This window comes from Arthrobacter sp. YD4 (assembly GCF_030410515.1).
In the GTDB taxonomy this organism is placed as follows: Bacteria; Actinomycetota; Actinomycetes; order Actinomycetales; family Micrococcaceae; genus Arthrobacter.
This window is the reverse complement of the sequence record NZ_JAUHHD010000002.1, coordinates 41,419-269,774: the sequence shown is the minus strand read 5'-3', so window position 1 is coordinate 269,774 and position 228,356 is coordinate 41,419. Positions and strand designations below refer to the sequence as shown.

The following is a 228,356-nucleotide window of genomic DNA, read 5'->3' as shown; positions in this document are numbered from 1 at the left end:
CGCCCAGCACGTGGTACCGGCCGCGGAAGGACCGGGTGCGTTCGACGGCGAGGACATCCTTGGACTCTTCCACGACGCAGATGACCGACGGATCACGCCTCGGGTCACGGCAGATGTTGCACATCTCCTGTTCGGTGACGTTGCCGCAGACCGTGCAGAACTTCACGCGTTCCTTCACCGTGGTGATCGCCTCGACCAGCCGCTTCATGTCCTGCGGATCGGCCTCGAGGATGTGGAAGGCCAGGCGCTGGGCGGATTTCGGCCCGACGCCGGGTAGCCTGCCGAGCTCATCGATCAGCTCCTGGACTGCACCTTCGTACACAATTTCCTCGTTCGTTGGGGGTGGCGCCGCTCAGGGCGCCGGGAGGGTTAGAAGCGCGGGGCCAGTGGGCTGCCGTCGAGGGAGCGCTCCTCAAGCAGCTTGCCGCCCAGGATGCGTTCGACGGCGGCGCGGCCGAAGACCCCCGATTCCTCGATGGTTTCATCGTCGGCGCTGGGGATGTCCTGCTCATAGGTGGCGGCGGCCGCGACGGCCCGGGCGGGCGCCTTGGCGCGTCCGGCCTCCGCCTCCGGGCTGTTCGACAGGCGCTGGTAAAGGCTCTGCCGTTCGCCGGCAGGCGCACCGACCGGCGCGGGGGCCGTTACCGGGGGTGCCGCCGTGAGGACGGCCGAGCCGCCGGTCGCCGCGGCTTCCTGCGGCGCGGCGTGCGGGAGGCTCCCGGGGGCTGGGGCCGCCGGCGCAGGCGTGCTTTGCCGCGCAGGGGGCTGCGCCGTCGCGGGCTCGTAGCGGCGCGGTTCCGGCTCGGTGACGTGGGGTTCGGGTTCCGCGGATGCTGCGGGCCCTGCCACGACGTTCCGTCCCACGTTCAGCTCGGTGCCGACGGTCCAGACGCCCGGGGACTGTTCGACGGCGCGGGCCCAGGGATCCTGGGCCGGATCGGGCTTGGCCGTTCCCGTAGCTGCACCAGCGTCCGCGGTCGTCGGGGTGGGGGCTGCAACGGGGGTGCGCTCGGCGGCCGGCGCCCGGCCGGGTGCCGAGTTGCCGGCGCGCACGGGCGTCGGGGTGGCCTGGACAGGGCCTGACGGCGACGGAGTCCAGTCCATCGGCGGCTCTTCATCCAGCGGCGGAGCGTCCTCGTCGCGGGGCGGGCCCCAGTCGTCATCCGGGTCTGCGTACGAGCCGCTCCAGCCCTGGTCCGTGGGCGCCGGGGCGGAAGCGGACGGCGGCACGGGGGCGGCGGGTGCCGCGGGGGTCGATGCGGCTGAAGGTGCCGCGGCGGATGCCTCCGCAGAAGCGGCTCCACGGTTTGCGGAGGGTGCGGCCGGAGCAGACTGAGCAGGAACTGACTGAGTCGGAGCAGACTGGGCGTGCGCAGACTGGGCCACAGCGGAATGAGCCGGCGCAGCAACGGCGGCTTCGGCCGTCACAGGCGCTGCGGCGGCGGGCACCGGGGCAGCATCGCGTGGGGTTGCGGAGGCCGTCGCGGGCGCGGTGGCCGGGGCGGCCGCGGGGGCGAGGCCCCACGCTACATCGGCCGAGCTGGGGGCAGCAGCCTCGGGCTCAGTAGGCGCTTTTGGGTTTGGCTCAGAGCTCGCTGGGCTCTTGGACCCGCCGGCGACCGCGGTGATCTGGCAGTCGATGCCAATCGTCTTGTGGATCGCCTGGCGGAGGTTTTCGGCGTGGTCTCCGCGGCCGAAGGCCCCAGCCAGCCCGGCGGTGCTGAAGAGCAGCGTCAGGACGTGGCCCTCGACATGGCCCACCTGGGCGTTCGGTTCCACCAGGGCCCAGGTGCTCCGCTTGATCTTGGTCAGGGTCTGCAGGATTTCCGGCCAGGCGCGGCGCAGCACCTCCACATCGGGGCCCGAACCGGAGCCGGGTCCGGAAGCGGCGGGGGCGGCAGCCGGGGCGGCCTCGGCGGGCCGGGTGGCCCCCGGCGCGGCCGTCCCGGCGCGCGCGGGAGCCGGGGTAGCTGCAGGTGTTGGCGCGGGAGCCGACGCCGACGCCGGTGCCGGAGCCTGCGCCGGAGCCGCGGCGTTGTCGGCGCCGTCGTGGGCGGAATCCGCAGCGGCTGCCTGGCTCGGGGCCGGGGACTGGCGCGGCGGCTCGGCCGATATTGCCGAAGCAGGCACGGGAGCGGCAGACCGGGCGGCGGCGGGAGGCACAGCCTGGGTCGGGGCGGGGGCTGCCGGTTCCGGTGCCCGAACCGCGGGTGCCTTACCCTCAGCCGGTGCCTGGGCCGCGGGCGCCACTGCGGGAGCGGCAGCAGCCGGGTGTGCCACGGCAGCGGGCACGGCTGCCGGGACGCCGCCGTCGGATCCGGCGTAGTTGAGGCGCCGCTCCACGCGGTCGATCCGGGCGGCGATGCCACGTTCGGTCTGCTCCGCGCTGGGCAGCAGGATGCGGGCGCACAGCAGTTCGAGGTGCAGCCGCGGGGAGGTGGCGCCGGTCATCTCGGTGAGCGCCGTGTTGGTCACGTCCGCCGCACGGGAGAGCTCGGCCGCGCCGAGGTTGTGCGCCTGGCTCTGCATCCGGGCGATCTGGTCCGCCGGCATGCCCCGAAGGATGGACTGGGCGCTCTCAGGCATCGCCTGGACGATGATGAGGTCGCGGAAGCGCTCCAGCAGGTCCTCGACGAAGCGGCGCGGGTCGTGGCCGGTCTGGATCACGCGGTCCACGGCGCGGAACACCGTGGCCGCGTCGGCGGCGGCCACGGCCTCGACGACGTCGTCGAGCAGCGAGGCGTGCGTGTACCCCAGCAGGGCCACGGCCAGCTCGTAGTCCAGGCCGTTGGGGCCGGCGCCGGCCATCAGTTGGTCCAGGACCGAGAGGGAGTCACGTACCGAGCCGCCGCCGGCGCGGATCACGAGCGAGAGGACGCCCGGCGCCACCGGGACGTTCTCCTGCTGGCAAAGCTGCTCCAGGTACGCCATCAGGGGCTCCGGTGGAACCAAGCGGAACGGGTAGTGGTGGGTGCGGGACCGGATGGTGCCGATCACCTTGTCCGGCTCGGTGGTGGCGAAGATGAACTTGATGTGTTCCGGCGGCTCCTCGACGATCTTCAGCAGCGCGTTGAACCCTGCCGAGGTGACCATGTGGGCCTCGTCGATGATGAAGATTTTGTAGCGGTCCCGGACCGGCGCGTAGGTGGCCCGTTCACGCAGGTCGCGGGCGTCGTCCACGCCGCCGTGGCTCGCCGCGTCGATCTCGATGACGTCCAGGGAACCCGCGCCGCCGCGGGCCAGTTCCACGCAGCTGGGGCACACGCCGCAGGGGGTGTCGGTGGGGCCTTCGGCGCAGTTCAGGCAACGGGCCAGGATGCGGGCGGAGGTGGTTTTGCCGCAGCCGCGCGGGCCCGAGAAGAGGTATGCGTGGTTGACGCGGTTCTTGCGCAACGCCGTCATCAGGGGGTCGGTGACGTGCTCCTGCCCGATGACATCCGCGAACGAATCAGGCCGGTAGCGGCGGTACAGGGCGGTAGTTACGGTCACGCTTAAACCCTACCAATCGGCACAGACATAAAAGACCCCTCATGCACCCGCCAGAGCCCGTTTACCCTTGCTACCTTCCGGTCCTGGGGGAGTTCAACAGGATGACGCCACATGAGGGGCCGTCGACTACTTTACCCGAGATCCCGGCCTGCCCCGAATCCGCTCCCAGGCAGGGGCCATTCACGCCCATCGGCACCCCGATTGGTCGACGGGCGGAAGTTCGGGTAGTCTAGTATCTGCTTTTGATTCAGAAGCAACTGGAGAATTCGCCTAGCGGCCTATGGCGCACGCCTGGAACGCGTGTTGGGTTAACGCCCTCGGGGGTTCAAATCCCCCATTCTCCGCGGTTGGCCCCGGTCCTATGGACCGGGGCCTTTTTGCGTCCTGGCTCCGGACCCGTCAGGCCCGGAATCCGAGGCGGCGGAGCCGGGAGCGGGCGGCCAGTTCGCTCGGACCCGTCCGGCCGAGGGCCAGATGGACGACGCCGAGGGTGGCCCGGGTGGTCAGCGTCACCGGCAGCGGCAGGGGCCCCAGCCGGGCGGGCCGAAGTCCGAGCAGCTCGCGGTACTCCGGTTCCAGGCTGGCCACTGCGGCGGCGAACAGCACGCGGTAGCCCGGCCGGAGGATCGGGTGCAGGGGAGGGTGGCGGATGAAATGCACGGTTTCGGCAACCATCGGCCCGGAGGTGAGCGTCCCGCCGTCGTACCAGTCGCGGAGCTCGCGGCGCATCTGCCCGGCACTGACCGGAGGGGACTCCACGCCCATCATTTCCCCGGCCTGCGCCCATTCGCGGACGTAGGCGTCCGGGCCGCCCGGAATCGCCGACCCGAACATGGTGTGGGCCGTCAGGAAGGCATCGGTGAAGGCGATATGGATCCAGCGCAGCAACTCCGGGTCGCTCGCCGCGTAAGGCCTGACGTCTCCGGCGGCGTCCCGGTAGTCGCCGCGGACCGGTTCGTGCAGGCGCTGGACCCACGCCGTGGCCTCCCTCGCCGCCGTCGTTGACCCGTAGGTGACGGTGAAGATCCAGCGGATGGTGCGGGCCAGGCGCCCCAGCGGGTCCTCGCGGAAGTGTGAATGCTCGTGGACGCCGGTCAGGGCGCCGGGGTGGAGTGACTGCATCAGCAGTGCCCGGATCCCGGCCACGATTGCTGGCATGCCGCCGTGCACCGTCCAGACCGCCGAGCCTGGCAGGTGGTAGCCGGCGTCGTCGCCCTCCTCGAGACGGGCCACCCAGGGCGGCGCCACGTCCCGTGACCCGGTGAAGGTATGCCGGAGTTCGGCCTGGAAATTCTGCAGCATAGTGCGCATGGTCCATTCTGCGCCCGGATCCCGCCCTGCGGTACTTGGTGTCCGGCCCGCGACTACTGAGGTGCTACCCGAGTTTCAAGAAGGGTAGTTCGGACGGTTCACACCCCTTGCCGATTGTGGTCCCATGAAAAAGGTCAGCCCGCGTTATCGGCGGCTGAGGATGTGGGGTTTACATCGTGGGAAAGCACTGGGGAAACACGACCAGCGAACCAAAAACAAGAAAACGCATCGTGGCGGTGCGCTGCCTCTCGGGAGGGTTTTGCCTCTCGCTGGCCGTGCTGACGTTCGGGGTCCAGGGAGTCACCGGCGCGGGAACCGCCGTGGTCTCGGTCGGCGTGCCGGACCGGGATGTGGCGGTCAGCCCCACGTTGCGGCCCGGGGCAGTGGTCACCGCCGCGGCGGGAACGACGGCGGCCACGATGGGCGCAGCGCAGGCCGCGGCGGCCGGGGCGGTCACGGCCGCGGGCGACCCGGCCGCGGGCTTCACCACGGATCCCCGGGCGCTGGTGGCGTACTCCCGCTCCGCCGTGCTCACCGGTACCAAGGACGGCACGCCGGGGGAGCTCAACGTCGCGTCTTCCGGGTTGAAGCGGCCCGCGGAGGGTTTCCTCATGGCACCCCTCGAGGTCCTGAACCCGTCGTCGCCGTTCGGCCTGCGGACCAGCCCGTTGTCCGGGGTGGCGGGGGAGTTCCACTGGGGCCAGGATTTCGCGGCGGCCTGCGGGACGCGGGTGTACGCCGCCGACGCCGGGGTGGTGCGCGCCGTGGGCTGGCACCCCTGGGGCGGCGGAAACCGCGTGGAGATCGATCACGGCAACGGCCTGATCACCACCTACAACCACCTGGAGGGGATCGCCGTGAAGAAGGGCGACTCGGTCCGGGTGGGTGAGGTGATCGCCAAGGTGGGCACCACCGGGTCCTCGACCGGCTGCCACCTGCATTTCGAGACCATCCTCAACGGAGTGCACAAGGACCCCCGGGACTGGACGTTCCTGCCCATCACGCAGACCGATCCGCTGGGCCCCCTGGAGATGACCAGTTACGCGCCCGACGCCGGGCTGCCCTCCAATGCCTCGCTGGGTTGGGCTATCCCGGTCTCCGACGATGGCCGGCACGAGGTCGCAAACGGCGCCCAGGAGATCCCCGCCGCCCTGCTGCCGCAGCTGCCCGGCTACACCGCCTCCTACTCGCCCTCGCCCTCACCGACGGCGGATGCCCTCTCACCCAGCCGACCGCCATCGTCCGCTGCCGGGCAGGCGCCCGGCACCTCGGCGCCGGTGACCTCCGAGCCGGTCACCGGGGCTCCGCCGGCGACCGGCACCACGACCGGGTCCCCGACTACGAGTACGCCGCCTGCAAGCACCACGCCGCCGGGGACAACGCCCCCGCCCACCACCCCTCCGCTCGGCTCGGAGCCGCCGTCCACACCGCCGCCGGTGACCACGCCGCCTGCGCCCCCGGCGACCACCCCGGCCCCGCCGCCGGTGACGGAGGCCCCGCCGCCTGTGGTGACCCCGCCGCCGGTCGTGGAGGTCCCCCCTCCGCCGCCGCCGGTGGTCGAGCCGCCTCCGCCGCCACCGCCCGTCGTCGAGGTGCCCCCGCCGGCCCCTGCGCCGCCGCCGGTGGTCACGCCGCCGCCGGTGACCTCGCCGGCCCCGGAACTCACCGCCCCGCCCGTCACCGCGGATCCCGCGCCGAGCGGCACTCCGGCCCCCACCGGCACGGTCACCCCCTGACCGCCTGACTCCCGGCCCCTTGGCCCTCCGGCGGACGGCCACCCATACCGCCGCCCGTCGGCGTCGAATTACGGTTGTGACCACGCCGGGCTATGCTTCCGGCACGCCGACTCGACGCCCGGGAGGACCCCGCCATGACCGACCTTTTCTCCGTTCCGCTCACCCTCAACGACGGCACCGAAACGGACTTCGGCCGCTACCGTGGGCAGGTGGTGCTGGTGGTGAACGTTGCCTCGCAGTGCGGCTTCACGCCCCAGTACGCCGGCCTGCAGGCCCTGCACAACAAGTTCGAGGACGAGGGGTTTACCGTGCTGGGCGTGCCCTGCAACCAGTTCGCCGGCCAGGAACCGGGCAGTGACGCGGACATCGCCGAGTTCTGCGATCGGAACTTCGGCGTCACCTTCCCGCTGACCGCCAAGGCCGACGTGCGGGGCAAGAACCAGCACCCGCTTTACGCCCGCCTCACCAAGTTCAAGAAAGGCCTGCTGCCGGGCCTGGTGAAGTGGAACTTCGAGAAATTCCTGATCAACCGCGACGGCGAGATCGTCGCCCGGTTCGCCCCCACCGTGGAACCGGATGCCCCCGAGGTGATCGAGGCGGTGCAGGCCGCGCTCGCCTGAGGCACCGGTCGGGACCCTCGGCCCCGCAAGGGCCCGAGGGGCCTATCCCTACGCGTCATCCCGTCCTAGACTGGCCGGACCCTCCGACGTTCGGGCCGGTTCGCGGCTTTCTTGCGGCGCCCGCCTGCAGCGTTATCGACGCTGGCCAGGAGGGTGCATCAGAACGCTTCGTGAATCACAACTGGGCACTCAGCATTGGGGTCCGTGAAACCAGGAGGAAAGTGATGACAGGAAACAAAGCCGTTGCCTACAAGGGGCCAGGAAAAGTCGAACTCATCGACATTGACTACCCCACTTTCGAACTCAAAGACGGACCAGGCGTCAACCCGGCCAACGTCGGCCGGCAGGTGCGCCACGGCGTCATCCTCAAGACCGTCGCGACGAACATCTGCGGATCGGACCAGCACATGGTCCGCGGCCGCACTACCGCCCCCGCCGACCTGGTGCTGGGCCACGAGATCACTGGCGAGGTCGTCGAGGTCGGGCCCGACGTCGAGTTCATCAAGGTCGGCGACATCTGTTCGGTGCCCTTCAACATCGCCTGTGGACGCTGCCGCAACTGCAAGGAACGCAAGACCGGCATCTGCCTGAACGTCAACCCCGACCGGCCCGGAAGCGCCTACGGCTACGTGGACATGGGCGGCTGGGTGGGCGGCCAGGCAAACTACGTCCTCGTCCCGTACGCGGACTGGAACCTGCTGAAGTTCCCGGACCGGGACCAGGCCCTCGAGAAGATCATGGACCTGACCATGCTCTCGGACATCTTCCCCACCGGCTTCCACGGCGCCGTGACCGCGGGCGTCGGCGTCGGATCCACCGTGTACGTCGCAGGCGCCGGGCCGGTGGGCCTCGCGGCCGCCACCAGCGCGCAGCTGCTCGGCGCCGCCGTCGTCATCGTCGGCGACATGAACGAGGACCGGCTCAAGCAGGCCCGGAGCTTCGGCTGCGAGACGGTCGACCTGTCCAAGGGCGGACCGGCCGAGCAGATCGAGCAGATCCTGGGTGTCCCCGAGGTGGACTGCGGCGTGGACGCGGTCGGCTTCGAGGCCAAGGGCCACGGACACGACGCCAAGGAAGCGCCGGCCACGGTGCTGAACTCCCTGATGGACATCACGGCCGCCGGCGGCGCGCTCGGCATCCCCGGGCTCTACGTCACCGGCGACCCGGGCGGCATCGACGAGGCGGCCAAGAAGGGTGCGCTCTCGCTCAGCCTCGGTACCGGCTGGGCCAAGTCGCTGAGCTTCACCACCGGCCAGTGCCCGGTGATGAAGTACAACCGCGGCCTGATGATGGCGATCCTGCATGACAGGGTCCACATCGCCAAGAACGTCAACGCCAAGGCGATCGCCCTGGAGGACGCACCGAAAGGCTACGCCGAGTTCGACGCCGGCGCCGCCACCAAGTACGTGCTGAACCCGAACGGCTACCTCAGCTAGGGCCCGTCCCACCGCGTGATCTACGGTCCGGCGGCCTCCTTCCTGCACCAGGGTGCGCAGGTAGGAGGCCGCCGGATTACTTAATCCGCACGCGTAGCCGTGCCCGTTTTCAAAGCTGCCTACCTGAGTTTTCCCACGTCCGGCCGGAAATCTGGTTGGATAGAAGGTACTGAGAGGGATCGCTGGGGGGACCGCCTCCACCCAACCAGGAAGGTTGCAATGGAGCTCATCGAGGCCGAGCACCCACGGCCACGCCATTTCCTACTCCACGTCAGTGACGCGCACCTGCTGGGCGGTTCCGACCCGCTGCACGGCGTCGTCGATACCGAGGCGCACCTGCGCCAGCTTTTCGAGGAAGTCCGAGCCTCCGGCGCGCGCCCCGAGGCGGTGATTTTCACCGGTGACCTGGCCGACCGCGGGGAAGCCGACGCCTACGCCAAGCTGCGCCGGATCGTCGAACCCGCCTGCGAGGCCATGGGCGCGAAGATCATCTGGGCCATGGGCAACCACGACGACCGGGCCAACTTCCGTACCGGCCTGCTCGACGAACCCGCCCACGACGCCCCGGTGGACCGCAGCTACTTCCTGGACGGGTTGCGGATCATCACCATGGACACCTCGGTGCCCGGCTTCCACCACGGCGAACTCAGCCACGAACAGCTCGACTGGCTCGCCGCGGAGCTGGCCACACCGGCTCCGGACGGCACCATCCTGGCGTTGCACCACCCACCGGTCCCGTCCGTGCTGGACCTGGCGGTGCTGGTGGAACTGCGCGGCCAGGCGGCCCTCGCGGCGGTTCTCCGGGGCACGGACGTCCGCACCATTCTGGCCGGACACCTGCACTACTCGACGTCGGCCACATTCGCCGGCATCCCCGTCTCGGTGGCCTCCGCGACCTGTTACACCCAGGACCTGAACGTCCCGGTGGGCGGCAGCCGCGGCCGGGACAGCGGCCAGGCGTTCAACCTGGTCCACGTCTATGAGCACACCATCGTGCACTCGGTGGTCCAGCTGGGCGAGGTGCTGCCGCCGGTGGGAGAGTTCGTCACGGCGGAGGAAGCCACCCGGCGGATCGCCGCGGCCGGCATCCGCATCCCGGACCAGGGCCGGCCGGAGAACCCGTCGTCTTCCGGGGACCGGAGCATGACGTTCCTGAACTAGGCCTGCGCCCCCAAGGTCAGCCGGTCCGGGAACGTCCCGGTTACTTCTCCCAGGGGGCCTTGATCGGGAAGTACTTCTCCAGGAAGTCCGTCACGATCTCGGCGCGCTCCTCGGCGGGGACCTCCGGGAAGCTGCCGTCGTTGAGGCAGAAGAAGTCCATGTTCCGCTTGGAGAGGAGCTTGGGCAGGTAGTTCAAGCCCGCCCGGGCGGTGGTGTCCACGTACCGCACCTTGGCCGACGTCTGGGTCACGGCCCGGCCGGTCAGCAGCGCGTAGTAGTGGTAGAACGAGTTCGTCACCGAGATGTTGTCCGCGGCACGGAACCGGCTGGCCGCCGTACGGGCGAACTCCTCCGGGAACTCCTGCTCCATTTGGGCGGTCACGCTGCGGCGAAGCGGCGCGGCCGTGTGCTCCAGATGGCGCGTGGTGATCCGGCCGAAGCGGTTCCACAGCAGCTTCCGGTTCACCCGGGCCGCGTTCTCGAACCCGCTCCGCTCGGCGTCGTTGTCGCCCAGACCGATCCGGGTCTCCGCCTCGATGAATTTGGTGATGCCGCCAGGGGTGAAGAACATGTCCGGGCCCACGGTGCGGCCAAAGAACATGTCGTCATTGGAGTACAGGTAATGCTCGGAGAGGCCCTCGATGTGGTGGAGCTGGCTTTCCACGGCCTGCGAGTTGTGCGTGGGGAGCACCGACGTGTCGGCGAAGAACTCCTCGCTGCGCACGATCGTCACGGCGGGGTGGTCGGCCAGCCATTCCGGGGCGGGGGAGTCCGTGGCGATGAAGATCCGCCGGATCCACGGGGCGAACATGTACACGGACCGGAGCGCGTACTTCAGCTCGTTGATCTGCCGGAAGCGTGCCTCGTGGTCGTCGCCCTCACCGACGACGACACCGGCCATCCGGGCTTTGCGCGCGGCGATGTATTCGGGGGAGGAGCCGTCCACCCAGGAGAAGACGATGTCGATGTCGAAGTTGATGTCGCTGGCGTGGTCGGCGAACATGTTCTCGATCGTGGGCCAGGTGTGGCCGTAGCGTTCGACCGTGCCGCGCACCGCGTCCTGGGCCAGCAGGGTCCGGCGGGTCAGGGAGTTCTCGATCGGCAGGATCAGCTGGTCGCCCTCGAAGCTCCAGAGTTCCAGCTGCACGCCCGCGGAGGCGCCGAATTCGAGGCCGCCGTTGGGTTCCACGCAGGGCCGGTAGAGCCGGAAGATCCGGGCCTGGCGGTTGGGCGAAAGCTCGCCGTCGGCCACCAGGACAGAGGACTTCTTCTTGGCGTCCACGGTCATGGAGTAGAACGGCTCATCCCGGCAGGCCTCCACCAGGGCGGCGCGCAGTTCCCGGCGGTTCTTCCAGTCCACGGCAATCACCGGGCGGTGGTTGTTGCCCCGGACCAGCAGGTAATCGATGTCGGCACGGACCAGCACCTCACGGACGAACAACAGGTCCTCGACCATCGACTGGTACGGGGTGCGGTTTTCATTGATCAGCGCGTAGCGGCCGTGCCTGCGGACAATGTCGCTGCGCGTTCGGAACCTGGCGACGGCTGCCGCTGACGTGACCTCGGCGTGGGCGTGGTCGTCCTCGGTGGCCTGGCTGCCGTAGTAAATCTCGTCCTGGATCAATGCGTCGGTGATGTCGATTCTCCGTTTTCCTGACTGGTCTTCGTGCTGGCCGCTTTGCTACTCGCATGATATCGCGGGCCGCCAAAACGGGCCGTCACACCGGCTCCGTATCAGCCGGCCAGGGCGGCCCGCCAGTGCCGCAGGAAGGCCGCGCCGGCGTCGTCGTGGATGACGTCCGCGCCCAGCCCCAGGTCCGCCGCGGTGAGCACCTCGTAGGGCTTGACCGGGATGCCGTCCGCCGGCCGGACATCCACGTGCTTGACCGGGTGGTCGTTGTGGAAGAGCCAGTCGGCCATGGCGTAGTCGGTCCGGGAATCGCCCACGGTCCGCCACGCCTGCGGGGTGATGCCCTGGGCGGCCAGCAGTTCGACGGCGCGGCTGGCGCCGAGGTCTTTGCCGAGCCGGACAGACTCGATGTCGGTGGAGATGATGGTGGGGTCAACGCGGTAGTCGATCGCGTCGTCGCTGTCCGGGACGTGGCGGTCCAGCCGGACGACGCCGAGGCCGTGCCGCTGCATCAGGTCCATGGCGTCGGCGTCGAACAGAGCCTGTTCGGCGCGGTAGTCGGCGTTGGCGACGTCGACGTGCTGCTCCACCGAGACCATGGCGCGCTTGGTTTCGTCGAAGAACATGTGCGCCGCGTAATCCTCGGCCACGAGCCGCCGGACGTCGTCGCCGAACGCGGCCGGGACGGCGAGGGCGTTATCGACGTGGACGGTGCCGGGGCCAGCCCCCGTGTAGCTGAACCAGACGGCGCCCTTCTCGCAGATCGCGTGGACGGTCAGGCCGGCGGGCATGCCTGCGGCGAGCATCGGGTCCATGACCTGCTCGCGGATGAAGGCGTCCGAGCGGCCGGTGTTGAAGATGACGGGGATGCCGGCGGCGGTGAGGGCCAGCAGGTCGGCGATGATGCCGGGGGTGACGGTGCGGGTGACGGGGCTTGCGATGGGGCCGTCGACATCGAGCAGCAGGGCCAGCGGCGGGGTGGAAGCCTCGGAATCTCTCATGCCTTCATTCTCTCAGCCGGTGCAGGGGCCGTGGATGGTTACTGTTTGGCCACAACCTCCGGCGCCGGGGCTCCGTGGATTCCCCTGACCCGGGTTGTTCCATAGGCTTGCATGGTGATCTTCAAAGCTGTGGGCGAGGGACGCCCTTACCCCGACCATGGTTTCCATACGCCCAAGGACTGGGCGGCACTGCCGCCGCGCCCGGTCCGGCTGGACGAACTCGTGACCACCAAGCGCACCCTGGACCTCGAGGCATTGCTGGCCGAGGATTCCACCTTCTTCGGCGACCTGTTCCCGCACGTCGTGGAGTTCCGCGGGGTGCTGTACCTCGAAGACGGGCTGCACCGGGCCGTCCGCACCGCGCTGCACCAGCGCACCGCCATCCACGCCCGTGTCCTGGTGGTCAATGGCTAGGAAGCCGCAGGACCCGACGGTTCTGCATGGGCATCATGTGGTGACGGGCTCGGACCTGCGGGCCACGTTTGTCGAAGAGGACGAACTCGAGAACCCGGACCGGATGCGGCGCCGGATCCTCCACGGGGTGGTCCTGGTGCTGCTGGTGGGGCTGCTGGTTGCCGCCGTGGTGGTGGCGATGGCCATCCAGAACGGCCAGATCAAGATTCCGACGGCGGAGCGGAGCCACGCCGCGGTCTCGGCCTGCCCCGAGGCCACCTACGACTACGTTCCGCACGAGAAGATCCGGCTCAACGTCTATAACTCCACCAACCGGCCGGGGCTGGCAAAGACCGTGGCGGACGAGCTGGCGGCACGGAAGTTCGCCGTCGGCACCGTGGGCAACACCGAGTCCGGCTTCCACGGGGTGGCGCTTGTGGTGTCGGGTGCGGCGGGCCAGTCCTCGGCCTTCAGCGTCCAGCGGAACCTTCCCGGCTCCGACTACGTCCAGGACGGCCGCACCGACGCGACCGTGGACGTGATCCTGACCGGTGACTTCAAGGACCTGGCCAAACCTGAACTGATCGACCAGACCCCCGGCAAGCTCAGCTGCCCGCGGGAGACCCGCCGCGAGGCGGACGCCCCGGCGACGCCGGTGGTGCCGTCCGTCGTGCCGGCCAGCCCCAACCCCTAGCCGGATACTGCTGAACCTCTAAACCGTCAGGCCGTGAGGCGCACGGGACGGCCGGCGTCGTCGAACCGCGCTCCCGCGCCGAGCTGGACGAACCGCACCGTCCGCGCGATCCGGGCCTCCGCCTCGGGATCCGCCCCGGCGCCGTCGCCGCGGGCGGCGCTGGAGGAGAGCGTGCCGTGGATGAGCTGGGCGAGCTGCCCGATGTCCGCGTCCGGAAGGTAGTGCTGGGCGACGCCGTCGCGGAGGATGTCCTGCAGCAGGACGCTGAGTTCGCCCACGTGATCCGCCAGCTTCGCGAAGGATGCGGGGGAGAGGACGGCGGCCATCGCCGGGCCCGGCGGCAGGTGCCGGCGGCTGAGGTCCGCCACCTGCGCGCGCACGTACAGAGCCAGGCGGTCCACAGGGTTGTCCAGGCCGGCCAGTGCCGCGCGGAGCTCCACCAGGAAACGTTCGGTCTCGTCCAGAGCGTAGGCGATGAGGAGCTCTTCGATGTCCGCGTAGTAGTTGTAGACGGCGGTGCGGCCGATCTGGGCGTGCCGGGCGACGTCGGTCATGGTCAGCCCGGGGAGCCCGTGCGTGAAGAGGAGCTCGCCGAAGGCGGTGAGGATCCGCCGCTGGGTCTCGGCGCGTTGGGCGGCGTTGCTCGCGGCCGTAATCCTGGGCATACGGACACTTTAGCGCGATCTGTCAGTAAAGTTCCGGCGGGCGGCTCGTCAGCCCTCCCACGGCATGGGTGTCCTGGCAGCGCAGCCGGGTTGCCCTCTTCCCGGCCAGTCGCGTCCGAAGGAGCGGTTGCAGGGGCACCGCCGGGGTGTATTCGGATTCTTGAGGACCCGGAAGCGGGGTGGCTTGATGCTGGAGCTGAAGTCGAGTGTTGCTCCGGTCAGGGCTGCGCATGCAGCCACGCTCACGAACAGTTCGGCCCCGGAGCAGCCGTACCTGTCGTCCGTCTCGTCGCCTGGACCCTGGGTGAAGACGTAGACCTGTCCGCAGCAGCCTCCGTCCTGGATATCCACTCGGGCCCGGCCTCCCATCACCTCGAGCTGACGGATGGCAGCGGCGGTGACGGTGAAAGGTGGAAAGACAGTCTCAGCCATGGCGGACACTCTAGGCGATGCCTGCCCGGGTGCATTGTCATGTGAATGGGGCCTGGGCCTCCCACCCCGCCGTCGGCCCTCTGCGCGTGACGCGGAAATATCACTTGCCGGAAACGCCGCCGAAACGTGGGCGGGGCAAGCTGGGGACCATGGGAGCCCCGACGGCGGGGCGGACGCTGGGGAGGAGCTTTTTTTATGGAGGACAACGGGACGGCCGTGACGACGTGCGCGGAGCTGTCGGTGGGGGACGACGTCGAGGCGTGGCACAACGGCAGGCTTTTCCACCGCGGTCGGGTGACCCAGACGGTGCCCCTGATGGAGCTCTTCTGGATCCTCGATTCCCGGACCGGGGCGAGGAAGCTGCTGGACGTCGAGGCACTGGAGATCATCCGGTGCGCACCGGACCCGGCGGGCCGCGCCATGGATCTGGCACAGCCCGCCTGACGGTCGCTTAGCCTGACGGGTGCTTAGATCGCGCAGCCGTCCGGGCCGCAGGCCGCACCGTCGGCGCCGGCGGCGTCAACCATCACTAGCGGCTGGCTCTCCTGCCAGGCCTGGTCAAGGGCCGCGCTGAACGTCTCGGCCGGCTGGGCGCCCGAAATTCCGTACTTCCGGTCGATCACGAAGAACGGCACGCCGCTGACGCCCAGGGCCCGGCCCTCGGCTATGTCGTTGCGGACGGCGTCGGAGTACTTATCGGTGGTGAAGAGTTCGTCGACCTCGGCGGCGTCGATCCCGAGCTCGAGGCCCAGCGACGTGAGGTAGGACCGGTTCCCGATGTCCTGGCCGTGCTCGAAGTGGTCGCTGAGCAGCCGTTCCTTGGCGACATCCTGCTTGCCGTGGGCCGCCGCGAGGTGGATCAGGCGGTGGGCCGCAAAGCTGTTGGCCACCACCACGTCGCCAAACTTGTAGTTCAGCCCTTCCCCGGCGGCCTGCGCGGCCACGTGGTCGAACATGCCGGCGACCTGCTGCGGGTCCAGGCCCTTCCGGGTGCTCAGGTAGTCCAGCTCGGTGCCGTCATAGTGCTCCGGCAGACTCGGGTCCAGCTGGAAGCTGCGCCACTGCACCTCCACGGAATCGCGGTGCGGGAAGGCGGCCAGGGCGGTTTCGAAACGACGCTTGCCGATGTAGCACCAGGGGCAGGCGACGTCGGACCAAATCTCAATCTTCATGCTCTCGACAACCGCGATGCCCCCCGGGGCATTCCCGGACGACGACGGCGGGGCGGCTCAGTCCGCGAGCGGACGCTCCAGCACGAAGTCGTGTTCCACAGTGTCGCCCAGGCGGAAGGACTTGGTGCCTACCTGCCGGAAACCGGACTTTTCGTAGAACCGGATGGCCCGTGCGTTCTGGCTGTTGACCCCCAGCCAGAGCCCGCGGGCACCGGTGGCGGCCGCGGCGGCGACGCTGGCCCGCATCAGCTCGGCGGCCGCGCCGACGCCGTGGTGGTCCGGGTGCACGTAACACTTGCTGAGTTCGGCGGCCGGGGTGAGGCCCAGGGCGGAGGCCACGTCCGGATCCTGCGTCGGCCGATCCACCAGCAGGCTGTAGCCGCGCAGGGCGCCGTCGACGTCGAGCACCAAGACCGTCACGTCCGGGTCTGCGAGGTAGTCCTGGAAATTCCGATCGCTCAGGGTGTTGGCAATGTGCGCCGCAATGTCCTCCGGCCGCGACTCGGGCGGGCAGGCGAGCGGGAAGGTGACGGCGGCCAGCCCGGCCAAGGCGCCGGCGTCCGCGGGGGTGGCTTTCCGGATCAGGTGGGTCATAGCAAAACCCTAGTCCCGGTGCCGGGCGAGGAGTCAGTCGGGCGGTCACGGCCGGTGCCGGTGCCGTCATCTGGCCGCGGCGGGGGCCCGGCCGCGGGACGCCGTGATAGCAATGGGATTGATGAAAACATATTTCAGCCGGTCCGTCACGGCTCCGACCGAAGGTGCCCGCCCCGGGCGGGTGCTGTCGTGATGGCTGCCGTTAAACAGCCCAAGGCCTGGCTGATCATGCTGGCGATCGGCCTGATCGCCCTGAACATGCGGGGCCCGTTCGTCGCGGTCGCGCCCGTGGTGCAGAACATGCGCACGGACCTGGGCTTCTCGCCGGTGGAAATCGGCTTCCTGACCGGCATCCCCGTGCTGTGTTTCGCCCTCGCGGCCCCGCTCGCCTCGCTGACGGGGCGGAAATTGGGGCCCGAGTTCGCCGTGACCCTGACCCTGCTGGGCGTGCTGCTCGGCGTCGTCGTCCGCTCCTCCGGCGGCGGCGCGCTGGTGATGCTCGGCACCGTGATCCTGGGCATCGCCATCACGATCGGCAACATCGTGGTGCCGCTGATCATCCGCCGCGACTTCAGCCCCGCACGGCAGGGCGCCGCCATGGGCACCTACACCGCCGCGCTGAACATCGGCTCTTTCGTGACCTCGATGGTGACCGCCCCGCTGGCCGAATGGCTCGGCTGGCGCCCGGCAATCGCGGCCTGCGCGCTGTTCGCCCTCGCCGCCGCCGCGGTCTGGGTGCTCGCCGTCGGGCGCCACTCGATCCGCCCCGAAGCGATCCCCGGCTCGGACCCCGCCAAGGCAACCGGCGCACCGGCCTCACCCTGGATCACCGTGGCCCTCACGGCGGGCTTCGCCGGCCAGGCCTTCTCCTACTACGGCGTTACCGCCTGGCTTCCCAGCCTGCTGGCCGACGAAATCGGCCTGGCCCCCTCCGCGGCCGGCGCCGGCTCCTCGCTGTTCCAGATCCTGGCGATTGCCGGTGGCCTGGGCGTGCCGCTGGCGGCGCGATTCGCGTCGACGACGACGGTGGGGCTCACCCTGGGCGCCCTGTGGCTGACCGTTCCCGTGGGTCTGCTGCTGGCCCCGCAGCTGTGGTGGCTGTGGTCCGCCCTCGGCGGCGTGGCCCAGGGCGGCGGCATCACCCTGATCTTCATCGCCATCATTCAGCTGGCGCGCGACCAGGCCTCCGCGGGCCGGCTCTCCGCTATCGTCCAGGGCGCCGGCTACTCCTTCGGCGCAGTGGCCCCCACCCTGATGGGCTTCGTCCACGGCGTCTCGGACTCCTGGACCGGACCGCTGCTGATGATCCTCGGCTCGGTGGCCATGTTCAACATCGGCTGCGCCCTCTCGCTGCGGCACATCCCGAAGGCCGCCCACTAGGAACCAACACGTCAGGCCCACGACCCGGGATCGGGTCATGGGCCTGACGTGTCCGTTCGACGCCGTTGTCGGGCGGGAAGGGGTTCCGTTGCCGGGCCGCCGCCCCGGATTTCGGGGGGCCTGTTGCGAAGGGCGTGGCGGCCCGGCGGACGGAATTCTGTGCGGGCGATCCTGTGCGGATCCGCAGGTTAGGCGGCCACCAGGTCCGCTGCCTTGATGGCCGAGTCGGCACCGTCGCGGGCCTCGTGCAGGTACCGGTCGTAGGCGGGCAGGGTCAGGAAGGCAGGGAACTCGTTGCTGAGGGTGACCTCTTCGAAGATGTCGCGGGCGTCGGCGAACCGGTCCCCTTCGAAGCGTTCCAGCTTCGCGAATTCCTCGTCCAGCATGTCCTCGATCCAGTCGCGGGTGATGACGTCGCCCTGGTCCGTGATGGCCCGGGAGAAGATCCACTGCCACAGCTGCGAGCGGGAGATCTCGGCGGTGGCGGCGTCCTCCATCAGGTTGTGGATGGCCACTGCGCCGTTACCGCGGAGCCAGGATTCGATGTAGCGGATGCCCACCTCGATGTTGATCCGCACGCCGCGTTCGGTGATGGTGCCGGTGGTGGAGGCGATGTCGATCAGGGCGCGGTCATCGGGGGTGACGTCCTCGCGGAGCCGGTCCAGCTGGTGCGGGCGTTCGCCGAGGACGCCGTCGAACACCTCGCGGCACACCGGCACCAGGTCCGGGTGCGCCACCCAGGAGCCGTCGAAGCCGTCGGCAGCGTCGCGGGTCTTGTCGGCACGGACCTTCTCCAGGGCGATGGCGTTGGCCGCCTCGTCCTTGCGGTTGGGGACGGCCGCGGCCATCCCGCCGATCGCCATGGCGCCGCGCTTGTGGCAGGCGCGCACCAGCTGTTCGGTGTAGGCCCGCATGAACGGCTGGGTCATGGTGACCTGGTCACGGTCCGGCAGGACGAACCGCGGGCCCCGGGTCCGGAAGTTCTTGATCAGCGAGAAGATGTAGTCCCAGCGGCCGGCGTTCAGCCCGGCGGCGTGCTCGCGCAGTTCGTAAAGGATCTCCTCCATCTCGAACGCTGCGGTGATGGTCTCGATCAGCACGGTGGCGCGGATGGTGCCCTGCGGGATGCCCAGCAGGTCCTGGGCCAGGATGAAGATGTCGTTCCAGAGCCGGGCCTCGAGGTGGTTTTCGATCTTCGGCAGGTAGAAGTAGGGGCCCTTGCCCTGGGCCATCAGCCGCCGGGCGTTGTGGTAGAAATGCAGGCCGAAGTCGACGATCCCGCCGGCCACCGGCACGCCGTCGATCAGCATGTGCTTCTCCGGCAGGTGCCAGCCGCGGGGGCGGACCACGATGGTGGGCAGTTCCTCGGCGGGGCGCAGCTTGTACTCCTTGCCCTCGGGGGAGGTGAAGTCGATCCGGCGTTCCAGGACGTCGGTGAGGTTCAGCTGGCCCTGGATGACGTTGCGCCACGACGGCGTGGAGGCGTCCTCCATGTCCGCGAGCCAGACCTTCGCGCCGGAGTTCAGCGCGTTGATGGCCATCTTCTTGTCCACCGGGCCGGTGATTTCGACGCGGCGGTCCTCCAGCCCGGGTGCCGGGGGAGCGACCCGCCACTCGGGGTCGTCGCGGATGGCGGCGGTCTCCGGGAGGAACCGGGGATCCTGGCCCCGGGTGATCTGCTGGCGCCGGTCGCGCCGGGCCTGCAACAGCTCCTGCCGCCGCTCCGCCGTCGCCCGGTGCAGCTTGGTGATGAAGGCCAGCGCGTCGGGCGTCAGGACCTCGCTCTGCCGGCAAATCGGCTGGGCGGTCAACGTGATGCCGTTGATGGTGAAGTTGTCAGTGAAGCTGTTCATTTCATTTGCTCCTCAATGCAAGAAGGAAGTTCGACGGCGGTTGGTGACGTACGCACGAGGTCGAAGGTGCCGGTGTTGCGGCAGCCTGCGTAAAAGGGGCCCTGCGGCCGGCGTCGTCCTCGCTCAGCGAGGTCGAGGCCGGCCGTGGGGAATAGCAGGCAGAGCAACGCCGGACCGAAGGCCGGACGCAAGCGCCGCCGTCGTAAGCGTTAGTGGAACTGGCCTTCTTCGGTGGATCCCACCAGGGCCAGGGTGGATGCGTTCGGGTTGAGCGCGGTGGCGATGTCGTCGAAGTAGCCGGTGCCGACTTCGCGCTGGTGCTTGGTGGCGGTGTAGCCGCGTGCTTCGGAGGCGAATTCCTTCTCCTGCAGCTCGACGTAGGCGCTCATGCCTTCCCGGGCGTAGCCGTGGGCGAGGTCGAACATCGAGTAGTTCAGGGCGTGGAAGCCGGCCAGGGTGATGAACTGGAAGGTGAAGCCCATGGCGCCGAGTTCGCGCTGGAACTTGGCGATGGTGTCGTCGTCGAGGTGCTTACGCCAGTTGAACGACGGCGAGCAGTTGTAGGAGAGCATCTGGTCCGGGAACTCGGCCTTGACGGCCTCGGCGAACTTGCGGGCCAGGGCGAGGTCCGGGGTGCCGGTCTCCATCCAGATCAGGTCGGAGTACGGGGCGTAGGCCTTGGCGCGGGCGATGCAGGGCTCGATGCCGTTGCGGACCTTGTAGAAGCCCTCCGCGGTGCGTTCGCCGGTGATGAATTCCTGGTCCCGCTCGTCGACGTCGGAGGTGATCAGGGTGGCTGCCTCGGCGTCGGTGCGGGCGATGACGACGGTGGGGGTGCCGGCGACGTCGGCGGCCAGGCGGGCCGCGTTCAGGGTGCGGACGTGCTGCTGGGTGGGAATGAGGACCTTGCCGCCGAGGTGGCCGCACTTCTTCTCCGAGGCGAGCTGGTCTTCCCAGTGCACGCCCGAGGCGCCGGCCTGGATCATGGACTTCATCAGTTCGTAGGCGTTCAGCGGGCCGCCGAAGCCGGCCTCGGCGTCGGCGACGATCGGGACCATCCAGTCCTCGACGGTCTGGATGCCCTCGGAGAACTCGATCTGGTCGGCGCGGAGCAGGGCGTTGTTGATGCGGCGGACCACGGTGGGGACGGAGTTAGCCGGGTAGAGCGACTGGTCCGGGTAGGTGTGGCCGGAGTTGTTGGCGTCCGCGGCGACCTGCCAGCCGGAGAGGTAGATGGCGCGGAGGCCGGCCTTGACTTGCTGCACGGCCTGGTTGCCGGTCAGGGCGCCGAGGGCGTTGGTGTACTTGCCCTCCTTGTGCTCCTCGGTGAGCTGCTTCCACAGCTTCTCCGAGCCCCGGCGGGCCAGGGTGTGTTCTTCGGAGACCCGGCCGCGGAGGCGGACGACGTCGGCGGCCGAGTAGTCCCGAGTGACACCTTCCCAGCGCGGGTTGGCAGCCCACTCGAGCTCCAGGGCGGCAGCCTGCTCGGTGGCGGAGTCCTGGGCGGACGGCTGCTGGTTGGGCTCAAATGCTGCGGTCATTACTGATCTCCTTTGATGGCCCGGGCCGGCGGGGCCGCCTCTTCGCGGGGACCCGCCGGATAATCCGGAGCGGTGAAACTTTCTGTGAGATCTACTTTTCTGCAGTTCCAAGAGGCTTTCTAGAAGAAACCTCTGGAAAGAAATGCACTTCTTCCCGTATTCTCAAAAAATGCATCCGAGCAGCTGGAACCGGCAGGCCGCAGCCCCCGCCCTCCCCGCCGAACCCGAGGTGGACGTGATCAGCATGGGCCGCCGGGTCCGGCACCTGCGCAAGGCGGCGGGCCTGACCCTGGACGACCTGAGCGCCGCCGTCGGCACCGCCCCCAGCCAGCTGAGCCTGATCGAAAACGGCAAGCGCGAACCCAAGCTGGGGCTGCTGCAGCACCTGGCCTCGGCGCTGGGTGTCAGCATCGACGAACTGCTCGGCGCGGAGCCGCCCAACCGGCGCGCGGCCCTCGAAATCGAGCTGGAACGCTACCAGCGCAGCCCGCTCTATGAATCCCTGAACCTGCCCAAAATCCGCATCAGCTCGCGGCTGCCAATGGATGTGCTGGAGTCCATGGTGGGGCTGCAGCACGAGCTGGAGCGACGGCTCAACGAGCAGGTGGCCACCCCCGAGGAGGCCCGCCGGGCCAACGGCGAACTGCGGGCCATGATGCGGGAGCGGAACAACTACTTCCCCGAGTACGAGGCGGAGGCGCAGAAGGTCCTCGCGGCCGTGGGCCACACCTCCGGTCCGTTGTCCCACCACGTCATCGCGGACATCGCCGCGCACCTCGGGTTTAGCCTCCATCACGTGGGCGACCTGCCGCATTCCACCCGGTCCGTGACGGACCTGAAGAACCGCAGAATTTACCTCACGCAGAACGCCCGCAGCGATCACGACCCCCGGTCGGTGCTGCTGCAGGCCCTGGGCCACTACGTCCTGGGCCACCAGACGCCCACCAACTACGGTGACTTCCTGATGCAGAGGGTGGCCACGAACTACTTCGCCGCGGCGCTGCTGCTGCCGGAGAAGGCCACCGTGGAATTCCTGCAGCGGGCCAAGCAGGCCAAGGAAATCGCCGTCGAGGACATCCGGGACGCCTTCGCCGTGTCCTACGAGACGGCCGCGCACCGCTTCACCAACCTCGCCACCGAGCACCTGGACCTGCGGACGCACTTCCAGAAGACGCACAAGAGCGGCATCATCTACAAGGCCTACGAGAACGACGGCGTGACGTTCCCGCAGGACCACACCGGCGCCATCGAGGGCCAGCCGTCGTGCCGGAACTGGACCTCGCGCGTGGTGTTCGATGTCCCGGACAAGTTCAGCGCCTACAACCAGTACACGGACACCCCGGCCGGGACGTACTGGTGCACGGCCCGGACCGAGCGCTCCGCAAACGGCGAATTCTCGCTCTCCGTGGGGGTGCCCTATGCGCAGGTGAAGTGGTTCCGCGGCCGGGACACCACCGAGCGGTCCAAGTCCACTTGCCCGGACGAGAGCTGCTGCAAGCGCCCGCCCGCCGCTCTGGCCTCGGAGTGGGCCGGCAACGCCTGGCCCTCGGCCCGGGCCCACTCGCACCTGCTCGCCGCCATGCCGCCCGGAGCCTTCCCCGGCGTGGACGAAACCGAGGTCTACTCCTTCCTCCAGGCCCACTCCGGTTCCTGACGCTCCCAGCCCTCCTCCCGACGCTCCCTCACGTCGGGCGGGTTTTCGGGTGACGCTCCCTCACGTCGGGCGGGTTTTCGGGTGACGCTCCCTCACGTCCCTGGGTGGAGCAGGGAGGCGGGGCGACTATTGTGGCCAGTGTCAGCTCATCGACTCATCTCCCGGGAGCGTGCACTATGGCCAAGGAACTTGCCACCCAGCTTGTCGAACAACTCCAGGCTGCCGGCGTGCAGCGGATTTACGGGATCGTGGGCGACAGCCTCAACCCGATTGTGGACGCCGTCCGGAAGACCGGCGGGGCCGCGAAGGGCGGGATCGACTGGATCCACGTCCGGCACGAGGAGGCCGCCGCCTTCGCCGCCGCGGCCGAGGCCCAGCTGACCGGCAAGCTCGCCGTCTGCGCAGGCTCCTGCGGACCGGGCAACCTGCACCTGATCAACGGCCTGTACGACGCCAACCGCTCGGGCGCTCCCGTGCTGGCCATCGCCTCGCACATCCCTAGCAAGCAGATCGGCAGCAGCTTCTTCCAGGAGACCCACCCGGACCGGCTCTTCAACGAATGCTCGGTCTACTCCGAGCTCATCAGCACCGCCGAGCAGGCCCCGCGGGTGATGCACAGCGCCATCCAGCACGCCACCGCCCTCCGCGGCGTCGCCGTCGTGACCCTGCCCGGTGACATCGCGGGGCTGGAGGTGGCCGCCGAAACCCCGGCCCCCGCGGCATTCCGGCCGGCGGTGATGGTGCCGGACCCGGCCAGCGTGCGGGAGCTCGCCAACGCCATCAACGACGCCGGCAAGGTCGCGATCTTCGCCGGCGCCGGCGTCGAGGGTGCGCACGACGAGGTGATCGCTCTCGCGGAAATGGTGAAGGCGCCGATCGGCCACTCGCTGCGCGGCAAGGATTTCATGCAGTACGACAATCCCTATGACATCGGCATGACCGGGCTGCTGGGCTACGGGGCGGCCGCTGAGGGGATCGAGGACGCGGACCTGCTGATCCTGCTGGGCACCGATTTCCCGTATGACCAGTTCCTGCCCGGGACCAGGACGGCGCAGGTGGACCGTGCCGCGGAGAACCTGGGCCGGCGCACCGACGTCGACGTCGCGGTCCACGGCGACGTGCTGCCCACCCTTGCCGCGCTGATGCCCCTGGTCACGCCGAAGAAGAGCCGCCGCTTCCTGGATGCGATGCTGAAGAAACACGACCGGCTGATGAACAAGGCCGTCGGGGCGTACACGCGCAAGGTGGAGAAGACCCAGCCCATCCACCCCGAGTACGCGGCGTCACTGCTGGACCAGATCGCGGCCGAGGACGCCGTCTTCACCGCCGACACCGGGATGTGCAACGTCTGGACCGCCCGCTACATCAACCCGCTGGGCACCCGGCGGCTGATCGGCTCCTACCTGCACGGCTCGATGGCCAACGCGCTGCCGCACGCCATCGGCGCCCAGTTGGCCTATCCCGGCCGCCAGGTGGTTTCGGTTTCCGGCGACGGCGGCCTGTCCATGCTGCTCGGCGAGCTGATCACGGTGGCCGCGCACCGGCTGCCGGTCAACGTGGTGGTGTTCAATAACTCCACCCTGGGCATGGTGAAGCTGGAGATGCTGGTGGACGGCCTGCCCGACTTCGGCGTGGACGTCCCGGACGCGAACTACGCGCAGGTGGCCCGGGCGCTGGGCTTCCACGCGGTCCGGGTCACCGATCCGGCGAAGATTGCCGACGCCTACCGGGAAGCCTTCGCCCACCCCGGCCCGTCGCTGGTGGAGCTGATCACGGACCCGAAGGCACTGTCCATCCCGCCGAAGATCAAGGGCGCGCAGGTGTTGGGCTTCGCCACGGCGATGTCCAAGGTGGTGCTCAACCGCGGCGCGGGCGAGGCCGTCAGCATGGCCCGCAGCAACCTGCGGAACATCCCGCGGCGGTAAGGCGGTCCAGGCTTAGCGCGGGCCGCCCTGCCAGAGGGCGTCGAACGGGGCGCCGGAGGCCACCCGGTTGCGGATGCCTGCGGTGACGAAGTCCTTCGCGGCGCGGGCTGCCTCCAGCGGGGCGGCGCCCTTGGCCAGTTCGGCGGTGACCGCTGCGGCCAGCGAGCAGCCGGCACCGGACACGGCGACGTCGCCTACCTTCGGGGCGGAGAGCACCTCGAGGGTCTCGCCGTCGTAGAAGACGTCGATGGCGTCGGGTCCGGCCAGGCGTACGCCGCCCTTGGCCAGCACGGCGGCGCCGCTGAGTTCGTGGATGCGCACGGCCGCGGCCGTCAGGGATTCGACGTCGGTGATCTCCAGCCCGGAGAGCGACTCGGCCTCGAAGTGGTTCGGCGTGACGAAGGTGGCCAGCGGCAGGATCTGCGCCTTGAGCGCCTGGTCGGTGTCCAGGGCGTGGCCCGGCTCCTGGCCCTTGCAGATGAGCACGGGGTCCAGCACCACGTTGCGGAAGGCGCCCTCGGACAGGGCGGTGGCCACGGTGGAGATGGTGTCGGGGCTGCCCAGCATGCCGATCTTGACGGTGTCCAGCACCGACGGCGCGCCGGACCCGGCGCCGTAGGCCGCCGTCGTCGCCTCCAGCTGGTCGGCGATCACCTGCTGGTCCACCGGCACAAAGCGGTGGTTCCAGTTGTCCTTCGGGTCGAAGGAGACGATGCAGGTGAGGTTCACGATCCCGAAGACACCGAGTTCCTGGAAGGTCTTCAGGTCCGCCTGCGCGCCGGCGCCGCCGGTGGCCTCGGAACCGGCGATGGTCAGGGCGACGGCGGGAGTGGTCTGGGTGTCCACGGCGTTGGAAGTCATGGCTCCATCCTGCCACTGCCGAAAAGTACTCCGCATTGTGCGCGTGACCAATATGAACTAAACGGGAGTGTTCTGGATCACGGGACGTAAGGTGGCGGGCGGCGTTGCTCGCTGGCGGCGCCGAATCCAGGAAGGTTCATCGATGAGCACCCAACCGACCGAAGCGGCCCAGACCCGGAAGGCCGTCGGCAACATCCTCAAAGGCTCCGCGGGCAACCTCGTGGAATGGTATGACGTCTACGTCTACACGGCCTTCGCGGCCTATTTCCAGTCCCACTTCTTCAACTCCAAGGACGACCTGCAGGCCGGGCTCGAGGCCATGGCCGTCTTCTCGACGTCGTTCCTGATGCGCCCCATCGGCGCGTGGTTCTTCGGCCGTTACGCCGACCGCAAGGGCCGCAAGGCGGCGCTGACCCTGAGCGTGACGATGATGTCCGCCGGGTCTTTCGCCATCGCGATCCTGCCCACCCAGCAGGTGATCGGGCTGTGGGCCATGATCCTGCTGGTCCTGATCCGCGTCCTCCAGGGCTTCTCCGTCGGCGGCGAATACGGCACCAGCGCCACCTACATGTCCGAGGCCGCCACCACCAAGCGCCGCGGCTTCTTCTCCAGCTTCCAGTACGTCACGCTGATCGGCGGCCAGATGCTGGCCCTGCTGGTCCTGGTGGTGCTGCAGAACGTCATGCCCAAGGCCGACCTCGGCGAGTGGGGCTGGCGGATCCCGTTCGCGATCGGCGGCGTCGCGGCGCTGGTGGTTCTGTGGCTGCGCCGTTCCATGGAGGAAACCGTCTCCGAGGAGCAGATCAAGGCCGCCCAGGTCCCCGCCGTTCCGGGCCAGGCCCAGCCGGGCACCATGAAGCTGCTGTTCACCAGCTACTGGAAGCCGCTGCTGGTCTGCATCGGCATCACCCTCGGCGGCACCGTGGCGTTCTACACCTACACAAACTTCATCCTGAAGTTCATGAATGACACCTCCGGCATCGCCAAGACCGACACCTCGGTGATCAACTTCTGGGCGCTGTTCATCTTCATGCTGCTCCAGCCTGTCTACGGCATCATCTCGGACAAGGTGGGCCGCAAGCCGCTCCTGCTCTGGTTCGGCATCACCGGCGTCCTCTTCACCTGGCCGCTGCTCTCCACCCTCGCGGGCACCAAGAACCCGTTCACGGCCTTCCTGTTGATGATGGGCGGGCTGCTGATCGTCGGCGGCTACACCTCCATCAACGCCCTGGTGAAGGCCGAGCTGTTCCCGGCTTCCATCCGCGCCCTCGGCGTCGGCCTGGGCTACGCGATCGCCAACTCGCTCTTCGGCGGCACCGTCCCGCTGATCGGCGCGGCGCTGCAAAAGGAGGGCCGGGAAGACCTGTTCTTCACCTACGTCACGGTGGCCATCGCGATCTCGCTGCTGGTATACATCTTCGCGCTGAAGAACAAGAAGTCCACGCACCTGGACCACGAACAGGGCCACGCTTGGGACCAGCCGGCGGCCGTGGGCGCGGGCGTTGCCGCCTCGCCGGGGCGGGACGACGACGGCGTCCTGGACACCCCGCGGCGGTAGACCGTCGAAACGGGCAAAGTGCGGCCGAGGGTTCGCCCCGGCTAAGAGTCGGATAAGTACGACGACGGCGCGGAGCCGGCTGCGGGATCAGACCCCTAGAGCCGGCGCCGCGCCGTCGTCGTTCCTGATGCGGGCCAGGCGCCAAACGCTGAACCGGCCCAGGGCCGCCGCGGGGACCATCGCGATCGTGGCCAGAGGCATGGGCGGGTCTTCGAAGACGCCAAACGGCATTGTGATGATTCCGCCGAGCACGGCAAAGGCGCCCACATGCCACCACTGGTTCCGAACCGGCTCGAGGAAGACGCCCAAGGGGTGGCCTAGCGCCCAGCCAACGACGACGGCGGGTATGGCCCCAAACATCATTGCGGCAAGGAAAAGGGACCCTGCGTCGAGTGCTGACGGCGGCAGGAACAGAGTCTCCAGGCTGAAGACTAGGCAAAAGGCGACGTGGGTGACCAGAATCCCGACCCAGACGGCACTCGGGACCAATTCCACTCGGATCGGGCGGTTCATCCCTGACGTCCGCGGCTGGCGTTCAGGGCCCCATCGAGTGTCGGGTAGCGGTAGGTGAAGCCCGCGTCGAGGAGCTTGCGGGGCTCGACCCACCGGCTTTTCAGGACCAGCTCGGTTTCGGTGCGGATGACGATCGCGCCAACCTTCAGCAGCCAGGCGGGCGTGGGCAGCCCCAGGGGCATCCTGTAGGCGCGGCGCACCGACCGCATCAGCTCACGGTTGCTGACGGCGGCCGGCGCGGCAACATTGACCGGCCCTTCCAGCTCTTTCCGGATGTGGAGGAAGCGGATGGTCCGGTACAGGTCCTCGACGTGGATCCAGCTGAACTTCTGGGCGCCGGCGCCCATGCGGCCGCCGAGACCCAGCCGGGCCAGAGCTGCGAACGGCCGCATCACGCCGCCGCCCGGGCCAAGGACAATGGCGATTCGGAGGGCCACCTTCCGGGTCACCGGCGCGGGGGATTCCGCCAGGGCCGCTTCCCAGGCGCGGGCCACGTTGACGGAGAATCCCTCGCCGAGCTCGCCGTCGTCTTCGGTTTGTGGCCGGTCGCGGGCGTCACGGTAGATGGTGCCGGTACTGGCGTTGAGCCAGGTCCGCGGGGGAGCGGAACACCGGGAAAGAGCTCTTCCCAGGGCGCCCGTGGTGGAGACCCGGGACTCAAGGATCTCGGCCCGGTTGCGGCGGTTGTACCGGCAGTCCACCGTGCGTCCGGCGAGGTTGACCAGCAGGTCGGCCCCTTCCAGCGCCGTCGTGATTGCGGCGTTGTCGCCCCACGCCGCCGACGCTCGCTGGGACCGGCCAATGGTCCTGACGTTCCACCCGTCCTCGGCGAAGCGACGGGAGACGTAGGTCCCGATGAAACCGGATGCCCCGGCGATGACTACTGTCGTGTTCTCCATGAATCCCCCGATTCGGTGATGGTGCGTCAGTCGGTGCGGAGCGCGCGGGCGAGGCTCATCGCGTCGTCCAGGATCTTTCCCACTCCGGGGATGCGGGCCAGTGAGACCCCCCGGGCCACCAGCGGGGCGATGCCGTCCACCAGAATCCGGGTCCTGCGTTGGCCCTCCGAGGTGTCGTAGACCCAGAACAGGGTGACTCCCATGTAGGCCATCCAGAGCAGGCCGGGCAGTTCGGAGCGCAGGCGGCGCGGCGGCGCGGGTGTGGCTCCCTCGACGACGTCGACGAAGATCTGCTGCGCTGCCTTTCGGGCATCGGACGAGGCCGGGTTGAAGGGGTTGGTCGGGGACGTGGGGCGGATTGCGGTGGCGATGAATTCGGCGCCGAAGCGATGGTAGGGCGCCATGGTGTCCAGTCCGGCATGCAAGGTGGCCTTGAGCCGGTCGCGAAGGTCGTGGATCCCGTCGAGGGCCTCCGCCGCCCGGGCGGCGTGGTCGGCCTGGATCCGCTGGTAAAGCTCCTGGACGAGTTCATCCTTTGAGGCGAAGTAGTAATAGGCGTTTCCGACCGACACTCCGGCTTCAGCCGCGATGGCGCGCATGGTGGTCTGCTCGAAACCGATCTCACGGAACATCCGCAACGCGGTCTCGGCCACACGCTGCCGGGTCTGTTCGCTCTTCGCCGCCATGATTCCCCATTTCTGAACGTGTTCAGAAAGTATCGCAGTTTATTTGAACATGTTCAATAAGTCGTTCTGGCCCCCGTTTCGACGGTTAGCCGCCGGACCGATGGGCGGAAGCGTCTATCCGGCGCGGAACCGTCGAAGCGGGTTCGCGGCACCCTCCCTGGCCTTGCCGAGGGCGCGCAGGACCCGGTATTTGAATTCCACCTCGTTAAACAGGTCTTTCCACTCGATCCTTAGGAAGGTCCAGCCCTGCTCCATCAGGGCCTTCTCGCGCCGCCGCTCGGCAAAGACGGCGTCCGCCACCGGACCGTAGTCGAAGTACTTTGCCCGCCCGTCGAACTCCAGAGCCACCCGGAGCTCCGGCCAGGCAAAGTCCATCCGGTGCTCGCCCAGCGGCGTGCGCACGACATATTGCAGCTCGGGCGGCTCGATCCCCAAGCGGTCCAACAACTCCCGGGTCAGGCTTTCGCCGGCCGACTCGGCCCTTGGGTCAGCCAATTGCAGGGCGCGGCGCAGTGCCTGCACGCCGTTTCGCCCGGCGAGCCCTGCGCACATGGATCGCAGCAGGTCCATGTCGGCGCCAAGCCGGGCGGCGTGGTCGACCAGGATGACGGACTGCTGCACGGAGAACATCCGGCAACAGTCCACCACCGTGCGTTCCAGCGACGTGCAGGGCAACCCCGCCACGAAACACAGATCACCGCTGGACAGGGCGCCGGTATGGGCGGCGACGTCGCGCCCATGGGAGACCGGGGACGGTGTGCCCGCCTGGGTGAGATGGACGCGCTGCTCGGCCTTCCACAGGTTCAGGCCGTGGAGGGCGGCAGCGGACAGGTGGCTGTAGGCGAAGGCGCCCGCCGACGTCGTCAGTGTCCCCAACGCGTGGGCGAAGACCAGTTGACGACGCCGGGCGGTGCCGTTGAGGGCCCGCCACCAGTCGCCACGGGCATAGCAGCCGCGGCGCACCCGGACGAGACTGCCATCCTGCACCAGCCGGGCGATGGTGCGGGACGTAAATCCGGCGGCAAGGAGATGGTCCGTGCGCCACAGGTCCGGTGTCGGCGGAAGTGTTGGGGCCATGCCACCAGCTTCGGTAAGGCATCCCGTGTCAGCCAGGGCTCACCGTGGTTATGTGGATACCCGCCGCTTCGACGGTTCCCCGCCGGGTAGACGTTCAGGAGCGTCTAGGTGGCAGGGAACCGTCGAAATGGGCGGGCAGGGGAGGCCGGGGAAGGGAAGGGCAGGGAACGACGCCGGAGGGACCCGGGTTCCTAGCCCTAGACCCGGCCCTGCGCCCTAGCCCTTGAGGGTTGAGTCCAGCAGCTCCCGGAGTTCGCGGAAGTGCCGCTCGGTGGCCTCGGGGTGGAAGGCGGAGGTGTCCGCCATTGAGTAGCCGTGCGGGGCGCCCTCGTAGATTTTGTTGCTCGCGGTTAGGCCGGCGGCGTTCAGCGCCTCACCCAGCCGGGCGACGGCGTCGGTGTCCATGCTCCGGTCCTTATCCGCGTGGCCGAAGACGAAGGTGGCCCGCGCGTTCTCCAGGCCCAGGTGCGGGCTGTCCGGCTCGTCCGTGGCGAGGCCGCCGCCGTGGAAACCGCCGCAGGCCGCGACCTGGTCCGGGTGGGCGTTGGCGGTGCGGACCGCGAGGCGGGCGCCCATGCAGTAGCCGGTGACGCCGATCGGTCCCTCGGCGACGCCGTCGAGCTCGCGAAGATCACGGACCCAGGCGTCGATGTCCGGGACGGCCTTGTCGCTGGTGAGGCGGCCGACGCGCGGGAACGCGGCTGCTCCGGCGGCCTCGCGGCCCTCCGGGGTGCTCATGTCGCCGGCCGGTGCCAGCTCCGTGGCCGTGCCCTCGCGGTAGAAGACGTTCGGGGCCAGGACCACGTAGCCCCAGTCGGCGATCCGCTGCGCCATCTCCTGGATGCGCGGGCGGAGGCCGAAGGCGTCCATGTAGAAAATGACGCCCGGGAACGGGCCCTCACCGGTGGTGGGGCGGGCGACGATGGCCTCTGCTGTGCCGTCTGCGGCAGGAATCTCGATGAACATCGGGTCAGCCTACCCGACGGTCCTAGGAGTAGTACCGGCGCAGGGTCTCGGCCTTGAACTCGAAGAAGCTGCCGTCCTCGATGGCGAGCCGGGCGTCGTCGACCATCTTCACCACGAAGCGCTCGTTGTGGATCGAGATCAGCGTGGCGGAGAGCATCTCCTTGGACTTGAACAAGTGGTGGATGTAGGCCCGGGAGTAGTTCTGGCAGGCGTAGCAGTCGCAGCCCTCCTGGAGCGGCCCGAAGTCGCGCTTGTACTTGGCGCCGGAGAGGTTGAAGCGGCCGTCCGGGTGGTAGAACGCGGAATTGCGGGCCACCCGGGTGGGGGAGACGCAGTCGAAGGTGTCTGCGCCGTTCTCGATCGCGGTGAAGATGTCGTCCGGTTCGGAGATGCCCAGCAGGTGCCGAGGCTTGTCTTCGGGCAGTTCCTCGTTGCACCAGCGCACGATCGTGCCCAGGTTCTCCTTCTCCAGCGCCCCGCCGATGCCGAAGCCGTCGAAGTTCATTGCGCCCAGGTCCCGGCAGGCCTTGCGGCGCAGGTCCTCGTACTGGGCGCCCTGGATGACGCCGAACAGCGCCTGGTACGGCTTGCCGGTGCGTTCCCCGGTGAGCCGGAAGTGCTCGGTGATGCAGCGTTCGGCCCAGCGGCGGGTGCGTTCCAGGGATTCCTCCTGGTAACCGCGGGAGTTCTGCAGGGTGGTCAGCTCGTCGAAGGCGAACATGATGTCCGCGCCGATCTGGTGCTGGACATTCATGGAGATCTCGGGGCTGAACCGGTGCTTGTCGCCGTTGAGGTGGCTCTTGAACCACACGCCCTCCTCGTCCACGTGGGCCAGGCGTTCCTTGCCGGGGGCGACGGCGTCGTCCGGGCCGGAGTGGTCCACCGACTTCATGTCGATGACCTTCTTGAAACCGGACCCCAGGCTCATCACCTGGAACCCGCCGGAGTCGGTGAACGTGGGCCCCTGCCAGTTCATGAAGGCACCCAGGCCGCCGGCCTCGTCCAGGATGTCCGCGCCGGGCTGCAGGTAGAGGTGGTAGGCGTTGGCGAGGACGGCCTGCGCTCCGAGGTCCGCGACGGCTTCGGGCAGCACGGCCTTGACCGTGGCCTTGGTGCCGACGGCGATGAACGCGGGCGTCTGGATCTCGCCGTGCGGGGTGCTGATGGTGCCGGTGCGGCCCAGGAAGGCCCCGCCGTTCTCCGCCACCTGCTCCGGCGACGGCGAGCAGGTCTCACTCAGGCGCTTGCCCACCCGGAAGGAGAAGTCGGACTGCTTGGCGGGCAGGGCGGAGGAGGGGTTGGTTTCAGGATTCGCAGGCACCGTTCAAGTTTGCCAGTTGCCGCGCCGAAGCCCCACCTCAGGGAGGGTGGCCCCGGGCGCGCTGGGTGCGCCTCCCAGGTGCGCCGCCCCGGGTGCTCCGCCTCAGGCGACGGGGTCGGTGGAGGGGTAGTTCGCCGCGCGCCAGGAATCCCATCCTGCGCGGATCTCCTCAAGCCGGTGCGCGCCGAGCCCGTATGTGGACACGATCACCAGGGATCCGCCGTCGGGCCGGAGCTCGGGGATGGCGGGCTGGTCTGCGATGATCACCAGGCCCTCGCCGTGCTCGGCGTAGCCCTGGACGGTCAGGCCCACCTGGTGGTTGCTGCGGAACCAGACCTTGCCCGAAACCGCTTCCCCGGTGGCCAGGGTCACGGAGTACGGCTCGCCGGCGGCCGGGACATCGCCCACGCCGAGCTTGTCGATCACCGAGCCCGCGGTGCCCGGGACGGCGAAGAACAGCGTCCTCCGGAGGCCGTTTGGATGGCGTTCGAGGGCGAAACGGAGCTGGTGCAGGAAGGTCAACCAGCCCTGGGTGATGTCCTCGTACCAGGCCGCCCACTCGGAGTTGTGGTCCACGGCGGCGCGGGTGATGCTGACCTCGGTGCCGCCGGGGACGGGTTTGAGGGTGAAGATGTCACCGCCGTCGACCACCAGGGAGGTGTGGTCCGCGCTTTCGATGACCTTGGGACCGAAGTAGATGGCGTTGATCTCCGCCGCCTGGTCCTCGGCCTCCCAGCCGTGCCACTGGGCCACCTTCGCGGGTTCCCGCAGCATGGTCCAGACCTGCTGCGCGTCGGCGTTGATCACCACGGACAGATTGTTCGTCATGGGCCCGAATGTACTCCGACCCCATCCCCGCGGGTAGGGCCGGGCCGGACGAAGTGCCGGTGATCAGCCGCGGACGAAATCCAGTTCGTTGGTGATCCGGCGTTCCAGTTCGGCGCCCCCGATGGTCTGGGATCCGCCGTGGGCGCGCAGGAACAGCAGGGCCTCGAGCCGCAGCAGGCGCCATTCCCGCTCGGCGTCCCGGTTGGAGTTGTCGATGGCGCGGAAGATTTCCTTGTCGTACAGGTTCGGCTCGTTCAACGACCGCTGCCGGACCTTGGCGTTGATCCGGGCCTTGAACGGGTCCGTTTCCATGGCGTCGGGGGCACGGAGGAACTTCTCGTACACGGCGGCGCGTTCGTCGTCGCCGCGCTGCCGGCAGATATAGCTGGCCAGCGCCAGGGCGGCCTCCACGGAGGCCCAGCGGCCCGGGTTGCCGTCGAACGGCAGCACGGTGAGCAGGTCCGCGACGGCCAGGGCGTGCTCCGCGTCGCCGAGGACCACGAAGAGCTCGTGGGCCAGGTCGCTGAGGTCCTTGAGGCAGCTGCCGGACTTGGTATTGATGCCCTTGGCCAGCCGGTCGCTGAGCAACAGCACCCCGGCATCCTTGGGATGCGCCGCGGCGGCGGCCTCCACGACGGATTCGGGCGTGCCCTCGGCGGTGGGGATCAGGGCCAGGTCCGCTTCGCTGGGGCCGACGACGGCGGGCGGCGAAGCGGGCGGCGGGGGCACGACGACGGCGGGCAGGGACTCGAGGCCGTCGGCCTGCGCGGGGGCGCCGGCGTCGGCCGCGGAGACGGACTCCGCCGCACCGGGAGCTGAAGGAATGTCGGCGGGGGAATCGCCGGCCGACGCGGTTGATCCTCCCGAGGATTCCGGTTCCTGGATCAGCACCGTGGACCCGGCCGCGATGCTGAGCACGCCGCCGCCGGTGAGGGTGGCCCGCACCAGGGCGGGGGTGCCGAAGTCGTCGTTATCGACGGCGACGCTGGCGATTTCGGCGGTGCGCGTCGCGTCGGGCAGGAGCAGCAGATCCCCGGTCCGCAGAGATCCCGCCTGCCGTTCTCCATAGTTCACGGAAGCTGTGGGGTGGGTCATCTGGAGTCCTCAAATTCTTTTCGGTCCGCCCACCAGTCTACAAAGACCGGCGCGCCGGATCGGGGACGCGGGACGGCTGGGCCTCGGCGCCGCGGAAGCTAGTGGCCGACGCCGGCGAACGCCAGGGCCTGGCGGATCAGGGCGCCGCGGCCGCCGCTGAACTCAAGCTGGACGTCGGAGCGGAGCACCTCATCCGGGGTCATCCAGGTCAGTTCGAGCGCGTCCTGGCGCGGGGAGCACTCGCCGGTGACCGGGATGACGTAAGCCAGGGCGACGGCGTGCTGCCGGTCGTCCGTGTAGCCGGTGTGGGAGGGGGAGGGGAAGTATTCGGCCACGGTGAACGGCACGGGGCTGACCGGCAGCTGCGGGAACGCCAGCGGGCCGAGGTCCTTTTCCATGTGCCGCAGCAGTGCGGCGCGGATGGTTTCGCGGTACAGGACGCGGCCGGAGACCAGGGAGCGGACCATGGTGCCGTCCTCGTCGGCCTGCAGCAGCGTGCCCACCTCGTTCACGAACCCGAGCGGGTCCAGCCGGACCGGCACGGCCTCGACGTAGACCATCGGCAACCGGCCCCTGGCCTCGAAGAGGTCGTCGTCGGAGAGCCAGCCGGGATTCGGGTCGGGGGTGCGCACGTTCATGCTTAAGTTCTACCCCATCCGGGCTGGACGGACGTGGTGGACCGGGTCAGTCCGCCGCCGGGGCCCGGGAGATCCAGAGCGGGTGGGCATGCGAGGCCCCGGCCTCCGCGTCCGGGTTGGCCAGGTGCAGCAGCGGGACCGGGGACTCCTCCACCAGGGCCGCATCCTCCCCGGCACTCTCAAGCCGGCGGCGCAGTTCGCCGAGGTCGCCGGCGTACTCGAACGCGAGCCCCGCCGCAGCCTGTCCCGCACCCGGTGCGCCCGTCCCGATCATCAGGATCCCGCCGTTCTTGGCGGTAAAGGACTCGGCTTCCTCCGCGCTGCCGGTGGCGGCCCCGGTGCCGGGGACAGGGCGCGGGCGGGCGCCGATGTCCCGCAGCGTGCGGGCGGCGACGGCGGGATCCGCGGCGAACCAGAGGCCGACGACGGCGAGGTCCGGGTCGGCGTCCGGCGCGCCGCCCCAGCCGCCGTCGGCCGCGCGGACCGCGGCGTCGGCCAGGAAGCTGAACCCGTCGGCGGCGGTGATCTTGCAGGTGGAGCCGTGCTCGGCGTCGAGGACATCCGCCCGGGTGCCCTGGCCGGGACCGTCGGGAGCCCCGGCGGTGCCGGCGGACTCCGCCGTGCGGCGGGCGAATTCGGCCAGGTCCCCGACCTCGACGCCGAAATCGGTGCTGCCGTCCTCCGCGGAGCCGGCCTCGGCGAAATGCAGCGCCAGGCGGCCGGACCCGGCGTCGAACTCGCGCCAGGTGGCGTCGTCCACCGTCTTGACCAGGCCAAGCGCGGTCAGCAGCCGCTCCCACTCGTCCATGCGGGAGGTGTAGTGGATGGGACGGACGCGCAGCATGGGGTCTCCCTCGTGGGTGTGGGCCGGGAGCACAATAGTGCCATGGCTGTTGAGCTGATGGAACTGCTGGTGAAGGACGCCGCCGCGTGGCGGGCATGGCTGCAGGAGCACCACGGGACCAGCCCCGGCGTGTGGCTGGTGCTGCACAAGAAGGGCGGCTCGGTCACCGAGCTGGACTACGAGGCCGCCCTGCAGGAGGCCCTCTGCTTCGGCTGGATCGACGGGCAGGGCCGGCGCCGGGACGAGGAGAGCTCGTTCCAGCGGATGACCCGCCGGGGTCCGAAGAGTGTGTGGTCGGCCCGGAACGTGGACCGGATCGCGCGGCTCGAGGCGGAGGGGCGGATGGCCCCCGCGGGCCGGGCCGCCGTCGAGAGCGCCAAGGCGGACGGCCGCTGGGAGGCCGCCTACGAGGGGCAGGCGACCGCCGAGATGCCGGCGGACCTTGCCGCGGCGATCGCGGCGGACCCTCGGGCGCAGGCCATGTTCGAGGTCCTCACCTCCGTCAACCGGTACGCGCTGATCTACCGGACCAACGCCGTGAAGCAGGCCGCAACCCGGGAGCGGAAGATCGCCGGGTTCGTCGAGATGCTGGCCCGCCACGAGACCCCGCACCCGCAGGCACGCAAACCCCGCGGCCCGGAGAATCAGCGCCCGGAGAACCAGCGCCCGGAGAATCAGCGCCCTGCGAACCAAGACCCGGAGGATTCGGGCCCGGGGAGTTCCCGGTAACCGCACGGAGGGCGGACAGCCGGATGTGGCAAGGTGGACCAGTGCCTATTACCGAACGCCAGCAGCAGCGCGGAGCCCTCCGGACCCCGCCCTCGCAGCGGACGGTGTTCTTCTCCGCGGCGGCCCTGCTGGTGGCCGGGGAGGCCGTCTTCTGGCTGATGGTGGCCAGCATCCAGACCAACTCCGGGCTGGCCGTATTCGACGGCGGGATCCACGACGCCCTGGTGGACCACCGGTCCCCGCTGGCCACCGCCGTCCTCACGGCGGTCAGCACCGTCACCGCGCCGGCCGTCCTCACGGTGATTGGCGGCCTGCTGGCCCTCGGCTGGGCCCTGCTCCGGCGCGAACTCTGGCGGCCAGGGCTGTTCCTGGCGGCGGTGCTGGCCGCGGCCGGTGCCACCACCCTGGTCAAGCAGATGGTCTCCCGCGCCCGGCCGTCCGCCTCTGACTTCCTGATGGGCCCGGACGACGCGCTGTCCTTCCCCTCCGGCCACACGCTCGGCGCTGGGGTGTTCCTGCTGGTCCTCGGGTACCTGCTGCTCGGCAGCGCGGCCGCCCGCCCGGCACGGCGTTCGACGGCGGCCCTGGCCTTGGCCGGTGCCGTGCTGGGAACGCTGGTGGTCGGCTTCAGCCGGCTCTACCTGGGCTACCACTGGCTGACCGACGTGGTGGCCTCTCTGGGCCTGGCGGTGGCGCTCGCCGGCGTCGCGGTCCTGGTCGACGGGCTCCGCAGCGCCCGGCGCACGTCGCCGGACGCCTAGAAGGCCACCCCGAGGGCCTGCGCCAGGACCACTGCCGAGGCCGAGGACCACGCCTGCGGGTGGCACGAGGCCGGATACGGCACCGCCGTGCCCGACTCCGCCGCACTCACGCCGGCGAAGAGCTCCGGGAGGCGGTGGCCGAAGGCCGCGGACGCCGCCAGCAGCCCCTCGGCCAGCACCCGCGCCTCCTCGGTGAATCCCTCGGCCAGGAGTCCGCGCACCGCAATGGCCGTGTCGTGGCTCCAGACCGATCCGCAGTGGTAGCTGAACGGCCAGAACCCGGTGGCCCGGCGGGAGAGGGTGTGCAGGCCGTAACCGGAGAACAGCTCCGGGCTCAGCAGCCGGTCCGCCACCAGCCGGGACTCGGCGGGGTCGAGGATCCCGGTGCCGAGCAGGTGGCCCATGTTCGAGCCGGGAACATCCAGCGGGGTGCCGTGGCCGTCCAGTGCCATGGCGGGGAACCGGCCGCCGTCGTCCTCCACCCAAAAGCGCTCGCGGAAGGCATCCCTGAGCCCCGCCGCGAGGTCCCGCAGCTCCGCGGCGCCCGGTTCGCCGTAGGCGTCGAAGAGGTCCGCGGCCTCCAGGGCGGCCTGGTAGGCGTAGCCCTGGACCTCGGCGAGGGCGATCGGCCCGTCCGCCTGGCGCCCGTCGCGGAACTGCATGGCGTCGCGGGAGTCCTTCCAGCCCTGGTTGCTCAGCCCGTGGCCGGAGGTGTCCTGGTAGCTGAGGAACCCGCCGTTGCCGGCGTCCCGCCCCGCAGCCCCGGCCGCCAGCAGCCAGTCCGCGGCGCGCACGGCGTTGGGCAGGAGGGAGCGGACCGCGGCGTCGTCGGTGCCGGCGCGGCCGAGCTCGCCGAGCAGGCACAGCCACAGCGGCGTGGAGTCCACGGCGCCGAAGTACACCGGTGGCAGCCGCAGCGCCTGGCTCTCGAGAATCAGTTCCTTGGCCCGCAACTCGTGCAGGATCTTGCCGGGCTCCTCCGCCGCGGCGGGGTCCGTCTTCGTGCCCTGGTAGGCGGCGAGGGCACGCAGGGTGCCCGCGGCGAGGGCCGCGTCCAAGGGCAGCAGCAGCCGCGCGGCCCAGAGCGAGTCCCGGCCGAACAGGGTGAAGTACCAGGGGGCGCCGGCGGCGAGGAACGGGGCGTCCGGGGCCGTGCGGGTGGCCAGCCGCAGCCCGTCCAGCTCGTCGAGCGAGTTATCCAGCAGGGCGCCCAACGGCCCGGCCGGGCGGTCGCGGACGGACCGGGCCGCCGGGACGTGCGCGGGGACGACGGCGTCGCCGGTGTCGGTCAGGGTGGCCTGCCACTCGGCCTCCATCGGGCGCCCGGCGGACGCGGTGCCGCGCCAGACCAGGCAACCGTCCTCCACCCGGTCCGGCGCGGCGACGGTCAGGGTCTTGCCCTCCTCGGCCCACCGCAGCGAGGACCCATCCGCGGACACGGGCTCCAGCGGCTCGCGGAAGCGGCCCAGCCGGATGGCGGCCATGTCCGTGAAGTCGGCCGCCAGCCGGACCCGGACCTCGGCGTCCAGCTGCGGCAGCGAGGTGGCCAGCCGGAGCGAGACGCGGACGGCGCCGGGGGTCACGGTCCAGGTCTGGACGAGCTCGACGGCGGGATCCTCGGTGGGGCCCTCGATGCCGCGGACCAGGCCGCGCACGGTAAGCACCCCGCCGGGCGCCGGCTCCACCGTGGCCGGTTCCGGGGCGAAGCCGTTGACCGTGGTCTCGGCCCGGCTAAGCATCCGGGTGTCCCCGTGGAGCAGGCCGGTGAACCAGCCGCCGCCGTCGGCCAGCCGGCCCTCGGCGTCCAGCCAGAGCTGGGTGGGGGCGGCCACGGAACAGTGCTGGCGGTGCAGGGCCGGTTGTACGCTCATCCGACCAGCCTAGGACCCGGAGGTCCCGGGAGGGTCCTAGGCCTGCGGGGTGTCCTCGACCGGGAAGGCCACGGCCTCGCCCACCACACGCAGGCACAGCTCGGTACCGGGACGGGCGATCGAGGCGTTCCAGTGCCGGATGGTGATGATTTCGCCGCCGCCGGGGTAGCGGTGGTCCGCCACGTCGCCCTCGGCCAGCTTCGCCGGGACCGGGAGCTGGAGCCGGACCGTGGTTTCGGGGCCGAAATAGTCGGTGTCCACCACGGTGCCGCGGATGGGTCCGTCCTCGGCAATCCGGATCTGTTCGGGCCGCAGCATCAGCTGGACCCGGCCTTGCGCCGGCGGGCGGCGGACCGGGATGCCGCCGAGCGAGCAGGTGGCCAGGGACCCCTCCATCCAGGCGTCCAGGATCACGGCGTCGCCCAGGAACTCCGCCGTCGCCCGGTCCGCGGGGCGGGTGTAGACCACGAACGGGTTGCCGATCTGGGCGAGCTTGCCGCCGCGCATCACGGCCACCTGGTCCGCGAAGGAGAGCGCCTCGGCCTGGTCGTGGGTGACCAAGATGGTGGTGACCCCGGCGTCCTGGAGGACCTTGCCCACGGTGCGGCGGGTGGCCACCCGCAGGCCGGCGTCGAGGGCGGAGAACGGCTCGTCCAGGAGCATCAGTTCCGGTTCGCGGGCCAGAGCGCGGGCCAGCGCCACGCGCTGCTGCTGGCCGCCGGAGAGCTGGTGCGGCCGGCGCCTGGCCATGGCCGGGTCCAGCGCCACCATCTCCAGCAGCTCGGCCACCCGCGCCTTGACGCCGCGGTGCCCGCCCGGGAGCTTGCCGGCGTCGAGCCCGAACGCCACGTTCTGGCCCACGGTCAGGTGCGGGAAGAGCGCGCCGTCCTGCGCCACGTAGCCCACCTGGCGCTTGTGCGCGGGTACCCAGACGCCGTCGCCGGCCACTTTCTGCCCGCCCAGGGAGATGCTGCCGGTGTCCGGGTGCTCGAACCCGGCGATCAGCCGCAGCAGCGTGGTCTTGCCGGACCCCGACGGGCCCACAATCGCCGTCGTGCCGCCGCGGGCGACGGAGAGGTTGACGCCCTTGAGCACGGCCTGCGAGCCGAAGTTCTTGGTCACGGCCGCGACCTCCAGGTGGCTGTTGGTGCTGGGGGCCACGGAGGCGGCGATCCGGGGTTCCGGAAGCCGGGAGGGGTGTTGTTCGGTCACTGTCCCGCTGCTTTCTTGGACTGCTGGAAGAGGAGGTAGGTCATCGGGGCGGAGAGCAGGATCATCAGCAGCGCATACGGTGCGGCGCCGGCGTAGTCGATCTCGCTGCTCTTGCTCCAGAATTCGGTGGCCAGGGTGCGCGTGCCGTTCGGGGAGAGCAGCAGCGTGGCCGTCAATTCGTTCACGATCGCCAGGAACACCAGCGCCGCACCGCCGGCCGCCGCCGGGGCGGTCAGCCGCAAGGTGACGCGCAGGAACGCCAGCAGCGGCGGCTTGCCCAGGGCCTGGGCGGCCTCGTCCAGTTCCTTGGGTGCCTGGGCCAGCCCGGAGCGCAGGTTCACCAGCGCCCGCGGCAGGAACAACAGGACGTAGGCGGCGATCAGCAGCGTGGTGGTCTGGTACAGGTCCGGCGCCACCCGGATGCTGACGGTCACGAAGGCCAGGCCGACGACGATTCCGGGCATCGAGCTGGTGACGTAGTTCGAGAGCTCCAGGGCCTTGCTGAACCAGCTGGGCCGGCGCACCGCAATGTAGGCCATCGGGAACGCGACGACGGTGGTGGCGGCGGCCCCGGCGAGCCCGTAGCCCAGGGTCTGTAGCAGCGCGGGCAGGAACTCCTCGGCGGACCAGATGTCCGCGCCGCCGGCGACGATCCAGCGCACCACGAACGTCAGCGGCAGGCCGAACGCCAGCGCGGTGACGGCCAGCAGGAACAGCTGGGCAGGTGCCTGGTAGAAGCGCAGCGGCAGCCGCAGGGCCCTCGCCTGGGCCCCGGAACCCACCCGGGCGTAGCGTGCGGTGCCGCGGCCGCGGACCTCCACCAGCAGCAGGATCAGGCAGAAGAACACCAGCACGCTGGCCAGCATGTTGCCGGCGGCCCCGTTGAAGGTGGACTGGTACTGGACCATGATCGCGGTGGTGAAGGTGTCGAACCGGATCATCGCGAACGCCCCGTATTCGGCCAGCAGGTGCAGCGCCACCAGCAGCGCCCCGCCGGTCATCGCGATTCTCAGCTGCGGCAGCACCACCCGGAAGAACGCCCGCCACGCTCCCAGCCCCAGGGAGGCCGCGGACTGTTCGATCGCCGGGTCCAGCCGGCTGAGGGTGGCCGCGGCCGGAATATAGACCAGCGGGAAGTAGGACAGCGTGGCGATCAGGACCCCGGACCACAGGCCGCCCAGCGACGGGACGGCGGAGACCCACGCGTAGCTGTTGACGAACGCCGGGATGGCCAGGGGAGCGGCCAGCAGCACGGCCCACCCCCGGCGGCCCTTAAGCGTGGTCCGTTCCACCAGCCACGCCCCGCCGACGCCGATCACCAGGCAGAGCGGGACGGTGAAGACCATCAGCAGCACGGTGTTCAGCAGCAGCTCACCCACCCGCGCCCGGAAGATCAGGCTGACAGCGGTGTCCCAGCCGGTGGCGACGGTCATCACCGCCACGTAGCCCAGGGGGAGGAGGGAGAACAGGGCGATCAGGACCGCCAGGATGGCCACCACGGACACGCCGAACGGCGGGCGGGGGCGCTTGCCCCGGCCCGCCGTCGTCGTGCTTCCGGTGGTCCCGGGAGCCGCCAGCGTCTTGGTCACTGGTTTAGAGCAGTCCTGCCTTGGTCATCAGATCGGTGACCTTGGCGGAGTTGAGCTTGGCCGGATCGACCTTGGGTGCCTGCAGGTCCTTGATCGGGACCAGCTTGTCGTTCGACGGCACATCGGAGGCGATCGCGTACTCGAAGGAGGTGCCCTTCTGCAGGATCTCCTGGCCCTTCTTCCCGGTGATGAACTTCAGGAAGGCCTGGGCCGCGCCGGCGTTCTTCGAGGACTTCAGCACGCCGCCGCCGGAGACGGAGAGGAACGCGCCCGGGTCCTGGTTCTTGAAGAAGTACGGCGTGACCTTGTTGGAGTTCTCGCCGGTCTTCGCCTGGTCACCGTAGTAGTAGTAGTGGTAGATCAGGGCGGCGTCCACCTCGCCGGCGTTGACGGCCTTCATGGCCGTGCTGTTGCCCTTGTAGGCCTTGAAATTGTCCTTCATGCCCTTGAGCCAGGCCTCCGTGGCGGCCTCACCCTTGAGCTCGAGCAGCGCGGAGACGATTGCCTGGAAGTCGGCGCCCGACGGCGACGCGGCCCACTTGCCCTTCCACTCCGGGTTGGCCAGGTCCAGCATGGACTTGGGCAGCTTGTCTTCGCTGATCTTGGTCTTGTCGTAGACCAGGACGGTGGAGCGGGCGGCGATGCCGGTCCACTTGTTGGTGGACGGGCGGAACTCGGCGGGGACCTGGCCGATGGTGGCCGGGTCAACGTCGGCGAAGAGGCCGGCGTTCTCCACCTGGGCCATGGCCGGGGAGTTCTCGGTCAGGAAGACGTCGGCGCGGGTGGCCTGGCCCTCCTGGATGATCTGGTTGGACATCTCGGTGTCCGAACCCTGGCGGAGGGTCACCTTCACGCCGGTCTCGGCGGTGAACTCGTCCACCCACTCCTTGGTGAGGGATTCGTGCTGGGCGTTGTAGACCGTGATCTCACCGGAGGGCTTGCCGTCGGCGCCGGCGCTGCTGCCGGAGGAGGACGAACCGGAGCCACAGGCTGCGAGGCCGAGCGCGGCGGTGGCGGCGAGGGCGACGCCTGCCAGCGCGTTCTTGCGGATCTTCATGGGGCTGCTTTCTGCAAGGAAAAGGTCGTAGGAACCCGCCTCCGTGAGCGGGAGGTTAGGGCATGCTCACTACAAAAAACTGTAGGTTAGCCAAACCTAAGCAACCAAGCCGAGAGCGCCTTAAGTGAGGGAGATCACACGAATTACGAAACTATTGCGTGACTTAATTGGTTTCGTGTTGCCGCGGGGCCGTGGCGTCGACGGCGGCGGAGGCGGGATCGGGTTCGGCGGGCACGTCCGGGCGCGCCTCGCCCGTTTGTCCCTCGTCCGGCTGTCCTTCCGCCGGCTGCTCCGCGTCGGCGGCGTCGACGATCGCGGGCAGGCGGGGCGCGATCGAGGCCGCGGCTTCAAGGACCATCCAGGCCTGCAGCTGGGTGGAGAGTTCGACGTCGGCGCCGGCCGGGTAGGTGCGGCGCGCGGGGAGCTCGGGCCGGGCGGAGAAGACCAGCCGGGCGCCGTTGCGGGCCAGCGGCTCGTTCGCGCCGACCACGCGCCGGCCCTCCCAGAAGGCCTCCGCCGTGTCGGTGACCAGCCGCGCCGCCGTCGCCCGGGTCTCCTCCGGGAGCCGCTCGTCCACCGCGGCGAGGGCCAGGTAGCGCACCAGAATCCCGCTGAAGAGGCCGCCGTCGCCCGTTCCCTCGCCGCGGATTACTTCGCCGCGGCGGCCCAGCAGGGGTGCGTCCACGGTCAGGTGCTCGCGGACCGCGGTGATCAGTTCCTGCGCCCGTGCCAGGTTCGCCTCGCCGCCGAGCTCCAGCAGGGCCCCCAGCACCGGGCCCTGGTTGTAGGTGTAGACGGCCTCTTCGAGCCGGGGTTCCCCCTCCGGCACAATCCGCAGGCCGTCCCGGTAGAGGCCCTGCTCCGGATCCAGCAGCTTGGCGTCCAGCCAGTCCAGCAGCGACTGGGCCCGCGCCGCCTGGCCGGTCCGGGCGTAGTGCAGCGCCACCGGCCCGGTCGCCGGGGTGTTCTTGAAGTCCCGCTTCTTGCTCCAGAAGGTGCCCCCGCCCAGGTCGTCGGTGGAGGCGGCGTCGAACTGTGCCCCCAGCCGGGTGAGGACGCGGGCGTTGCGGCGGCGGCCGGCGCTCTTGCGGCCGTCCTCGGCCAGGAGTTCCAGCCGCCGGGTGGCCAGGGCCAGCCAGGCCATGTCGTCGTAGTAGCTGTTGACCACGGTGAAGAGGTTCCGCACCCGGATGCCGTTGAGCAGGCGGGAGGCCAGCTTGCCGGCGCTGGGCAGGTTCTTGCCGTCGAAGTGCGCCGGGGTGTGGCCCGCGACGCCGAGTTCCCGCCGCCCGGCGTCGACCAGGCAGTCCATGTAATGCGCCTGCCACCAGTAGTGCCAAGGCCGGGAGAGGTTCTTCAGCCGGCTTGAGGGGCGGACGATGGCGCCGATGTGGGTACCGGGGAGGAAGAAGAGGCTCTGGCCGAACAGCCGGGTCACCGAACGCGCGGCTTCGTCGGCGCGGAAAGACCAGTTCGGGGCAGGGGAATGGGCGGCGGCTGCGGTCATGGTCCCAGAGTAGTGGCGGGGGCGCCCGCGGCGCTGAATCTCCACGAATGGGTGCGCTCTGTGTCAATTCCAGTTAACGTGTACTAACTAACGTTTCCGGACGCCGCGGCCCGGCCGGCCTTGTGCGACCGGGCAGGGGTTTCCACATCAAGGAGGATGTATGGACGTCTTGGGTACCGTCGCACTGATCACGGGCGGCGCGTCCGGGCTGGGCGCCGCCACCGCACGCAGGCTCTTCGACGCCGGGGCCTCGGTGGTCCTGGTGGACCTGCCCGGCGCCGCGGGGGAGGGCCTCGCCGCCGAACTGAACGGGATGGAAAGTGCCGCCGGGAACCGGGCCGTGTTCGTGCCCGCGGACGTCACCAACGAGGAGCAGGTGCAGGAAGCCGTCGACGCCGCCGCGGAGCTGGGCCCGCTGCGCATCGTGGTGAACTGCGCGGGGATCGGCACCCCGGGCAAGGTCCTGGGCCGCGACGGCGTTCTGCCGCTGGAGGCCTTCAACCGCGTCATCCAGGTCAATCTGGTGGGCACCTTCAACGTCATCCGGCTGGCCGCCGCCGCGATGGCCGCCACCGAGCCGGTGGCCACGGAGCTCGGCGGCCCCGAACGCGGCGTCATCATCAACACCGCCTCCGTCGCGGCCTTCGACGGCCAGATCGGCCAGCCCGCCTATGCGGCCTCCAAGGGCGCCGTCGCCGCCATGACGCTGCCGATCGCCCGCGAACTGGCGCGCTCACTGATCCGCGTGGTGACCATCGCGCCGGGCATCTTCGAGACCCCCATGATGGCCGGGCTGCCGCAGGAGGCGCAGGACTCCCTGGGCCACCAGGTGCCGCACCCGTCCCGGCTGGGCCGGCCCGCGGAGTACGCCAACCTCGCCGCGCACATCGTGGACAACGCCATGCTCAACGGCGAGACCATCCGGCTGGACGGCGCCATCCGGATGGGCCCGAAGTGACGCTCGCGATGGACCGGGTGCAAGGAGGGCAGGCGCAGGCGGGCCGGGCGCAGGAGGTGGCCGCTTCCGGGGCCGCCGACGAGCTTCGCGACCTGCCCGGCGCGGACTTCTTCGGCTACGAGGCGCTGCTCAGCGACGTCGAACGCGCCAAGCTGGCCGAACTGCGCGGCTTCCTGGCCCGCGAGGTGGCGCCCTATGCGGAGGAATGGTGGAACCGCGCCGAATTCCCCGCGCACATCCTGCCCAAGCTCGCCGCCCTGGAGCTCAGCACGCCGGTCCAGCGCGGCTACAGCAACCTCTTCGCCGGGATCGTCATCGCCGAGATCACCCGGGCGGACACCTCCCTGGCCACCTTCTTCCTGGTGCACCACGACCTGTTCGTCGAGTCGCTCTACGAGTTCGGTTCCGAGGACCAGCGTTCCCGGCTGCTGGCGGACGCGGCCAGCCTGCGCACCACCGGCGCCTTCGCCCTGACCGAACCGAACCACGGCTCCGACGTCGCCGGCGGCATGGAAACCAGCGCCCGGCGCGTCTCCGGCGGGGACGAGGGCGATTACTGGGTGCTCAACGGCGCCAAGCGCTGGATCGGCAACGGCACCTTCTGCGACTACATGCTTGTCTGGGCCCGCGACGAGGCCGACGGCGCCATCCGCGGCTTCATCGTCGACGCCACCCTCCCCGGGGTGAGCCGCAGCCGGATCGAGAACAAGATCGCGCTGCGGACCGTGCAGAACGCGGACATCGTCTTCACCGACGTGCGGGTGGCCGAAGCGGACCGCTTCGCCGGCATCAGCAGCTTTGAGGACACCAACGAGCTGCTGCGCGGCTCCCGGATCATGGTGGCGTGGCAGGCGGTGGGCCAGCAGCTGGCCGCGTTCGACGTCGCCCGGCAGTACGCCGTCGAACGCCGCCAGTTCGGCCGGCCGCTGGCGAAATTCCAACTGGTTCAGCAGCAGCTGGTGACCATGCTGGGCAATGCGGTGGCGAGTACCGGGATGATGGTGCGGATTGCCCAGCTGGAGGACGCCGGCGCCGCGGACATGCCGCAGGTGGCCCTCGCGAAGTCCTACGCCAGCGCCCGGATGCGGGAGACGGTGGCGATGGGGCGGTCGCTGCTGGGTGGCAACGGAATAGTCACCGACTACCGGATGGCCAAGATCTTCGCCGACGCCGAGGCGATCTACACCTATGAGGGCTCCTTCGAGATCAACACCCTGATCGCCGGCCGGGCCGTCACCGGGGTCTCGGCGATCGTCTAAGGCACTCGTTCAGTTGCCGGCGGCGTCCTCCGGGGCGCCGTCAGGCACCCGTTCCCCGGCCTCGATCCGGTAGTCCAGGCTGTTGTTCTTCACCGGCATAGGGCAGGTGCCGTACGGGGTGAAGGCGCTGGGGTAGTTGATGGCCCGGTTGAAGTCCAGGACCACTTTGCCGTCCGGCCTTGGGCGGGCGGTGGAGACCTTGCGCCACTCGTCGGTCGAGTCGCCGTTCGTTTCGTCGTGGAACGTCACCGTCAGGGCCCCGAGTTTCTCCTCCTCGGCCTGCAGTCGGTACTCAGGGTTGCTGCCGGGCAGTCGGAAGACGAGTTCGCCGACGCTGCGGTGCACCCCGTCCACCAGCGGGTTCGCGGTGCCGATCGGGACGTCCACCGGCTCCGGGTACGGCTCGAACCGCGCCTCGACCACAAGGTCCGGCCGGTAGCCGAAGGTGGGGACACCGCCGAAGCCGGTGAACACCGGGGACCGGGAGTCGCGGGTCCGGATGGCGTACTTCCCGCCACGCATGGCCAGCTCCACCCGCACCCGCTTGCCGTCGTCGCCGCCGAACTGCACCCAGATCAGGGATTCCTCGTCGGCCAAACCCGCGCTGATGGTCCCGTCCACCGGCTCTCCGGTCTCCACCAGGGTCAGTCCGTCCGAGGCCGCGGCGGTGAGGAACGCCGTCGTGCCGTCCGTCCACCAGAGGCCCGGAACCAGCTCAAGGGCGGACGCCTCATCCGCGAGCCACTGGAACGACGTCAGGGTCAGCCAGCCGTATTCGGTGGCCAGGGCGGCGTCGCGGTTGGTGCGGAACCGCCGCCAACGGGCCAGCTGCGGGTCGGCGTTCTGCGCGTCTGCGGGGGTCATTGTCATCTCCGGGGGTTTCTGCCCAACTACTGCGAGTTAGTTGGGTGGGTGGGGAGGGGTGGGGAGCGGGGCGGGTCAGCGGGGGACGGCGACGGCGGCGGCCACCAGCTGCTCGGCCGTGGCCTTGGCGGCGGCCGCGGCGGCGGGGTCGGCGTCGAGCACCCCGCTGGCCAGGCCGCCGTCGAGGATCAGGGTCAGGCTGCGGGCGAGGGCCTCCGGATTCCCGGCGCCGGCCCGTTCGGCCAGCTCGGTGATCCAGGCAAGGATGGACTGCTTGTGTGCGACTGTCCGCTCGTGCGCGCGGGTGCCGGAGGGGGACTCGGCGGCGGCGTTGATGAAGGCGCAGCCGCGGTAGCCGTCGCGGCGGCAGGCCGTGGTGAGCGCGTCGAACAGGCCCACCAGCTCGCGGGCCGGCTCCGGTCCGGCGGCCTCGGCGGCGGCGTGCAGCTGCCCGGACCAGACCCCGTCCACGTGCTCCAGGTAGGCCAGGATCAGGTCGTCCTTGGCAGGAAAGTACTTGTAGAACGTGGCCTTGGCGACGCCGGATTCGGCGATGATCGTATCGATCCCCGCGGCCCGCAGGCCGTGGGCGTAGAACAACCGGAAGGCCGTGGCCAGGATCCTCTCCCGCGCCTGGCCGGCGGGCGTGCGGACCGCCTGCGGTGCGGCCGGGGCGGGTGCTGCTGCTGGACTCATACCTCCATGCTACAGACCGGTCTGTCTGCGCGCTCTTGTGCATAGACAGATCTGTCTGATAGCGTCCCGGAAAGAGGTAGACAAACCTGTCTGCCAAGAATTCCCGTCTCCAGTGAGGTCACCATGAACATCGCAGTCTTCGGCACCGGAACCGTCGGCCCCGCCGTCGCCGCCGCCCTCGTCGCGCTCGGCCACGACGTCGTCATCGGCACCCGCGACCCGGAAGCCACCCTGGCCCGTACCGAGGCCGGCCCCATGGGTGGCGTCCCCTTCGCCCAGTGGCACGCCGAGCACCCCGGCATCCGGCTGACCACCTTCGCCGACGCCGCCGCCGGGGCGGACCTGATCGTCAACGCCACCAATGGCTCCGGCTCCCTCCCCGCCCTCACCGCAGCCGGCGAGGAGAATCTGGCCGGCAAGGTCATCATGGACATCGCCAACCCGCTGGACTTCTCCCAGGGCTTCCCGCCGTCGCTGAACCCGGTGAACACGGACAGCCTCGGCGAGCAGCTGCAGCGCGCCTTCCCGGCGGCCCGGGTGGTCAAGACGCTGAACACCATGAACGCCTCCGTGATGGTGGACCCCGCCAGTGTGGCAGGCGGCGACCACTCCGTGTTCGTCTCCGGCAACGACGCCGAGGCCAAGGCCCAGGTCTCCGGCCTGCTCGCCGAGCTGGGCCACCGCGACATCATCGACCTCGGCGACATCACCACCGCCCGCGGCACCGAGATGCTGCTGCCGGTCTGGCTGCGGCTCTGGGGAGCGCTGGGCAACGCGGACTTCAACTTCAAGATCGCGCGCTAGGGACGGCTCGCGGGGAGGCGGGGACCCGGGAGGTCCCCGCAGCGGGATCCGGGGCCAAAGGTCCCGGGCCTTGAAGCGGCCCGGGTGGAACACTGGGTCCATCCGGCGGCCCGGCAGCGCCGGGCCGCCTCAGGCGACCGGCAGCCTCCCGTGCTGTGCGGTCCTTCGCCCGCCATCCGAGGAGCCGTTATGAACCCGATGGATTCCGTCGTCGCCGCCATCGAACGCTTCGACGGGCTGGATGGTCCGGCGTCCGCCCTCGCCGGCCTGGTCGGCAAGGCTGTGCAGCCCCGCGCCGTCCGCAACCTGCTCAGCGGCACCGTCCTAGGCCACCCGCTGCACCCCCTGCTCACGGATATCCCGATCGGCGCGTGGACCATGGCGTCCCTCCTGGACACCGTGGGTGGCAGGGAGATGGAACCGGCTGCGGACCTGTTGGTGACCGTGGGGATCGCCGCAGCCGTTCCGACGGCGGCGGCCGGCCTCAACGACTGGTCGGACACGGCCGGAAAACCGCGACGGGTGGGGCTGGTCCATGCCGCGGTGAACACCGTGGCCCTGGGTCTCTACGCGTGCTCCAGCGCCGCCCGCTTCCGGGGCAACCGCGGCGCGGGGACGGCCCTGGGCCTGGCGGGGCTGGGCGTCCTGACCTTTGGCGGGTTCCTCGGCGGCCACCTGAGCTTCGCCAACGCGGTCAACGTCAACAGGACCGCGGACCGGAACGGCCCCTCGAAGTGGACTCCGGTGCTCGACGACGCCGAACTCCCCGAGGGCGGGTCGCGCAAGGTCGAGGCGGGCAAGGTCACCGTCCTCCTGTGCCGGACTGGCGCGGCGATACTCGCCGTCGACAGTGTGTGCAGCCACGCCGGCGGGCCGCTGGAGAAGGGCACGGTCGACAACGGTTGCGTGGTCTGCCCCTGGCACGGCAGCACATTCCGGCTGGCCGACGGCACCGTGGTCCGGGGCCCGGCTACCCGGCCGCAGCCGGCCTATGACACCAGGATCAATGAGGGGCGGATCGAAGTCAGGCGCCGGACGGCCTGATACCCCCGGCCCAATAGACGGAACCGATTCCCCACGCGGCGCGTGAGGCGGGTAACATCCCAGAGGTAACCCGGCTCACAGTATCCAGCGCAGTGTACGAGCCACCTCGAACCTCGAAAGATGCTTCCATGGCTGACACTGCACTGACCTCCGGCCTCGAGCTGGCCGACGACCTCGCCGCCGAACTGCGCGCCGACGTCCGCCGGGTGTCCACGCTCCTGGGCGAATCCCTGGTCCGCCAGCACGGCCCCGAGCTCCTCGACCTCGTGGAGCAGGTGCGGCTGCTGACCAAGGAATCGAAGGAAGCCGCCCGGGGCGGCGCGGACGCCACCGGCCCCTGGAGCTCGTACGACGTCGTCGCCCAGGTCCGCGAACTCCTCGGCTCCCTGCCGCTGGACCAGGCCACCGACCTGGTGCGCGCCTTCGCCTTCTATTTCCACCTGGTCAACGCCGCCGAGCAGGTCCACCGGGTCCGCGGGCTGCGCAACCGCCAGGAAAAGGACGGCTGGCTGGCCAAGACGATCGCCGAGATCGCCGAGAAGGCCGGCACCGGCGTGCTGCAGGACGTGGTCAACGCCCTCGACCTCCGGCCGATCTTCACCGCCCACCCCACCGAGGCCTCCCGCCGCTCGGTGCTGGACAAGGTCCGGCGGCTCTCGGACATCCTGGCCCAGCCCACCGCCGAGGGAACCCCCGCCCGCCGCCGCCAGGACCGGCAGCTCGCCGAGGTGATCGACCAGATGTGGCAGACCGACGAGCTCCGCCAGGTCCGGCCCACCCCGGTGGACGAGGCACGGAACGCGATCTACTACCTGACCGGGATCCTGACGGATGCGATGCCGGAACTGATGTCCGACTTCGCGGACCTGCTGGCCGAGCACGGCGTGACCCTGCCGGTGGGCACGGCGCCGGTCCGCTTCGGCTCCTGGATCGGCGGGGACCGGGACGGCAACCCCAATGTCACCGCCGCCGTCACCCGCGAGATCCTGCAGATCCAGAACCAGCACGCCGTCCGGATCTGCATCGAGCTGATCGACGGGCTGATCTCGATGCTCTCGAACTCCACCGCCCTGGCCGGCGCCGACCAGGCGCTGCTGGACTCGATCGACGTCGACCTCAAGAACCTGCCCGGCCTGGACCGCCGCGTGCTGGAGCTGAACGCCCAGGAGCCCTACCGGCTCAAGCTCACCTGCATCAAGGCCAAGCTGCTGAACACCCGCCGCCGCGTGGCCGCCGGGTCCACGCACGAACCCGGCCGCGATTACGCCGCCACCGCCGAACTGCTGGCCGAGCTCGAGCTCCTGGACACCTCGCTGCGGAACCACCAGGGCGCGCTGGCCGCCGACGGCGCCCTGGCCCGGGTCCGGCGCGCCGCGGCCTCCTTCGGCCTGCACCTGGCCACCCTCGACATCCGCGAACACGCCGACCACCACCACGACGCCGTCGGCCAGCTGATGGACCGGCTGGGCGGACCCGGTGTGCGCTACGCCGAGCTGAGCCGGGCCCAGCGGCTGGAGGTGCTCGGCGCCGAGCTGGCCTCCCGCCGGCCGCTCTCCGGCCACCCGATCAAGCTCGACGGCGCCGCGGACGGCACCTATGACGTCTTCCGCGAAATCCGCCGCGGGCTGCGCACCTTCGGCCCCGACGTCGTCGAAACCTACATCATCTCCATGACCCGCGGCGCCGACGACGTCCTCGCCGCGGCCGTCCTGGCCCGCGAGGCCGGCCTGGTGAGCCTCTTCGGCGAGGCGCCGTACGCCAAGCTGGGCTTCGCGCCGCTGTTGGAAACCGTCGAGGAACTCCGCGCCTCCGCCGAGATCGTGGACGCGCTGCTCTCCAACTCCTCCTACCGCGAGCTGGTCCGGCTCCGCGGCGACGTGCAGGAAATCATGCTCGGCTACTCGGACTCCAACAAGGAATCCGGCGTCATCACCAGCCAGTGGGAAATCCACAAGACCCAGAGCAAACTGCGCGACGTCGCCGCCAAGCACGGTGTCCGGGTGCGGCTCTTCCACGGCCGCGGCGGGTCCGTGGGCCGCGGCGGCGGTCCCACCTACGACGCGATCCTGGCGCAGCCGAACGGCGTGCTCGACGGCGAGATCAAGTTCACCGAGCAGGGCGAGGTCATCGCGGACAAGTACTCGCTGCCCGAACTGGCCCGCGAGAATCTCGAACTCTCCCTGGCCGCCGTCCTGCAGGGGTCCGCGCTGCACCGGGCGCCGCGCACCACCAAGGACCAGCGCGAGCGCTACGGCCACGTCATGGACACCGTCTCCGACGCCGCGTTCGCCCGCTACCGCAGCCTGATCGACGACCCGGACCTGCCGGCCTACTTCGTGGCCTCCACCCCCGTGGAGCAGCTCGGCTCGCTGAACATCGGCTCGCGGCCATCCAAGCGCCCAGATTCCGGCGCCGGGCTGGAGGGGCTGCGGGCGATCCCGTGGGTCTTCGGCTGGACCCAGTCGCGGCAGATCGTGCCCGGCTGGTTCGGCGTCGGCTCCGGGCTGAAGGCCGCCCGCGAGGCCGGCCACACCGAGCAGCTGGCCGTGATGATGGAACACTGGCACTTCTTCCGCTCCGTGCTCTCCAATGTGGAGATGACGCTGGCCAAGACGGACATGGACATCGCCGGCTACTACGTCTCCACCCTGGTCCCGGAGAAACTGCACCGGATCTTCCACGCCATCCGCGCCGAGTTCGACCTCACCGTGGCCGAGGTCCGGGCCCTCACCGGGGAGAACCTGCTGCTGGACGCCCAGCCCGGGCTTAAGCGCTCCCTGGAAATCCGGGACCAGTACCTGGACCCGATCAGCTACCTGCAGGTGGAGCTGCTGCGCCGCATACGGGCGGCAGGCACGGGGTCCTCCGACGCCGAGATGACCGGCGGGGAGATCGACGAGCGGCTGCAGCGGGCCATGCTGATCACCGTTAACGGCGTCGCGGCGGGCCTGCGCAACACGGGATAAGGGGCTCTTTGGTGACGCTCCCTCAGGTGTGGCGGGTTTTTGGGGTGATGCTCCCTCAGGCGTGGCGGGTTTTTTGGTGACGCTCCCTCAGGTGTGGCGAAAATTTCACGGTAGGAAGCGCTTGATCTGAGGGAGCGTCGTCCTGGGGGCGGCAGGATCTGAGGGAGCGTCGACTCGGGGGCGGCAGGATCTGAGGGAGCATCGCCTCGGGGGCGGCTGGATCTGAGGGAGCGTCGGGTGTCGGGTGGGGTGGTTAGGCTGGAGCCATGCCCTCCTTCCAGACCAGACTGAAGATCACCGGGCTCCGGCCGGGGAATCCGCCGGAGGCCGTCATGGACGCGGCGGTGGAGGCCCTGGGCACGCGCCACCACGTGGAGGCCCACCAGTTGGAGCTGGCCGGCGGCGTCCCGCAGCTGAACCTGCGTTTCCTGGTGGAGGCCACCGCCTACGCAGCGGAAAACAGCCAGGCTCTGGAGGCGGCCGCCATGATGCGCGACGCCGTCGAACGCGTGGCGCTCACCGGAAACCTCACGGTGCTGCGGCGCAACCGCGGCCGCTGGGCGCCGGTGTAGGGCCCTAGAAGTCCAGCTCGACGTCGGGGTCCGTCTCCGCGTCCCCGTTGTTGCCCGAGCCGGCGCCGCGCTCCACCACGGGGGAGCGGCTCCCGCGGCGGCGCGTCACCACTAGCCCGACGACGGCGCCGATCACGATCCCCAGCGCCACGCCGATCAGTGAACTCGCCCAGAACGGCAGCCTGGTGGCCGAGCCGGTGGCGTAACCCAGGCCCACCGACCAGACCGCCCACAACGTCCCGCCCAGGGCCGCGCAGAAACTGAACCCGCGGGTAGAGACGTTCGCGATTCCCGCCGCGGCTGTGGTGGCGAGCCGGCCGCCGGGGATGAAACGGAGGCCGATGATCCCGCCGTAGGTGGATGAGCGGCCAGCCTTGGCGATTGCCTGGTGGATGCCGCTGTGGAACTGCCGGCCCCACCTCCAGCGGTCCAGGACGTGGCTGAGCCGGCGCTTGAAGAGCTGGAACACCAGCAGGTCGCCCAGCCAGGAGGCGGCCGCGGCCAGCAGGATGATCAGGAAAACGTTGGCCCGGCCGTCGGCGCACAGGGCGCCGCCGGTGATGATCAGCATCTCGGACGGGACCGGCGGGAAGATGGCGTCGCCGACCACCATGGGGACGATCCAGAAGTAGATCGCCGAACCCCAGGTATCAGCATTGGCCAGGTCCATGGCCACAACGTACCGCATCCGTGGCGGTTAGTTGGTGCGGGCCTCGGAGAGAGTCAGCCGGCTGCGGTATTCGACGGGTTTTCCGGAGACTGGGTCCACGAAGCGGATGCCGCGGGCCAGCAGCTGCAGCGGCTTGGAGTAATCGTCCGGGGCCTTGTCCAGCAGGTCGGGGTAGAACGCGTCGTTGACGATCCCCAGTCCCAAGGAGGCCATGTGCACGCGCAGCTGGTGGGTCTTGCCGGAGTGCGGCTCGAGCCGGTAGAGGGCACGGCGGGGGCTCGAGTCCCTCCCTGCACCGCCGTTAAAGTCGCCGACGTCGTGCGCCGCCGCGAAGGTGCGGATCCGCTCGATCCGGGTCTCCGTGTTCGGCTCACCCTCGATCACCTCGGCCAGCAGGTAGCTGCGCGACTTGGTCATCCGGTTGCGCACCACCACGGGGAAGTCGACGGCGGGGTGGCCGGGGGCGGGCTCCGCGGCGGAGACGCACTCGTATTCCTTCTGGACCTGGCGCTTCTCGAACAGGACCTGGTACTTCCCTCGGGTTTCCGGGTTGGTCGAGAGCAGCAGGATTCCGGCGGTCATCCGGTCCAGGCGGTGCATCGGGATCAGGTCCGGCAGCTGCAACTGGTTCCGCAGCCGGACCAGGGCCGACTCCTGGATGTAGGTCCCGCCGGGGGTGGTGGGCAGGAAGTGCGGCTTATCCACCACCAGCAGGTGCTCGTCATGGTGCAGGATGTTCAGCTCCACCGGCATCCGGGTCTCCGGCGGCAGGGTGCGGTAGTACCAAATGAACGTGTGGTGCCGCAGCGGGGTGGTGCGGTCCAGCGGGATCCCGCCCTCGCCGACGATCTCGCCGGCGTCGAACCGGTCCGCGATGCCCTGCGGGTCGATGTGGCCCCAGCGGTGCATCATGTAGTCCATCGCGGTTTCCCACGGACCCTCCTCCGGCAGCCGCAGGCGGGTCGCATTTACGCCATCGCGCACGGGGAGGGGGGATTGCATCACCGGTCCATTCTACGCGGCGGGGTTTCGCGGGCCTCCGGCGTCGCCCGCCCCTCCCCGGCGTCTCGGCCATCTCGACGGTTCCCCGCTCCTTAGATGTTCCCGCGGTACGACGTGGCAGGGAACCGTCGAAGCGGACCGACGAAAAAATAATCCTTGACAAATAAATCTGTCGGTGACGAGACTTGGAGTATGCAAGCCATTGAGGTGATAGAGGATCCGGCGGCCGCGGAAGCCACCCTGGATCCCATCCGTACCCGGATCCTGCGCGAGCTGACGGAACCGGGCTCCGCGACGCAGCTCGCCGCCCGGCTGGGGCTGCCCCGCCAGAAGGTGAACTACCACCTGCGGACCTTGGAGCAGCACGGCCTGGTGGAACTGGTGGAGGAGCGGCGGCGCGGTAACGTCACCGAGCGCATCCTGCGGGCGACGGCGTCGTCGTACCTGATCTCACCGGCCGCCCTGGCCTCCGTGGCCCCGGACCCGCGCCTGTTCTCGGACCGGTTTTCGGCCTTCTGGCTGCTGGCACTGGCCGGCCGTATGGTCCAGGAAGTGGGCCGGCTGATCGCCGGGGCCGCCGCCGCCCGGCAGGAACTGGCCACCTTCGCGATCGACGGCGAGATCACCTTTCGTTCCGCGGCGGACCGTGCAGCCTTCGCCGGGGAACTCGGCGAGGCGGTGACCCGGCTGGTCGACAAGTACCACGACGGCGGCACCGGGCACCCGGCGGGCTCCCGGCCCGCGGGGCGGAAGCACCGACTCGTCGTCGCCCTCCACCCCGCTCTGAAGAACCCATCCCCAACCCCCACAGCCAAGGACTAGGACCATGACCGACAACCGCGAATTCGAGATCGTCTACGACACCGACCTGCCGGGCACGCCCGAACGCGTCTGGGAGGCCGTCACCGCCGGCACGCCCGCCTGGATGTTCCCCACGGACCAGTGGCCGGCCGTGAAGACGGTGGAGGAGTATCCCTCGCATTTGGTGTCCCGCATGGAGGGCCCGGACGGCTGGTTCAACCAGCTGGAGCACGTGCTGGAGCCGCTCGAGGGCGGCCGCGCCCGCCTGCACTACGTCCACAGCGGGATCTTCGCGGACAACTGGGACCAGCAGTACGACGGAGCGAGCAAGCACACGGCCTTCTACCTCCACACCCTCGGCCAGTACCTGAAGCACTTCGACGGCAGGCCCGTCGTCTTCACTGACATCCAGGCGCCGGCAACCTCGCAGACCCCGGACGGGTTCGACCGGCTCAAGGAAGCGCTCGGCGTCGCCGGCTCAACCGCGGGCGAACCGGTGGAGCGTGAGCTTGACGGCGTGGGGCGCCTCGCGGGCGAGGTGGACTTTGTGAACGAGAACTTCCTCGGGCTGCGCACCGCGGACGCGATGTACCGGTTCTTCGGCCGCAACGCCTTCGGCGCACCGGTCGGCATGACCGTGCACGACTTCAGCGGCCACGGCAATTCTGAGGAAACGGCCCGGGCCTGGGGCAGCTTCTTCGCGAAGGTCTACGCGTAGGGAGCGTCTCCCGCCGTTTCGACGGTTCCCCGCCGGATAGACGTCGCTGAGCGTCGAATCCGCAGGGAACCGTCGAAACGGGCGGGGGCGGACCTCGAAACGGGCGCGGGCGGACGTCGGAACGCGCGCGTCAGGCGATGGCGGCGGAGGGCCCGGGGGCCAACGGCCGGCGCAGCTGCGGGGACCGGTCCAGCCGGTCCTGGGCTTCGCGCAGGGAGAGGACCGCGGTCTCCAGCTGCTCCGGCGGCAGGGTGAAGGGCAGGCGGAGGAACTGGTCGAAGGCCCCGCCGACGCCGAAGCGCGGCCCGGCGGCCAGGCGGAGGCCGACGTCGGGCGCCACAACGGCGAGGCCCGTGCTGACCGGGGCCGGCAGCCGGCACCAGACGGACAGTCCACCGGCCGGCCGCTCCGGCCGCCAGTCCGGAAGATGCTCGGCGATCAGGTCCAGCAGGATGTCCCGGTTGGTGCGCAACGAGGCCAGGCGCGCCGGGAGCGGCTCGTTCAGGTTGCGGACCAGGTGCGCGGCGGCGAGCTGCTCCACCACCGGGCCGCCCAGGTCCAGCGTGGTCCGGGCCGCGGCGAACCGCTGGATCAGCGGCTCCGAGGCACGGATCCAGCCCACCCGGAGGCCCGCCCAGTGCGACTTGCTGAGCGAGCCGATAGTCACCATGGAGGGGCCGAACGCCGCCATCGGCGTTGAGGGCAGGCCGTCGAGGTTCAGTTCCCGCAGCGTCTCGTCCGCCACCAGCACCGTCCCCGAGGCTGCGGCGGCCGCGGCGAGCCGGCGCCGCTGCGCATCCGGCATCAGGCGGCCGGTGGGGTTGTGGAAGTCCGGGACCACGTAGGCCATCGCAGGCCGCTGCTGGAGCAGCGTCGCCTCCATCGCTTCGAGATCCCAGCCAGGGTTGCTGACATCGAGCCCGTTGGTACCGCCCGGGCCGCCGGAACCGCCCGATTTTCCCAACCCGGCCGCGTCCCCGGCCGCGACGGGCATCGCCACCGGAACCGCCCGGCACCCGGCGGCGCGGATGGCGTCGAGGGCATTCGGGTAACTGGGGTGCTCCACCAGCACCTTTCCGGACCGGCCCGCGAGGGTGCGCAGCACAATGGTCAGCGCATGCTGCGCGCCCGACGTCACCAGTACCTGGTCCGCCGTCGTCGGCACCCCCGCGGCGGTGTAGCGGTCAGCGATCGCCTCGCGCAGCGGCGCCACGCCCAGCGCGTCGTAGCCGAAGCCCGGCAGCAGGGCCGGCAGTTCGGTGAGCGCGGCGGCGAAGGCACGGTGCACCACCTCGCCGCTGGCCGGAAGGGAGGCGTATGCCAGGTCCAGGACACCCTCCGGCGCGGCGAGTCCGGGCGCGCCGCTGAGCCTCCGGCCGGTCTCCACCGGGTGCGCGCCCCGGGCGGGAATCCGGCTCCGGCTGCGGCTGCCCTGGCCCCCGCTGAGGTAGCCCTGCTCGCGGAGCAGCGCATACGCGGCGGTCACAGTGGTGCGGCTGATGCCGAGGTTCCCGGCCAGGGACCGTTCGCTGGGCAGTGCGACGTCCAGACCGATGCGCCCGTCGAGGATGAGCAAACGGACGACGTCGGCCAGCTCGCGGTAGGCGGGGGAGGCCCCGGGGTTCCAGCTTCCGAGCAGCCGGCCGAGGGATGCGGGCGTCAGCGATCCTGTCATAGGGCCAGTATTTCAAACTGGATATGGAATTCAATGCCAGTTCTGAGACAGGATGGGTCCATGATGACGCGCAGACTCGCCCAGCTCCTGATTGGCCTCGTTCTCTATGGCATCTCCCTCGCCATGGTGATCCGTGCCAGCCTTGGCACCGCGCCGTGGGACGTGCTCCATCAGGGCCTGGCCGGGAAGACGGGGCTGAGCCTGGGAACGACGGTCATTATCGTCAGTTTCCTGGTGCTCCTGATCTGGATTCCCCTGCGGCAGTGGCCCGGGATCGGCACGCTGGGGAACGCCGTGCTGGTGGGTGTCTTCGCCGACATCGGCCTGGCCGTCATCCCGAAGTTTTCGCACCTGGGCGGCCAGGCGGCTCTCCTGGTCGCGGCCGTGCTGCTGAACGGGCTGGCCTCGGCCTTATACATCGGGGCAGGGCTGGGCCCGGGCGCGCGGGATGGCCTGATGACCGGGCTCGCAAGGCGTACCGGCTGGCCCGTCCGCCGGACCCGGACCGGCATCGAGGTGGTGGTCCTCGGCGCGGGCTGGCTGCTGGGCGGTTCGGTGGGCCTGGGAACGGTGCTCTACGCGCTAGCCATCGGCCCGCTGGTGCAGCTGATGCTGCCCCGCTTCACCATCGCCGACCCTAAGAAAGGCACGGCCGAGGGCGCAGCGGACCTCGCCCGGACCGACCCGGAGGAGGCCGTCGCCGGCACCACCGCGCCGGCGTCCTAACCGTTCTAAGCTCCGTCCTCCCGATTCAGGTGCCCTCGGGCGGAGGCTGGCAGGTGGGGCAGAAGTAGATGTCCCGCTCCTCGGTCCCGGTGGCCTTGGCCAGGACGCCCCGGCGGATCGGCGTCCGGCACTTCAGGCACGGCTGCCGTTCGCGGCCATAAACCCAGTAGGGCGGCCGCCCTTCGCTGCGGCCCACCGGCATGCCGCGGGCGTTCAGGATGGTGACCCGCCGGCCGGGGCCGAGGTTGGCGCCCAGCATGACCTTCGCGTCCATGATCATGGCCGCCAGGTCCGGGACGGCGGAGACGGGCGCGGCGGGGTGCACCTTGGACAGGAAACACGCCTCGCACCGGTAGATGTTGCCGATCCCCGCCAGGTTGCGCTGGTCCAGGAGGGCGACGCCGATCGGCACGTCGGGGGCCGCGAGCAGCCGTTTCTCGGCCTCCGCCAGGTCCCAGTCGGGACCGAGCAGGTCCGGGCCGAGATGCCCGACGACGCTGTCTTCCTCCGCGGTGGGCACCACCTCCAGAACGCCGAGGGAGAATCCGACCGCGTCCGCCGTGGCGGTGCGGAGCACGCAGCGGGCGGTGAAACCGGGTTTCCGCCAGCGTCCGCCCGGCGGGTAGACCTGCCAGGTGCCCTCCATCTTCAGATGCGAATGGATGGTCAGCCGGTCCTGGGGGCGCGGCCCGGCCACCCGCATCAACAGGTGCTTGCCGCGCGGGACCACCTCCTCCACGGTCCAGCCGCCGAGCTTGAGGGTGGCGAAGCGGGGCACCCGGAAGTCGGTGGCCAGCAGTTCCTTGCCGGCCAGGGCGGCGTGCAGCTGCGCGGCGGCACGGAAAACGGAATCGCCCTCAGGCACGGATTCTCAGTCCCTTCGGGGTGGAGTAGGCGCCGGCCTGCGCCAGAGCGGCTGCCACCGGGGTGTCCAGGATGCCGTGGCCGTTGACCTTTTCCATGATGAGTTTGTCGATGGCGCCGCGCTTTACCACTCCCACCAGGGCAGCGCCGGCGGCGGCCAGCACCGCGGGATCGGCGCTGAAGGCCAGCAGCGTCTTGCCGCCGCGTTCGACGTACAACACCAGGGCGCCGTCGACCAGGACCACCAGCGCGCCGGCCTTCCGCCCGGGCCGGTGCCCGGTGCCGGCTTCGAGGTCCTGCGCCGGCCACGCCAGGGCGGCGCCGTAGGGGTTGGCCGGGTCCGTCGCGGCGAGGGCCAGGGCCACCGGCTCGGCCTTGTGCACCTCGGCGTCCTCGACGTAGGAACGCAGACGGTCCACGGTGGCCGGGACGGCGAACTGGGCGGCGCCGAGCTGTTCGATGAAGTAGCCGCGGCGGCAGCGGCCCGCCTCCTCCAGCCGGGCCAGCACCTTGTACATCAGGCCGAAGCCGCCAAGGATGTTCTCGGCCATGACCGAGCCGCGCGTGACCACGCCGTAGCGGTCCAGCAGGAGCTCGGCGGTGGCCCGGGCATGGATCGTGGCGTCCAGTTCGGGTTCCGGCAGCGCCGACCAGCGGCCGGCGGCCAGCGGCGGCGTCGGGGTCGCCGCCGAGGCGGACCCGTACCTGCCGCCGGTCAGGCCCGGGGAGCCGAGCAGACCGGGGCCGTGCGAACGGCCCAGCCGGTTGAGCCGCGGGGCCCGGGCCCGGGGCGCACGGCTGACCTGCCGGTGCGCGGTATGGCCGCCGGCGATCAGGGCCCGGACCGGGGCGAAGGTGTCTCCCGTGATCCTGCCCGCCCAGGCCAGGTCCCAGAGGGCCGAGACCACGTCCTTGTCGCTGAGGACGCTGTCCATCCCGCCGGCGATCTCGGTCAGCTGCCGGAAGAAGTAGCCGCCGCCGTTGGTCCGCAGATGGTCCAGCAGCCGCTGCTGGGCGTCCCCGGGTTCAAAGTCGGGTGCCGGGTTGAGGGTCAGCTCGGCGGAGTCGGCCAGGTGCAGGCTGACCCAGCCGTCGTTCCCGGGCAGCGACCCGGCGCCGGACCAGAGCACCTCGCCGGCGGCCATCAGCTCGTCCAGCATGGCGGGCTGGTAGTTCGAGACCCGGCTGGCCAGGACCAGAGGCTCCCAGGCTGAGGCGGGAATCGGCACACCGGAGAGCTGGTCGATGGCGGTGATGATGCCGTCCAGGCCGCGCAGCGCCGACTGGCCGCGGCTGCCGGGAACGCGGACATTCTGCCAGGCGGGGAGGAACCGGCCGTAGGCGGACGGGTCCACGGGTTCCACCTCGGCGCGCAGCGCCGCGAGCGACCGCCGGCGGAGTTTCCGCAGCACCTCGGCGTCGCACCATTCACTGGTTCCCGCCAGGGAGACCGTCTCCGCCGTCTGGCCGGCGTCGTCGGAGGAGTCGGCGGGCGGGGCATCGGGCGCGGTGACGTGCGGCCGGAACTCGCCCTCGACCACGCGGCCGTCGGCTCCCAGCCGTTTCAGCGCCGTCCCGACGACGGCGACGCCGAGCCCCAGCCGTGCGGCGGCCTCCGCTGCGGTGAAGGGACCGTGGGTGCGGGCGTAACGGGAGACCAGGTCGCCGAGCGGGTCCGCGACGGGTTCGATGAAGGCCAGCGGCACGCCCATGGGCAGCGGTACCCCGAGGGCGTCGCGGAGCCGTGCGGCGTCCTCGACGGCGGCGAACTTTTCCGTCCCGCCGATGTTGACCTTAATGGCGCGGTTGGCCCGCTGCAGCGCGGCCAGGTGCGTCGTGGCCTCGGCGGCGGTGGCACTGGCGGCCCCCGCGGGTGCCGCCGATTCTCCGGCCGCGGCCCCGCCGTCGTCCGGAGTCCCGCCGCCGTCGGACCCGTCCCCGTCGCCGTCCGTAGGAGCTGCCGCGGCCGCGGAAACCTCGCCGGCCTCGGCGGTTTCCAGCCGGGCGGCCACTTCCTCCGGCGTGAGCGGACCGAGCAGCCGGAGCAGGTCGGCCACGCCCTCCACCCCGCGCATCCGACGTCCGGGCGCCAGGCGCTGCAGTTCCCGTTCGGTTTCGTCGATGACCTTCGCGTCGAGAAGTTCGCGCAGCTCTACCCGGCCCAACAGCTCGTTGAGCAGGGTCGAATCGAGGGCCAAAGCAGCCGCGCGGCGCTCGGCCAGCGGCGAATCGCCCTCGTAGAGGAACTGGGCGACGTAGCCGAAGAGCAGGGACTTCGCGAACGGCGAGGGCTGTTGGGTGGTGGTCTGCAGGATCCGGAGCTCACGCCGCTCGATCGCGGTGGCGATGTCCTTGAGCGCGGGCAGGTCATACACGTCCTGCAGGCACTCGCGGACCGTTTCCAGCACGATCGGGAAGGTCGCGTACTTGCGGGCCACGTCCAGGAGCTGGGCGGAACGCTGCCGCTGCTGCCAGAGCGGCTGCCGTTTCCCGGGCGTCTGCCGGGGCAGCAGCAGGGCACGGGCCGCGCACTCGCGGAACCGGGAGGCGAACAGGGCGCTCCCGCCCACCTCCGCGGTGACGATCTGTTCCAGTTCCTCAGGGTCGAAGAGGAACAGGTCCGCGCCGGGCGGCTCGTCGTCCATCATCGGCACCCGAAGCACGATGCCGTCGTCGGCGGCCATCGCGGAACCGTCCATGCCGTAGCGCTGGTGCAGCCGCTGCCCCACGGCCAGAGCCCAGGGCGCGTGCACGGGCATGCCGAACGGGCTGTGCAGCACCACCCGCCAGTCGCCGAGTTCGTCGTGGAACCGCTCCACCACCAGCGTGGTGTCGCTGGGGACCACCTCGGTGGCGGCCTTCTGCTCGGCGAGATACTGGATCAGGTTGTTCGCGGCGAAGTCGTCCAGGCCGCTGGCCTTGCAGCGTTCGGTGGCGGGGCCGACGTCGGACGCGGAGAGTTCGCGGATGAACGCGCCCAGGGCGCGGCCCAGGTCCACCGGCCGGCCGAGGGAGTCGCCGCGCCAGAACGGCAGTTTGCCGGGCTGGCCGAACGCGGGGGAGACCAGGACCCGGTCGTGGGTGATGTCCTCGATCTTCCAGCTGGTGGCGCCGAGGGCGAAGACGTCGCCGACGCGGGATTCGTAGACCATCTCCTCGTCCAGCTCGCCCACGCGGCGGCCGCCCTTGGCCGTGGACTTGGCACCGGATGCGCCCTCGCCGGAACCGCCGGAGGAGCCGGTGCCTTCGACCTCGGTGCCGATGATGTAGACGCCGAACATGCCGCGGTCCGGGATGGTGCCGCCGGAGGTGACGGCCAGCCGCTGCGCCCCGGGCCGGCCTTCAATGGTGCCGTTGTTGCGGTCCCAGACGATCCGGGGCCGGAGTTCGGCGAACTCGTCCGAGGGGTAGCGTCCGGCGAGCAGGTCCAGTGTCGCCTCGTACGCGGAGCGGGGGAGGGACGCGAACGGCGCGGACCGGCGCACCGTGGCGAACCATTCCTCCACGTCGATCGCGCCCAGGGCGGTGGCCGCGACGGTCTGCTGGGCGAGGATGTCCAGCGGGTTGGCCGGCACGTAGAGCCGTTCGATCTTGCCGTCCAACATGCGTTCGACCGTGATGGCGGTGTGCACCAAGTCCGCGCGGTGCTTGGGGAAGAGGACGCCCTGGGAGATCTCACCCACCTGGTGCCCGGCGCGGCCCACGCGCTGCAGGCCGCTGGCCACCGACGGAGGGGATTCCACCTGGACCACCAGGTCCACGGCGCCCATGTCGATGCCCAGTTCCAGCGAGGAGGTGGCCACCACGCAGCGCAGCCGGCCGGACTTCAGGTCGTCCTCGATCATGGCCCGCTGGTCCTTGGACACGGAGCCGTGGTGCGCCCGTGCCAGCACCGGATCCGCCCCGGCGGTGCTGCCGGCCTGGGCCATCATGTGCGCGGGGGTGCCGCCGGGTGCGGACGACGGCGGGGTGCCCCGGCCGCCGCCGGCAGCGGCGCCGGGAGAATCGGGGCCAGCTCCGCCGTCGTCCCAGCCGCCACCCTCGGCCATCAGTTGCCGCTCCGCGTAGATCTCGTTCAGCCGGGCGGTGAGGCGTTCGGCGAGCCGGCGGGAGTTGGCGAAGACGATGGTGGACTGGTTGGCCAGCACCAGGTCCACGATCTTTTCCTCCACATGGGGCCAGATCGAGGCGTGCGGCTGCAGCCCGGACGCCGGCCCGGAGTCGAACGCTCCGGCCGCCCCCTGCAGGTCCGACATGTCTTCCACCGGGACGGAGACGGTCAGGTCCCAGTTCTTCTCCGAGGGCGGCGCCACGATTTCCACCGGCGCTGACCCGGCGAGGAACTGGGCCACCAGCTCTTTCGGCTCCACGGTGGCGGAGAGCCCGATCCGCTGCGCCGGCTTGGGCAGCAGGGCGTCCAGCCGCTCCAGCGAGACGGCCAGGTGGGCGCCGCGCTTGGTCCCGGCGACGGCGTGCACCTCGTCGACGATGATGGTGTCCACCTCGTCCAGGGTCTCCCGCGCCTTGGAGGTCAGCATCAGGAAGAGCGATTCCGGCGTGGTGATCAGGATGTCCGGGGGGCTGCTGAGCAGCGCGCGACGGTCCGCGGCGGGGGTGTCGCCGGAGCGGACGCCCACGGTGGTCAGCGGCGCGGGCAGGCCGAGCCGCTTGGCCGTCTGGGTGATGCCGATCAGCGGTGCACGGAGGTTCCGTTCGACGTCGACGCCCAGGGCCTTGAGCGGGGAGATGTAGAGGACGCGGGTCTTGCGTTTCGGCGTCTTGCGGCGGCCCTTCTTCGCGGGTTCGACGGCGTCGGCAGGCTCTGCATCGGTAGCGCCGGCCGGTGCGGCAACGAGCAGCCGGTCCAGCGCCCAGAGGAAGGCGGCGAGGGTCTTGCCCGACCCGGTGGGGGCCACCACCAGGGCGTGCGAGCCGGAGGAGATGGCGTTCCAGGCGCCGTTCTGCGCCGGGGTGGGCGCGGAAAAGGCCCCGAGGAACCACTCCCGGGTCGGCCGGCTGAACCGGTCCATTGCGTCGGCCGCGAGTGTGGTCGCGAGCTCCTGCCCCTTCATTCCTCCATCATGCCTTACGGCACCGACAGTATTGGGCGGCCCCTAAGCTGCGGTTACATCGCGGTGAAGGCGCCGATGGTCAGCAGGTTGATGCCGGCGTTGCTGCAGGCATCCTTGGGCGCGGCGAGGAACAGGGAGGCCGTGTCCTCGGGCGGGTAGACGCGGAAACCGGCTGCGGGGGTGCGGGTGCAGTCGGGGTAGTTGCCGGCCTGGGTGTACCGGAGGGTGGCGCTGCCGGCCTGGCCCGGGGCGAGGAGCACGTCAGCGGCCGGGGTGGAGTCGTCGCGGGTGGCCGCGGCGCCGATGGGGTCGCCGTCGGCGCCGGCGGTGAGGGAGACACCGGCGAAGCCCTTGAGGACGCACGGTTCGGCGCCGTTGTTGGTGAGGATGAGCTTGCTGTAGACGCTGCCGGCGGCCCCGCCGCCGGTGGAGTCGAGGGTGCCCTTGAGGTTGGCGGCCTTGCAGAGGCCGGGGCCCGCGGCGGCACCCGAGGCGGCCGGGGACGAGGACGAGGGGGCGGACGACGCCGGTGCGCTGGGCGCTGCCGAGGAGGTGGCCGGTGCCGCTGTCGTGGACTGAGTGGACGACGGCGATGCGCTGGCGCTCTGGGTCTGGGCCTGGCCGCAGCCGCTGAGCAGCAGGACCGCCGCAGCGGCCGCCGTTACGGAAGTGATTGCTGCTTTGCGATTCATCTGCTGAGGCCTCATGGGACCACTGTTATGCGCCGTGGTTGCCCGCGTCAACGGTGCCACGACGCTGTTCCCCGATTGATGCCCGGATTGTGATTTCCGGGCATCAACCGGGGGTCAGATCACGGGACGGGTGCTACTTGGCGACGGAGCGCCGGCCGCGCAGCAGCGCCACCCCGCCGAGCACCAGGCCGCCGATCCCGGCGGCGAGGCCGGCCCAGCTGCGGGCCTGCGCGCCGCCGTCGTCGTTGCTGTGAGTGTCCGCCGTCGTCGTTTCCGCCGTCTGTGCCATGCCGTCCCCGGAGGCGGCCGCGCCGTGGCCCGCGTGCCCGTCACCGGACTTCGCCGCGGTGATGGTCACGGACGGGGCGGGGGTCTTGAGGGACTCCTCGTCCTGTCCCGCCTGCGGGATCTGCGACCAATCGGTCTGGCCCGTCTCGCAGCTCTGCAGGGTGGGGAAGTACAGGGTCTTCCCGGCCATGTCCGGCAGCTTTACGGAGAGCACCAGGGTGTCGCGGAGCTCGTGGCTCAGCGGTGCCTTGGCCGTGTAGACGATCTGGCTGGTCCGCTTGGTGATGGAGGTGCCGTCCGCCAGTTTCTTGGGCTGGGGGAGTTCCTCCGTGACCTTGGAGGCGGTCCAGTTGGGGTTGACCGTGGGCTGGGCGTCGTTGAGTTCCTGGGGCAGCGTGATGGTCATTTTGGTGGTGCCGGCCTGGTCGCAGCCGTGCGGGATGGCGAAAGTGAGCAGCGAGTAGGAGTTGGCGGCGGTGTTGTTTGGGGTGGCCTCGACGTGGGCGGAGGCGGCGCTGACCCCGGTCAGCAGCAGCGCGGCGGTGCCGCCGGCCACGGCGGTGGCGGTGAAGGTGCGGCGCAGGGCGGAGGGGGTGGAACTGGTGCGGGTCATCATCGTTGTGGTGCCTTTCGGGCGTGCGCGCATGAGGGCGCGCGGAAGCGGGGTGGCGCGGCGCGGGCACAGCGTGGACGCCCCGGGTTTGTCCGGGGCGGGCCGGCAGATTCGGCCGCGGCCGAAGGAGGGTGGGTTAGGCGACGACGGAGCGCGGCGGCCCGCGGCGGCAGTCCCTCCGGAGGTTGCGCCAAGGCAGCGGCAGTGCGGTCTCGTCCCGGAACGGCAGGACGGGGACCGCGGCGCGGGGCGCGGGAAGGGCTTCGGGCAGCCGGATCAGCGGACGCAGCCAGGCGGCCAGCGACCAGAGGGCGGCCTCGCCCCGGGCCAGCAGCAGCGCGCAGACGAGTGTGGCCAGGGCGTGGCCGGCGATCATCCACAGCGCCATGCCGGAGTCCAGATCGTGGTGTTCGAGCGTGCCCGCGGGGTGCGGGAGCAGCGTCGGGACCTGGTGGTGCGACGGGACGGGAGCGCCGCCGTCGGCCGTTGCGGCGGGGCCGCTGAGGGCGGAAAACGCCTCGTGCAGCACAACCTGACCGGTTCCGAGCAGCCCGGTCATGGCGGCGGCGTTCAGCTTGAGCCGGGTGGCGGCGGTGGCCGCAAGGCCGGTCAGGGCCAGGACGGCGCCGAAGATCCCCGGGATGGGAAGGTCTCCGCCGGCGATCACGTGCGCCGCGGCGGCCAGTCCCACCATGGTGGCGGCCACCAGGGCCGCGCGGAGCGCGTGGAAGGGCGCCCGGGCACGGGTGTGGCGCACGGTGACCTCCCTGGCGGCATCTGGCGGGCTGCGGACGGGCCAATTCTACCGTTTGTCGAACTGGCTGCGGTGCCGCGACGGGGAGGCCCGTCACATAGTGGGACCGGTGCCGTTCGCCGCCCGGCCGTTGCGCGGCGCCACGGAGAGGGACACCTCGACGTCGTCGCCTACTTCGAGCCGTTCGCCGAGCCGGACGTGCTTGCGCACGGGCAGCACGTAGCCGCCGTCGCGGGGCAGGAGCGAGGTCTCCCACTCCGTGCCGCCGATGCTGACAGCCACGGGGATGGCACCCCAGCCGTAGCTTGCCTCGGCGGCCTCGGCATGGATCTCCTCGGACGCGTCCGGCGGCAGGGCAAGCCAGTAGAAGGGCGCCGGCCCGCGCCACTCGAAAAGCTCCGCCCGGAAGGTGATATCCACGGCTCAGCACGGTAGTGGCCAGGGCCGGCGTTGGCAATGGTTTCCTTCCCGCTCTCCGCGTATGCCGAGCCGCCGGATCACCGCTGGACATTCAAATAAAGCTAGATAGACTAGTGAAAATTGCAAGCAGGCTTACTAAAGGGGTGATTCGAATGACGGCAGTAGCCAACCGGAGAATGGCGGGACCCGCGCGCGGAACGCACGCGGAGTCGTTGCGGAGCTTCGACGAACCGGTCCGTCCGGCCGTCCCCTCGAGTCAGCCTGCGGTGGCTCCCTTCGATGCGGACGGGACGCCCGTGCACTGCGGTACCAAGATGACGTCCACGCCCAGCCCGACGACGGCGCTGCCGTGGGCGCAGTTCCACACCGGCGAGGGCGAGTGGGTTTGCACCTGTGGATTCCGCCGGCCGGCAGATTCCTCATCCGACCCTTTGGCCGCGGTTCGCGCAGCGGGGGCCCGGTTGGAGAGCCTGCAGTGGGAGATCGACGCCGCGGAGGCTTCCTTGGCTGCCGCTGTCCGGAGCGCCACAGAGGCCGGCGTCGAGGCGAAGGCGCTGATGTTGGAGACCGGGCTCACGTCGATCGAACTGCTGGAGCTGCAGCTGCGCTGAGGACGGCGCGGCGGGGCTCAGGCGAAATGGGTCGTGACCTTACCTCCCCCGGCAGACTCAACAATGGAGGCGGCGACGTCCCGAAGCTTGATGTTTCGGTGGTTCGAAGCTGCTTTGATCATGGCGAAAGCCTCGTCCTGCGTGCAGCGGTTTTGAGCGATAACGATGCCCACCGCCGTATCGATGACCGTCCGGGACGTCATGGCCAGCTTTAGATTTTCGGCAGTCCGGCTATGTTCGCTGAGGAGAAGTGCGAGCCTGAGGCCCTTGGCGGCCTGGGCGACGAAAGTCTGGGCCCGCTCCACGGCTCCGCCGTCCAGAGCGTGGGCGGTTTCGGAGTAAAGGTTAAGGCCGGCACGGGCGGAGTTCTCGGGGAGATGAAAAGGTAAGGCGAGAACGGAGCGGACGCCGTGGGCCATCGCAATGTAGTTGTAGTCGGGGAACGTGGTGTCACTGGCGAGGTCCGGTATGTGAACCACCAGCTGCCTCCTGCTGGCCATCAGGCAGGGGCCCTCGTCCAGCTGATATTGAAGCTCATCCAGCATCAGCGCCTTCTCACCGCTGCTGGCCACGGTCCCCGCCTCCCCGTGGCGGAGCAGAGTGATGCCACAGAAGACTTCGCTTTTCCGCGAGGAAAGGGTGGCCGCGGCATAACAGGCGAGTTCGTCCAGGAAATCGGCGACGTCCTGGGTTTCCAGCAGCAGGTCCTGAAGATCAAGCGCTTTGGGCTCGGTGCTGCCGGTGCCCGGCTCGGAATCTCGAACGGAGGTCATATCTCATCGTTGCGCCGATACCCCGCCGGCGCTAGGGGCAGCCGGCAGGGAGTCGCTTCCAGGCCGGCGTTCCAAGCGGTCCGTCCGGCGGATCTCCATCGAGCGGGCTCGAACATCTCCGGGATAGGGCCGCCCCCCAATGAAGCGGCCCTATCCGGAGGTCGCGCCGATGGCGCAGGATCGCGGCTAGGGGCCCCGTCCGTTCGGTCGGGGAGCGCGCCGGGCCAGTTCCTCGTCGATATGGTCGAGAAGGTCCATCCACAGGGCGGGTGCTTCGCTGCCACCGCCGTTCAGTGCCGCGCGGCGTAGTGCCCTGAGATCGGAGGAAGGCACATCGGACCAGCTTGGATGCCGAAAAAACATCCGTGCCGGCGGCCCGGGGTGGCCGCTCACGCCGCCTGCGCCTGTGTTCGCCGGCCTGCCGTCCGAGAGGCGTGCCGCGGTCCGCTCATCGTCGAGGTCCTAATCCCGATGTCTTTCAGCACGGCCGGGGCTTCGTCCCATGCATAGGCGAGGAAGCTGTCGTCCAGGAACAGATCGCATTGTGGGAGGGGCCTCTGTGCCCTGTTGCATACCGCTTGAAGTGCCCGAACGTTATGCCGAGTGAGTACGCCTACGGGGCGAATCGTGACCGACGAGGCGTCAAGGTCAACCGAAACCGTGACGCCGATTTTTCCGGTGGTCATAGAAATAGATCTCTCTATGGAACACGAAGGGCCGCGTCTTGACCCACAAGCAGGGTACGGTGCTCCGCTATGAACGCGGAAGTAACTTAGCTCACTTTTTCGGAAGAAGGTCCCTGCGCCTACATCAAGCCTTTCGATCCTTGCCGGAGCGGGAAGGAGCCGCTACCGTCAACCCGCGAAGGGGGTTCTCATGGATTGGTTGACACGCCCGCTATTCGCGAGCCGGCCGGGTCCCGACGATCTGATCGCGGGCTCATTCGTCACCGACGGTAAGACCCACGACATGGAGTGGTCGGATGAGATGTACGCCATCCACGGCTACGCGCGCGGGGAAATTGTTCCGACCCTTGCGCTCACGCTTGCCCGCAAGCATCCCGAGGATCTGCCCCGCATTTTGGAAGTCAACGAGGACCTCGTGCGGCGTGGAGGACATGTGGCCATTTATCACCGGGTCATCGACGCCGGCGGCCGGGAACGCAAGGTTCTCACCGCGGGAGAGGCCTTCCCCGACGGGGCAGGTGGGCTGCGGACCATCGCGGGCGTCATGCTGGACCTCACGACGACCGTCCACGACGAAACGGCGACGGCGGCGCGCGACGCCATCCAGGGGGCGCTCGGGACCCGGTGCGTCATCACCAAGGCCCAGGGCATCCTCATGGGCCGCGCTTCCATGACATCGTCCGAGGCGTTCACCGTGCTGCGCGCCTACAGCAACCACGTCAACGTCAAGCTGGCGGAGGTCGCAGCGACGCTGGTGGGGCTGGCCGACCGCGACGGGGACAGGATGCCCTTCGAGTGCTTTCTGGACGCGCTCCTCCGCGGCTCCCCAGACCCCGCGAAAGGGTCCCTCCTGCAATAGGAGCGGCCGGAATGACCCTAGGCCAGGCCCGCGGCCGCAGGGGGACCCGACCGTTCGTCCCGGGCCGCCTGTCCGGCGGCGCCAGCGATCCGCTTCCGCTGGGCCTCGATCTCCTTCTCGCCCTCATGCTCGGCGTCGTAGAGCTTGGCATTGCCGACCTGGAGCTCGAGCATCAGGGCGTCAAGCTTTACGTGCAGGGCGGCCGTGTCACGGTTCTGGGTGTTCTGGATGATGAAGACCATGAGGAACGTGACAATCGTGGTGCCTGTATTGATCACCAGCTGCCAGGTGTCGGAGAAACCGAGGAGCGGACCGGTGAAGGCCCAGATGATCAGAACGACCACCGCACCGACGAAAACCCAGGCATGGCCGAGGACCGCCGCCGTCCGGGTTGTAAACCGGGTAAAGATATCCGGGCGTTCCCGCCCCGCCTGCTGAACCATTCCGTCACGCTTTCCCTTGCGGAGTGCCGGCCCGGCAGGAGTTGGACGGCCGGTTTTCCGGTTACTTTCAGTGTGGCACCAACGCCGGCGGATAGACCCCCACAGCCATTCCGCGCCGCAGTCCGTGCCTGACCGCAGCGCGGAATGACAGCGGCTTAGGAACCTGACTGGTCGTAGGCGCGCTTGGCAGCGGCCTGGGCGTCAGCGAGCGCCTTTCCCGGGTCCTTGGTCCCCAGCAGGGCCGAGGCGATGGCGTTGTTCAGTTCCGTTTTGATGGTTTGACCCGCGGGGGAGGCGCCCAGGGTCTTCCCGGCCGGGAGGACGTCGTAGTACGTCTTGATTGTTTCGTCGAAGCCGGCGTTGCCGCTTGGCTTGACGAAGGTGTCCCTGATCAGCTTGTCGGCCGACGGGGAACCGGTGAACAGCCCGGTGTTGATGCCGCCCGGCGTTGATGCGATCTTCTGTGCCCGTGCCTCCCCGGCGGCCTTCCATGCGTCGTCGGTGACCAGTGAGGTCATCCACGCGCAGGCTGCGTTGGGATTCTTGGCGTTTGCGGGGATGACGAAGGACGTTCCCCCTGCCACGGTGAACGGCTTGCCGTCTTTGTCCTTGAACGGAACGGCGGACAAGTCCAGGGATTGCGAGTAGGGGGCCAGGACGTTGACGTACCACTGGGCGTCGACCTGGGCGCCCACCTGGTTCTTGACGAACTGGTTCTGCTTACCGAACGTGTCGAAGGAATCGGAGAAGCTCTTGGCCTTGGCATAGCCGCCCTGCGCGTCATAGATCTGCTTCAGGAAACTGATCGCGGCTGCGTTGGCCGGGTCGTCCAGGACGGGGGCTCCCTTGTCGTCCACCAACCGTCCGCCCTGGCCGAGGATCCACAGTTCGGCCTGCCCGGCGGCCACCGGGTCGAAGCCGAGCGTTGAGGGGTTACCGCCGTCGGCCTTCGACGCTTTTCCGACGGCGTCCAGCAGCTTCGTCTTGTCTGAGGTGTCAATGTCCGCGGCCGCCACGCCGGCGCCCTGGAGAACCTTCTGGTTCAGGATGATGGCGGCCGGCTGATAGAACTGCGGCACTGCCCAGACCTTGTCCTGATAGGTCACCTGTTGGGTGACGGCAGGGTAGAACTGCTTTGCCGGGTCCATGCCTTGGGCCTTGAAGCAGCCGTCCAGTGGCTTGATCAGCCCTTGGGCGGCGTAGGTCGCGACGAACGCGCGGTCCATCTGGACGACGTCGGGTACCTCACCGCTGGCCGCGCGGGTCGTGAATTTCTGCGCATCGAACGGCGTCTGATCCATCGTGATCTTCACGTTCGAGAGCTGGGACGATGCGTAGCCCATGCGTGCCTTGCCGACGTCGTCGGCGTTATCGAAGGCCCATGCCGTGATCGTCCCCGAGGCGTCGTTGGAAAAGTCCGCGCTCGCCGCCGGGGCACTGGTGCCCCCGCCGCCGCAGGCAGTCAAAGCGGTCACCGCCAGGGCCAGCACTGCGGTGTTCGTCATCTTTCGAAAATGCATCTTTGCATCCTCCCCAATCGTCGATGGTGGTGGTCGCTGCCGCGAGACCCTCGGCTAAAAGCGATTCGGGTGCAACACTGTAAGCAAGCTTCCTATTTCGAAAGCTAGCCCACGCCGCGGTGTGACGCAAGGGACCGGCCCCGATGCCGGTGCGCGGCGGGGCAGAGACCGCCGTGGAACCACGGGAGAAAGGGTGATGCCACATGACAGCCGAATCAGCCGCGCGAATCCGGCGCCCCGGGGGCAAGCCCCGGAAGGCCCGGGCACACCGGGTGAAGTACAACCGCAGGGAGGCCCTGGCTGGCTATCTGTTCATCTCCCCGTGGATCGTGGGCTTCCTCGTTTTCATGCTCGGTGCGATGGTCTACAGCCTGGTCATCTCCTTCAGCCGCTACAACCTGGCGACTAACGTGGCCAAGCCCGCTGGCGTGACCAACTACCAGCTCCTGTTTCAGGATCCGAAGGTCGCCTCCTCACTGGCCAACACGCTCTTCTACGCGGTCATGGCCGTTCCCCTGGAGATCTGTGTCGCCCTGGGGCTGGCCCTGCTCCTGAACCGCGTGGGCCGAGGCGCCGGGATTTTTCGGACCATCTACTACCTGCCCAAGATGACGCCGTCGGTGGCGACCGCGGCGGTTTTTCTGCTGCTGCTCAACGGCAACACGGGGGCCATCAACCAGGCGTTGGCGTTCTTCGGCATCTCGGGACCGCAATGGTTGATCGACCCGGCGTGGGTCAAACCCTCGATCGTGCTGATGACGCTGTGGGGGGTCAGCGGCACCATGGTGATCTTCCTGGCCGCACTCAAGAACGTGCCGCGGGAACTCTACGAGGTCGCGGCCCTGGACGGTGCCGGGCCGGTGCGGAAATTCTTCTCCATCACCGTCCCGATGATCTCGGGGGCCATCTTCTTCAACGTGATCGTCCTGACGATCGCCGCACTGCAGGTTTTCGATCAGGCGTACCTGCTCTTCTGGCGGGACCAAACCAGCGCGTCGCCGGAGGCCTCGCTGTTCTACGGCATCTACCTGTTCCAGCAGGCCTTCCGGGAATTCAATTTCGGGTTCGCCTCTGCCATGGCCTGGGTGCTGTTCGTGCTGATCCTGTTGATCAGCCTGATCCAGGTCCGGTTGGGAAACCGGTTCGTCTACTACGAGGGGGAGAAACGCTGATGGCCACCACCAATACCGAAACCGGCGCGACGCCGGAGGCCGGCCCGCTGCTGGCGGAAGCTGGCCGTTCCGCCACTGCCACGCCTGCCCCGGCCCCGCGCCGTCGTGTCCGGCGTCCCCGCACCACGGCCGGCAAGGTGGTGCTTGGCGTCGTCCTGACGGTGATCAGTGCCGTGTTCCTGTATCCCCTCGTGTGGCTCATTGCCGCCAGCCTCAAGCCCCGCGGGGAGGTTTTCGACAACGCACTGATCCCCGCGACGTTTTCCCCGCAGAACTACGTCGAAGTCTGGGATCAGCTCCCGCTGGTGAACTGGGTGACCAACAGCTTCCTCATCGCGGTGCTGGCCGCCACCCTGGTGACGCTCTCCAGTTCCCTGGTCGCCTTCGGGTTTGCCTACTTCCGTTTCCCGGGCCGGAACATCCTTTTCGGTCTTGTGCTGGCGACGATGATGTTGCCGGGCGCCGTGACCATGGTGCCGCAGTACCTCATCTGGAAGAACTTGGGCGTGCTGGGCACCTGGATACCGCTCTTCGGGATGAATCTCTTTGGCTCGGCGTTCTATATCTTCCTGCAGCGGCAATTCTTCCTGGGACTGCCACGGGAGCTCTTCGAGGCCGCGCGGATCGACGGCGCCAGCTACTTCGGCTTGTTCCGCAGGATAGCCCTGCCGCTATCCGTGCCGTCGCTCGTAGTGATCTTCATCTTCGAGTTCCAAGCAAGCTGGAACAACCTGCAGTCCGCGCTCATCTACCTCAATGCCGGTTCTGTCCAGGGCTTCACCGCTCCGCTGGGGATCGCCTATGCCATGACCAAATACAGCCCCACTAACGGCGGTCAGGGCGACTACCAGTACGTCATGGTCGCAACACTTTTGATCACGCTCCCCATGCTCATCCTCTTCGCTTTCGGACAGCGTCACTTCATCGAGGGGGTTGCCACCGAAGGCAGGAAGGGGTAGCGGGACTGCCGTGAAAGTCGGGGGGACCGGCCCGCATATTGACCTTCACATAACGGGGGAACACGATGGAGTGATCGGGGCGGCGCCCGGTCACCTCATCGTCTCGCGCCGTCCCGGCAACCAAGCCTCGAAGCCTTAAGAAAGGACGCATCGTGAGTGAAACTCCGGAGTCCGGCGCCCGCCTCCACAGCGAAGATCCGGCCGAGGGTGTGGACCATAACGGCGCGGCGACACCCGCGGGTGGGCCGGATCAGGGAAGCCGCAGTCACGCTGAAGAGCCGTCAGAAGGGCCCGATGCCGGGGACGACGGCGCCCGGCCCAGTGCGCCTGACGCCGGGGTGGGAGAACCGGAAGTCCCGTAGCTCTCTTTCGTAGTGCTGGCGGGCCGAGGACTTCTTCCCGGGTACGGGCTCAGGCGCCCAGTACTTTGCTGCTGCGGAAGCCCAGTGCCGTCACCCTGACCAGAACCGCGGAGCCGGTGAGCATGGCGGCCAGCAGGGCACCGAGCATCGGCACTATCCATGAGGACTGCAAAAGAATCGCGGGCCCGATCAGCAATCCCGGGAGTACGGCCAGGAGGCGGATAGGGCCGCCATTCATCCCGGCCTTGGACTCCAGGCTGCCGGGGTACAGCAGCGCCCCGAGGAGTGTGGCTGCGGAAGACCAGAGGCCCATCGATAAGGGCACGACAATGAGCGCAGCGGTGTAGGCGCTAGTCACCCGGACACCAAGACCTCCTGCGAACGCGGCGAAGGCGGCTGCTCCCGCAAAGGTCACAGTCGCCACGGCCCAGGACGCCGCCGTCATCCACAATCCGGCGCCCAGGTAGGCGTCAAAGAGCCGGCGGCGCGGAATGGGGCTGGCCAAGAGCGCCTCGATGGCACCACCGCCGACGTCGTCTGCCACGACCCCGGGGATCGTCAGCGTGGCGATCAGCGCCACGAGCATTCTCAGGATGGCTGGAGTCATCGTCATCAGGTACGTCGTCATGGGCGCGAACGTCCCTGCGGCGTCGTGGACGGTGACTATCCCGGCCCCCGCGTCCGGCCCGGTTTCGCCCGGCCACGAGGCCCCTGCCAGATTCTGCGTGCCGGCGAACACCATGACCCCCAAGGCTGCCCCGACGACGGCGGCAAGCCAGACGGCGGTACTTCGCTGCTGGCGCCAGGACCGCCTCGCAAAAGCGAGACTTCTCATGCGCATCAGAGTTGCCGGTGTCATGCGGCTGCCCCGAAAGCGGCAAGGATCTCAGTTTCGGTAACGGGTGTGCTGCCGGGTGAGAGTTTCACCAGGCTGAACCCATCAATAATGAGATAGGTCCGGGCAATCTGGAGCGCCTCCGGAACGCTGTGCGTCGAGTACAGCACGGTGCGGGTCTCTCCCCACTGTCGGAGCAGCTCCCGGGTCTGCGCCGCGTAGACCGGATCAAGCCCGCTGAGGGGCTCGTCGAGAACAATGAACGCCGGGTCGGTCATCGCGAGCCGGGCAAGGTCGGCGCGCTGACGCTGACCGCGGCTGAGCTGCTTTACCTTCAGTTGCATCAAGGTTCCCAGATCGAACCGTTCGACCAGCTCCGCCACGCTAACGGTGGTGGCCCCGGGGTAGGTGGCCGTCATGTCCCTCCAGAATGAAAGATTCTGCTCAACAGTGAGTGCGGACGCCAGGGCTGACTCGTGTCCCAGATACCCGATCCGTGAGCGCACCGCCGCGCCATCTTCGACAGGGTGGCCGAGGACCGTGCAGCTGCCGCCAAGCGGCGGGATGATTCCGCACAGTGTGCGCATCAGGGTGGTTTTTCCGGCCCCGTTCCTGCCAAGAAGCGCCGTCACGCCGGGTTCGAGCTCAATGTCCATCGGCCCCACCTTGACGCTGCCCTCATAGCCGATGGTGAGGCCCGAGAGTTCCGCTGTCGCCCTCATTCCGGAGCACCGCCGTCGGTCGGGGGTACCGGTAACAGCACCGTCGTCAGCTTGTGCTTTCGCCGCCCGCCTCCCGGCCCGTTCAACCTCAAGGACGTTAACTCCTTGAGGACCGTTTGGAGGAGGGCGTCCACCTCCTCCGGGGTGGCCCAAAAGTCGGCTTGAGCGAAGTTGACCCGGTCGGCCAGGAGGTCCGGCGGGGCACCGTGTACGTAAGTTCCAAAATCTCTGATCAGCCCGGTGCTGAAGACCGTGAAGACTGTCAGCAGTTCCTCGCTGCTCAGCGACATCAGTTCGTCCGCGGTGGGGTTCGCCACTCCCGGCGCTATCCGGTACGTCCTCTCGATGGCGCCGCGTATCTGTCTTTCAGCAACGACGTCGATCAGGCCGTGACGCGCCAGGATGGCGATGTGGCGGTACAAGGTGGCGACGGGGACGTCGGGGATCCGCTCCCTGATGGCATGGGTGGTGAGGCCTTCCTCGCCGAGAAGGGCCTGGACAATGCGCAGTCTCACGGGATGCAGCAGCTGGGATGAGTTCGCCATACGCTAACAGTATCATTATCGATATTGATACTGTTGGACTGGTGTTCCTCGTTCCGGTTACCCCGTGCGGTCCGAGGTCGATAGTGCGACGGGAGAGATGTCTTCGATGAGGGGCCTTATGAACGATCCGACCTTGCGTGCCGTCCGCGCCGCCGGCGCGTCCCGACGGCTCCGGATCGGATTTTCGGCTGCCCTGCTGGCCGGTGCCGCGATCTTCTCCGCGGGGGTGTTCCTTCGGGAGTCGGACGCCTTCAGCCCGCTGGTGGATGGGTTCCTGTCGCAGCTTACGGAGTGGCTGCCGGCGGCGGTTTGCTGGTTCACGGCCCTGCGGAGGCGCGGTCGGGGACCGGAGCTCGCCTTGGTCGCCGGGGCCCTGTCGTGCCAGGCCGCCGGCGACACGTACTACATGGTCCTTTCTGCCACCGGCCAGGTCGTTCCCGTCCCGTCCCCGGCGGACATTGGGTATATCGGCTTCTACATTCTGTTTCTCGCGGCACTGTGGTCGATCGTGCGGCGACGCCTTGCATCGATGGCGTGGCCCGTCGTCCTCGACGGCATCGTGGGAGGCCTTGGTGCTGCCGCTGTGCTGGCCGTACTCATGGACCCGGTGATGGCCGAAATCATGTCTTCCGGCCAGCGGTCGGCCACGGCGGTCATTGGGGCCGTCTACCCGCTCCTCGATCTGCTGCTGGCGGCGACCGTCCTGGGTATCGCCGCTACGCCCGAACGTGTCCTGGGGCGTGGATGGATCCTGCTGGTCACCGGGCTGCTGCTCTACACCGCTGCCGACGTCGTCTACATCGATCTCCAGCTCCGCGGCCTTTACGCGGTGGGGACACCCCTGGACCTTGCCTGGGCGGTCGGCACGGCGTTAATTGGGTGCTGGGCTGCTTTCCACGGCACCCCGCGGCGACGCTCGCTAAGGGACGTGTCGTGCGTGCCAGTCCAGGCAGTTCCGGGGCTGGCGACGCTGGCGGGGCTGGGTGTCCTCCTGCTGGGGACGCAGGTCCACATCATGCTGCTCGCGGTGGTGCTGGCCGGTCTGACTCTCGCCTCGGCGGCGTTGCCGTTGGTCTTCCGGCAACGCATCCGCCTGTTGGATGCGACCCGGCAAGCACGAACGGACGAACTCACTGGGCTTCCCAACCGGCGGGCTTTGTACTCCGATGTACCGGGCCGACTTGCGGATGTCCACCGCAGCAGTGCAGTGCTCCTGCTGGACTTGGACAAGTTCAAGGAAGTCAACGACGGGCTGGGTCACCATGTGGGGGATGAGCTCTTGAACCATGTTGCCGCCCGGCTTGTGGGGACCCTGCGGCCGGAAGACTTCCTGGCGCGTATGGGCGGGGATGAGTTCCTTGTCCATCTGGCCGACTGCGGGCCGAGGGCTGCGGAGACAGTTGCCCTGGCCCTGCGGGATGCGCTGGGCGAGGCGTTTGACCTGGGCGGTGTGGTGGTACAGGTCAACGCCAGCATCGGCATTGCGAGCTTTCCCGAGCACGGCACGGAACTGGGATTGCTGATGCGAAAAGCGGATATGGCCATGTACGCGGCCAAGTCCACGCGCAGTGGCCACGCCCTCTACACCGGTGTCACGGGCGGCCCCGGAAACACGCACTTCCACAGCGTGCAGTCCCTGAACGAGGCGCTGAGCCAGAGTCAGCTGGTGCTGCATTTCCAGCCAAAGCTGGAGCTCGGAACGGGGCAGGTCCGCGGCGTGGAGGCTCTCGTTCGATGGGACCACCCGACATTGGGGCTGCTGCAACCCGACGCGTTCCTTGACCGCTTTGAGGAGGCCGGCCTGATGCCGGCCTTGACGGAGGTTGTCCTCGGCGCGGCCTTGGACCAGGCGGCACGCTGGGAAGCGCAAAAGCTCGGAATATCGGTTGCAGTCAATCTTTCGGCCAGATCCATCATGGATTCACGTCTGCCGGCGAAGGTTGCCGCGATGGCGGACGCGCGCGGGCTCCCTGCCTCGGTGCTGGTTGTCGAAATCACCGAGGACGTCCTGGTGGCAGACAGGGCCCGCGCTACCGCTGTCCTGGCGGCGCTTCGCAGTATGGGGGTCAAGATTGCGGTCGATGATTTTGGCAAGGGCTTCAGCTCGCTGTCCTATCTGCGCGAACTGCCCCTCGACGAGCTGAAACTCGATAAGTCCTTCATTTTCACCATGCTGGACGACGCGCGTGCCACGGCATTGGTTGTCTCGACCATCGATTTGGCGCATAGCCTCGGGTTCGAAATGACCGCTGAGGGCGTCGAAAATGAGGAGGTGTACCGGGCGCTGGCGGACTACGGCTGCGACCTCGCCCAGGGTTATTTCATCTCCAGACCGGTCCCGGCGGGGGAGCTGACCGCCTGGCTGGCGTCCCGCGGTTCTGACGAGATCGCGGGTTTTGCGATCGCCACAGACGTTGACTTCGCCGGATCGGCGAGGCAGTAGCCCTGCGTTCAGAGCGATGGCGGATTCGATTAGGCTTTCGCCATGATCCGTCAGTCTTTTCGTTCGATCGACGAGCTGCTGCTCGCGAGCCGCGCCAACCTGGACCGTGTGTCTGCGTCAGAGCTTGGCGGGGAAGTCGCGGCAGGTGCCCTCGTCGTCGACACGCGGCCGGTGGACCAGCGGGAGCGGGACGGCGCCCTTCCTGGTGCGATCGTCATCGACCGAAACGTTCTTGAGTGGCGGCTCGATCCATCGAGCTCGCATCGGCTTCCAATGGCACACGATTACGATCGGCGGATTGTGATTGTCTGTAATGAGGGCTACAGCTCCAGCCTTGCCGCAGAAACCCTGCAGCAATTGGGCCTCTCACGGGCGACCGACCTTATTGGAGGTTTCCAGGCCTGGGCTGCATGGCGGCAGGAAGCCGGCTAGCCCGCTGCGCTGTCTTCCGAGGCTCGCCAGCGCACTGTCTTCCGAGGCTCGCCAGCGCACTACGTTCGGCGCGGTTGGCTCCGGCCGGAGCGCCACTTCGCTCACCAGGCTTCCCTCGAGGTGAGGGAGGGGCCGCCACACCGGACCCTCCCTCACCTCCTGTATGTCTTGGCGGTCAACCCGCCTCGGGCCTTAGCCCGGGACGTTTCGTGGATCGTTGCCGTAGCTGTTCTTTTCGGAGATCACACCGTCCTGGTTCTTGATGATGTGCTCGACCTTGTCGCCCCGGGCGGCCTCCCGTCCTGCAACGACCGCGTCCTCTTTGGAGCTGTAGCCGGCCCCGAAGGCCCGCTGGGCACCATCGCGCTTGTTCTTCCACTGTCCGTCTTCGTAGTACGTCTCAATATCTCCCTGAGGCATTACACGCTCCTTCTGCCGTTCGGTTCAGCTGCCTGACGTTGGGTAGCGAAAAGCCCCGCGGCACTGGGGGACCACGGGGCATTTCCAAGGCATCCTCCGCCGCATGGGGGGCGGGCGGAGAAGCTGACACCAACCTAATAGAAAGTAGGCTTATGGTTCAAGCCTCAGCGCCTTTCCGGCGCGGCGGAGGGTCGGGCGAATGGCGGTCGCTTTCAGTGCTGGCCCAGGCTGCCGCCGGCCGGGGGTAGAGTCCCCTCGACGCCATTGCGTCGCTCGTCACGTTCGGCCTGGCTGGCGGTGTCGGCGGCGGCCGTGCCGTCCGAGTCGCCGTCGTCGTCGATCAGTCCGTTGGTCTGGTCGAAGGGCTTGGCGACAGACCGTTCCGCAGGCCGCTCCATGGCTGAGGCGCTGCCGCTTCCGGCAGGATTCGTGTCGGTGCCTGCGGGGAAGACGCTCCCGGTGGTGCCCGTGGGTGGAACGGCGTCGGTTGCCCGTGCCGTCCCGGCATCCGCCGTAGTCGCAGGGCCGGCGCCGGGATTGTCGTGGTGTGGGGAGTCTCCGCGTCCCACGGCCGCGGCCACCCCTGCCGCAGCTGCGGCCAGCCCGACGCCGGCTATTACCTTTCCGGATACCCCCGCCGTGCCGCTGTCGCCCCGGGAGGCGGCGGCGTCTTCGATCCCCGGGGTGCCGGAGGAGCCGTGGCCTTGGACGGTACCGCGCCAAGCGCCCGTGGCGTAACCCTCGTCCTCGATGAAGGCCTTGAACCGGTCCAGGTCGTTTTCGGCCTGCCTGGCGACGACGTTGAGCTTGTCGCCCACCGTTTCAACCATGCCCTCTGGTTCGTATTCGAGGGAGAGCTCCACGGACGTCTGACCGCCGCCCAGGTCTTCAAAGGTGACCGCGCCGGCGTTGGTCGCTCCCTCCGTGGCAGCCCACGCTACTTTTTGATCAGGGATCTGCTCCAGGATTCTTGCCTGCCACTGGCGGCGCACCCCGGCAATCTCCGCCGTCCATTCCAGGCGGTCGTCGCTGAGCTGCTGCACGCTCTTCACCCCGGACATGAAGTGCGGAAATTCCTCGAACTGAGTCCATTGGTTGTAGGCCACGCTCACGGGAACGTTCACCAGGATGCGTTTCTCGACTTTCGTGCTCACGGTGTCTCCTTCGACTCTGTAGGAACAAACCAGTGATCAACTGATCATCAGTATGCTTACTTTATCGAGGATTCCGCCTTGCGGCCAGAGCAGAGGTGACTCTCTGCGGCTAACCCGGTCGCGGCGCGGGAGCCAAGCCCGGGTCGTTTTTCACGGGACATCGCTGGGCCGCTGCAGTATGGTGGGCACCTTCCGACGCAAGGAGGAGCACGTGAACAGTCATCGAAGCAACGTCGCCGGGGAGGCCGGTATCACCGCGCTGGTGCTGATCCGGCACGGAGAAAGCGAGGGGAATGTTGCGGCGACGCGGGCCAGGGAGGCGGGCGCGCAGGTGATAGAGGTCCCGGCCCGTGACGCCGACGTCGATCTTTCCGAGACCGGGAGGGAGCAGGCGCTGGCCCTGGGCCGCCTGCTGGCAGGCGTCTCCGAGCAGTTCCCGGTGTGGTCCTCCCCCTACGCCAGGGCCCGGGAGACTGCCGAACTGGCGCTGGACGTCGCAGGGTGGGACCGATTGCCCCGCCTGGACGAACGGCTCCGGGACCGCGAGTTGGGAATCCTGGATCGGCTGACCTCTGCCGGCGTGGAGGCCAGGTTCCCTGAGGAAGGAGAACGCCGGCGCTGGCTCGGGAAGTTTTACTACCGGCCACCAGGCGGCGAGTCCTGGGCCGATGTGGTGCTTCGGCTGCGGTCGCTGCTTGCAGACCTGGACAGGGAGCACCCCGGCCAGGAGGTGCTGCTGGTCTGCCATGACGCCCTCATCCTGCTCTTCCGGTACGTTTTGCTGGGGCTCACCGAGGCGGACCTGCTGGACCTGGCCGCACGCACCACCATTCTCAACGCATCCGTCAGCCGGTTCGTCCGGGAGGGCGGCACCGGCCCATGGGAACTGGCCGGGTTCAATGAGGCTAACCATCTGCGGTCCTATGGCGCCCCCGTCACTGAGCACGCGGGAGAGTCCAATGTCCACCCGCGCTAAGCCGCCGATCCCGCTGACGCCCACTTTGCTGCGCGGCTGGCCGCTGCCCGGCGGGGGCTCCGGGAAGGCGGACCGCGGCTCGGTGCTGGTTATTGGGGGCGCGCGCAAGACCCCGGGGGCCGCGCTCCTGGCCGGTGTCGCGGCACTTCGTTCCGGCGCCGGTCGGCTGACGCTGGCGGTGGCCGAATCGACCGCCGTCCACGTGGCGGTGGCGCTGCCAGAGAGCGGCGTCCTGGGCCTGCCGGAAAGCGCCAGGGGCTCAGTGAAGGGTTCGTCCGCTTCGCTGCTCGTCGACGAATTCGCCGCGGCCGACGCCGTTCTGATCGGCCCCGGCCTGGACAACAAGGACGAGGCCCTGGCGCTTCTTCGCGGACTGCTCGTGCCGGCGCGGACGCCCCCGAGTGGCGGCCCCGCCGTCGTCCTGGATGCGTTTGCCCTCGGCTGTTTGCCCGAACTGGGTGCCGACCTGGCCCCGTGGGCGGGTCGGCTGATCCTGACCCCTAACCCCACCGAGGCGGCCATCCTCTTGCAACGGGAGATCGGAGACCTTGGCCGCGATGTCCGGACTATCGCGAGCCGGTTCCAGGCCGTGGTCAGCTGCCAAGGGTTGATTGCGGAACCCGACGGCGAGTGCTGGGAGGTCAACACCGGGCACAGTGGGCTGGGGACCTCGGGCAGCGGTGACGTGTTGGCCGGCGCGATTACCGGGTTGCGGGCCCGCGGAACGACGGGACCCCAGGCCGCCTGTTGGGGCTCGCACCTGCATGCCACCGCCGGGGACAGATTGGCCAGCAGGCTGGGCGGCCTGGGCTACCTTGCCCGGGAACTCTGCGATGAGTTGCCGCCGCTGATGGTGGAACTCAGCGGCTGATCAGCAGCCCGGTCGGGCTGGCTGCCCAAGCGGTGGGAGCGATCGGTTCCGTAGCGCGGGAAGAGCCACAGCGCCTAGTATCCGTGGGAGAACCGGCTGTGGACTAACGGAAGGAAGACCATGGTGGACCGCATTGGCAACATTTGGGGAAGCCGCACCCCCTATCCCCGGGACGGTCTCTGGCCGGTACGTGTGGATCAGGCGCTCGCGGAGGGCGTTGCTGAAGACGACGTCGATCGCTGGGTCCAGTCCGCCTGCGTGCTCTGCAGCAACGGCTGCGCCTGCGACATTGCGGTCAAGGACGGTGCCATGGTGGGGATCCGTGGCCGGGCCGGGGACCTGGTCAATCACGGCCGGCTTGGCCCCAAGGGCCTCTTCGCCAGCTGGCAGGGCGTTTCCCACCGAGACCGGCTCACCAGCCCGCTGATCCGTGAGAACGGGCGCCTGGTCGAATGCGACTGGGACACCGCCATGAACCGCATCGTCGAACGCAGCCAACAGCTTTTGCGGGAGCGCGGTCCGCTGAGTCACGGCTTTTATACCAGCGGACAGCTTTTTCTTGAGGAGTACTACGCCCTCGCCATCATCGGGAAGGCGGGGATCGGGACTCCGCATATGGACGGCAACACCCGGCTGTGCACGGCCACCGCGGCGGCGTCGCTGAAGGAGACGTTCGGGGCCGACGGCCAGCCCGGGTCCTACACGGACATCGACAGCTGCGACGCCATATTCCTCTATGGCCACAACATGGCCGAGACACAGACCGTCCTGTGGTCCCGGGTGCTGGACCGCATCGCCGGCCCGAACCCGCCCAAAGTCGTCTGCATTGATCCCCGCGAGACAGAGGTGGCCCGCCACGCCGACGTGCACCTCGCCGTGCGGCCGGGCACCAACCTCGCTCTGATGAACGCCCTGGTCCATGAGGTGCTGGCCCGCGGCTGGGTGGACGAGTACTACGTCAAGGCGCACACCGTGGGCTTCGATGAGCTGAAGGCCACCGTGGCGCCCTGGACACCGGAGGCTGCCGCCGCGGTCTGCGACGTCCCGGCGGCGGACATCCGGGAGGCTGCGCGGATTTTCGGTGCCTCGGAGCGGGTCCTGTCCACCGTGTTGCAGGGATTCTACCAGTCGGCGCAGGCGACAGCCTCGTCCTGCCAGGTTAACAACCTTCACCTTCTGCGGGGACTGTTGGGGAAGCCCGGCTGCGGAATCCTGCAGATGAACGGCCAGCCGACCGCGCAGAACAACCGGGAATGCGGTGCCGACGGTGACCTGCCGGGTTTCCGCAACTGGGAAAACCCGGCCCACATCGCCGAGCTCGCCGATCTCTGGGACGTCGACCCGCTGACCATCCCGCACTGGGCGCCGCCGACGCATGCGATGCAGATCTTCCGCTACGCCGAGCAGGGGTCCATCGAGTTCCTGTGGATCTCCGCCACCAACCCCGCCGTCTCCATGCCCGACCTCGCCCGGATCCGGAAGATCCTGGCCAAACCTGACCTCTTTGTGGTGGTGCAGGACCTGTACCTGACCGAAACGGCGCAGGCTGCCGACGTCGTCCTGCCGGCGGCCGCCTGGGGCGAGAAGACCGGGACCTTCACCAACGTCAACCGCACGGTCCACCTCTCGGATAAGGCTGTGGACCCGCCGGGATCCGCCCGCAGCGACCTCGACATCTTCCTGGATTACGCGCGGCGGATGGATTTCCGCACGCTTCAGGGCGGGCCGTTGCTGCCATGGGACGGTCCCGAGGACGGCTTCAACGCCTGGCGGGAGTGTTCGCGGGGCCGTCCCTGCGACTACAGCGGGATGAGCTACGGCCGGCTCCGCGGCGGCAGCGGTATCCCTTGGCCCTGCAACGAGGAAAACCCCGATGGCCGCGACCGGCTCTACGCGGACGGGGTTTTCCCCACCGACGCGGACTACTGCGAAAGTTACGGCCATGACCTCATAACCGGCGCCACCGTGGGGTCAGAGATGTTCCGTGCCACGGTACCCGGCGGCAAGGCGGTGCTGAAGACGGCCGACTACCTGCCCCCGCACGAAGAGCCCGACGGCCGGTTCCCTATGCGCTACACGACCGGACGCACTGCCTACCATTTCCACACCAGGACCAAGACCGGCAGGTCCCGGCCCCTGAACCGCGCCGCACCCTCCGCCTGGATCGAGCTTTCCCCGGAAGACGCCCAACGGTACGGCATCAGTGAGGGAGACCTCACCCGCGTCACGTCCCGCCGGGGCCGGATCGAGGTACCGGCCCGGATCAGCGACATCCGCCCGGGAACGGTTTTCGCCCCGTTCCACTACGGCTACTGGGACGACGGCGGCTCGCCCGGCGAGCACCCGAGCGCGGCCAACGAACTCACCATCACCGAGTGGGACCCGGTGTCCAAGCAGCCAGTGTTCAAGAACGCGGCGGTCAACGTCCAAAAGATCGCCGACGGCGCGGGGCCGGCCCCCGCCCCGACAACCACCGCGTCTCGGCCGGCCAGCGGCAGCCCGGCGGTTCCCGCGACCACCGGCGTGGGTGGCGAGGCGAGCGAGTCCGTGGGTGCGGCGCCGCCGCGGTTCCCCCAGGCGATCAAGGGAGCCCCGGCGCCAGCCGGAAAGGACGGCACGCGATGAACATGTCCCTGTACCTGGGCATGCTGCACCGGGCCGAGGCCACCCTGGCGGAGTCCTTTCGGCAAGTCGCCGACGGCCACGGCGCCGAACCGGACGTCCATTTCCTGTGCCACTCCCTGGCCAACCAGTGCGATGAGCACAGCCGGCTGTTGCATCCGCTGGTGGAGCGCTACGGTGAGGACCTCTCCGACACGGAGCCGGAGCGGTTGCACGCCGAGGGGCTCTCTGGCACCCGCAGTGGGCCGGTGGGCCTGCTCCGGGACCTTCAGGATCTCTATCTCCTGGCCAGCTTCGTCGATGTGACCTGGACCATGATCCAGCAGGCCGGGTCGGCGCTCCGGGACCGGGACATGCTGGAGGTGGTCTCACACTGTGAGGGAGAAACCGCGGTGCAGCTGCGCTGGCTGCAGACCAGGATGAAGCAGGCGGCGCCCCAGGCTCTCGTGGCCGCCAAATAGGGCGACGGCAGCTGCCGGAGCTTCCCCGCGTCGTCTATCTCGACCGTTGACGTGGAAAAGTCGCGGCGGTCAGGCTTGGGCGATCAGTTGCCAATGCGCTGCCGGGGGACAGTCCCGGGCAAAGCAAAAGCCCCCGCCTCCCTTGTAAACAAAGGGAAGCAGGGGCCTCGCTACGTGGCGGTGACGGTGGGATTTGAACCCATTTCGTCATCCCCGCAGTTTCGCGGAAAATCCTCAAAAGCCCTGATTTTCCAGCTAAACGGGGGACTTTTGGTCACACTCTCCAACAGTTGAAAACACCACTTCACAGCGATTCCTTTGCCAATTCTTTGCCAATGAGCTGATCCTGCCGGGCCAGGCGCAGCGCGCCCGCCACGGTGTCCAGATCTGTTCTCGAATAAGCGCGGGAGGGCGGAGGCGCGTGACGCGTTCAGCCCAGGTGGTGCCCGACGGTCGTCGGCGCGGCCCGCACCAGGGCAGCGATCCGGCCCCGGCCCAGGCCGAGCCGATACATCAGCACCCATTCAGGGTTCGAGGCGCTCCGCAAGGGTATATCCATAATTATGCAGATCGCTTCGGGTGGTACTCCTGGTCTGGGTAGTTGGTACCAAGGTTTTGGGAACTTGGTACCGCCCTTCTCAGGCTGGACGGAGCCACGGGGATCAAGTGTCTGGTGGAAGGATCACGCGGACCACCATAGGAGCGTTCTCCTGGACCCACGCGGCCCGTTCTACAAATGCGATATGCCAAAGCACAGGGCACCAGCACACCTATAACCGAAGAAGGCACCGGAGGGATGGTTCCCTGACGTGCGAATTCAGGGAGCTTAGAGAAGACCCACCCCACATAGAAAAGGGGGAGACGCCCGTGGGTCGGCGGTAATGGTTGAATCGTCTTTATGAAACGTGTTTGGGGGATTACTACCGTTGCGCTGCTGGCATTGACCGGCTGTGCTCCCACCACTACGACTGCGCCCGCTGCCACCAGATCGGCACCTGCCTCGTCGCCGTCTGCCACGGAGCCGAGTCAGGAACGGGTAGACGCACTGCGGGCCTACGTAAAGTCAGAGCGAGCTGCGGCTTCGAAGATGCTGGCAACAACAAACATGGACGACGTCTATTCCAAAGTCGGCGTCGAATGGAAATTTGAGACGGGGGAAAAATGGAATCCTCTTTCCGAGGGTCTTCACGCGGTGGTCTTGTTCGAATACACGTACCTCCCGGATTATGACCTCTCGACGGCACACCGATCGATCGATGCATCAAAAGCACAGATTGATGAGTTGTGCGAAACTGGGATCTTCCCGCGCATGAGGGCGCTTGGCGTGGATCCCCCATTAGCAGCGAAATTCACGTATCACGCCGCGGATCGCATTTTGCCGATAGATACTCTGTGGTGCAGCACCTCCCGCTAGTACTACAGTCGCGTCCGCTTTCACTTGGGCTAGGGCGTGTCTCTTTATTGACGGAGCCACATCAGGCATGCGTAAAGGTCGACGAAGGCCCGGTAGGTGAGCGAGAGGTTGAAGGACTGCTCGGCGGCCCGGGCCTGCAGCCACCGGTCCTCGACGATGCAGCGGGCCAGCCGGAACCGACCCTTCGAGGTCAGGACGGCGTTGGCAGGAGGCATTGAAGACCTCCGGGCCTGACGTGATGTCGGTCGTAAGCACCACTCATCCGGAGGTCTTCTTCATGTCACGCCCCCACGCGGGGCATCACCAACACCCCTGGGTGTTTCACCGCGCCGGTGCTGCGGCTCGTTTTTTGCCGGCGGTGTTGAGAGGGTGCCGGTACTCTCTGGTGCCGCTCCGGTGGCCTAGGCAGGTATCCGACGGGCGATCCATGGCACGACTCCAAGTGAGCTAATTACGAGTATCTGCGATATAACTTGGCCTGCTCCAGGGGCCAGGGATTCGGCAGTGAGGGTTGCCACCGGTACGGCCGCAATCCACATAAGCACGCCCCTGAACCCGCTGACGATCGGACGCTTTGGCGGTTCAGGTTTGATGCTGAGAGGGCTGGGTTCATAGGACGTTGTCTCTACCCACTGCCTTAAACTTTCCGCGGCAGCTTCAGCGCGGGCTCGTGATGGGGCGTGCTTGAACCAAGCATAGTCCGCGACCCGTCTTTCGGGGTCCCGGAGTTCCTGTGGCACGGGACTTGTCCTGGGCCTGAGATGCTCTTCCCAGAACAGTCGTACATCCCCTGATCCATCGGCTGCATAAACATATTGCTCTCCAGCGCGTCGGCCAAAAACAATGCTCCCTTCAATGACTCGGACCCCGCCCGTCATGGGGTCTGGTCCTATCACGGCGTCCTCGAGGCGGACGTTCCCGTCGTCGGCAACTACCCAGTCATCAAACCGGAACCGCTCCCGTGGGCTGTCCCGGCTCCGGTGCTTAAGTGTGAGGTGTGCGTCGCCAAAGAACGCGGACTCCTTTGTCGTCCGGTCTGTCACTTTGTAGGGCTGGTCGCCAACCGCCACAAACTTCTCAATGACTCCTTCGAGGGACGTTATGCCGTCGTCTGCGCGGACTATGTCGTCAAGGAAGAAGTGTCCCGCACGCCAGGCATCGTCCGCAGAGCGGAGCTTGACTCCTCCTTCTTCGAAGAAATCCCCCTGCTCCTGATTGCAGGCGTGAACCACGTAGTAGGCGTACCTGCTTCTGACGGACATGCTGGACACCGTATTGTCGGGGTCCAGGACCTCAGCTATCACTCCGTCCGTGAAGTGGACTTCGCGGTCGACGCCATTCCACCAGTGCTTGGCATCTACTAGGTCACCGACTTTGAATTGTCTTTTTTCGCCCATCCCCCATGGCCCTTTCATCGCAGCGTTTCCGAGACTGATTGTCCACCACCCGGGCGTTCCTCAGGGATTGTGAAGACAGGTGCTGGCGTTCTAATCCTGAGTCGTTCAAGTGCCCTGCTGTCGACCGCTCCCTCAGCGGGCTGATTACGAAGATCCACCACGCCTACGACGGGAAGGGCTGGCCGCTGGCATTCCTCATCGAGCCCGGCCAGGGCCTGGACTCACGGATGTACGCGCACGTCATCGAGGCGGTCCGCGTCCCCCGCGGCGGCCGGGCCTGGCCCTCGTGGGCGGTGTCATTGCGCCAGTCTAAGCAGGTCGTTGTGCCTGCCCGGTGCCAGGGTTGCCGTGGATTGCGGCAGGCCGACCATCCCGCAGTTCAGGTCTCAGGCGCCGTGGCGTCCCTTTGCCAAGAGTTGATCCTGCCGGGCCTGGTGCAAGGCGCCGGCGACCTTATCCAAGTCATCCTCGAACAAGTCGGCATAGCGATCCAACGTCATCGCGGCAGATGCGTGCCCAAGCATCCGCTGGAGCACCTTGATGTTAGCGCCGGCACTGATGGCAAGCGACGCCGCCGTGTGCCGGAGGTCGTGGGGTGTGATCGTAGGGAACGCCGCATCGTTCGCTTGAGCGCGCTTGCGGGCCGCGGCGAACCACCCGCTTTCCGCGTTTCCCGGGCGAAGGTAGTTCACACCGTCGCCCCAAAGGAGGGCGTGACTTGCCCTGCTGGCGCAGGCCGACTCAATGGCTGGTGCCAGGAAGGCTGGATAGACAATGGAACGACTCTCGTGCATTTTCGGTGTGCCGATGACCATCTTGCCGTTGACGTTGACGGCGTTCTCTACGATGAGTACGCGCCGTGCAGGCTGGTCCACGTGGCCGACCCGCAGGCCGGTGGCCTCACCCCATCGGAGCCCGGTATAGGCCAGGAACCTCACAAAGTCGGGGTACTTGGATTCCAAGGCAAGGGCTTCAGCCTGACTGTGCGTCAGGTACCCACGAGAACGGCTTGTCCGGCGGGCAATTTTGACGCCCTCTGCCGGGTTCGAGGAGATTCGTTTGTCTTCCGCGGCGTCGTGAAGAATCCCTGAGAGTACGCCGAGGCAACGCGACACCGTTGTGGGACTGCGATTCTCGGAGAGGGAGGCTACCCACGCTTTGATTTCTGAGCGCAGAAGCGAAGAGACAAAGCGGTCGCCCCATTTGGGATGGACGTGGTTCCGCCAGGCGCTCTCAATGCTGTGGAACGTTGAAGGTTTGACCGTGTGCTTGTGGGCTGCCAACCACTCTGCGCCGAGGCTCCCGATGGTGATGCGACCATCGCTCGGAGCAATGAACTCACCGCTTCTCTTGGAAACCTCCACGGCGTCCAGGAAAGCCTGTGCATCACGCTTGAGCTTGAACCCACGCTTCTGGCCCTGACTGTTGTTCGGTTTCTTATAGAGCACGCGGTACCACTTGCCGCTCTTATTTTCGTATGGATGGATACTCCCCATGCCCGGTCTTTCTTGCAGTCGCCTTGGTGCGGATGAAGTGTCAGTAAATGTGAGTTTGGGCTTTCCGTCAAGCGGCTAAAAGACATTGGGAGTACCGGGATCTGTGACTTCGTCGGACCGTGTAGCGTTTTTGAAACAAGAAGTGGCACATCGTTCGGGAGCGCTTTTCGTTGGTTTATCAGGGGATGCCGCTGCTCTTATGCGTGTGCCGCATGTACCGCCGATTTTTGGTTTTTCCCCAACATCAAAAACTTTGAAAATTGGCGTGCTTAACTGTGCTCGAGCCCTCCAAAGCGGCAGGGGGACGGGTCGGATCTGTTGCCAGTGCTGTGCTCTACGCCTGCGCGCCGAGAGGCAGTTTCTCTTGAGTGAGACTGAAGCCGAGCTGTGCCGAACTGTGCGCGACAGTCCGGATCGATGGGTGATTTGGTGTCGATATCAGCGCCATCATTGGACAGGCCGGCCGTATCGACCCGAAACGAACGGTCGCGATGTGTCCATAGCCCCGAACTGTGCCAATCTGTGCTCGCACGAAATAGCGGGTTATGTAGAGAAATGTGGAAGTTCGTGGGTCGACTCACGCATGTGTGTATACTTTGTGACACACGAGATCAAGGCTCCGAAAACAATCACAAGGAGTAGTGGAGAGTACTCTCCCCGAGTGGATACGCACCATAAGGTGCACGGCCGACATAGAAATCTGAAATGGTTCGTCGGGTGATCCTCTTGCCGCTGAAAAGCCGCAAGGGATACTCATGTCTACAACCGTTTCCATCAGCCGACCCACCCTCAGCTCCATCGCCGAACGCCTCGCCGCCATCGAACGTGACGTCGCCAGTGCTCGCGTTGCGGTGCTGAATGACCTCCTCACTCCGCCGGCCCTCGCCGGACAGCTGGATGTCACCGAGCGCACTCTCAGCGAGTGGCGCATCACGGGACGTGGTCCCGCCTTCATCAGACTGGGCAAGACTGTCCGCTACCGGTCTGCGGCCGTCGAAGCCTGGCTGCTTTCCCAGGAGCATCACAGCACCTCCGAGGAGGTGCGTTATTAATGCCGGCAGCAGAAAACCGTTCCGTCGCGAACGATACTTCCAGAGCGGTCAGTCCGCGCAATCCTGGACGAGCCTCTGTCCGGACCAAGTCCAAGGACAAGAAGCCCGCGCCCCGTCGCTATCGCTCATTCAAGATCACGCAGTACCGGCGTCATCCGGAGACGGGCGAAGTACTCATGACTCCGAGGCAACTCCAGCGTGGTCTTGCCCACCGTTCAATCACCAAGTGGGCATGGACTGAGCACGACCAGGACCGTCGTAGCGACGGCAGCCTGGTTCCTCCCCACATCCATATCGCGTTGCAGTGCAGGGATGCCCGCACCCGTGAGCAAATCGCGGAGTGGTTCGGTGTACCGCTGGAGTTAGTCCAAATTTTGGGCGGCAGGGGCGGCTTTGCGAGCTACCTCCGCTACCTGACACACGAAGATCCAACGCAGCAGGCTCTGGGTAAGCACCGGTACCCGGATACCAACGTCGTGGCCAACTTTGATTGGCGTGGCGAAGTGGAGGCCCACTTCGCCAGGCCCATGAAGCTCCCGACTCGCCTGGACGAGATCAAACTCGGAGTGCTGGCCGGGACCCTGCGGTTGTGGGAAGTCCGTGAGACCGACCCACTTGTGTACGCGAAACACTTCCCTACCCTGAAACGCCTGGCCGAGGAATGCAGGACGGCTCACGTTGAAGCAGGGACCATGACGCCCCACCACCAGGACATGAAACTCAGGGTGCGCACTGGAGTGACTTTGACCGAGAGCTTGAGCTGGATTGCCGATCGGCTCGGCTTCGAGGGGGATCACTACGACCGCATGCTGCGGGCCAGCAACGTCGTTCGGGCAAAGACCGCACCGTAAACGCGGCGTAACTCAGCAACTTCCAGCTCACCACCTGTGGCTGGAGCACCCACGAAAGGAAAAGCACTATGGCCATTGAAGATGAGGTTGCAGCCGTCAAAGCAGCGGCAGCGAAAAAGCTCAAGCTCCTGCGGGATCGTGAGCGCAAGCAGCAGCAGGCCGTCGACGCGCGGATGCTGACGTTGATGCGCGAAAAGCACCCTGGGCTGGCGTCACAGCTCGAGGTTAAAGCGCGTACGCAGCTTGCCGCCGAGTCGGCCCAGCGGTCAACACGGGCCAGGACTTCGAGGGCGGTGCCGCCGCCGGCGGGCCAGGGCACCGGCGGGAATGCCGTTACCCCGCACGACGGCCGCAGCACGGAGGATGCGCCGTGACCGGCGGGCAGCTTGTCATCACCGGCCGGTACCTAGGTGCGCAAGCACCCGGGTGCAGTGCCGTGGTTCGGGTTTGGGGGTCGAGGGGGAAGGGCGGAGCCCAGCCCCTCGCAAGCGGCGCACTGGACGACGAGCGAAGCGGTGTCGGACAGAGTGCCTGCTTGCGTTCGTTTTCCACCGCAGATTTCGTACTTCAGGACCGGACGGAGGCGGGTTCATGAGTGGCACTTCCAAACAGCTTGCTCCACGGCCTCGGAGCCACCGAATCGACACGCGGTTCAGCGAAGCTGAACTCGCGTTAGTCGAGAAGGTGGCGACGTGGCGGGGCTTGCCGCCGTCGGCTTTCGTTCGGGGCGCGGCGCTTGCCGCGGCGAAGCAGGCCGAGGGGCACGGCGGCGGCGCCGGGGCAGCCGAACCGCCTCCGGCTGTGCTCACCGAGCGTCAGCTCAGGGTTCTGGACGCTGCCCGGGTCGACGTGAAGCGCGTCGGCGTGAATTTCAACCAGTTGAGCCGCCTTGGGCATCGGGGCGTGCTGGACCTCGGGGCCCTCGCCCCGGTGATCGACGCGTTGGCGGAGCACTATGAACGCCTGGTCGACGCTCTCAGCGGGAAGGCGTCCCCGTGAGCATTACAACGGTGTCTCCGGTCTACGACCTGGGTACCCGGGCGGACTATCTGGAATTCGGCGTTGGGGCGAAGAAGAAGGGTCACAAAGCGGCAGGTACTGACCGGCTGGCTCCGGGGTTCTACTGCGATGCACCGAGCATCGCCCAGTTCATTGAGACGGGCAACCGGCTGGCCGAGCAGAACGGCCGCAGGGTGAAAGCACATTCCTACATCGTTTCTTTCCATCCCGACGAACTGGATGTCAATGATCCCCTTGACCTTCAGCGGGCGGGTGATTTGGCGTTCCTGCTGGCGAAAAAGATGCGGCCCAACAGTCCAGCGATGGTCGTGGTTCACGACGACGGCCAGGGCGGCTGCGCCCACGCTCACATCACGATCCTGAACCACGACGCGGTCACGGGGAAGGCACCAAGGGACTACCGCGTGCACTGGCAGGTGAAGCGCGCCAACGACGCCCTCATGCAGGAGGAAGGGATGCAGGTGACCACACCGGCACCGGTATCCACACCAGGCTCGTACTGGGCCAACAAGCGTGGTGACATGGCGGCCTTCGATCAGCAGCTCGGCGACGCGATCGAGCAGGCGGGTATCGACACCTCCGCGGTGGATCTGCCGACCTTCATAGCGGCGTGCAGGGCCCGCGGCGTCGAAGTCATCACAACCGAACACAAAGTCAAGCACGACGGTTACCGCAGCAAGACGGCAGGGGAGACAGCCACCGGCATCACGTACAAGATGCGCGACGAGTCCACCCCCGGAAAGAACCCCCGGGTTCGAAGGCGCAAGGCCTCGGCGCTGTCACCGGAATTCACGGCAGAAGGCCTCGACAAAGTATTTACGAAAAAACAGGAGATGAAGGAGCAAAAGCATGGGAATCATGGAGACCCTCAATCAGCAGCACCACGACCAGAACAACGAGCAGCAACTGACTTCGGAGACGTTGAGTTTGTTGCTCGATCGACTCGACGGGATCGAGAAGAACCAGCGGGAGATCGTGAACTCGTTCAGCTCGGTGGCGCAGAGCTTCATCAGCACATGGGAGGGGCTGGAGCAGACGCGGCGGTTGATGCAGCAGCTGAACAACTCCAACGTCTCCGCGAACGACTCGCACGCCAAGACGCTGACAACACTCGCGACGACTATGAGCGAGATGCTGGAACTGCTGGCCAGCTCCAAAGTCGTCAAGCTGCCCGACGGGTCCACCTTGCGGGCCGCGGACGTGTCCGCCCACGCACTGACGCAGAACATTTCGGTCAAGATCACAGCGTTGGAAACGACGAACTCGAGATTGGCTGACGCCCTGCATCGGCAGCGCACTGTCAATATCGACTACGAGAAGCTGGCCCGGTACTTGGTTCCCCGACTAGGGGCCCAACTCCTGGAGCATGAGCATGCGGTGAAGACCGCCTTCGCAGAGTCCAGTGTGCCGATGCTGGCGGAGTTGGAAAAGAGCCGCACGGCGCTCAGCGAAGCCGGAACGTATGTCAGCGAACAGGTCCGACGGGCCGGTGAACGAGTCGATCAGCTCCGCGGGGCGGTGACATGGCAGACGGTCGGCCAGATCAGTGCTGCGCTCGTGCCGCTCGCCATAGCCGTCTGGGTAGTGTTCGGCACAGCCCAAACAGTCTGGGCGGCATTCGGGCTCCAGCCCATCCTCCAGACCCTCTGGGGATGGTTCCTGGATGCCCACGAGTGGTACTGGAAACTCGCCATCGCCGGCACTGCCTTCGCTGTGCTGACCGGCTTCGGCTGGCTCACCCGGGCTCTCGGGAAGTGGCTGTACGCATGGTACCGACGCTATTGAGGCAGGCCTGGAAAAAGGCTAGTGGCCCTCCATAAGGTGCATGTGGCCGCTGCTCGACTAGTTGTACTGAGTCAGGACGTTGGTTACATCGTGAATAGGTGAGGACCTCTTAGGTTGGTGGTTACCACACACAGCCAACGACTAAGAGGTCCTCATGTCCCACCGTAATGCCCGCCTGACTCCGATCGGTAGACGAATCATCATCGAGCGGGTCTTCGCCGGACGCCCCGTCGCGCATGTGGCCAAGGAAATGGGCATCTCGAGGACCTGCGCCCACCGGTGGCTCAGCCGCTACCGCACGCACGGCTGGGATGGCTTGGAGGACCGGAGTTCTCGTCCAAAGTCCTGCCCGCACGCCACCCCGGCCAGGGTCGTATCCGAAGTCCTTGCCAAGCGGGTGAAGCACCGGGAAGGACCGGCCGGCCTCGCCATACGCTGTGGGACCAGCGCCCGGACGGTCTCCCGGATCCTGGCCCGCGCAGGCATGCCCAGGTTGTGGGACCTGGACCCGGTGACCGGGGTACGGATCCGGGCTTCCCGGGCCACCGGGCGCCGCTATGAACGCGATGCCCCGGAGGACATCGTCCACATCGACGTCAAGAAACTCGGACGTATTCCCGACGGGGGCGGTTGGCGGGCAGACCCGACGCAATCCGCCCGGAATCACGCCGCAGGCCACACCAGGGTCGGCTTTGACTACGTCCACGTCGCTGTCGACGACTACACCCGGTTGGCATACGCCGAGGTCCTGCCCGACGAGAAAGGCCCTACCTGCGCCGGGTTCCTCACCCGGGCTGCAGCCGCCATGGCAGCCAACGGCGCACCCGTGAAGCGGGTCATGACCGACAATGCTTTCGCCTACCGGCTCTCCCGCGACTTCCAGGACGCTCTGGCCGCGTTGGGAGCCAAACACATCCTGATCAAACCCCGCCATCCCTGGCAAAACAGCAAAGCCGAACGCTTCAACCGCACCCTCCAGGAAGGCTGGGCCTACCGGCAGCCCTTCACCTCGAACCAAGCCCGAACCAACGCCCTGCAGCCATGGCTAAACTTCTACAACAACCACCGGCCACACGGCAGCCTCGGAGGCAAACCACCCATCAGCAGGTGCAACCAACCTACTGACTGAGTACAACTAGTTCTCGTTCTGCATCCAGATCACAATGGAAGGTCGAGAGAGTCGGGCTGCCCGCAGAGTCGGTCCATCACCGGTGCTGCCCCTCTTGGACCACGGTAGCCGGCTGTTACCTCGTCCGGCCGGCTGCTCGGCCAACCCGTCCGACTCAAGTAAAAAGCTCCCCACGAGCGGCCGGCTCCATCTCGGCGTCGGCCGCTCGACCTTGGGTCGTTGTCGTTGTCCGGATGCCTCTTTACACGGCAGCGCTGACCGGAAGTTTAGGACGACACTGCCTGCTGAGAGGCCCCATCTTGACGGTCCACCAAGGCCGTGCAGATCCCGGACGGTTCCCGGCGTCGGATCGCCAAGGAAATCTGGACACGGTCGTCCTGGCGGGATCGGGCGATCCCGGTGGTTGGCTCTGGGTGCATATTCCGCCGAGGGTTCCGCGATATCCACGCGGGTCGGGCGGAGAAGTACTCCTCGGAGCCCTCGGAGCCGCATCGCTCCAGGCTTGAACGGCCCACGGGTGCGACATATCGTCCATATAACATTTTGATAACATTCTGATGGGTTCCGAAATGTCCGCTCTTGCTCGTTTCTGAGCACTTCCTCGAAATCTCAGCGTAGCCGGGTAAATTCGGGACCATGCGTCCGCCGCTACGGTGATCTAGTGCGTACATACCAGGACCCGGAAGTGCTGCTCCCGCGCATGCAGAGGGTCATCGTGTCATACCAAGAGGGTCGGCTCTCCCGGAGGAGCCTTCTCGGCTTCCTCAAGTGGGAGATGGTGCTAGCGGACCACAACACAGTCTCGACCTTCCTCGCTGAGATTCAAGACAAGCCGAATCTGGATTCCGATCTCGTCGACGAAGTAACACGAACTTACACAGAAAACGTCCAGCACTGGGTCTTCCCCGAGGAACCGGCCCTCTCCAAAGCAATCCCTGAAGCACTCGAGTGCACCTTCCCGGAGTTGATCCAAGTCTTCAAGAGTGCCAGGGGCGCACTCGGGGTCGTCCTCGACGCGCTCGTCGGCGTCAACGTGCGCCTCAATTTGCGGGGCTCCTACGGCGCGGTGCGGGACGCTCGGCTCCTCCTGACGAAGGAGATCGCCTTACTAGAGCGGGCCTGCGAAGACGTGGGCTCAGGCACTCGCCTTGCGCCCGCGTTTCCTGATGAGGCAGACGAGGAACGCCCCTCATGGTACTCACCACACGGCGCACCACTGTCCCCAAAACAAATCACATGGCTGGCAGACCTTGGCAAGGAGAGTCCGGAGATATCCCTTACATACGCAGAGGGGATTACTGCCCATTCCCACCCTCCGCAGCTCGTCACAGAGCGCATCAAGGCCCGAGAGCGACAGCTGCTCCGGGCGAAGGAAATTAGAGCATTTGAAGAGCAGGAGCGAAGAGCAATGAAGGAGGCTTGTCCGCGCTGTAACAGTGCCTCAGGCGAACTTTGTCGAACCAGGGCAGGCAAAGAGACGGGTGTGCACAAGGGGCGGTACAGGATTGCATCCTGACTAGCCAACCAGCCATCCGGCACGGAGAGCTGGCATCTTTCCGCCGGTATCAAATAGCAATGACATGGAGCGGTATACGTGGAAGATTTTGGACTAAGCACAGAGCGTGGCCTCGGCCGACGACGGCCTGAGACGCTCGCCCGGAAAGTTGGCCTGCTCTTGGACACCATCCCGGCTGAGAACGGAAAACCCTTCGACTATCCGGCAGTCCGCGACGCAGCCCAAGCACAAGGTTTTTACGTCTCCAAGGAGCAGTGGGACTTGCTGAAAGCCGGCAAGGAGCAGGCCCTTTCGGAGGAGCTCCTACGGGCCTTGGCAGGGGTGTTCGGCGTTAGCCCTGAGTACCTGTTGGAGGAGGACGGCCCCCTCTCCGAGCGCGTCGAGGCGGAACTTATTCTGCTCCGCAGCATGCGCCGCGCAGGCGTGCGCAATTTTCGTGCTTGTCAGAGCGGTCAGATTGATGCAGCGACGCTTCGGGAGATAGCCCGAATTCTGGATGAACTTGGCTGAGCTTCCGTTGGAACCGCGTCGACTAAAGAGAACGGGAACGCCATGACTGCTGGCAAACCGCTGCGGGTGCTCGTAGCTGCACCCCATGAGGCCCCAGTGCCGGAAGGTCCGGGGTGGTGGACGCAGATTTCACCCATGACATCCATCGCCCTCTCGGCGGTCATCATCGGGGCGGCCGTTCTCCTCTTGCTTAAACTGCGACGTCAGAAGAGGGCTCTCCTTGGCAACGCCGCAACCCATACCGACAGCCTGGCGCGGAGGCGTGAGGCGGACGCCAGGGCCGAATGGATTCGGCGGACCCAGTGGGCCCTGGGGGCTGCTGCCTCCAGCAACGACACGAGGCACTTCTATGGCATCACGATTCTTGAGGCACTGGCCCGTAGTGATCTGACCGGTCCAGAGGACAAGTCGATCCTCGATACTGTCTGGGCAGCGTCCTACACGAAGATGCACGACGACGAGATACGGCGGCTCATTGCGGAATACGAGGCTTTCAAAGAATTCGACCACGAAAGACAAGATGAGGTTTTCGCCACGCTGCGCCGCGAGATCCTCGCGGCACGGCTAAAAGTCGCCCTCGACGGGCAACTTGGCCGCGAGACCTCGCCGACGGTGATAAGTCTGGGGGCGATGAAGCTGCCCCCGTTGGCCAGGCCGCGCGGTCGTGGCGGGTCCCACACTAAAGCAGCAGGGCCGACTAGCTCCTCGGAGTAGACGTAGGCCGCCCTGAGGGACACCGCAACCAGCAGCGCAGGGTGTCGCCCGTACTCAGAGCAAACTTTGACCGTGTACGTAGTCTTCAGAAGAGGCAGCCCGAACCGAGGCGTGTCCTGTCAGGTTCTAAGGCTTGTGCTCGCCGGTTCCGACGTCGCGGACGGATTCCAGAGCGGACATGAGGCGGTGCGCGTTCGCGGGTGAGCTGAGCAAATAGCTTGTTTCCACCAAAGCGTCGTACGCCTCCTTCGACATCAAGACCGCGGACCCAAGCTTTGATATGATCTCAACCTCTGTTTGGTCGAGGTTAACTTGCTCGATGAGACGGACAAGTCCGTGGCGGGCTTTGCTTGCGGTGATGGCCATCCCTGCCTCCTAGGTCTAGGGGACACTCTAGTACTTGGCCATCGCTGCGAGGTGTGCTGCCGGCCAGCACCTCCCGGCGAAACTCTGCAAGCTCGAAGAGTATTTCGGCTTCGATGCCGAGAAGACCTCGACGATGCTCAGGTGACACCGTCCAAAAGCTTGCGCTCAATGACACATGGCTTCCGGCAGCGGCGGTCTTCACAGTCCTGTGCGGCATCTGTCAGCTCTATGACCCTTCGGCAAATTCAACAAGATCGGTAACGACACCACTGGAGTGCCACCGGATGGCTTGGGCCACGCCGTCAGCCGTCCGATGGACGGATGCCGCGATGCTCGAGGGGAGACCCGACAAGGCTCCTTTTTGTCGCATCACGACGGCGTGGATCTCTTCCCAGGTTATCCACGCGACGCAGGCCGGAATAGCGGTCCGTAGGCGTTCATACTCCTCGTGCGTCATACCGGCGCGTTCGCATACGGAATCTAGGCCCACGGCAACGCCGGCGTCTACCTCGTGAAAGCCGTTGCCGGTCAGCTTGATGGGTGGGGGACTGGCAAGAATCAGTAGGAGCAAGGGGGTGCGGCCGCCGCTGTGCGCCTCCAGGCACAAGAGCTCCCGGGGAAGTTGCTCGCGATTAAACCCCGCACCCTTCTTGAAGCCCTTCGCCTCGACCAAGACCTGAACCGAGGAGCCTGTCATCCAGACGTCCGGCTGCACATCTATTCCAAGGGCCGGGAGCGGAAGGGAGCCCGGCAACACGTCAAGGTCACTGTGCTCAACCTCGATGGCCGCAGCCAGCCGAGCCTCATCGGCGCCGTGGGCGCAACGCAAGATTTCCCCCAGGAACATGTCACGCGGGAGGTTGGACAGACCTTGGAAAACCTCCGCAGTGAGAGCGTTTTCCATACCCCGACCGCCATCTCGATAGAGCTTCACCTTGCGGCCCTCCCACGAGATTTCGTGCAGCAGCCGACTAATGACAGAGGGCTTGTGGCCGGCTTCCATTTCGCCACCGTACTGCTCCATCAGTTGTTGGCCGGCAGTGCCGGGCGGCCCGCGTTGTAACCCCGCTGGAATCCGTACATGTCGATGACCTTGGCCAGTGGCAGCGGTCGGTTGGAGTAGCCGCCACCAAAGGTGAGCGTTGTGTACTGCTCGCTAAGACGTGAGAGCTCTTCGCTGTGCCGCGCGTGGAATTCGCCCAAGAGTGTCAGGGAGCGGTCCGTGATGCTCGAGAACGCGGTCTTCTCTCCACGTCTATCCGCCATCGCCCCGAAGCCCCGGCGAAAGTACGTGTCGAAAGAGGGCAGGCACCCCCAAACCCCCAGCATCACCTTGCCCACAAGCGTCACACGCGCGACGCCGGGCGGCACGAGCTTCGGCCAGAGCTCTGCATAGGCGCCGATGATTTTGGCATGGACTGACGGGTCGAGGTAGCTGTCCGCATCAATCCCGCGCATGGTGGGATTGAGATTCTCAATCACGCGCACCGCTTTCGCATAGTGGTGCATGTTTGTCTCGGTGAACAGGTAAGTGGATCCGCGCAACATTCCCCAGCTGGCAAGGTAATAGCCCAGTTGGAGGCAGCTCCGTTCAAGGTCCTGTGTGGGCTCGGGGTGGTCCTGAAAGTAGTTGTAGCAGTAGTCCCAACTTCGTGACCGGCTCGTAATGCTCGGCTGCTCTGTCTGGGAAACATCAAGGAAGTCCTGTACAACTTTGGTGATGTTACCTGGCTCCACTGTGCGCATTTGATGAGCCTACGACACGTCTGCGACGTGGCAGGGATACGCCGATGCCTGGTCTGCCCCGTCTGATGGAATAGCCGACCGTGGATGACATCAGAAGTGTCCGGGAAGGGGACAGGGAAACGTTCGCACGCCGGTCGGTCTCCCGGTCCAGCAGGATATTAGGTGGGCTAACTTACGCGGTAGCCAGACTGGCAGGACGGGTCGATCAGTTTCTGTTGAGTCCGAACGTGCGTGTCATAAGCGCTGCTTTGTAGTGGGACTCGGCCGAGTTCACCTCTGAGGACGGTGTGCTCGGACCGAACACGCGGAGGAGACTGAAAACGAAGTGTCGGGCATGGTCTGTCTTCGTCCTTGTGCCTTCCCCGGCTGCGCTGACGAGGGCAAGCTCGCGGAGGGCGACGTTTCCACCGTGGCCGTCGCGCGCATAGGCTGTCCACCGGCCCAGAATGCGTTCGGCACCGTCGGCCTTGCCCACGTACTGCTTGCCGTTGGTGGAGTCAGTGATCAGATAAATTCCCTGGACCTCTGACAGGGCGATCCGCCAGTCGGCATAGCGGGGATCCTCCACCATCTCGCGCAGCTGGAGGTAGCTGAGCAGCACGCCATCGAACCCAGGGAACTGGACCTTGTCCCGGTCGGCAATCTCCAACACAGGCATGCGCGCGGCGCTGGCAGACGCGGCGCTTCGGTGCCAGCTGCGAGGGGTGTCCCATTCGACCACGAGTCGGTCATTGAGGGGTGCAAGGAAGCCCGACGGGCGGAGGTCGAAGAAACGGCTCGACTCGGTGCGATCTGCGGTCACTTCGCCGTGGTTCTCGAAGGTACCCCAGAGACGAGAGCGGCGCTGACCGTCGGCGACGAGGATCACCCAGTATCGGGGAGGGTCCGAGGGGAAGCGACGGGGCGAAATGTCCTGCTCCCGGGTGTAGGCGAGGACTCGCTCCTCGGTCAGGTCCTCCGGCCCGCGCAGCGCTCCGGGGTCACCCGGCTTGAAGGTGTGGCGGATGACGTGCATGTCCTCCACCCGGACCGTGGGGTCATGGTCCGCCCCTAGGCCAGTGAGTACATGACCGAGGGTAAGGGACGCAGTGGGAGCTGGCCTGGCGGGGACTCCCGTCTCGGCTGGCACGAAGAGAGCAATGGATTGCAACACGGGAACACCTTATGCCACCGCTCGCGCGTTCTAGCATCGGCTTGACGGCCTACGTCCATCTCAGGCAAGAATCCCTGGCTGAATGCCGCGGTTCCAAGGAACTGGGACGTCGTACAGCTCGCGTGTCTGCAAGCGCGAGGATTGGTGAATACGCGTCGGATACGGAACCATCGGGTTGTGGCTGAAGTCGAACGAGAGTTGTCAATGCATGATGGCGTGAAGGATCACCTGCGTGAGCACGTCGCCAGGCAGTACCTCGAGTCTCCCGATTTCAATGGAGTCGCAGCGGCTCCGCTCATCGACGCCGTGGCGGAGTTTCCTGTCGACATTGAGGCAGTGCTCGCTGAGCTTGTCGCGGAGGGAGTGCTGTACGCCAACTTTGGTCATGAGATGACCAACGCACACATCATTGGATTCCCACATCAGTCGGCTGCCGACAATCTTGTGGAGGTACAACAGCGCGGCGGCGTTCGTTCCGCAGTTCTTTACCCGACCCGTGACACTTTAGCTGCGATGTCCGCGGGTGATCACTATCCGGGTGCTCCGTACTCGGCCGCTCTAGCCCTCGGCCATGCTCAGCTGGAATCCGTGTTCTTCCGGGCCGACGTTCTTGGCAGGTACCGCGACGACCCTCGTTACGACTACACGCTTGACATTGGAGGTGAGATCCGGGCTCGGGAAGGCACACCTCACGACACCTACCTGACTACATTCAGCATCGGCTTCGACGCGGACAAGGACAATCACGAGATCGTGGCCGGCGTACCGCTCAGGTACCTTCATGACCTCTCGCCGGCCGAACAGGCCTACTGGAAGTCATTCGAGCATGAACGGCAGGATTGGGTGCTTCACCCGGACTGGGTGCGTCCGCACCTCATGGGGGAGTTCCCCGAGCGGGTCAGTCCCTACACGGCGGTTCTGATGGAAATGCGGCTCATCAATGACATCTGTGGGGCGATCGGCTACCCGAGCCTCTTCCGGAATCTCTATGACGGAGCGAGCCGCCCCACCGACTATGGGTACCTGATCCGGCCCACCAAGCGTGAATTGTCCAACTTCATCGAGCAGCTCAACAAGCTACTGATCGACAACCTCGACCAAAAGTTCTTCGTCCGGGCCCGAATCCCGCTCACAGAAGAGCGGCGGGACGGCGAGGGCAACACCTACCAGGGCCAGCGCGGCACAATGAACATGCTCATCCAGTGGATGGAGTGCACAGTCAGACACGACCCTGAGGGGATGGTGCCTTCTGCCGTCAGCATCCTCAAGGAGATTCGTCGAGCACGGTCCAACGTCGCTCACACGCTGCGTGAGAACGAGTACGACCCATCAGTGTGGGCGGAACAGCGCCGCTTTGTTGTCGAGGCGTACCTTGCGGGGCGAACCGTCCGGCAGCTCCTTCAATCCCACCCGAAGGCGCCAGCAGTCGAGGTTCCCGAAGAACTCGACGTGCCCAAAGTCTGGCCATTTTAAAGGTCTGCTGAGGGCCCTTAAAAACCGCCCCACGAAGTGTGTGGTGGAGGTGGGTTTCCGTCGGGCTACGGAGGGGTCGGAACCCTGCCCCTCCAGGGTTCGTCTGACGGCGCCGGTGCGATACCAAGCGATGACAAACTCGGCCACATGGCGATCGCATTCACACGTTGGGGGAGCGTCCTCCCGAGTTCCAGTTCCCCTAAGTGACCGGAAGGTGTGTCAGTTCCAGAAGTCGTCTGCACCCTAGAAAGGCGGATTTGCTCCCAAGTTACGAAGATCCCCATCAGACAATGATTAGATGAGTCCACCCCGGGCGTCACCGTTGCATCGTGCTGGGGTTCCCATGGGGTGAAGCAACGGAGCTAGGAGCCACACGTGTCAACATCAGCTGTTGCCGCACCGCCGTTGCCGGAGCCCGGCCAGGTTGTCGAGGTTCGCGGATCAACCTGGGCCGTGGCCAACGTTCAGGCGCAGGGACTGCCCCGCAGCCCGGCGGACGAATCAGTTGCGCAGCTTACGCACGTGGTCGATTTACAGTCCCTTGACGAGGACCGTCTCGGGGAGCAGCTGTCAGTGGTGTGGGAGCTGGAAGTAGGTCACACAGTCACCCCGGCTCAGGGACTGCCGGAGACGATCTATGCCGAGCAGTTCGATGACCCAACCACGCTGGCTGGCTTTGTGGACGCAATGCGATGGGGTGCGGTCACGAGCGCCGACCCGAACCGCTACCAAGCTCCGTTCTGGTCCGGCGCGAACGTCGAGGCATACCAGCTTGAGCCGCTGCGCCGTGCCCTCGGGGCGCCGCGCACCAACCTGCTGCTGGCCGATGATGTCGGCCTGGGAAAGACCATCGAGGCGGGTCTTGTGATCCAGGAACTGCTGCTGCGGCACCGTGCCCGCACCGCGGTGATCGTGTGTCCTCCGAGCCTGTCCCTAAAATGGCAGGACGAAATGCGGGACAAGTTCGGGCTGGACTTCACCATCGTCAACTCCGAGCTGATGGCAGAAGTACGCCGCACGCACGGACTGCACGCCAACCCGTTCCTGATGTTCCCCCGTGTCATAGTGAGCATGGCTTGGCTACCCCAAGTCCGCTCGCAGCGGCTGCTACGCGATGTGTATGCCCAAGTAAAAAGCCCGAAGACGGCGAAACGCTTCGCATTCGACATCCTCGTTGTGGACGAGGCCCACCACGTCGCCCCTTCCAGTCCCCCGGCAATCGCCGGAGGCCGCGGGTACGCAGTGGACACCCAGCGCACCGTCGCGGTGAGGGATCTCGCGGAACGGTGCGAACACCGGCTCTTCCTCTCCGCGACGCCGCACAACGGACACCCGGAATCCTTTACTGCACTGATGGAGATGATCGACTCCCGGCGCTTCTCCCGCGGCGCGCTCCTGGATTCCAAAGCACTCAAGGATGTAACGGTCCGTCGCCTCAAGAGCGACCTGACCGGCAAGGATTTCAAGAAGCGCAAGGTCAGCGCCCTGCCCTACACCCCGCGCGATGACGAGCAGGAGATGTTCGAGCTCCTGGATCAGATTGTCGTCAAAAGTGCCAAGGCCAACGGCACCAAGCCCAGTGGCGACATTGTCACCATGTTGCTGAAGAAGAGGTTCCTGTCCAGCCCGTTTGCGTTCGGAAAGACGCTCTCGCACTACCTCAGTGCCAAGGCCGGCCGTGGCCTGGCAGATGACGACTACGATGACGTCTTCGGCGAGGGGCAGTCGGATGAGGAAGAGGGCCTGTGGGAGCAGGACGAGGCCGAACGGCTGCGAGAATCCAAAGGCTCCGATCCGCTGGTCGCCGCCGAACCCCGCCAGCTCGCCGCACTCATGGAATGGGGCCTGAGCTACGAGTCCCAGGCAGACTCCCGGCTCGATGAACTGCTGAAGTACCTTGATTCCGTATGCCGTCCCGAAGGCGGGCCCTTTTCAACTGATCGTGTCGTCGTGTTCACCGAATACGCCCATACTGTCGACTGGCTGACCCGTGTGCTGACCCAGCGGGGGTACGGGGACAGGCTCGCCGTTATCCAGGGCTCCACGTCGCCCGAGGACCGCGAGTACATCCGGTCACAGTTCACCGAGGACCCTAAGAAGGAACCGGTGCGTGTCCTGCTCGCCACGGACGCCGCCGGCGAGGGTATCGATCTCCAGACGCACTGCCACCGGCTGGTGAACTTCGATATCCCGTTCAACCCGTCGCGCTTGGAGCAACGTATCGGGCGTATCGATAGGTACGGCCAGAAACACGAACCGTTGGTCTTCCATTTCGCCCCCGCCAGTGACTCCTCCGTCTACGCCGCAGACGCCTCCTTCATGGCCCGCGTCGCGAGGAAGGTCGCAAATGTCGAACAGGATCTCGGCTCGGTAAACCAGGTCATCGGCGACGAGATCCAGCGCCACTTTGGCAAGCGGACACCTGCGCGGTCCAAGGCGAAAGGCGTCGACACAAACGACGTCATCAACACAGCCCTGGCCGGCGGCATGGAACTCAACGCCAGGCTGACACAGCTTGAACAGGGGTACGAGGCCTCGCGCAGTGAGATGCATCTGGATCCGGCCAACCTGCGCCGAGTGGTTGATACCGCCCTGCGGATCAACCACCAGCAACCGCTCACCGCGAACCACGACTTCGAGGAGTTCACCGACGCCGAAGTGTTCGATGTGCCCAGTCTTTCGGCGGGATGGAGCGCGGCCCTCAAAGGCTTGCCGACACGTCTGAAACCTGAAATCATCCGTCCGATCACCTTCGACCCCCAGGCAGCGGACGGGCACAACGAACTCGTGTACGTGCACCTCGGACACCCGATCGTGCAGAAGGCACAGCGTCTCTTGCGCCGCTCTTTGTGGAGCGTCGACTCGCCGCTCAGTCGCGTCACCGCCGTCGTGGTCGACGATCTGCCCGAATCATTTGTCGCCGCAGTCACCCGCATGGTCTTGGTTGGGCGAGGCGGCATCCGCCTGCACGAGGAAGTGTTCCTGGCTGGCGTCCGGTTGCACGGACGCCGCGCGATGGCAGAGGAAAAAGCCGAAACCGCACTGGACCACGCACTCGACGGCGAGAAAATCGCACCGGCGGACGAGCGCGTCCGCGACCAGCTCTGCGACCTGTGGAATATCCCGGACGCCCCGCTGCGGGTCCGGCTCGAAGAGTCCATGCAGGCCCGCGCCGGCCGACGCCACGAGCTCGTCCTTGAACAGTTGACGCGCCGCCAGGAAGCAGACGTCCAGCGGGCACGGGACATCTTCGCTGCGTTCCGGACCAACCTCCGAGACTCCCTCGCACGTCTGCGCCGAGCCGACGAAGAGGCCGCGGCAATGCTCCTGCCCGATGACCAGCAGCGCCAGCGCAGCCGGGACATCGAAGCGATGCAACGGCGCCTGGACGAACTCGACGACGAGGAAGCCCGTGAGATCGACGCGATCAAAGAGCGGTATGTCGACGTCAAGCCACACACCACGGCGGCGGCGGTCGTGTTCGCCCTCACCCGTGAAGACGCAGAAGGATGGACCAACTGATGGCGCGACCCAAGAAGGTCACCGGTCCGAAGATCAACGCTACAGACCTGCATCGGGCGTGGCTCCAGCTCGTCGACACAGACGGGCCGTTCCTCGCCATCCCGCCGCTCAAAAGGGTATGGCCGAACGGCATCCCGGACTTCCGCGCCACTCACCCTGACCGCTTCGAAGCCCTGGTCGATGCCCGCAAGGCGTTCGAGTCCGCTTGGGAAGCCCTTGACCGCGACCCCGACAGTGACATCAGGCTGGGCGGTTACCGAACAGAACGCGACAAGTGGGTCGAGACCGTTCTGCGGGACGTCGTCGGCTGGGGTGAATCACTGGAATGGGGCATCGTCTCGGGCGTAGAGGCACAGTCGCCCAACCGGGCGGTCACCGTCACCGCGCAGGGGGCCCTTCTCAGTGTGGAGGATATTGGCGCGCTCGTGCTCGTCGTGGATCCGACGGACTCATTGCGCCAGACACCCAACGACCTGTGGGCCGCAACTCCAATCGACCGCTGCGAGGCGCTCCTGCGCGAAAACAGGGTCGAGATCGGCATCGTCACTGACGGTCGGTGGTGGGGCCTGGTCTGCGCCCGCGAGGGCAGCATGGCAGCTTCCGGCATCGTGGACGCGCTCACCTGGGTCGAAGAGCCCCGGGCACGCGACGCCTTCCTTACTCTGGTCGGGAGACAGCACATCATCGGCGGCGATCCCGCCGAGCGCCTTCCTGTACTTTTCAACGAATCCATTGCCGCAGCCGAGGAGATCACTGAAGCGCTCGGCGCGCAGGTGCGCCGGGCCGTCGAACTGCTCATACAGTCGTTCTCGGAGTCTGCTGCCGAGACAGAACGCCGTGGCTTGCCCTACCCGCTTCCCGACCGTTCCCAAGACATCTACGAGGCTGCCGTCACCTTAATGATGCGGGCGGTGTTCCTGTTGTTCGCCGAAGAGCGCGGCCTGCTGCCGTCTGGGGAGCTGTTTGAACAGGGCTACGGCATCGCCGGCGAACTTCAGCGACTCACTGGCCGGCGGAACGACGATAGCGAGGAAGCTCTCGACGCCACGTCGCTGACCTGGCACCGGCTGCTTGCGACCAGCCAGGCCCTCTACAAGGGTGCATCGTTCGAGAACCTGCGCATGCCTGCCTATGGCGGATCGCTGTTCGATCCGGCACGGTTCCCCTTCCTCACGGGTACGGATGAACAGGGCGCTCTGGCCGTCACGGTCTCCGACCGGGTAATGCTCCACGTGCTGCGCTCCATTCAGGTGGCGTACGTGAAAGGGGAAAGTCGGCAGATTTCGTTCCGCGACATCGACGTCGAGCAGATCGGCTACATCTATGAAGGCCTGCTCGGCTATACCGCGACACGTGTCAGTGAGCCCACCCTCGGCATCATAGGAACCACTGGAGCGGAGCCCGAGGTCCCGCTGACCATACTTGAAGAACTGGCGACTACCCACGCCGACCCGAAGAAGCTCGCCGCGGCGGTCCGCGAATGGGTTGAGGAAGACCAGCCCTCGGCTAGTCCGTCGTCAGCGGCGACCATCGCCAAAGCCATCACCGCTGAGGCCGACCCCAGTGCAATCAGTGCCCTCGCCCAGGCCGTCGGCGACGACAACACGCTGCGCGACCGCATCAGGCCATGGCTCGGGCTCATCCGACCGGACTTGCGTGGACACCCGTTTGTAGTCGTGGCCGGGGGTCTGGTCGTGAAAGAGACCCCTTCACGAAAGAACGCCGGCGCCCACTACACGCCCAAGTCCTTGGCTGAAGAGATCGTTCTCCATGCTCTCCAGCCGCTGTGCTACTCCCCCGGCCCACATCAGAACGCTGACGGCGAGCAGTGGAAGCTGAAGTCTTCCGACGAGCTTCTCGGCCTCAAGGTCGCCGATATCGCCTGCGGGTCTGGCGCGTTCCTCGTGGCTGCTGCCCGGTACCTCGCCGACCGCGTGGTGGAGGCATGGACTGAAGAAGACCCCGCCAACTCCCACCGCAAGGACCTGTATGGGCGTGCCATCCGCCAAGTCGTTGCTAACTGCCTGTACGGGGCAGACATCAACGACATGGCTGTCGAGATGTGCAAGCTCTCCCTCTGGCTCGTATCCCTAGATCGCGACCTTCCATTTTCCTTTGTCGACGACAAGGTCTTCCTCGGCAACTCCCTGCTCGGGCTCACCAGCCTCGACCAGCTCCGCAAACTCCACATTGACCCGACGCGCGTTTCCTCCGGCCAGATGTTCGACATCTTCGACGTCGACATCGACACAATTGTCCGTAAGGCAGTTGCACTGCGCGAACGTCTCTCCACCGAGATAGACGAAGACGATCCCGCCCGCAGCAGCGTTGCAAAGCATCGGCAATTGCGGGAGCTCCGCGAGATCACAGCGTCGCTACGCACGATAGCCGACGGTGTGATCGCCGCTGGTCTCCCGCTAGGTGGAAAGCCTGGCAAGGCACTCGATGAGGCCTACGGGAACCTGCGCGAAGCTGTAAAGCGGGCACACCCGGGCCCGCGTGACGGAGAGCCGGAGAGTAATTGGCTAGCCACCATCATTGACCGCGGCCTCAGGCCGATGGTGCAGACCGATTACGAGCGCTGGCAACCGCTGCACTGGGTGCTTGAAGCGCCTGACGTCATGGTCGATCACGGCGGCTTCGACGCGATCATCGGAAATCCCCCATTTTTGGGCGGGCAGAAGCTCTCCGGTGCGATGGGGACAAACATTCGAGATTGGCTTGTTGAAGTTCTGGCACGCGGCGTTAAGGGGAGCTCAGACCTTGTAGCGTACTTCTTCCTCCGTGCCCTTGCTGCACTTAACACCCGGGGAGTGCTTGGTCTCATAGCGACTAACTCGATTGCGCAGGGTGCATCTCGGGAGGTCGGACTCGACCAAATGGTTGCCAATGGTTTCACTATTACTCAGTCAATCCAGAGCCAGATTTGGCCTGCTGCGAGTGCAAGCTTGCAGTATGCCGCGGTGTGGGGAACCGTGTCATTCGTCCCAGACACACTTCCCCGAGTTAGTGATGGTCGGCGGGTCAAGCGAATCTCTTCACTTCTCGAACCGAGCGGTCGTGTGGACGGCAATCCAGCAGCACTAAGAGAAAACCAGGGCGTTGCATTCCAAGGCTGCACAGTACTGGGTAAAGGATTCGTGCTTGACCCTGCTCAAGCGTCTGACTGGATAGCCCGATCCGCAAAGAATGCCGAGGTACTACATCCCTACCTTAATGGAGAGGACGTCAACTCACGCCCCGACTGCTCAGCGTCACGTTGGGCCATCGATTTTGACCATGCTCCCTTGGAAACGGCGGAGACCTATGCGTTGCCGATGCACCGCGTACGCGAGGAAGTCCTGCCCGAGCGCTTAAAGAACAACCGGAAAGTTTATAGAGACTACTGGTGGCAATACGGCGAGCGTCGACCAGCCATGAGGAAAGCAATCGCAGGACTTGAAGACTTACTGGTCATCGCGCTAACCAGCAAGTCGCTCATGCCCGTGAGGGTCACAACCAACCAAGTATTCAGTAATGCTGTGAACGTGGTGGCTACAGCGTCCTTTAGCGATCAGGCTGTTCTGTCGTCGAGCATTCATCAAGGGTGGGTGGTGAAGTACGGGTCCGGGATGAAGTCTGATCCTCGATATACCCCATCCGACGTGTTCGACACTTTCCCGCGACCACAGCCGACCGAATGGCTCGAACAGGTCGGACGAACGCTTGATGAGGAGCGCCGTGAGGTTATGTTGCGGCGTGGGCTCGGGCTGACGAAGCTCTACAACTTCGTGAACGACCCCTCAGTTTCCGACTCAGTGGATCCTGATGTCGCCAGGTTGCGAGCAATCCACGCAGAGGTGGACGACGCAGTCTTGGACGCCTACGGCTGGTCTGACATAGCACTGGACCATGGCTTCCACACCTATCGCCAGATGGAGCGGTGGACGGTGAGTCCTGTCGCCCGGGTTGAGATCCTTGACCGGTTGCTTGAAGAAAACCACCGCCGGGCGGCTGCTGAGGCCGCTGCGCTTCCGAAGAAGGCGGCGAAAGGAAGAAAAGCGAAGTCAATGTCGGATGGAATGGAGACATTGTTCTCATGAGCGAGACCACGACCACGCGACCACCTCAGAAGCCTTACGAGCTCACCCATGAGCTGGATGGCTCCTCGTTCATGGTGCGCGAGAACCTGGCCGACATCCTGGAGCGGGAACTGCTCGGGCCAATCCACGGACCTGAAGAAGTTCTGCCGTTTAGCCCCCGCTCTCAGTACCTGGTGGGGCACATCGGACCAGTGAAGCTCACAGGCAAGGCACTCAAAGATGGCGAATTCGAAAGCGCCCCGGAGCGCGGGCACATCGTTGAGGCCCGCATGGACGATGACGCTGCGCGCGAGCAGCGCGGCGTTCCGGCATTCGCCGCCGACGAGACGACGGCGGATGCGGAGGACGATGACACGGAGGATCGCACCCCAAAACAAGGGCTGATGATCCCGGCGTCAATGGGCCTGCGGTTCCAGGTGCCGGCAGACCTGACTGCGTTCGCGGTCACCGCATCATGGGGTACATACTCGACGGTCGAGACCGATCAGGTCACCAAAGCCGGCCGCCCGATCCGTCACTACCAGCGCACTCCCGTCGAAGAACCACGCACGATCAAACTCGCCGACCTGACCCCGGGGAAGACTGCGACGATAACGTTGCGGGACTCGATCTGCCTGCGGGTGGACAGGTATGACGATCCGCAGTTTGGCCGGGTTCTGGTGGAGATTGCACTGTGCAATGACCGGGAGACGCCGATGCCGATCCCGGTGAACATGTGGATGTTCCAGACCCAGCTCCGCGTTAACGCCGGCGGGGAGGAGGTGTTTCTCCCGGTGCGGGATGTCCTGGAGCAGGACTGGCCGGAACATGACGACGAGGTCAAGCGGTTGAACCTCCAGTACCGCAACCGTTTGGAGTTCGCGATCGGTCGCACGTGCTCGGTGGATTGGGTGGCGCGCAATGGTTCACGCCGGGCAGCTGAGGTCTCTACGACGTGGCTTCCTGTCGCTGAGACGCCGCAGACACGCGCACGATCCGTGAAGGACGCGATGCTGTCGATGGATGCGCTTTCGAAAGTGACCCCAGAGGGGCTGAAGGCTGGGCTGACCCCCTTGGTTTCCGGCTACGGCGCGTGGCTCGACGAACAAAAAGTCACGGCGATGAATCTTCCCGCACATCTTCAGGAAACCGCCGAGGCTGTCCTGTGGGAAGCGTCCCAGGCACGCCAACGGCTTGCCGAGGGGCTCGAACACATCGCCAGCGATCCTGAAGCGCTGCGCTGCTTTCAGTTCATGAACCGCGTGATGCGTAATCAGCGCATCGCCTCTCAGGTAGCAGCCCTGCGGGCATCTGATCCAACAGTGACCATCGAGCAAGCACAGGCAGCAGTTGCCGCAAAGGGTCCGGGCGCGGCCTCCTGGCGTCCCTTCCAGCTTGCGTTCATCCTCATGCAGCTTGGCGCACTGACGGACCCGACAGCACAATTCCGCAGCGCCGATCACCTAGCTCGTGTGGAGCTACTGTTCTTCCCCACCGGCGGTGGCAAGACCGAGGCCTATCTCGGCCTTGCCGCCTACACGTTCGCGATCCGCCGCCGCCAAGGGTTACTCCCCTCGACAGACGGCCAGCTCGACGGGCGCGACGGCGTAGCGGTTCTCATGCGGTACACCCTGCGACTGCTGACCGCCCAGCAGTTCCAGCGGGCAACGACCTTGATGTGCGCGGCCGAACTGGCGCGTCGCGAAAATGACGAGATCTGGGGAGCCGAGCCATTCCGCATCGGGCTGTGGGTAGGCACCGACGTGAGCCCGAAACGTTTCGAGGAAGCGGACGAGCAGCTCACCAAGGCCAACGAATACGGTTCCCACCGGCTAACGGTCCTCCAGATTCAGCGGTGCCCATGGTGTGGCACGCCCATTACCGCCGCCCAGGTCAAGACTGATGCGACGATGCGCCGGGTATTCGTTTACTGCGGCGACGACGTCGCCCGCTGCCCCTTCTCCAAGGGCGGCCTTGTCGACGAAGGACTGCCGGTACTCACCGTCGATGAGGAGATTTACCGCCTCACTCCCGCCTTTGTAATCGCGACCGTGGACAAGTTCGCCCGGCTTGCCCGCGAGGGCGAGGCAGCCTCACTGTTCGGTTACGTCAGCCGCAGGTGCGGGCGACACGGGTACGTCCATCCGGACTACAGCAACTGCGACATCACGACGACCCACCCGGCGAGCAAGTACGGGCACCCGGCAGCGACCGTGCAGACCGTCAACCGGCTTCGGCCGCCGGACCTGATCATCCAGGACGAGCTGCACCTGATCACCGGGGCCCTCGGCACAGCTGTCGGCCTCTTCGAAGCCGCCGTAGAGACCCTGTCCTCATGGGAAACCCCGGCCGGCAAACCGGTGAGACCCCTGATCGTGGCCTCGACAGCGACCGTGCGCAACGCCCAAGATCAGGTGCGGGGACTCTACGGGCGGCAGGTCGAGATATTCCCCCCACAGGTGCTCGACGTCGCCGATACCTACTTCTCCCAGGAAGTTCCGCTCAGCCGGGAGAACCCGGGACGGCGGTACCTTGGTGTCAGTGCCCAGGGCGTGCGCCTCTCCAGCGCGGAAATCCGGCTTGCCGAGGTACTCCTACTGGCGAGCCAGCTCCTATTCGACAGGGCGGGGAGCGCTGCGGACCCGTACATGACGCTGGTCGGCTACTTCAATGCCACCCGTGAACTCGCTGGCATGGCCCGGTATATCGCCGACGATGTGGCAAACAGGGTCGGTAACCCGCGCAAGGACTCGGGCTTCCCGAAGCGATACGGCGCAGCGTACGGCAACCTGCACACTGCCGAGCTGACCTCCCGGATCGCCTCGGCCGAGATCGGCAGGACCCTGGACCGGCTCGGGTTGGAGTTCGACCCGAATTTTGACACGACGGCCGCGGTCCAGGGCCGTGTAGCCGCCATCCGGGAAGGCAAGAAAGCTGCAGGCAGGAAAGAGGCGCCGTTCGACGTCGTCCTGGCGACCTCCATGCTCCAAGTCGGCGTGGACGTGCAGCGCCTCGGGCTCATGCTCGTGGTCGGGCAGCCGAAGAACACCGCAGAGTACATCCAGGCATCCTCGCGCGTCGGCCGCGACCCCTCTGACCGGCCCGGTCTCGTAGTCGCCCTCGGGAACTGGGCCCGTCCACGAGACTTGGCTCATTTCGAGCAGTTCCGGAACTACCACAACACGTTCTACGCCCAGGTCGAGGCGCTCTCGGTGACCCCGTATTCGCCAACCTCGCTGGAGCGCGGTATCGACGGGCTGCTGGTCAGTGTTGCCCGGGTGCTCCAGGCTCCCGTCGCTGATGGGCTCTCCCCGGAACGCAGCGCCTGGCGGATCAAGGAGCACCCAGAGGCGCTCGAAGCGCTGGCGAACCGGCTGAAAAAACGCATCGCGGCCGCTGCTCAAAACGAGGACATCGCCAAGAAGGCAAGTGACCTTCTCGTGAACCGCATTGACCGCTGGAATCAGCGTGCGAAGCGGGCCGCGGAGATGAGCAAGACTTTGGTGTACGAACGCACCGGAGAAGGCGACAAGTACCTGCCGTTGATCATCAGCCCCGAGAATGCCAGAGCATCGGTCGGAGGGTCCTCCGAAGCGCCGTTCGTTATTGCCAATTCGATGCGTGAAGTGCAGCCGGAGATTAATGTGCTGGTCAGCCCGCTTTCTGAACGGCTGTTCTCGCGGGCACCCGAGGGAGCCCCGAAGTGGGCCCTGCCAATGGGAGAGGACGATTGATGGCCGAAACCATCTCCACCGATAAAGACAATGCGGAGCCGCTAAACAGCCTCGCCATGTTCCACGATCCCGGGCAGACGCTCGACCCGCTGACTGACGCCGAAGAGGGCACGGTCAAGAACCGTGCAAAGGTCGGCTCCGCACGCCCCTCCTCGCTGCTCTACACCTATGGCCCAGGCGCGATCATGGACCTCCCAGGGTTTGCTGTCATGCCGGCCGGGCTCGACGACTGGGAACCGATCTGGAAGCGCCGGGAATTCACCCCGACCATCGTCGAACCACGGCTACTGAATGTCGTACGGCTTCACCTCGGGCCTCAGGTTGACTCGCTCCGCCCGTTTCCGTGGCAGCCGAAGAAGGGAGCGATGTCCAAGGAAGGGTCCGACCTCGGCGTTCCGGCGCGCGTCTTCCCGCAGTGGTTGCGCTGCACAGGCTGCGACTACCTCGGACCTCTGCCGCGCTTCAGCTACACGAATACCCATCCCTTCCGCCCGGACTTGGCCCAATTCACCCACCAGAGCTGTCCGGGCCGTGGCAGGAAAGCGGCCGGAGCAGCCGGAGGGAAACGCCAGAGCCCGGCCGTTCCGGCCCCGCACCTGCTGACCTGCACCAACGGCCACCTCGACGAGTTTCCCTACACACTATGGGTGCACCGCGGCGGAATATGCCCGAAAGCCGAGGCACCCGACCTGAAGATGCGGGACGCGAACATCGGTCAAAGCATCGGCTCCGTCATCAGCTGCGCCTCCTGCCCCGCATCCCGTGGCATGGCCGAGGCCCAGGGCGCGGCTGGGCGCGACAAACTCCCGCAGAAATGCCGTGGACGACACCCTCACCTGAACGCCTTCGACACCGAATGCGGCGCCCGTCCCACCCTGATCATGATGGGGGCATCCAACCTCTGGTTCTCCTCCACCCAGTCGGTCATTGTCATGCCCCGCACCGACGCTGAAGAGGCCGAAGCCCTCGCCGACCAACTGCGCGCTGCGGTGGGAATCGAGAAGATCGCCAAGTACGCCTCCGACCTGGACACCCTCCGGGACGTGGCAGACGGAAAGCTCGACCTCAAGGATGTCTCGGACCAGAGCCTAGCGGCCGCCGTCGCGGACGTGCTCGCGCCCGTCGATCCCGAGGAGGTCCGCCAGGAGAAGCTCGCCACTTGGGACCCGGTGGAGCTGCTCGTGCCGGAATGGCGGTATCTGCAAAAGCCAGCTCTGTTCCCGCAGCAGCAAAACTCCAGCGGCCTAATGGTCACCGAGATGCAACGGGGGCAGAACCTGCACGCGCGCATTGCGCGAGTCGTCGCCGTCAACCGCATGAAAAAGATTAACGCCGTGCTCGGGTTTACGCGGCTCGACGAGATGGACCGGGTGAACGACCTTGCCAGCCGCCTCGTCAAACTAACGCGCAAGGGCAAACCGGCTTGGGTGCCGGCGACCGAAGACCGCGGCGAGGGAATCTTTCTTCAGCTCGACCTGAAAGCCGTGGACGAGTGGGAAAAGAAGATCCTCGACTCCTCGCTATGGGCAGCTCACAGGCAGGCACACCGACTGAACTTCTCCCGCCGCTTCTCGGAGACCGCCGCGTCAGTCGACCCCGACACTCGGCTGCCAGGCCCGCGGTACTGGCTGCTGCACACCTTCGCCCACACGCTCATTCGGGAGATGGCAATGTCCTGCGGCTACGGCGCGGCCAGCCTCACCGAACGCATCTACGGATGGCCTTCGGGGCCGCAGCGCGAGGCGGCAGCCGGACTGCTCATCTGCACTACCGCCTCCGACAGCGAGGGAACTCTCGGCGGGCTCGTCGCACTGTCCGAGCCCGCGCGCTTGGAGGGCCTCGTTATCTCGGCTCTGCGCAGGGCGTCGCGGTGTTCCTCGGACCCTGTTTGTGCGGTGCGCACTCCCAGCGACCCGGAGGACTTCCTCCATGGTGCGGCCTGCCACTGCTGTACGTTCGCCTCGGAGACTTCGTGCGAGAAGTCGAACCGGTTCCTGGATAGGCGCTTTCTCCTGGATCTGCCGACCATCATGGGTCCGGCCGTGCCCGGGTTCTTCGGGAGCGTTGATGCCTTCTGACCCTTTTGGGGCGCTCGGAGAGTTTCTCACCGGTTCCGAAGCCGAAGGCCTGGCCGTACAGCTCGCCACCGGCCAGCACGTCACCAAGGCCCTCGGAGCGGTCAGCGCATCCCGTCGTGAAAAAGCCCGTGGACTCCTTACAGCCGCCGGGCTGGGGCACACGGAGGTTGAGCGGTCGGTTGCTGTCCTACAGGCTGTGGCCGGAGCCAAGGCCGTCCATCGAGATCTCACACCTGTCTGGACCATGCCCGGCAACGAAGCCAAAATCGGCCACCTCACGGGCGAGTTCCACCGGCTCGTCCGCTCCGCCCGCCAGTCCGTGACCTGCGCAACCTATAACTTCGAGAAGACCTCGAAGATGTGGTCAGTGCTCCGGGAAAGTGCTGAACAGCCAGGTATCACAGTCACCGTTTACGTCGACGGGGACAAGGCCGACGCTGTGAACATCAAAGCCCATCTTGGGGGTGCGACGGTCTACAGATCGGCTGTGTTGCCTACCGGCAAGCCCGTGGTCAGCCATGCAAAGTTCGTCATCATCGACCATGAAGTGATGCTGCTGACCAGCGCCAACTTCTCATTCAGCGCCGAGAACCGCAACATCGAGTTCGGCCTTCTAGTCCGAGACTCGGCTCTTGCCAGGTCAGTTGAGTCCACGATGGCCAGCAAGCACGGCACGCTTTACCAACTGGTACAGGAGTAGCCGGCGCGCCGACCCATGAAGGAGGAGCATGAACGAGATTTTGGCCGTCCCGCTCATTGCAGCGGTCCTCGCTGCCGTTGGTGTTCTGACTGCGGCGTTTCTCACTCATAAGTGGACTATGAAGCGCGAGGACAGGAGCGATCGACGGGCGGTGGAGCGCGAGGCGGCCTCCTCCCTCTGCGAGACACTGTATTGCCTACAAAAGCTGGTGGTAAGTTCGGAGGTCCGCACCGTCCTGTCTCAGGACATCTTTGAAGCAGTCGCGCTTTGGGAGACCACGTACCGCAGGCATGAGACTTTGCTCCCTAGCTCCTGGCGTCATGTCAGGAGAAGCGTCGCTTCCGCGCTGGGGGAGCACTTCGGTGTGATCGGAACGTCGAATCTCTTCTCCGTTCCCGGGGACTATCCTGTTGCGGCTCACGACGCGGTCTGGTGGGACAATGCCCGTGACTATCTCGAATACCTCCACCATCAGCTGTCGCGGTGGGGACACAAGCCGATGGAAGCCCACAAGATCAAGATTCACGACTTCGATACATGGCTTTCCCAGCGTCGCTGAGATGGAGTCGCCCCCGTAGCGGCGGGTGATGTCTTGAGAGACGACTCCGCCGGCGCGGTGCAGATCTCTCGTTTACCTGCGGGGCGGGCGGCCGCGGGTCCTGCCGGTCTGCCACCCGGGGACGGCACCGTCCAGGAGCTTGACCTTGTCGGGAGCGAGGTCGCCGCGGCGGTGTTTGTATCGCTGGGCGTGGATCCAAACGCCTAGGGTATGTTCCCGCTCAGAATCGCAGTCCTTGTGGCGGGGCCAGTCGTTGCCTTCCTCGCGGCGGGCCGCAAGCTGGGCGACGCGGCGGCAGGGTTCGCCTTGTTGTCGATCCATCTGAGAACACCATCCGATCCGAAGTCGCAGATGGATTACCCCGGAGCATCTACTTAGCGTTGTCCGACCAAGAAAGGGCCCGCCTGATCCCGTCTTCCAGAGCCGCGCTCCCATCCTCGGGCAACCAGTGAACCAACAGTAGATTCTCGAATCGATTGGCCCTAAAACCGCCGGGTGCGTATTCGGGGGGAATCGGAGCACTCGTTATGAGGATGATCCTGTCGGCATCGACTACGGGCAGCGCCCGGGAAAACATGTCAAGAACCCTGTCCGCACCACTGTGCTGAAACTTTGTCCATGCTTTGAACTCCAGAATCATGCGGCGACCATCGAGGTTGAGGATGGCATCAGGAATGAAATGTCGCTCGCCGACACGCAGCCGCGGCAGGAACTGCAGTTCGTTTCCCAACTGCCACACACTCTGAAGTGCGTCAAAGGCGCTCTGTTCATACATGGAAGCCCGCAGCGCACCCTCTGCCGCGCTGGATCCCGCTGCCGAATTCTTGCGCGCGTCCACAAGGGAACGCAGGGCTCGTAGTTCAGCATCGTAATCTTTGGATGACGGCCCAGGCTTCTGCTGGCCTTCGTCGTTCTCCGGCGCTAAGTAATGTTCAATGACGCCATCAACCGCGCCGCGCTGAAATTCGGCCGTCGCCATGTTGAGCAACGACGTTAGCAGGCCAATGGCAAGTGGCTTTGCCAGCTTCTCCTGCTTCGGATCCTTGGGAAGTATTCGATCGGTGACCCACTCGAATTTCTCCCACCAAGACGCTTCCGCATCCATTGCCCGCGCATGAACCGCCTCCGCCTGAGTGTGATCAGCCTGTCTCTTGGTCTGGTCGAGCTGCCGCTTTAGGGACCTTGCACCGATGATGGCCGCTATAAGGGCGGCCATTCCCGCCATAGCCGGACTGGTTACGAAGTCCCTCATGAAGGAAACCCACACTTCCACGTGTTTCCATGCCAAGAGCAGGACTACAACTTGAACTCCAAGCAGGACAGACAGCACGAACCCGAAAGTGATGATTGTGCGGCGCACCCACGGGTGAGCCTTCAACCACGAGGCCCAAGGGTTGTGCTTCCCAACTGGCCTAATCAGCCCCGAAGCTTCGATTTTGACAGACGTTTCGACCACGTTTGGGAGTATACGTGCTGCTGGACGCGTAATTGCTTGCGACTGTTGCACTGAGCATCTGGCGATCTCGCTTTTGAAGCTCGTAATTCTGGTCTACTGCGCCCAGTGGGGGGAGCGCTAGACCAGAGGCGAGGAAGACGACACTGTTCGGGATTCGCTTCCAATTGACCAGCCCTGAGTTACTGAACGGATTCGATCGACTTTCTATCGGCCGGCAGTCCGACCGCGCACGTCGTGCCACCTGCGGTGGCGCGGTGCGGATCTCGTTCACCTGTCGGGCGGGCGGCCGCGGGTCCTGCCGGTCTGCCACCCGGGGACGGCCTCGTCCAAGAGGCTGACCTTATCAGGAGCGAGGTCGCCGCGGCGGTGTTTGTACCGCTGAGTGTGGATCCACACGCCAAGGGTATGTTCCCGCTCAGAATCGCAGTCCTTGTGGCGGGGCCAGTCGTTGCCAGCCTCGCGGTGGGCCGCAAGCTGCGCGAGGCGGCAACGCCAGCGTTCTTCGTCCTCGAGTTCCCTGCGGTTTTTCTGCCACCCTGGCACCTGGGCCAGACCGTCACGGTAACCCGGGTCAAGGGTCTCCTCGGCCGCTTCGCGGCGTCGGTCCGAGAGCCACCGGACCATAGACCGTTCTTTCTTGTCCTCGGAGCGGTCCCGGGGGAGCCTGCCTTCGGCCTTGATCCAGGCGATAATCACTTCCATGCGGGCAAGTTCCGCGGGAGAGGGGCCAGCCTTGGTGCCGGCGGCGGCCACATGTGCCGCCTCAAGCTCCGGATCCCGGCGGCGCGCGATGACCAAGTGGTAACCAACTGTGGCGGGTTCGGCGCCCACCAGCTCAGCGATGCGTTTCCGGCTCAGCCCGAGCCGGTACATCAACACCCATTCCGCGTCAGGGGCGCGCCGCAATTTGCTGTCCATGATGGGTGTCATCTTGCCACGACGCCTGCCTGAAAGGTCCAGTTGGGCGAACGTTCTAAGGTCGCCGGGCGTGAAGCGGGCCCCGACTGGATTATTCGGCGTCCACCCGGGTCCGACGGGGCTATCCAAATGCGCCCGTCAGCCCCGAGCGGTCAAGCCACCTTCAACTTAGCCGTCCACTCCGCACGCACCATACGGAGACCGTGAGGAGTTGCGGCCGCCGGTCATGCGGGCCCCGCAGGACCTCAATATTAATCGGTGCGCAGAAGTCGATCAGCCAGTCCCGGTCCGGTCCTACCGCGTAGAACCGGCCACTGCCTGGCACCACCTCAAAACCGTCCTCCGTCACCCGGTCACCAAGTACCCTCGAACTGATCCCTGGCCGCAGCCAGCACCCGGTCCTCCTCGTGCAGGTGGTAAACCGGCCGGTCCTGCTCGTGAAAGAAGCTGCTCGGGGAGGTCAGCCAGTACACCAGACCCTCGTCGGACCGCTCGTTCTCCCTAGCGAGGGCAATGAGCTTCGGCATGGCTGGAACCACGACAGCCTTGTCGGCGTCGAACTGGAAGCCGGGGAACCGGTAGGAGTTCCCCCGCATGATGCCGACGATGCTCCCGTCGTTGCGCAGCCCGGATGCCAGGGAACGGTTAGGCTTCCTCGACCCCAGGCGCTCAGCGACCTCCATGCTGGAGAGCATTCCGAATTCCCGCTCGATGCTGCGCCAGATGTTCTCGGCGGCCTGGACACTCCGGGCCGTCTGCGGGGAGACCGCCATGGGACTCGTGGTCCTGGCTGCTGGGTGCTCCGCAGCGGTCATAGTCAACCTTCCTCCGCGCATTTCCCTGATGTTCTTTTCACTCCAATCATGGAGTCATTTCGTCGATCATTGCCTGTGCCGCGGCCATGACCTTCTTCGACTCCATGTTGGCAATGGCTTCGATGGGCGATACTTCATCGAGCCAAGGGTTCGCGCCGATGAACCACAGGCGTGCAACGTCTTCGCCCTCGTTGGTGGAGACAGCGACCCACGCCCGGTGGGCCAGCAATAGTCTCTGCACCGCGGCAGGTTTAGGCTCCGGGCCGTTTTCACGGGCCCACTTGTAGCTGATTCGCGGGTCTTTGCCGCCTGAAAGGGCCGCCACGAGGGTTGCTCCCAGTGCTGTGTTGAGTTGACGCACGACCTCGCGGATCCCCAGTCGTGCGGTCCCGGCGAACCCGGCGTTTTGAATAGTAGAGATGCTCAATGTTGATCCTCGTGTACGTGGGGCTGTTTCGACTCTATCGCTACGGATACCGTTTGGCCACAAAAAAGCCACAATCATTCCAATCTCATGCGCCCTGGACGGGTTGTGCGAGGCCAGGCCGGTGACCGTGCGGAACCTCTACCTGCAGTTCGTCTTCGCCTGGCTTACCGGCAACGGTGACCTGCACGCCTATAATGTCCAGTTTTGGGCCGCCGGCACGGCGGCTGGATGGTGGCGCCGATGTACGACATCCCGTACATGCTGCTCTACGGCGATGACACGATGGCCCTCACCATCGACCGAAGGGTCAAGGCGCTGAGGGCGAGACGCTGGCAGGAGTTCGCCGCCATCGGGTTGCCCAACGGTTGGCGGCTGCCGCCAACGACCTCGCCCTCGCGGCCGCATCAACGATCTACCTGGCGGAAATGCCGTTCATTGGCTCGCCGCTGAACGGGGCACTGCGCGAGCTGCGGCTCCGCCGCGCCGAGCCCACCGCCTGACCCTGGCCCTGGCGGGAGTGGCTGACGTCGCCTGGGCCCGCGGCCGCGGGCCGCACGGGTGAGAGCTGCGGCGGGCAGGGCCGCACATAGGATGGCCGGGTGAGTGACCCCAAGTACCGTTTCCTGACGCCGCCCCAGGTGGCCGAAGAGCTGAACGTGAAGCCGAACCAGGTCCACGCGCTGATCAAGGCGGGCGACCTGCGGGCCCTGCAGGTCGGTGGCCGAGGGATGTGGCGCATCGGCCGGCAGGACGTCGAGGATTACATCGAGAGGGCGTACAGGCGCACTGCCGAACGGATTGCCGCAGGCGAGATCAGCGACGACGGCGAAATTGGGGATCAGGAGTAGCTGATTCGGCGTGCATGTCGCCGCCGAACGCGGTTGCTGGTTGGCGCCCCGGCGCAATCGAATACCTGTTCACATGTGGAGAACACTGTGGAGAACACATGTTCGACCACCCACGGAATCCGTCCTAAAATTGAGCCGTGATCAAGTCAGGCTCTTCGGAGGATATGGAGCGGATTATGGCGCGCCTGGACGCCGACAAGGTCCGCCCGATGGACGACAGCTCGCCGATCCGGGACTTCCCGAAGTACGGCCGACCCCTGGTGTGCGTCAACGGGGTTTACGGCAAGGCCGTGGCCTGGTCGCATAGTTACGGTCTGATTGAATGGCTCGACGTGTCCGGCAAGTACCACCTGGGCTGGGCACAGTCGGCTAGCATCAAGCGCGTGACGGCCGAGGAATGGAAGGGCAGCAGCGGACTTTAGCTACGATCGAAGAGTCTCAATAAGACGTCATAAGCTAATATCCATTTTTGTGGATATGGCTTTATGCTTGCGGATATGGAAAGTGCATTGAACCCGTATTCGCCCGGCTCGGGCCGGCGTCCGGCGGAGCTGGCTGGCAGGCAGGACGAGGTGGACGCGTTCGACCTGCTGATGGCCAAGGCCCGGCAGCGTCGACCGGACCGTGGGATTGTCCTGCACGGGCTCCGGGGTGTCGGGAAGACCGTGCTGCTGAACGAGTTCCGGCGGCAGGCCGAACGTGCGGAATTCATGGTGGTCACCCTTGAAGGCCGGGACGCCGATGGCGGCCCGGCCGCCGTCAGGGCCAAGCTGGCGAGGAATCTTCTCCAGACGGGGCGAAAGCTCAACAACAGGAGCGCCGGAGCGACTTTGAAATCCGCTCTGGGCAGTGTGGCTTCCTTCTCCGCCAAATTGGGGGTTACCGGTATCGACATCGGTGTCGCACTCAACCGCGGCCGAGCGGACTCGGGATCCATTGAGGTTGACCTTGAAGAGCTGGTCGAGGATCTCTGCACAGCATTGGCAGAGAAACGGTCTGGCCTGGTCTTTGTGATCGACGAGATGCAGGACCTTGACGCGCCGCTGATCGCGGCGCTGCTCAGCGTGCAGCATCTGGCGAACCAGCGGGAATGGCCGTTCTACATCGCCGGCGCCGGCCTGCCCAACCTGCCCTCTGTTCTCAGCGAATCCCGCTCTTACGCCGAGCGGCTGTTCAACTACCGCAGCATCGGCCCGCTACCGCACCCGGCGGCGGAGTCCGCCCTGACTGTCCCCGCCGCGAAATTCGGCGCATCCTTCGAGCCGCCCGCCAGAGACCTGCTCCTGAACGCTTCCGGCGGTTATCCGTACTTCCTGCAGGAATACGGCTACGCCGCTTGGGAGACCGCACCTGAGAAGGTCATCACCCTCAGCGACGCCCAGGTTGCCGTGGAGATCGGCCGCCAGCAGCTTGACCAGGGCTTCTTTCCGTCCCGCTGGGAGCGTGCGTCCAAGGCCGAAAAGTCGTACCTACAGCTCATGGCCCTCGACGGCGACGAGGGGTCCAGCACCGCTGACCTGGCCACCAGGGCGCAGAAGAAGCAAAGCTCGATGACCATGACCCGGTCCTCGCTGATCCGCAAGGGAATCATCTACGCACCGGCGCTCGGTCGGGTGGCGTTCACCGTTCCCGGGATGGCGGACTACATTTCACGATTCAACGACGCCTGACCGCAACTCCGACTTGCGACCCCTCGAGGACGCTATCTTGGGTCACTCCCGCGGGCGCCGGCCGAGGTCCCGGAGACTGGCTCGAACTTGGAGTCAGGTGTCCCTTACTGAAGGCGAGAACATCTTCCCGCGGCATCCGCCGACAGAAGTCCGTCTGTGCGGGTTCGGATACAGGTGGGTTATCGTGCAAACACCAACAAGCTGCTGGCCGTATGTCGGGCCGAGAATGCGCCGTCAATCCACAACATAATGCCTGTTATGTAGTGTCCCTAAGGGAGGGGGTGGCGCAATAGCATGCCGGTTGCCGGAACTGGCGGTACAACTAGCCGTGCTTTCAACGAGCCCTGATGCAACTGTCGCTGGGACTTGAGCAGGTGCGGCAGCGCGGCTTTAGTCATGTAGAGCAGGCCGTTCTGGTTCACGGCGATCATCCGCTCCCACTCCTCCACATCGGCATCCACGACGTGTCCGAGCAGCATGAGGCCGGCGTTGTTGATCAGGACGTCGAGCCGGCCACACCGGTCGACGACGCCCTGGACGGCCTGCTCCGCCTGGACGCGGTCGGTGACGTCCGCGGCGATGGCGAAGGCGGCGCCGCCGGCGGCCTCGATCTCGGTCACGAGGGTGTCGAGGCGCTCCTTACGGCGGGCAACGACGGCGACGGTCGCGCCGTGAGCGGCAAGTTCCTTCGCGGTCGCCTCACCGATACCGCTGCTGGCGCCGGTGACGATCGCGACAGTTCCGGTCAACTTCAAAGTCATGAGGTGGTGTCCTTTGCATGAGGTGTGGTTGTTGTTGATGATCTGATTCCCCGACTTGGCCGCGGCATCAGTGATGCGGGGTCGGTACGCGTTCGCTGTCTGTTGGATCAGCTCTCGTAGTTGAGGGAGGACGACAGGTCGCGGTGGGCGTCGATCTGTCCCTGAATGACGGCGAGGTTCTGCTCGACGCTGCCCATGACATCGGCTCCTGCGAGGAAGCGCAGCGGCAGCTCCTTGGAGTCGGACAGGGTGACTAGTGCCTGTGCGAGCTTCTTCGGGTCGCCGCCCTGCTGGCCGTTCATGCTCGACCAGGCTGCGATGGTCTGTGCGGTGCGCTCGGCGTAGTCCTCGATGACCAGTTCCGGCCAGATGGTGGAGGACCCCTCGACGAGCAGTTCAGTGCGGAAGAATCCTGGTTCCACGGCCATGGTCTTGATGCCGTAGGGCTCGAGGTCGTAGCGCAGCGATTCCATCCAGCCCTCAAGGGCGAACTTCGACGGCGCGTAGGCGGCGCAGAATTCCTGGCCGATGAGGCCGGCTGCGGAGGTGATCGTGATGACTTGACCGGAGCGCTGCTTGCGCATGACCGGCAGGACGCTGCGGGTCACGTTCAGCGGACCGAAGAAGTTGGTTTCCATCTGCTTGCGCAGCTGCTCGTCACTGATGTTCTCGAAGTAGCCGGCGTAGAAGTTGCCCGCGTTGTTCACGAGGACATCGATGCGACCGAATCGGTCGACGGCTGCCTGCGCGGCTTTATCCGCGGCGGCGGGTTCAGTGATGTCGAGGGAAGCGGTGAGCAGGTTCTCGTGCTCGCCGATCGCGGCGAGCACCTTATCCGCGTTGCGGCCGGTCGCGACGACCTTGTGACCGGCGGAGAGAGCGGACTGGGCGATATTGACGCCGAGACCGCGGCCCGCACCGGTGATGAACCAAACGTTACTGTCAGCCATGATGTGCCTTACTGTCGTATTGGGCCGGCAATTACGGCGGCCCTGATGGGGTGATGAATCCAGTCAACGACTTCCGCTATGCGTAAGGCAGTCACTGCCTATCCGGTTAATACTGGGGACCCCCTACGAGCGAGCGGACGGCGTAAATTCGAAGACATGAACACCCCGAATGACCTCCGTGAGTTCCTGATCAGCAGGCGTGCCAGGCTCACCCCTGAACAGATTGGCGTGCCCGATTTCGGTGGACGCCGCCGTGTGCCAGGTCTGCGCCGGGAGGAAGTCGCCCTTGTGGCCGGGATGAGCGTCGAGTACTACGTCAGACTCGAGCGAGGTAACGCCAAAGGCGTCTCCGAGGCCGTGCTCGAAGGCATTAGCCGCGCTCTGCAACTCGACGACGCTGAACGAACCCACCTATATGACCTTGTGCGTACAGCCAACGAAGGAGAGCACCCTCGGCGCCGCCGCGGTGCCACCCGCCCCCAGCAAATCCGCCCCGGCCTCCAGCAACTCATCGATGCCATGACCGACGTGCCCGTGTTCATCCAGAACGGCCGCCTCGACATCCTTGCCGCCAACAAGCTCGGCTACGCCGTGTTCTCCGAGCTTTACGTACAACCCCAGCGGCCCGCCAACTTCGGCCGTTTCGTCTTCCTCGACCCTCGCGCCGACGCCTTCTACCGGGACTGGGACGACGCCGCGTACGCCACAGTCGCCCTCCTGCGCGCCGAAGCCGGCCGTTCCCCCCATGATCGGATCCTCAGCGACCTCATCGGCGAGCTCTCCACTCGCAGCGAACCCTTCCGAACGCTGTGGGCCTCCCACGACGTCCGTGAACACCGCACCGGCATCAAACTCATCACCCACCCGATCGTCGGAGACCTCGACCTCCACTTCGAAGCGATGGACCTCTCCGCTGAACGCGGCCTCCAACTCATCGCCTACAGCGCCCCTCCCGGCTCCCACACCTTAGACGCCCTGAAACTCCTCGCCAGCTGGAGTGTAACCAGCGACGCGGCCGGCCAACGCCAAGCGGCCCCAACAGACTCCTAGTCCTCACGACCAAAAACCCTCAAGCAGCGCAACCGGGTCCGCGGCGGGGAACTTCCTGCCGGCCAATTCGGTGTGGCAAGGGTTAACTTGCTCAGTTACGTGGGCCGATGCCATTTCTGCCGGAGCTCATGGCTAGAGGGCCTGTTTCCGGTGGTTGATTTCTGTGCGGTTCGTGAGGAATGCACGTTGAGGGATCCCTCACCGTGCACAGTGATTAACCCAGTGGAGACGTCCGGTGAGGGTCCAGCTACGGGCTGTCGTGTGGACGTGTGGCATCTTAGGCGAGCTCGTCGAGTGCTGCGGCCAGGAGTTCCATCCGGCCGCTACCTCCGTGTCCCTCGTCTTCGACGATGCTAGTGTGCTCGACGGCCATTCGCTGTGCAGTCGCCACGGGGTGATGGCTGGTCCGCTGACGTCGCGGCGGCCGTGGATCAGGTGCCGGACGGCCGGGTGGCATTTGGTGGCCTGCAGTGGCTTTTATCTGGGCCGTGCGGCCAGGGCTGTTGCCAGAGCAGTGGCCGAGCTGGTGCTGCTGTCGATCCGCCAGTCGGTTTCCTTGTTGAAGTCGAACCAGACCACCGCTGTGACGTCAGTCTGGGCGGCCAGGTAGCTGATCAGCGCAGTGTTCCAGTCTGCCTTTGAGCCGCCCTGTTCGGCGGACGAGGCTTCGGCGATGAGGATCTGCTTTCCGGCGGCCAGCCGGCGAAGTTCGGCCAGGCCGGGAGCGAAAAGGTCCGACGGTGAAGTCCAGCTGGTTCCCGCCGTCGAGGTACCCCAGTTGTAACCATCCAGGGCCACCGCGTCCACGTAACCGGCGCCGGGGTAGAGTCCGTCGAGTGTCGTCGAGCCGAAGTACGGAATATTGGGGTTCCAGACCCAGGTGATGTTGGTGGCACCGGTTGTGGCGAGGACGTTGTGGACGTGCCGCCACGCGGCGGCGTAGTCGCCGGCGGCATTGCCGTTGACCCCCTCGGCCCATGGGTACCAGTTACCGTTCATCTCGTGTCCGAACCGCAGCATCACGGGATGGCCCCAGGCTGCCAGTGCCGTCCCCCACTGCTGAAGATAGGGGTCGAAGTTGCCGGCGGTGATGCGGTTGAGGGCAAAGGCTGGCTGGATCGTGCCGCCGCCCCAGGCCCACGGTTCCCACGTCAACAGGGTTACAGCGCCGCGGCTGCGCACTGCGTCGAGTTCCGTGATGGGCGGTGCCTGGTTGAAGTCTTTGTAGGACAGAATGACCGACGGTGCTTCGCCGGTGAGGGTTCCGACCTGGTCCAGTTCGGCTGAGGCCAGCGGGCCGCCCGGGGTGCCGACGCCGAAGCGCAGCGGTGCGGTGGTGATGGCAACCGGTGCGGGTTGGGCCGCGGTGACGGTGAAGACCGCGGACGCTGCGACCGTTCCGGACGTGGCCTTGACGGTAACGACCGTATCGGAAGACTGCGGCATAACGACGTCAGCCGTGAAGTACCCGGAGGTGCTGACCTTGAACGTGGAAGAACTGGCGCCGGCGGTGAGCGTTCCCGAGCTCTTTTTGGGGAAACCGGTTCCGGTGACGGTGATACTGGTGCCCGCCGGTCCGCTGGCCGGGCTGAGGCTAACCGACGCGGAGGCGGCGTGTGCGGGAACTACCCCCAGAGCCAGGCCCGCCACGGCGAAGGCTAGGGCGGCGGCCAGGGCTTTCAATGGCTTCATGGGACTCCTTGGCCGGCCCCGGCAAAGCGGGCCTGCGGACGCTACTGGGCTTGGCGATTGCAAGCTGCATCCAGTGTCCCGCACCGGTTCCCGTCCAAATGGGTAAATGAGGCAAGGGAAGCCGAGGATTAGCCAAGGATTTCGCTCACTCGTGCAGCGGTGTCTTTGACAGGATCCAGGTGTTCGTTCCGTCCTGGCGTTTGAAGGTCACCGTGGTGACCAGGGCGCGGATGAGTGCCAGGCCGCGCCCGGACTCTGCCTCACCGTCGGGCATGGGCGCATCGGTGTCGATGGGGTCGGGGACGGCGGCGCCGAAGGCACTCACGCGGGCCTCGAGCCGGACGGGGGTGACGCTGATATCCACACCGAGCTCTACCGGCGTTGTGGACTGGGGAACTGCATGCTGCACAACGTTGCTGGCAGCTTCGATCACGGCGGTGGCAAACGTCATCCGGTCCATGTCGGGAACAAAGGACGCGTCATCCCACAGGCAGTCAAGTTCGGCGTGCACGGCATCGATGGCGGCCGGTTCGGCCGCCCGACGAAGCGTGCGCCGCGCGAGGACGTCAGTCATTGCTGAAAGCAACAGCGGCGGAAGGGTAGGAAGTGAGGACCTTGTCCATGCTGGTCAGCCCCAGGACCATTTGGACCTGCGGCTGAACAGCTGCGATCCGGAGATCACCGCCGGCCTGCCGGGCGGCCTTGAGGCAGCCGATGAGCGCTCCCAGCCCGGATGAATCCATAAACGCTGTTTGTTCCAGGTTGAGCACGATGCGCGAGGAACCCGCGGCCACAACTTGGGCCACCATTTCGCGGAGTTTTGGCGCGGAGACCATGTTGAGCCGGCCGGCGGCGGTTATCTCGGCGTAGCTTTCATTGACTTTATAGCTCAGGTCCACGGACGGCCCTTTCGGTGGAAAATTCGTTGATGCTGTTGGTCCCGTCGGGGTGGTCCGCGGCAGGGTTGCCCTTGTACAGGACCGCCCGAACCAGGACGCTCATGATGATCAGGTCAAACACCACCCAGAATACGTTGACGAGTGTGCCGATCGGTTCGGACATTCCGGCGACAAGCCGGCCAATCCCGACCACGCTCGCCACCACCAGAAAGACGGATACGACGATCTGCGGCCGTATCAGGCTCCACCGCGGGCCGCCGGCCTGCCGGTCCTTCGGTGTGACGGCGAAGCCGAGGGGACGTCCGAACCAGACGTTTCCGGCCGCCGTCGTGCAGGCCTTGATCCAGGTGGGAAAGAGGGCAAGGCTGTATTGCTGCCCCCGCCAGGTGGGGATGCCCTTGCCCGCAACGGCGAACAAGAGCTGGTTCACCACCATGAATGGGATGAACCGCAAGAAGAAGTCGGCGCTGAGGCTGCTGACCGGCAGGACACCGAAGAGCAGGTAGACGACCGGCGCGGCAAAGTAGACGACGGCAGCGAAGCCGCTGAGGTAGGTCCACATCGTCGCGAAGTACATCAGGCGCTGGCCCAGCTTCATTCCCCGTTGCACGAGGGGGTTTTCCCTAAGGAAGACCTGCATGGTGCCCTGCGCCCACCGGAGCCGCTGGGTCAGCATAGTGCCGATGTCCTCCGGCGCCAGCCCGTAGGCCAGGACCTCATGGTGGTAAACGCTTTGCCATCCCATGACGTGCATCCGCATGGACGTCGCCATGTCCTCGGTCACGGAGATGGTGGCAAGCGGCATGACCGGCTGGGCCTCATCGGTCCGTTCCACCGACAACGCGTCCAGCACCGCCTGGACGGACTCGATGGCCCCGAGGGGCGACCAGTCACGGGCCGCCATCCGCTGGACAGCGTCGTCGGTCACCACTGGCACTCCGGCGTCGCCGACCTCCACCGGAGACATCGCGGCAATCTCCTCCAGGTCGGCCTGAAGCGCGGATACGTCTGCCAGGACCAGCAGCTGCACGGCCTGGTCCACCCGGCGCCTGGCCCGGTAGGTGATCTCGCTCAGCGATTCCCCGGCGTCGAGCCGGTTACGGGCTTCCTCGGTTGCTGCTTCAACCTCGTCGAGGGTCTGCCGCATGAGGGCGGATTCCCCCGTGGCCGCTTTGCGCGCCTTGCGGATCGCGGCCTGCGAAGCCCTGAGAGCGCGGCGGATGCTCTTTTCGGTTTCCTTGACGTAGCCCACCAGTCCCAGCTGCATGAGGGCCTCGCGGCGGAGGATGGCGTTGGAACCGCAGAAGAAGGCGGCGTTCCATCCGTCCTTGCCCTGCTGGATCGGGCCATAGAACAACGGCGCCTGGCTGCCCAGGGGGTCCTCCGCAGGGACGTTGCTGAAGTACTGGGGCGTCTGGACGAGGGAGACCTTGCGGTTGTTGAAATAGCCCAGCGTCTTCTCCAGGATGTCCGGTTCCGGGATCTGGTCCGCGTCAAGGATGAGCAGGAACTCACCTTCGGTCTGCATCAGGGCGTTGTTCAGGTTTCCCGCCTTAGCGTGGCGGGGCATCCCGTGCCACTCCGCAGCGCGGGTCACGTACCCCAGGCCGTTCGCTGCGGCAAGGTCGCGAAGTTCGGTCCGGTCCCCGTCGTCCAGGATCCACGTGCTGTGCGGGTGCCGGATTCTTTGGGCGGCCAGCGCAGTGGTCATGACCAGTTCGAGGGGCTCGTTGTATGTGGTGATGAATACGTCAACGGTGGCGTCCGAGGGAGCCGCTGCCGGCCGGGGCCGGGACTTGAGTCGCCAGACCGTCATCCCGAAGAGCAGAACGTCGATCAGGCTGTACGTTTCGGCGGCGACGAGCGGCACGGCGATCCACCACGCGTCCCAGTTCAGTGAGGCGATCCAGCGCCAGGCAATGTAGTTGACCCCGGCCAAGCACGTCAGTGCCACGAGGAGCCGCGTCCAGACGCGCTTCGCGGCGCCCCCCGCGCGCACCGGTGGTGTTTTTGCGCCGTGGGTGTCCGTATTGCGCGGCGGCGCATTCACGCCAGCATCCTTTCGAGGGGGGTGAGTTGGCTGAGGCGGTCCCGCCCCACGGCGAGAATGGTGACGTCATCGGGGTTGGAGGTGCCCCGTGCCAGCCGGTGCACGGAGTCGACGAGGTCCTTCGCGGACCCCGCCGAGACGGCGAGTTTCCCGATCTCGTCGACCGCGGCCAGGGTTCCGTCGTAAAGGTCGAGAACCCCGTCACTGAAGCTGACAATCATGTCTCCGGGCTCCAGCCGGGTCTCGAAGGACTCCCACCGGGTGTCCGGCAGCAGGCCGACCGGCATGTTTTCCGAGGCCAGCCGCTCCCAGGTGCCCTCTGCCCGGATGACCAGGGTCAGGCCGTGGCCGGCGTCCGAGAACAGGATCCGACCGTCCGATGCCCGCAGCCGGGCGTGGAACAGGGTCGCGAAGGAATCGGCCTGACTCAGGTCGGTGGCCAGGCAGTCCTGCGTGAGTGTCAGGGCCGTTACGGGGTCGGCGCTGTTCCTGGCGCTTCGGATCACGGCCCGGGTGGTCGCGGCGATCATGCCGGCCCCGGCGCCCTTGCCCATCACGTCACCGAGCGTGAATCCCAGGCCGCCGTCGATCAGATACCAGTCAAAGAAGTCTCCGCCCACGGCTTTGGAGGGAATGCACGCCCCGGCTGTCTGGTAGCCCGGCAACGGTGCAGCGTTTTTCGGTAGCAGGAAGCGCTGGATCTGCGCTGCCCGTCTGAGTTCCGCAGTTGCCGCCGCGGCCTGATCTCTGGCGGTGTGAAGGTTTCGCCGTGATCGTCGCGCCAGTTCGTTGACCACCAGGGCACCCAGGACAAAGATCAGCGTGCTGTAAAGCCCGCGGGAGAGTTCGTTCGGGTTCTCGTCGATGCTGGATCCGAGGGCGAACGGGACAATGATGGCCACGGTAGCGCCCACCGCCGCGTAGGCCACATTGCGCCGGCCCTCTCTCGCCGCGAACCACAGCACCGGCAGGAGGACAAGCGAAGCGTAGATGGAGTGGCTCTCCCCGGTGCCGTGCCGCAAAGCGCCGGCGGCCAGGAAGTCCAGGGACGGGATGATCCCCGCGAAGCGTCCCGGACCTGGCCGGGCGGCGATCGCGGCGTACCCTGTGGCGGCGGCCGTCAGCACCGCCCCGGCAGCCAGGGCACCCCAGTCGCTCACCGTCAGGGTCGGGAGGGTGATGCTCATGAGGGCGGCCACGATGAAGAACACCAGGAACGGGAGTTGCTTCCACAGAGGTGGGAGTTCGTCCACACTCGTCATGATGGCTTCACGCGTTACCATTCCAGCCACTAACTCTCGCTTGATCCGCTGGGACTTCCCGGCGCTCGTCTCTGGTGCATCCTACCAGCCTCTGGGTACGGCATACCTGCCGGCCACCCCTAGCCCGATTCCGCGTCCCGCAGGAGCAGGACCGCGGTGATGTCGTCCAGGATGCCGGGCTTTCCCCTCCGGTCGCACAATTTTTTGACGGCGGTGTCCGCGTGTTCCCGGGTGTTCATCTCACCCAGGGCAGTCGCAAGATGATCGAGGTCACCGCCGTGGAGGTCCATGAGGCCGTCGGTCGGTATCAGGATCGCATCCCCGGGGCCGAGGCTGAAGGTACGGGTGTCCCAGGTCCGGCCGGGCATCAGGCCCAGAGGCGGGCCCGTCGGAGGGAGACGTTCGATGGTGTTGTCGGCACGCAGAATGTGCGTCAGTCCCTGGCCGGCATCCGCGTAGTGACCGGCGCCGGTTGCCGGGTCGATGACCGCATGGAAGGTTGCAGCGTAGGAACCGGCGCGGGCGAGGATCTCATCAAGGCGGCCTGACACATCCCTAAGAGTGCCGGACGGATCCTGGGCCCAGCCGGTGCTGGTGAAGGCAGAGCGGACGGCGCTGGCCACGAGACCCGGACCGATGCCTTTGCCCATGGCGTCGCCGACCGTGATGCGGAAGTGCCCCGCCCCGGTGGTTCCGAGGTCGTAGAAGTCACCGCTGAGCCCGAAAGCGGGGTAGTAGCAGGTGCCCAGGGAGTATCCGGCCGGGGCTGGCGGAGTGGGCGGCAACAGGGCCCGTTGCATGCGGGCTCCGTGGTCGATGTCCCAGGAGAGGTTCATCTCGCGCTGGATGATTTCGGTCAGGTCCTCGAGGATTGATTGCAGTTCGGGGCCGAATGATCTTGGCACATCATCGATGATGCAGAAAGTTCCCACACGGGTGCCGCCAGGTCCGGTGAGAGGTCGGCCGGCATAGAACTTGATATGGGGGTTGCCGGTCACGAGCGGGCTCGTTCTGAAACGTTCATCGGTGAGGGCGTTTTCTACGATCATGGTCCCTGAGTGCTTGATGGTCTCAGTGCAGAACGTGTCACGCCGCTCCGACTCCCGCGAGAGAGGGCCCACAAAAGACTTCAAGTACTGACGGTCCTTGGAGATCAGGGAAATGCTGGCCGCGCTCACCCGGAAGAGTCTCTGGGCGAGCCGCGTGATCCGGTCGAAGCGTTCTTCTGAGGGCGTGTCCAGAAGGCGCGTCATGGACAGGTCCTCCAGCCGGGCCCGTTCCTGTGCCTCAGGTCCGCGGCGGCGGTTCTGGGATCGGTAGTCCGTGCTTGTCATACATCCTTCACACAATTGAGCCGATACCCATGACAGGGTCTGTCACTGCTGTCCGTCCGCGGCCATCCGCTGTCTGCGGGCCCCCACCATGCCCAGCATATCGCCAGTCCCAACAGACACGGCTTCGCTCCTCTACCGTGGCCTCATCACCGCACAGGACAGCCTCACACTTCGCACCGGCCGGACTTACCGCCATAAACGAGGGCGCGGCAGGATCCGTAAAGGAGCACTGAAACAGTCCACCAACATGAAGCCGATTAGCCCACGCCCCACAGTCGTCGAGACTCGCACCCGCATAGGGCACCGGGAGGGCGATATCCCTTACAACGGGCTGTCCGTTAGCCGGTCGATCACCGTGTCCAGAAGACGCGACGCTACGTCCCGTGCAGGTGCTGGCTCAGTCCATGTACGTAAGACCCGCACGGTGATGTGCGCGGTGACGGGGGGATTACTGCAACCATGTTCCTCATGACCGGAATGAAGATCGGCTATGCCCGCGTCTCAACGAACGAGCAGGATCTGACCGCTCAACGAAACGCCCTCCTTGTCCTGGGTGTTGAAGAGAAGCAGATCTTTGTCGATCACGGACTTACAGGAGCTAACCGTCTACGCCCTGGACTCCGTGAAGCGATGGCGGCATGCCGGGCCGGCGATACTCTCGTGGTGACCAAGCTCGACCGGTTGGCCCGCTCCCTTTCTGATGCCAGGGACATTGCCGATGAGCTGACGGCCAAAGGGGTTGTGCTTAGTCTCGGCGGCAACAGTCACGACCCGACCGACCCGGTAGGCCGGCTGCTTTTCAACGTCCTGGGAATGGTGGCCGAGTTCGAGGCGGATCTGATCCGGGCGCGCACCCGCGAGGGAATGGCGGTCGCAAAGGCCAAGGGACGGCTGAAAGGCAAGCAACCAAAATTGTCCAAGGCGCAGCGGAAGCACCTCCTGAAACTGCATGAAGCCGGGGAGCACACGCAGGCCGAACTAGCCGAACTGTTCGGGGTGTCACGGACGACTGTGTACCGCGAGCTTCAAAGACGGGCCATCTGAAGACCGTTGCGGTGCCGCCGCTGCGAGTGCACTAAGCGCTGCGAGAAGAACACGATTTAGCGCCGCGATTCACTGGTTGGAGCGGCGCAGCGCTATACGCCAACAGCAAGCCCGTGCTGCACGTGAGAGCACGACAACTTAGCCCGGATCGACGTGCTGCCTGAAGACTCTGGGTTTCGGTCTCGCCAGCAAGCGCCCTGGCCTACTGCACGGGCCTCGCTTCGCTCGGGCTGTAGAAGCGCTTTTTCTGTTTTGGCTGCTGTCCTGTCGGATTGTACGTGTCCGCTCCGGCCGGTCTAGCCCCTCCTTCGTCGGGGCCTGCGGTGCAGGAAATGTCCCTGCGGCGCTCCTTCGTCGCTGATTTCCTTCGGGAATTTCCCGCCCCTTGCCCTGCGGGTAGACAGGCCTCCGTCGGCCACAGCTCCGCAAGCTTCGCCAGCAGCCAAAACAACGGGGGGAGAGGGGACGCTGGCCGGTCACCAAAGCCGCCCCACCCGCCAAATTCCTCTGCAAAAGGAGCAACACCATGAACGCAATCACCACGAAGACGGCGATCACGCAGGACACCGGCGAAACGATCGAGGGCGTGGCCGTGCTGGGCGATTACCACGTCAACGGCGGCTACGACTGGATGGAACTCATCGGCGAACACGGCTGGGCCGTCATCCCCAGCTGGGGCATTGACGGCTGGGACTTGGGCAACTGGCCCTACGTCATGGTCGCCGCGACCCGCACCGCCGACAGCATCGGGAACCTGTTCGGCGTCGCCACTTATTGCGAGGGCGACGTGACCTGCACCTACTACCGGACCAAGGCACGCCAGTGGGACGCAATCAGCGAACAGGCCTTCTTCCATTGGAAGAGCGGACAGGCCCACGGCCCGGACGACCTGCCCGAAGCCGCCGCAGAACTCCCGTCCCGCTACCGGATGCCTTACATGTCCAACGTCGCCTAAAACCCCAGCAGTATGGGGTTGCCCGCAAATCGTGGACAGTTGGTCAGGCGGCTTGTGCCGGCTGAGGTTTTGTTGTGGTGAGGAATCGTTCGTGTTCCACGGGTGCGGTGTAGCCGAGTGCTGAATGGAGCCGGGCACGGTTGTAGAACTCCTCGATCCAGCGGCCGGTCGCGCGGATTGCCTCGTGTCTGGTTGCCCAGCGGCGGCGGTCGTAGAACTCGGTCTTGAGAGTGGACCAGAATGATTCCTGCATGGCGTTATCCCAGCAGACCCCGGTGCGTCCGACGGATTGGCGGATGCCCAGGCCGGCGCAGACGTCGTTGAGCTGGGTGGAAGTGAATTGGGTGCCGCGATCGGCGTGGAACACGACCCCCTCCGGGCCTCCGCCGCGCAGGATGTGGGCCATGCGGAGCGCGCGTTCGACCAGGCTGGCCGTCTGGGTCGAGTCCATCGCCCAGCCGATCACCCGCCGCGAGCAGCCGTCCCTGACCGCACACAAATACAGCCACCCCTCGCCGGTGCGAAGATACGTGATGTCCGAGATCCAGACTGCGTCCAGGGTCCCTGTATCCCACTTCCTTGCCACCAGATCCGGGATCGAATGGACCCGGGCCTGACCGATCAGGACGTCGGTACGCCCGGCTGGGAAGAGGTCGCCTGTGACTTCGTTGACGGTCTGATGGGCCAGTGACTCAAGATGGAAGTGCCGCCAGCGTCACACCTGCTGCTGTAACCATGGCTACGGCTGTGATCCGGGCATCGTCGCAGGGAGCTGGGCCGCCTTTCGTCCTCCGGGTCTGTTTGGGGACAGTTCCGAGGCCCTAGGCGTCCCTTAAAGATTCAGCAATCCGACAGCCAATATTCGTCAAAGCCGGTTCCGGCATCACACTGTCAGCCGCTCACGGATTAACTGGTAAAGACTTACAGCCGTGGAAAACTCGGCCCGTGGTTACCGCTTGGCGGTCCAGGTTGTGCACGGCCGCTGGTCACTGCGGCGGGTCGACGGATGTGGTTCCCTGGCGGTTGTGTGCAGCCGGTCAGGTGGGTCCCGTCGTCCACCTGTGTGCGGGAAAAGCAGCGGAGCGGTTGGGCTTTTGCCGTGCCCATTCAGCTACTTCCGCTGTCGCGGAATGGAACGCTGCGGCGCGCAACCGCCGGCCGGTAAGCCCCGGCCGGGAGACTTTGCAGCCATCTGCTGAGCTGTGGAGCAAGTACGCCAACGACGTCAGTTCCCTCCGGGAGAAACTGGCCACGACCCCGCACGATGATCACGCTGCCTGGGCGCAGGCAGCCCGTGAGCCTTCCGCGGCGTTCGGTGCATGGTCCAAGCGGATAGAACCGACACCGGGACCGCTCGCAGACGCTGCCCGAGAACTCGCCAAGTCCGCCCAGCTGCGCCGTTACCCGGCGCGCCCGGCAGTGTCCCTGCCGTCCGCACGCGGGGCGACCATGATCCTCCTGGCCGCGACGTCCAAGAGCGACCGCGCAGCGTACGCTCTCCTGTTCCGGCAGCTCGCACTGACGGCCCGTGCCATCTACGACATGCACAAGGCCACAGACGATCTCCGCCGGGTCCAGGGGCTCGCCGCAGCCGTGCGGTCAGCCAGCAAGGTTGTCGAAGCCAGCGCCACCGCACAGACACTCAAGGCACAGCCGATGTCGATGGAGACGCTGCGCCAGCAGCACCTGGAAGCATCCGAGGAAGTACTCAAAGCAAGGTTCCTGGTCGAGCGTTCACGAGGCGGCGCACTGCTGCCGTCCGTTCTGACCCGGCCGGATGCAGCGCAGATGCAGGGAGCCCAGTCACGGACCGAAGAGACCCACCGGCAGAACAATCCAGGCATCGAGCGATAGGGGAAGAGCATGAGCGAAGCAGACGGAATGGAAGATGCAGTGGACGGGGCGATGCGCACCGGGCTGATGGTCGCCAGCCGCATCGGCGAGCAGCTTGCCAGAATGCGCGAACAGGAACAGCCCACCATCGCCGCAGCAGAGGAACAACGAGCCCGCGAGCTGCAGCAACGCCTGTTCGCTCAGCGTGCCGCGGCCCGCGCCCAGCTCGCCCCCGTCTCCCGCGAGGACTGGTGGGACGAAGCCAGCCCCGAAATGATCGAACGGGTCCACGAGACCGCCACCGCGTGGAAGGCCTACGACCCCGAAGCAGCGTCGGCGGCCGAGAAGATCAGCAAACAGGTTCAGAGCCGGTACGGCATAGACGTGAACAACACCCACGTGGACGAAGCCTCCGTGGCGGCGGCCCTTGCCCGGGCACAGCAAGCCCTGGCTGGAGCCGAGAGCGAACGCAGCAAAGCATCGGCCGCGCGCACCGACGAAGTGGTGGCGGGCGCGGCAATCGCCGGCGCCAATCGACAGGACCGGGTAAACAGAAGCGGACCCGCGTGGGACACCGCAGAACGGCGTCAGCAGCTGGCCGAAAGCCTGGAAAGCAAAGGCGACCGCGAGACCGTAGACTCACGGCTCCTGGCAGACAAGCATCAAGGCACCCACCCCTGGGCCGCCATCGCGCAGAAACCCTCCCCGGCCAAGACATCAAAGATGGCCGGGCAGGGCGGCTAGGGAAGGACGCTGGAACGCGGCGGGATCGAGCGCTAGAGGAGGCTTGAACCCGCTGATTGATCGCACGGGAGCACGCATTCGGTGGGCAGGATCAGATGGTGGCTGCCTTGGAGAGCCGAATTGCCTTGCCGTGAGTCGCTGAGGGGGTTAGGTACGGTGGGGCGATCGCCGAGAGAGTGGGAGATTTGGTTTCTGGCATCCTTGGACCATGGATGCTGACAAGGTAGCAGCGCCGGCCCGTGAGGAGCGTGTGCGTTGGGGTGTGCGCAAGCGTGCGACCGCGACCGCGGTCCTGGTGGTCGCGGCGGCGCTGGTTGTGGGCGGTCTGGTTCTGCTTGTGCTGCTGCAGACGTCCCTTAGGGCTGCGACGGAGACTTCAGCGCGGCGGCAGGCTGCTGACGTTATCGCTCAGATTTCGGGGCAGGACGTCAGTGAGGCGGCCCAGTACATTGTGTCCACGGCCCACACTGGACGTTACGTCCAGATACTGGGCCCTGGCGGGGATGTCGTTGCCGCGTCCGTGCCTGCTGCGACAACGGTTCCGCTGACCTCTTTGCAGCCGGGGCCGGGTCAGACGTTGAGCGAGGATGTGTCCGGGCTGCGCGGCGTGGGCGACTCCGATAGCTACCTGATCGTGGCCACCGGCGTCAGTGTCGGCGGTCGGCTCTACACGGTGGTTGTTGCGGCGACGCTTCAGGTCCAGGCGGACACCCTGGCCACGGTGGCCTGGTTTTTTCTGGGTGCTACGCCGTTGTTGCTGGCGGTCGTGGGTGTTGCCGTGTGGGTCCTTGTTGGGCGGTCGCTGCGCCAGGTTGAACGGATCCGCGGCCAGGTCGCTGGGATCAGCGCCCGGAGCTTGGACGGGCGGGTGGATGTGCCGCCCACGGCCGATGAGATCCAGTCGTTGGCCGAGACAATGAACATGATGTTGGGCAGGTTGGAGGCCTCGGACCGGGAACAGCGCCGTTTCGTCTCCGATGCCAGCCACGAACTGCGCAGCCCGCTGGCAACGCTCAGTGCCGGGGTGGAGATCGCCGCCGCTGACCCGTCCGGGGCGACGTGGCAGGAAATGAAGACCATCCTGGCCGGCGAAACAGCCCGGATGCGTTACCTCGTGGAGGACCTGCTGACCTTGGCCAAAACCAACGATGGCGGGCTCCGTCTTGAGAGCGCCGAGGTTGATCTTGATGACGTCCTGAACGAGGAGGTCCGCCGGCTTCGCTCCACCAGCGTCCGCAGCCTCGAGGTCAGCCTTGAACCTGCCAGGGTGATCGGTGATCCGCGGCGGCTGGGACAGGTTCTGCGTAACGTCCTTGATAATGCCGACAGGCACGCCGTTTCCAGAATCAGCATCCGGGTGCGGAACACCGGTAACGGTGCGCTCATCACGATCGATAATGACGGGCCGCCGGTGCCGGGCCCGGACCGGGAGAGGATCTTTGACCGGTTCGTCCGGCTGGATGAAAGCCGGTCCAGGGAAGGCGGCGGTAGCGGCCTGGGCCTCGCCATCGCCGCGGCCATCATGGCAGCCCACCACGGCTGGATCCGCACCGGCGATGCCCCCGACGGCGGATGCCGTTTTGAACTGGGTTTCACGCGCATCGTTCCCGGCCATCCCGGCGCTAACGCAGGAACGGCCGGCCGCGCAGGAACGGCGCCCTCCGCGAAGGGCAGCGATGGCACCGGTCAAGGGCCGGCCCGCGTATGAGATTCCCGGCGCCAAGAAGAGTTACCGGTCCGGGAACCAGGGACCATCGGGTGCAGGAGCCTGCCGAACGTGTCGGGCGCGGAATCAGTGTTGGGCGGCCAGGTCCCCGAGGGTGACGTGAAGGGTTTGGGAGGTTTTGCCGCGCTGCACGTCGATGTCGACCTGCTGGCCGGGGTCCTGTTTCCTGAGGCCCGCGAGGAGGTCTGTCACGTTCGTCACCGGTGTCCCCGCGAACTTGGTGATGATGTCCCCGGCCTGCATGCCGGCCTGCCCGGCCGGGCTACCCTGGGTAACGTTGATGACCAGCGCTCCGGAGGATGCGGGAACGGAGAAGCGCTGGGCGATTTGCGGGGTGATGTCGGTGGGGACCACGCCGAGGGCGGCGTGCTTGACGGTGCCGCTCTTCAGCAGTTGGTCGGCTACCTCGGTGACGGTGGTCGATGGTGTCACGAAGCCTATGGCCACCGCTCCGGAGCTCGGTGGCAGGTAGGCCTCTGAAAGTCCGATGATCTGAGCGCTGGAGTCGGCCACCGCTCCGCCGGAGTTTCCTGGGGAGATCGGTGCGTCGGTCTGGAGCAGGTCGATCGCGCCGTGGGGGGACTCCTTGGAGGGCGGCATGCTGCGGTGCAGGCTGGAGACAATTCCGGAGGTGACGGTGTCCTCCAGCCCCAGGGGACTGCCGATGACGACGGTCATCGACCCTACCTCCGGGGCGGATGAGGCGAACTTCGCGGCCGGAAGGCCTGTGCGGTTGACTTTCAGGACGGCAACGTCGGTGACGTCGTCGACGCCGACGACGACCGCCTGGATCTTTGAGCCGTCGGCGAACTGGACCTCCACGTTTTTGAAGGGCTGTTTTTGCTGGTCCTCCACGACGTGGGCGTCGGTGACGATGGAGCCGTCGCTGTGGTAGACGACGCCGCTGCCCAGGCCCACTGCGGTCCGGATCGTGACGACGGACGGCTCGACTTCTTTGACCACGCCGGGGACCGCGGGCAGGCCGGCCCCGGCGGGCAGAGACGCCGGCGAAGCCGGAGCACCGGTGGCTGCCGCCGACGAAGCGGAACCGGACGTGGCGTTACCCGTGGGGTTATTGTTGCTGTTACCGGTGCAGCCGGTCAGCGCGAGTGCCGCCGCGGTCACTCCGGCCGCCGCGTAGAGTCGGAAATACTTCATATGCTCTCTCCTCCTTGAGGCGGTCCGCCGGGAGAGCGGGCTCGTTTTTACGTTAGAACTTTCAGGCTCGGGAGCCCAGCGGCGCTCAGTTTCGTCTCAGGAAACAGCTCAGCGTTCTCTCAGGTGCACTCGAAGACAATGCTTGCGGGCCGTCAACGGGTCGCTGACAGGAGGTGGTGGGGGTGCGGGTTCTGGTTGTTGAGGACGAAAAACTGTTGGCCGAAACGGTTCGGCGCGGGTTGTCCAATGAAGGGTTTGTCGTTGATCTGGCCCCGGACGGTGTTAGTGGGCTTTGGGCCGCGACGGAGAACCCGTACGACGTCATCATTCTGGATTTGATGCTGCCGCTCAAAAACGGGTACGACGTGCTCAAAGAGCTGCGGGAACGGCGTATTTGGACGCCGGTGATGATGCTGACGGCCAAGGACGGGGAATACGACCAGACCGATGCTTTCGACCTCGGAGCCGATGATTATCTGACGAAGCCTTTCAGCTTCCTTGTCCTGGTGGCCCGGTTGCGTGCCCTGATCCGGCGAGGCGCCCCGGAACGGCCGGTCGTGTTGCGTTTGGGTACGCTGACTCTGGACCCGGCCAAGCGCGCGGTGGCGCGCGGTGACGCCGCGATCGCGCTAACAGCACGTGAGTACGGTTTGTTGCAGTTCCTCATGCGCCGGCACGACCAGGTGGTGTCCAAAGCAGAAATCCTGGACAACGTGTGGGACCCCGACTTCCAGGGCGGGGACAACGTCGTGGAAGTCTACATCGGGTACCTGCGCCGAAAGATCGACGTCCCGTTCCGGGTACAGACCCTCACCACCGTGCGGGGGATGGGCTACCAGCTCAGTCCGGACCGGCCCGGCCACGACGGCAACACACCGGAAACTATGCCGGACGGCGGAGCGGCCGCTCCGTAACGGCTCATCCGCAACCACCAGTAAATTTGGCAACTACCCTCTAAACCGGGTATCGACCGTCCCCGGAACTACGATGCGATGAACATCCCATGGTGAGCGTGCATAATTCCGGCCGGTTGTGCCGCCGGTGTCGACGCCCAGCGCCACCGCCAGGAAAGAGTCGGGATCGGCCGTACTCCTTAAACCGGCGACGGTGGCAGTGACTTCCAGGTCGGTGCCCCCGAAGCCAGGAACGGTGCCGGCGCGAGCGGGTTCTCAGCTGCTTCTCAATTGCGCTAAGGCTTGTCTCAGGCGCGTGGTCCGAGACTGGTCTTACGTCAGCATTTGGCTGGCGGCGGCGAATGCAAAGACATCCGCCAAAAAACGGAAAGGATCACCATGACTATCCGCAAAAACAGGACCATCAAAGAAACCGCCGACACGATGGGTACTAAGAAGAAAGCCATCATGGGCGCCGTGGGACTGCTCGCCCTGACCGGCCTCGGGGTCGGGGCAGCACACGCAGCCACACCCCCGGCCCCGCACTCGGCCGCGGTCTCGGTCACCGCCGATACCCAGACCCCGGGTGATACTCCGGATGCACCGGGTGCTGCCGATACGCAGACCCCGGGTGATACTCCGGATGCACCGGGTGCCGCCGATACGCAGACCCCGGGTGATACTCCGGATACACCGGGTGCCGCCGATACGCAGACGCCGGGTGATACTCCGGATACACCGGGTGCCGCCGATACGCAGACGCCGGGTGATACTCCGGACGCACCGGCAGCGGGACAGGGCCCGCAAACAACCAACAACACCAACCCCGCGAACGTACCAAGTTCACTCTAAGCAACAATCCCTGAACATCGTCAGGAACGCCGCCCCTTACCCGGGCGGCGGTCCGACGCTGCCTCGGCCCTTGCGACGGTTGGGGCGGCTGAGCTTCTACTGACTCGGTGACTGCGGCGATCGATGGACGATGCCGTACACCGTGCTCCTACGGTATGACACGGCACCATCCCCAAGAGTGCCTCACACCCGTTTGGCGCGGCTCAGGTATCTGCGGACCGACTCACGTTAAATCTGTTGCATCGGGCGGGGCGGCTTTCGGGACACCGCCGCCGGCACCACCAACAGCGCGGCCGCACGTTCCGTTTTGACGCCGATCGATGTTCAGGCACCAGGAGAGGCCGTCCGGCGCACAGCTGATGCACAGCAGTTACACATCAGGATCCTAACCTCTGCCATGACGGTAGTACCGACTACGGGGGTCACCGATCCGCCCCGGGGGACGGGTTGTTGAAGTCGACAGGGAAACAATCGAGAAGGAGGGCAAGTCGTGGACGACATGCTGCCCCTTAGGTCTTTGGTTGCCGCCGGTTTCGAGGGTCGTCGGGCTGCCCGGAGGGCCCGGCGGGCGCACAGGGCGGCTGCGGAGTTGCCCCCGGCCATGTCCGACACTGGGAAACTCATCGAACAGCTCAGAACATTCCTGGCCACCTCAGATGCACCTCACGGGTGCTGGGCCGATCAACGACTCGGCGAGGCCGAGCGCAGCTTCCAATCCGCCGTAGTCCTGACATCCTCTGATCCGGAGGAGGCACTGGCCTTTACGCGCATGGCCGCAGACCTGGCGGCCCATGCCCTGCGAGTGACCGGCACGGAAAGGCTGAAGTCTCGCCAGCACCCGGCCTCCAAGCCGCCGAAGAGCACGTAGAACATCCGGACATCATGACATTCACCGACCCGCGCCTCTGCGCCGCGATCGTTGACCGGCTGACGTTCAACGGCACCATCATCGAAACCGGCACCGATTCCTACCGCCTCGCCCACAGCCTGACAAGGAACGCGCACTAAAAGGTAGCCGCGGCCGCCCGCCCCACGAACACATAGGTTGTCGTTGACCACTTCATGCCGCGCAACAGGACAGTTTGGAGACGTCAGTAGTGAAGGACTGGGCTGCTATCTTGATGCCTTCGGCCATGGTCAGATAGGGGCTCCAGAGATTCGCGACCTGATCAACGGTCATCCCGGCCTCCAGAATGTAAACCCCTGCGGCGGCGATGTCCCCGGCGTCCTTACCCACGACAGTGATCCCTACAATCCGACCCGTGTCCGCGTCGGCAACGATCTTGATGAAGCCGCGGGTATCACGGTTCACCAGCGCGCGAGGGATAAATTTGAGCGGCAGAACCCGGCACATGCACCGGATCCCTGCCTGGTTCGCTTCCTTGTCCGTCATCCCGACAGCGGCCAGGGCAGGGCTGGTAAACGTGACCCGGGGCAGGTGCCGGTAATCGACCTCACGCCCGGCACCCTCAAAGGCGTTCTCCACCATCAGGGCCCCGTGCGCGGCGGCGACATAGACGAACTCCGGGTGACCCGTCACATCACCCGCGGCCCAGATCCTCGGATTAGTACTGCAAAGGCTCCCGTCGACCAGGACTTCCCCGCGGTCCCCGGTTTCAACGCCGACCATGCAAAGGTTCAAATCCTCCGTGACCGGGCGCCGGCCTGTTGCCATGAGCAGGCGCGCGGCCCTGAACTCCTCGTTTCCTCCTGAGACGGAAGCATCCACGACCACGTCCCCCGACACCTGATCGGTCCGGACCGAGGACGCTGTCGCTCGACGGACGACCCGGATGCCCTCATCGGCGAAGACACCGGCGAGGGCATGCCCGGCTTCAGGCTCTTCGGCCGAGGCGAGCTTGGACCGGACCAGGATGGTCACCTCCGTGCCGAGCCGGGCGAAAAGCTGCGCCTGCTCCAGCGCCACATACCCGCCGCCCACCACCAGCATCGAAGCGGGAACGTCCTGCAGCTCCATCGCACTCGTGGACGTCAGATAATCCACCTCGTCCATTCCCGGCACTTCAGGGATCCAGGGGGTGGAGCCGGTCGCCACCAGGTAGTGTTCCGCGCTGACTGTCTCGGTGGTTCCGCCCGGGGCGGTGATGTTCAAAACCGGTGCGGCTGCGGTTCCGGCGAACACCGCGGTCCCCTGCTGCAGCTTCCATCCATAGTCCGCGGCGAGATCCACATACTTCTCTGACCGCATGGATTCGACCAATGAGCGCTTCCCGGCGACCAGTTCGGGCATATCCACCGGCTCTGCGGAGGTGCTGATACCGGGGAACCGTCCGGAAGCATCGAGGGCGACGTGGCGGGCTTCCGCGGCGGCCAGCAGGGCCTTGGACGGGATGCAGCCCGTGTTCACGCACGTGCCTCCCACAGTGCTGCGCTCCACCATCAACACCCGCTTGCCACGGCTGGTTGCCCGGATGGCCGCAGCGAAAGCAGCCCCGCCGGAACCGATAATGGCCAGGTCATAATCGAAAGATGCTGCCGACACGAGGGACTCCTGAAGATGGAAGGGAAGCAGCCGCCAGCACACCTGTTGCTCAACCGACCGCCATGTGCAGCCTTCAACCGAAGACCTGCTCTGCATCCCATTCTCAACCTTCCCCTACACTGGAATGTCAAGGAATCGCCGTCCTGGCCGCCTGCTAAGAAATGAGTTCATGATGCGTATCGGTGAGGCCGCGGCAGCGGCAGGGATGACAACCAAGACGCTGCGTTTCTACGAGGACAGCGGGCTTCTCCCGGCAGCGAAAAGATCCCCTAACGGCTACCGGGACTACCATGACGACTCCGTGGCCAGACTCGAATTCATCCGCCGCGGACGGGCCGCAGGCCTCGCCCTGACCCAAATACGCGAAATTCTTGCCCTCCGTGACGCCGGAGAAGCCCCCTGCGCCCACGTCCAAGACCTTCTCTCCAACCAGCTGGCCGAGCTGGACCACCAGATTTCTGAACTAATGGCGCTGCGATCCATCGTCGCTGGCCTCCACGCCACTGCCGCGTCCGGGACCGACGCAAGCTGCGATCCCGAACAAATCTGCAGCTACCTCTGAGGCACTACTCCGCCGGACGCCAGCTTCCAACAACCGGGACCCCGGGTATCGTCCCAACCCGCGGCAGTGTTTTCACAGACCCAGAAACCACGCCAAGAACCCCTAGACACCCTCACAACATCATCCCCGGACGTCCGACGGGTGGGTACCATTCGGGCCTTCCAAGTGGGCTCCGATCACGTTGACACAGTCATCCAGCTGTCTCATAACCCAAGTGCCTCAAAACCCTAAGCTTCCGAGACGGATTGAACCGTTCGGTTGGGTCATTCACCGTGCGGGATATACGTGCATCCATGAACTCGTAACGGCGCGATGAAAAGATTTTTTGCCCTGGCTGTGCGTTGGAGTACCGGCTCACGGGTGCGCCTTCGCGCCCAACGCTGAGGAAGGCGATTTGGAAAGTAGTTGCCATTTTGGAAAGTACCTGTCAGAGTATGAGAATCAATCGCTTATGAGCAGGGGTAACGACCATGAATGACACCACCGTTTCGGGGCCGATGGATGCCGGGCAAGCCAAGGCTCTGCTTGATCAGGCAAACCAGGTTGGTAGCAGCGTCCGATCAGGGGCGAGCTGGCCGGCGATCAGTTTTCTACTGGGTCTTGGAGCCGTCTCGTCGATGGGAATCATCGCCTTCACCTATGCGCGGCTGGCACCAGATACCTCCGTAGTCCTTCCAGCTATCTTCATAGGTGTCTGGCTCGTCATCCTCATGGTGACTGTCCTTTTCTTCACCCGTACCAGTAAGCGGGGGTTTGGACTCCGCTGGGGCGTCTACGTGGGTCTTTGGGGCGCCTTGTGGACCGCCGGGATGCTGCTCTCCGGCCTGACCTTTCAGGGCGAACTCTGGTTCGCGGGCCTTGTGGCCGCACTCCTGACAGCGTCTACTACCATCTGTGCCTGGTACGAGGCCCGCCGATGAGTACGCCAGCTACTTCAGACCACCCGCGACATCAGCTCAACGACGTCCTGGGGCATCCCGTGCGGTTTTCCCTCACAGCAGCCCTCGCCCAGACCGAGGAGGTTGACTTTGCCACCGTTCGCAACCACCTGCAGGTCTCGGACTCCGTCCTAAGCAAACAAGCGACGGCACTTGAATCGGCTGGCTACGTCAGAATCCGAAAAGGCTACATCGGCAAGCGGCCCCGGACCTGGCTGAAGCTGACCAAAGTAGGAGAACAGGTGTGGCAAGGCCATCTTGCCGCCCTGCAGGAGATTGCCTTCCCTCAGCGGCAAGCCAACGACTAAACAGCACTGACCGCCCTACCAAACCTCGGACCCTATCTGCTATGTGCGGTCCGGCTTCCAGCGCTAAAGGGAGGGGCCATTCATTGGCTCCTCCCTCCTGTCCGTCGCTGCCCTCGGGCAACTCCTTGGCTTAGCCGGGAACGTTCCTCGGATCGTTGCCGTAGCTGTTCTTCTCCGAGATCTCGCCGTCCTGGTTTTTGATGATGTGTTCGACCTTGCTGGTGCGCTGCGTGTCTTCGCTAAAGGTTGCTTCGTTTGCCTTTTGGTGGAACCACTCGATGTGTTCTGTCAGGAGGCGTGCTGCGAGTTCTCCGTTGCGCGATTGAACGGCGTCGAAAATATCGTGGTGTTGGGTACGCAGGATGGAGATGACATCGGGCCAGGCTTCCATGGCGTCCATGGCATCTTTGACGTAATTGACGATCGCGCCGCTGAGGGATTCCATCATGGTTCCGACCACCGTGTTGCCTGCGAGGGAGCTCAGGGCTACGTGGAACCGGGCATCGAGCTGGTGGAAGGCTGCCCGGTTGATGGCTGGGTCGTCCATGGCGTGCAGTAGCTGGCCGGCCTGTTTGATGAGCTCGTCGTTTTCAGGGCGGAGGGCACCGGCCCGGGCGGTCCAGGTTTCAAGCAGGATGCGGGTTTGGACGATATCGGCTACTGGGAGCCGGTTGCTGGCTACGTGAAGTCGTAGTGCTGAGGACAGTCCCGCGGCGGGGTCGGAGACAACGATGGCTCCCGATGTAGGGCCGGACCCGACGGAGCTGCGCAGTATTCCCATGGCGTCGAGAACCCGGATGGCCTCGCGGACCGAGGCTCGGGAGATTCCGTAGGTTTCGGCGAGTGTGCGTTCGCCCGGGAGCCGGTCACCGATCTTTATTTTGCCCGAGCGGAGGTCCGCTTCTATGTCCTGCAGGAGCGTCTCGTGGGTGCGGCGGCGGGGTGGAGCATGCTCTGCGGAGGCGGTTGTCACGGGCGGTTCCTTGCGGCTTGGGCGTGTGCGGGCAGGCAGCCCGCACACGCCCTGCTTAGCGGGCCGGGTGCTAGGGCAACATCCAGCTCAGGACGGGAGTGGACTGGAGGTAGGAGAGGGTGCAAAGCACCAACAGCAACGCAACGCTCCAGCCAACCACTTTACGCAGGATCAGTGATTCCTTACCTTCGAGGTTGACCGCGGACGCGGCGATGGCCAGGTTTTGAGGGCTGATCAGCTTTCCTACGACGCCGCCGGAAGTGTTTCCGGCTACGAGCAGGTTCGGGTCGATGCCAGCTTTCATGCCGGCGGTCTGCTGCAGTTTGGCGAACAATGCGTTAGCGGACGTATCGGAGCCGGTCACGGCGGTCCCAATCCAGCCCAGGACCGGTGAGAGGAAGGCAAAGAATGTGCCGGTGCCAGCCAGCCAGGTGCCGATGGATACTGTCTGACCGGAAAAGTTCATCACGTAGGCCAGGGCCAGGACGGTGATGATCGTCAGGCCCGCCCAGCGCATGCGGACGATGGTGCGCCCGATCTCTTTGACCGCGCCCATGACAGTGACCCGGTAGCGGCCGCCGTCGTCGTACTTCGAGTAGACGACCGCGACGATCAGTCCGGTAATCAGCAGCAGCGTGCCCGGGGTCGAGAGCCACTGGAAAGAGTAGACGGTGGAGGACACGGGTTTTCCCGAAGCGTCAACCAGGGCATCGTGCAGGATCGGCCAGGGAATTTTGATGTCAGTGGAGGCAAGGAAGGCGGGAATGTCCACGCCGACTTTCCAAAGCTTTGCGATACCGAAGACAACGATGACCAGGAAGTAAGGGAACAAGGCAAGCCATGTCCGGGTGGGAGTCAGCCGGTCAGAAGCGGCGTCTGAAATGGATACTGCCGCCGGTGCTGACGTGCGGGCGGGGCGGGTGGTGGTTGCCCGGTGTGAGCCGCGTCCGGAAGTAATGACTTCCTTTGTGGCCTCTTCAGCGGCGACTCCCAGTCGTTCCCGGGCGGCGGAGCTGCCCTTGGGCGTCCAAACGCGGAAGAAGAGCACCGCTGCGCCAAGACCGGCCAGGGAGGCGACGATATCGGTGAGTTCGTAGGAAAAGTAGTTCGAGCAGAGGTGCTGTGCGATGGCGAAGGAGAAACCGATGACCAGTGCTGCCGGCCAGCAGTCCTTGAGGCCCTTCCGCCCATCCAGGATGAACAGGAGGATCAGGGGCACGATGGTAGCCAGGAGGGGAGCCTGACGACCGACGACCGAGGCGATGTCGGTGGCGTGCAGACCCGTAAGTCCCGCCGCGGTGGTGATGGGGATGGCCATGGCGCCGAACGCGACCGGGGCGGTATTGGCGACGAGCACGGCCGCGGCGGCACGCAGCGGCGGCAGACCGAGCGCCAGCAACATGGTCGCGGTGATTGCGACGGGGGCGCCGAAACCGGCCAGGGCTTCAAGCAGGCCACCGAAGCAGAACGCGATCAGGACCGCCTGAAGGCGAACATCGCCTTTTCCGATCACATCAAAGACCCGGCGGAGGTCTTCAAAACGTCCGCTGAGAACTGTGACCTGATAGAGCCAGACCGCCATCACGACGATCCATAGGACCGGGAACGCGCCAAAGACCCCGCCTTGGGTCGCAGAGAGCAGTGCGAGGCCGGCGGGCATTTGGAAAGCGATGATGCCGACCAAAAGCGCAGCCAGGAGAGCGAATGCACCGGCTACGTGGGCTCGGGTTTTGACCACCGCGAGCAGGACAAAAAAGGTGATCAGCGGCAGCAGGGCAACGGCAGCTGACCAGGCGACACTGTTGAGCACCGGATCGGTGCTGGGGGTGAAGTGTTCCACGGAGTTCCTCCACGGTGAGGGTGACAGGGAAAGTTGTGGTCAGACCTCTGTGGTCGGACCATCAGAGTGTAACGCACATTTTTCCCGGCGATGTGATCTCCTTCACTCAGAAGCGATAGTTGCCAGTGACCGGTGTCATATGGTCAACTGTGGTCAGACCACAAAGTTTTGACCCCGAAAGGCTGCTATGCGAATCGCTTTGTTCGCTACGTGCATCGTGGACGCGATGTACCCCGCCACGGCGCGGGCCACTGTGAAAATCCTGGAGCGGTTGGGCCACGAGGTCGTGTTCCCTTCCGGTCAGGCCTGTTGCGGGCAGATGCACGTCAACAGCGGGTACCTCAAGGAGGCCCTGCCCGTGGTCGCCAACCACGTGCGCGCTTTCGACATTGAGGATTACGACGTCGCGGTCGCGCCGTCAGGTTCCTGCGTGGCCTCGGTTAAACATCAGCACCCGATGGTGGCCCGCTCCTGCGGGGACGCGGACCTGGAAGCCCGCGCTGCCGCGGTCGGGGCGAGGATTTATGAGCTCTCCGAACTGCTGGTGGACGTTCTCGGAGTCACTGACGCAGGAGCCCAGTTGGGTTCCTTCTTCCCGCACCGGGTGACCTACCACCCGAGTTGTCACGGGATGCGTCTGCTCCGCTTGGGCGACCGGCAAGCCCGGCTGCTGGCCACGGTCCAGGGAATCGACATGGTGGACCTGCCCGAAGCGGACCAGTGCTGCGGGTTCGGCGGTACCTTCTCGATGAAGAACGCCGACGTCTCCTCGGCCATGCTCGAGGACAAGACCGCCACTATCAAAACCACGGGCGCGAGCCTGTGCACGGGCGGGGATGCCTCCTGTCTCATGCACATCGGCGGCGGCCTCTCCCGCCAGGGCAGCAGCATCACCACTCTGCACCTGGCCGAAATCCTTGCAAGCACCATGGACGAACCCGCGTCGGTCACCGGCGAGGTTCTCGTTTCCACCGGAAAGGCCGCACGATGAGCACCTTCCTTGGGATGCCGGCCCTTCCGGTTTACGGCTCCGGAAATCTGCACGCGTCCGAGTCCTTCCCGAAATCCGCGCACCGGGAGCTGGGTAATGCCCAGCTCAGGTCCAACCTCGGCCATGCCACCCGCACCATCCGGGACAAAAGGACCCAGGTGGTCTCCGAGCTGCCGGACTGGGAGCAGCTGCGCGACGCAGGGTCCGCCATCAAGGAATCGGTCATGGCCCGGCTGCCGGAGCTGCTGGAGCAGTTCGAGCAGAACTTCACGGCCCGTGGGGGAGTGATCCATTGGGCACGCGACGCAGGGGAAGCCAACCGAATCGTCGCCGGCCTGATCCGGGACACCGGCGAGACGGAGGTCGTCAAGGTCAAGTCGATGGCTACACAGGAAATCGGGCTCAACGAGTACCTGGAAGAGCAGGGCATTGCGGCCTTTGAAACCGACTTGGCGGAGCTGATCGTCCAGCTGGACCATGACAAACCCAGCCACATCCTGGTCCCCGCGATTCACAAGAACCGCACCCAGGTCCGGGATATCTTCCTGCGCGAAATGGAGAACGTTGACCCTGACCTGACCAACGAACCGTCAAAGCTCGCCGCCGCCGCCCGGACCCACCTGCGCCGCAAATTCCTCACCGCCAAGGTAGCTGTATCGGGTGCGAACTTTGCCCTCGCGGACTCCGGCACCCTGGCCGTCGTCGAATCCGAGGGGAACGGACGCATGTGCTTGACGCTGCCCGAAACCCTCATCACCGTCATGGGGATCGAGAAGCTCCTGCCCACCTGGCAGGACCTTGAAGTCTTCATGCAGCTGCTGCCACGGTCCTCCACCGGTGAGCGGATGAACCCCTACACCTCGCTATGGACCGGCGTCACCGAAGGGGACGGACCGCAGAACGTCCACCTGGTCCTTCTGGACAACGGCCGCAGCGCCGCCCTGGCCGACGAGATGGGCCGTTCCGCGTTGCACTGCATCCGCTGCAGCGCCTGCATGAACGTCTGCCCCGTCTACGAACGAACCGGCGGCCACGCCTACGGTTCCACCTACCCGGGCCCGATCGGAGCGATCCTCTCTCCCCTCATGACCGGTATCCAGGCCGAGGAAAACGATTCACTTCCCTACGCTTCATCCCTGTGCGGCGCCTGCTACGACGCCTGCCCGGTGAAGATCAACATCCCCGACATCCTGGTCCATCTGCGCAGCGTGGACGTGGACAGCAAACGCGGCACAAAAAAAGTACCCAACCAGATGGACGTCGGCATGAAAGCCGCCTCCTGGGCGCTGTCCTCCGGCAAACGGCTCGGACTCATCGAAAAAGGCCTACCGCTCAGCCGTCTCGCCGCAGGGCCGAACAAGAAAATCACCAAGCTGCCCGGCATCGCCGCCGGCTGGACACAGAGCCGCGATATTCCCGCACCACCCACGCAGTCGTTCCGCGCCTGGTGGAACAAAGAACACCACACCCCGGATGCCGGCGTCGGAACGCCCCTCAAGAAGGAAGAACAGCCATGAGCGCACGCACAGAGATCCTGGAACGGATTCACGGCGCGCTCAGTGACCGCCCCGAAGTGCCGACCGTCCCCCGCGCATACATGGCGGAATCGGAGCTCGACGAAGCAGAATTGATCCGGTTGCTAATAGACCGGCTCGTCGACTACAAGGCGCAGGTCTCCGTCGTTGACCACCAAGACGTCTCCACGCGGATCAACGAGCTGCTTGCAGGCGCAAGCAGCTATGTTTTGCCATCGGGGCTGGACCCCGACTGGCTCACCACGGCCGAGGGTAAGGACGACCACCGGCGTCGAATGGACTCCATCGATGCTCCGCTTGGGATCTCCGAGCTGGACAACATCGACACCGTCATCACCGGCAGCGCTGTATCAGTTGCCGAAACCGGGACCATCATCTTGGACGGCAGCCCCAACCAGGGTCGCCGCGCCATCAGCCTTGTTCCCGACCATCACATCTGTGTTGTCAGGGCCGGCGACATTGTCGGGATCCTGCCCGAAGCTCTCCGGAGGCTCGACGGGACCCGCCCTATAACAATGATCAGCGGCCCCAGCGCCACCAGCGACATTGAGCTCGAGCGAGTCGAAGGCGTCCACGGTCCCCGCAGACTTGACGTCATCATTGCCCGCTAGGGCATCCGGAAGCAGCCCGGACGCGCCCCACACGGTCCTCTCCGAAGATTCACCACCGCTATTCAGAAAGGCGTCTCATGACCTACTACCGCCATGACAAATGGTGCGGGCTATTGGGCGCTGTGGTGGAAGTCCGAAAAAACGGGGTCGTCATCCGCCAAGGCGTTGTTGATGATGCCATGCCGGACTCATCGGCGGTGTGGATTGCCGCCGACGGGCTGACGGGACGGGAGATCATCGAAGCGGCCGAGGGGTACCAGATATGGGTCGAACCCAAGCAGCTCGAAGGCAAACACGCCTACCGAATGACATTGGGAGCGCTTCGCGGCAGACCGGCCGCCGAGGGAGCCCACGGGGTCGCTTGAACCGTCGAACGCTAAAGGAAGGGGCCATCCATCGGCCCCTCCCTGCTGCCCGTCTCTGCCCCAGGGGCAACTCCTTGGCTTAGCCGGGAACGTTCCTCGGATCGTAGAGCGAGTAACCACCCCCTGACGGACACCTGAACGGGGCGCCACATCCGGATCCATGGTCTCGTAATCTATGTGCCTCAAAACCCTAGGCTTTGGAGACGGTCTGGTGTGCCATCACTGACGAATCGAGCCGGTTTGGTCCTGATCAGCGTCTATTCGAGGATTTCAGGTTGCGTGATTCGCAGGGCTTCCCTGTCGAGGCGGGCCTGTACTATGCGGAGCGTTGTGTCGCTGATGCTGTGGTTGTCACGCAGTTCGATCATGACGTCGCGTTTGTGATCCAGTAGCGCCAGGCGCAGGCGGGCGTACTCGCGGTCGCGCTCGAGCAGCTGCTGCTCATCGTCGGCCCTTGGGTCAGCAGCGAGTACGGCAAGGTGTTTCCGGTACTCGTCAATCATTTGGTCACGCACCTGGTCACTGACGCCCAGCCGGGCAGAGACATCGGCCACGTTGGCGAGTGCTTCCCTGGTGCTGGTTTCCTGGGCCAGGGCCAGTTCGTCGTCGACGGTGGTGTCCGGGGCGAACTTGGCCCAGCGGATGGCCGCTGGCAGCAGCATTCCTTGGATAACAAGTGTGAGGAGCACGACGCCGGCTGCGACGAAGACGATTTGGTCCCTTCCGGGGAAGGGTTGCCCGGTTGCCAGGGCGGTGGGGACGGCGAGGGCGACGGCAAGGGACACGGCGCCGCGAAATCCTGCGACAGCACTGACCACGCGGGCCCGGTGGGGCATTCGGCGCTGCCGTTGAGAGGGCCGGCGGTCCAGGGTGCGGATCAGTGATACCGAGATCATTTGGAATGCGAAGCGGATGACTACTACCGCTGCCCATGCGACGACGGTCAGGATCAGGAGCGGGATGATCTGTTCCGCGGGTACGGCGCGGAGGGAGGACTGGGCCTCGATACCGATCAGCACGAAGAGCGCCCCGTTGAGGATGAAGGTTGTCAGTGACCAGAATCCGAAGGTTTGTTGTCTGGATTGGGGTGTGCTGACGCGTGGGCCGGACTGGCTGAGAATCAGTCCTGCCACGACGACGGCGATAACGCCTGAGGCATGGATGAGTTCAGCCCCCAGGAAGGCGACGAACGGTACCAGCACCAGTGCCTCGTTGTTCAGGATGGAATCCGGGAGGCGGCGCAGCAGCTGCGTGCTGAGCCATCCGGCAACTGCCCCGATGGCTGCACCGCCCAGGTAGGCCAGGGCGACCAGTCCCGTGATGGTCCATTCCGAGTATGTCTCCTGGCCGATCGTGATCCCTACGGCCAGGGTGTACAGGACCAGGGCTGTGCCGTCGTTGATCAGGCTTTCGGCCCTGAGCAGGGTCATGTTCCGGTGAGGCAGGGTTCGTGCCATGGCAGCGACGGCGGTGGCATCTGTCGGTGCGAGGGCAGCGCCCAGGATCAGCGCCGCGCCGAACGACATCCCGAAGGCCGTGCCGATTCCGGCGATACCGAAGGCTGTGGCTACGACGAGAAGGGTGCTGAGCAGGAGGATGCCGCGCAGGTCACGCCGGATTTCGCGCAGTGATGTAGTGAGGCTTTCCCAGAACAGGAGGGGAGGAAGGAACAGCACCAGCACCGCTTCGGACGGGAGGTGGATGTCCCGGACCAGGGGAATGAAGCCGGCCAGCGCGCCGAGGAAGAGCAGCGCAAGCGGCACCGGCAGGCGAAGGCGTGGGGCGACCAGCGCCCCGGCCAGCACCAGCAGCCCTACCAGCACGGTGATGTCCAGGGTCTCTGGGGAGCCGGTCATGTCGGCCAGTTCCTGCCGGCTATCGCGGCGTGGTCGCGGCGGAATGTTTCGGGTTCAGCGGCAAGGGGGAGGTTGACGGTGTCTTCGGCTCCGTCGAGCGATCCGGCTGTGTCGGGGGTCAGGGCGTCGAAGACCGGGGTGAGGTCCTCCTGTTCGGGTCCGTGGTCGGCGATGAGTTCCAGCGTTTTGTGGTCGGCGGCATCCGTGTGCAGGCTCTCGATGAAGACCCGGGCTATTTGGTCGCGGGCGATGACGCCATCAGCCGGTGATCCGGCCTGTCGCTTGTCGCCTTGGAGCATGACGATAAGGCGCTGGTCGGGGTCGTTGTAGTCGAACCAGCCCGGGCGGACGATCGTGTAGGGGTGGCCGCTGGCCCGGACGAGGCGTTCGCTGCGCAGCTTCCACGTCGCGTACGCGACGCCGGGGCGGGTGGTTCCGATGGCGGTCATGAGTGCGATCCGGACCCGCCGCCCGCCGAGGGCTTTGAGGACGTTCGCGACGCCCGCGTAGTCGTTATCCCTGACATCGCGTTCACTGGTGCTGGATCCGTGGGTGAAGACGATTGCATCGACTCCGTCGACGGCGGGGCCTAGGGTGTCGGGGCGGGTCAGGTCACCGACGACGAGTTCGACACTGTCGGGCAGGATGCGCTGTGCCCGGCCCTTGTCACGGACCAGGGCGCGCACCGTGTAGCCCTGACGGAGGGCCTCGTTCACAGCGTGGCGGCCGATGCTGCCGGTGGCGCCGGCAATCAGGACGGTGTTTGGACGGTGTGTCATGGGTTCTCCTTGGCGGCGGCCGGAGCGACCTGGCGTTGGGTTGCTGCCCAGCTGGCGAGGACTTTGAGGGCGTCCTCAGACGGTGTTCCGGGCTCGGCTGTGTAGATGTTGATGCGCAGTCCCGGGTCGCCGGGCAGTTCGAGGGCCTCGTAGGTCAGGTCAAGGTCGCCGACGATGGGGTGGTGGAGCCGTTTGCGGCCGGTGCGGTGGTGCTTTACGTCATGCCGGGCCCAGCGGATGCGGAACTCTTCGCTGCGGGTCGAGAGCTCTCCGACCAGGTCGGAGAGGTCCTTGTCGTAGGGGTTCTTCCCGGCTGTGGACCTGAGGACGGCGACAATGTCATCGGCGCTGCGTTCCCAGTCGGCGAAGAACTCCTGAGCTTTCGGGTTGAGGAAGGTGAACCGGGCGCTGTTGGGCGGGGTGGGGCCGCCGTCGGCCATCATGTCCAGATACAGGGCCCGGCCCAGATCATTGGAAGCGAGAACGTCGCCGCGGTCGTTGCGGACCCAGGCGGGCGCAGTCGTGATCGCATCGATGACCCGCTGCACGCTGGGCCGCACTGTCTGTGGGCTGCGCTTGCGCCGCGCGCGGGGTGAGACGGTGGCAGCGCGTGCGAGGTCGAACAGGTGGGCCGTCTCGGCCTCGTCGAGTTTCAGCGCACGAGCCAGCGCTTCCAAGACGCTGTCGGATGCGCCGGAGAGGTTTCCACGCTCAAGACGGATGTAGTAGTCGATGCTCATGCCGGCGAGCATGGCGACTTCCTCGCGGCGCAGGCCCTTGACGCGCCGGTTGCCGCCGTACGCCGGGAGGCCGGCCTCCTCGGGCGTGATCCTGGAACGGCGGGAGCTCAGAAACTTCCGGACGTCGTCGCTGTGTGTCATGGCATCCACGCTACGCGGGACGTTCACTGCGGGGGAGGCACTGGCATTACCCGGAACATCAGTGACTCCCGGGCCCTGAGAAATAACGGTTGCATGGAAGACATGAAACCGGCACCCACACATCCCGCCCACCCGGCAGCGATCCTGGCGATCATCCTCGCCAGCTACTTCATGATCCTGCTGGACAACTCGGTCATCTTCACCGCCCTGCCCAGCCTCCAGGCCGATCTGCACCTGAGCACCAGCGAACTGACCTGGGTACAGGACGCCTACACACTGGTTTTCGGCGGCCTGCTCCTGCTCGGCGCCCGCGCCGGTGACCTGCTGGGCCGGCGCCGGGTGTTTGTGTTCGGGCTGGTGGTGTTCTCGCTCGCGTCGCTCCTGATCGGGCTGGCCCCGGCAGGGTGGTGGGCGATCGCCGGCCGCGCCATCCAGGGTATCGGCGCCGCGATCGTCGCCCCCGCGTCGTTGTCCCTGCTGACGGCGAGCTTCCCTGAAGGCCGTGAGCGAGTCCGGGCGGTCTCCCTCTACGGCGCCACGGCGGGTATCGGAGCCAGCCTCGGACTGGTCATCGGCGGCGCGCTGGCTCATTGGATCTCCTGGCGGGCCGGGTTCTTCGTCAACGTCCCAATCGGAGCCGCCATGATTGCGCTGGCTCCCCGGTTCCTCCCGGAATCCGGACGCGCCCGGGGACGTTTCGACGTGCTCGGCGCACTCAGCGCCACTCTGGGCGTGGGCGCCTTGGTGTTTGGCATCATCCACACCGCGGAAGCCGGCTGGAACACACCGGTCACTGCCGCGGCGGTCAGCGCCGGCGTCATCCTCTTGGTCATGTTCGTGCTGATCGAACGCAAGGCCAGCCAGCCCATCATGCCGCTGAGCCTGTTCGCCAGCCGCCGCCGCACCGGCGCGTACGTGGCACGGTTCCTCTATCTGGGTGCCATGATTGGTTTCTTCTTCTTCACCACCCAGTTCATGCAGGAAGTCCTCGGCTTCAATCCCTTGCAGGCCGGCCTTGGATTCCTGCCCATGACCGCCGTGAATTTCGCCGTCGCCATGAGCATCCCGCCGCTCGTCCGCCGGATGCCTGGCTCGGTCGCCCTGGTCGTCGGGATCGTGATCACCCTGCCGGGGATGTTCTGGCTCAGCCGCGCCGGAGTTGACGCCAGCTACTGGACGGGTATCGCCCTGCCCATGATCCTCATTGGAGCCGGCCAGGGATTTGCCTTCGCCCCGCTGACCTCGTTCGGCATTGCCGGTGCCCCGGCTGCCGACGCCGGTGCCGCCTCCGGCCTGGTGAACACCTTCCACCAGGTAGGCACGTGCCTGGGACTCGGCATCGCGGTCGCGGCCGCAGCAACCGTTCCCGCTGCCGGTTCTGCCGTCGGGCATCTGGCCGCTGAGGTCAGCGCCGCCCTCACTGCTGGCAGCGCCCTGCTGCTCCTGTCCCTGGCTGTCAGTGCAGCGCTCATCCTGCCCGCAGACCTGGCCGGCCGCCGGGCTCACCGAGCCCCGGAAGCAGTGCCCGCCCCAGAGGGCGCGTCCGCCCGCTGAACATCAGCTTGGTCGCCTGCTTCAGGAAACTGCCCCTAACCCACCCGCATAAGAAACTAAGGAAATTCCCGTGAAGACACGCAAGCTTGGCGACGGCCTTGAGACATCGGCCCTCGGCCTAGGCTGCATGGGCCTGAGCTTCGGCCTTGGACCCGCCACCGACCGGACCGAAGCCCTCGCCGTGATCCGGTCCGCTGCCGACCGCGGCGTCACCCTCTTCGACACCGCCGAGGGATACGGACCTTACGTAAACGAAGAACTCGTCGGAGAAGCACTACAGCCCATCCGCGACGAAGTCCTCGTGGCCACCAAATTCGGATTCGACATCAACGCCAACGGCGAGACAGTCGGACTCAACAGCCGCCCCGAGCACATCCGTGACGTGGTCGACGCCTCCCTGCGCCGGCTGCGCACCGACCACATCGACGTGCTCTATCAGCACCGCGTAGACCCCAGCGTCCCGATCGAGGACGTCGCAGGCACCGTCAAAGAACTCATCACGGAGGGCAAGGTACGCCACTTTGGCCTGTCCGAGGCCAGCGAAACAACCATTCGGCGCGCCCATGCCGTCCAGCCGGTCGCCGTCATCCAGGACCACTACTCGCTGTGGATGCGGGAACCGGAAACCACAAAGTTCGGGGTCTGCCAAGAACTCGGGATCGGGCTCGTCGCCTGGGGCCCGCTCGGACAAGGCTTCCTTACCGGAGGCATTACCCGGGACATGAAGTTCGACAATCCCAATGACCTCCGCGCGGACTTCCCCCGTTTCACCCCGGAAGCACTGGAAGCCAACTTCGCCCTCGTCGACTTCCTTAAAAACTTCGGAGCCGAAAAGGGCGCCTCCCCGGCACAACTGGCACTCGCATGGCTTCTGGCCCAGAAACCCTGGGTCGTACCCATCCCCGGCGGCACCCGCATCGCCCACCTGAACGACAACCTCCCCGCAGCTGACCTCGAACTGAGCCCTAGCGACCTGCAACGGATCGACGAGGCCCTCGCCACCCTCGATGTCGTCGGGGCACCCCTCTCCGCCGGGCTCGACGCCGCCATCGACCGCGACCGCTAAGCCCACCGGTGAATACTCCCGTCAGACGCCGCCACCAGCCACCTGGCCGGCATCCACTGTGTTGATGGGGGTACTGGCATGCACTCCCACGAAACCCTCGGCCGTTGTTGACTGAAAACCGGCCATTACCAAACGTAAGGAACCCGATTATGCGAGCCACCCTGATGTACGGCGCCGGCGACGTGCGCGTCGAAACCGTCCCCAACCCCACCATCCAGGAACCCACGGACGCGATCGTGCGCATCGTCGCCGGCTGCATCTGCGGCAGCGACCTCTGGCCCTACGGCTCCAAGCCGGAAACCAGCGACGGGGCCCGGATGGGCCACGAGTTCGTCGGCATCATCGAAGAACTCGGCTCCGATGTGACAAACCTGTCCGTAGGTGACTTCGTCATTGCACCATTCGTTGCCTCCGACGGCACCTGCGATTTCTGCAAAGAAGGGCTGCAGACCTCTTGCCGCAACGGCGCGCACTGGGGCGGTCACGACGACGGAGGCCAAGGCGAATTCGCCCGCGTCCCCCAAGCTGCTGGCACCCTTGTCGTCGTCCCCACCGGCTTTGACGAGAAGCTGATCCCGTCCCTGCTGAGCCTCTCCGACGTCATGTCCACCGGGTACCACGCGGCCAAGAAGGCCGGCATCCAGCCCGGCCAGACTGTCACGGTGATCGGTGACGGCGCAGTAGGCCTTTCCGCGGTCCTGTCCGCCAAGCTCATGGGGGCCTCGCGGATCATCCTCATGGGCCGCCACCAGGCCCGCACGGACCTGGGCCGCAAGTTCGGTGCCACTGACGTCGTAGCTGAGCGCGGCGAGGAGGGTATCGCCAAGGCACTGGAGCTCACCAACGGCGACGGAACCCACGCAGTACTCGAAGCCGTGGGTCTCAAGCCGGCACTCGAAATGGCCATCGGCGTCGTTCGCGCCGGCGGAGTGATCAGCCGCGTCGGTGCGCCGCAGTTCTCCGAGGTACCCCTCGGATTCGGCGAGTTCATGCGCAACATCACGCTCACGGGCGGCGTAGCACCGGCCAGGGCCTACATCGAGGAACTCCTGCCGCTCGTGCTCGACGGCACCATCGAACCGGGCAAGGTCTTTGACCGCACCATCGGTCTGGACGACGTCCCCGCCGGGTACAAGGCCATGGCTGACCGCGAAGCACTCAAAGTACTCGTCCGCCCCTAACGACAAGGACCAGAACGATATGAACCTCACACTCAACAACGGTCTCGTCATGCCCGCCCTCGGGCTCGGAGTCTTCCAAAGCCCCCCGGACGAGACAACTGCGGCAGTCGAGACAGCCCTGGGTGCCGGGTACCGGCACATCGACACCGCCGCCGCGTACGGGAACGAACGCGAAGTCGGTGAAGGCATCCGGCGCTCCGGCCTGAACCGCTCCGACGTGTTCATCGAAACCAAGGTTTGGGTCAGCGACTACGGCTACGACGAAACGCTGCACGCCTGGGAGAAGTCGGCTACCAAGCTCGGCGTGGACTACCTTGATCTGTTGCTCCTGCACCAGCCGGTGCCAAGCCGTTTCGAAAAGACGATCGCGGCGTACAAGGCACTCGAGACCCTGTTCAGGGACGGCCGCGTCCGCGCGATCGGTGTCAGCAACTTCATGCCGCACCATCTCAAGGAACTGCTCGCAGAGACCGACACGGTCCCGGCCGTAAACCAGGTCGAGCTGCATCCATACTTCACCCAGCCTGAAGTCCAAGCCGCCAACACCGAACACGGCATCCTCACCCAGGCGTGGTCACCGATCGGCGGAATCACCTTCTACCCGGGCTGGGGTGAAGACCGGAAGAACGTCATGCAGGATCCGTCCATTGCCGCTATCGCTGAAGTGCACGGCAAGACCCCGGCCCAGGTGATGTTGCGCTGGCACCTGCAGCAGGGCCGCTCCGCCATCCCGAAGTCCACGAACCCCGTCCGCATCGCGGAGAACTTCGACGTCTTCGACTTCGAACTGACAGCAGACGAGCTCACTGCGATCGATGCCCTGGACACCGGGGTCCGCAACGGGCCGGACCCGGACATCTTCCGTGACCAGTGGTTTGACCGGTCAATCCCCGAAGCCTAGACACCCTGACCCAGAGCAAAAAGAAGGATTCAGCATGGAATACCGCCCGCTTGGCCGCACCGGTGTGCAGGTCAGTCCGCTCTGCCTCGGCGCGATGATGATCGGCCCGTGGGGCAACAACGACCGAGCAGACTCCACCCGCATCATCCACCACGCCCTGGACGCCGGCATCAACTTCGTCGACACCGCTGACGTCTACTCCGGTGGCACCTCCGAGGAAATCGTCGGCCAGGCGCTGCAAGGACGTCGTGACGACGTCTTCCTCGCCACCAAGTTCTTCATGCCCATGGACGAGAAGGACCCCAACAAACGGGGCGGATCCCGCCGCTGGATCATGCGGGCAGTGGAGGACTCGCTGCGCCGGCTGGGCACGGACTACATCGACCTCTACCAGGTGCACCGGCCCAGCCCGGACACCGACGTCGAAGAAACCCTCGGCGCACTCACCGACCTGGTCCGACAGGGCAAGATCCGCTACATCGGCTCGTCGTCCTACTCCGGCTCCCAGATCGTTGAAGCCCAGTGGGCCTCCCGCCAACGGAACCTGGAACGGTTCGTCACCGAACAGCCGCCGTACTCCATCCTGGTCCGCGGCATCGAGGAGGACATCCTGCCCACCGTCCAGCGGCACGGCATGGGCACCCTCACGTACAGCCCCCTCTCCGGCGGGTGGCTGTCGGGTCGGTGGCGGAAAGACGCCGCCTCCGCACCGACCTCGTCAGCCCGGCCCAGTGCCCGGTTCGACATGAGTCAGCCCGCCAACCAGCGCAAGCTCGACATCGTTGAGGACCTGGCGATTCTGGCCGAAGAAGCCGGGATGACATTGATCGAGCTGGCCATCGCGTTCGTGATCAACCACCCCGGCGTCACGTCCGCAATCGTGGGTCCGCGCACCATGGAACAGCTGGAGTCCTACCTCCCCGCCGCAGATACCCACCTCAGCGCCGATGTGCTGGACAGGATCGACAAACTCGTAGCCCCCGGGGTCACCGTGAACCCGGACGACAACAGTTACGGCGCCCACGAACTTACCGCCCGGGCACGCCGCCGGAACCCGTCGTGAGCACTGAACCGATCGGTTCCCTTTTCGAAACCATGTGCCAGGCGATGGTGGCAGGGGACATCGAAGAACTGGATGGGCTTCTCGCGGAGGACTTCACCCTGACCCACATGACCGGGTATGTGCAGTCCAAAGCGGAATGGCTGGACGCCATCGCATCCGGACAGATGCGATACCACCGGATGGAGACAGTGGAAGCTACCTCCAGCCCCGAAGGGACCCCACCAGCACTGACGGCCCGGACACTCACCGACGCCACTATCTGGGGATCGAGAGCCACCTGGCGGCTCACCCTCCACGCCACGTTCGAGGCCCACGACGGTGAAGTAACGGTGACCCGCACCGTCGCCTCGACCTGGTAACCAGCCACCTCAACGGAATTTGAGCAACTAAAGCGGCACCAAGCACCACTGAAAGGAAGGGCCATAATGACGGAGAATCCCAAACAGGTCGGCGGGGGCCGGAAAATGTTCGGGGACTTCGCCCCGAAGCTCGCCGAACTCACAGACGACATGCTCTTCGAAGATGTGTGGAACCGGCCCGAACTGAGCCCACGCGACCGCAGCCTCATCACCGTCGCGGTGCTCACAGCTGGTGGAAACACCGAACAGCTCGGTTCCCACCTCGGTCGTGCCGTGCAAAATGGCCTGACCCAAGAGGAGCTTATTGAAGCCATCACCCATGTCACGCTCTACGCTGGCTGGCCCAAAGGCATGTCCGCGATGGGCGTTGCCAAGGGTGTTTTCACCGACAACAAGTAAGGCACATCATGAACATCGAGCCCGTTCTGCCCACCACCAAGAACCCGCCGGAGCGGTTCGCAGGAGATGTGTGGCTTGATCCGATCGCGATGCCCCATGAGGAAGGCCAGACAATGGTCGTGGCGACCGTACGCTTTGCGCCTGGAGCACGCACGGCCTGGCACTCCCACGAGTACGGCCAGTACTTGCGGGTCACCCAAGGGATAGGACGTTTCGGCACCCGGGACGGCAAGATTATCGAAGTCCACCCCGGCCAGACCCTCTACACCCCTCCCGGGGAGGAACACTGGCACGCCGCTGCACCAGGCTGCTTCATGGAACACATAGCCATGCTCCAAAACGGCGAAGACCCATCAACTCTCCAGCGTGCACGCCACCCGCGGCTACGACCGCGCCGAGAAGGCCACGGCAGTCCGTGACGAACGCGAGATGCACCGGTCCTCGCTGGCACGAAAGGTCCGTGCCAGCGCCAGCGCCTCCGCAACCGAAGATGAGTTTGTCCGCCGCACCCGCGCCACCGGCCTACTCGTTCGTCCGCGCTACGCCAAGAACACCACGGACGTCATCGTCGGTTACTCCGTGGCCGAACGACCCAAGCCCGGACAGCGGCCCATCTGGTTCGGCGGCGGAACCCTAGCCTCGGACCTGAAGCTCGGTGCCCTGCGTGAGAACTGGATGGACTCACCGCAACTGGCCACCGCCGCAGCAGCCGAGTGGAACGCCGCCGCCCGCAACCGCCGCACCGTCTCCAAGACCGGTCCCGAGAACGGAACCCCGCCGGAACAGATGTGGGTCGAATACACCCGGAATGCGACCGCACTGGCAGACCAGTTGCGGTCCATTCCCCGCGACGATCACGCGACCTGGGCGAAAGCAGCAAGGGACGTTTCCGGCGCCTTCGCGGCATGGTCGCACCGGCTCGAAACAACGCCCGGACCGCTCGCCGCCACCGCCGCGGAACTGTCCCGCACGGCCCAGCTCCGGGCGCCGCGCCAGCACGGTAAGCCGGTCGCGCTGCCCTCCATTGCCGGTACCGCCATGTTGTTCATGGCCGCTTCTAGTAAGGACAGGACGGCGGCGCAGACTGTCCTCATGGTTCAGCTCATCAACACCGCCTTCGCGGTCTACGAAATGCACCAGCAGTCCGGACGAACCCGTGAGGCCCAGCGTATCCGGGCGGTGGTCGAACAGCAGCTGGCCCCGTTTACCGCGACTATGCCCAAGCCGGTCTTGGTCGGCGCGGGACAGGGCCCGGCGACGGAAGCGGCAGTGCCGCCTAGGTCCGTCGACATTGCCCGGCGCGGCATGGCGCCGATCCGTCCCGGATCGGTGGTGCCCGAAACCCCGACGCCGGCGGCGCCGGCCAAAATCCTTCACCCGAGCCGACGCGATTCCGCGCCGGGCTTGGACCGATAGAGACGGACACCACCTAGTGCAAAGGGGAACACGATGAGTGACGCTGATGGAATGGATGACGTTGTCGACGGCGGCCTGCGGCAGTCGTTGCTGATCGGGTCACGCATTGCCGAAACGCTGGCCCGTCGCAGGCAGGAGTCGCAGCGCCAGGAAGAGCACACAGCTACCCAGGCAGTCTACGAGGCGAACGCCCGCCTGACAGCCGAGCGCAGTGCAGCACGGGCGGCCCTCGCCCCGGTCGACAAAGAGCAGTGGTGGGACAAGGCGCAGCCCCGGGACATCGCGACGGCGTACACCGCGGCTGAATCGTGGAAGACCCACGACCCCGCGGCCCTGGCCGCTTCGGAGAAGATCCGGGAGGCGGTCTTCGACCGGTACGGCATCGACACTCGGGACGTTGGAGCTGATGCCGCCTACCTCGAGTCCGGCATACAGACCATCACCACCGAACGGGCACGACAGGACGCGCTACTACGCAGCCAGGAAGAGACCCGTGCGGCGGCCGCCGAGCACGAGAAGGCCATGGCCCTGCTCGCTGCAGCCCGCCTCGAAGAACTCCGCACCCAGGCCACCGTCTTGGCACCTGAGATGGAACGCCACCGGGTCCCCGTCGAATACCTCGCCAACCCGGAACTGGCAGCAGCTCTGCAGACAGCTCACGCAGCTAAGACTCCCGCGGCCATCGAGGCCGCCGACGCCACCGTGAAGGAACGCCTCTTCCTCATCGGCAGGGACGGCGTCCACGGTCCCGACATCGACCAGCTCCGCAAGGAGACAGCCGAGAACGTCAACGGCGCCGGCAACTTGCACTTCGAAGACCCCGGCTTCGTTCAGGCAGCAAAGGAGATGCACGAAACCAGGCTCCTGGCTGAGGCAGGTTTCACCGGCTCCGAATGGACCTCGATGGAACAGCGCTACGAGGCGGCCGAGAAGGAACTCTTCAGCCGGATGGAAAGCGTGGGCCGCGAAATCGAGGACCGGGTTACCGGCAGCGACAGCAGCCGGCTCACAGACCAAGGCCTAAAAGCAGAAACCGCGTCAGCCTCCGGATACGGTTCAGCTGATCATCTGGGGAAGTTCGCGGACTCGTTGGAGAACACCGGGGCGAACGAAGTCCAGATCCGGGGACGGCTCGTTGCGGCCCGAAGCGAAGGTACTCACCCCAGCGCAGCCGTGACCATGGGTAAGGACGCACCCAAGGCGCGAAAGTCCCGCGCCGGTGCAACCGTCGGCGCGCAGCGGGGGAAAGGCGGGCTCTCCCGCTAATCGGCGGCTCAAAGTCAGCGGGATTAACCGTCCAGTGACATGACACCTGCTTTCTCGAATGCGGCGCCATGTTGATTCGGGCCGTGATCACAGTGCCGGGACGGGCCGCGGCGAGGGTGGGACAGTTAGGGCAGCGCTTGGACAACCTGACAGCAGGGGGCCTCCACAGGGTTGTCCTGCGGAAGCCCCCTCTGGGGTCTACTTCGTGGCGGGCCTAGCGGCGGGGCAGGGCCTTGGTGCCTTCGATCTGCACGGCTTGGAGTTTGTGGGGGTCCAAGCCGAGGGTTTCGAGGATGGTCGGGGCGATCTGTGTGGTCTCGACGGGGTTAGTGATGGTGCGGGCTTCGTCGTCGCCTGTACCCGAAACGACCAGCGGGACGTTTCGGTCGTCGGCGGAGGCTCCGCCGTGTTCGGCGATCTTTGACTTTCCACCCGTGAAGACGACGCCGGTTTGTGCGATGCCGAGGATGTCCGGGTAACGCGCGTCGCTGGTCTTGGTGCCGAAGTAGCCGGCGACTTCGCTTCCGGCGTAGACCCGGCTGAGTCCGGACGTTTGGACTGTCCGGGCTGCGCCGTTGACATCGTTGCCTGCGGCCGGGTGGGATGCGAGGTAGTCCTTGGCGAACTGGGCGGCCGCCTGGGAGTGATCGGACAGCCAGAGCTGCATGATGTCGTCGTTGGTGGAGAAGGCCACCAGGTCCGCGGAGCCTGGGTGGGCCGCCTTCCACGCGGCGTTGAGTCCGTCGATGACGGGGCTGTCGGGCACCCTGTTCAAGGCAGCCGGGTCAGTCGGGGACTGTCCGTGCTTGGCCGAGAGGATGATGGTGGTGTCCTTGGTGTGCCCGGCAGCGGAGAGGGCTGATTGCATCTTCCCGATGGACGCGTCGACGTTGTCCAGCGCCTTGCTCAGCAGGGGCCCGGGCACGGTTCCGCCGGGGAGGTAGCCGCCGGTCAGTCCGTCGGATGTGGGGAGTTTCTGGGCGGTGGAGACGGCTTGGAAGTTCATGCCGAAGATCGACGGGACGGCGGCGTTCCGGGCACCTGAGTGGTCCTTGCCGGCGATCTCGTTCAGGACTGCCTGAACCTTGTAGCCGTCGTATTGCTGGGTTGCTGCGTTGTCCTGCGTCCAGTCACCGGTGAACGGGGCGGGGGCCTTGCTGTTGATTTCGGGGGTGAAGAGATCGTCCACACCCTTGCCTGAGGGGCCGTTGAGGATTTCGTAGGCGGGGTGCTTGTCTGACCACGCCGTCGTCATGCCCGCGCTTTTCGCGACCTCGAAAACGGTGTTGACCTTCAGGTACTGGTGGGGGAGGACCGGCCTGCAGGTAGCCGGGTCCACCGGGAGCGCTGCCGGGTTGAGGAGGGTTTCCGGGTGCCCGGTCATCGCCATGATGCTGGCGGGCAGGCCCGTGAGTCCCTGGCTGGCGTCGAGGGCATCCGGGTTCTTGTCGGCGGCCTCGGTGAGGGCCACCTCGGTGCCGGGCGCGGTGGTCTTGCAGTCGGTGGTGCCCGCGGGCAGGAGCGCCCGGTTATACGTGTCGTCGTAGTAGATGCCGGTGGTTCCCGGGTTCCCGCCGGTGAACTGGCCCACCATCCCGGGAAAGGAATCCGATGGAACCGGCGTCTGGGCGTGGGTGTAGCTGGTGCCGTGCTTCACCAGTGAAGCCAGGGCGGAATTCGGATGAGCCTTCACATACCAGTCGAGATCCTTCTGGTGCAGGCCGTCCACGGAGAGGACGAGGACGTGCCTGCCGCCCTTGCCGGCGTCGCTGTCCCTGTTCTCATCCTGGCCGGAGCCGTGGTTCTGGGTCTGCTCGTTGTTCGGGCGCCCGCCATCTGCCGCGGAGGCCGTCACGGCCGAGCCGGTGAGCAATGCAGCTCCGAGGAGGGCGCCTACCGCTGTGGTTGTAGCTGAAGTCATAAGAATGAGACCTTTCGGCGCAGCTGCGCCCGAGGGGATGTGACCCCTCGAGTCTCATCCCTCTTGGCCGCACCCTTCTCTGCCCGGACGGGTTCCGGACCAAGATTCCGGAATCGTTCATCGGCTCGTAGTCGTATTCACGGCAGATCCCCAGCCCGGGGCTGGCGTGTTTTCGGACAATCTGTGCCGGCGGAACCAAGACAACCTGATTGGCCGTCCACCGGGACAACTGGTTAGGGAGCGTGGACTTGTCCGGGGGAGAATCGCGGAATGACCGAATCGAAACAGCACGACAACTCCCTGAACTTCTCAGCTGGCGACGTTCAGGGACCTGTCCCGGAAAGGCGGAACCACCTCTTTCTCCGAACCTCGGGGGTCAAGGTTCCGGAAATCACGGCCGCTTTTTGGGCAGCGAAAGTACTGACGACCGGGATGGGAGAAACGACGTCGGATTACCTCGTCCACGCCGTGGAGCCTGTCATTGCGTTAGCACTCGGGGGAGCAGGGCTGGGAGCGTCGCTGGTCCTTCAATTCACTGTCCGCCGATACATTCCTTGGGTGTACTGGCTCGCCGTGGTCATGGTCAGCGTGTTTGGGACGATGGCAGCTGATGCTGTTCACGTGGTCCTTGGGATCCCTTACGTGATCTCGGCGGTGTTTTTCCTGGCCGTCCTGTCCAGCGTTTTCTTCTTGTGGTTCCGATCGGAGAAAACACTCTCGATCCACAGCATTGATACTCGGCGGCGTGAGGTGTTCTACTGGGCCGCTGTCCTGACCACGTTCGCCCTCGGTACGGCTGTAGGTGACCTCGCAGCGTACACCCTCAACTTCGGCTACCTTGCCTCCGGGATCACCTTCCTAGCCGTCATCGCCATTGCAGCCCTGGGCTTCGGGAGCGGCCGTATCGCTGCAGTCCCGGCCTTTTGGTTCGTCTATGTCCTGACCCGGCCGCTCGGGGCATCTTTGGCCGACTGGACGGCAATGCCCTCCGGGCGCGGGGGTCTGGGGTGGGGAACAGGCACAGTCAGCCTCGCCCTCGCCGCGATCATCGCAGCTGTGGTTCTCGTGCCGTCCCTGGCTAAACGGCGCAGCCTCGGACGGAGGGGCCCAGCGGCTGAATAGGTCATCCAGGACAGGTCGCGGGAGCTGCCCTTCTCCCGGGATCGTCCGCGTCCAGCGGTCCCTGTGAACCGGAGATATTGCACAGTCGATGCACAGGTGCCGCCCATGGGCCTCTTACCCGCCGGGCCGAGACTGGTAGCACCCACGACGGAGGACCAACCCATGTTTCAGGACGAAGCCGACCAGGCCGGCAATGCACCTACGATCACCAGCGGTGAACCCCTACCTTCGCCGGGGTATCGGACCGGGAGGGGCCGGACGTTTCGGGCTCCGGTGCTGATCGGTGCGATCCTGGCAGGTGGGATGCTGGGCGGAGCAGCGGCAGCCGGTGCCGGATCCCTGCTTGAACCCTCTACCGGTGCGCCCGCTTCGGTGAGCTCGCCGTTGACCGCTCAGGTCGTCGTCAATAGCACGGACGGAGTCGCTGCCGTGGCCGTCGCGGCCAAAAAGGCCTCTCCCAGCGTGGTAACCATCTCGGCGACCTCAGACAGTGCCGGGGGCACTGGATCGGGCATCATTCTGGACCAGCAGGGTCACATCCTGACCAACACTCACGTCGTGACCCTCGATGGGCAGTCCGCGTCTGCGAGCATCGAGGTACGAACAAACGACGGTAACGTCTACCCTGGCACCGTAGTCGGCACGGACCCCCTATCGGATCTTGCTGTGGTCAAAATTGACGCGCAGGGCCTGGTCCCGGCCACCTTGGGCGACTCATCCAAAGCCAATGTGGGGGACAACGTGATCGCAATCGGCGCGCCACTGGGACTGCAGGGCACGGTAACCGACGGGATCGTCTCAGCTGTGAACAGGACCATCACTATAGCGTCTTCCGCTGCGCCTGACACGACCGGCTCCACGGGAAACAACGGGTCCGGAGGCAGCGGGCGCCGATACCGGTACTCTCAGCCCGGGGCTCAAAACAGTACCGGGGCCGCGTCTTCGGATATCAGTATCAATGTTCTGCAAACGGATGCCCCCATCAATCCGGGGAACTCCGGAGGCCCCCTGGTCAATAGCGCCGGGGAGGTCCTGGGGATCAACGTCGCCATTGCCTCTGCGGGCGCCTCGACGTCCGGTGGCCAGTCGGGGAGCATCGGTGTGGGGTTTTCGATCCCGGTCAACGACGCCAAGCGCGTTGCCCAAGAGATCATTGCCGGTGGTTCGGCCAGCCATGGGCAACTCGGTGCCAGCCTTTCTGACGCGCAGGCCGGGCCCGGTTCACAGTTCACGTCGGGCGCCCGAGTGACGGGCGTCAGCGGCGGGACCTCAGCCGCGAAAGCGGGCATCACCAGCGGCGACGTCATCACAGCGCTTGACGGACGTGCCATTCAGAACGCAGAAGAAGCGACGGCGTCATTCCGGGAACACGCAGCAGGGGACACGATGAGGATCACCCTCATCCGCGGGGGCAAGGAACAACAGGTTAGCGTCACCCTCGGGTCCGCACCCAAGGCGTAGGCAGCCTGGAGCCAGATTCCCGCTGATGGGAGAGATGTAACTCAGTGACGAGGCACGCGAAGTGAGGGGAGACTGTAGGGGATGGTGTACCTCCAACATCTCATTCGCCCGGTGATGGACGCAATTGAGTCCTTGGTGGTGGCGCGGCGGGCCAGTCGGGCGCGCAAGGCCCTCCTGGATCTGCCGCGGGCACTCTCTGACGCGCGGCAGCTGATCGACGGAACCAAGGCTGCTTTAGCGAATGTTTGTCCACAGGTTGGGTGGTGGGCCCACCAGCGGCTCGACGAGGCTGAACGTTCGCTCCGGTCAGCGGCCGTGGTGGAACGTTCGGACCCTGTCGATGCCCTGGCGTTCGCCCGGATGGCACGGGACCTCGCGGTCCACGCTCACAGGTTCGTTCGGTCCCAAACCGGGAAAACAAGGCATCGTCCCACGCCCCAGTAGTGGACCGACGGAATCTGGGCGTATTCACTTGACGGCGGCCCCGGTCGCAGCTGCCGTCCGGGCCGCTTAGTGCGTCAGTCGGACGAGCTCCGCGCCCAGGTCGGGGCCGCCGGGGGTGAAAGCGTTGTCCAGGCTGACGAAGCGGACGAATTGACCGATCACTCCCGCACAATTGCCTGTGCAGGAGTGGGCGCCCTGATTGTTGTTGTAGCTCTTGCCGGGGAAGTTGTAGCCCGTGAGCTGGAAGGCGGCGAAGCCTTTGATGTGGAACCATCCGTTGGCTCCCTGGCTGCCGGCGTCGTCAAAGACGGGCAGGAGCACGGTCTGGCCGATGAGGGCCATAAAATCCGCAGAGGAACATTCTTGAGGGGTGGGCTTGCCGGGTTTGGAGGTGATGGTGGCATGTGCCAGCGATATTGCCACGCGGCACACGCCGGTGTCCGGTTTGAGCCATCCGAACCCGCCGGGGATGGTGTGGCCCGAGTTAGAGGAGCTGCTGCAGGTCGGGCCGCCGGCGTACTGCAGAAGCTGGGGTGTTCCGGTGAGGTTGAACTGGCATTCGGAGAAGGCCAGGGGGATGGACGCTGTTCCGGCGTATCGGGAGCCCCACGCGGCGGTGGCCGTGGCGTCGACGTTTGTTCGGGGGATTCCCAGGACTTGTGCGAAACCGAGTTGGAGGCCCGGGCCGGTTTTGTCCCGGGCCGAGACGTGGACGGTTACTGTTGCTGGGGCGAGAAAGACCGGCGTATCCGCGGCGGCATTTCCGTTCGCGATATTGGCTGCGGCAAGGGCCTGTGCCTTGCCCGCGGCAGTGGATTGACAAGCGGTTGTCCCGGATTTGGCGCAGTCCTGGGCTATGGCCAGTGCGGCGGCGTCGGCGCCGGTCTGCAACTGGGTTCGTGTCCAGGCGATCAGTCCGATGTCGACCGCGACGGCCGCGAACCCAAGCAGGACGATCAGGAGAAGTGCGACGAGGACGGCGACGGCGCCCCGATCGCTTTCCCGTTGGTCCTTGAGTAGATTTCGCGACCCAATGGGCGTCCCTGCTCTCGACTTCCGCCCAGTGTCGTCCGTGTCTCTAAAGCGGGATTCGTGCCCGGTCCGGGGGAGTGGCGGGCTGTGTGAAGCACAAACGGATATTCCCTGTGTGTGGGGGCGTCTCAAATTCACCCTTCAGTGTCCCCCGCCCCTGCAAAGCCGGTTCGCAGTATCAATGCAGGTTTAGCGAAGGATCAGGCACATTCCAGGTGGCTCCAAGGCGCTCGAGGCGGCAGGCCTCCGCCGCAGGGGGGCGGGGAAGCAGCCGATATCGGTTACATGCGGGGCGTCTCCGGGGCAGTATGGAAGGGTGACTTTTTATGATTCGGCACGTCCTACGGAAGGCGATTCATGAATGCGGAGGAACGACGGCAGTATTTCCTGGTCAGGGCCGTCGTGCAGATCCTGAGTGGTGCGCTGATCGGTGCGTTGATCTGGGCTTTGGTTCCGGATTCCGGGGCGCTTCATCTGCTTCCGGCCGGGATCGGATGTGTTGTCTCCCTACCCATGGTGGCGGCCTCCTACGGCCTGATCAACGGGACAACGCGCCGGCCCGAGGGTGAATGACCAAGCCCCACGGTAATGATGGTAAAGGTCCTGAACCGGCGTGACTCGTCGCCCACCTGACGCGTGCGAACGCTGTCTTTCTCATGAGTTGTCCACTGGTTCAGGACCAGCACCAAGCCCGTTGAGCCAGGCGGACATGACCTAATAGGAGCCTGAACGCATTAGTCCCATTACCGTGCTGTCTGCCGGCCTGGCCAACGTGCAACCCACAAAGACCAGGAAGACCAGGGCCGTCGCCATACTCACCCAGGAGCTACCCCAAGTCATTGTCGGCGTGGATACCCACGCAGACACCCACCACGTCGCCGTCGTCACCGAATACGGCAAACCCATCGCTGATCAAAAGTTCGCAGCAACAGCCGCCGGCTACACCCAGCTGCTTAACTTCATCACCGGCCACGGCACGGTCAGCGCCGTAGGTGTTGAAGGCACCGGTTCCTACGGGGCCGAACTCTCACGCGTGTTGACCAAAGAGAAACTCAGGGTCTTCGAGGTTAACCGGCCAAACCGTCAGCAGCGCAGGATCCGGGGAAAATCAGATCCACTGGACGCCTACCAGGCAGCCCGATCAGTCCTCGCCGAACGAGGCATCTCCACCCCCAAGACCAAAGACGGACCAGTGGAATGCCTCCGCATCCTGCGCACAGCACGGACCTCGGCAATGAAGGCCCGCACCATCGCCGTCAACCAAATCCGAAGCCTGCTCGTCTCCGCACCCGAAACGATACGAGCCAAATACCGCGGCCTCCCCACCACGGCGATGATCACCGCGCTTGCCCGCTCGCGGCCCTTAGGGCACCCCGCAGACACGGGATACATCACCGCGTTGACATTGAAAACGCTGGCCCTACGGTATCAATCCCTCCGATCCGAAATCGCGGCTACCGATGAGCTCCTGCAAGAAATCCTTGACTCGTACGCCCCGCTGCTGACCGAACTGACAGGCGTTGGCGTTGAAGTCGCCACCCAGCTCTTGGTCACCGTCGGAGACAACCCCGAACGGATCAACAACGAAGCACAGTTCGCAGCCCTCACCGGCACCGCGCCGGTGCCCGCATCATCGGGCAAGACCCACCGCCACAGACTCAGCAAAGGCGGTGACCGCCAGGCCAACAGCGCCCTCCACCACGTTGTCCTCTCCCGCATGCAATCAGACCACCAAACCCAGGAGTACGTCGCCAAACGGATGGCCGACGGCAAGAGCAAAAGAGAAACCATGCGCTGCCTCAAACGCTACGTCGCCCGCGAAATCTACCGCCAAATATTCAACCCCATCGCAGCACCCGACATCACCGACCTCCGGCCCCTCCGACGAAAGCTCGGCATCACGCTGCAACAAGCCGGGGAACAACTCAACCAATGGCCCTCCAACCACTCGCGCATCGAACGAGGAATCGCCAGGAACGACCACGTCGCCCACACCTACCGCCAATGGCTCACCCAACAGCACCTGTCCACAACCGGGGACAAATCCCACGGGTTACCCACAGCTACCACCACCGAGGGAGCTACCCCACCGGCTCCCAAAAAATCAGCCCTGGATAACCCGAATTGACCCCAGCCATGGACAGCTCAAACTCACCCTGAGTCGCGTCCCTCTAACCAAACGACATCATTAAACTCCACGCCTGTTGGAGCATCGTCATAGACAGCAAGGCCCAACGGCGACGAGGATACCGTGACGGACAACACAGACACCTACAGCAGGCCGGCCCAGCGGGCGCCCGATCGGGGCCCCCTGCCGATGCTGTTCGCCCGCTACCTCCAAGGATCCGCCCGTCCGCGCCCCCGAGCCTGGGACGAGGTGCCCGGCCTGGATGCCGGAGGCACCGAAGCGGGCCGGCAACTGAACACGCAACCAGGGCGGGGCCGCGGAACGCGGCGCCGCGTGGGTAATTCGTTGGAAGCTTTTTACGTGCCTCAACAGTCACAGGCTGCGCACAGCACGATGAAGATAGTCCGACAGGGTTCCACGTGAGCATGAGAACAGCTTCGAAAGACGGAGCGGAATCAACAAGGAGAAATACCGTGAACCAGATCCGGAAAATCGTGGCAGGCACCAGCCTGATCGGGGCCCTCATTGGCGGCGGGGCACTTACGGCCATGGCATTGCCTGCCAACGCCGCAACCACCCCGTCCCCGTCCGCCACATCAACGGCATCGGCCGATGCCAACCACGGAAACGAAACCGCTCTCGCCGGCGACATTGCTGCCAAGGTCAAGGACGCGGTCCTGGCCGCGAATGCCGGGGCGACCGTCGAGAACATGACGACCGAGGATGACGGCAGCGCCGCGTACGAAGCCCACATCACCAAAACTGACGGCACCCACGCCACTGTCAAGCTCGACACCAACTACAACATCACCGCGACCGAAGCCGGCGGCAAGGGCGGCCACGGCGGCCACCACGGGAATGAAACCGATCTCACCGGTGATACCGCCAGCAAGGTCAAGGACGCCGTCCTGGCCGCGAACGCCGGCGCGACCGTCGAGAACATGACGACCGAGGATGACGGCAGCGCCGCGTACGAAGCCCACATCACCAAGACGGACGGCACCCATGCGACCGTCAAGCTCGACGCCAACTTCACCATCACCGCCACCGAAGCAGGCGGACAGGGCGCCCACGGCCACTGATCCTGTCGCACCCTTCGGGCGGGCACCGCATTGCGGGACCCGCCCGAAGACCTCTTAGCCGCCCACCCCTTGGCCATTGGACCCCGCGGCCCAGCCGGAACCGCCTCACCCAGCGCCGCAGTGTCCCAAAAAAAAATCCTTAGGCCCAGGACTCGAAGGCGCAGGCCCTTCGAGACCGCCCGACTCCGCATGGTCGCCGACAAGGATCACTGAACCCCTAACAAATCCCGCCGCAGCCAACAGCGGTCACCGGCACATCCGCCCCTAGGAGGGCCCTGATGATCACCTACCGCCCCGTCGCCCCGCTGACCACCGGCCGCCCTGGCCTTGCATCTGCGTTTGCCGCCATGGCGTTGACCGCGGTGCCAGGGACCACCTGGCAGGTCTCGAGCGGACCCTCAGCATCACCGGACAAACCCGCAGAACCTACGAACACGTACCAGGGCGCGGCCGGCAGGGCCCGGCCGTGAGCACCGCGGCACCCGCGCAGACGATGTCCAGAACAGCGCTTCCCCAATCCAGCGACGAATCCCGGGTGTGGTCCTGGCTCCAACGCGTTTTGTCCGTCACGGTCATTGGTGCTGCCGTCATCACGGGTGTGCAGCTCGGCGTGAACGCGCCGGCCATCTCGCCCGTGCAGCCGGCCACCCTCTCGGTTGCAGCAACCACGAACAACTCCACCGCATTTGCCGCACCAAACCAACGGCCACTCCCTGCGGCCGGCAGAAACGGGCCCGGCCACAGCCACGACAGGCGCCGCTGAGCAACACCGATCAAAGCAGTAAATAGGAGTTAGCAGGCATCTGCCCACACGAAGAAAGAAAGACGATGACACTATCAGCCGAGCGTCAAGGGGACGGATCCATACGATCCAGTGCAGCCGAGACAGCTGCGCAGACCCTCACGCCGTCTGTGCTGCTCTGGCTGATCACGGCCGGGGCCCTCGCGGCCACGGCGCTGGCCGGATTCAGCGCTCCCCGGCCTCTGCGGCTCAACCTGCCCCTGTTGGCGCACACCTCAGGCCTGCTTGCCGGATACGGCGTCACCGTCATGGTGGCCCTGATGTCCCGCGCCCCCGCGCTGGAACGGGGAGTCGGCGCGGACCGGCTGGCCCGATGGCACGCCAAGGGCGGCAGGGCCATTGTTTGCCTGATTCTCATCCACGGCGTCGCCGCGACCGCGGCCTGGGCAATCGTCCGAGGTACCTCGGCGTTGGCAGCAACCGTGGACGTCCTGACCATGCCGGGACTTATCGCGGCCACCCTGGGAACGCTGATCTTTCTCGCCGTCGGAGCTATCTCGGCCCGAAGCGTGCGCCGACGGTTAAGCTACGAGACCTGGCACGTTCTACACCTGCTGACCTACCTGGCGGTCGCGTTGTCCTTCTCCCACGAACTCGCTGGCCCCGACCTGGCCGGCCTCCCCCTCGTTCAGGTGGCATGGAGCCTGCTCTACACGTTCAGCTTCGGACTGGTACTGCGGTACCGGGTTCTGGCACCGCTCACCCAGCTGTGGCGCCACCGGCTGCGTGTCAATCACGTAGTCGATGAGGGCCCCGGGGTGGTCAGCATCATCCTTCGCGGCCGCCACCTCAACGAGCTCAACGCCGAATCCGGACAATTTTTCCGATGGAGATTCCTGACCGGTGCCACATGGCGGTCGTCCCACCCCTTCTCACTCTCAGCCCCGCCCCACCAGCAGTTCCTGCGGATAACCGTCAAAGCGGTCGGCGACGGAACCCGAATGATCCACGCCGTGCGACCAGGAACAAGAGTTCTCGCCGCCGGCCCATACGGCGCCATGACGAACGAACGGCGTCAAGGCCGGGGAGTACTCCTGATCGGCGGCGGAGTCGGCATCACCCCGATGCGCGCCCTCTTCGAGACACTGGCCGCCGACGGAAGCGAACTGACCCTGCTATACCGGGCCTCCTCGATAGAGGAGATACTCTTCCGCGACGAGCTCGAACACATCGCCAGGCACCGCGGAGCACGACTGATCTTCCTGACCGGACCTTCATCCGACCCGCGGAACGTAATAACCGCCCAGACCCTGAGGACCATGGTCCCGGACCTTGCAGCCCGCGACGTCTACATCTGCGCATCCCCACGGTTCTCCGCCACCGCAACAACGGCCCTGGCACAGGCCGGCCTGCCGCGCCGACAACTCCACCATGAAGAATTCAACTTCTAGCTACCACGCCCCCTGAAAGAACATGCACCCCAAAGCGACCCGCGTACACCCTCGAGGTAGCCACGTGGCGCCGTCACGCGACACATAACGGTACCGGCGCGTGGACCCGCGTGCAGGGGTGCCGTCCCCCCACCACAGCAACCACAGACACACCCGCCAGGTAGCCATAACTGTGACAGCTCTGGAGGACCGCGGAACGAACCGACAACACCGAGACAGCATCCAAAACCCAATTTGACGCCCATAGGAGCATCATGAGGGACAACCGATCCGGTTCAAGTCCTCTGAGTCGTCGGCCGCAGCGGGGTCGCTCACGGCGGGCAGATGGTCCTAAACGCCTGACCGGTACACGTCTGCACCGAAGGTGTTGACGCCGGATTCGGCGGCGCCGCCCAGGTGGGGGAGGGCGAAGAAGTCCTCCAGGCTGGCCAGGAGACTGAAGTGGTTGTAGGGGCGGTCCGACGTCGCCCCGGAGGGTGAGAACGGGGAGATGACCAAGGCGCCGACCTTGCCTCCCTCAGTGCCTCCGGTAACTCCGGTGGAAGGTCCGACGGCGCCGCCGTCGGCTTCGTCGAAAGTGATGACGAGCATCCCGTCCTGGCGGAAGGCCGGAGAGGAAAGAATGGCTGGAACCTGGCTTTTAAGCCAGGCGTCAGCGGTTCCCAAGCCCCCGGCGGTGCCGTCGACGCAAGGGCTGTCGTGGGCGTCGTGACAAAGGTTCGGGGTGATGTAAGACAGGTTACGGGTGGTGCCGACCGATCGCAGGTCTTGCTGGAGCGCGGAGTAGTTCACCACATTCTTCGCGCAGTCAGGGCTGGAGGTGATCGAACGGAAGTACATGAAAGGGTTGTGGCGCGTGCCGTACTGGTCGCCGGCAACGGCGGCAACGTGTGCGTCCGGCGCGCCCAGGTCAGGGTGCTGGCAAGGAGAGGACATGTCCTCCATGTAGCCGCGCCAGGTTTTACCGGCGCCGCTCAGTTGCCCGGCGAGGGTCGGCACGTCGACCGGAAACACGCAGCCGTCGCCCTGCAGCCGGCCCTGGGCATCGACCCCGGTTGAAGTAAACGGCGTGTAGGTATGGCAGTCCTGCCTGGTGCTGTCGTTGGGAAGCTGCCCGGAGATCTGGGCGAGGTAGTTAGGCAATGAGTTGTGCGAGATGCCGTAGTAGTTACTCAGCAGGACGCCCTGGGAGCGGAGAGTTCCGGAAAGGTACGGCGCCGGTGAACTGCTGCCCCAAACACGGTCGTAGCCTTTGTTCTCCAGGTTGATAATGAAGACGTGCCCCGGGGTGCCGGCCCGGGCCGCGGGAGTCCCCGGCTGAGAGGGATCGGACGCCGATATCGACCCGCAACCCGAAACGGCCGCCATCACCGACGTCAGAAAAACCAGCAGGCCCAGGAAACGCCGCCTGCTCCGAGAGCTCTCGGGTCCGATTCTGCCAAAGCGGACTACATCAGTCATGGACTCTCCCGGTGGCTTAGCGCAGTACCCTATCCGATTCCGGAACCATGTCACACGTAAGCCCGCATCCAGCAGTACGTTTGCTTCGAGTTGCCTGCCAATTTACTACCCTGTCAGATGGATCATGGTTCTTCGATTATCGGATCTGTCGTCGCAACGTCAGGGAGGCGAGCACCAGGACCGCGACAACCATCGTCGAGACCGCCACGATATCGTGCCACATTGCGGGTGTGGCTTCGGCATGCCCTGCGACCTCCTGAAGCGCGTCGACCGAGAACGTCAGCGGCAGCACGTTGGAGATCGATTCAAGGACCCCGTTCATCCGGGACCGGGCGACGAAGAGTCCGCAGAGCAGGATCTGTGGGATGACCACTACGGGCATGAACTGCACGGCCTGAAACTCCGTGCGTGCAAAAGCCGAACACAACAGTCCCAAGGCCACACCGAGCACGGCATTGATGACCGCAATCATGACCACCAGGCCCGGGCCGCCTTTGATGTTGAGGCCGAAAACCCAATACGCCACCGCCGTCGCCACCACCGACTGGAGGGCAGCCATGATCGAGAAGGCCAGGGCATAGCCGAAGAGGAGGTCTGCTTTGTGGATAGGAGTGGTCAGCAGCCGCTCCAGAGTCCCTGAGGTTCGCTCCCGCAGCATTGTTATGGAGGTGACCAGGAACATGACCACGAACGGGAAAATGGCAAGCATCACGAGGCCCGCGCGATCAAAGGTCCGGGGGCGCCCCGGGGGCAGGTTTTCGTTTTCGAACAGGAAGTAGACGGCAGCGAGCAGCAGTGCCGGGACCACCAGGATCAGGGCCACGCTGCGGTGGTCGTGGCGAAGCTGATCCAGGACTCGGCCCGCCGTGGCCAGCATCATCCTATGGTTCATCGCTACGTCTCCTTCGCCTTTGCCGCGGGGTCCGGCTCCGGGCCGCTCTCCGCTGTCCTGATGATGCTCAGAAACGCCTGTTCGAGGTCAGTGCTCCCTCCGCGCTCGGCGAGCTCGGCTGGTGTGAGTCGCGCCAGCAGCTGGCCGTTGCGCAGCAGCAGCAGTGACGAACAGTGCGAGGCTTCTTCCATGACGTGGCTGGATACCAACAGCGTCGTTCCGGCCTGAGCCATCGCGGCAAAGCGCTCCCATAAGTCGGCGCGAAGGACCGGGTCGAGGCCCACCGTCGGTTCATCGAGTACCAGGAGCTTCGGATGCGAGACCAGCGCACAGGCGAGTGAAACCCGGCTGAGCTGGCCCCCGGAGAGATCCGCGGTCCTTCGGCGGGCGAAAGGTTCCAGGCCGACGGCGGCGATAGCTGCTGCGGCGTCGGCCCGCCCGAGACCATACACGGCGGCGAAATACCTGACGTTGGCCTCCACGCTGATGTCGGTGTAAACACCCGGCGCTTGTGCCATATATCCGATGTCGTGCCTCAGCGTGCGCTCACCGGCTGGCCGGCCGAGCACCCGGATCGATCCCTCGCTGACTTTCTGAGCGCCGACAATGGCGCGCATCAAGGTGGTCTTTCCACTGCCGGATGGTCCAAGGAGACCCGTGATCCGGCCGGTGTCCACCGTGAAGTCAAGACCCCGCAAAATCTTCGTGCGCCCCCGCGAAATGTGCACCCCAAAACCCTGCACCGCGGGGGCAGTGACTGGGTATGTCCCGGCACCGCTCCCGGTATCGTCAGCTGGGGCGTATGACACCGTGGCCTCCCGCGGATCCATCCTCATATCGTTTGGTTGATTGAAACCTAGGCCCGCAAACTGCTGCCGTCAAAGGCCGATCGCCAGTGCCGGGGAAACGAAAGCCGGGTCACTGCGACGCCGAGCCGAAGAGCAACCGATCGATGGACTATGAGACGGCTCCTGGCCCGGAGACCCACGTGGGAGCAAGCACCCGGGACCTGCTTACGAGGGGTTGACGCCGGAGGACATCCCTGGGTAGCCATGGGCCTGACCCTTTGTGTGGCAGCGAGCTCAAGCCAAATTCCCGCCGGCCGGTTTTGCGCTTAGTCGCGCCGCTGGGCAGCGGCAGCCAGAGATGCCAGTCCCTTCTCGAAGTCCCCGCCGACCATTTTGTCCATGTTCATGAAGAGGGCGAAGACCTTGCCGATGCCCTTGTTTTCGCCGGTCATGGACCAGGTCACCTGGGTGCCGTTGGCCGCCGGGGCGAACGTGAAGGTGGTCGGGTTGACGGTCTTGAAGGGTTTGGTGAACTCCAGACGGATCCGGATGGTGTTCGGTTGGGAAGATTCAACGATTTCCATCGTGCCGGAGCCGGCTTTGCGGTTGCCGCTCCAGGCGTAGCCAGCGCCGACTCCTGAGTCGGGGCCGGTGTAGCTGCGCTGCATGGCGGGGTCAACTGATTCCCAGGGTGACCATGTGGTCCACTCGTGGAAGTTGTTGACCAGCGGAAAGATTTTCTCTGCTGGTGCCGGGATGATTGCGGTGCGGGTGACTTCGTAGGTGGACATGTGGCAATCCTAGGGTGTGGCTGGTCCAGCCAGTAGCGGCCACGATAGAACAGTCAGGCTTCTTCGAGGACCCGTTTCAGTTCCTGAAGCTGGCCGACCTCGGCCTCCATAGTTTTGGTGATAAATCCGTCGAGAACCCTCATGAGGCCGGACGCCTTGAGGTCCAAAATGAACCGGACGGTGGTTCGGCCTCCGGACTCCGTCAGCAGGTACTGGCCTTCCGGGCGCGCGGGGCCGGCGATAACCTGAAAGGCCAGCGACCGGCCGGGATCTGAGGCGGTGATCCGGTAGTCGCCCTGAATCGATCGGCCGCCAGGCCCGGTCATGGTTTGGCTGTAGACGGCCCCGGTTACGCCGGGGGCACCGCTCTGGAGACCAATGCTTCGCACGCTCCGACGCCATGCAGGGTTGTTCAGTCCGTTAGCCAGGAACGCGTACACCTCCGTCGCGGGACGATCGATGGTGATCTCGCCTTCGGCGTGTGCCATGGGGATCCTCTCGGGGGTGGGAGCAGCAGTAGATGAAGTGAGACTACCCCCACTTCAGTCTGTCGGGCTCGGGAAGCCGGACCTACAGTCCGAAACGGCGAATCCAGACGGTCAGGTCCTTTCTCAAAGTGTTGGCCCAGCGACTGTCAGCCTCCGGGCGTGGACGCCCAGGACACATGATGTCGTCGGCACGACCACCATCGTTCAGGTGACGAACAGTAACAGCTGGTTCTAGTGGCAAGCACGCAGTGGGGGAGCGGGCAAGGTATAGCCCGTTCCCGACGCCTTGCGCTATACGTTAGCGTCCACTAACGTATTTCTTGTGTTGGATGCTTTGGAGATAGCCGCAGAGCCGAATCGGCGCCGGCTGCTGCACCTCCTGGCGCGCCGGGAACAGACTGTAGGGGAGCTGGCCGCGCACTTTACGGTGAGCCGTTCTGCTGTATCCCAGCACCTGCTGCTCCTGGAGCAGGCCGGACTGGTGGCTGCCCGCAAAGAAGGGCGGAACAGGTTCTACAAGCTCGACCCAGGGGGCATGGGCCGGCTGCGTGAACTCGTCGAGCAGTTCTGGACCGATGAACTGGATCTTCTGGTCTCCGATGCAGCAGAACTGGCAGCCCAGCGCCGAGGCACGCCGTAACACCCCCAGCCCCATTCGGATAATTCCCCAAACACGAAGGACCCCCTGCCATGAGCTTCGATAAAACCATCCACCTGCCCGTCGGCGCCGACGAGGCATTTGCCCTCATCACCGACCCTGAGCGTCTGCGCCGCTGGCAGACGGTCGCCGCACGGGTCGACCTTCGGATCGGGGGCGAATACCGCTGGACAGTCACCCCGGGCCACCACGCGGCCGGCACCTTCCAGGAGATCGAACCGGGAAAACGCGTCGTCTTCACCTGGGGCTGGGAATCCGGAATGGACCTGGCGCCCGGGGCATCCACCGTGACCATCACGCTCGAGCCCGACGCCGAGGGCACCTCGCTGCGCCTGGTGCACGACGGACTCACCCCCGAACAAGCCGCTGCGCATGCCGAGGGCTGGAACCACTACATGGACCGCCTCATCGCCGAAACCTCCACCGCTGCCGGCGCCGGACCGGACGAATGGGCCGCAGCCCCCGAAGGGATCGATCCCCTCAGCTCGGCCGACGCATCGCTCGCCGTGCTCCTGGGCGTGCTGCGCAAGCTCACCCCCGCTGACCGGGACAAAGCAACCCCCTGCGCGGACTTCACCGCCCACGAACTGCTCGAGCACCTGGCCGGATCGCTCCGGCAGATCGGCGGAGCCCTCGGCGCCGCCGTGACAGACCACCCGGACGCCTCTCCCGAGACCCGCATCGCCGCCCTGGCACAGACCACCCTGGAGGCCTTCACCCGTCGAGGCACCGAGGGCACCATCGACATGGGCTTCGCCGAACTCCCGGCCACCGTCGTGGCCGGCATCCTGAACCTTGAACTCCTCGTTCACGCCTGGGACTTCGCGAAAGCCACCGGACAGGACCTCATCGTCTCCGACGTCCTCACCGACTACGTCGAGGGCCTTGCCCAGCTGACCATCTCCGAGCAGGTCCGCGCCAGCGGCAGCTTCGCCGCCGCCCAGCCCGTCGCCGAAAGCGCCGGAAGCCTGGAGCGCCTTATCGGGTTCACCGGCCGAACCGTAGCCGCCTAAAATCCTCAACCCCAGAAATCCGCAAGAAAAACCAAAGAAAGCAGGAACACCATGTCCAAGTTCGTCTTCATCTACCACGCCCCCATGACCCCGGCAGAAGCCGCACCGCCTTCCCCCGAGGACATGGCCGCCGTCATGGAACAGTGGAACATCTGGGCCGGCAAAGTCGGCAACGGGCTGCTCGATTTCGGCACCCCCCTTGCCAACGGCGTCCGCGTTTCCGCAGGGGGTGCGACGGCGCCGAGCACCCGCGAAGTCGTTGGATACAGCATCATCGAGGCCGACAGCCTTGAGACGGCCGTGGAGCTGGCCAAGGTGCACCCGCACCTGAACATGCCCGGCGGCTGCGAAATTGAAGTCCACGAAGCCCAGCAGATCCCCGGAATGTAACAGCCCGTATCGGGAACACCTTGCCGCCGGCTGCATTGCTGCCAAGAGCGGCGTGCGTCGCTGGGGGGGGAGCCGTGGTTGGGTTCGCGGCGCACATCGGCACCTTTGTTGTCGCCCAAGTTATCGAGTCCGCTTCACGGCTGATCGCAGCCTTGGTGCCACAGCGCATCGAGGCTGTTTGCCAGGTCCTTCCAACGGCCCACCCCCGGGGGCAGGTGATCTAAAGTCACCCCGGAAGAAGGTTCCCTGGCCGCTCCTGACCGGAACCAGGAACTGACCGGGCCGGCCTTGGATCTCGAAAACCGGCGTGGCCCTGGTTCCCGGCAAGATGCCTAGTTGCGGTTAGCCCCGTAGGGCGGCCCTGGACATCCGAACGGCCGGAGAGTCCAAACAGGATCAAACGGATAACCAACCGTTGACGACGTCCGAGATCAGCTCCACACTGGAAACTGGCCACTAGAACCAACCCTTGTGGCCGTCCTGAAACGCCCTCGCGCACACGGTTGCCCCCAACCAGCACGGGGGCGTTTCGCTAATATGGGTAATTTTGGCCTGGGCCGAGGTGGGTTCCGTCATACGCCCCGTGGACTGTTTAGGGAACGATCTCCGTTCTGAGATAGGCAGCCTCCGGTCACCGAACCACCGCTACCTAACACCACCGACATCTCACGCGCAGCATGTGGTGATTCCGATTGTTCATGGCCTCTCAACCTTTCCGCATGCAGTCCCCACAGGGTCGCTTGCAATTTCCCAGATCGCTGGGCGTCCCGCGGAGGCTTTCAAAGCCTCAGCAAACGGGCGCGGACACCGAGAGCACCGACCGGGCCTCAGCCGCGAAAGTCAAGGCCGCACCGCAATCCGGGTGGACGTGCCCCGTATGTATGACCCAGGTTTTCACCCGGGACGTTCAAAAGACCCGCAGGGGTTGCTCCTGTCTGGTTCAGCTCACCTGAGCCGGACTGATGAGGTAACCGGCGCCACGTCGAGTGTGGATCATCGGTGGTCCGGCCGCGTTTATTCTCTGACGGAGATAGGAGATGTGGAGCTCGACATTGTTGGCGCCCCGTACGTTGTTGTCCGGCCACATTCGATTGGCCAGTTCGATCTTGCTGATCACCCTTCCGGGCTTTTCCATGAGGAGTCCCAGGAGCGAGCATTGAGTTTTTGTCAGCGGGATCTCATGGTCTCCTCGGCGGGCGAGCAGGCACCGGGGGCGGAGTTTCAGGTCGCCGACGGTGAGTTCCGGATCCGAGGCAGTGACCGCAGTTCGGGTGAGCCACCGCAGCCGCGCCGCCACGTCCGCTGTCGTAAAGGGCGCTGTCAGATAGTCGTCTCCGGGCCAGGTGCCTATTCGGAGCAGATCTTCGAAGGACTCGGGAGCGGTGAGGAACAGGACGGGGGTGTGGGGGTCTGAACGTCGGGTCCGCGCGGCATCGGCAACAGCGCGCTCTGCGTCGGCGGCATAAACGATCAGGACGGCAGGCTTCTTGACGCCGGGACTTTCGGCCACCAAGGACGCCAGCCATCCTGCGTCTGTCAGCTCCCGGGCCATGGTGACTCCCGCACGCGGGTTTGGGTGGCTGATCAGGACCGGGCCCAGAGATGCACGATGCTCGACTTCATCCGGGTGATTCACTGCGCCTGGAGTGGTGGGGCACGACATGAAGCAATTATCGAGCATGTGGGCGGCGCCATCATGGAGTTGCCCTCGGCGCTGCCGGCAGAAGGGACTCAGGCGCTCAAGTGAGGACGCCTTTGGGAAGAGCGTCGCCAGAGACAGGAGGTCTTGCTAGGGGTTCGCTCGACGTGTGACAGAGGTTCAGTTCGATGCCGGATCCAGCCATGTATGCGACCCCAGGCGCGGACCGGACCGGTATTGATGCCGGTGCCGAGGGCATTTAGAGTCTGTCTTGTCTGCAAGATCCACTGTTGTGACAGGAGCCTTTCGCATGCCAAAGCCCGATATCAACCCCGGGGACCCCTGCTGGATTGATTTGATGACCTCGGATCCGGACAAAGCCAAGGATTTCTACAACCAGCTCTTTGGCTGGACCTACGAAACGGGGGACGCGGAAATGTACGGGGGCTACATCATGGCCTTCAAAAACGAAGCCCCAGTCGCCGGCATCATGAAGAACGACGCCGACTCGGGCTACCCCGACGTGTGGACGACCTATCTTCGGGTCCAGGACATCGACGCCACCGCAAATGCCGCCACCGGCCATGGCGGCCAGATCTATCTTCCTCCGATGGACGTCCCGGAACAGGGGAGAATGGCAATGCTCGGGGACGCTGGAGGCGCAGCGGTCGGCGCTTGGCAGTTCGGCGGCCATGTCGGCTTCCAGCTCGTCGCTGATCCCGGTTCTCCCGCGTGGTTCGAGGTCCTCACCCGCGATTACGACGCAAGCGTAAAGTTCTACCAAGACGTCTTCGGCTGGACCACGACCGTCTTAAGCGACACACCGGAATTCCGCTACACCACCCTTGGTACAGGCGATGAATCCAAGGCTGGAATCTTGGACGCGGCAAGCTTCCTGCCAGAGAGCGTTCCTTCGAACTGGCAAGTGTATTTCGCCGTTGAGAACGCCGACGCCACGATCGACACTGCGCTGGCCTTGGGCGGCCGCGTAGTTCAAGCCGCGGAGGACACTCCGTTCGGACGGATGGCAACCCTCACCGACCCGACCGGGTCCATCTTCAAGATCACCCAGCCCCTCCCGCAGAGCAGCTAGCCGCTCCGCAGGCCCTGGTCCCTGACAGCTACCCAAAGACATGGCAGGGCTAACGCACTTAGACAAATAGCCGCGCGGGACTCCTCCAGAGGGTCATGCCGTGGGGGATTAGGTGCGTCCTGGCCCTCGGGTGGACGGCAGCCATGATGTCTATGATCGCCCCCTTGAAATCTGGCGACCTTCCTCAACGAAGCTGGGTGTCGTGCTGTGCTGCAGGAAGGACTCACTGAATGCCCAGGAATTCTTCCAGCAGCACAACCTCCAGACCAGCGGCCAGCTGGGCGGCGCGGAACGCGGCGAAGTCGGCTGAGAAATCCGCCCGGAAGTGCATGAGAACAATGTCGCCGGGCCGCAAAGAGTTGCCGTATTGATAGTCCATGCGGCCGACGTTGGCTTTGGCTTCCCACGTGACGATTGCTTTGAGGCCGGCCGCCGCAACCGCTTGCCGCATAGCAGTGGAGTAGGCGCCGCCTGGTGGCCTGAACAGGGTGGGGGTGCGTCCGTACTCTTGGACCGCGAATTCCTGCATCCCGGCGATGTCTTCGAGCTGCCGCTGGTATCCCCACTGGGTGGTCATGTTCACGTTGTGGCTGATGGTGTGGTTTTCAACCAGGCTTCCTTGCTCCATGAACGCCCTGAAGAATCCCGGCTTGTCCCGGATGGTGTTTTTCGTCAGGAACAGGCTGGCGGGGAGGTCGTTGGCTGCCAGCAGCCGGACGCTTTCGGGGGACTTGACCGCTCCGTCATCAATCGTCAGGAACACAACGGGGTGCTTGGTGGGGATCCTGGTGATGACCGGAGCCAGGCCCCCTTGGATGGGCGGAAGGACGTAGTCCGGACTGAAGGAACGTCGAAGACGTTTTGGCGTCGCCGGAGAGCTCGCCGTCGGCCCCGACAGTGGACCACCGGAGTCGTACCCCGACGTCCCAGGCCCCTCGACGCCAGGCTGCGCGGACAAGCTCTGCGTGGGCGGGTCCACCGGAGCCGCACATGCCCCTAACCCGGCCATCAGGGAGGCGCCAAACAAGCCGATGGCTGCGCGTCGGCTGGTTGGAAGAGAGTGATCGTTACACATAAAGTCCGAAGTCCTGAATAAGCGGGGTGTTCCAGTCAGTAGTACCACCTGCCGGTTAACACAGCACCCCGCGGTGTCCGTGTGGTCACAGGCGGAATCAAATCTGGCTTCCTCGAAAATCCCGGCGGCCGACGGCAGCCTCGAAGACCGCGCCCGGGCCGGCATCACCATGACCACCAAACACGGACGATGTCGACGCGACGGTCCTCGGCGCGGACCCGGGAACGCAAGAACCGCCCCGCACTAGCCAAGGAGCTGGCGTCATGCGCGGGGCAGTTCAGGGGGTGATACCCAGTGGTTGAGCCGGGCGATCCGTATCAAAATATGCCCGTGACTTGAGTGGGTCAATAGGGGCATCCGCAATGCGGTCATCGCATTTGGCCACGGAGGGGCACGATTGCCGATGGGAGGCATTTCAGCTGCTAAGAGATTTCGACAGCGTCTCTATGACTGAGCTAATAGCCGCCGAAGTCAGCGACGGAATCACCGGCCTGACCGTGCCAGTGCCGAACCCCTTCGGGGCGTTGTAACCCTCGCAGCCTTAGAAGCGATTCGCGTCGCAGGCCAGGATGCCGCTCGCAGACCTACGCCGAACACAGGACGCCGACTGGGAGCACCGAGTGAACATACGTTGGCCGTGACTCTCCGCATTCCCCAGAAATCGAAAGGCAACCCCCTGAAACGCCCCCGCGCACGTTGCCTTCCCCAAGGCCAGCGCGGGGGCGTTTCTGTGGGGAGAAGGTGGCGCCACCCCCAAGACAAGTTGCGTAGAGCCACCGACTTGAGGTGAACCTTAGTTGGCTCCCGACGTAATAGCCATAGGTTGACCGGGTGGTTACCAAAAAGTAAGTTTGCTACGGCTCCCAGTTCCCCCATGTACGGGGAGCCAACGAAACGCCCCCACACCCAGCCGCCCCCAAATGGCTCCCGTGGGGGCGTTTCCCATGCTTGACCCTTCCTTGGGGACGAATTTCCTGCAGCCTGGGCACGCCGCTTCCATCAGTCCGCTTCTCAGCATCACCTCCGAAAGGGATGACCATGCACTTCACCTCGGAAAAGACTTTCAACGACGGCATCGCCGAGCGCGAGTTCGCCCTTGGTGACATCTCCGGCATCTTATGGACGCCGCCGTCCGCTTCCGCATCCGCGCCTGTTCCACTCATCCTGATGGGCCTACCCGGCGGGATCGGGATGCGGCAGATGTACCCCCGCTTAGCGGCACGCGCGAGCAGCACCGCCGCACAAGGCTTTGCGGCGGTCTGTATCGAGTTGCCGGGGTCGGGCGGCCGATCCCCACTGCCCGGTGCAGAGCAAGTTCGTGCGGATCTTGCCCGCGCGGTTGCCGCCGGCGAAAAGCCCGCTGACGACGTCGTTGACCGGCTAATACTTCCTCTGGTCGACAAGGCGGTCCCGGAATGGCAGCTGACGCTCGACGAAGTACTCGACCTTCCCGAGATCGGCGATCGCGTGGGATTCTCCGGCGGGGTGATCGCGATCGGTGTTCGCCTGGCTGTGATCGAGCCGCGAATCGCAGCAGCCGGACTCTTCGCCGGTAGCTACGTGCCGCGCACGATCATGGAAGAGGCGCGTCAGGTCACCATCCCGCTACACGTCCTCCTCCAATGGGATGACGAGGGCAACGACCGAGGGGCGGCACTCGCTCTCTTCGACGCCTTCGGGTCGACGGAGAAAACGCTCTACGCCAACATGGGCGGCCATACAGGCGTCCCACAATTCGCGGGCGAAGATGCCACGCGATTCTTCGCCCGCCATCTCAGCCTCGCTGCTGGATGACCGGCTGCCCGTACGGCAGGGCCGCCGGCGTCTCGGGCCCGCCGACGGTCTTCCGATTCTGAGCGATACCCGAGCCTGGGTGTCGCCACGGACAAGCCCGGGGAATAGTTCAAGGAATGCGCAGATGCAATAATCACCGTTCCTTTTTGACATAATCTTCATTATCAGCGCACCAGAACGACGGGGGAGAGTCGACTGAAGAAGCGGTCGCTGCCTTACCCTTCGTCGATATCAGGTCCGGCCCACTCAAGAGCTGCGACCAGGTGCCCTTCGTTGCGCAGCACCTGTTGTTCCGCTGCTAGGGGACCAGGAAGCTCTTTAGGATGGAACCCATGACTCCGCCGCGCGATCTTGTCCTTCCCACCGGTTACACCGATCTCCTCCGCGATCTCAAGACCCGGGTAAGTTCAGCTCGCATTACAGCCCTCCGGACCGTCAACACCCAGCTGATCGAGCTGTACTGGTCCATCGGCCGCACCATCCTTGAGCGGCAGGAAGCGGAGAGTTGGGGGAGTGGTGTCATTGGCCGGCTGGCCGATGACCTCCGGTCGGAGTTCCCGGATATGAAAGGCCTCTCCCGGTCCAACCTGTTTTACATGCGGGGATTCGCCGCTGCCTGGACCGACCCAATCGTCCAACAGCCTGTTGGACAATTGCCGTGGGGCCACATCACAGTGCTCCTGGACAAGCTGGAAACCCACGACCACCGCCGTTGGTATGCCGCCGCTGCCGTCGAGCACGGCTGGTCTCGGAACGTACTCATGAACATGATCATGAACAAGACCCTCGAACGCACCGGAGCCGCACCATCGAACTTTGTGCAACACCTGGTCGAACCGGACTCAGAACTGGCCCAACAGATTGCCAAAGATCCCTACAACTTCGAATTCCTCGGTCTTTCAGGTGAAGTGGCCGAACGGGACCTCGAAAACGCCCTGACCAGCAGAATCACCGAAACCCTCCGCGAGCTCGGCCCCGGGTTCGCCTTCGTCGGCCGACAAGTCCACTTCGACGTCGACGGCGACGATTTTTACGTCGACCTGCTCTTCTTCCACATCGAACAATCCCGCTACGTTGTCATCGAGCTCAAGACCGGCAAGTTCCAGCCCGAATACGCCGGAAAACTCAACTTCTACGTCGCCCTCGTCGACGATGTCCTCCGCCGGGATCACCACAACGAGACCATCGGGATCCTGATCTGCGGCAGCAAGAACGACCGTAGCGTCCGGTACAGCCTCGGGCGTGCAACGTCCCCAGTGGCGGTTGCTGCATACACCTACGATTCGCTCCCCGTGGCCGTTCGCCAAGGGCTGCCGGACGCAGAACATTTGACGGCCGCTTTGAAATGGACCGCAACGGAATAAACAACCCTTAGCTGGAACAGCTACGAGGCCTATCTCGAGCCTTGGACCCCAGAAGGGTTGCCAGCCCGCGGCCGTGGCTACGAGAACGGATCTGGGGCCGCAATGGGACGAGTTCGCAAGAGGGAGAGGCCGCGTGTCGGGAGTTGATGGATTTTTTCCTTGTGCTGGGAAATCGTTGCCTTCGCCGATTTGGCTCGTCTCTTATGCTTGCCTGACCATGGGCGGGTAACTCAGGGTGCGGCTAGCAATTTCAGCTCATTGAGGATCTCGAGCTGTTGACGGTTGATATTTATCAGCAGCTCGATCTCTTCCTTTGCCTTTAGATTCGTGTCGTAGTCGTGCTGGGCCATGGCTGCAGCGATGGCGTCCTGTCGTTTGGCGGCAATGAGAAGAATGGCGCCCTGCAGTCCTGCCAACATGGAGAGCAGTAGATTTAGAAGTATGTAGGGATAGGGGTCCCATGCGTTCGTCGCCAGCGCCCAGGTGTTAATGGCGGCCCAGATAAGCATGAAGCCGATGAAGCCTCCGACGAAAGGCCAGCTTCCCATCCCGTTGCGCATGATGTCAGCTGCGCGCTGGCCCTTCGTCAGGGAAGCTTTGTGTTTGTCGTGCCAGGTCTGTCGTTGATCGCTCATGCCCCAGACTAGACCCTGGCGGCCAGGCCCGAGAGGCCGGCGGTGTCGATGAGCGCGGCAACGAGTTGTGCCCTAGCAGGGATCTTTGTGCGTCAAACCGGACGGGGGGCCGGCGCGCAAATCGCGTTTTCTTTCCGGGGTGGTGAACGACGAAGATTCAATCCACCAGCCGGACGGAATAGCCCGGCACGGTGCCAAGAACAGCAACTGCTTGTCATAACGTCGGTTATCGGGATTTTGCCCGGCTGCCTGGGATTCGACGCGGTTCCCGGCTTTGGAGGCAACCCCGGCAGTGGATGGTTGACTGTGTGCCATGACTGACAGATCAACATCCCCGCCGTGGACTGATGACTCGCTTCCAAAAACCGACATTGTCGGTCGCACTGAATTTGCTCGTGCCGTCGCCGCGCGCATTGACTCTTGCGTGGACGGCCAGGGCTCGACAGTTTTCGGTCTAGCGATAGGGACCTAACTGAGGCGCAAAGGCGCGATTTTGCGACCCGAAGCATCCTGGCACTGAAGAGTTCGCAGACCCAGAAGTCGGAATAGCCTTACATAAGGTTCATTATCGGCGCCCGGCCGACAACCCCCCGGGTGTGAATCCGATCGAGCCCGAGTTTTCCCGTAGGTCAGTAGCCCGCCCCAAAAACAGCGTTGACGCGTACCTCAGTTAGGTTCAGAACAGGGATAATTCCGACACAGGAAACGATACGCAGCTGGCTTTTCCCTCGCCGCCGAACGTCCTCGGTCCTGACGATCCGTGAGCCTAAAGGACGCCGTCGGCGATCGGGCTCCGAGGAGACATTCGACGTCGGAGGAGTCGCCCCGCGCTAGCTAGGGGGCTAGCGTCATGCGCGGGGCGGCTCAGGAGGTGATGCCCAGTGGTTGAGCCGGGCGATCCCTATCAAAGTACGTCCGGCCGACCAATAGGTCAACGGGCAGTCGCTAAGTGCCGATCGTGCTGGGCCGGACTCCCTGCTGCAGGGTCAACCAACCTTGCCTGAGAGCGCGACCAGTACGCCGGCCGTAGCGAAATACTTGTTGCTTCCCAGATCCCTGAGGGTTTTGATGCCCATACCGGCAAGCAGTTCGTCGTGCTTTTCGGTCAGGCCGGCGAGTGCCGATGGCGGAGCCGACAGGATCTCGTCCAGAGTCGAGTTCTCGTAGGCCTTGTCCAACGCCTTGCCAAGTTCAATCGAAACAGCCACTTTCATGTCCTTTCATTGATGACGGAAACAACAAAGCCAACGTTCGGCCGTAGGTGTGCCAGGATCCTAAGAGCACGCTACCGCAGCATCGGTCAGTACGATGTCGCCTGATAGCGGATATTGGCGAGGTTTGGGCCGCAGGCTTGATTAGGCCCGGCGGTCTTGTCGTAAGGTATCTCGGATCTCAGTGAGGAGCGCAATTTGCGGGTCTTCGGCCGCTTCTTCCTTGACATCCTGTTGGATGCCCAGGCGACGGTTGCGGCGCTCGATCATGTGGTTCATGGGCACGACGATAACGAAATAGATAGCTGCCGCCACGAGCAAGAAGTTGACGATCGCGGTGAGTAGGACACCGAATTTGATGTCGTTTCCGTTGAGGGTCACGACGGCGAAGCTATCGAAGTTCGGTGATCCGACCAATGCCGCGATGAACGGCATGAGAACGCTTTGAACTAGGGCCGTAACAACGGCGCCGAAGGCGGCCCCGATCACGACGGCGACGGCAAGGTCTACGACGTTGCCCTTCATGATGAAGTTCTTGAATCCTGTCAGCATGGAGCAAAAGTACATCCTCCGCCCCGTCTATGGCCACCAGCGACGCGATATTCTGCCGTACTCTCTTCTGACGGAGCCACGATTTCCATTTTTTGAATCGAAATAGTCTTCGTTATCGCCGCCAAGAATTGCCCGGTAAAAGCATTTGGCCGGGCTTTCGGTTTACGCCTCGTTGATGTCGGGTTCGGCCCGCTCCAGGGCGCCGACGAGGCGTCTTCATCGGGCAGTGTCTGATGTTTCGCCGCGGGGAGATCGTCGAAGGTGTAGAAGGCCACGGGCGACGTGACCCGCCCGAGGCTGTCTGCCGCTGTTATAAGCGCACACAAACGTGCCGGCATGAAGGCGCCCGGACTTACACACGAGGACAACCCCGGGTGGGTGCGGGACGCGTCCACGGCGGCTCGTGTCCGCTCACACTGCGGCGGCCAGGGAGCGGCCCACTGTCCGTCCGGTGAAGATGCAGCCACCGAGGAAGGTTCCTTCGAGCGCGTTGTAACCGTGCGCGCCGCCGCCGCCAAAGCCGGCGGCCTCACCGGCGGCGTAGAGGCCCTCGATGGCCCCCGAGCCGGTCCCAGCCCGCGGATCCTTGCCAGTCCTGCCAGGCGAGTTCGAGGGAGTCCTTGACGCCCAGTCGTCGCTGCATCGGCCATTTGAGCGTCCGCTTCCCATGGATGCGGAGCCCGGAGTGCTGAGCTGCCGACTCTGTCGCTCCCGTGACGACGGAAGCGGAGTTGCTTCTGCGGCGATTCTTGTCGAACTGTCCCGCGCGGAAAGGGATCGGCTGCTGCGGCGGAATCGAGATGACTATATTTCGGATGACACAGAAGGTCGGCGATGGATGATCATTGTCCGTTGAAGGATCCTCCATCTGGCAGCGTGCAGTGGTGACCGCTGCACCGACGATCAGCGGACGGGCTAAAAGCCATCAATTTCGTAGTGTCGATCGACATGTGCGCTGACCCTGCCCCATTCGCTCTCCGCGACTCGTCGCTGATGTGCGCGGAACGAGTTGCTGTCCTGGAATTGCTCGTTGACCTGCCAGATCAGCGGGTCTTGAGTCGGGTTCACCTCGAAGGAAATGCATCCCGGCTCGGCGCGTGTCAGCTTGATGTGCAGGGGTAGGTGCTGCGCTACCACCCCGACCTGCTCTTGGTCACTGCAAACAAGATGCCCGGTGAGGAAGACATTGTTCATAACTCATCCTTACATTGCTGAACAGAGCGCCCCGCCCGGCATCGTCCCGGTGAAGGATCCCCTTTCGGATTTGCCCGATCGATAGGCAGCGCTGTCAAAGAGAACAGCCTTGTAACGCCAAAAGTCAGAACCGAAGGACTAGTCACCCTCCGCTTGACGCCACTTCTCCTTTAACTTCTCGATGTATTGTTCGGGCGTGAGTCCGCTGGCTAGGAACTCGTTGATGCTCTCGACGGTCGCGCGGGAGGGGTACAACCCGTCAAGAGCCCAGCTGGCCATCGTATCGATGGTGAGTTCGCGCATCTGCTCGGGGGTCAGGACACGGTCAGGTTGCTCTTTGGGGAGATCTCCAGGCTGCTGGGGGTAACCCATAGCGACCTTCCGTTCGTCGTGTGGTGGTCTTTGAATTTTATCGGCAGAGAGAGTACAGCAGGCCGACAGGACTGATTGAGGAAGTTCGCTCACTTCAGTTCCCCCCCGGAGGCTGCATTTGGACCCACCACAGGAACTCGCCCGCGTGCGGACGGTGAAGGAAGCCGTCGCCGGCGAGCCCTGCGAGCAAGTCATTGCTCTGAACGATCTGGTGGCCGATCCTAGCCCGATCGTAGGGTGGCAGGTGTAGGCCGTACACGTCCCTGGCCGCGACCAATTTCTGCTCGTAAGTCAGGAGGGTCAGGAACCGCTTGGGGTACATGACCGAGAGCACCCTCGAAAGCAGGAGTTCCTTGAAGCCCGGGAACGAAAAGCTGAGCGTCCCGTTGACCAAGTTCGTGAGTCGGTCTTCCAGAGGCTTGCCGGTACCCCGCAGCAGGTGGTCAACCACTTTCCGGACCCGAGCTGCGCCATACTCGGGATCCTTGTCGAAAGCTGTAAGGAAGGTGGACTGGATGCCGAGGTTTGACCCGCTCGTGTCCGTCCCAAATGCTCGCAGTTCAGCGGGGCCAGCTGCGGAAAGGCCCTCTTCACTAAATATGCGCTGATACTTCGCCCAAAAGGACGGCACGCGCGGATCGAGCCCGGCGTGCTCCTGGCTCAGGAATTCCGACTTGAGGAGCTGGGCGCGAGCCATCAACTCAGGGGAGGCCTGGTCCGCGGTAGGCATGGGGCGAGGGGTAGGCTGTGCGGTCATACGCGCAGAGTGCAGCCGGTCCGCCCCATGCACCCAGGCGTAGTCGCAGTTTGGGCACCAGGCTTTGTTGCGACCGTCCGGGAGCGCTTCGAGTACCTCGACGCCCTCGTGATCGACATTTAGTGGGCACATCAGCGGCACCATGGAAATCCAACTTTGCGATACTCGCGCCCGACTCTCGGGCTGGAGCTAGTCTAGGGCCCGGCCGGTGCACTAGATGATTGCCGTCGCAGATCACCAGCTGGCACGTGACACCGGCCCGAGTTGCCGCGCACGTGGTAGGTCAAAGGGAGGGGTCCAGACAAATTTCGGAGTGCGGGATTAACGTGGTGATGTGAACGAAAGTTGAGTATCCGGGTCTCATCTGGGTCAAAGATCCGATTAGCCTTGATGGCCAGGCGACCGGAGCCGTTCCTCGACGACGACATCATGAGGACTGCTCGCACTTCTATCGTGCCAGCGACGGTTCGATGCTCGGCCCAGCACCGTACCGTGCTTCAGAGGAGCAGATGCGAACTCTGCCCCCTTGCCAGACCTGCGCCGAAATGTCGTCCGGCTCCGGCGCTGCCGGGCGTGATTCAGCAGGCCGACGAGGCGATGTCTGTAAGCCGTGCTTTATGGAACGCCCCCTGATCGGGCCATGCCCCAACTGTGGAGAGGAGTGACGAGTCAACGAAGCTGGTAAGGGCATAGCCCGAATTTGGGTCGCCCCGCGAAGTAACGACTGCGCCACTTAGGCGCATAAGTTGTCCGGGAACATCAACGTGATTAGAGCGGTAGGCGCTGCAATCCGAGTGCGGTCGCCGGCAGCCGCTCAGTTGGCAGCGTAGGCCCGACGGGTTAGCTCCTCAACCAGTGGCCAGTTGGCGGTTGAACTTATCCTCAGTTCAAGATCGCCCGTCCCGAAGTGTCCGATCTTGCTAACGTCCCGGCTGAAACCCTCCACCAGCTCCACCGACGCCGGGGGGAGCTTCAGGTACACCAGCAAGTTCTTCGATGTCGGGTGGACTTCCACGCAGGCGAAATTCTTCAGCCGGCGGAAGGCGAAGTAGAGAGAGCGTTCGTTCTTCACGACGTCATCACCCAGCGACAACGCGAACGTCTCGAACTTCTCGTAGAGGGACGCCAACTCAAAATCTGCCAACGCGAGCAGCTCGGTAACCGTTTTGGCCCGTGACGATTTCTTCCCTGGTGCCGCCTCGGCAAGAGGCGCTGGGATGGAGGATGCTTTTCGGGTGGTAGCCGTTGTCTCTGTCGAAACTGACGTGACCAGTTCAATGGCCAGAAGGTCGGAACCGAAGTCCCGGTATCGGACAAGTTCAACATTCCGATCGATCTGCCGGACTGCATATTCGTCATAACGCGTGAAGTCGTTCGCGACGCAGATCAGCCGTGGCGCAGACCAGTCAATGTTCTCAGCTGTCGCGGCACCCAGCCGGGAGGCCACCAGAATCTGAAATTCTGCCTTGTGGTCCATGAGCCAATCCAGATAAAAGAGCCCCTGATTGATGACGTTCTCATTGGACGTCCGCTTGTACTCGAAGATCACCGGCGATCCGTTCTCGTCCAGGCCCAGCGAGTCAATGCGGCCGCGGTGGACCTTGCCTGTCGTGTACTCGCTGGCAAGATACCTGACACCGAAGGTGACATCCATGTTTTCCTCAATGAGGGTCTGGAGATTTCTCTCGAGGGCGAAACTGCGGGATGTGAGCTCTGAGGCTCGGCCGCCATTTATAAGGAACAGTTTGAGATCGGTCACGACTCAACTCTTCCACTTCTTGCTCCTGGCCCTGTCCTCGCCACGTAGGGATGCGAAAATTTGAGAATAGGTGGTCGTCCTAGCTGAGTGAAGTGATGCCCAGGCCCGATGACGATGGACTTGTCTGCTGCAGGAAAGGTTTGCCAATTCTTTGCCAATGAGGTTTATCCGGACAAAGCAAAAGCCCCCGCCTCCCTTGTAAACAAAGGGAAGCAGGGGCCTCGCTACGTGGCGGTGACGGTGGGATTTGAACCCACGTTGGCTTTTACACCAAACAACATTTCGAGTGTTGCACCTTCGGCCGCTCGGACACGTCACCAACCTGACTAGGGTACCGGAGCGCGGGGCCGAACCCCAAAACGAGCCCGGCACAACGGGGCCGCCGCGCCCGGACCGCCCCGGGAAGCTTCCGGCGGCGCCCGCACGGCACTAGATTCGACAGCACAATGACTATTTCGAATGCGCCCTCCGCCCGGACCGCGGGCACCGCCACCGCCTACTGGACCGTCGGCCCGGAACAGGGCGAACTCCGCACCGAGGATCTGCCGGCGCCCAGCCCCGGCGAGGCCCTGGTCCGGTCCCTCTACTCCGGCATCAGCAAAGGCACCGAGATGGTGGTGCACAACGCCCGGGTCCCCGACTGTGTGGCCGATGCCATGGCCGCCCCGCACCAGGAGGGCAGCTTCCCCGGTCCGGTGAAGTTCGGCTACCTCTCCGTGGGCGTCGTCGAGGCCGGGCCGGATGAGTGGCAGGGCAAAACCGTCTTCTGCCTGCACCCGCACCAGGACCGCTACGTCGTCCCCGTCACCTCCCTCACCGAGGTTCCCGACGGCGTCCCGGCCCGCCGCGCCGTCCTCACCGGCACCGTGGAAACCGCCGTCAACGCCCTCTGGGAAGCGGGCCCGCGGCTGGGGGACCGGGTGGCCGTGATCGGCGCAGGACTGGTCGGCGGGATGGTGGCCAAACTCCTCGCCGGCTTCCCGCTGGAACGGCTGCAGCTGATTGACATCGACCCGGCCAAGCGCGCCTTCGCGGACGCCCTGGGCGTCGAGTTCAGCCACCCGGACGACGCCGCCGGCGACTGCGACATCGTCATCCACTGCTCCGCCTCCCAGGCCGGGCTGGAACGGGCCCTGCAGCTCGTGGGCGACGAGGGCGAGATCATCGAAATGTCCTGGTACGCGGACCGCAGCGTCAGCCTGCCCCTCGGCGAGGACTTCCACGCCCGGCGCCTCTCCATCCGGGCCAGCCAGGTGGGCGTCGTCGCGCGCGCCCGCCGTCACCGCCGCACCACCGCCGACCGGCTGAACCTCGCCGTGTCGCTGCTTCGCGACCCCGTTTTCGAGGCCTTCCTCACCGGCACCTCGCGCTTCGAGGAGCTGCCCGACGTCGTCCAGCGACTCTCCGACGGCACCCTCGACGCCCTCTGCCACGTCATCGAATACCCGCACACCACAGAAACCACGAGGTAATCCGTGTTCAGCCTGACCGTCCGCAGCAACTTCATGATCGCCCACAGCCTGCCCCGCCCGGCGTTCGGCCCCGCGCAGGGCATGCACGGCGCCACCTTCGTCACCGAGGTGACCTTCCGCCGCCGGAGCCTGAACCAGGATGCGATCGTCCTGGACATCGGCGAGGCGGGCGAGGTGCTGGGCGCCGTCCTGTCCGGCCTGAACTACAAGAACCTGGACGAGCACCCCGATTTCGCCGGCAAGCTGAGCACCACCGAGGCGCTGGCGCAGTACATCGCGGACGCCGTGGCCGCGCAGATCCGCGAGGGCGACGACGGGCGCGCGCTCGCGGGCATCGACGTCACCCTGCGCGAGACCCCGGACGCGTGGGCCAGCTACTCCCTCGAGTTCGACGCCGACTAGCCCCGGTGCAGCCCTCCGCCATCCGCCTGGTCCTGCCCGGCAACGTCCACCACAACTCCGGCGGCAACGCCTACAACGCGGCCCTGGTCCGCGCCCTCGACGCGCTCGGGGTGCCCGCCACGACCCGGACCGCCGACGGCGACTGGCCGGTGGGCGGCCCCGCGGACCGGTCGGCGCTGGGGAACCTGCTGGCGGAACCGGCCGGCCCCGGGACAGTCACCCTGGTGGACGGGCTCGTGGCCTGCGGTGCCCCGGAGCAGCTGGAGGCCGCCGCCCGCGCCGGGACGCCGGTGTGGATCCTGCTCCACATGCCGCTCGACGGGTATGCCGACCTGGAAGGACGCGCGGTTGCCGCCGCGGCCGGGGTGATCTGCAGCAGCAGTTCCGCCGCGGCGGAACTGCGCGCCCGGCACGGCCTCGACGGCGCCGATACCACCGTCGCCGTCGCGCTGCCCGGCACCGACCCCGCCGGGACTGCGGTCGGGTCCACCCCGCCGCACCTGGCGATGGTGGCCGCGCTGCTGCCGAACAAGAGCCAGCTGCTCTTCCTCCGGGCGCTCGCAGCCCTGACCGACCTGGACTGGTCCGCTGCCCTGGTGGGGGCGGACACCGCGGACCCTGAGTACGCCGCCCTGCTCCGCGCCGAAACGGAACGGCTGGGGCTCGGTGGGCGCGTCCGGATCCCGGGCGAGCTTCGCGGGGACGCCCTGGACGCCGAATGGGCGCGGACCGACCTCACGCTGCTGATCTCGCGCGCGGAAACCTTCGGCATGGCCGTCACCGAGTCCCTCGCCCGCGGCATCCCCGCGATCATCCGGCGCGGGACCGGGGCGCTGGAGGCCCTCACGGCCGGAACCCCGCAGGCCGGAACTCCGCAGGCAGGACCCGGGGCGGCCAGGGCTACGGGCGAAGAGGCCGAAGGGGACGACGCAGGGCTGCCGGGCGCCGCCGTCGCGCTCGCCGAGGATCCCGCACCCCTGACGGAGCTGTTGCGCCGCTGGCTCACGGAGCCGGAGCTCCGGGCACGGTGGCGCGCCACCGCGCTGGACGCCCGGCAGCACCTGCCCGGGTGGGATGCGACCGCCCGCACGGTGCTGGAAATCCTGGGCCGGTAACCGGCCGCTCCACCCCGCCGCCGCAGTCGTCGCGGGGCAGCCCCGTATCGCCGTCCGCGGCATGGATGGACAATGGGCGCATGAGCACCCAGCCAGCCACGGTCAGCCTTCCGCCCCAGAGCCTCACCGCCGCAAACCTCCGCGCCTGGTCCTGGCATCGGCAAGGCCTGGACGGGTCGCTGGCCGGCTGCACCGCCGGGGAGGTGCTCGCACGGGCGGGCTGGGCCCGGTCCGTCGGCGGCGCCAACCCCTACCTCTCCCTGTTTGCCCGTGCCGGGCTCCGCCGCGGCCAGGTGGACGCCGACGTCGACGCCCAGCGGATCCTGGAACTTCCCACGGCACGCGGCTGCACCTACGTCCTGGGCAGCGACGACTTTGCCTGGGCGCTGCGCCTGGGCCGCCCCGCCGCGGAGGCCGCCGTCTCGGTGCTGACCCGGCTCGGCGTGGACCGCGGCGAAATCACCCTGCTCGAGGAACAGGTCCGGCACGTCCTGGCCGAGGCCGGTACCCCGCTGGACCCGCGGCAGCTCAAGGAGGAACTCGGCGACGCGGTCCAAAGCCTGGGTGAGGAAGGGAAGAAGAAGGGTGCCGCCACCACGCTGCCCGCGGCGCTGGGTATCCTGCAGGCGGAGGGCCGGATCCGCAGGGTGCCTGCCGACGGCCGCCTGGACCGGCAGCGCTACGCCTATGAGGCCTGGGACCTGCCCACCAGCGAGCTCACCGACGAGGAGGTCCGCGCCCTGCTGATGCGCCGCTACCTCGGCTGGACCGGCGGCGCCACCGCTAAACAGTCCCAGTGGTTCACGGGCTTCACCGTGGCGCAGACCCGCGCCGCACTGGCGGCCGCCGGTGCCGTCGACGTCCCGCTCCCCGGGGACGCAGGCAAGGACAGTGCCGTGCTGTGGATGCTGCCCGACGACGTCGACCGCCTCGCCGCCTTCACCGCCCCCGCGGAGGAACAGATCCAGCTGCTCGCCGGGACAGATTCGCTGGTGCTGCTGCGGCGGAACGCGGCCGAGCTGCTGGACGAGGCGGACCACCGCAAGGCGGGGCTCAGCTCGCTGGCGCTGCAGGCAGACCTGCCGGACCACCCGATCCTGGACCGTGGCCGGATCATCGGACTCTGGCAGTACGACCCGGAGACCGGGAAGATCGCCGCCTGGGTGTTCGGCGACCTGACGCCCGCGGTCAGCCGGCGGATCGCGGAGGTGGAGGCCTGGATCCGGGAGGATCTGGGCGACTTCCGGGCCTTCAGCCTCGATTCCCCTGCTTCCCGCCGGAAGCGCATCGACGCGCTGCGGGCGTCGACGACGGCCACCGCGGAACGGTAGGGAGGGGCCAGTAAAGAGGCCGGGACGAAGAACCGGGAATCAGGCGCCGCGGTGCTTGGCGAAGAAGTCCCGCAGCAAGTCCCCGCACTCCTGCTCCCGCACGCCGCCGTAGACCTCCACCCAGTGGTTCAGCCGGCGCTCGCGGAGAATGTCGAAGACGGACCCCGCGGCGCCCGCCTTCTCGTCCCAGGCGCCGAACACCACGCGGGGAATCCTGGCCAGCACCACCGCGCCGGCGCACATCGCACACGGCTCCAGCGTCACCACCAGGGTGCAGTCCGCCAGCCGCCAGCCGTCGTCGCGCGCCCCCTCGTCGGCACGGCGCTCGCGAAGCCGCGCGGCCGCTTCCCGGATGGCGACCATCTCGGCGTGCGCCGTCGGGTCCCCGAGGGCCTCCCGCTCGTTCCGGCCGGCGCCCAGCACCGTCCCGTCCGGGCCGATCACCACGGCCCCGATCGGCACGTCCGCGGTGGCGAGGGCCTGCCGCGCCTCGCTCAGGGCGAGGCCCATCCACTCGGCATGGCGGGGCTCGGGCGATGTCATGGCTCAATGGTAGTTTCGATCCTAAGCAAGCTGTGCACCGTGGGGTGCACCGGACGTCGGGAGAACGCAGTGAGCACCAGGACTGAGAGCTGGCTGATGCGGCGCTGGGGCAAATGGGTGGTGCCCTACGCCGCGCTCTGGATCACCATGCTGCTGGGCGGCATCGCGGTGGTGGCGCTGGCCCTGACCAGCGCCGAGGTCTACGACAACGTAGTGGACGACGCCGGCCTGGCCAACCTGGACAAGCCCATGCTCGCCACCATGGAACGGCTCCGCAGCCCCGGCCTGGATGCGTTCGTCACCGGGTTCACCAACATCGGCGGCGGCATCGGCATGCCCATCCTGGCCAGCATCCTGACCGCGCTGCTGATCTGGCGGACCCGGACCTGGCGCCCGCTCATCCTCATCGGCGGGGCGGCCGCAGTCTCCGTCACCGCTACCTCCCTGGGCAAGAAGCTCATCGGACGCACCCGCCCCGACCACGCCGATGCCGTCCCGCCCTACGAGAACTCGCCGTCGTTCCCCAGCGGCCACACCCTGAACACCACCGTGGTGATCTCACTCGTGGTGTACCTCACCTGCCTGCAGGTCCAGCGCACCATCGCCCGGGTGGGATTGATCACGGCCGGGGCGCTCTTCATCATCGCGATGGGCATGAGCCGGGTGTTCCTGGGCCATCACTGGATGACCGACGTGATCTTCGGCTGGGCGCTCGGCCTGGGCTGGGTGGGCATCGTGATCCTGGCGCATCGGCTGTTCCACGTGATCAGGCACCGGGAACGGACCGGCCCGGCACCCACCTTCGACAACGGCCAGCGCCTGCGCGAGAAGGCGCCGGACGGGCACCACGACGCCGAAACGGCGCATGGTCGCGGGGTGGCCGACGACGCCGGGACCCCCGGCGGGCGGGGTCGGTCCGAAGCGTCCGGATGATAGTTTTGACCCATGCGCACTCTCGTTGTCGACCACCCGCTGGTGGCCCATAAGCTCACCGTTCTGCGGGACAAGAACACCCCGTCACCCGTCTTCCGCCAGCTCACCGAAGAGCTGGTCACGCTGCTGGCGTACGAGGCAACCCGCGACGTCCGTACCGAACCGGTCACCATCGAGACGCCGGTCAGCACCACCATCGGCACGGCCTTCACCAAGCCCACCCCGCTGGTGGTCCCGATCCTCCGCGCCGGCCTTGGCATGCTCGAGGGCATGACCAAGCTGGTCCCCACCGCGGAGGTCGGCTTCCTGGGCATGGCCCGCGACGAGGAAACCCTGGACATCATCACCTACGCCGAGCGGCTCCCCGAGGACCTGACCGACCGTCAGATCTTCGTCCTGGACCCCATGCTGGCCACCGGCGGCACCCTGCGCGAGGCGATCAAGTTCCTCTTCAAGCGGGGCGCTTCCGACGTCACCTGCATCTGCCTGCTGGCCGCCCCCGAGGGCCTGGCCAAGCTGGAGGAAGAGCTTTCCGACGCCAACGTCACGATCGTGCTGGCCTCCATCGACGAGAAGCTGGACGAGAAGTCCTACATCGTCCCCGGCCTGGGCGACGCCGGCGACAGGCTCTACGGCATCGCCGGGTAGCGCGTCCCCTTTCCCTCGGGCCGCTGAACGGGCCGCCCGGGGATACAGCAAAGGCACCGGATCTGAGAAGATCCGGTGCCTTTGCTGTCTCTGCGCGAAGTGGCTGCAGCCTCTAGCGGTTTAGTACCAGTTGTTCGCGTAATGGAAGTTCAGGGCGCCGCAGGGGGAGCCGTACCGTTCCTGCACGTACTGCAGGCCCCAGTTGATCTGGGTGCGGTAGTTGGTCATGTAGTCCGCGCCGGCGCTGGCCATCTTCTCGGCCGGGAGGGACTGGACCACGCCGTAAGCACCGCTGGACGGGTTGGTGGCCGTGGTCTTCCAGTCCGACTCGCGGGTCCAGAGCTTCATCAGGCACTGCATCTCGCTCGGGGCCCAGCCGTGGGCCGGCAGCTGCGAGGCGGCATAGGCCTGGGCACCGGCGGGATCGTCGACCGCCACCGGCTGCGGGGCCGGGGCGGGTGCCGCCGCGGGAGCCGGAGCAGCCGGTGCGGGGGCCGGGGTGGACGGAGCGGGCGTGGACGGAGCCGGAGTCTCGGGGGTGACATAGGAAGCCTGGGCTTCGACGCTGGCCGGTGCCGTGGCCGGGGTGTAGCTGCCGAGCCGTTCCAGGTCGGAGAGCTGCAGGGCCGGGGCCTGGGTGGCGGTGGCGGCCGGGGCGGTGGTGCCGGTGGCCTGGCCTGCGGCGCCGGCGCCCAGCAGCACGGCGGCCGCGGTCAGCGCGACGGCGGTGAGCTTGCCCTTGGAGCCAAAGCTGGCGCGGCCTCGGGTGGCCGAGCCCTGGGCCGGGTCGGCGCGGTGGCGCGCGACGTCGGCCGAGGAGGTGCGTTTAGCGCCTTTTAGGCGCACGGGTGCCTTGTGTTCAGTCATGTTCGCCTCTCAACGCCTACGGAGTTAGCTGTCGGGTTCGGATGAGAAATCCGGCCGCTCGGATGATCAACGAGTCGGCTTAACCCCAAGGGGTGCATGGATGCAGGTGCCCGGGAACTCTGGGTTCCCCGTCTCTGCCTCAATCCATGGAATCCGGGAAGCGGCAGAGTTTGGCGTCAGACCCGGATATGCGGCCAGATCGATGGCCGCACCATAAAAACGGTACCGGACTTTCCCCCTCATGTCACATTTAGGTAACGCCGCGGTGTGGCTGGTTGCGGATTTGCGGTGGGCTGGCCCCCGTTTTTCGGGCCGTTTCGACGGTTCCCCGCACGCCCGATGCCTGGAGGCGTCTATTCGGCAGGGAACCGTCGAAACGGCGGACCGTCCGGAGCGGCTACTTCGCCAGCAGGTACACCGTGGTGCCGCCGACGCTCTGGGCGGGGTAGGTGGCCGCCACCCAGTCCGCGATCCTGGCGGCGTCGTCGGATCCGCTTTCGCCCTGCATAGTGCGCCCGGCGATGAAGTAGTGGATCCGGCCGTCGGCGACGTACTGCTGGAACTGCTCAAGCGTGGGCGCGGGGTCGGTGCCGTTGAACCCGCCCACGGCCATTACGGGCAGCTGCGTGGCGAGCTGGTAACCGGCGGCGTTGTTGGACCCGACGACGGCCGCCGCCCAGGTGTAGCGGCCGGCGTCCGTTTCGAGGGCATCCACCAGGGTAGACGACGGGGTGGTCGCGCCGAGGAGCCCGCCCATTGCGCCGCCCTGGCCAAAGCCCTGGCCGCGGCCGGTGCCAGCCGTTCCCGTGCCGTTGGAGCCGTTGGTCGGGCCGAAGGGATTGCCCTGCGCGGTGCCCATGGCTCCGCCCGTGCCGCCGAACATGGCCGGCAGGCCCGCCCGGCCGCCCACCGCAGGCCCCGCGCTGACGATCGAGCCGGAATGCGCGGTGGCGGCGGTGGACAGCGAGTACGCCAGGGGACCGGCGAGGGCCGCGACGACGGCGAGTCCCGCCGTCGTCCGTCCCAACAGCGCCGCCGTCGGGCCGCCAGGGGACAGCGGGCCAGTGGTCCCGGCGGCGGACGCGCCGGCGACCCGGGCCCGGACGGCCGGAACCATCACGCCGACGGCCGCTGCCAGCGCCACGGCCAGCACCAGCCAGCGCAGCCACGGAACGAACGCGGGCGTGCGGCCCAGCAGCTCGAAAGCCATGAAACCGGCCGCGGCCACCGCGGCGGCGAGCGTCCCGGCGGCAACGGGTTGATCCCGCCGCTGCCACAGCAGCACCGACCCCAGACCGGCCAACCCGGCGACCCCCGGGGCCAGCGCCACCATGTAATACGGGTGGATGATGCCGGCCATCAGGCTGAACGTCAGCCCGGTGACCAGCACCCAGCCGCCCCAGACCACCACGGAGGCGCGGACGGCGTCGGTCCGTGGCGCCCGCCGGCCCAGCCACAGCAGCCCAGCCGCCAGCAGCAGCACCGACGGCAACAGCCACGCGATCTGCCCGCCGAACTCGCTGTTGAAAAGCCGGAGCAGGCCGGGGGTGCCCCAGCCGTTGCCGCCGCCGACGCTCCCCGTCTCGTCCCCGCTGAGCCGGCCCAGGCCGTTGTAGCCCAGGGTCAGTTCCAGGATCGAGTTGCCCTGCGAGCCGCCGATATAGGGCCGGTCCGCCGCCGGGGTGAGCTCGACGGCGGCCAGCCACCAGCCGGCCGCCACCACCATCGCCGCTCCCGTCGCCAGCAGGTGCAGCAGCCGCCGGCCCGGGCCCGCGCGTCCGGCGAGCAGGTAGGCCGCGGCGAAGCCCGGGACCACCAGCAGCACCTGCAGCTGCTTGGTCAGGAACCCGAAGCCCAGCAGCACCCCGGCCAGCAGCAGCCAGCGCAGCCGGGCGTCCTGGATGGCGCGCAGCACCGCGTAGGCGGCGGCCGTCATCAGCAGGACCAGCAGGGCATCCGGGTTGTTGAAGCGGAACATCAGCACGGCCACGGGGGTCAGGGCCATCACCGCACCGGCGACCAGTCCGGCGCGGTGGGCCAGCCGGGCGTCCGCCGTCGCGGGTGCGGCGGCCCGGCGGACGGTCAGGTAGACCAGCCACACCGTCGCGACACCCATCAGAGCCTCGGGCGCCAGGACGCTCCAGGAGCTCAGCCCGAAAAGCCGCACGGACAGGCCCATCACCCAGAGCGACGCCGGCGGCTTGTCCACCGTGATGGCGTTTGCCGCGTCCGAGGAACCAAAGAACCAGGCCGTCCAGTCCTGCGAGCCGGCCTGCGCCGCCGCGGAATAGAAGGCGTTCGCCCAGCCGGAGGCGCCGAGGTTCCAGACGTAGAGGACCGCGGTTCCGGCCAGCAGGACGGCCAGTTCCGCCCGCTGCGCCAGCGCCTTCCGCCGGGATCGGGGCGGCCCGGGGTGCTGCCGAGTGGAGGCCTGCGGCCGGAGGTTCCGGCGGCCACCGCGCCACCGCGGGTGGCGCAGCCCGGAGCCGGCAGCCTCAGTCGCCGGGCTTGCGCCGGGCCCGGGCCCGGCGGGTGAAGTGACGGCGGACCCGGTGCTTGTGAGGTCGGTGGAAGCAGTCATGGCCTAGCCCGCCAGCTTGTAGACGGTGGTGGAGCCGACGGTCTGTGCCTGGTAGTTGGCGGCAACCCAGGCCGCGACCTCGGAGTTTCCGCCCCGGCCGCCGCCCATACCGCCCATGCCGCCACCGGCGATGAAGTAGCCGATCTCCCCGCGGTCCACCATGGCCTGGAACTGGGCCAGGGTGGGGTACGGGTCGCCGCCGTTCCAGCCGCCGAGGGCAATCACGTTGGTGCCGGTGGCGAGTTCCAGGTCAGCGGCGGAGGTGGCGCCGGAGACGATTCCCGACCATTTCGCCGTCGAGGTTTTCAACAGTGCGGCGAGCTCGGTGGAGGCGGTTGCGCCTCCCGGGCCCCCAGCGCCTCCCGCGGTGGGGCCAGCCGCGTTCGGTGCCGCCGTGTCCTGGCCGCCGGGGAAGCCGGTGCCGTCGGTGCTTCCCGTCCCGGTGCCGCGCGTCCGGCCGGCCGCCCCGAAGCCGCCCATCGCGGAGCCCGTGGGCCCGGCGGTCGGGATCGAACCCGAGTGCGGCTGGGCCGCCGTCGCGAACGTCCACGCCGCCGTGCCCAGGCCGCCGGCCAGCAGGGTGAGGATGACGACGCCGGCGGTGGCCGCCTTGCGGAGCGCGGCGGGAATGGCCCGCAGCCGGTCAAGCTGCAGCATCAGCGCCGCCGCGGCGAGGACACCGAGGATCACCACGGCCACCCGCAGCCCGGGCAGCCACGACGGATCCCGGCCCAGCAGCACCGCGGACCAGATCGAGGTCGCCAGCACCGTGACCGCCAGGACCAGCCGCGCCGGCCAGAAGGACCGGCCGCGCCAGAGCTGCACGCCGCCCAGGCCCACGAGGGCCGCGACCGCGGGGGCCAGCGCCACCGCGTAATACGGGTGCACGATGCCGCTCATGAAGCTGAAGATGCCCGCGGTGACCACCAGCCAGCCGCCCCAGAGCAGCAGGGCCGCACGGGTCGCGGAGGTCCGGGCCTCGCGCCGGGTGAACCACAGGCCGGCCAGCAGGAGGATCAGCGCCCCGGGCAACAGCCAGGACACCTCGCCGCCGAAACTGGTGCCGAACATCCGGGCGATCCCGGCGGCCCCGCCGAAGCTGGCGTTCCCGCCAAAGCCACCCGCGCCGGCGCCGCCGGCTGCCCCGGCAGCGCCGGCCGCGCCGCCAAGGTCAGTTGCCCCGCCGAGGCCGGCAGAGCCGCCCGGCCTGCCCTCGCCGGACCCGGTGATCCGGCCCAGGCCGTTGTAGCCAAAGGTCAGTTCGAGGAAGCTGTTGGTCGTGGAGCCGGCCATGTACGGACGGGCCGACGCCGGGGTCAACTGGAACAGCGCCACGTAGCTGCCGGCCACCACCAGGATTCCGGCGGCCGCGCCCAGCAGGTGCAGCAGCCGGCGCCGAAGGCTGACCGGGGCGGCCCAAAGGTAGGCCAGGCCCAGACCCGGCACGATCAGGAAGCCCTGCAGCATCTTGGTCAGGAACGCCAGGCCGATCACCGCACCGGCCGCGGCGAGCCAGCCCCAGCCGGCCTTCTCGATCGCCCGGGTGGTGAGGTACGCCGCGAACACCAGGCAGAGGGTCAGCATGGCGTCGGGGTTGTTGAAGCGGAACATGAGGGCGGCCACGGGCGTGAGCGCCAAGGCCCCGCCGGCCAGCAGGCCCGCGGCCGGACCGGAGACCCGCTTCAGGGTCAGGTACAGGAGTCCGACGGCGGCCACGCCCATGAGGGCCTGCGGCACCAGCATGCTGAGCGGGGAGAAGCCAACGATCCGGCCGGCCAGGGCCGGGATCCAGAGCGCGGCCGGGGGCTTGTCCACGGTGATGGCGTTGCCGGCGTCAAGGGAGCCGAACAGCAGGGCGGTCCAGTCCTTGGTGCCGGCCTGGATGGCCGCGGCGTAGAAGGTGTTGCCGTAACCGGTGGCCGCGAGGTTCCACAGGTAGAGCACTGCGGTCCCGATGAGCAGCAGGGCAGCGGAGGGCCGGACCCAGCGCGGCTGGTCACCGAACAGCAGGCGCCGGCGGCGCGAAGCGGAGGTATCGGGGGTATCGGACGAGGCGGCCGGCATCGGCGAGTCGGTGCGGGGGAGCGGGCCGGAGGGCCGGGTCCCGTCGGCGGGGCTGAGGGTGGCGGTCATTTATCGGGCCGTTTCTGTGGGGAGGGACGCTGTGGCGGCGGACTGCGCCGGGGTGCCATGCGCGGGGACCGGGGTGCGGGGCGCGGGCGGGGCTGCGGTTCCGGGGCGGTCCCGGAACACCACCAGCCGGAAGAGCAGGAATTTCACGGCGGTGGCCGCGAGGTTGGCCGCGGTGACGGTGGCTAGTTCCACCCAGCGGTCGGGGGTACCGCCGGAGGCGCCGTGCACCAGCAGCAGCGCCCCGGACGTCAGGCCGAGCCCCAGCCCGAAAACCAGCAGGCCCTCGAAGTGGTGGCGGACCGCATAACTGCTGCCTTGGATGCCGAAGGTGAAGCGCCGGTTGGCCGCGGTGTTGGCCACGGCGGTGATCAGCAGCGCCAGGAAGTTCGCCAGCTGCGGGTCCATGACGCCGCGGCAGGCCAGGAAGATCAGCAGGTAGGCCAGGGTGGAGGCGACGCCGATGCTGCCGAACCGGACCAGTTGCCCGAAGAGGCTGCCGCCGGGGCTTTGTTCCGGTCCGCGGGAGGACGCGGGCAGCGGGCCGCGGGCCAGCGCGGCGCGCAGTTCCGGGACGGGGATCTTGCCGGACACCAGGTCGCGGCTGAGGCGGGCCATGCCGCGCAGGTCCGCGGCCGCCGTCTGGACGATGTCGACGCTGGAGTCCGGATCGTCGGTCCAGTCCACCGGGACCTCATGCACCCGGAGTCCGCAGCGTTCGGCGAGCACCAGCAGTTCGGTGTCGAAGAACCAGGCGTTGTCCAGAGTGTGCGGTAGCAGTTCCCGGGCGATGTCGGCCCGGATGGCCTTGAACCCGCACTGGGCGTCGCTGAAGTGCGCGCCGAGGAGCGAGTGCAGCAGGAAGTTGTAGCTGCGCGAGATGAATTCCCGCTTCGGGCCCCGGATGACGCGGGAGTTGCGGGTCAGGCGCGTGCCGATCGCCAGGTCCGAGTGGCCGGAGATCAGCGGGGCCAACAGCGGTCCCAGCGCGGCCAGGTCCGTTGAGAGGTCCACGTCCATGTACGCCAGGACGGGCGACGGCGACGCGAGCCAGACCCGGCGCAGCGCATTGCCGCGGCCCTTTTCGGCCATGTGCACGACGGCGACCTCCGGCAATTCGCGGGCCACGCGCTCGGCGGTCTGCAGCGTCGAATCGGTGCTGGCGTTGTCCGCCACTGTGATCCGGAACGGGTGCGGGAAGGAACCCAGCAGGTAGGCGTGGAGCCGGCGCAGGCAGGCTTCGAGGTCGCGTTCCTCGTTGAAGACGGGGATAGTGACGTCCAGTACCGGCACCGCTGACCGGGTGTCGATCGGCGATCGGCGGCGGCCGACGCCGGTCAGCGCCGCCGGGAGCGGCGCTGCCGGGGTCGAAGCTGCCGGGCCGACGCTGGTGATGGATGCCGGCGCGTCAGACTGGGTGCCGGCGGGGGCGGGCCCGGAACGGGACAGGGTACCTGGTGCCTGGTCTGTGGAAGTCATGTCTCCACTGTCCCGGCCCCCGGTATGAGGGGATTGGGGGAATGCTGTGTGCCTGCTGTGGAAGTCCGCGCGCGGGCGTCAGAGGGGTGCGTCAGGCGGGCGGTGCCGCCGGCAGCCGGACCGCGAATTCGGTCCGGCCCGGACGCGAGCTGACCTCCACGGTCCCGCCGTGCGCCGCCACGATCGACTGCACGATCGACAGGCCCAGCCCGCTGGTGCCCTGCACCGCCGTCGCGGTCGCGATTGCCCCCGGCCCCGCACCTGCACCCGCCGCGCCCCGGGCCCCCGCACGTTCGGCGGGGTTGGCGCGGGAGGCATCGGCGCGGGCGAACCGGGCGAAGACCTTGCCCAGGAATTCGGGGGCGATCCCTGCGCCGTCGTCGGTCACGGACACCACGGCGCTGCCGTCGGCGGACCGCATCACCCGGGTGACCACGGTGGTGCCGGGATCAGTGTGTTTGCGGGCGTTGGAGAGCAGGTTCGCGAGGACCTGGTGCAGGGCCGTGGTGTCGCCGCGCACCACCACGGGCTCCTCGGGCAGGTCCAGCTTCCAGCTCCGGTCCGGGGCCATGACCTTCTCGTCGCTGACCGTTTCGACGGCCAGCTGGGTGAGGTCGACGTCGGCCATCTTCAGCGGCTGCCCCTCGTCCAGCCGGGCCAGCAGCAGCAGGTCCTCCACCAGGGCGGTCATCCGCTCCGACTGGCTCTGCACCCGGGCCAGCGATTTCTCGCCGTCGGGGGTGAAGTGCTCGGTCATCCGCATCAACTCCGTGTAGCCGCGGATGGCGGTCAGCGGGGTGCGCAGCTCGTGCGAGGCATCCGCGACGAACTGGCGCACCTTCATCTCGCTCTCCTGCCGGGCCTGCAGCGCGTTCGAGACGTTGTCCAGCATCTGATTCAGCGCGTGGCCCACGCTGCCCACCTCGGTACCGGGGTGCGCGGCCGACGCCGGGACGCGCACGCCCAGCGCCACCTCGCCGGCGTCGAGCGGCAGGCGCGAAACCTTCGTTGCCACTTCGGAGAGCTTCTCCAGCGGCTCCATGGTGCGCCGGATCAGCGCGGTGCCAATCAGGCCGATCAGCACCAGGCCGCCGGCGGACACCGCGGCGAGGGTGCCGACGAGGGACCCGAGCGTGTTCTGCTTTTCCTCCAAGGGCAGGCCGGTGACGATGATGTCCCCGTACTGCGTCTGGGTGGCGATCAGCCGGTACGCTCCGGCGGAGAGCGTGCGGTCGACGGGCGCGGCGTTGGGCGTGAGGCCCAGCAGCACCGCGTTGTCGTCCGCGGAGAGGCTCTTGCGGGTGGCATCGCCGGCGAGGAACCCGGCGCTGGCAATCCTGCCGTTCTGCTCCCGGGCATTCAATGTGCCGATGCCCTGCCCCTTTGCCTCCAGCGGGTCCGGACGCCCGCCCGGGCTGCCGGAGTCCGGGCGGCCGAATTCGTTGGAACGGTGAGCGGCAGCGCCGAGTTGTTCGTCCAGCTGATGGGTCAGGAACGAGTCCATGGATACGTAGCTGAAGACGCCTACCGCGCCGCAGATGGTCACCAGCAGGGCCATGGCCACGAGCACCAGGCGGGTGCGCAGGTGCCAGGTGGAGGGGTTGCGCCAGTCATGCCCGGGGGCCGGCGTGACACCGGAGAGAGTGGGCACGGATCAGTCCGCCGGTTTCAGGACGTAGCCCGCGCCGCGGACGGTGTGGATCATCGGGGCGTGGTTGGCGTCGATCTTCTTGCGCAGGTAGGAGATGTAGAGCTCCACGATGTTGGCCTGGCCGCCGAAGTCGTAGTCCCAGACGCGGTCCAGGATCTGGGCCTTGCTGATGACCCGCTTGGGGTTCTCCATCAGGTAGCGCAGCAGCTCGAACTGGGTGGCCGTCAGGTGCAGTTCCTCCCCGGCGCGGGTCACATCCCGGGTGTCCACGTTCAGGACCAGGTCCCCGACGACGAGCTCGGCGGTGTCCAGGGCGGCCACGCCGGAGCGCTGGACCAGGCGGTGCAGGCGCAGCAGGACTTCCTCCATGCTGAAGGGTTTGGTGACGTAGTCGTCCCCGCCGGCGGCGAGGCCGGTGATGCGGTCCTGCACGGCGTCTTTGGCGGTGAGGAACAGTGCCGGGACCTCGGGCGCGAAGGTGCGGATCCGGCTCAGGAGTTCGACGCCGTCGAATCCGGGGAGCATGACGTCCAGTACCAGCACGTCGGGCCGGAAGTCCTTGGCCAGCTTGACCGCCTCCGGGCCGTCCGCGGCCACCGCCACGGACCAGCCTGCCATTCGCAGGCCCATGCTCATCAGCTCGGAGAGGCTGGGTTCGTCATCCACCACCAGGGCGCGGATGGGGGAGCCGTCCGGGTGGGTCAGCTGCGGAAGGTTATTGGTCATGGAGTGCGACGAGGCCATGGTTCGACTCTCCGTTCTGCCGGTTAGGTGCGGCTTTGGGGATCCTGTGCGGCACCTGTGAATCCCAGCCTACCCAGCTGGGCGCTGCCGGGGCAGGCCGGGGCTTCCGCGGATCACAGGGGGGGCTGGAAGACCTCACAGCCCCGGCACAGCCTCACTGCCCACGCTGGTGAAAACAGCCCCACCTTCCGAGCCAGGAGAACAGCATGAACCACCAGCAGCCCGAAGAGATCCCGCAGCCTGCCGACGGCGGCCACAACCCGGACACCACCCCGCAGCCGGTGACGGCGCCGCAGCCGGTCTCGGCCCCGCAGCCGGTGACGGCGCCGGAGCAGGAATCTGCGCCCCGGCAGTCCGCGCCGCAGCCGGAAGCCGCGCCGGGGTGGGGCGCGCCGTCGTACCCCGACACAGCCGCCCATTCCGGAGCAGCGCATCCCGGCCAACCGGACCAGCCTGCGCAGCCGGGCCCTGCGGGGTACCCGGCCCAGGCGGCTCCGGCCCAGGCGGCCCCCGGGTGGGGCGCGCCTGCCGGCCGGGCCGCGGGTTCCCAGGCGGACAAGCCATGGACCGTCCGGCGCGGCCTCGCCGCCGGCGGGGTGGCTGCCGTTATCGCCGTCGGCGCCGGCGCCGGTGTCTACGCGCTGACGTCCAGCTCGGCCGCGGCCAGCGGGGACGGCGCAGCGGCGGGCGGCCCGCAGTTCAACGGCCAAGGGATGCCCGGTGGCCAGCAGGGCGGCCAAACCGGGGGCTCGGCGTCGGGCCGCGGCGGCTTCGGCCCGGACGGGTTGGGCGGAATGGCCGGGGGCCTCTCCGCCGCCGTGCACGCCGAATACGTCGTCCTCGACGGCACCACCTACACCTCCATGGCCGAACAGCTGGGCACGGTGACCGAGGTCAGCTCGACGTCGGTCACGGTCAAGAGCGCCGACGGCTTCACCCGCAGCTATGTCCTGGGGGACGGGGTGACGGTGAGCACTCTGCAGCAGCGCCGCCAGCAGTCCGGCGGTACCGGTTCAACCGGGACCCAGCTCAGTGTGGCGGACATCGTCTCCGGGGCGACCGTGAGGCTGACCGCCACCAAGGACGGGTCCGGCTACTCGGCGAAGTCCGTGATGCTGGTGGCGGCGACGGCCACCGGCACGGGGCAGCCGGGGGACGGCCAAGCAGGCGGCGGCCAGCCGGGAGGCCAGGACGGCGGCCAAGCCGACCTTGGACAGTCGAACTAGGAGGTCCGGCCCCCAGGAGAGCCCATTTGAGGGTGACCACTCTGTGGACATTTCGACCGGAGGTCCTGCCGTGGGCGGAATTCCATCCGCGGCTATCAACCCGAACGCAATCACTGAATGAGAGCCTGCATTCGAATAATATTCGAATGCAGGCTCTCATTTAGTTCATCGAGGGCTCAGGAGTCGCCAATTCGTCGTCCCGTAGAATTGTGATATGCGCGACAATCGCCGCATTCGTCTCACTATGCGGACTTTCACGTCCATTGTTACTTGCTAGTTCGCTTTGTTACGTTGCACACTTCAACTGTGAACAAGAACTCAACAGCACCTGCAGCCGCAGTTTCCGGGATCAGCGCACCAGCTGGTACTGAGATGCGCTGTTGTCGAATGCACGCCTAACTTCTCCACCCCAGAACGTTTATAGGCATTCGCCCCCAGCCCAGAGTCGGGCGCCCTCCCCAGTTTCATTGCGGGGACCCAGCATTCGAGCCGCGATGACGGCCATTCACATTGAGGTAAGCATTCCATGTCAGTTGCATCCGGATACGTCCACATCTCCGTTCGAAACGCCGCCAAGGCCGGCCAGGCCTCCGGTATCCGCCAGGGCTTCGGCGGCCGCCCCAGCTTCGGCCCGGCGGGATCCGGCACCAGCTACCCCGCCCCCGGCTACGCGGCGCAGGGCTACAACCCCACCTCGTACGGACAGCTGCGCGCCGTCCCCGCGGCCGACTCAGCACCCGCCACCGCCCCCACCCCGGTCATCGCCGCCGGTGAGGCCCCCGTCCGCCCGGTGCCCTCCGACAACGTCGCCCGCGGATTCGTCCTCTACATGGGCATCGACGAGGAGACCGCCGCCGCCGCCGGGACCTCCATCGCCAAGCTGGCCCAGGAAATCCGCGCCTACGCCCAGTCCTTGGTGGCCGGCGCGGAGAGCTACGCCGCCGTCGCCGTCGCCCCGGCCTCCGCTCCGGGGTCCGCCCTCGACGTCGTCCGCTCCACTTTCGGTGACCCCACCGCCGGTGCCGCCCGCCAGCGCGCCGAAACCGCCCGCCTGCAGCAGGCCCAGGAACCCCGCCCGTCCGGCGTCCTGATCGACCTGGCCCGCCGCGAGGTGGCCCTCGACGGCGAATCGCTGAACCTGACGTTCAAGGAATTCGAACTGCTGAACTACCTGGTGGAGAACGGCACCCGCACCGTCGGCCGCGACGAACTCCTCGAGGGCCTGTGGCGGAACGCCGAAGAGGTCCCCAACGAGCGCACCATCGACGTGCACATCCGCCGTCTCCGCTCGAAGCTCGGCCGCCTGGCGAACACGGTCCGCACGGTCCGCGGCCAGGGCTACCGCTTCTACGAGCACCCCGAGGTCGTCGTCTGGGCCGCTCCGGAATACTCCATCTAGTGCCCCGGAGGCACCGCCGCGGCGGTGCCTCCGGCTAGGCTTGGCCCATGAGCCAGCACCACCTCCGACGCCTCGTGATCATGCGCCACGCCAAGGCCGACTGGCCGGGCGGCGTGGCGGACCACGACCGGCCGCTGGAAGAGCGCGGCCACCGGGACGCGCCCGTGGCCGGCGCCTGGTTGCTGAAGCACGGCGTCGTCCCCGACTTCATCCTCTGCTCGAGTGCCCTGCGTACCCGGCAGACCTGCACCTGGGTGTGCAGCGAACTGGGCGACAAGGCCCCCACCCCCAAACTCGAACCGGGCCTGTATGGGGCATCCGCGCTGGCCATGCTCTCAGTGATCAACCACGTCCCGGACACCGTTTCCACGCTGATGGTCATCTCCCACATGCCCGGCGTGCAGGACCTGGCCATGCACCTGGCCTCCCGTGACTCGAACCACGACGCCTACATGGACGCGGCCACCCGCTACCCCACCAGCGGTCTGACGGTGCTTGAGACCGAGAAGCCCTGGGCCGAACTGGACGGCCAGGACGCCCGGCTGACCCACTTCACGGTGCCGCGCGCCCGCTGACTTCGGTGCGCCGTGCCATAGTCAGGCATCAGGTGGTGGTGTTTACTGGGCCTGTCGGGGCAGTCGCACTGCGGCCGGCAGGTAAGGCAACCGAGGAAAGGTGGATCAACGTGGATTCAGGACAGCTCGTGGGGATTATCGTCGGCATTGTTGTCGTGCTGGCGATCATTGCGGTGGCAGTCAGCATCAGCCGGAAGCGCCGGAACGAAGCGGACCGCAACCGTGCGGCCGAGATGCGTGAAAAGGCGGAAGCGGATCAGCTCGCCGCGAAGGAACATGAGGCCATGGCCGCACGCGCGGAGGCGGATGCCAAGGCCGCCGAGGTCGAGGCAGAGCGCCTCCGCCAGCAGGCGCGCGGCACCCAGGAACAGGCCGCGTCCGTGCGTGCCGGCGCCGAGGAGCAGCTGCGCAAGGCGGACGAGGTGGACCCCGACGTCGACTCCTCCCGCCGCGGGCACGAGCCTGCCCCGGACACCGGCCAACTCCGCCGGGACCGGAGCCACCGCGGGACCGCCGATGACCGGGACGAAGCAGGTACGCACCCGAACGGCGCGCACGCGGCTGCCGAGCGTGCCGCAGGGGAGCGGGCCACGGCGGAGCGCCCGGTCGAGCACCCGGTCGGGGAGCGCCTCGACGGCGACACCGCCGGGGTCGACGCCGCGCGCGCTCCGTCGCCCGATGTCCGTCACGACGCCGGTCCGGCGCACGGCGAGCGCCCTCGCAATCTCTGAGGCCACCCCGGGCGCCACCGTCATCGCCACAGTCATCAAGGCCGCCCGATGAGCCCCCGGCACTCGGCCCTTGCCCTGCTGGTGGCCCTTCTCTGGGGAGTCAACTTCGTCGCCATCGACCTCGGGCTGCACCCGCCCGGGGGAACCATGCCGCCGCTGCTCTTCGTCGCGATGCGCTTCGCCCTGGTGGTGTTCCCCTGCATCTTCTTCATCCGGAAACCCGACGTCAGCTGGCGGGTGATCATCGTTGTCGGGCTGCTGATGAGCGCCGGCCAGTTCGGCCTGCTCTACCTGGGGATGGCCCTCGGCATGCCCGCCGGCCTGGCCTCCCTGGTCATCCAGGCACAGGTCCTGATGACCGTTTTGCTGGCCGCCGGCATTCTGTCCGAGCGGCCCACCCGGCGGCAGCTCGCCGGCGTGATCCTGGGCATCGTGGGCCTGGCGGTGGTGGCGGTGGGCCGCAGCCTGGTGGCCCCGCTGCTGCCCCTGCTGATCGTGCTCGCGGCCGCGCTCTCCTGGGCCGGCGGCAACGTGGTGGTGCGGCGGGCGAAGGCCGCCTCCGGCCTGGGCCTGGTTGTCTGGTCCGGGGCGGTGGTTCCGCTGCCGCTGGCCGGGCTGTCGCTCCTGATGGACGGCCCGGCCGCCGTGTCCGACGCACTGCTCCACGTCCAGCCGGTCACCCTGATCAGCGCGCTGTACACCGCGGTCTTCGGCTCGCTGATCGGGTACGGGATCTGGAACCGGCTGCTGGGTCTCTATCCCTCCTCCGCGGTGGTGCCCTTCACCCTGCTGGTACCTGTGGTGGGAATGACCGCCGCCTGGCTGGTGCTGTCGGAGCGGCCCTCTGCCGCGGAAATCGCCGGCGGGCTGCTTCTGCTGGCCGGGGTCGCGACGGCGGTGCTGCGCGGACGGAACGGTCCGGCTCAGCGCCGGGTGGCGGACCGGCCCGGAGCGGCCGCTGACCCCGGGCGCGGGGTTGCCGTGCCGGCGCCTTTCGCCGCGGAGGGCGCCTTGGCCCCGGCCTTGGCTCCCGAAGCCCTGGGCGCCGACGTCGTGGAACCGGACGATGTGGAACGTGAGGACGTGGAGCCGGAGGACTTGGACCCGGCAGACTTCTGCGCCGACGGTTTGGCGGCGGGACGGGCAGTGGGCCGGGCGGTCGACTGACGGGAGGTCGTCGCCTGGCGTGCGGCGGGCTGCCGGGCCGGTTGCCGTGCGCCGCCTTGTCCCGCCGACGCCGGACGCGCCGTACCCTGGCGGGCGGGTGCCTGCCGCGGAACCGCCGTCGAGGGCCGTGACGGACGCGCCGCGGGCCGGCGCTGGGCCGTTCCCGCACGGCCAGCGGTCCGCGCGGCGGGCCGGCCGCCGGCCCGGATTCCCGGAGCGGGGCGCCGCCCGGGTAGCACCGTGCCGGCGATGAGCAGTAGCAGCGTGATCGCTCCGGAGAGGGCCGAGAGGTAGAAATACAGGTCCGGGTGGTCGGCGTCGACCTTCGTGGAGATGGCCTCGGGGTCCGGGTTGAACGCGAGCCCCCATTGGCGCAGGAAGGCGATGCCGAACGCGATGAAGAGGACACTGCCCACACCGCTGGCCAGCAGAGTCTTGTGCCGGCGCCGGACCAGCACCTCGGTCACGCACGCCACGTAGGCCAGCGCCGCGGCCGCAAGGAACCACAGCGCCACCGTTCCGTTGAAGGTGGATCCGGCCAGCACCAGCAGGGCCAGCGCCGCGAGGGCGGCTCCGATGGCGGTCTTCCCGCTTCTCCCCATGTGGCGCATGGAATCCATCATCCCCGAGCGGGGCTACTTCAGGACGTAGCCACGCATGCTGGCCATGATCGCGGCGACGCTCTGTTCCCGGGTCCGCTCCGGGTTGTAGGTCTGCCGGTCCAGCCCTACGACGAAGCAGGCGCCGAAGATCGCGGTCTCCAGGCTGCCGCGGGAGATGTCCGGATCGACGGGGTAGCGGGCGGCCACGGCCTCGATCGATGCCCGGATGACACCCAGGAGGCGGCCGCGGAGCTCGGCGAAGGTGTCCTGCCACTCGCTGGGGGTGCGCCAGTTCTCGCTGACCCAGAGGCGGGCGAAGGACGGGTACTCTGCCATGAAGTCCATCGCCTGGCCGATCATCGCGTCCATCGCCAGCAGCGGGTCGTCGGCCTCGTCCTTGACGCTGAGCAGCCGGGTCATGAGGATGTCCACGCCGTACCGCAGCAGCTGCGCGATCAGGTCCGACTTGCTGCCGAAGTTGTAATAGACCGTGCCCTTGGACACGCCCGCGGCGGCGGCGATCTCGTCCACCGTCACCCCGGCCGCGCCGCGTTCGCCGATCAGCTCCATGGAGGCCTCGAACAGCTTCTGCTTGGTGACCCCGGTGCGACCGGGCCGGAGCTTCTTGTCCCCGGCCTCGGTGGCATTGCTGGTCATACCGCGATCTCCGGTTTCAGGGTCTTGAGCGTCCAGAACTTGTGTTTGTGGACGGCGACGGCGGACATCGCCAGTCCCAGCACAGTGTAGCCAACCAGCCCCAGCATCACGGGCACGATCCCGGCCAGGTCGGCGCCGTAGATCAAGTGACGCATGCCGCCCACTACGTAGCCCATCGGCAGGACCTGGTGCACCACGTGCAGCGGCTCGGGGGTGGTCTGCCACGGGAACGTGCCGCCGGAGGAGACCAGTTGCAGGACCAGCAGGATCAGGACCACCAGCTTGCCGGGGGTGCCCAGCAGCGCCACGATGCCCTGGATGATGGCGCTGAAGGCCATCGCCGCGGCTAGCATCAGCACCCACATCAGCACCGGGTGGACCGGGTTCAGGCCCAGTCCAACGTCCACCACCAGGGTGAGCAGGCTGGCCTGGACGGCCGCGACCGTCAGGAACGGCAGCCAGCCGCCGGCGGCGATCTTCCACGACGGAGCGTTGGAGGCCAGAGCGCGCTGCGTGATCGGGCGCATGGCCTGGACCAGCATGAAGATGCCGATCCAGAGGGCCAGGGTGAGGAAGAACGGGGCGAGCCCTGCACCGTAGGAGCCGGCCTTGGCCTGGGAGACGTTGCTGACGGCCACCGGGTCGGCGATGACCTTGGCCAGGCTGTTCTTTTGCGAGTCGTCCGGGTTCGGGACCTGCCCCGCGCCCTTGGCGATCTCCCCGGCCAGGGTGCCGGCGCCGTCGGCCGCCTTGGCGGAGCCGCTGTCCAGCTGCGCAGCACCGTCGTCGAGCTGTGCCGCACCGTCGGAGAGCTTGTCCGCTCCGGCCGCGGCGTTCTGTTCCCCGCTGGCCAGGGCCGCGGAGCCGCTGGCCAGCTGGTCGGCGCCGGCGGAGGCCTTGCCGACGGCGTCGGTGAGGGCCGGCGTCGCCCCGGCCAGCCGGGAGGCGCCCGCGCTGACGGCTGCCGAACCGTCCGCGAGCTGCTGGATCTGCCCGGCGGCGCCCTTCAGTGCTGCGGCCGCGCCGGAGGGGGCCGGGGTGTTGTGGGCGTCGTAGTCGGCCATCAGCGCGTCGGCCTGGGGCTGGAGCATCAACCCGGAGGCCACCATGCGGGCCGTCGACTCCGCCACCTTGGCGCGCTGGGCCTGGGCGGCGGCCTGGTCGGCGGCGGCCATCTGCCCGGCCAGGCCCTGGACCTTGGCGTTGAGCGCTGCGTTTCCGGCGGCCACCTGGGCGGCACCGTCGGCCAGTTGCCGCGAGTCCTGCGGCAGGGTGCCGGTCTTGTCTTTGAGCTGCCCCAGCCCGGAGGAGAGCTGCCCGGCGCCGCTGTTGAGGGCTTTCGCACCGTCGAGCAGCTTGTGCTGCCCGGCCGCCAGTTCGGCGGCCCCGCTCCGGAGGGATCCGGTGCCCTCGTGCAGGGAGGCCGCGCCGGTGTGCAGCGAGGAGACGCCGTCGGCGAGGCTGTGCGCGCCGTCGGAGGCCTTGAGCATCTGCGTGTGGATGGTGCCGAAACCGGTCAGCAGCTTGTTGGCGGTCTCCTCACCCACCTCCTTGGCGACCGTGCTGTGAACCGCCGTCGTCAGCTTGTCCACGATGGTGCTGAGCAGGTAGTTGTTCGCGTCGTTGGTGGTGACGTTCAGCATGGCCTGGTTCGCCGCGTCGAAGCTGCCGGGGGAAGCCAGATTGGCCGAGAAGTCGCGGGGAATCTTCAGGGCGAACGCGTACTTGCCGCTGCTGACACCCTCGTCCGCGTCCGCCGAGCTGGAGACCTGCTGCCAGTTGAAATTGTGGGCCTCCAGCAGGCTGTCCGCCACCTTGTGCCCGGCGTCCAGGCGGGAGCCGTCGGAGGTGGCGGCGCCGGTGTCCTCGACCACCAGGGCGGCGTCGATCTGGTTCAGCTTCCCGTACGGGTCCCAGTTGGCGTAGAGGTACACCGCGCCGTAGAGCAGCGGCACCAGGGTCAGGGCCAGGATGGTCAGCTTCGGGAGCAGGCCACCGGTCATGCGCTTGAGTTCGGAGCGGGCCAGCCGCAAGACGGTCATCGGATGTCCTCGGTTTCAACGAAGTGTTCGGCGGGGGCCGGCGCTGCGGCGGGGTCCCCGGCGGGCAAAGGTGTCTGGGGGTCTTCGGGTTGTTCGGCACCCTCTGCGGCTTCGACGGCGGGAGCGGCGTTGCCGATCGCGGTGACTGGACCGGTCCAGCCGGCGGGGACGGCGGCGACGGTGGCGACGACGGCGAGCGGCCGGCCGGCGTCGTACGCCAGCTCCTCGAGCCGGGGCAGCCAGTCCGTGGGATCGCCGCTGTGGCGGTCGGGGGAGTCCACCACCAGCAGGTCCGTCCGCGGGTTGGCCAGCGCCAGCGCGGTCAGCAGCTCCAGCCGGCGGTCGGCGGCCAGGTCATCGGCCCAGGCGCCGGCGATGTCCTCGAACCGGTTGACCTTGAGCCACGGCGTGCTGAGCAGCGCTCCGCGGTACCGGCGGGGGACCAGGGCAAGGTCCTCGGTCACCAGGTCGCGGACGCTCAGGTGCGGCTCGGGTTCGTTCACGCCCGGGGCGTCGACGACGGCGGCACGCTGCCGCAGCTGCTTGATCCGGCCGTAGCGGTCCCACTCGACGGTGCCCGCTGAGGGCTTCATCCGCCCGGAGAGGGTCAGGGCCAGGGCGGTGCGCTGGTCCTGGCGGTCGCCGGTGACGAGCAGCAGCTCGCCGCGGGAAGCCTGCAGTGAGGTGGGCGGGAGCAGCGGGACGCGCCGGCCCTTGACGGAGAGCTGGTGAACGCTGAGCACGGAAAGGAGCCTTTCGCAGAAGTTGTCTGCTTCAAGGCTAACTAAACTGACCGGTCAGTTCAAATAGATGTGGGGAACGGAACAGGCCCGGTTCCCGCGGCGGCTACAGCCCGTAACTCTCAAGCAGCCGCAGCCACACCTCACTGACGGTCGGGTAGGAGGGGACGGCGTGCCACAGCCGGTCCAGCGGCACCTCGCCCACGACGGCGATCGTGGCGGCGTGCAGCAGCTCCGCCACGTCCGGCCCGGCGAAGGTGGCTCCGAGGAGGACGCGGCGGTCCTCGTCCACCACCAGCTGTGCCCAGCCCTTGTAGTGCTCCGAGTGCAGGGACGAACCCGCCACCTCGATCGGCAGTTCCACCGAGGTCGCCGTATAGCCGTCCTTCTTCGCCTGCTCCAGGCTGCGACCGACGCTGGCCAGCTCCGGGTCGGTGAAGACCACATTGGGAACGGCATGCTCGTCGGCGGTCTGGGCGTAGCGGCTCCACGGGGCCGGGTCACCGGTCAGGGAGCCGTCGGCGCGGGCGGCGATCGCGTCGCCGGTGGCGCGGGCCTCGTACTTGCCCTGGTGGGTCAGCATCACCTTGCCAGCGGCGTCGCCCACGGCGTAAAGCCAGGGTCCGGCGGCGTTGCCCTGCGCGTCGTGCACCAGGCCGGTTGCGTCGGTGCGCAGTGTCAGGTCCTTGCCGTCTTCGGCGGCCAGGCCCACGCTCTCCAGGCCGAGCCCCTCCAATGCGGGGTGGCGGCCGGTGGCCACGAGGAGCTTGTCCACGGTGACGGTGCCGCCGCCGGTCTCCAGGGTGAGGGAGCCGTCGTCGTTGGTGGCGACGCTCTTGGTGGCTGTGTTGACGTGGATCTCGACGCCGTCGGCCCGCAGGCCGGCCTTGACCAGGTCCGCCGCCTCCTCCGGGTAGGTCCCCAGCAGGGCGCCGCGGGCCACCACGGTCACGGAGGAGCCAAGCCGGGCGAAGGCCTGCGCCAGTTCGGTGCCGGCCACGCCGCCGCCCAGGACGCCCAGGCGGTCGGGGATCTCGTGGGTGGAGGTGGCCTCCCGCGTGGTCCAGAAGTCGACGTCGTCCAGGCCCTCGATCGGCGGAATGCTGGGCCGTGACCCGGTGGCGATGACGACGGCGCGGGTGGCGGAGAGGGCGTAGCTGTTGCCGTCGAGGCCGGCCACCTCCACCCGGCGCTCGCCGGTGAGCCAGCCGTGGCCGCGGATCAGTTCGATGCCGGTGTTCTCCACCCACTCGACCTGGCTGTCGTCCTGCCAGTTGGAGGTGAAGTAGTCGCGGCGTTTCAGGACGGCGTCGGTGTCGAGGACCCGGGTGACGGCCTCTTCGGCGCCGGGGACGCTCTGGGCTCCGTGCAGTGCGGTGCCCGGCCGCAGCAGGGCCTTCGATGGCATGCAGGCCCAGTAAGAGCACTCGCCGCCCACCAGTTCCGCCTCGATCAGGACCGCGGTGAGGCCGCCCTTGACCACCCGCTCCGCTACGTTCTCGCCCACGGCGCCAGCGCCGATCACGATGACATCGAATTCCCGTTCAATCTGCGCCGTCATGGCAACAGCCTAGCCCCGCGCCAGCCCCGTGCGGTCCGCGCTACGGTTCCGGACTGGCGCGCCGCGGGCCCGGGGTGCGCCGGTCCGAATCCGCCGCGGCATTCCGGAACCCGAGCGCGCGGCACGGTGCCCACCCCCGTCCGGAACTCTGCGCCCGGCCCTGTGCAGGCCCAGCAGTCCGCGGGCATAAAAAAATCCGCACCGGCGGACCGGTGCGGATTTCTTTTCTCGGTGCGCCCAAAGGGATTCGAACCCCTGACCTTCTGTTCCGTAGACAGACGCTCTATCCAGCTGAGCTATGGGCGCATCTTCGGCTCTTCGGAGTTTCTCGCTCCCCCGAACCTCGAATTACTTTACGCGAGGTGGGCCGCGAGAACCAAATCGAAGGCGCTGTAATCTCCGCGACTAGACCGGTCTATGTGACCTTGATCACAAATAAACCATCGCTTGGACTTACTATTCCGCGGAATGTCGCGGTTTTTGCTTTTGCCCGACACCGTCAAGACGCAATAAGTCCCGAATCTGAATCTACGCCGACCCCTAGCATTTAGGACACACCACTGAACCCGAAGAAGGGAACCGTAATGGGCGATCTGGCGAACATGCCGCTGCTTGAGAAAGCACCCACCACGCATGCCGGTCTACTGGCGTGGGTTGAAGAGGTAGCCGAACTGACCCAGCCGGATCGGATCCACTGGGTTGATGGTTCGGAAGAGGAGAACACGCGGCTCACCGACGAGCTCGTTGCCGCCGGCACCCTGACCCGGCTGAACGAAAAGCTGTTCCCCAACTCCTTCGCGGCATTCTCCGATCCCGCCGACGTTGCCCGGGTCGAGGAACAGACCTTCATCTGCTCGGAGAACGAGCGCGACGCCGGCTTCACCAATAACTGGATGGAACCGTCGCAGATGAAGGAGAAGCTGCGCGGCCTGTTCAGCGGCTCCATGCGCGGCCGCACCATGTACGTCATTCCCTTCGTGATGGGACACCTCGACGCCGAGGATCCCAAGTTCGGCGTCGAGATCACCGACAGCGCCTACGTCGTCGCCTCCATGCGGATCATGGCGACCATCGGCACCAAGGTACTGGACAAGATCACCGCCACCAACGCCTTCTACGTCCCCGCCCTGCACTCCCTGGGCGCGCCGCTGGAAGAGGGCGAGGCCGACGTCGCCTGGCCGTGCAACCCGGAAAAGTGGATCGTGCACTTCCCCGAGGAGCGCTCCATCTGGTCCTACGGCTCCGGCTACGGCGGCAACGCCCTGCTGGGCAAGAAGTGCTACGCCCTGCGCATTGCCTCGGTGATGGCCCGGGACGAGGACTGGCTGGCCGAGCACATGCTCATCCTCAAGCTCACCTCCCCGGAGAAGAAGTCGTACTACGTCTCCGCGGCGTTCCCGTCCGCCTGCGGCAAGACCAACCTCGCCCTCCTCGACCCCACCATCGAGGGGTGGGAGGTCGAGACCCTCGGCGACGACATCACCTGGATGCGGATCGGCAAGGAGGGTGAGCTGCGCGCCACCAACCCCGAAGCCGGCCTCTTCGGCGTCGCCCCCGGCACCGGCTGGGGCACCAACCCGAACGCCATGCGTGCCATCGCCAAGGGCCACAGCATCTTCACCAACGTCGCGCTCACCGACGACGGCGGCGTGTGGTGGGAGGGCATGACCGACGAGGTGCCCGCGCACCTGACCGACTGGCAGGGCAACGACTGGACCCCGGACTCGGACAAGCCGGCCGCGCACCCGAACTCGCGCTTCTGCACCCCGATCTCCCAGGTCGACATGCTCGCCGAGGAGTACTACAACCCCGAGGGCGTCGAAATCTCCGCGATCCTCTTCGGCGGCCGCCGCAAGACCACGGTGCCGCTGGTGACCGAGGCCCGCGACTGGACCAACGGCATCTTCATGGGCTCCACCCTCTCCTCCGAGACCACCGCCGCCGCCTCCGGCCAGGTGGGCGTGCTGCGCCGCGACCCGATGGCCATGCTGCCGTTCATGGGCTACGACGCCGGTGACTACCTCAAGCACTGGATCAGCGTCTCGGGCAAGGCCAACCCGGAGCGACTGCCGCGCATCTTCCTGGTGAACTGGTTCCGCCGCACCGCCGACGGCGGCTTCGCCTGGCCTGGCTTCGGCGACAACGCCCGTGTCCTCAAGTGGGCCATCGAGCGCATCGAGGGTAAGGCCGACGCCGTCGAGACCCCCATCGGCTACGTCCCCACCGGCGACGCCCTGGACCTGACCGGCCTGGACCTGACCCACGCCCACGTCGAAGACGCCGTCCGCGTGGACCGCGAGGAATGGGACACCGAGCTGGCCTCGATCGAGGAATGGTACGCCCGCTTCGGCGACTCGCTGCCGGACGCCCTGCGCGCCGAACTCGACTCGCTCAAGGCCCGGATGGCTTCGCACTCCTAGCCTTACCGCACCACGACGGCGGCCCCGCACCTTTACGGGTGCGGGGCC

204 protein-coding genes, 3 tRNA genes, 1 other RNA gene, 3 pseudogenes and 1 riboswitch (1 of these 212 running past the window's edge) are annotated in these 228,356 nt (G+C 66.5%); of the genes and pseudogenes, 107 read left to right on the top strand and 104 right to left on the bottom strand.

The window, feature by feature from the left end:
* From recR to ffs, 3 genes are all read right to left on the bottom strand, one after another.
* A protein-coding gene (recR, locus tag QWJ39_RS05575; protein ID WP_290256732.1) for a recombination mediator RecR crosses the window boundary here: on the bottom strand, nt 1–322 show its 5' portion. The gene continues 278 nt to the left of window position 1, outside the view; 322 of the gene's 600 nt are visible here — the first part of the coding sequence; its start codon is at nt 320–322; the stop codon falls past the left edge of the window.
* Nucleotides 323–369: 47 nt separating this feature from the next.
* Complete coding sequence (locus QWJ39_RS05570; RefSeq protein ID WP_290256731.1) at nt 370–3,489, bottom strand: DNA polymerase III subunit gamma and tau; 3,120 nt, start codon at nt 3,487–3,489, stop codon at nt 370–372.
* A 27-nt stretch (nt 3,490–3,516) separates the two neighbouring features.
* Nucleotides 3,517–3,613, bottom strand: an RNA gene (gene ffs, locus QWJ39_RS05565) — signal recognition particle sRNA small type.
* Between the two features lie 135 nt (nt 3,614–3,748).
* On the opposite strand from ffs, the gene QWJ39_RS05560 reads away from it, so the two are divergent.
* A tRNA-Ser gene (locus QWJ39_RS05560) sits at nt 3,749–3,833 on the top strand.
* A gap of 55 nt (nt 3,834–3,888) precedes the next feature.
* Here QWJ39_RS05560 and QWJ39_RS05555 read toward each other — a convergent pair.
* On the bottom strand, nt 3,889–4,800 hold the full coding sequence (locus QWJ39_RS05555) for an oxygenase MpaB family protein (RefSeq protein ID WP_290256730.1): 912 nt from the start codon (nt 4,798–4,800) through the stop codon (nt 3,889–3,891).
* A gap of 230 nt (nt 4,801–5,030) precedes the next feature.
* On the opposite strand from QWJ39_RS05555, the gene QWJ39_RS05550 reads away from it, so the two are divergent.
* The 4 genes from QWJ39_RS05550 to QWJ39_RS05535 all read left to right on the top strand — a co-directional run bounded on the left by QWJ39_RS05550 (nt 5,031) and on the right by QWJ39_RS05535 (nt 9,753).
* Nucleotides 5,031–6,536, top strand: coding sequence for a M23 family metallopeptidase (locus QWJ39_RS05550; RefSeq protein WP_290256729.1), 1,506 nt, complete (start codon nt 5,031–5,033; stop codon nt 6,534–6,536).
* Nucleotides 6,537–6,670: 134 nt separating this feature from the next.
* A complete protein-coding gene (locus QWJ39_RS05545) occupies nt 6,671–7,156 on the top strand; it encodes a glutathione peroxidase (protein WP_290256728.1) in 486 nt (161 codons plus the stop codon).
* 224 nt (nt 7,157–7,380) lie between these two features.
* Entirely contained in the window at nt 7,381–8,592 is a 1,212-nt protein-coding gene (gene fdhA, locus QWJ39_RS05540; RefSeq protein ID WP_290256727.1) for a formaldehyde dehydrogenase, glutathione-independent, read from the top strand.
* Between the two features lie 219 nt (nt 8,593–8,811).
* Nucleotides 8,812–9,753 carry a phosphodiesterase gene (locus tag QWJ39_RS05535; RefSeq protein ID WP_290256726.1) on the top strand — a complete coding sequence of 314 codons (942 nt, stop codon included), beginning with the start codon at nt 8,812–8,814 and terminating at the stop codon, nt 9,751–9,753.
* Nucleotides 9,754–9,793: 40 nt separating this feature from the next.
* Here the strand turns inward: QWJ39_RS05535 and QWJ39_RS05530 are convergent, their stop codons facing one another.
* Both QWJ39_RS05530 and QWJ39_RS05525 read right to left on the bottom strand, forming a co-directional pair.
* Complete coding sequence (locus QWJ39_RS05530) at nt 9,794–11,209, bottom strand: stealth family protein (protein ID WP_356903068.1); 1,416 nt, start codon at nt 11,207–11,209, stop codon at nt 9,794–9,796.
* A 278-nt stretch (nt 11,210–11,487) separates the two neighbouring features.
* Nucleotides 11,488–12,384: a hypothetical protein gene (locus QWJ39_RS05525; RefSeq protein ID WP_290256724.1), complete on the bottom strand. Its 897-nt coding sequence runs from the start codon at nt 12,382–12,384 to the stop codon at nt 11,488–11,490.
* A 114-nt stretch (nt 12,385–12,498) separates the two neighbouring features.
* Between QWJ39_RS05525 and QWJ39_RS05520 the strand changes: the two genes are divergently transcribed.
* Entirely contained in the window at nt 12,499–12,798 is a 300-nt protein-coding gene (locus QWJ39_RS05520; RefSeq protein WP_290257291.1) for a type II toxin-antitoxin system VapB family antitoxin, read from the top strand.
* Nucleotides 12,791–13,471, top strand: coding sequence for a LytR C-terminal domain-containing protein (locus tag QWJ39_RS05515; RefSeq protein ID WP_290256723.1), 681 nt, complete (start codon nt 12,791–12,793; stop codon nt 13,469–13,471). The genes QWJ39_RS05520 and QWJ39_RS05515 overlap by 8 nt, the downstream gene beginning before the upstream one ends.
* A 26-nt stretch (nt 13,472–13,497) precedes the next feature.
* On the opposite strand, the gene QWJ39_RS05510 is transcribed toward QWJ39_RS05515, so the two are convergent.
* The gene (locus QWJ39_RS05510; protein ID WP_290256722.1) at nt 13,498–14,136 is read right to left on the bottom strand and encodes a TetR/AcrR family transcriptional regulator; all 639 of its coding nucleotides are present in this window, start codon (nt 14,134–14,136) and stop codon (nt 13,498–13,500) included.
* Nucleotides 14,137–14,763: 627 nt separating this feature from the next.
* Between QWJ39_RS05510 and QWJ39_RS05505 the strand changes: the two genes are divergently transcribed.
* On the top strand, nt 14,764–15,012 hold the full coding sequence (locus QWJ39_RS05505; RefSeq protein WP_290256721.1) for a hypothetical protein: 249 nt from the start codon (nt 14,764–14,766) through the stop codon (nt 15,010–15,012).
* 23 nt (nt 15,013–15,035) lie between these two features.
* Here QWJ39_RS05505 and QWJ39_RS05500 read toward each other — a convergent pair whose 3' ends face one another.
* Entirely contained in the window at nt 15,036–15,740 is a 705-nt protein-coding gene (locus tag QWJ39_RS05500) for a DsbA family oxidoreductase (protein ID WP_290256720.1), read from the bottom strand.
* Between the two features lie 57 nt (nt 15,741–15,797).
* Nucleotides 15,798–16,334 (bottom strand): GNAT family N-acetyltransferase, encoded by a 537-nt coding sequence (locus tag QWJ39_RS05495; protein WP_290256719.1) that lies wholly within the window; start codon nt 16,332–16,334, stop codon nt 15,798–15,800.
* Nucleotides 16,335–16,526: 192 nt separating this feature from the next.
* On the opposite strand from QWJ39_RS05495, the gene QWJ39_RS05490 reads away from it, so the two are divergent.
* On the top strand, nt 16,527–17,714 hold the full coding sequence (locus QWJ39_RS05490; RefSeq protein WP_290256718.1) for an MFS transporter: 1,188 nt from the start codon (nt 16,527–16,529) through the stop codon (nt 17,712–17,714).
* A gap of 188 nt (nt 17,715–17,902) precedes the next feature.
* On the opposite strand, the gene aceB is transcribed toward QWJ39_RS05490, so the two are convergent.
* Nucleotides 17,903–19,567, bottom strand: a complete 1,665-nt coding sequence (aceB, locus tag QWJ39_RS05485) for a malate synthase A (protein ID WP_290256717.1) — start codon at nt 19,565–19,567, stop codon at nt 17,903–17,905.
* A 209-nt stretch (nt 19,568–19,776) separates the two neighbouring features.
* A complete protein-coding gene (aceA, locus tag QWJ39_RS05480; RefSeq protein WP_290256715.1) occupies nt 19,777–21,108 on the bottom strand; it encodes an isocitrate lyase in 1,332 nt (443 codons plus the stop codon).
* A gap of 142 nt (nt 21,109–21,250) precedes the next feature.
* On the opposite strand from aceA, the gene QWJ39_RS05475 reads away from it, so the two are divergent.
* A complete protein-coding gene (locus QWJ39_RS05475; RefSeq protein WP_290256714.1) occupies nt 21,251–22,762 on the top strand; it encodes a helix-turn-helix transcriptional regulator in 1,512 nt (503 codons plus the stop codon).
* Between the two features lie 176 nt (nt 22,763–22,938).
* Nucleotides 22,939–24,687: a pyruvate dehydrogenase gene (locus QWJ39_RS05470; RefSeq protein WP_290256713.1), complete on the top strand. Its 1,749-nt coding sequence runs from the start codon at nt 22,939–22,941 to the stop codon at nt 24,685–24,687.
* Nucleotides 24,688–24,699: 12 nt separating this feature from the next.
* On the opposite strand, the gene QWJ39_RS05465 is transcribed toward QWJ39_RS05470, so the two are convergent.
* On the bottom strand, nt 24,700–25,548 hold the full coding sequence (locus tag QWJ39_RS05465; protein ID WP_290256712.1) for a hydroxymethylpyrimidine/phosphomethylpyrimidine kinase: 849 nt from the start codon (nt 25,546–25,548) through the stop codon (nt 24,700–24,702).
* A 142-nt stretch (nt 25,549–25,690) separates the two neighbouring features.
* Here QWJ39_RS05465 and QWJ39_RS05460 point away from each other — a divergent pair, with 142 nt between their 5' ends.
* Nucleotides 25,691–27,106 carry an MFS transporter gene (locus tag QWJ39_RS05460; RefSeq protein ID WP_290256711.1) on the top strand — a complete coding sequence of 472 codons (1,416 nt, stop codon included), beginning with the start codon at nt 25,691–25,693 and terminating at the stop codon, nt 27,104–27,106.
* 87 nt (nt 27,107–27,193) lie between these two features.
* Here the strand turns inward: QWJ39_RS05460 and QWJ39_RS05455 are convergent, their stop codons facing one another.
* From QWJ39_RS05455 to QWJ39_RS05410, 10 genes are all read right to left on the bottom strand, one after another.
* Nucleotides 27,194–27,469: a hypothetical protein gene (locus QWJ39_RS05455; protein WP_290256710.1), complete on the bottom strand. Its 276-nt coding sequence runs from the start codon at nt 27,467–27,469 to the stop codon at nt 27,194–27,196.
* 146 nt (nt 27,470–27,615) lie between these two features.
* Entirely contained in the window at nt 27,616–28,518 is a 903-nt protein-coding gene (locus QWJ39_RS05450) for a TIGR01777 family oxidoreductase (RefSeq protein WP_290256709.1), read from the bottom strand.
* Nucleotides 28,519–28,544: 26 nt separating this feature from the next.
* Nucleotides 28,545–29,204, bottom strand: coding sequence for a TetR family transcriptional regulator (locus QWJ39_RS05445; protein ID WP_290256708.1), 660 nt, complete (start codon nt 29,202–29,204; stop codon nt 28,545–28,547).
* 114 nt (nt 29,205–29,318) lie between these two features.
* Nucleotides 29,319–30,281, bottom strand: a complete 963-nt coding sequence (locus QWJ39_RS05440) for a type IV toxin-antitoxin system AbiEi family antitoxin domain-containing protein (protein ID WP_290256707.1) — start codon at nt 30,279–30,281, stop codon at nt 29,319–29,321.
* A 216-nt stretch (nt 30,282–30,497) separates the two neighbouring features.
* Nucleotides 30,498–31,247: a dienelactone hydrolase family protein gene (locus QWJ39_RS05435; RefSeq protein WP_290256706.1), complete on the bottom strand. Its 750-nt coding sequence runs from the start codon at nt 31,245–31,247 to the stop codon at nt 30,498–30,500.
* A 22-nt stretch (nt 31,248–31,269) separates the two neighbouring features.
* On the bottom strand, nt 31,270–32,568 hold the full coding sequence (gene tgt / locus QWJ39_RS05430; RefSeq protein ID WP_290256705.1) for a tRNA guanosine(34) transglycosylase Tgt: 1,299 nt from the start codon (nt 32,566–32,568) through the stop codon (nt 31,270–31,272).
* A gap of 102 nt (nt 32,569–32,670) precedes the next feature.
* Nucleotides 32,671–33,396, bottom strand: coding sequence for an SRPBCC domain-containing protein (locus QWJ39_RS05425; RefSeq protein WP_290256704.1), 726 nt, complete (start codon nt 33,394–33,396; stop codon nt 32,671–32,673).
* Nucleotides 33,397–33,459: 63 nt separating this feature from the next.
* Nucleotides 33,460–34,491 (bottom strand): DUF6707 family protein, encoded by a 1,032-nt coding sequence (locus tag QWJ39_RS05420; protein WP_290256703.1) that lies wholly within the window; start codon nt 34,489–34,491, stop codon nt 33,460–33,462.
* A 98-nt stretch (nt 34,492–34,589) separates the two neighbouring features.
* Entirely contained in the window at nt 34,590–35,129 is a 540-nt protein-coding gene (locus QWJ39_RS05415) for an NUDIX hydrolase family protein (RefSeq protein WP_290256702.1), read from the bottom strand.
* 46 nt (nt 35,130–35,175) lie between these two features.
* Entirely contained in the window at nt 35,176–35,973 is a 798-nt protein-coding gene (locus QWJ39_RS05410; RefSeq protein WP_290256701.1) for a VOC family protein, read from the bottom strand.
* 42 nt (nt 35,974–36,015) lie between these two features.
* On the opposite strand from QWJ39_RS05410, the gene QWJ39_RS05405 reads away from it, so the two are divergent.
* Both QWJ39_RS05405 and QWJ39_RS05400 read left to right on the top strand, forming a co-directional pair.
* On the top strand, nt 36,016–36,702 hold the full coding sequence (locus tag QWJ39_RS05405; RefSeq protein WP_290256700.1) for a YdeI/OmpD-associated family protein: 687 nt from the start codon (nt 36,016–36,018) through the stop codon (nt 36,700–36,702).
* 41 nt (nt 36,703–36,743) lie between these two features.
* Nucleotides 36,744–37,463, top strand: a complete 720-nt coding sequence (locus QWJ39_RS05400; protein WP_290256699.1) for a phosphatase PAP2 family protein — start codon at nt 36,744–36,746, stop codon at nt 37,461–37,463.
* Here QWJ39_RS05400 and QWJ39_RS05395 read toward each other — a convergent pair.
* The 5 genes from QWJ39_RS05395 to QWJ39_RS05375 all read right to left on the bottom strand — a co-directional run bounded on the left by QWJ39_RS05395 (nt 37,460) and on the right by QWJ39_RS05375 (nt 44,699).
* Entirely contained in the window at nt 37,460–39,334 is a 1,875-nt protein-coding gene (locus QWJ39_RS05395) for a glycogen debranching N-terminal domain-containing protein (RefSeq protein WP_290256698.1), read from the bottom strand. The two genes, QWJ39_RS05400 and QWJ39_RS05395, sit on opposite strands and share 4 nt — an antisense overlap.
* 36 nt (nt 39,335–39,370) lie before the next feature.
* The gene (locus tag QWJ39_RS05390; RefSeq protein WP_290256697.1) at nt 39,371–40,546 is read right to left on the bottom strand and encodes an ABC transporter ATP-binding protein; all 1,176 of its coding nucleotides are present in this window, start codon (nt 40,544–40,546) and stop codon (nt 39,371–39,373) included.
* The gene (locus tag QWJ39_RS05385) at nt 40,543–42,135 is read right to left on the bottom strand and encodes an iron ABC transporter permease (protein WP_290256696.1); all 1,593 of its coding nucleotides are present in this window, start codon (nt 42,133–42,135) and stop codon (nt 40,543–40,545) included. Before QWJ39_RS05385 ends, QWJ39_RS05390 begins: the two co-directional genes overlap by 4 nt.
* Before the next feature lie 4 nt (nt 42,136–42,139).
* Nucleotides 42,140–43,192, bottom strand: coding sequence for an iron ABC transporter substrate-binding protein (locus QWJ39_RS05380; protein WP_290256695.1), 1,053 nt, complete (start codon nt 43,190–43,192; stop codon nt 42,140–42,142).
* A gap of 163 nt (nt 43,193–43,355) precedes the next feature.
* The gene (locus QWJ39_RS05375) at nt 43,356–44,699 is read right to left on the bottom strand and encodes a glycoside hydrolase family 76 protein (protein WP_290256694.1); all 1,344 of its coding nucleotides are present in this window, start codon (nt 44,697–44,699) and stop codon (nt 43,356–43,358) included.
* Nucleotides 44,700–44,859: 160 nt separating this feature from the next.
* Between QWJ39_RS05375 and QWJ39_RS05370 the strand changes: the two genes are divergently transcribed.
* Both QWJ39_RS05370 and QWJ39_RS05365 read left to right on the top strand, forming a co-directional pair.
* The gene (locus tag QWJ39_RS05370) at nt 44,860–45,657 is read left to right on the top strand and encodes an SDR family NAD(P)-dependent oxidoreductase (protein ID WP_290256693.1); all 798 of its coding nucleotides are present in this window, start codon (nt 44,860–44,862) and stop codon (nt 45,655–45,657) included.
* Nucleotides 45,654–46,916, top strand: a complete 1,263-nt coding sequence (locus QWJ39_RS05365; RefSeq protein ID WP_290256692.1) for an acyl-CoA dehydrogenase family protein — start codon at nt 45,654–45,656, stop codon at nt 46,914–46,916. Before QWJ39_RS05370 ends, QWJ39_RS05365 begins: the two co-directional genes overlap by 4 nt.
* Nucleotides 46,917–46,925: 9 nt before the next feature.
* Here QWJ39_RS05365 and QWJ39_RS05360 read toward each other — a convergent pair whose 3' ends face one another.
* Together QWJ39_RS05360 and QWJ39_RS05355 are read right to left on the bottom strand one after the other, a co-directional pair.
* Nucleotides 46,926–47,780, bottom strand: coding sequence for a DUF1684 domain-containing protein (locus QWJ39_RS05360; protein WP_290256691.1), 855 nt, complete (start codon nt 47,778–47,780; stop codon nt 46,926–46,928).
* 75 nt (nt 47,781–47,855) lie between these two features.
* Complete coding sequence (locus QWJ39_RS05355) at nt 47,856–48,476, bottom strand: TetR/AcrR family transcriptional regulator (protein WP_290256690.1); 621 nt, start codon at nt 48,474–48,476, stop codon at nt 47,856–47,858.
* A gap of 123 nt (nt 48,477–48,599) precedes the next feature.
* On the opposite strand from QWJ39_RS05355, the gene QWJ39_RS05350 reads away from it, so the two are divergent.
* The 4 genes from QWJ39_RS05350 to QWJ39_RS05335 all read left to right on the top strand — a co-directional run bounded on the left by QWJ39_RS05350 (nt 48,600) and on the right by QWJ39_RS05335 (nt 53,862).
* On the top strand, nt 48,600–49,280 hold the full coding sequence (locus tag QWJ39_RS05350; protein WP_290256689.1) for an NAD(P)-binding domain-containing protein: 681 nt from the start codon (nt 48,600–48,602) through the stop codon (nt 49,278–49,280).
* Between the two features lie 189 nt (nt 49,281–49,469).
* Nucleotides 49,470–50,324: a Rieske (2Fe-2S) protein gene (locus QWJ39_RS05345; RefSeq protein ID WP_290256688.1), complete on the top strand. Its 855-nt coding sequence runs from the start codon at nt 49,470–49,472 to the stop codon at nt 50,322–50,324.
* A 128-nt stretch (nt 50,325–50,452) separates the two neighbouring features.
* Nucleotides 50,453–53,290 (top strand): phosphoenolpyruvate carboxylase, encoded by a 2,838-nt coding sequence (gene ppc / locus QWJ39_RS05340; protein ID WP_290256687.1) that lies wholly within the window; start codon nt 50,453–50,455, stop codon nt 53,288–53,290.
* A 266-nt stretch (nt 53,291–53,556) separates the two neighbouring features.
* Nucleotides 53,557–53,862, top strand: coding sequence for a hypothetical protein (locus tag QWJ39_RS05335; RefSeq protein ID WP_290256686.1), 306 nt, complete (start codon nt 53,557–53,559; stop codon nt 53,860–53,862).
* A 4-nt stretch (nt 53,863–53,866) separates the two neighbouring features.
* Here QWJ39_RS05335 and QWJ39_RS05330 read toward each other — a convergent pair whose 3' ends face one another.
* Both QWJ39_RS05330 and QWJ39_RS05325 read right to left on the bottom strand, forming a co-directional pair.
* The gene (locus tag QWJ39_RS05330) at nt 53,867–54,550 is read right to left on the bottom strand and encodes a VTT domain-containing protein (RefSeq protein ID WP_290256685.1); all 684 of its coding nucleotides are present in this window, start codon (nt 54,548–54,550) and stop codon (nt 53,867–53,869) included.
* 9 nt (nt 54,551–54,559) lie between these two features.
* The gene (locus QWJ39_RS05325) at nt 54,560–55,534 is read right to left on the bottom strand and encodes an RluA family pseudouridine synthase (protein WP_290257290.1); all 975 of its coding nucleotides are present in this window, start codon (nt 55,532–55,534) and stop codon (nt 54,560–54,562) included.
* 192 nt (nt 55,535–55,726) lie between these two features.
* Between QWJ39_RS05325 and QWJ39_RS05320 the strand changes: the two genes are divergently transcribed.
* Nucleotides 55,727–56,356: a helix-turn-helix domain-containing protein gene (locus QWJ39_RS05320; RefSeq protein WP_290256684.1), complete on the top strand. Its 630-nt coding sequence runs from the start codon at nt 55,727–55,729 to the stop codon at nt 56,354–56,356.
* A gap of 4 nt (nt 56,357–56,360) precedes the next feature.
* The gene (locus tag QWJ39_RS05315) at nt 56,361–57,053 is read left to right on the top strand and encodes an SRPBCC domain-containing protein (RefSeq protein WP_290256683.1); all 693 of its coding nucleotides are present in this window, start codon (nt 56,361–56,363) and stop codon (nt 57,051–57,053) included.
* A gap of 130 nt (nt 57,054–57,183) precedes the next feature.
* On the opposite strand, the gene QWJ39_RS05310 is transcribed toward QWJ39_RS05315, so the two are convergent.
* A complete protein-coding gene (locus QWJ39_RS05310) occupies nt 57,184–58,728 on the bottom strand; it encodes a PLP-dependent aminotransferase family protein (protein WP_290256682.1) in 1,545 nt (514 codons plus the stop codon).
* Nucleotides 58,729–58,788: 60 nt separating this feature from the next.
* Here QWJ39_RS05310 and QWJ39_RS05305 point away from each other — a divergent pair, with 60 nt between their 5' ends.
* The gene (locus QWJ39_RS05305; protein WP_290256681.1) at nt 58,789–59,454 is read left to right on the top strand and encodes a hypothetical protein; all 666 of its coding nucleotides are present in this window, start codon (nt 58,789–58,791) and stop codon (nt 59,452–59,454) included.
* Between the two features lie 25 nt (nt 59,455–59,479).
* Here the strand turns inward: QWJ39_RS05305 and QWJ39_RS05300 are convergent, their stop codons facing one another.
* From QWJ39_RS05300 to QWJ39_RS05275, 6 genes are all read right to left on the bottom strand, one after another.
* The gene (locus tag QWJ39_RS05300) at nt 59,480–60,319 is read right to left on the bottom strand and encodes a DNA-formamidopyrimidine glycosylase family protein (protein ID WP_290256680.1); all 840 of its coding nucleotides are present in this window, start codon (nt 60,317–60,319) and stop codon (nt 59,480–59,482) included.
* Nucleotides 60,312–65,390: a DEAD/DEAH box helicase gene (locus tag QWJ39_RS05295; protein ID WP_290256679.1), complete on the bottom strand. Its 5,079-nt coding sequence runs from the start codon at nt 65,388–65,390 to the stop codon at nt 60,312–60,314. The genes QWJ39_RS05300 and QWJ39_RS05295 overlap by 8 nt, the downstream gene beginning before the upstream one ends.
* Before the next feature lie 53 nt (nt 65,391–65,443).
* The gene (locus QWJ39_RS05290; RefSeq protein ID WP_290256678.1) at nt 65,444–66,097 is read right to left on the bottom strand and encodes a DUF4232 domain-containing protein; all 654 of its coding nucleotides are present in this window, start codon (nt 66,095–66,097) and stop codon (nt 65,444–65,446) included.
* Between the two features lie 118 nt (nt 66,098–66,215).
* Complete coding sequence (locus QWJ39_RS05285; protein WP_290256677.1) at nt 66,216–66,986, bottom strand: YcnI family protein; 771 nt, start codon at nt 66,984–66,986, stop codon at nt 66,216–66,218.
* 133 nt (nt 66,987–67,119) lie between these two features.
* On the bottom strand, nt 67,120–67,740 hold the full coding sequence (locus QWJ39_RS05280) for a hypothetical protein (RefSeq protein ID WP_290256676.1): 621 nt from the start codon (nt 67,738–67,740) through the stop codon (nt 67,120–67,122).
* A 90-nt stretch (nt 67,741–67,830) separates the two neighbouring features.
* The gene (locus tag QWJ39_RS05275) at nt 67,831–68,157 is read right to left on the bottom strand and encodes a DUF1905 domain-containing protein (protein WP_290256675.1); all 327 of its coding nucleotides are present in this window, start codon (nt 68,155–68,157) and stop codon (nt 67,831–67,833) included.
* 152 nt (nt 68,158–68,309) lie between these two features.
* Here QWJ39_RS05275 and QWJ39_RS05270 point away from each other — a divergent pair, with 152 nt between their 5' ends.
* Complete coding sequence (locus QWJ39_RS05270; RefSeq protein ID WP_290256674.1) at nt 68,310–68,768, top strand: hypothetical protein; 459 nt, start codon at nt 68,310–68,312, stop codon at nt 68,766–68,768.
* Between the two features lie 17 nt (nt 68,769–68,785).
* On the opposite strand, the gene QWJ39_RS05265 is transcribed toward QWJ39_RS05270, so the two are convergent.
* A complete protein-coding gene (locus tag QWJ39_RS05265; RefSeq protein WP_290256673.1) occupies nt 68,786–69,541 on the bottom strand; it encodes a GAF and ANTAR domain-containing protein in 756 nt (251 codons plus the stop codon).
* Nucleotides 69,542–70,417: 876 nt separating this feature from the next.
* Between QWJ39_RS05265 and QWJ39_RS05260 the strand changes: the two genes are divergently transcribed.
* A complete protein-coding gene (locus tag QWJ39_RS05260) occupies nt 70,418–71,086 on the top strand; it encodes a PAS and ANTAR domain-containing protein (protein WP_290256672.1) in 669 nt (222 codons plus the stop codon).
* 17 nt (nt 71,087–71,103) lie between these two features.
* On the opposite strand, the gene QWJ39_RS05255 is transcribed toward QWJ39_RS05260, so the two are convergent.
* Nucleotides 71,104–71,529 carry a low affinity iron permease family protein gene (locus tag QWJ39_RS05255; protein WP_290256671.1) on the bottom strand — a complete coding sequence of 142 codons (426 nt, stop codon included), beginning with the start codon at nt 71,527–71,529 and terminating at the stop codon, nt 71,104–71,106.
* Nucleotides 71,530–71,684: 155 nt separating this feature from the next.
* A complete protein-coding gene (locus QWJ39_RS05250; RefSeq protein ID WP_290256670.1) occupies nt 71,685–73,034 on the bottom strand; it encodes an extracellular solute-binding protein in 1,350 nt (449 codons plus the stop codon).
* Nucleotides 73,035–73,252: 218 nt separating this feature from the next.
* On the opposite strand from QWJ39_RS05250, the gene QWJ39_RS05245 reads away from it, so the two are divergent.
* Together QWJ39_RS05245 and QWJ39_RS05240 are read left to right on the top strand one after the other, a co-directional pair.
* Nucleotides 73,253–74,221 carry a sugar ABC transporter permease gene (locus QWJ39_RS05245; RefSeq protein ID WP_290256669.1) on the top strand — a complete coding sequence of 323 codons (969 nt, stop codon included), beginning with the start codon at nt 73,253–73,255 and terminating at the stop codon, nt 74,219–74,221.
* Complete coding sequence (locus QWJ39_RS05240; RefSeq protein WP_290256668.1) at nt 74,221–75,180, top strand: carbohydrate ABC transporter permease; 960 nt, start codon at nt 74,221–74,223, stop codon at nt 75,178–75,180. The genes QWJ39_RS05245 and QWJ39_RS05240 overlap by 1 nt, the downstream gene beginning before the upstream one ends.
* 411 nt (nt 75,181–75,591) lie before the next feature.
* Here the strand turns inward: QWJ39_RS05240 and QWJ39_RS05235 are convergent, their stop codons facing one another.
* From QWJ39_RS05235 to QWJ39_RS05225, 3 genes are all read right to left on the bottom strand, one after another.
* Complete coding sequence (locus QWJ39_RS05235) at nt 75,592–76,377, bottom strand: hypothetical protein (RefSeq protein WP_290256667.1); 786 nt, start codon at nt 76,375–76,377, stop codon at nt 75,592–75,594.
* Nucleotides 76,378–76,397: 20 nt separating this feature from the next.
* A complete protein-coding gene (locus QWJ39_RS05230) occupies nt 76,398–77,033 on the bottom strand; it encodes an ABC transporter ATP-binding protein (protein ID WP_290256666.1) in 636 nt (211 codons plus the stop codon).
* 62 nt (nt 77,034–77,095) lie between these two features.
* The gene (locus QWJ39_RS05225) at nt 77,096–77,644 is read right to left on the bottom strand and encodes a helix-turn-helix domain-containing protein (protein ID WP_290256665.1); all 549 of its coding nucleotides are present in this window, start codon (nt 77,642–77,644) and stop codon (nt 77,096–77,098) included.
* Nucleotides 77,645–77,762: 118 nt separating this feature from the next.
* On the opposite strand from QWJ39_RS05225, the gene QWJ39_RS05220 reads away from it, so the two are divergent.
* Nucleotides 77,763–80,087 carry an EAL domain-containing protein gene (locus tag QWJ39_RS05220; protein ID WP_290256664.1) on the top strand — a complete coding sequence of 775 codons (2,325 nt, stop codon included), beginning with the start codon at nt 77,763–77,765 and terminating at the stop codon, nt 80,085–80,087.
* A gap of 42 nt (nt 80,088–80,129) precedes the next feature.
* A complete protein-coding gene (locus tag QWJ39_RS05215; protein WP_290256663.1) occupies nt 80,130–80,519 on the top strand; it encodes a rhodanese-like domain-containing protein in 390 nt (129 codons plus the stop codon).
* A gap of 192 nt (nt 80,520–80,711) precedes the next feature.
* Here the strand turns inward: QWJ39_RS05215 and QWJ39_RS05210 are convergent, their stop codons facing one another.
* The gene (locus QWJ39_RS05210) at nt 80,712–80,939 is read right to left on the bottom strand and encodes a DUF2188 domain-containing protein (RefSeq protein WP_290256662.1); all 228 of its coding nucleotides are present in this window, start codon (nt 80,937–80,939) and stop codon (nt 80,712–80,714) included.
* Between the two features lie 212 nt (nt 80,940–81,151).
* On the bottom strand, nt 81,152–82,093 hold the full coding sequence (locus QWJ39_RS05205; RefSeq protein WP_290256661.1) for an SRPBCC family protein: 942 nt from the start codon (nt 82,091–82,093) through the stop codon (nt 81,152–81,154).
* Nucleotides 82,094–82,304: 211 nt separating this feature from the next.
* Here QWJ39_RS05205 and QWJ39_RS05200 point away from each other — a divergent pair, with 211 nt between their 5' ends.
* The 6 genes from QWJ39_RS05200 (at nt 82,305) to QWJ39_RS05175 (ending at nt 88,437) form a co-directional block, all read left to right on the top strand.
* Nucleotides 82,305–83,069, top strand: coding sequence for a histidine phosphatase family protein (locus QWJ39_RS05200; RefSeq protein WP_290256660.1), 765 nt, complete (start codon nt 82,305–82,307; stop codon nt 83,067–83,069).
* Complete coding sequence (locus tag QWJ39_RS05195; RefSeq protein WP_290256659.1) at nt 83,053–83,940, top strand: NAD(P)H-hydrate dehydratase; 888 nt, start codon at nt 83,053–83,055, stop codon at nt 83,938–83,940. Before QWJ39_RS05200 ends, QWJ39_RS05195 begins: the two co-directional genes overlap by 17 nt.
* Before the next feature lie 120 nt (nt 83,941–84,060).
* A complete protein-coding gene (locus tag QWJ39_RS05190) occupies nt 84,061–86,565 on the top strand; it encodes a molybdopterin-dependent oxidoreductase (RefSeq protein ID WP_290256658.1) in 2,505 nt (834 codons plus the stop codon).
* The gene (locus QWJ39_RS05185; protein ID WP_290256657.1) at nt 86,562–87,023 is read left to right on the top strand and encodes a hypothetical protein; all 462 of its coding nucleotides are present in this window, start codon (nt 86,562–86,564) and stop codon (nt 87,021–87,023) included. Before QWJ39_RS05190 ends, QWJ39_RS05185 begins: the two co-directional genes overlap by 4 nt.
* Before the next feature lie 563 nt (nt 87,024–87,586).
* On the top strand, nt 87,587–87,799 hold the full coding sequence (locus tag QWJ39_RS05180; protein WP_290256656.1) for a DUF4913 domain-containing protein: 213 nt from the start codon (nt 87,587–87,589) through the stop codon (nt 87,797–87,799).
* A 122-nt stretch (nt 87,800–87,921) separates the two neighbouring features.
* Nucleotides 87,922–88,437: a hypothetical protein gene (locus tag QWJ39_RS05175; RefSeq protein WP_290256655.1), complete on the top strand. Its 516-nt coding sequence runs from the start codon at nt 87,922–87,924 to the stop codon at nt 88,435–88,437.
* Nucleotides 88,438–88,553: 116 nt separating this feature from the next.
* Here QWJ39_RS05175 and QWJ39_RS05170 read toward each other — a convergent pair.
* The 3 genes and pseudogenes from QWJ39_RS05170 to QWJ39_RS05160 all read right to left on the bottom strand — a co-directional run.
* Nucleotides 88,554–88,652, bottom strand: a pseudogene (locus QWJ39_RS05170) (IS481 family transposase); the annotation flags it as partial.
* Nucleotides 88,653–88,838: 186 nt separating this feature from the next.
* Nucleotides 88,839–89,834 carry a hypothetical protein gene (locus QWJ39_RS05165; protein ID WP_290256654.1) on the bottom strand — a complete coding sequence of 332 codons (996 nt, stop codon included), beginning with the start codon at nt 89,832–89,834 and terminating at the stop codon, nt 88,839–88,841.
* 386 nt (nt 89,835–90,220) lie between these two features.
* Nucleotides 90,221–91,330, bottom strand: a complete 1,110-nt coding sequence (locus tag QWJ39_RS05160; protein ID WP_290256653.1) for a site-specific integrase — start codon at nt 91,328–91,330, stop codon at nt 90,221–90,223.
* Between the two features lie 755 nt (nt 91,331–92,085).
* On the opposite strand from QWJ39_RS05160, the gene QWJ39_RS05155 reads away from it, so the two are divergent.
* The 10 genes from QWJ39_RS05155 to QWJ39_RS05110 all read left to right on the top strand — a co-directional run bounded on the left by QWJ39_RS05155 (nt 92,086) and on the right by QWJ39_RS05110 (nt 99,907).
* Nucleotides 92,086–92,382: a helix-turn-helix domain-containing protein gene (locus tag QWJ39_RS05155; RefSeq protein ID WP_290256652.1), complete on the top strand. Its 297-nt coding sequence runs from the start codon at nt 92,086–92,088 to the stop codon at nt 92,380–92,382.
* Nucleotides 92,382–93,233: a Rep family protein gene (locus tag QWJ39_RS05150; protein WP_290256651.1), complete on the top strand. Its 852-nt coding sequence runs from the start codon at nt 92,382–92,384 to the stop codon at nt 93,231–93,233. Before QWJ39_RS05155 ends, QWJ39_RS05150 begins: the two co-directional genes overlap by 1 nt.
* 68 nt (nt 93,234–93,301) lie before the next feature.
* The gene (locus tag QWJ39_RS05145) at nt 93,302–93,607 is read left to right on the top strand and encodes a hypothetical protein (protein ID WP_290256650.1); all 306 of its coding nucleotides are present in this window, start codon (nt 93,302–93,304) and stop codon (nt 93,605–93,607) included.
* Between the two features lie 217 nt (nt 93,608–93,824).
* Nucleotides 93,825–94,232, top strand: a complete 408-nt coding sequence (locus QWJ39_RS05140; RefSeq protein ID WP_290256649.1) for a hypothetical protein — start codon at nt 93,825–93,827, stop codon at nt 94,230–94,232.
* Nucleotides 94,229–95,530, top strand: coding sequence for a relaxase/mobilization nuclease domain-containing protein (locus QWJ39_RS05135; RefSeq protein ID WP_290256648.1), 1,302 nt, complete (start codon nt 94,229–94,231; stop codon nt 95,528–95,530). Before QWJ39_RS05140 ends, QWJ39_RS05135 begins: the two co-directional genes overlap by 4 nt.
* Nucleotides 95,523–96,038 (top strand): hypothetical protein, encoded by a 516-nt coding sequence (locus tag QWJ39_RS05130; RefSeq protein ID WP_290256647.1) that lies wholly within the window; start codon nt 95,523–95,525, stop codon nt 96,036–96,038. The genes QWJ39_RS05135 and QWJ39_RS05130 overlap by 8 nt, the downstream gene beginning before the upstream one ends.
* Before the next feature lie 154 nt (nt 96,039–96,192).
* Nucleotides 96,193–97,167, top strand: a complete 975-nt coding sequence (locus QWJ39_RS05125; protein ID WP_290256646.1) for an IS481 family transposase — start codon at nt 96,193–96,195, stop codon at nt 97,165–97,167.
* Between the two features lie 661 nt (nt 97,168–97,828).
* On the top strand, nt 97,829–98,683 hold the full coding sequence (locus QWJ39_RS05120; protein WP_290256645.1) for a hypothetical protein: 855 nt from the start codon (nt 97,829–97,831) through the stop codon (nt 98,681–98,683).
* Nucleotides 98,684–98,842: 159 nt separating this feature from the next.
* On the top strand, nt 98,843–99,193 hold the full coding sequence (locus QWJ39_RS05115; RefSeq protein WP_290256644.1) for a hypothetical protein: 351 nt from the start codon (nt 98,843–98,845) through the stop codon (nt 99,191–99,193).
* 135 nt (nt 99,194–99,328) lie between these two features.
* Nucleotides 99,329–99,907 carry a hypothetical protein gene (locus QWJ39_RS05110; RefSeq protein WP_290256643.1) on the top strand — a complete coding sequence of 193 codons (579 nt, stop codon included), beginning with the start codon at nt 99,329–99,331 and terminating at the stop codon, nt 99,905–99,907.
* A gap of 126 nt (nt 99,908–100,033) precedes the next feature.
* On the opposite strand, the gene QWJ39_RS05105 is transcribed toward QWJ39_RS05110, so the two are convergent.
* From QWJ39_RS05105 to QWJ39_RS05090, 4 genes are all read right to left on the bottom strand, one after another.
* The gene (locus tag QWJ39_RS05105; protein WP_290256642.1) at nt 100,034–100,273 is read right to left on the bottom strand and encodes a type II toxin-antitoxin system prevent-host-death family antitoxin; all 240 of its coding nucleotides are present in this window, start codon (nt 100,271–100,273) and stop codon (nt 100,034–100,036) included.
* 226 nt (nt 100,274–100,499) lie between these two features.
* Nucleotides 100,500–101,276 carry a hypothetical protein gene (locus tag QWJ39_RS05100; RefSeq protein ID WP_290256640.1) on the bottom strand — a complete coding sequence of 259 codons (777 nt, stop codon included), beginning with the start codon at nt 101,274–101,276 and terminating at the stop codon, nt 100,500–100,502.
* 20 nt (nt 101,277–101,296) lie between these two features.
* A complete protein-coding gene (locus QWJ39_RS05095; RefSeq protein WP_290256639.1) occupies nt 101,297–102,019 on the bottom strand; it encodes a hypothetical protein in 723 nt (240 codons plus the stop codon).
* Nucleotides 102,020–102,224: 205 nt separating this feature from the next.
* The gene (locus QWJ39_RS05090; RefSeq protein ID WP_290256638.1) at nt 102,225–103,034 is read right to left on the bottom strand and encodes a GIY-YIG nuclease family protein; all 810 of its coding nucleotides are present in this window, start codon (nt 103,032–103,034) and stop codon (nt 102,225–102,227) included.
* Between the two features lie 315 nt (nt 103,035–103,349).
* On the opposite strand from QWJ39_RS05090, the gene QWJ39_RS05085 reads away from it, so the two are divergent.
* The 7 genes from QWJ39_RS05085 to QWJ39_RS05055 all read left to right on the top strand — a co-directional run bounded on the left by QWJ39_RS05085 (nt 103,350) and on the right by QWJ39_RS05055 (nt 119,299).
* Nucleotides 103,350–104,645: a hypothetical protein gene (locus QWJ39_RS05085; protein ID WP_290256637.1), complete on the top strand. Its 1,296-nt coding sequence runs from the start codon at nt 103,350–103,352 to the stop codon at nt 104,643–104,645.
* Nucleotides 104,646–105,020: 375 nt separating this feature from the next.
* The gene (drmD, locus tag QWJ39_RS05080; protein ID WP_290256636.1) at nt 105,021–108,167 is read left to right on the top strand and encodes a DISARM system SNF2-like helicase DrmD; all 3,147 of its coding nucleotides are present in this window, start codon (nt 105,021–105,023) and stop codon (nt 108,165–108,167) included.
* Nucleotides 108,167–112,249: a DNA methyltransferase gene (locus QWJ39_RS05075; protein WP_290256635.1), complete on the top strand. Its 4,083-nt coding sequence runs from the start codon at nt 108,167–108,169 to the stop codon at nt 112,247–112,249. Before drmD ends, QWJ39_RS05075 begins: the two co-directional genes overlap by 1 nt.
* Nucleotides 112,246–115,962 carry a DISARM system helicase DrmA gene (gene drmA / locus QWJ39_RS05070; RefSeq protein ID WP_290256634.1) on the top strand — a complete coding sequence of 1,239 codons (3,717 nt, stop codon included), beginning with the start codon at nt 112,246–112,248 and terminating at the stop codon, nt 115,960–115,962. Before QWJ39_RS05075 ends, drmA begins: the two co-directional genes overlap by 4 nt.
* Nucleotides 115,962–118,040, top strand: coding sequence for a DUF1998 domain-containing protein (locus QWJ39_RS05065; RefSeq protein WP_290256633.1), 2,079 nt, complete (start codon nt 115,962–115,964; stop codon nt 118,038–118,040). Before drmA ends, QWJ39_RS05065 begins: the two co-directional genes overlap by 1 nt.
* Entirely contained in the window at nt 118,030–118,740 is a 711-nt protein-coding gene (gene drmC, locus QWJ39_RS05060) for a DISARM system phospholipase D-like protein DrmC (RefSeq protein ID WP_290256632.1), read from the top strand. The genes QWJ39_RS05065 and drmC overlap by 11 nt, the downstream gene beginning before the upstream one ends.
* Before the next feature lie 28 nt (nt 118,741–118,768).
* A complete protein-coding gene (locus QWJ39_RS05055) occupies nt 118,769–119,299 on the top strand; it encodes a hypothetical protein (RefSeq protein WP_290256631.1) in 531 nt (176 codons plus the stop codon).
* A gap of 72 nt (nt 119,300–119,371) precedes the next feature.
* Here QWJ39_RS05055 and QWJ39_RS05050 read toward each other — a convergent pair whose 3' ends face one another.
* From QWJ39_RS05050 to QWJ39_RS05030, 5 genes are all read right to left on the bottom strand, one after another.
* Nucleotides 119,372–119,620 carry a helicase associated domain-containing protein gene (locus QWJ39_RS05050; protein ID WP_290256630.1) on the bottom strand — a complete coding sequence of 83 codons (249 nt, stop codon included), beginning with the start codon at nt 119,618–119,620 and terminating at the stop codon, nt 119,372–119,374.
* A 49-nt stretch (nt 119,621–119,669) separates the two neighbouring features.
* Nucleotides 119,670–120,755: a hypothetical protein gene (locus tag QWJ39_RS05045; protein WP_290256629.1), complete on the bottom strand. Its 1,086-nt coding sequence runs from the start codon at nt 120,753–120,755 to the stop codon at nt 119,670–119,672.
* A 267-nt stretch (nt 120,756–121,022) separates the two neighbouring features.
* A complete protein-coding gene (locus QWJ39_RS05040) occupies nt 121,023–121,673 on the bottom strand; it encodes a helicase associated domain-containing protein (RefSeq protein WP_290256628.1) in 651 nt (216 codons plus the stop codon).
* 353 nt (nt 121,674–122,026) lie between these two features.
* Complete coding sequence (locus tag QWJ39_RS05035) at nt 122,027–122,488, bottom strand: hypothetical protein (protein WP_290256627.1); 462 nt, start codon at nt 122,486–122,488, stop codon at nt 122,027–122,029.
* 46 nt (nt 122,489–122,534) lie between these two features.
* Nucleotides 122,535–122,915, bottom strand: a complete 381-nt coding sequence (locus QWJ39_RS05030) for a hypothetical protein (RefSeq protein WP_290256626.1) — start codon at nt 122,913–122,915, stop codon at nt 122,535–122,537.
* 365 nt (nt 122,916–123,280) lie between these two features.
* Here QWJ39_RS05030 and QWJ39_RS05025 point away from each other — a divergent pair, with 365 nt between their 5' ends.
* The 4 genes from QWJ39_RS05025 (at nt 123,281) to QWJ39_RS05010 (ending at nt 125,433) form a co-directional block, all read left to right on the top strand.
* The gene (locus QWJ39_RS05025) at nt 123,281–123,415 is read left to right on the top strand and encodes a hypothetical protein (protein WP_290256625.1); all 135 of its coding nucleotides are present in this window, start codon (nt 123,281–123,283) and stop codon (nt 123,413–123,415) included.
* Nucleotides 123,416–123,514: 99 nt separating this feature from the next.
* A complete protein-coding gene (locus QWJ39_RS05020; protein WP_290256624.1) occupies nt 123,515–123,763 on the top strand; it encodes a helix-turn-helix domain-containing protein in 249 nt (82 codons plus the stop codon).
* 176 nt (nt 123,764–123,939) lie between these two features.
* A complete protein-coding gene (locus QWJ39_RS05015; RefSeq protein WP_290256623.1) occupies nt 123,940–124,185 on the top strand; it encodes a hypothetical protein in 246 nt (81 codons plus the stop codon).
* 75 nt (nt 124,186–124,260) lie between these two features.
* A complete protein-coding gene (locus QWJ39_RS05010; RefSeq protein WP_290256622.1) occupies nt 124,261–125,433 on the top strand; it encodes an ATP-binding protein in 1,173 nt (390 codons plus the stop codon).
* A gap of 269 nt (nt 125,434–125,702) precedes the next feature.
* Here the strand turns inward: QWJ39_RS05010 and QWJ39_RS05005 are convergent, their stop codons facing one another.
* The 3 genes from QWJ39_RS05005 to QWJ39_RS16265 all read right to left on the bottom strand — a co-directional run bounded on the left by QWJ39_RS05005 (nt 125,703) and on the right by QWJ39_RS16265 (nt 127,555).
* Nucleotides 125,703–126,194 carry an SDR family NAD(P)-dependent oxidoreductase gene (locus QWJ39_RS05005; RefSeq protein WP_290256621.1) on the bottom strand — a complete coding sequence of 164 codons (492 nt, stop codon included), beginning with the start codon at nt 126,192–126,194 and terminating at the stop codon, nt 125,703–125,705.
* A gap of 107 nt (nt 126,195–126,301) precedes the next feature.
* On the bottom strand, nt 126,302–127,144 hold the full coding sequence (locus QWJ39_RS05000) for an SDR family oxidoreductase (RefSeq protein WP_290256620.1): 843 nt from the start codon (nt 127,142–127,144) through the stop codon (nt 126,302–126,304).
* A gap of 123 nt (nt 127,145–127,267) precedes the next feature.
* The gene (locus tag QWJ39_RS16265; protein ID WP_356903081.1) at nt 127,268–127,555 is read right to left on the bottom strand and encodes a hypothetical protein; all 288 of its coding nucleotides are present in this window, start codon (nt 127,553–127,555) and stop codon (nt 127,268–127,270) included.
* On the opposite strand from QWJ39_RS16265, the gene QWJ39_RS04995 reads away from it, so the two are divergent.
* On the top strand, nt 127,442–128,194 hold the full coding sequence (locus QWJ39_RS04995) for a transcriptional regulator (RefSeq protein WP_356903066.1): 753 nt from the start codon (nt 127,442–127,444) through the stop codon (nt 128,192–128,194). The genes QWJ39_RS16265 and QWJ39_RS04995 overlap by 114 nt on opposite strands.
* Nucleotides 128,195–128,671: 477 nt before the next feature.
* Here QWJ39_RS04995 and QWJ39_RS04985 read toward each other — a convergent pair whose 3' ends face one another.
* The 6 genes from QWJ39_RS04985 to QWJ39_RS04960 all read right to left on the bottom strand — a co-directional run bounded on the left by QWJ39_RS04985 (nt 128,672) and on the right by QWJ39_RS04960 (nt 135,350).
* Nucleotides 128,672–129,886 carry a glycosyl hydrolase gene (locus QWJ39_RS04985; protein ID WP_290256618.1) on the bottom strand — a complete coding sequence of 405 codons (1,215 nt, stop codon included), beginning with the start codon at nt 129,884–129,886 and terminating at the stop codon, nt 128,672–128,674.
* A 145-nt stretch (nt 129,887–130,031) separates the two neighbouring features.
* Entirely contained in the window at nt 130,032–130,460 is a 429-nt protein-coding gene (locus tag QWJ39_RS04980) for an ATP-binding protein (protein ID WP_290256616.1), read from the bottom strand.
* Nucleotides 130,453–130,785 (bottom strand): STAS domain-containing protein, encoded by a 333-nt coding sequence (locus tag QWJ39_RS04975; protein WP_290256614.1) that lies wholly within the window; start codon nt 130,783–130,785, stop codon nt 130,453–130,455. The genes QWJ39_RS04980 and QWJ39_RS04975 overlap by 8 nt, the downstream gene beginning before the upstream one ends.
* A complete protein-coding gene (locus tag QWJ39_RS04970) occupies nt 130,769–132,739 on the bottom strand; it encodes a glycosyltransferase family 2 protein (protein WP_290256613.1) in 1,971 nt (656 codons plus the stop codon). Before QWJ39_RS04970 ends, QWJ39_RS04975 begins: the two co-directional genes overlap by 17 nt.
* A 92-nt stretch (nt 132,740–132,831) precedes the next feature.
* Nucleotides 132,832–134,088: a SpoIIE family protein phosphatase gene (locus QWJ39_RS04965; protein ID WP_290256612.1), complete on the bottom strand. Its 1,257-nt coding sequence runs from the start codon at nt 134,086–134,088 to the stop codon at nt 132,832–132,834.
* Nucleotides 134,089–134,216: 128 nt separating this feature from the next.
* Entirely contained in the window at nt 134,217–135,350 is a 1,134-nt protein-coding gene (locus QWJ39_RS04960) for a GAF domain-containing SpoIIE family protein phosphatase (RefSeq protein ID WP_290256611.1), read from the bottom strand.
* Nucleotides 135,351–135,899: 549 nt separating this feature from the next.
* On the opposite strand from QWJ39_RS04960, the gene QWJ39_RS04955 reads away from it, so the two are divergent.
* Both QWJ39_RS04955 and QWJ39_RS04950 read left to right on the top strand, forming a co-directional pair.
* Nucleotides 135,900–136,475, top strand: coding sequence for a recombinase family protein (locus QWJ39_RS04955; protein WP_290257289.1), 576 nt, complete (start codon nt 135,900–135,902; stop codon nt 136,473–136,475).
* Nucleotides 136,476–137,001: 526 nt separating this feature from the next.
* Complete coding sequence (locus QWJ39_RS04950; protein WP_290256610.1) at nt 137,002–137,430, top strand: hypothetical protein; 429 nt, start codon at nt 137,002–137,004, stop codon at nt 137,428–137,430.
* 43 nt (nt 137,431–137,473) lie between these two features.
* Here the strand turns inward: QWJ39_RS04950 and QWJ39_RS04945 are convergent.
* Nucleotides 137,474–138,034, bottom strand: a pseudogene (locus tag QWJ39_RS04945) (IS3 family transposase); the annotation flags it as partial.
* 578 nt (nt 138,035–138,612) lie between these two features.
* Here QWJ39_RS04945 and QWJ39_RS04940 point away from each other — a divergent pair.
* From QWJ39_RS04940 to QWJ39_RS04930, 3 genes are all read left to right on the top strand, one after another.
* On the top strand, nt 138,613–139,284 hold the full coding sequence (locus QWJ39_RS04940; protein WP_290256609.1) for a hypothetical protein: 672 nt from the start codon (nt 138,613–138,615) through the stop codon (nt 139,282–139,284).
* A 9-nt stretch (nt 139,285–139,293) separates the two neighbouring features.
* Complete coding sequence (locus tag QWJ39_RS04935) at nt 139,294–140,007, top strand: hypothetical protein (RefSeq protein ID WP_290256608.1); 714 nt, start codon at nt 139,294–139,296, stop codon at nt 140,005–140,007.
* Between the two features lie 208 nt (nt 140,008–140,215).
* On the top strand, nt 140,216–141,715 hold the full coding sequence (locus tag QWJ39_RS04930) for an ATP-binding protein (protein WP_290256607.1): 1,500 nt from the start codon (nt 140,216–140,218) through the stop codon (nt 141,713–141,715).
* Between the two features lie 84 nt (nt 141,716–141,799).
* Here the strand turns inward: QWJ39_RS04930 and QWJ39_RS04925 are convergent, their stop codons facing one another.
* Nucleotides 141,800–142,891 carry a trypsin-like peptidase domain-containing protein gene (locus tag QWJ39_RS04925; protein ID WP_290256606.1) on the bottom strand — a complete coding sequence of 364 codons (1,092 nt, stop codon included), beginning with the start codon at nt 142,889–142,891 and terminating at the stop codon, nt 141,800–141,802.
* 182 nt (nt 142,892–143,073) lie between these two features.
* Here QWJ39_RS04925 and QWJ39_RS04920 point away from each other — a divergent pair, with 182 nt between their 5' ends.
* The 3 genes and pseudogenes from QWJ39_RS04920 to QWJ39_RS04910 all read left to right on the top strand — a co-directional run.
* Entirely contained in the window at nt 143,074–143,805 is a 732-nt protein-coding gene (locus QWJ39_RS04920) for a response regulator transcription factor (RefSeq protein ID WP_290256605.1), read from the top strand.
* A 378-nt stretch (nt 143,806–144,183) separates the two neighbouring features.
* Nucleotides 144,184–144,636, top strand: a complete 453-nt coding sequence (locus QWJ39_RS04915; protein ID WP_290256604.1) for a hypothetical protein — start codon at nt 144,184–144,186, stop codon at nt 144,634–144,636.
* A gap of 885 nt (nt 144,637–145,521) precedes the next feature.
* Nucleotides 145,522–145,644, top strand: a pseudogene (locus tag QWJ39_RS04910) (ATP-binding protein); the annotation flags it as partial.
* 52 nt (nt 145,645–145,696) lie between these two features.
* Here the strand turns inward: QWJ39_RS04910 and merA are convergent.
* Nucleotides 145,697–147,139, bottom strand: coding sequence for a mercury(II) reductase (gene merA, locus QWJ39_RS04905; protein WP_290257288.1), 1,443 nt, complete (start codon nt 147,137–147,139; stop codon nt 145,697–145,699).
* A 172-nt stretch (nt 147,140–147,311) separates the two neighbouring features.
* Here merA and QWJ39_RS04900 point away from each other — a divergent pair, with 172 nt between their 5' ends.
* The 3 genes from QWJ39_RS04900 to QWJ39_RS04890 all read left to right on the top strand — a co-directional run bounded on the left by QWJ39_RS04900 (nt 147,312) and on the right by QWJ39_RS04890 (nt 148,947).
* Nucleotides 147,312–147,701: a heavy metal-responsive transcriptional regulator gene (locus tag QWJ39_RS04900; protein WP_290257287.1), complete on the top strand. Its 390-nt coding sequence runs from the start codon at nt 147,312–147,314 to the stop codon at nt 147,699–147,701.
* A gap of 470 nt (nt 147,702–148,171) precedes the next feature.
* Nucleotides 148,172–148,621 carry a hypothetical protein gene (locus QWJ39_RS04895; protein WP_290256603.1) on the top strand — a complete coding sequence of 150 codons (450 nt, stop codon included), beginning with the start codon at nt 148,172–148,174 and terminating at the stop codon, nt 148,619–148,621.
* Complete coding sequence (locus QWJ39_RS04890) at nt 148,618–148,947, top strand: transcriptional regulator (RefSeq protein ID WP_290256602.1); 330 nt, start codon at nt 148,618–148,620, stop codon at nt 148,945–148,947. Before QWJ39_RS04895 ends, QWJ39_RS04890 begins: the two co-directional genes overlap by 4 nt.
* A 130-nt stretch (nt 148,948–149,077) precedes the next feature.
* On the opposite strand, the gene QWJ39_RS04885 is transcribed toward QWJ39_RS04890, so the two are convergent.
* Together QWJ39_RS04885 and QWJ39_RS04880 are read right to left on the bottom strand one after the other, a co-directional pair.
* The gene (locus QWJ39_RS04885; RefSeq protein WP_290256601.1) at nt 149,078–149,920 is read right to left on the bottom strand and encodes a FadR/GntR family transcriptional regulator; all 843 of its coding nucleotides are present in this window, start codon (nt 149,918–149,920) and stop codon (nt 149,078–149,080) included.
* Nucleotides 149,921–149,990: 70 nt separating this feature from the next.
* Nucleotides 149,991–151,760, bottom strand: coding sequence for an L-lactate permease (locus QWJ39_RS04880; RefSeq protein ID WP_290256600.1), 1,770 nt, complete (start codon nt 151,758–151,760; stop codon nt 149,991–149,993).
* 187 nt (nt 151,761–151,947) lie between these two features.
* Between QWJ39_RS04880 and QWJ39_RS04875 the strand changes: the two genes are divergently transcribed.
* The 4 genes from QWJ39_RS04875 (at nt 151,948) to QWJ39_RS04860 (ending at nt 155,262) form a co-directional block, all read left to right on the top strand.
* Nucleotides 151,948–152,751: a (Fe-S)-binding protein gene (locus QWJ39_RS04875; protein WP_290256599.1), complete on the top strand. Its 804-nt coding sequence runs from the start codon at nt 151,948–151,950 to the stop codon at nt 152,749–152,751.
* On the top strand, nt 152,748–154,268 hold the full coding sequence (locus tag QWJ39_RS04870) for a LutB/LldF family L-lactate oxidation iron-sulfur protein (RefSeq protein WP_290256598.1): 1,521 nt from the start codon (nt 152,748–152,750) through the stop codon (nt 154,266–154,268). The genes QWJ39_RS04875 and QWJ39_RS04870 overlap by 4 nt, the downstream gene beginning before the upstream one ends.
* Nucleotides 154,265–154,897, top strand: a complete 633-nt coding sequence (locus QWJ39_RS04865; RefSeq protein WP_290256597.1) for a lactate utilization protein C — start codon at nt 154,265–154,267, stop codon at nt 154,895–154,897. Before QWJ39_RS04870 ends, QWJ39_RS04865 begins: the two co-directional genes overlap by 4 nt.
* Before the next feature lie 77 nt (nt 154,898–154,974).
* Nucleotides 154,975–155,262, top strand: coding sequence for a hypothetical protein (locus QWJ39_RS04860; protein ID WP_290256596.1), 288 nt, complete (start codon nt 154,975–154,977; stop codon nt 155,260–155,262).
* 257 nt (nt 155,263–155,519) lie between these two features.
* Here the strand turns inward: QWJ39_RS04860 and QWJ39_RS04855 are convergent, their stop codons facing one another.
* From QWJ39_RS04855 to QWJ39_RS04845, 3 genes are read right to left on the bottom strand one after another with little or no spacing between them, the layout of a single operon-like run.
* On the bottom strand, nt 155,520–157,118 hold the full coding sequence (locus QWJ39_RS04855; RefSeq protein WP_290256595.1) for a Na+/H+ antiporter: 1,599 nt from the start codon (nt 157,116–157,118) through the stop codon (nt 155,520–155,522).
* Complete coding sequence (locus tag QWJ39_RS04850) at nt 157,115–157,897, bottom strand: SDR family oxidoreductase (protein WP_290256594.1); 783 nt, start codon at nt 157,895–157,897, stop codon at nt 157,115–157,117. Before QWJ39_RS04850 ends, QWJ39_RS04855 begins: the two co-directional genes overlap by 4 nt.
* A complete protein-coding gene (locus tag QWJ39_RS04845) occupies nt 157,894–158,778 on the bottom strand; it encodes a helix-turn-helix transcriptional regulator (RefSeq protein WP_290256593.1) in 885 nt (294 codons plus the stop codon). The genes QWJ39_RS04850 and QWJ39_RS04845 overlap by 4 nt, the downstream gene beginning before the upstream one ends.
* 93 nt (nt 158,779–158,871) lie before the next feature.
* Between QWJ39_RS04845 and QWJ39_RS04840 the strand changes: the two genes are divergently transcribed.
* The 10 genes from QWJ39_RS04840 to QWJ39_RS04795 all read left to right on the top strand — a co-directional run bounded on the left by QWJ39_RS04840 (nt 158,872) and on the right by QWJ39_RS04795 (nt 167,983).
* Entirely contained in the window at nt 158,872–160,332 is a 1,461-nt protein-coding gene (locus tag QWJ39_RS04840; RefSeq protein ID WP_290256592.1) for an MFS transporter, read from the top strand.
* A 70-nt stretch (nt 160,333–160,402) separates the two neighbouring features.
* A complete protein-coding gene (locus QWJ39_RS04835; RefSeq protein WP_290256591.1) occupies nt 160,403–161,398 on the top strand; it encodes an aldo/keto reductase in 996 nt (331 codons plus the stop codon).
* 149 nt (nt 161,399–161,547) lie between these two features.
* Nucleotides 161,548–162,579, top strand: coding sequence for a zinc-dependent alcohol dehydrogenase family protein (locus QWJ39_RS04830; RefSeq protein ID WP_290256590.1), 1,032 nt, complete (start codon nt 161,548–161,550; stop codon nt 162,577–162,579).
* 19 nt (nt 162,580–162,598) lie between these two features.
* Entirely contained in the window at nt 162,599–163,480 is an 882-nt protein-coding gene (locus QWJ39_RS04825; RefSeq protein WP_290256589.1) for an aldo/keto reductase, read from the top strand.
* A gap of 34 nt (nt 163,481–163,514) precedes the next feature.
* On the top strand, nt 163,515–164,543 hold the full coding sequence (locus tag QWJ39_RS04820) for an aldo/keto reductase (RefSeq protein WP_290256588.1): 1,029 nt from the start codon (nt 163,515–163,517) through the stop codon (nt 164,541–164,543).
* Entirely contained in the window at nt 164,540–164,902 is a 363-nt protein-coding gene (locus QWJ39_RS04815) for a nuclear transport factor 2 family protein (protein ID WP_290256587.1), read from the top strand. Before QWJ39_RS04820 ends, QWJ39_RS04815 begins: the two co-directional genes overlap by 4 nt.
* 66 nt (nt 164,903–164,968) lie before the next feature.
* Complete coding sequence (locus tag QWJ39_RS04810; RefSeq protein ID WP_290256586.1) at nt 164,969–165,301, top strand: carboxymuconolactone decarboxylase family protein; 333 nt, start codon at nt 164,969–164,971, stop codon at nt 165,299–165,301.
* Nucleotides 165,302–165,309: 8 nt separating this feature from the next.
* Nucleotides 165,310–165,720 carry a cupin domain-containing protein gene (locus QWJ39_RS04805; RefSeq protein ID WP_290256585.1) on the top strand — a complete coding sequence of 137 codons (411 nt, stop codon included), beginning with the start codon at nt 165,310–165,312 and terminating at the stop codon, nt 165,718–165,720.
* Nucleotides 165,668–166,717, top strand: coding sequence for a hypothetical protein (locus QWJ39_RS04800; protein ID WP_290256584.1), 1,050 nt, complete (start codon nt 165,668–165,670; stop codon nt 166,715–166,717). The genes QWJ39_RS04805 and QWJ39_RS04800 overlap by 53 nt, the downstream gene beginning before the upstream one ends.
* 33 nt (nt 166,718–166,750) lie before the next feature.
* Nucleotides 166,751–167,983 carry a hypothetical protein gene (locus QWJ39_RS04795; RefSeq protein ID WP_290256583.1) on the top strand — a complete coding sequence of 411 codons (1,233 nt, stop codon included), beginning with the start codon at nt 166,751–166,753 and terminating at the stop codon, nt 167,981–167,983.
* 214 nt (nt 167,984–168,197) lie between these two features.
* Here the strand turns inward: QWJ39_RS04795 and QWJ39_RS04790 are convergent, their stop codons facing one another.
* On the bottom strand, nt 168,198–169,904 hold the full coding sequence (locus QWJ39_RS04790; RefSeq protein WP_290256582.1) for an alkaline phosphatase family protein: 1,707 nt from the start codon (nt 169,902–169,904) through the stop codon (nt 168,198–168,200).
* Nucleotides 169,905–170,174: 270 nt separating this feature from the next.
* Between QWJ39_RS04790 and QWJ39_RS04785 the strand changes: the two genes are divergently transcribed.
* On the top strand, nt 170,175–171,026 hold the full coding sequence (locus tag QWJ39_RS04785; protein WP_290256581.1) for a hypothetical protein: 852 nt from the start codon (nt 170,175–170,177) through the stop codon (nt 171,024–171,026).
* Nucleotides 171,027–171,188: 162 nt separating this feature from the next.
* Entirely contained in the window at nt 171,189–172,487 is a 1,299-nt protein-coding gene (locus QWJ39_RS04780; protein ID WP_290256580.1) for a trypsin-like peptidase domain-containing protein, read from the top strand.
* 510 nt (nt 172,488–172,997) lie between these two features.
* Here the strand turns inward: QWJ39_RS04780 and QWJ39_RS04775 are convergent.
* A complete protein-coding gene (locus QWJ39_RS04775) occupies nt 172,998–174,101 on the bottom strand; it encodes a pilus assembly protein TadG-related protein (RefSeq protein WP_290256579.1) in 1,104 nt (367 codons plus the stop codon).
* Between the two features lie 219 nt (nt 174,102–174,320).
* On the opposite strand from QWJ39_RS04775, the gene QWJ39_RS04770 reads away from it, so the two are divergent.
* The 4 genes from QWJ39_RS04770 to QWJ39_RS04755 all read left to right on the top strand — a co-directional run bounded on the left by QWJ39_RS04770 (nt 174,321) and on the right by QWJ39_RS04755 (nt 179,366).
* The gene (locus tag QWJ39_RS04770; protein ID WP_290256578.1) at nt 174,321–174,536 is read left to right on the top strand and encodes a hypothetical protein; all 216 of its coding nucleotides are present in this window, start codon (nt 174,321–174,323) and stop codon (nt 174,534–174,536) included.
* Nucleotides 174,537–174,711: 175 nt separating this feature from the next.
* The gene (locus QWJ39_RS04765; RefSeq protein ID WP_290256577.1) at nt 174,712–176,091 is read left to right on the top strand and encodes an IS110 family transposase; all 1,380 of its coding nucleotides are present in this window, start codon (nt 174,712–174,714) and stop codon (nt 176,089–176,091) included.
* 473 nt (nt 176,092–176,564) lie between these two features.
* Entirely contained in the window at nt 176,565–177,173 is a 609-nt protein-coding gene (locus QWJ39_RS04760) for a PepSY domain-containing protein (RefSeq protein ID WP_290256576.1), read from the top strand.
* Nucleotides 177,174–178,085: 912 nt separating this feature from the next.
* Entirely contained in the window at nt 178,086–179,366 is a 1,281-nt protein-coding gene (locus QWJ39_RS04755; RefSeq protein ID WP_290256575.1) for a ferredoxin reductase family protein, read from the top strand.
* 330 nt (nt 179,367–179,696) lie between these two features.
* Here QWJ39_RS04755 and QWJ39_RS04750 read toward each other — a convergent pair whose 3' ends face one another.
* From QWJ39_RS04750 to QWJ39_RS04730, 5 genes are all read right to left on the bottom strand, one after another.
* Entirely contained in the window at nt 179,697–180,827 is a 1,131-nt protein-coding gene (locus tag QWJ39_RS04750; RefSeq protein WP_290256574.1) for an alkaline phosphatase family protein, read from the bottom strand.
* A 136-nt stretch (nt 180,828–180,963) separates the two neighbouring features.
* Nucleotides 180,964–181,707 (bottom strand): ABC transporter permease, encoded by a 744-nt coding sequence (locus tag QWJ39_RS04745; protein ID WP_290256573.1) that lies wholly within the window; start codon nt 181,705–181,707, stop codon nt 180,964–180,966.
* Nucleotides 181,708–181,721: 14 nt separating this feature from the next.
* On the bottom strand, nt 181,722–182,447 hold the full coding sequence (locus QWJ39_RS04740; protein ID WP_290256572.1) for an ABC transporter ATP-binding protein: 726 nt from the start codon (nt 182,445–182,447) through the stop codon (nt 181,722–181,724).
* 386 nt (nt 182,448–182,833) lie between these two features.
* Nucleotides 182,834–183,298, bottom strand: a complete 465-nt coding sequence (locus QWJ39_RS04735) for an SRPBCC family protein (protein ID WP_290256571.1) — start codon at nt 183,296–183,298, stop codon at nt 182,834–182,836.
* Nucleotides 183,299–183,351: 53 nt separating this feature from the next.
* Nucleotides 183,352–183,786 carry an SRPBCC family protein gene (locus tag QWJ39_RS04730; RefSeq protein ID WP_290256570.1) on the bottom strand — a complete coding sequence of 145 codons (435 nt, stop codon included), beginning with the start codon at nt 183,784–183,786 and terminating at the stop codon, nt 183,352–183,354.
* 334 nt (nt 183,787–184,120) lie between these two features.
* Here QWJ39_RS04730 and QWJ39_RS04725 point away from each other — a divergent pair, with 334 nt between their 5' ends.
* From QWJ39_RS04725 to QWJ39_RS04715, 3 genes are read left to right on the top strand one after another with little or no spacing between them, the layout of a single operon-like run.
* Complete coding sequence (locus QWJ39_RS04725) at nt 184,121–184,426, top strand: helix-turn-helix domain-containing protein (RefSeq protein ID WP_290256569.1); 306 nt, start codon at nt 184,121–184,123, stop codon at nt 184,424–184,426.
* Between the two features lie 50 nt (nt 184,427–184,476).
* Nucleotides 184,477–185,457 carry a TIGR03086 family metal-binding protein gene (locus QWJ39_RS04720; RefSeq protein ID WP_290256568.1) on the top strand — a complete coding sequence of 327 codons (981 nt, stop codon included), beginning with the start codon at nt 184,477–184,479 and terminating at the stop codon, nt 185,455–185,457.
* Between the two features lie 51 nt (nt 185,458–185,508).
* A complete protein-coding gene (locus QWJ39_RS04715) occupies nt 185,509–185,847 on the top strand; it encodes a hypothetical protein (RefSeq protein WP_290256567.1) in 339 nt (112 codons plus the stop codon).
* A 940-nt stretch (nt 185,848–186,787) separates the two neighbouring features.
* Here the strand turns inward: QWJ39_RS04715 and QWJ39_RS04710 are convergent.
* Nucleotides 186,788–187,399 (bottom strand): response regulator transcription factor, encoded by a 612-nt coding sequence (locus QWJ39_RS04710; RefSeq protein WP_290256566.1) that lies wholly within the window; start codon nt 187,397–187,399, stop codon nt 186,788–186,790.
* 57 nt (nt 187,400–187,456) lie between these two features.
* Between QWJ39_RS04710 and QWJ39_RS04705 the strand changes: the two genes are divergently transcribed.
* On the top strand, nt 187,457–187,594 hold the full coding sequence (locus QWJ39_RS04705) for a hypothetical protein (RefSeq protein WP_290256565.1): 138 nt from the start codon (nt 187,457–187,459) through the stop codon (nt 187,592–187,594).
* A 202-nt stretch (nt 187,595–187,796) separates the two neighbouring features.
* Nucleotides 187,797–188,579, top strand: coding sequence for a VOC family protein (locus QWJ39_RS04700; protein WP_290256564.1), 783 nt, complete (start codon nt 187,797–187,799; stop codon nt 188,577–188,579).
* Between the two features lie 223 nt (nt 188,580–188,802).
* Here the strand turns inward: QWJ39_RS04700 and QWJ39_RS04695 are convergent, their stop codons facing one another.
* Nucleotides 188,803–189,363: a polysaccharide deacetylase family protein gene (locus tag QWJ39_RS04695; protein ID WP_290257286.1), complete on the bottom strand. Its 561-nt coding sequence runs from the start codon at nt 189,361–189,363 to the stop codon at nt 188,803–188,805.
* Between the two features lie 1,329 nt (nt 189,364–190,692).
* On the opposite strand from QWJ39_RS04695, the gene QWJ39_RS04690 reads away from it, so the two are divergent.
* Both QWJ39_RS04690 and QWJ39_RS04685 read left to right on the top strand, forming a co-directional pair.
* Entirely contained in the window at nt 190,693–191,448 is a 756-nt protein-coding gene (locus tag QWJ39_RS04690; protein ID WP_290256563.1) for an alpha/beta hydrolase, read from the top strand.
* Between the two features lie 332 nt (nt 191,449–191,780).
* Nucleotides 191,781–192,812 carry a PDDEXK nuclease domain-containing protein gene (locus QWJ39_RS04685; RefSeq protein ID WP_290256562.1) on the top strand — a complete coding sequence of 344 codons (1,032 nt, stop codon included), beginning with the start codon at nt 191,781–191,783 and terminating at the stop codon, nt 192,810–192,812.
* A gap of 230 nt (nt 192,813–193,042) precedes the next feature.
* Here the strand turns inward: QWJ39_RS04685 and QWJ39_RS04680 are convergent, their stop codons facing one another.
* The 8 genes from QWJ39_RS04680 to QWJ39_RS04640 form a co-directional block, all read right to left on the bottom strand.
* Entirely contained in the window at nt 193,043–193,447 is a 405-nt protein-coding gene (locus tag QWJ39_RS04680) for a DUF1003 domain-containing protein (protein ID WP_290256561.1), read from the bottom strand.
* A 986-nt stretch (nt 193,448–194,433) separates the two neighbouring features.
* Nucleotides 194,434–194,655, bottom strand: a complete 222-nt coding sequence (locus QWJ39_RS04675; RefSeq protein WP_290256560.1) for a hypothetical protein — start codon at nt 194,653–194,655, stop codon at nt 194,434–194,436.
* 147 nt (nt 194,656–194,802) lie between these two features.
* Nucleotides 194,803–195,210: a large conductance mechanosensitive channel protein MscL gene (gene mscL / locus QWJ39_RS04670; protein WP_290256559.1), complete on the bottom strand. Its 408-nt coding sequence runs from the start codon at nt 195,208–195,210 to the stop codon at nt 194,803–194,805.
* A 915-nt stretch (nt 195,211–196,125) separates the two neighbouring features.
* The gene (locus tag QWJ39_RS04660; protein ID WP_290256558.1) at nt 196,126–196,404 is read right to left on the bottom strand and encodes an antibiotic biosynthesis monooxygenase; all 279 of its coding nucleotides are present in this window, start codon (nt 196,402–196,404) and stop codon (nt 196,126–196,128) included.
* Between the two features lie 138 nt (nt 196,405–196,542).
* The gene (locus tag QWJ39_RS04655; RefSeq protein ID WP_290256557.1) at nt 196,543–196,869 is read right to left on the bottom strand and encodes an antitoxin VbhA family protein; all 327 of its coding nucleotides are present in this window, start codon (nt 196,867–196,869) and stop codon (nt 196,543–196,545) included.
* Between the two features lies 1 nt (nt 196,870).
* Entirely contained in the window at nt 196,871–197,506 is a 636-nt protein-coding gene (locus QWJ39_RS04650; protein WP_290256556.1) for a hypothetical protein, read from the bottom strand.
* 841 nt (nt 197,507–198,347) lie between these two features.
* Complete coding sequence (locus tag QWJ39_RS04645; protein WP_290256555.1) at nt 198,348–199,292, bottom strand: DUF5655 domain-containing protein; 945 nt, start codon at nt 199,290–199,292, stop codon at nt 198,348–198,350.
* Between the two features lie 229 nt (nt 199,293–199,521).
* A tRNA-Ser gene (locus QWJ39_RS04640) sits at nt 199,522–199,611 on the bottom strand.
* A 127-nt stretch (nt 199,612–199,738) separates the two neighbouring features.
* Here QWJ39_RS04640 and QWJ39_RS04635 point away from each other — a divergent pair.
* From QWJ39_RS04635 to QWJ39_RS04620, 4 genes are all read left to right on the top strand, one after another.
* Nucleotides 199,739–200,764, top strand: coding sequence for a dehydrogenase (locus QWJ39_RS04635; protein WP_290256554.1), 1,026 nt, complete (start codon nt 199,739–199,741; stop codon nt 200,762–200,764).
* Nucleotides 200,765–200,767: 3 nt separating this feature from the next.
* Complete coding sequence (locus QWJ39_RS04630) at nt 200,768–201,166, top strand: 6-carboxytetrahydropterin synthase (RefSeq protein WP_290256553.1); 399 nt, start codon at nt 200,768–200,770, stop codon at nt 201,164–201,166.
* Between the two features lie 5 nt (nt 201,167–201,171).
* Complete coding sequence (locus QWJ39_RS04625; protein WP_290256552.1) at nt 201,172–202,281, top strand: glycosyltransferase; 1,110 nt, start codon at nt 201,172–201,174, stop codon at nt 202,279–202,281.
* 80 nt (nt 202,282–202,361) lie between these two features.
* On the top strand, nt 202,362–203,612 hold the full coding sequence (locus QWJ39_RS04620) for a crosslink repair DNA glycosylase YcaQ family protein (protein ID WP_290256551.1): 1,251 nt from the start codon (nt 202,362–202,364) through the stop codon (nt 203,610–203,612).
* Between the two features lie 39 nt (nt 203,613–203,651).
* Here the strand turns inward: QWJ39_RS04620 and QWJ39_RS04615 are convergent, their stop codons facing one another.
* Nucleotides 203,652–204,155 carry a nucleoside deaminase gene (locus QWJ39_RS04615; RefSeq protein WP_290256550.1) on the bottom strand — a complete coding sequence of 168 codons (504 nt, stop codon included), beginning with the start codon at nt 204,153–204,155 and terminating at the stop codon, nt 203,652–203,654.
* 96 nt (nt 204,156–204,251) lie between these two features.
* Here QWJ39_RS04615 and QWJ39_RS04610 point away from each other — a divergent pair, with 96 nt between their 5' ends.
* Both QWJ39_RS04610 and upp read left to right on the top strand, forming a co-directional pair.
* Entirely contained in the window at nt 204,252–205,088 is an 837-nt protein-coding gene (locus tag QWJ39_RS04610) for a phosphatase PAP2 family protein (protein WP_290257285.1), read from the top strand.
* A 12-nt stretch (nt 205,089–205,100) separates the two neighbouring features.
* A complete protein-coding gene (upp, locus tag QWJ39_RS04605) occupies nt 205,101–205,736 on the top strand; it encodes a uracil phosphoribosyltransferase (protein ID WP_290256549.1) in 636 nt (211 codons plus the stop codon).
* 120 nt (nt 205,737–205,856) lie between these two features.
* Here the strand turns inward: upp and QWJ39_RS04600 are convergent, their stop codons facing one another.
* The 6 genes from QWJ39_RS04600 to QWJ39_RS04575 all read right to left on the bottom strand — a co-directional run bounded on the left by QWJ39_RS04600 (nt 205,857) and on the right by QWJ39_RS04575 (nt 215,188).
* On the bottom strand, nt 205,857–206,603 hold the full coding sequence (locus QWJ39_RS04600) for a hypothetical protein (protein WP_290256548.1): 747 nt from the start codon (nt 206,601–206,603) through the stop codon (nt 205,857–205,859).
* Nucleotides 206,602–206,789, bottom strand: a riboswitch (cyclic di-AMP (ydaO/yuaA leader). (Overlaps the previous gene by 2 nt.)
* A gap of 211 nt (nt 206,790–207,000) precedes the next feature.
* On the bottom strand, nt 207,001–209,184 hold the full coding sequence (locus QWJ39_RS04595) for a glycosyltransferase family 39 protein (protein WP_290256547.1): 2,184 nt from the start codon (nt 209,182–209,184) through the stop codon (nt 207,001–207,003).
* 3 nt (nt 209,185–209,187) lie between these two features.
* A complete protein-coding gene (locus tag QWJ39_RS04590) occupies nt 209,188–211,317 on the bottom strand; it encodes a glycosyltransferase family 39 protein (protein WP_290256546.1) in 2,130 nt (709 codons plus the stop codon).
* Nucleotides 211,318–212,793 (bottom strand): bifunctional glycosyltransferase family 2/GtrA family protein, encoded by a 1,476-nt coding sequence (locus QWJ39_RS04585; protein WP_290256545.1) that lies wholly within the window; start codon nt 212,791–212,793, stop codon nt 211,318–211,320. It lies immediately after the preceding gene.
* 91 nt (nt 212,794–212,884) lie between these two features.
* Nucleotides 212,885–214,444 (bottom strand): HAMP domain-containing sensor histidine kinase, encoded by a 1,560-nt coding sequence (locus QWJ39_RS04580; RefSeq protein ID WP_290256544.1) that lies wholly within the window; start codon nt 214,442–214,444, stop codon nt 212,885–212,887.
* A 3-nt stretch (nt 214,445–214,447) separates the two neighbouring features.
* Nucleotides 214,448–215,188: a response regulator transcription factor gene (locus tag QWJ39_RS04575; RefSeq protein WP_290256543.1), complete on the bottom strand. Its 741-nt coding sequence runs from the start codon at nt 215,186–215,188 to the stop codon at nt 214,448–214,450.
* Between the two features lie 206 nt (nt 215,189–215,394).
* On the opposite strand from QWJ39_RS04575, the gene QWJ39_RS04570 reads away from it, so the two are divergent.
* From QWJ39_RS04570 to QWJ39_RS04550, 5 genes are all read left to right on the top strand, one after another.
* Nucleotides 215,395–216,414, top strand: coding sequence for a hypothetical protein (locus tag QWJ39_RS04570; protein WP_290256542.1), 1,020 nt, complete (start codon nt 215,395–215,397; stop codon nt 216,412–216,414).
* A gap of 526 nt (nt 216,415–216,940) precedes the next feature.
* Entirely contained in the window at nt 216,941–217,813 is an 873-nt protein-coding gene (locus QWJ39_RS04565; RefSeq protein WP_290256541.1) for a winged helix-turn-helix domain-containing protein, read from the top strand.
* Nucleotides 217,814–217,860: 47 nt separating this feature from the next.
* Nucleotides 217,861–218,388 (top strand): histidine phosphatase family protein, encoded by a 528-nt coding sequence (locus QWJ39_RS04560; RefSeq protein WP_290256540.1) that lies wholly within the window; start codon nt 217,861–217,863, stop codon nt 218,386–218,388.
* 110 nt (nt 218,389–218,498) lie between these two features.
* On the top strand, nt 218,499–219,119 hold the full coding sequence (locus QWJ39_RS04555; protein WP_290256539.1) for a hypothetical protein: 621 nt from the start codon (nt 218,499–218,501) through the stop codon (nt 219,117–219,119).
* Between the two features lie 48 nt (nt 219,120–219,167).
* Complete coding sequence (locus QWJ39_RS04550) at nt 219,168–220,286, top strand: EamA family transporter (protein ID WP_290256538.1); 1,119 nt, start codon at nt 219,168–219,170, stop codon at nt 220,284–220,286.
* Between the two features lie 635 nt (nt 220,287–220,921).
* Here QWJ39_RS04550 and QWJ39_RS04545 read toward each other — a convergent pair.
* From QWJ39_RS04545 to QWJ39_RS04525, 5 genes are all read right to left on the bottom strand, one after another.
* Nucleotides 220,922–221,545, bottom strand: coding sequence for a TetR/AcrR family transcriptional regulator (locus tag QWJ39_RS04545; RefSeq protein WP_290256537.1), 624 nt, complete (start codon nt 221,543–221,545; stop codon nt 220,922–220,924).
* Nucleotides 221,542–223,587, bottom strand: coding sequence for a YhgE/Pip domain-containing protein (locus tag QWJ39_RS04540; protein ID WP_290256536.1), 2,046 nt, complete (start codon nt 223,585–223,587; stop codon nt 221,542–221,544). The genes QWJ39_RS04545 and QWJ39_RS04540 overlap by 4 nt, the downstream gene beginning before the upstream one ends.
* Nucleotides 223,584–224,330: an ABC transporter ATP-binding protein gene (locus tag QWJ39_RS04535; RefSeq protein WP_290256535.1), complete on the bottom strand. Its 747-nt coding sequence runs from the start codon at nt 224,328–224,330 to the stop codon at nt 223,584–223,586. The genes QWJ39_RS04540 and QWJ39_RS04535 overlap by 4 nt, the downstream gene beginning before the upstream one ends.
* Nucleotides 224,331–224,433: 103 nt before the next feature.
* Nucleotides 224,434–225,888, bottom strand: coding sequence for an NAD(P)/FAD-dependent oxidoreductase (locus QWJ39_RS04530; RefSeq protein ID WP_290256534.1), 1,455 nt, complete (start codon nt 225,886–225,888; stop codon nt 224,434–224,436).
* Nucleotides 225,889–226,120: 232 nt separating this feature from the next.
* A tRNA-Arg gene (locus tag QWJ39_RS04525) sits at nt 226,121–226,194 on the bottom strand.
* 278 nt (nt 226,195–226,472) lie between these two features.
* Here QWJ39_RS04525 and QWJ39_RS04520 point away from each other — a divergent pair.
* Nucleotides 226,473–228,308 (top strand): phosphoenolpyruvate carboxykinase (GTP), encoded by a 1,836-nt coding sequence (locus QWJ39_RS04520; RefSeq protein WP_290256533.1) that lies wholly within the window; start codon nt 226,473–226,475, stop codon nt 228,306–228,308.
* Nucleotides 228,309–228,356: the final 48 nt, after the last annotated feature.

Bases quoted from the DNA above. Each gene is read 5' to 3' on its own strand.
- mscL (WP_290256559.1), bottom strand. From the start codon at position 195,210: ATGCTGACAGGATTCAAGAACTTCATCATGAAGGGCAACGTCGTAGAC.
- QWJ39_RS05455 (WP_290256710.1), bottom strand. From the start codon at position 27,469: ATGATGTTTGGGGCCATACCCGCCGTCGTCGTTGGCTGGGCGCTAGGC.
- QWJ39_RS04540 (WP_290256536.1), bottom strand. From the start codon at position 223,587: ATGACCGTCTTGCGGCTGGCCCGCTCCGAACTCAAGCGCATGACCGGT.
- QWJ39_RS04870 (WP_290256598.1), top strand. From the start codon at position 152,748: ATGAGCACCTTCCTTGGGATGCCGGCCCTTCCGGTTTACGGCTCCGGA.
- QWJ39_RS04520 (WP_290256533.1), top strand. From the start codon at position 226,473: ATGGGCGATCTGGCGAACATGCCGCTGCTTGAGAAAGCACCCACCACG.
- QWJ39_RS04585 (WP_290256545.1), bottom strand. From the start codon at position 212,793: ATGACTTCCACAGACCAGGCACCAGGTACCCTGTCCCGTTCCGGGCCC.
- QWJ39_RS05370 (WP_290256693.1), top strand. From the start codon at position 44,860: ATGGACGTCTTGGGTACCGTCGCACTGATCACGGGCGGCGCGTCCGGG.
- QWJ39_RS04705 (WP_290256565.1), top strand. From the start codon at position 187,457: ATGCTCGACTTCATCCGGGTGATTCACTGCGCCTGGAGTGGTGGGGCA.
- QWJ39_RS05190 (WP_290256658.1), top strand. From the start codon at position 84,061: ATGGTGGACCGCATTGGCAACATTTGGGGAAGCCGCACCCCCTATCCC.
- QWJ39_RS05000 (WP_290256620.1), bottom strand. From the start codon at position 127,144: ATGGCTGACAGTAACGTTTGGTTCATCACCGGTGCGGGCCGCGGTCTC.
- QWJ39_RS05510 (WP_290256722.1), bottom strand. From the start codon at position 14,136: ATGCCCAGGATTACGGCCGCGAGCAACGCCGCCCAACGCGCCGAGACC.
- QWJ39_RS04845 (WP_290256593.1), bottom strand. From the start codon at position 158,778: ATGACACACAGCGACGACGTCCGGAAGTTTCTGAGCTCCCGCCGTTCC.
- QWJ39_RS04530 (WP_290256534.1), bottom strand. From the start codon at position 225,888: ATGACGGCGCAGATTGAACGGGAATTCGATGTCATCGTGATCGGCGCT.
- QWJ39_RS05180 (WP_290256656.1), top strand. From the start codon at position 87,587: ATGCAGATCGCTTCGGGTGGTACTCCTGGTCTGGGTAGTTGGTACCAA.
- QWJ39_RS04750 (WP_290256574.1), bottom strand. From the start codon at position 180,827: ATGACTGATGTAGTCCGCTTTGGCAGAATCGGACCCGAGAGCTCTCGG.
- QWJ39_RS05110 (WP_290256643.1), top strand. From the start codon at position 99,329: ATGACATCCATCGCCCTCTCGGCGGTCATCATCGGGGCGGCCGTTCTC.
- QWJ39_RS05525 (WP_290256724.1), bottom strand. From the start codon at position 12,384: ATGAGAGATTCCGAGGCTTCCACCCCGCCGCTGGCCCTGCTGCTCGAT.
- QWJ39_RS05355 (WP_290256690.1), bottom strand. From the start codon at position 48,476: ATGAGTCCAGCAGCAGCACCCGCCCCGGCCGCACCGCAGGCGGTCCGC.
- QWJ39_RS04660 (WP_290256558.1), bottom strand. From the start codon at position 196,404: ATGAACAATGTCTTCCTCACCGGGCATCTTGTTTGCAGTGACCAAGAG.
- QWJ39_RS04980 (WP_290256616.1), bottom strand. From the start codon at position 130,460: ATGACTGACGTCCTCGCGCGGCGCACGCTTCGTCGGGCGGCCGAACCG.
- QWJ39_RS05415 (WP_290256702.1), bottom strand. From the start codon at position 35,129: ATGAACGTGCGCACCCCCGACCCGAATCCCGGCTGGCTCTCCGACGAC.
- QWJ39_RS04900 (WP_290257287.1), top strand. From the start codon at position 147,312: ATGCGTATCGGTGAGGCCGCGGCAGCGGCAGGGATGACAACCAAGACG.
- fdhA (WP_290256727.1), top strand. From the start codon at position 7,381: ATGACAGGAAACAAAGCCGTTGCCTACAAGGGGCCAGGAAAAGTCGAA.
- QWJ39_RS05375 (WP_290256694.1), bottom strand. From the start codon at position 44,699: ATGACCGCAGCCGCCGCCCATTCCCCTGCCCCGAACTGGTCTTTCCGC.
- QWJ39_RS04575 (WP_290256543.1), bottom strand. From the start codon at position 215,188: ATGGCCTCGTCGCACTCCATGACCAATAACCTTCCGCAGCTGACCCAC.
- QWJ39_RS04820 (WP_290256588.1), top strand. From the start codon at position 163,515: ATGGAATACCGCCCGCTTGGCCGCACCGGTGTGCAGGTCAGTCCGCTC.
- QWJ39_RS05175 (WP_290256655.1), top strand. From the start codon at position 87,922: ATGAAACGTGTTTGGGGGATTACTACCGTTGCGCTGCTGGCATTGACC.
- QWJ39_RS05285 (WP_290256677.1), bottom strand. From the start codon at position 66,986: ATGATGACCCGCACCAGTTCCACCCCCTCCGCCCTGCGCCGCACCTTC.
- QWJ39_RS04620 (WP_290256551.1), top strand. From the start codon at position 202,362: ATGAGCACCCAGCCAGCCACGGTCAGCCTTCCGCCCCAGAGCCTCACC.
- aceA (WP_290256715.1), bottom strand. From the start codon at position 21,108: ATGACCGCAGCATTTGAGCCCAACCAGCAGCCGTCCGCCCAGGACTCC.
- ppc (WP_290256687.1), top strand. From the start codon at position 50,453: ATGGCTGACACTGCACTGACCTCCGGCCTCGAGCTGGCCGACGACCTC.
- QWJ39_RS04995 (WP_356903066.1), top strand. From the start codon at position 127,442: ATGAGCGTCGAGTACTACGTCAGACTCGAGCGAGGTAACGCCAAAGGC.
- QWJ39_RS04715 (WP_290256567.1), top strand. From the start codon at position 185,509: ATGTCCAAGTTCGTCTTCATCTACCACGCCCCCATGACCCCGGCAGAA.
- QWJ39_RS04925 (WP_290256606.1), bottom strand. From the start codon at position 142,891: ATGAAGTATTTCCGACTCTACGCGGCGGCCGGAGTGACCGCGGCGGCA.
- QWJ39_RS04810 (WP_290256586.1), top strand. From the start codon at position 164,969: ATGACGGAGAATCCCAAACAGGTCGGCGGGGGCCGGAAAATGTTCGGG.
- QWJ39_RS05310 (WP_290256682.1), bottom strand. From the start codon at position 58,728: ATGACAGGATCGCTGACGCCCGCATCCCTCGGCCGGCTGCTCGGAAGC.
- QWJ39_RS05395 (WP_290256698.1), bottom strand. From the start codon at position 39,334: ATGAGCGTACAACCGGCCCTGCACCGCCAGCACTGTTCCGTGGCCGCC.
- QWJ39_RS04875 (WP_290256599.1), top strand. From the start codon at position 151,948: ATGCGAATCGCTTTGTTCGCTACGTGCATCGTGGACGCGATGTACCCC.
- QWJ39_RS05240 (WP_290256668.1), top strand. From the start codon at position 74,221: ATGGCCACCACCAATACCGAAACCGGCGCGACGCCGGAGGCCGGCCCG.
- QWJ39_RS04895 (WP_290256603.1), top strand. From the start codon at position 148,172: ATGAATGACACCACCGTTTCGGGGCCGATGGATGCCGGGCAAGCCAAG.
- QWJ39_RS05495 (WP_290256719.1), bottom strand. From the start codon at position 16,334: ATGACCCACCTGATCCGGAAAGCCACCCCCGCGGACGCCGGCGCCTTG.
- QWJ39_RS05015 (WP_290256623.1), top strand. From the start codon at position 123,940: ATGGCGCGCCTGGACGCCGACAAGGTCCGCCCGATGGACGACAGCTCG.
- QWJ39_RS04700 (WP_290256564.1), top strand. From the start codon at position 187,797: ATGCCAAAGCCCGATATCAACCCCGGGGACCCCTGCTGGATTGATTTG.
- QWJ39_RS04825 (WP_290256589.1), top strand. From the start codon at position 162,599: ATGAACCTCACACTCAACAACGGTCTCGTCATGCCCGCCCTCGGGCTC.
- QWJ39_RS05250 (WP_290256670.1), bottom strand. From the start codon at position 73,034: ATGACGAACACCGCAGTGCTGGCCCTGGCGGTGACCGCTTTGACTGCC.
- QWJ39_RS05435 (WP_290256706.1), bottom strand. From the start codon at position 31,247: ATGTTCATCGAGATTCCTGCCGCAGACGGCACAGCAGAGGCCATCGTC.
- QWJ39_RS05515 (WP_290256723.1), top strand. From the start codon at position 12,791: ATGGCTAGGAAGCCGCAGGACCCGACGGTTCTGCATGGGCATCATGTG.
- QWJ39_RS05335 (WP_290256686.1), top strand. From the start codon at position 53,557: ATGCCCTCCTTCCAGACCAGACTGAAGATCACCGGGCTCCGGCCGGGG.
- QWJ39_RS05260 (WP_290256672.1), top strand. From the start codon at position 70,418: ATGGATTGGTTGACACGCCCGCTATTCGCGAGCCGGCCGGGTCCCGAC.
- QWJ39_RS04865 (WP_290256597.1), top strand. From the start codon at position 154,265: ATGAGCGCACGCACAGAGATCCTGGAACGGATTCACGGCGCGCTCAGT.
- QWJ39_RS05010 (WP_290256622.1), top strand. From the start codon at position 124,261: ATGGAAAGTGCATTGAACCCGTATTCGCCCGGCTCGGGCCGGCGTCCG.
- QWJ39_RS04795 (WP_290256583.1), top strand. From the start codon at position 166,751: ATGAGTGACGCTGATGGAATGGATGACGTTGTCGACGGCGGCCTGCGG.
- QWJ39_RS05425 (WP_290256704.1), bottom strand. From the start codon at position 33,396: ATGACGAACAATCTGTCCGTGGTGATCAACGCCGACGCGCAGCAGGTC.
- QWJ39_RS05505 (WP_290256721.1), top strand. From the start codon at position 14,764: ATGGAGGACAACGGGACGGCCGTGACGACGTGCGCGGAGCTGTCGGTG.
- QWJ39_RS04950 (WP_290256610.1), top strand. From the start codon at position 137,002: ATGAACGCAATCACCACGAAGACGGCGATCACGCAGGACACCGGCGAA.
- QWJ39_RS05440 (WP_290256707.1), bottom strand. From the start codon at position 30,281: ATGGCCCCAACACTTCCGCCGACACCGGACCTGTGGCGCACGGACCAT.
- QWJ39_RS04985 (WP_290256618.1), bottom strand. From the start codon at position 129,886: ATGAAGCCATTGAAAGCCCTGGCCGCCGCCCTAGCCTTCGCCGTGGCG.
- QWJ39_RS05065 (WP_290256633.1), top strand. From the start codon at position 115,962: ATGGCCGAAACCATCTCCACCGATAAAGACAATGCGGAGCCGCTAAAC.
- QWJ39_RS04550 (WP_290256538.1), top strand. From the start codon at position 219,168: ATGAGCCCCCGGCACTCGGCCCTTGCCCTGCTGGTGGCCCTTCTCTGG.
- aceB (WP_290256717.1), bottom strand. From the start codon at position 19,567: ATGAACAGCTTCACTGACAACTTCACCATCAACGGCATCACGTTGACC.
- QWJ39_RS05465 (WP_290256712.1), bottom strand. From the start codon at position 25,548: ATGACTTCCAACGCCGTGGACACCCAGACCACTCCCGCCGTCGCCCTG.
- QWJ39_RS05055 (WP_290256631.1), top strand. From the start codon at position 118,769: ATGAACGAGATTTTGGCCGTCCCGCTCATTGCAGCGGTCCTCGCTGCC.
- QWJ39_RS05100 (WP_290256640.1), bottom strand. From the start codon at position 101,276: ATGGAAGCCGGCCACAAGCCCTCTGTCATTAGTCGGCTGCTGCACGAA.
- QWJ39_RS05330 (WP_290256685.1), bottom strand. From the start codon at position 54,550: ATGCGGTACGTTGTGGCCATGGACCTGGCCAATGCTGATACCTGGGGT.
- QWJ39_RS05255 (WP_290256671.1), bottom strand. From the start codon at position 71,529: ATGGTTCAGCAGGCGGGGCGGGAACGCCCGGATATCTTTACCCGGTTT.
- QWJ39_RS04730 (WP_290256570.1), bottom strand. From the start codon at position 183,786: ATGGCACACGCCGAAGGCGAGATCACCATCGATCGTCCCGCGACGGAG.
- QWJ39_RS04770 (WP_290256578.1), top strand. From the start codon at position 174,321: ATGAATGCGGAGGAACGACGGCAGTATTTCCTGGTCAGGGCCGTCGTG.
- QWJ39_RS05500 (WP_290256720.1), bottom strand. From the start codon at position 15,740: ATGAAGATTGAGATTTGGTCCGACGTCGCCTGCCCCTGGTGCTACATC.
- QWJ39_RS05005 (WP_290256621.1), bottom strand. From the start codon at position 126,194: ATGACTTTGAAGTTGACCGGAACTGTCGCGATCGTCACCGGCGCCAGC.
- drmC (WP_290256632.1), top strand. From the start codon at position 118,030: ATGCCTTCTGACCCTTTTGGGGCGCTCGGAGAGTTTCTCACCGGTTCC.
- QWJ39_RS04600 (WP_290256548.1), bottom strand. From the start codon at position 206,603: ATGACTGAACACAAGGCACCCGTGCGCCTAAAAGGCGCTAAACGCACC.
- QWJ39_RS05210 (WP_290256662.1), bottom strand. From the start codon at position 80,939: ATGCCTCAGGGAGATATTGAGACGTACTACGAAGACGGACAGTGGAAG.
- QWJ39_RS05035 (WP_290256627.1), bottom strand. From the start codon at position 122,488: ATGACCGCTGCGGAGCACCCAGCAGCCAGGACCACGAGTCCCATGGCG.
- QWJ39_RS05185 (WP_290256657.1), top strand. From the start codon at position 86,562: ATGAACATGTCCCTGTACCTGGGCATGCTGCACCGGGCCGAGGCCACC.
- QWJ39_RS05160 (WP_290256653.1), bottom strand. From the start codon at position 91,330: ATGGGGAGTATCCATCCATACGAAAATAAGAGCGGCAAGTGGTACCGC.
- QWJ39_RS04785 (WP_290256581.1), top strand. From the start codon at position 170,175: ATGACCGAATCGAAACAGCACGACAACTCCCTGAACTTCTCAGCTGGC.
- QWJ39_RS05290 (WP_290256678.1), bottom strand. From the start codon at position 66,097: ATGAGGCCTCAGCAGATGAATCGCAAAGCAGCAATCACTTCCGTAACG.
- QWJ39_RS04685 (WP_290256562.1), top strand. From the start codon at position 191,781: ATGACTCCGCCGCGCGATCTTGTCCTTCCCACCGGTTACACCGATCTC.
- QWJ39_RS05040 (WP_290256628.1), bottom strand. From the start codon at position 121,673: ATGGACAGCAAATTGCGGCGCGCCCCTGACGCGGAATGGGTGTTGATG.
- QWJ39_RS05090 (WP_290256638.1), bottom strand. From the start codon at position 103,034: ATGCACGTCATCCGCCACACCTTCAAGCCGGGTGACCCCGGAGCGCTG.
- QWJ39_RS05450 (WP_290256709.1), bottom strand. From the start codon at position 28,518: ATGGAGAACACGACAGTAGTCATCGCCGGGGCATCCGGTTTCATCGGG.
- QWJ39_RS05140 (WP_290256649.1), top strand. From the start codon at position 93,825: ATGAGTGGCACTTCCAAACAGCTTGCTCCACGGCCTCGGAGCCACCGA.
- QWJ39_RS05410 (WP_290256701.1), bottom strand. From the start codon at position 35,973: ATGCTGCGCGTCCGTCCCATCCACTACACCTCCCGCATGGACGAGTGG.
- QWJ39_RS05320 (WP_290256684.1), top strand. From the start codon at position 55,727: ATGCAAGCCATTGAGGTGATAGAGGATCCGGCGGCCGCGGAAGCCACC.
- QWJ39_RS04710 (WP_290256566.1), bottom strand. From the start codon at position 187,399: ATGGCCCGGGAGCTGACAGACGCAGGATGGCTGGCGTCCTTGGTGGCC.
- QWJ39_RS05530 (WP_356903068.1), bottom strand. From the start codon at position 11,209: ATGGTCGAGGACCTGTTGTTCGTCCGTGAGGTGCTGGTCCGTGCCGAC.
- QWJ39_RS05150 (WP_290256651.1), top strand. From the start codon at position 92,382: ATGCCGGCAGCAGAAAACCGTTCCGTCGCGAACGATACTTCCAGAGCG.
- QWJ39_RS04570 (WP_290256542.1), top strand. From the start codon at position 215,395: ATGAACCACCAGCAGCCCGAAGAGATCCCGCAGCCTGCCGACGGCGGC.
- QWJ39_RS05305 (WP_290256681.1), top strand. From the start codon at position 58,789: ATGATGACGCGCAGACTCGCCCAGCTCCTGATTGGCCTCGTTCTCTAT.
- QWJ39_RS05445 (WP_290256708.1), bottom strand. From the start codon at position 29,204: ATGGCGGCGAAGAGCGAACAGACCCGGCAGCGTGTGGCCGAGACCGCG.
- QWJ39_RS04930 (WP_290256607.1), top strand. From the start codon at position 140,216: ATGGATGCTGACAAGGTAGCAGCGCCGGCCCGTGAGGAGCGTGTGCGT.
- QWJ39_RS05475 (WP_290256714.1), top strand. From the start codon at position 21,251: ATGCACTTCTTCCCGTATTCTCAAAAAATGCATCCGAGCAGCTGGAAC.
- QWJ39_RS04860 (WP_290256596.1), top strand. From the start codon at position 154,975: ATGACCTACTACCGCCATGACAAATGGTGCGGGCTATTGGGCGCTGTG.
- QWJ39_RS04560 (WP_290256540.1), top strand. From the start codon at position 217,861: ATGAGCCAGCACCACCTCCGACGCCTCGTGATCATGCGCCACGCCAAG.
- QWJ39_RS05545 (WP_290256728.1), top strand. From the start codon at position 6,671: ATGACCGACCTTTTCTCCGTTCCGCTCACCCTCAACGACGGCACCGAA.
- QWJ39_RS05050 (WP_290256630.1), bottom strand. From the start codon at position 119,620: ATGGATCGACAACAAGGCGAACCCTGCCGCCGCGTCGCCCAGCTTGCG.
- QWJ39_RS04610 (WP_290257285.1), top strand. From the start codon at position 204,252: ATGCGGCGCTGGGGCAAATGGGTGGTGCCCTACGCCGCGCTCTGGATC.
- QWJ39_RS05315 (WP_290256683.1), top strand. From the start codon at position 56,361: ATGACCGACAACCGCGAATTCGAGATCGTCTACGACACCGACCTGCCG.
- QWJ39_RS04840 (WP_290256592.1), top strand. From the start codon at position 158,872: ATGGAAGACATGAAACCGGCACCCACACATCCCGCCCACCCGGCAGCG.
- upp (WP_290256549.1), top strand. From the start codon at position 205,101: ATGCGCACTCTCGTTGTCGACCACCCGCTGGTGGCCCATAAGCTCACC.
- QWJ39_RS05490 (WP_290256718.1), top strand. From the start codon at position 16,527: ATGGCTGCCGTTAAACAGCCCAAGGCCTGGCTGATCATGCTGGCGATC.
- QWJ39_RS05345 (WP_290256688.1), top strand. From the start codon at position 49,470: ATGAACCCGATGGATTCCGTCGTCGCCGCCATCGAACGCTTCGACGGG.
- QWJ39_RS04615 (WP_290256550.1), bottom strand. From the start codon at position 204,155: ATGACATCGCCCGAGCCCCGCCATGCCGAGTGGATGGGCCTCGCCCTG.
- QWJ39_RS04595 (WP_290256547.1), bottom strand. From the start codon at position 209,184: ATGACTGCTTCCACCGACCTCACAAGCACCGGGTCCGCCGTCACTTCA.
- QWJ39_RS05265 (WP_290256673.1), bottom strand. From the start codon at position 69,541: ATGACCTCCGTTCGAGATTCCGAGCCGGGCACCGGCAGCACCGAGCCC.
- QWJ39_RS04890 (WP_290256602.1), top strand. From the start codon at position 148,618: ATGAGTACGCCAGCTACTTCAGACCACCCGCGACATCAGCTCAACGAC.
- QWJ39_RS05405 (WP_290256700.1), top strand. From the start codon at position 36,016: ATGGCTGTTGAGCTGATGGAACTGCTGGTGAAGGACGCCGCCGCGTGG.
- QWJ39_RS05095 (WP_290256639.1), bottom strand. From the start codon at position 102,019: ATGCGCACAGTGGAGCCAGGTAACATCACCAAAGTTGTACAGGACTTC.
- QWJ39_RS05470 (WP_290256713.1), top strand. From the start codon at position 22,939: ATGGCCAAGGAACTTGCCACCCAGCTTGTCGAACAACTCCAGGCTGCC.
- QWJ39_RS05420 (WP_290256703.1), bottom strand. From the start codon at position 34,491: ATGACCCACCCCACAGCTTCCGTGAACTATGGAGAACGGCAGGCGGGA.
- QWJ39_RS04680 (WP_290256561.1), bottom strand. From the start codon at position 193,447: ATGAGCGATCAACGACAGACCTGGCACGACAAACACAAAGCTTCCCTG.
- QWJ39_RS05380 (WP_290256695.1), bottom strand. From the start codon at position 43,192: ATGAAGATCCGCAAGAACGCGCTGGCAGGCGTCGCCCTCGCCGCCACC.
- QWJ39_RS05555 (WP_290256730.1), bottom strand. From the start codon at position 4,800: ATGCGCACTATGCTGCAGAATTTCCAGGCCGAACTCCGGCATACCTTC.
- QWJ39_RS05165 (WP_290256654.1), bottom strand. From the start codon at position 89,834: ATGGGCGAAAAAAGACAATTCAAAGTCGGTGACCTAGTAGATGCCAAG.
- QWJ39_RS04650 (WP_290256556.1), bottom strand. From the start codon at position 197,506: ATGCCTACCGCGGACCAGGCCTCCCCTGAGTTGATGGCTCGCGCCCAG.
- drmA (WP_290256634.1), top strand. From the start codon at position 112,246: ATGAGCGAGACCACGACCACGCGACCACCTCAGAAGCCTTACGAGCTC.
- QWJ39_RS04720 (WP_290256568.1), top strand. From the start codon at position 184,477: ATGAGCTTCGATAAAACCATCCACCTGCCCGTCGGCGCCGACGAGGCA.
- QWJ39_RS04935 (WP_290256608.1), top strand. From the start codon at position 139,294: ATGAGCGAAGCAGACGGAATGGAAGATGCAGTGGACGGGGCGATGCGC.
- QWJ39_RS04565 (WP_290256541.1), top strand. From the start codon at position 216,941: ATGTCAGTTGCATCCGGATACGTCCACATCTCCGTTCGAAACGCCGCC.
- QWJ39_RS05350 (WP_290256689.1), top strand. From the start codon at position 48,600: ATGAACATCGCAGTCTTCGGCACCGGAACCGTCGGCCCCGCCGTCGCC.
- QWJ39_RS04855 (WP_290256595.1), bottom strand. From the start codon at position 157,118: ATGACCGGCTCCCCAGAGACCCTGGACATCACCGTGCTGGTAGGGCTG.
- QWJ39_RS05220 (WP_290256664.1), top strand. From the start codon at position 77,763: ATGAACGATCCGACCTTGCGTGCCGTCCGCGCCGCCGGCGCGTCCCGA.
- QWJ39_RS05105 (WP_290256642.1), bottom strand. From the start codon at position 100,273: ATGGCCATCACCGCAAGCAAAGCCCGCCACGGACTTGTCCGTCTCATC.
- QWJ39_RS04545 (WP_290256537.1), bottom strand. From the start codon at position 221,545: ATGACCAGCAATGCCACCGAGGCCGGGGACAAGAAGCTCCGGCCCGGT.
- QWJ39_RS05360 (WP_290256691.1), bottom strand. From the start codon at position 47,780: ATGACCCCCGCAGACGCGCAGAACGCCGACCCGCAGCTGGCCCGTTGG.
- QWJ39_RS05535 (WP_290256726.1), top strand. From the start codon at position 8,812: ATGGAGCTCATCGAGGCCGAGCACCCACGGCCACGCCATTTCCTACTC.
- QWJ39_RS05270 (WP_290256674.1), top strand. From the start codon at position 68,310: ATGACGGCAGTAGCCAACCGGAGAATGGCGGGACCCGCGCGCGGAACG.
- QWJ39_RS04955 (WP_290257289.1), top strand. From the start codon at position 135,900: ATGACCGGAATGAAGATCGGCTATGCCCGCGTCTCAACGAACGAGCAG.
- QWJ39_RS04690 (WP_290256563.1), top strand. From the start codon at position 190,693: ATGCACTTCACCTCGGAAAAGACTTTCAACGACGGCATCGCCGAGCGC.
- QWJ39_RS05075 (WP_290256635.1), top strand. From the start codon at position 108,167: ATGGCGCGACCCAAGAAGGTCACCGGTCCGAAGATCAACGCTACAGAC.
- QWJ39_RS04915 (WP_290256604.1), top strand. From the start codon at position 144,184: ATGACTATCCGCAAAAACAGGACCATCAAAGAAACCGCCGACACGATG.
- QWJ39_RS05195 (WP_290256659.1), top strand. From the start codon at position 83,053: ATGTCCACCCGCGCTAAGCCGCCGATCCCGCTGACGCCCACTTTGCTG.
- QWJ39_RS05125 (WP_290256646.1), top strand. From the start codon at position 96,193: ATGTCCCACCGTAATGCCCGCCTGACTCCGATCGGTAGACGAATCATC.
- QWJ39_RS05235 (WP_290256667.1), bottom strand. From the start codon at position 76,377: ATGAGAAGTCTCGCTTTTGCGAGGCGGTCCTGGCGCCAGCAGCGAAGT.
- QWJ39_RS04590 (WP_290256546.1), bottom strand. From the start codon at position 211,317: ATGACCGCCACCCTCAGCCCCGCCGACGGGACCCGGCCCTCCGGCCCG.
- QWJ39_RS05295 (WP_290256679.1), bottom strand. From the start codon at position 65,390: ATGAAGGGGCAGGAGCTCGCGACCACACTCGCGGCCGACGCAATGGAC.
- QWJ39_RS05230 (WP_290256666.1), bottom strand. From the start codon at position 77,033: ATGGACATTGAGCTCGAACCCGGCGTGACGGCGCTTCTTGGCAGGAAC.
- QWJ39_RS05145 (WP_290256650.1), top strand. From the start codon at position 93,302: ATGGCCATTGAAGATGAGGTTGCAGCCGTCAAAGCAGCGGCAGCGAAA.
- QWJ39_RS04805 (WP_290256585.1), top strand. From the start codon at position 165,310: ATGAACATCGAGCCCGTTCTGCCCACCACCAAGAACCCGCCGGAGCGG.
- QWJ39_RS05460 (WP_290256711.1), top strand. From the start codon at position 25,691: ATGAGCACCCAACCGACCGAAGCGGCCCAGACCCGGAAGGCCGTCGGC.
- QWJ39_RS04735 (WP_290256571.1), bottom strand. From the start codon at position 183,298: ATGTCCACCTACGAAGTCACCCGCACCGCAATCATCCCGGCACCAGCA.
- QWJ39_RS04850 (WP_290256594.1), bottom strand. From the start codon at position 157,897: ATGACACACCGTCCAAACACCGTCCTGATTGCCGGCGCCACCGGCAGC.
- QWJ39_RS05155 (WP_290256652.1), top strand. From the start codon at position 92,086: ATGTCTACAACCGTTTCCATCAGCCGACCCACCCTCAGCTCCATCGCC.
- QWJ39_RS04780 (WP_290256580.1), top strand. From the start codon at position 171,189: ATGTTTCAGGACGAAGCCGACCAGGCCGGCAATGCACCTACGATCACC.
- QWJ39_RS04745 (WP_290256573.1), bottom strand. From the start codon at position 181,707: ATGATGCTGGCCACGGCGGGCCGAGTCCTGGATCAGCTTCGCCACGAC.
- QWJ39_RS05215 (WP_290256663.1), top strand. From the start codon at position 80,130: ATGATCCGTCAGTCTTTTCGTTCGATCGACGAGCTGCTGCTCGCGAGC.
- QWJ39_RS05245 (WP_290256669.1), top strand. From the start codon at position 73,253: ATGACAGCCGAATCAGCCGCGCGAATCCGGCGCCCCGGGGGCAAGCCC.
- QWJ39_RS05225 (WP_290256665.1), bottom strand. From the start codon at position 77,644: ATGGCGAACTCATCCCAGCTGCTGCATCCCGTGAGACTGCGCATTGTC.
- QWJ39_RS04635 (WP_290256554.1), top strand. From the start codon at position 199,739: ATGACTATTTCGAATGCGCCCTCCGCCCGGACCGCGGGCACCGCCACC.
- QWJ39_RS04960 (WP_290256611.1), bottom strand. From the start codon at position 135,350: ATGACGCGCCTTCTGGACACGCCCTCAGAAGAACGCTTCGACCGGATC.
- QWJ39_RS04790 (WP_290256582.1), bottom strand. From the start codon at position 169,904: ATGACTTCAGCTACAACCACAGCGGTAGGCGCCCTCCTCGGAGCTGCA.
- QWJ39_RS05325 (WP_290257290.1), bottom strand. From the start codon at position 55,534: ATGCAATCCCCCCTCCCCGTGCGCGATGGCGTAAATGCGACCCGCCTG.
- QWJ39_RS04830 (WP_290256590.1), top strand. From the start codon at position 161,548: ATGCGAGCCACCCTGATGTACGGCGCCGGCGACGTGCGCGTCGAAACC.